This window comes from Nesterenkonia sp. DZ6, from assembly GCF_022565835.1.
In the GTDB taxonomy this organism is placed as follows: domain Bacteria; phylum Actinomycetota; class Actinomycetes; order Actinomycetales; family Micrococcaceae; genus Nesterenkonia.
Genome location: NZ_JAJOYW010000004.1, coordinates 1 through 230,686, shown reverse-complemented (window position 1 = coordinate 230,686; position 230,686 = coordinate 1). Strand labels below are relative to the sequence as shown.

The 230,686-nt window shown below is 67.0% G+C and carries 195 protein-coding genes, 5 tRNA genes, 2 rRNA genes, 1 pseudogene and 1 riboswitch; of the genes and pseudogenes, 68 read left to right on the top strand and 135 right to left on the bottom strand.

Annotated elements, in window-relative coordinates; genetic code table 11:
• Window positions 1–113 precede the first annotated feature (113 nt).
• From LTH93_RS11360 to LTH93_RS11300, 13 genes are all read right to left on the bottom strand, one after another.
• Window positions 114–1,010, bottom strand: a complete 897-nt coding sequence (locus tag LTH93_RS11360; RefSeq protein ID WP_241471011.1) for an ATP-grasp fold amidoligase family protein — start codon at window positions 1,008–1,010, stop codon at window positions 114–116.
• A 5-nt stretch (window positions 1,011–1,015) separates the two neighbouring features.
• A complete protein-coding gene (locus LTH93_RS11355) occupies window positions 1,016–2,440 on the bottom strand; it encodes a lipopolysaccharide biosynthesis protein (RefSeq protein WP_241471010.1) in 1,425 nt (474 codons plus the stop codon).
• A 70-nt stretch (window positions 2,441–2,510) separates the two neighbouring features.
• Window positions 2,511–3,467: a glycosyltransferase family A protein gene (locus LTH93_RS11350; RefSeq protein WP_241471009.1), complete on the bottom strand. Its 957-nt coding sequence runs from the start codon at window positions 3,465–3,467 to the stop codon at window positions 2,511–2,513.
• Complete coding sequence (locus LTH93_RS11345; protein WP_241471008.1) at window positions 3,467–4,210, bottom strand: WecB/TagA/CpsF family glycosyltransferase; 744 nt, start codon at window positions 4,208–4,210, stop codon at window positions 3,467–3,469. Before LTH93_RS11345 ends, LTH93_RS11350 begins: the two co-directional genes overlap by 1 nt.
• 144 nt (window positions 4,211–4,354) lie before the next feature.
• Window positions 4,355–5,923, bottom strand: a complete 1,569-nt coding sequence (locus LTH93_RS11340; RefSeq protein WP_241471007.1) for a polysaccharide biosynthesis tyrosine autokinase — start codon at window positions 5,921–5,923, stop codon at window positions 4,355–4,357.
• Window positions 5,924–6,138: 215 nt separating this feature from the next.
• On the bottom strand, window positions 6,139–9,081 hold the full coding sequence (locus tag LTH93_RS11335; protein WP_241471006.1) for a helix-turn-helix transcriptional regulator: 2,943 nt from the start codon (window positions 9,079–9,081) through the stop codon (window positions 6,139–6,141).
• Between the two features lie 125 nt (window positions 9,082–9,206).
• Window positions 9,207–9,539, bottom strand: a complete 333-nt coding sequence (locus LTH93_RS11330) for a metal-sulfur cluster assembly factor (RefSeq protein ID WP_036476317.1) — start codon at window positions 9,537–9,539, stop codon at window positions 9,207–9,209.
• A gap of 89 nt (window positions 9,540–9,628) precedes the next feature.
• Entirely contained in the window at window positions 9,629–10,087 is a 459-nt protein-coding gene (sufU, locus tag LTH93_RS11325) for a Fe-S cluster assembly sulfur transfer protein SufU (RefSeq protein ID WP_241464900.1), read from the bottom strand.
• Window positions 10,087–11,424, bottom strand: coding sequence for a SufS family cysteine desulfurase (locus LTH93_RS11320; protein ID WP_241471005.1), 1,338 nt, complete (start codon window positions 11,422–11,424; stop codon window positions 10,087–10,089). The genes sufU and LTH93_RS11320 overlap by 1 nt, the downstream gene beginning before the upstream one ends.
• Window positions 11,425–11,431: 7 nt before the next feature.
• The gene (gene sufC / locus LTH93_RS11315; RefSeq protein WP_241464902.1) at window positions 11,432–12,193 is read right to left on the bottom strand and encodes a Fe-S cluster assembly ATPase SufC; all 762 of its coding nucleotides are present in this window, start codon (window positions 12,191–12,193) and stop codon (window positions 11,432–11,434) included.
• Window positions 12,194–12,300: 107 nt separating this feature from the next.
• Window positions 12,301–13,590, bottom strand: coding sequence for a Fe-S cluster assembly protein SufD (gene sufD / locus LTH93_RS11310; RefSeq protein WP_241464903.1), 1,290 nt, complete (start codon window positions 13,588–13,590; stop codon window positions 12,301–12,303).
• 136 nt (window positions 13,591–13,726) lie between these two features.
• Window positions 13,727–15,184, bottom strand: coding sequence for a Fe-S cluster assembly protein SufB (gene sufB / locus LTH93_RS11305; protein ID WP_241471004.1), 1,458 nt, complete (start codon window positions 15,182–15,184; stop codon window positions 13,727–13,729).
• Window positions 15,181–16,143 carry a helix-turn-helix transcriptional regulator gene (locus tag LTH93_RS11300; RefSeq protein ID WP_241464905.1) on the bottom strand — a complete coding sequence of 321 codons (963 nt, stop codon included), beginning with the start codon at window positions 16,141–16,143 and terminating at the stop codon, window positions 15,181–15,183. The genes sufB and LTH93_RS11300 overlap by 4 nt, the downstream gene beginning before the upstream one ends.
• A 162-nt stretch (window positions 16,144–16,305) precedes the next feature.
• Between LTH93_RS11300 and LTH93_RS11295 the strand changes: the two genes are divergently transcribed.
• Genes LTH93_RS11295 through LTH93_RS11285 form a run of 3 tightly spaced genes read left to right on the top strand, consistent with a single transcriptional unit; the run spans window position 16,306 to window position 19,126 of the window.
• On the top strand, window positions 16,306–17,280 hold the full coding sequence (locus LTH93_RS11295) for an ABC transporter ATP-binding protein (RefSeq protein WP_241464906.1): 975 nt from the start codon (window positions 16,306–16,308) through the stop codon (window positions 17,278–17,280).
• A complete protein-coding gene (locus LTH93_RS11290) occupies window positions 17,277–18,038 on the top strand; it encodes an ABC transporter permease (protein ID WP_241464907.1) in 762 nt (253 codons plus the stop codon). Before LTH93_RS11295 ends, LTH93_RS11290 begins: the two co-directional genes overlap by 4 nt.
• Window positions 18,039–18,046: 8 nt before the next feature.
• Complete coding sequence (locus LTH93_RS11285) at window positions 18,047–19,126, top strand: COX15/CtaA family protein (RefSeq protein ID WP_241464908.1); 1,080 nt, start codon at window positions 18,047–18,049, stop codon at window positions 19,124–19,126.
• A 9-nt stretch (window positions 19,127–19,135) separates the two neighbouring features.
• On the opposite strand, the gene LTH93_RS11280 is transcribed toward LTH93_RS11285, so the two are convergent.
• Window positions 19,136–19,666 carry a redoxin domain-containing protein gene (locus LTH93_RS11280; RefSeq protein WP_241464909.1) on the bottom strand — a complete coding sequence of 177 codons (531 nt, stop codon included), beginning with the start codon at window positions 19,664–19,666 and terminating at the stop codon, window positions 19,136–19,138.
• Window positions 19,663–20,139, bottom strand: coding sequence for a DUF3052 domain-containing protein (locus LTH93_RS11275; RefSeq protein ID WP_241464910.1), 477 nt, complete (start codon window positions 20,137–20,139; stop codon window positions 19,663–19,665). The genes LTH93_RS11280 and LTH93_RS11275 overlap by 4 nt, the downstream gene beginning before the upstream one ends.
• A gap of 243 nt (window positions 20,140–20,382) precedes the next feature.
• Between LTH93_RS11275 and aceE the strand changes: the two genes are divergently transcribed.
• From aceE to fabF, 6 genes are all read left to right on the top strand, one after another.
• The gene (aceE, locus tag LTH93_RS11270; RefSeq protein WP_241471003.1) at window positions 20,383–23,124 is read left to right on the top strand and encodes a pyruvate dehydrogenase (acetyl-transferring), homodimeric type; all 2,742 of its coding nucleotides are present in this window, start codon (window positions 20,383–20,385) and stop codon (window positions 23,122–23,124) included.
• A gap of 252 nt (window positions 23,125–23,376) precedes the next feature.
• Window positions 23,377–24,552, top strand: a complete 1,176-nt coding sequence (locus LTH93_RS11265) for a PucR family transcriptional regulator (RefSeq protein WP_241471002.1) — start codon at window positions 23,377–23,379, stop codon at window positions 24,550–24,552.
• A gap of 125 nt (window positions 24,553–24,677) precedes the next feature.
• Window positions 24,678–25,601: an ACP S-malonyltransferase gene (locus LTH93_RS11260; RefSeq protein ID WP_241464913.1), complete on the top strand. Its 924-nt coding sequence runs from the start codon at window positions 24,678–24,680 to the stop codon at window positions 25,599–25,601.
• 144 nt (window positions 25,602–25,745) lie between these two features.
• Window positions 25,746–26,750 (top strand): beta-ketoacyl-ACP synthase III, encoded by a 1,005-nt coding sequence (locus LTH93_RS11255; protein WP_241465100.1) that lies wholly within the window; start codon window positions 25,746–25,748, stop codon window positions 26,748–26,750.
• 84 nt (window positions 26,751–26,834) lie between these two features.
• A complete protein-coding gene (locus tag LTH93_RS11250; protein WP_241464914.1) occupies window positions 26,835–27,080 on the top strand; it encodes an acyl carrier protein in 246 nt (81 codons plus the stop codon).
• A gap of 94 nt (window positions 27,081–27,174) precedes the next feature.
• On the top strand, window positions 27,175–28,434 hold the full coding sequence (fabF, locus tag LTH93_RS11245) for a beta-ketoacyl-ACP synthase II (protein WP_241464915.1): 1,260 nt from the start codon (window positions 27,175–27,177) through the stop codon (window positions 28,432–28,434).
• 235 nt (window positions 28,435–28,669) lie between these two features.
• On the opposite strand, the gene LTH93_RS11240 is transcribed toward fabF, so the two are convergent.
• The 14 genes from LTH93_RS11240 to ffh all read right to left on the bottom strand — a co-directional run bounded on the left by LTH93_RS11240 (window position 28,670) and on the right by ffh (window position 40,620).
• On the bottom strand, window positions 28,670–29,176 hold the full coding sequence (locus LTH93_RS11240; protein WP_241464916.1) for a DUF3145 domain-containing protein: 507 nt from the start codon (window positions 29,174–29,176) through the stop codon (window positions 28,670–28,672).
• Between the two features lie 147 nt (window positions 29,177–29,323).
• Entirely contained in the window at window positions 29,324–30,301 is a 978-nt protein-coding gene (locus LTH93_RS13340) for a tyrosine recombinase XerC (protein ID WP_274615890.1), read from the bottom strand.
• A 48-nt stretch (window positions 30,302–30,349) separates the two neighbouring features.
• Window positions 30,350–31,753 carry a DNA-processing protein DprA gene (locus LTH93_RS11225; RefSeq protein WP_241471001.1) on the bottom strand — a complete coding sequence of 468 codons (1,404 nt, stop codon included), beginning with the start codon at window positions 31,751–31,753 and terminating at the stop codon, window positions 30,350–30,352.
• Window positions 31,754–31,767: 14 nt separating this feature from the next.
• A complete protein-coding gene (locus LTH93_RS11220; RefSeq protein WP_241471000.1) occupies window positions 31,768–33,405 on the bottom strand; it encodes a YifB family Mg chelatase-like AAA ATPase in 1,638 nt (545 codons plus the stop codon).
• A complete protein-coding gene (locus tag LTH93_RS11215; RefSeq protein ID WP_241464919.1) occupies window positions 33,405–33,785 on the bottom strand; it encodes a YraN family protein in 381 nt (126 codons plus the stop codon). Before LTH93_RS11215 ends, LTH93_RS11220 begins: the two co-directional genes overlap by 1 nt.
• Window positions 33,786–33,966: 181 nt before the next feature.
• Window positions 33,967–34,635, bottom strand: coding sequence for a ribonuclease HII (locus LTH93_RS11210; RefSeq protein WP_241464920.1), 669 nt, complete (start codon window positions 34,633–34,635; stop codon window positions 33,967–33,969).
• Window positions 34,636–34,684: 49 nt separating this feature from the next.
• Complete coding sequence (lepB, locus tag LTH93_RS11205) at window positions 34,685–35,335, bottom strand: signal peptidase I (protein WP_241470999.1); 651 nt, start codon at window positions 35,333–35,335, stop codon at window positions 34,685–34,687.
• 70 nt (window positions 35,336–35,405) lie between these two features.
• The gene (lepB, locus tag LTH93_RS11200; protein WP_241464922.1) at window positions 35,406–36,032 is read right to left on the bottom strand and encodes a signal peptidase I; all 627 of its coding nucleotides are present in this window, start codon (window positions 36,030–36,032) and stop codon (window positions 35,406–35,408) included.
• Window positions 36,033–36,175: 143 nt separating this feature from the next.
• Window positions 36,176–36,571 (bottom strand): 50S ribosomal protein L19, encoded by a 396-nt coding sequence (gene rplS, locus LTH93_RS11195; protein WP_241464923.1) that lies wholly within the window; start codon window positions 36,569–36,571, stop codon window positions 36,176–36,178.
• A gap of 206 nt (window positions 36,572–36,777) precedes the next feature.
• Window positions 36,778–37,512 (bottom strand): tRNA (guanosine(37)-N1)-methyltransferase TrmD, encoded by a 735-nt coding sequence (gene trmD, locus LTH93_RS11190; protein ID WP_241470998.1) that lies wholly within the window; start codon window positions 37,510–37,512, stop codon window positions 36,778–36,780.
• A gap of 14 nt (window positions 37,513–37,526) precedes the next feature.
• Entirely contained in the window at window positions 37,527–38,111 is a 585-nt protein-coding gene (gene rimM, locus LTH93_RS11185; RefSeq protein ID WP_241470997.1) for a ribosome maturation factor RimM, read from the bottom strand.
• A gap of 19 nt (window positions 38,112–38,130) precedes the next feature.
• Window positions 38,131–38,373, bottom strand: a complete 243-nt coding sequence (locus tag LTH93_RS11180; RefSeq protein WP_036476533.1) for an RNA-binding protein — start codon at window positions 38,371–38,373, stop codon at window positions 38,131–38,133.
• Window positions 38,374–38,390: 17 nt separating this feature from the next.
• The gene (gene rpsP, locus LTH93_RS11175) at window positions 38,391–38,798 is read right to left on the bottom strand and encodes a 30S ribosomal protein S16 (RefSeq protein WP_241464926.1); all 408 of its coding nucleotides are present in this window, start codon (window positions 38,796–38,798) and stop codon (window positions 38,391–38,393) included.
• A 217-nt stretch (window positions 38,799–39,015) separates the two neighbouring features.
• On the bottom strand, window positions 39,016–40,620 hold the full coding sequence (gene ffh, locus LTH93_RS11170; RefSeq protein ID WP_241464927.1) for a signal recognition particle protein: 1,605 nt from the start codon (window positions 40,618–40,620) through the stop codon (window positions 39,016–39,018).
• A 97-nt stretch (window positions 40,621–40,717) separates the two neighbouring features.
• Between ffh and LTH93_RS13525 the strand changes: the two genes are divergently transcribed.
• From LTH93_RS13525 to LTH93_RS13520, 3 genes are all read left to right on the top strand, one after another.
• Window positions 40,718–43,564, top strand: a complete 2,847-nt coding sequence (locus LTH93_RS13525; protein WP_241470996.1) for a glycosyltransferase family 2 protein — start codon at window positions 40,718–40,720, stop codon at window positions 43,562–43,564.
• A gap of 119 nt (window positions 43,565–43,683) precedes the next feature.
• Window positions 43,684–44,076: a hypothetical protein gene (locus LTH93_RS11160; RefSeq protein WP_241470995.1), complete on the top strand. Its 393-nt coding sequence runs from the start codon at window positions 43,684–43,686 to the stop codon at window positions 44,074–44,076.
• Entirely contained in the window at window positions 44,073–46,949 is a 2,877-nt protein-coding gene (locus LTH93_RS13520; RefSeq protein ID WP_241470994.1) for a glycosyltransferase, read from the top strand. Before LTH93_RS11160 ends, LTH93_RS13520 begins: the two co-directional genes overlap by 4 nt.
• A gap of 36 nt (window positions 46,950–46,985) precedes the next feature.
• Here the strand turns inward: LTH93_RS13520 and LTH93_RS11150 are convergent, their stop codons facing one another.
• Together LTH93_RS11150 and LTH93_RS11145 are read right to left on the bottom strand one after the other, a co-directional pair.
• On the bottom strand, window positions 46,986–48,539 hold the full coding sequence (locus LTH93_RS11150) for an acyltransferase family protein (RefSeq protein WP_241470993.1): 1,554 nt from the start codon (window positions 48,537–48,539) through the stop codon (window positions 46,986–46,988).
• Window positions 48,536–49,180, bottom strand: a complete 645-nt coding sequence (locus LTH93_RS11145; RefSeq protein WP_241470992.1) for an acyltransferase family protein — start codon at window positions 49,178–49,180, stop codon at window positions 48,536–48,538. The genes LTH93_RS11150 and LTH93_RS11145 overlap by 4 nt, the downstream gene beginning before the upstream one ends.
• Before the next feature lie 210 nt (window positions 49,181–49,390).
• On the opposite strand from LTH93_RS11145, the gene wecC reads away from it, so the two are divergent.
• Window positions 49,391–50,620: a UDP-N-acetyl-D-mannosamine dehydrogenase gene (gene wecC / locus LTH93_RS11140; protein WP_241470991.1), complete on the top strand. Its 1,230-nt coding sequence runs from the start codon at window positions 49,391–49,393 to the stop codon at window positions 50,618–50,620.
• Window positions 50,621–50,695: 75 nt separating this feature from the next.
• Here the strand turns inward: wecC and LTH93_RS11135 are convergent, their stop codons facing one another.
• Complete coding sequence (locus tag LTH93_RS11135; RefSeq protein ID WP_241470990.1) at window positions 50,696–52,867, bottom strand: acyltransferase family protein; 2,172 nt, start codon at window positions 52,865–52,867, stop codon at window positions 50,696–50,698.
• Window positions 52,868–53,070: 203 nt separating this feature from the next.
• On the opposite strand from LTH93_RS11135, the gene ftsY reads away from it, so the two are divergent.
• Complete coding sequence (ftsY, locus tag LTH93_RS11130) at window positions 53,071–54,270, top strand: signal recognition particle-docking protein FtsY (RefSeq protein ID WP_241470989.1); 1,200 nt, start codon at window positions 53,071–53,073, stop codon at window positions 54,268–54,270.
• A 73-nt stretch (window positions 54,271–54,343) separates the two neighbouring features.
• Here ftsY and LTH93_RS11125 read toward each other — a convergent pair whose 3' ends face one another.
• On the bottom strand, window positions 54,344–55,060 hold the full coding sequence (locus tag LTH93_RS11125) for a FadR/GntR family transcriptional regulator (RefSeq protein ID WP_241464935.1): 717 nt from the start codon (window positions 55,058–55,060) through the stop codon (window positions 54,344–54,346).
• A 193-nt stretch (window positions 55,061–55,253) separates the two neighbouring features.
• Between LTH93_RS11125 and eat the strand changes: the two genes are divergently transcribed.
• From eat to LTH93_RS11095, 6 genes are all read left to right on the top strand, one after another.
• On the top strand, window positions 55,254–56,687 hold the full coding sequence (eat, locus tag LTH93_RS11120; RefSeq protein WP_241470988.1) for an ethanolamine permease: 1,434 nt from the start codon (window positions 55,254–55,256) through the stop codon (window positions 56,685–56,687).
• Window positions 56,688–56,780: 93 nt separating this feature from the next.
• Window positions 56,781–58,127: a glutamine synthetase family protein gene (locus LTH93_RS11115; protein WP_241471084.1), complete on the top strand. Its 1,347-nt coding sequence runs from the start codon at window positions 56,781–56,783 to the stop codon at window positions 58,125–58,127.
• Window positions 58,108–58,929 carry a gamma-glutamyl-gamma-aminobutyrate hydrolase family protein gene (locus LTH93_RS11110; RefSeq protein ID WP_241470987.1) on the top strand — a complete coding sequence of 274 codons (822 nt, stop codon included), beginning with the start codon at window positions 58,108–58,110 and terminating at the stop codon, window positions 58,927–58,929. The genes LTH93_RS11115 and LTH93_RS11110 overlap by 20 nt, the downstream gene beginning before the upstream one ends.
• Complete coding sequence (locus tag LTH93_RS11105) at window positions 58,926–60,284, top strand: aldehyde dehydrogenase family protein (RefSeq protein WP_241470986.1); 1,359 nt, start codon at window positions 58,926–58,928, stop codon at window positions 60,282–60,284. Before LTH93_RS11110 ends, LTH93_RS11105 begins: the two co-directional genes overlap by 4 nt.
• 75 nt (window positions 60,285–60,359) lie before the next feature.
• Window positions 60,360–61,136, top strand: a complete 777-nt coding sequence (locus LTH93_RS11100) for a 3-oxoacyl-ACP reductase (protein ID WP_241470985.1) — start codon at window positions 60,360–60,362, stop codon at window positions 61,134–61,136.
• Window positions 61,137–61,297: 161 nt separating this feature from the next.
• On the top strand, window positions 61,298–62,578 hold the full coding sequence (locus tag LTH93_RS11095) for an ammonium transporter (protein ID WP_241464941.1): 1,281 nt from the start codon (window positions 61,298–61,300) through the stop codon (window positions 62,576–62,578).
• A 106-nt stretch (window positions 62,579–62,684) separates the two neighbouring features.
• Here the strand turns inward: LTH93_RS11095 and LTH93_RS11090 are convergent, their stop codons facing one another.
• A complete protein-coding gene (locus LTH93_RS11090) occupies window positions 62,685–63,917 on the bottom strand; it encodes an MFS transporter (RefSeq protein WP_241470984.1) in 1,233 nt (410 codons plus the stop codon).
• Between the two features lie 128 nt (window positions 63,918–64,045).
• On the opposite strand from LTH93_RS11090, the gene LTH93_RS11085 reads away from it, so the two are divergent.
• Window positions 64,046–64,438 (top strand): DUF1801 domain-containing protein, encoded by a 393-nt coding sequence (locus LTH93_RS11085; protein ID WP_241470983.1) that lies wholly within the window; start codon window positions 64,046–64,048, stop codon window positions 64,436–64,438.
• Here the strand turns inward: LTH93_RS11085 and smc are convergent.
• Both smc and wecB read right to left on the bottom strand, forming a co-directional pair.
• The gene (gene smc, locus LTH93_RS11080; protein ID WP_241470982.1) at window positions 64,425–68,141 is read right to left on the bottom strand and encodes a chromosome segregation protein SMC; all 3,717 of its coding nucleotides are present in this window, start codon (window positions 68,139–68,141) and stop codon (window positions 64,425–64,427) included. The two genes, LTH93_RS11085 and smc, sit on opposite strands and share 14 nt — an antisense overlap.
• A gap of 10 nt (window positions 68,142–68,151) precedes the next feature.
• Complete coding sequence (gene wecB, locus LTH93_RS11075; protein ID WP_241470981.1) at window positions 68,152–69,318, bottom strand: non-hydrolyzing UDP-N-acetylglucosamine 2-epimerase; 1,167 nt, start codon at window positions 69,316–69,318, stop codon at window positions 68,152–68,154.
• 169 nt (window positions 69,319–69,487) lie between these two features.
• On the opposite strand from wecB, the gene LTH93_RS11070 reads away from it, so the two are divergent.
• The 3 genes from LTH93_RS11070 (at window position 69,488) to LTH93_RS11060 (ending at window position 76,719) form a co-directional block, all read left to right on the top strand.
• Window positions 69,488–71,617: an acyltransferase family protein gene (locus LTH93_RS11070; RefSeq protein WP_241470980.1), complete on the top strand. Its 2,130-nt coding sequence runs from the start codon at window positions 69,488–69,490 to the stop codon at window positions 71,615–71,617.
• A 256-nt stretch (window positions 71,618–71,873) separates the two neighbouring features.
• Complete coding sequence (locus LTH93_RS11065; protein WP_241470979.1) at window positions 71,874–74,612, top strand: glycosyltransferase; 2,739 nt, start codon at window positions 71,874–71,876, stop codon at window positions 74,610–74,612.
• A gap of 58 nt (window positions 74,613–74,670) precedes the next feature.
• A complete protein-coding gene (locus LTH93_RS11060; protein ID WP_370642754.1) occupies window positions 74,671–76,719 on the top strand; it encodes an acyltransferase family protein in 2,049 nt (682 codons plus the stop codon).
• A 518-nt stretch (window positions 76,720–77,237) separates the two neighbouring features.
• On the opposite strand, the gene LTH93_RS11055 is transcribed toward LTH93_RS11060, so the two are convergent.
• From LTH93_RS11055 to LTH93_RS11025, 7 genes are all read right to left on the bottom strand, one after another.
• Complete coding sequence (locus tag LTH93_RS11055; protein ID WP_241470977.1) at window positions 77,238–78,344, bottom strand: O-methyltransferase; 1,107 nt, start codon at window positions 78,342–78,344, stop codon at window positions 77,238–77,240.
• Complete coding sequence (locus LTH93_RS11050; RefSeq protein WP_241470976.1) at window positions 78,337–80,826, bottom strand: glycosyltransferase; 2,490 nt, start codon at window positions 80,824–80,826, stop codon at window positions 78,337–78,339. The genes LTH93_RS11055 and LTH93_RS11050 overlap by 8 nt, the downstream gene beginning before the upstream one ends.
• Window positions 80,827–80,923: 97 nt before the next feature.
• Window positions 80,924–82,201, bottom strand: a complete 1,278-nt coding sequence (locus tag LTH93_RS11045) for a nucleotide sugar dehydrogenase (protein ID WP_241470975.1) — start codon at window positions 82,199–82,201, stop codon at window positions 80,924–80,926.
• 136 nt (window positions 82,202–82,337) lie between these two features.
• Complete coding sequence (locus LTH93_RS11040; protein ID WP_241470974.1) at window positions 82,338–83,582, bottom strand: ATP-grasp fold amidoligase family protein; 1,245 nt, start codon at window positions 83,580–83,582, stop codon at window positions 82,338–82,340.
• A 7-nt stretch (window positions 83,583–83,589) separates the two neighbouring features.
• Window positions 83,590–84,735: a hypothetical protein gene (locus LTH93_RS11035; protein ID WP_241470973.1), complete on the bottom strand. Its 1,146-nt coding sequence runs from the start codon at window positions 84,733–84,735 to the stop codon at window positions 83,590–83,592.
• Window positions 84,736–84,779: 44 nt separating this feature from the next.
• Window positions 84,780–85,982, bottom strand: a complete 1,203-nt coding sequence (locus LTH93_RS11030; protein WP_241470972.1) for a hypothetical protein — start codon at window positions 85,980–85,982, stop codon at window positions 84,780–84,782.
• A 51-nt stretch (window positions 85,983–86,033) separates the two neighbouring features.
• Window positions 86,034–88,166 (bottom strand): acyltransferase family protein, encoded by a 2,133-nt coding sequence (locus LTH93_RS11025; RefSeq protein ID WP_241470971.1) that lies wholly within the window; start codon window positions 88,164–88,166, stop codon window positions 86,034–86,036.
• Window positions 88,167–88,275: 109 nt separating this feature from the next.
• Here LTH93_RS11025 and LTH93_RS11020 point away from each other — a divergent pair, with 109 nt between their 5' ends.
• The 3 genes from LTH93_RS11020 to LTH93_RS11010 all read left to right on the top strand — a co-directional run bounded on the left by LTH93_RS11020 (window position 88,276) and on the right by LTH93_RS11010 (window position 92,516).
• The gene (locus tag LTH93_RS11020) at window positions 88,276–90,396 is read left to right on the top strand and encodes an acyltransferase family protein (RefSeq protein ID WP_241470970.1); all 2,121 of its coding nucleotides are present in this window, start codon (window positions 88,276–88,278) and stop codon (window positions 90,394–90,396) included.
• Window positions 90,397–90,543: 147 nt separating this feature from the next.
• Window positions 90,544–91,482: an ABC transporter permease gene (locus LTH93_RS11015; protein WP_241470969.1), complete on the top strand. Its 939-nt coding sequence runs from the start codon at window positions 90,544–90,546 to the stop codon at window positions 91,480–91,482.
• Window positions 91,479–92,516, top strand: a complete 1,038-nt coding sequence (locus LTH93_RS11010; RefSeq protein ID WP_241470968.1) for an ABC transporter ATP-binding protein — start codon at window positions 91,479–91,481, stop codon at window positions 92,514–92,516. The genes LTH93_RS11015 and LTH93_RS11010 overlap by 4 nt, the downstream gene beginning before the upstream one ends.
• 87 nt (window positions 92,517–92,603) lie before the next feature.
• On the opposite strand, the gene ndk is transcribed toward LTH93_RS11010, so the two are convergent.
• From ndk to ileS, 4 genes are all read right to left on the bottom strand, one after another.
• Window positions 92,604–93,017, bottom strand: a complete 414-nt coding sequence (gene ndk / locus LTH93_RS11005) for a nucleoside-diphosphate kinase (protein ID WP_241464956.1) — start codon at window positions 93,015–93,017, stop codon at window positions 92,604–92,606.
• On the bottom strand, window positions 93,010–93,489 hold the full coding sequence (locus tag LTH93_RS11000; protein ID WP_241470967.1) for a DUF4233 domain-containing protein: 480 nt from the start codon (window positions 93,487–93,489) through the stop codon (window positions 93,010–93,012). The genes ndk and LTH93_RS11000 overlap by 8 nt, the downstream gene beginning before the upstream one ends.
• Before the next feature lie 86 nt (window positions 93,490–93,575).
• The gene (locus LTH93_RS10995) at window positions 93,576–94,952 is read right to left on the bottom strand and encodes a bifunctional folylpolyglutamate synthase/dihydrofolate synthase (protein WP_241470966.1); all 1,377 of its coding nucleotides are present in this window, start codon (window positions 94,950–94,952) and stop codon (window positions 93,576–93,578) included.
• Window positions 94,949–98,323: an isoleucine--tRNA ligase gene (gene ileS / locus LTH93_RS10990; protein WP_241470965.1), complete on the bottom strand. Its 3,375-nt coding sequence runs from the start codon at window positions 98,321–98,323 to the stop codon at window positions 94,949–94,951. The genes LTH93_RS10995 and ileS overlap by 4 nt, the downstream gene beginning before the upstream one ends.
• A gap of 625 nt (window positions 98,324–98,948) precedes the next feature.
• Here ileS and LTH93_RS10985 point away from each other — a divergent pair.
• The 3 genes from LTH93_RS10985 (at window position 98,949) to LTH93_RS10975 (ending at window position 101,607) form a co-directional block, all read left to right on the top strand.
• On the top strand, window positions 98,949–100,655 hold the full coding sequence (locus LTH93_RS10985; RefSeq protein ID WP_241464960.1) for a sodium:solute symporter family protein: 1,707 nt from the start codon (window positions 98,949–98,951) through the stop codon (window positions 100,653–100,655).
• Complete coding sequence (locus LTH93_RS10980; RefSeq protein ID WP_241464961.1) at window positions 100,652–100,783, top strand: putative transporter small subunit; 132 nt, start codon at window positions 100,652–100,654, stop codon at window positions 100,781–100,783. Before LTH93_RS10985 ends, LTH93_RS10980 begins: the two co-directional genes overlap by 4 nt.
• Before the next feature lie 116 nt (window positions 100,784–100,899).
• Complete coding sequence (locus tag LTH93_RS10975; RefSeq protein WP_241464962.1) at window positions 100,900–101,607, top strand: MgtC/SapB family protein; 708 nt, start codon at window positions 100,900–100,902, stop codon at window positions 101,605–101,607.
• A 109-nt stretch (window positions 101,608–101,716) separates the two neighbouring features.
• Here the strand turns inward: LTH93_RS10975 and valS are convergent, their stop codons facing one another.
• Window positions 101,717–104,404 carry a valine--tRNA ligase gene (gene valS, locus LTH93_RS10970; protein WP_241470964.1) on the bottom strand — a complete coding sequence of 896 codons (2,688 nt, stop codon included), beginning with the start codon at window positions 104,402–104,404 and terminating at the stop codon, window positions 101,717–101,719.
• Window positions 104,405–104,485: 81 nt separating this feature from the next.
• Between valS and LTH93_RS10965 the strand changes: the two genes are divergently transcribed.
• Complete coding sequence (locus LTH93_RS10965) at window positions 104,486–105,250, top strand: SDR family oxidoreductase (RefSeq protein WP_241470963.1); 765 nt, start codon at window positions 104,486–104,488, stop codon at window positions 105,248–105,250.
• 165 nt (window positions 105,251–105,415) lie between these two features.
• On the opposite strand, the gene LTH93_RS10960 is transcribed toward LTH93_RS10965, so the two are convergent.
• The 3 genes from LTH93_RS10960 to LTH93_RS10950 form a co-directional block, all read right to left on the bottom strand.
• The gene (locus tag LTH93_RS10960; protein ID WP_241464966.1) at window positions 105,416–106,018 is read right to left on the bottom strand and encodes a mycothiol-dependent nitroreductase Rv2466c family protein; all 603 of its coding nucleotides are present in this window, start codon (window positions 106,016–106,018) and stop codon (window positions 105,416–105,418) included.
• 206 nt (window positions 106,019–106,224) lie between these two features.
• Window positions 106,225–107,673 carry a mycothione reductase gene (locus LTH93_RS10955; RefSeq protein ID WP_241470962.1) on the bottom strand — a complete coding sequence of 483 codons (1,449 nt, stop codon included), beginning with the start codon at window positions 107,671–107,673 and terminating at the stop codon, window positions 106,225–106,227.
• Window positions 107,674–108,028: 355 nt separating this feature from the next.
• Window positions 108,029–108,874 (bottom strand): DUF4190 domain-containing protein, encoded by an 846-nt coding sequence (locus LTH93_RS10950; RefSeq protein ID WP_241470961.1) that lies wholly within the window; start codon window positions 108,872–108,874, stop codon window positions 108,029–108,031.
• Between the two features lie 191 nt (window positions 108,875–109,065).
• Here LTH93_RS10950 and LTH93_RS10945 point away from each other — a divergent pair, with 191 nt between their 5' ends.
• The gene (locus tag LTH93_RS10945) at window positions 109,066–109,395 is read left to right on the top strand and encodes a putative quinol monooxygenase (RefSeq protein WP_241464970.1); all 330 of its coding nucleotides are present in this window, start codon (window positions 109,066–109,068) and stop codon (window positions 109,393–109,395) included.
• 65 nt (window positions 109,396–109,460) lie between these two features.
• Window positions 109,461–110,246 carry a ParA family protein gene (locus tag LTH93_RS10940; protein WP_241464971.1) on the top strand — a complete coding sequence of 262 codons (786 nt, stop codon included), beginning with the start codon at window positions 109,461–109,463 and terminating at the stop codon, window positions 110,244–110,246.
• A 66-nt stretch (window positions 110,247–110,312) separates the two neighbouring features.
• Here LTH93_RS10940 and LTH93_RS10935 read toward each other — a convergent pair whose 3' ends face one another.
• The 14 genes from LTH93_RS10935 to LTH93_RS10870 form a co-directional block, all read right to left on the bottom strand.
• A complete protein-coding gene (locus LTH93_RS10935) occupies window positions 110,313–110,918 on the bottom strand; it encodes a MerR family transcriptional regulator (RefSeq protein ID WP_342357718.1) in 606 nt (201 codons plus the stop codon).
• A gap of 193 nt (window positions 110,919–111,111) precedes the next feature.
• Window positions 111,112–111,615 (bottom strand): bifunctional nuclease family protein, encoded by a 504-nt coding sequence (locus LTH93_RS10930; RefSeq protein WP_241464972.1) that lies wholly within the window; start codon window positions 111,613–111,615, stop codon window positions 111,112–111,114.
• A 14-nt stretch (window positions 111,616–111,629) separates the two neighbouring features.
• Complete coding sequence (ftsR, locus tag LTH93_RS10925) at window positions 111,630–112,394, bottom strand: transcriptional regulator FtsR (protein ID WP_241470960.1); 765 nt, start codon at window positions 112,392–112,394, stop codon at window positions 111,630–111,632.
• A 91-nt stretch (window positions 112,395–112,485) separates the two neighbouring features.
• Window positions 112,486–112,929 (bottom strand): FHA domain-containing protein, encoded by a 444-nt coding sequence (locus LTH93_RS10920; protein ID WP_241464974.1) that lies wholly within the window; start codon window positions 112,927–112,929, stop codon window positions 112,486–112,488.
• Between the two features lie 36 nt (window positions 112,930–112,965).
• A complete protein-coding gene (gcvH, locus tag LTH93_RS10915; protein WP_241464975.1) occupies window positions 112,966–113,352 on the bottom strand; it encodes a glycine cleavage system protein GcvH in 387 nt (128 codons plus the stop codon).
• A gap of 161 nt (window positions 113,353–113,513) precedes the next feature.
• A complete protein-coding gene (locus LTH93_RS10910; RefSeq protein ID WP_241464976.1) occupies window positions 113,514–114,761 on the bottom strand; it encodes an ABC transporter ATP-binding protein in 1,248 nt (415 codons plus the stop codon).
• A 21-nt stretch (window positions 114,762–114,782) separates the two neighbouring features.
• Entirely contained in the window at window positions 114,783–115,634 is an 852-nt protein-coding gene (locus LTH93_RS10905; RefSeq protein WP_241464977.1) for a carbohydrate ABC transporter permease, read from the bottom strand.
• Between the two features lie 2 nt (window positions 115,635–115,636).
• A complete protein-coding gene (locus tag LTH93_RS10900; RefSeq protein ID WP_241464978.1) occupies window positions 115,637–116,647 on the bottom strand; it encodes a carbohydrate ABC transporter permease in 1,011 nt (336 codons plus the stop codon).
• On the bottom strand, window positions 116,644–117,954 hold the full coding sequence (locus tag LTH93_RS10895) for an extracellular solute-binding protein (RefSeq protein ID WP_241464979.1): 1,311 nt from the start codon (window positions 117,952–117,954) through the stop codon (window positions 116,644–116,646). Before LTH93_RS10895 ends, LTH93_RS10900 begins: the two co-directional genes overlap by 4 nt.
• Before the next feature lie 135 nt (window positions 117,955–118,089).
• Window positions 118,090–119,382 carry an ATP-dependent Clp protease ATP-binding subunit ClpX gene (gene clpX, locus LTH93_RS10890; protein WP_241464980.1) on the bottom strand — a complete coding sequence of 431 codons (1,293 nt, stop codon included), beginning with the start codon at window positions 119,380–119,382 and terminating at the stop codon, window positions 118,090–118,092.
• 122 nt (window positions 119,383–119,504) lie between these two features.
• Entirely contained in the window at window positions 119,505–120,173 is a 669-nt protein-coding gene (locus LTH93_RS10885) for an ATP-dependent Clp protease proteolytic subunit (RefSeq protein WP_274615902.1), read from the bottom strand.
• 65 nt (window positions 120,174–120,238) lie between these two features.
• Window positions 120,239–120,847: an ATP-dependent Clp protease proteolytic subunit gene (locus LTH93_RS10880; RefSeq protein WP_241464981.1), complete on the bottom strand. Its 609-nt coding sequence runs from the start codon at window positions 120,845–120,847 to the stop codon at window positions 120,239–120,241.
• A 203-nt stretch (window positions 120,848–121,050) separates the two neighbouring features.
• The gene (tig, locus tag LTH93_RS10875) at window positions 121,051–122,451 is read right to left on the bottom strand and encodes a trigger factor (RefSeq protein WP_241470959.1); all 1,401 of its coding nucleotides are present in this window, start codon (window positions 122,449–122,451) and stop codon (window positions 121,051–121,053) included.
• Window positions 122,452–122,491: 40 nt separating this feature from the next.
• Window positions 122,492–122,565 (bottom strand) — tRNA-Pro (locus LTH93_RS10870).
• 294 nt (window positions 122,566–122,859) lie between these two features.
• Here LTH93_RS10870 and LTH93_RS10865 point away from each other — a divergent pair.
• Window positions 122,860–122,932 (top strand) — tRNA-Lys (locus tag LTH93_RS10865).
• A gap of 308 nt (window positions 122,933–123,240) precedes the next feature.
• On the opposite strand, the gene LTH93_RS10860 is transcribed toward LTH93_RS10865, so the two are convergent.
• Window positions 123,241–123,762 carry a hypothetical protein gene (locus LTH93_RS10860; protein ID WP_241464983.1) on the bottom strand — a complete coding sequence of 174 codons (522 nt, stop codon included), beginning with the start codon at window positions 123,760–123,762 and terminating at the stop codon, window positions 123,241–123,243.
• A gap of 87 nt (window positions 123,763–123,849) precedes the next feature.
• Here LTH93_RS10860 and bcp point away from each other — a divergent pair, with 87 nt between their 5' ends.
• The 5 genes from bcp (at window position 123,850) to LTH93_RS10835 (ending at window position 129,150) form a co-directional block, all read left to right on the top strand.
• A complete protein-coding gene (gene bcp / locus LTH93_RS10855) occupies window positions 123,850–124,317 on the top strand; it encodes a thioredoxin-dependent thiol peroxidase (protein ID WP_241464984.1) in 468 nt (155 codons plus the stop codon).
• Between the two features lie 151 nt (window positions 124,318–124,468).
• A tRNA-Leu gene (locus LTH93_RS10850) sits at window positions 124,469–124,552 on the top strand.
• Window positions 124,553–125,081: 529 nt separating this feature from the next.
• Window positions 125,082–126,728: an ABC transporter substrate-binding protein gene (locus tag LTH93_RS10845; RefSeq protein WP_241464985.1), complete on the top strand. Its 1,647-nt coding sequence runs from the start codon at window positions 125,082–125,084 to the stop codon at window positions 126,726–126,728.
• Between the two features lie 118 nt (window positions 126,729–126,846).
• Window positions 126,847–128,358 (top strand): malate:quinone oxidoreductase, encoded by a 1,512-nt coding sequence (locus LTH93_RS10840; RefSeq protein WP_241464986.1) that lies wholly within the window; start codon window positions 126,847–126,849, stop codon window positions 128,356–128,358.
• A gap of 3 nt (window positions 128,359–128,361) precedes the next feature.
• Window positions 128,362–129,150 (top strand): alpha/beta fold hydrolase, encoded by a 789-nt coding sequence (locus tag LTH93_RS10835; RefSeq protein ID WP_241464987.1) that lies wholly within the window; start codon window positions 128,362–128,364, stop codon window positions 129,148–129,150.
• A gap of 9 nt (window positions 129,151–129,159) precedes the next feature.
• Here the strand turns inward: LTH93_RS10835 and LTH93_RS10830 are convergent, their stop codons facing one another.
• From LTH93_RS10830 to LTH93_RS10820, 3 genes are read right to left on the bottom strand one after another with little or no spacing between them, the layout of a single operon-like run.
• Complete coding sequence (locus LTH93_RS10830; protein ID WP_241470958.1) at window positions 129,160–130,536, bottom strand: hypothetical protein; 1,377 nt, start codon at window positions 130,534–130,536, stop codon at window positions 129,160–129,162.
• Window positions 130,533–133,706, bottom strand: a complete 3,174-nt coding sequence (locus LTH93_RS10825) for an AAA family ATPase (protein ID WP_241470957.1) — start codon at window positions 133,704–133,706, stop codon at window positions 130,533–130,535. The genes LTH93_RS10830 and LTH93_RS10825 overlap by 4 nt, the downstream gene beginning before the upstream one ends.
• Entirely contained in the window at window positions 133,703–134,920 is a 1,218-nt protein-coding gene (locus tag LTH93_RS10820; RefSeq protein ID WP_241464990.1) for an exonuclease SbcCD subunit D, read from the bottom strand. The genes LTH93_RS10825 and LTH93_RS10820 overlap by 4 nt, the downstream gene beginning before the upstream one ends.
• Before the next feature lie 67 nt (window positions 134,921–134,987).
• On the opposite strand from LTH93_RS10820, the gene LTH93_RS13515 reads away from it, so the two are divergent.
• The gene (locus LTH93_RS13515) at window positions 134,988–135,842 is read left to right on the top strand and encodes an ADP-ribosylglycohydrolase family protein (protein WP_241470956.1); all 855 of its coding nucleotides are present in this window, start codon (window positions 134,988–134,990) and stop codon (window positions 135,840–135,842) included.
• On the opposite strand, the gene LTH93_RS10810 is transcribed toward LTH93_RS13515, so the two are convergent.
• From LTH93_RS10810 to clpS, 7 genes are read right to left on the bottom strand one after another with little or no spacing between them, the layout of a single operon-like run.
• Window positions 135,826–136,938: an exonuclease domain-containing protein gene (locus LTH93_RS10810; RefSeq protein WP_241470955.1), complete on the bottom strand. Its 1,113-nt coding sequence runs from the start codon at window positions 136,936–136,938 to the stop codon at window positions 135,826–135,828. The two genes, LTH93_RS13515 and LTH93_RS10810, sit on opposite strands and share 17 nt — an antisense overlap.
• The gene (rdgB, locus tag LTH93_RS10805; protein WP_241464993.1) at window positions 136,935–137,573 is read right to left on the bottom strand and encodes an RdgB/HAM1 family non-canonical purine NTP pyrophosphatase; all 639 of its coding nucleotides are present in this window, start codon (window positions 137,571–137,573) and stop codon (window positions 136,935–136,937) included. The genes LTH93_RS10810 and rdgB overlap by 4 nt, the downstream gene beginning before the upstream one ends.
• Complete coding sequence (gene rph, locus LTH93_RS10800; protein WP_342357719.1) at window positions 137,570–138,310, bottom strand: ribonuclease PH; 741 nt, start codon at window positions 138,308–138,310, stop codon at window positions 137,570–137,572. The genes rdgB and rph overlap by 4 nt, the downstream gene beginning before the upstream one ends.
• Window positions 138,307–139,140, bottom strand: coding sequence for an MBL fold metallo-hydrolase (locus LTH93_RS10795; RefSeq protein ID WP_241464994.1), 834 nt, complete (start codon window positions 139,138–139,140; stop codon window positions 138,307–138,309). The genes rph and LTH93_RS10795 overlap by 4 nt, the downstream gene beginning before the upstream one ends.
• A gap of 18 nt (window positions 139,141–139,158) precedes the next feature.
• Complete coding sequence (gene murI, locus LTH93_RS10790; protein WP_241470954.1) at window positions 139,159–140,061, bottom strand: glutamate racemase; 903 nt, start codon at window positions 140,059–140,061, stop codon at window positions 139,159–139,161.
• Entirely contained in the window at window positions 140,058–140,798 is a 741-nt protein-coding gene (locus LTH93_RS10785; RefSeq protein ID WP_241470953.1) for a DUF2017 family protein, read from the bottom strand. The genes murI and LTH93_RS10785 overlap by 4 nt, the downstream gene beginning before the upstream one ends.
• Window positions 140,799–140,801: 3 nt before the next feature.
• On the bottom strand, window positions 140,802–141,113 hold the full coding sequence (gene clpS / locus LTH93_RS10780; protein WP_241464997.1) for an ATP-dependent Clp protease adapter ClpS: 312 nt from the start codon (window positions 141,111–141,113) through the stop codon (window positions 140,802–140,804).
• Between the two features lie 152 nt (window positions 141,114–141,265).
• On the opposite strand from clpS, the gene LTH93_RS10775 reads away from it, so the two are divergent.
• Together LTH93_RS10775 and LTH93_RS10770 are read left to right on the top strand one after the other, a co-directional pair.
• Window positions 141,266–142,525 carry a nicotinate phosphoribosyltransferase gene (locus LTH93_RS10775; protein WP_241471083.1) on the top strand — a complete coding sequence of 420 codons (1,260 nt, stop codon included), beginning with the start codon at window positions 141,266–141,268 and terminating at the stop codon, window positions 142,523–142,525.
• Window positions 142,526–142,692: 167 nt separating this feature from the next.
• The gene (locus LTH93_RS10770; RefSeq protein ID WP_241464998.1) at window positions 142,693–143,337 is read left to right on the top strand and encodes an isochorismatase family protein; all 645 of its coding nucleotides are present in this window, start codon (window positions 142,693–142,695) and stop codon (window positions 143,335–143,337) included.
• A gap of 48 nt (window positions 143,338–143,385) precedes the next feature.
• Here the strand turns inward: LTH93_RS10770 and LTH93_RS10765 are convergent, their stop codons facing one another.
• The 6 genes from LTH93_RS10765 to LTH93_RS10740 all read right to left on the bottom strand — a co-directional run bounded on the left by LTH93_RS10765 (window position 143,386) and on the right by LTH93_RS10740 (window position 151,303).
• Entirely contained in the window at window positions 143,386–145,173 is a 1,788-nt protein-coding gene (locus LTH93_RS10765) for a DEAD/DEAH box helicase (RefSeq protein ID WP_241464999.1), read from the bottom strand.
• Window positions 145,174–145,196: 23 nt separating this feature from the next.
• Entirely contained in the window at window positions 145,197–145,529 is a 333-nt protein-coding gene (locus tag LTH93_RS10760) for a DUF3039 domain-containing protein (RefSeq protein ID WP_241465106.1), read from the bottom strand.
• A 187-nt stretch (window positions 145,530–145,716) separates the two neighbouring features.
• The gene (locus tag LTH93_RS10755; RefSeq protein WP_241470952.1) at window positions 145,717–147,297 is read right to left on the bottom strand and encodes a transporter; all 1,581 of its coding nucleotides are present in this window, start codon (window positions 147,295–147,297) and stop codon (window positions 145,717–145,719) included.
• Complete coding sequence (locus LTH93_RS10750; protein ID WP_241470951.1) at window positions 147,282–148,052, bottom strand: ABC transporter ATP-binding protein; 771 nt, start codon at window positions 148,050–148,052, stop codon at window positions 147,282–147,284. Before LTH93_RS10750 ends, LTH93_RS10755 begins: the two co-directional genes overlap by 16 nt.
• A gap of 89 nt (window positions 148,053–148,141) precedes the next feature.
• Window positions 148,142–149,116, bottom strand: coding sequence for a co-chaperone YbbN (locus LTH93_RS13510; RefSeq protein WP_241465002.1), 975 nt, complete (start codon window positions 149,114–149,116; stop codon window positions 148,142–148,144).
• A gap of 66 nt (window positions 149,117–149,182) precedes the next feature.
• Complete coding sequence (locus LTH93_RS10740; protein WP_241470950.1) at window positions 149,183–151,303, bottom strand: hypothetical protein; 2,121 nt, start codon at window positions 151,301–151,303, stop codon at window positions 149,183–149,185.
• A 149-nt stretch (window positions 151,304–151,452) separates the two neighbouring features.
• On the opposite strand from LTH93_RS10740, the gene LTH93_RS10735 reads away from it, so the two are divergent.
• Window positions 151,453–152,745: an AI-2E family transporter gene (locus LTH93_RS10735; RefSeq protein ID WP_241465004.1), complete on the top strand. Its 1,293-nt coding sequence runs from the start codon at window positions 151,453–151,455 to the stop codon at window positions 152,743–152,745.
• A gap of 59 nt (window positions 152,746–152,804) precedes the next feature.
• On the opposite strand, the gene LTH93_RS10730 is transcribed toward LTH93_RS10735, so the two are convergent.
• Together LTH93_RS10730 and LTH93_RS10725 are read right to left on the bottom strand one after the other, a co-directional pair.
• On the bottom strand, window positions 152,805–153,581 hold the full coding sequence (locus tag LTH93_RS10730; RefSeq protein WP_241465005.1) for an alpha/beta hydrolase: 777 nt from the start codon (window positions 153,579–153,581) through the stop codon (window positions 152,805–152,807).
• Window positions 153,582–153,585: 4 nt separating this feature from the next.
• Entirely contained in the window at window positions 153,586–153,897 is a 312-nt protein-coding gene (locus LTH93_RS10725; RefSeq protein ID WP_241470949.1) for a hypothetical protein, read from the bottom strand.
• Between the two features lie 102 nt (window positions 153,898–153,999).
• Between LTH93_RS10725 and nucS the strand changes: the two genes are divergently transcribed.
• The gene (nucS, locus tag LTH93_RS10720) at window positions 154,000–154,692 is read left to right on the top strand and encodes an endonuclease NucS (RefSeq protein ID WP_241465007.1); all 693 of its coding nucleotides are present in this window, start codon (window positions 154,000–154,002) and stop codon (window positions 154,690–154,692) included.
• Window positions 154,693–155,041: 349 nt separating this feature from the next.
• Here nucS and LTH93_RS10715 read toward each other — a convergent pair whose 3' ends face one another.
• The 19 genes from LTH93_RS10715 to LTH93_RS10625 form a co-directional block, all read right to left on the bottom strand.
• Entirely contained in the window at window positions 155,042–155,308 is a 267-nt protein-coding gene (locus LTH93_RS10715; protein ID WP_241465008.1) for a F0F1 ATP synthase subunit epsilon, read from the bottom strand.
• 2 nt (window positions 155,309–155,310) lie between these two features.
• The gene (gene atpD / locus LTH93_RS10710) at window positions 155,311–156,771 is read right to left on the bottom strand and encodes a F0F1 ATP synthase subunit beta (protein WP_241465009.1); all 1,461 of its coding nucleotides are present in this window, start codon (window positions 156,769–156,771) and stop codon (window positions 155,311–155,313) included.
• Window positions 156,772–156,840: 69 nt separating this feature from the next.
• Window positions 156,841–157,734 (bottom strand): F0F1 ATP synthase subunit gamma, encoded by an 894-nt coding sequence (locus LTH93_RS10705; RefSeq protein ID WP_241465010.1) that lies wholly within the window; start codon window positions 157,732–157,734, stop codon window positions 156,841–156,843.
• A 57-nt stretch (window positions 157,735–157,791) separates the two neighbouring features.
• Complete coding sequence (gene atpA / locus LTH93_RS10700) at window positions 157,792–159,420, bottom strand: F0F1 ATP synthase subunit alpha (RefSeq protein ID WP_241465011.1); 1,629 nt, start codon at window positions 159,418–159,420, stop codon at window positions 157,792–157,794.
• Window positions 159,421–159,509: 89 nt separating this feature from the next.
• Entirely contained in the window at window positions 159,510–160,319 is an 810-nt protein-coding gene (locus tag LTH93_RS10695; protein WP_241465012.1) for a F0F1 ATP synthase subunit delta, read from the bottom strand.
• Complete coding sequence (locus tag LTH93_RS10690; protein ID WP_241465013.1) at window positions 160,319–160,888, bottom strand: F0F1 ATP synthase subunit B; 570 nt, start codon at window positions 160,886–160,888, stop codon at window positions 160,319–160,321. The genes LTH93_RS10695 and LTH93_RS10690 overlap by 1 nt, the downstream gene beginning before the upstream one ends.
• An 81-nt stretch (window positions 160,889–160,969) precedes the next feature.
• On the bottom strand, window positions 160,970–161,173 hold the full coding sequence (locus LTH93_RS10685; RefSeq protein WP_036476452.1) for an ATP synthase F0 subunit C: 204 nt from the start codon (window positions 161,171–161,173) through the stop codon (window positions 160,970–160,972).
• Between the two features lie 136 nt (window positions 161,174–161,309).
• Window positions 161,310–162,101 carry a F0F1 ATP synthase subunit A gene (gene atpB, locus LTH93_RS10680; protein ID WP_241465014.1) on the bottom strand — a complete coding sequence of 264 codons (792 nt, stop codon included), beginning with the start codon at window positions 162,099–162,101 and terminating at the stop codon, window positions 161,310–161,312.
• Window positions 162,102–162,390: 289 nt separating this feature from the next.
• Window positions 162,391–163,539 carry an MraY family glycosyltransferase gene (locus LTH93_RS10675; protein ID WP_241465015.1) on the bottom strand — a complete coding sequence of 383 codons (1,149 nt, stop codon included), beginning with the start codon at window positions 163,537–163,539 and terminating at the stop codon, window positions 162,391–162,393.
• Complete coding sequence (locus LTH93_RS10670) at window positions 163,536–164,213, bottom strand: L-threonylcarbamoyladenylate synthase (protein WP_241465016.1); 678 nt, start codon at window positions 164,211–164,213, stop codon at window positions 163,536–163,538. Before LTH93_RS10670 ends, LTH93_RS10675 begins: the two co-directional genes overlap by 4 nt.
• Window positions 164,201–165,181, bottom strand: coding sequence for a peptide chain release factor N(5)-glutamine methyltransferase (gene prmC / locus LTH93_RS10665; RefSeq protein WP_241465017.1), 981 nt, complete (start codon window positions 165,179–165,181; stop codon window positions 164,201–164,203). The genes LTH93_RS10670 and prmC overlap by 13 nt, the downstream gene beginning before the upstream one ends.
• Before the next feature lie 5 nt (window positions 165,182–165,186).
• A complete protein-coding gene (gene prfA, locus LTH93_RS10660; protein ID WP_241465107.1) occupies window positions 165,187–166,269 on the bottom strand; it encodes a peptide chain release factor 1 in 1,083 nt (360 codons plus the stop codon).
• 143 nt (window positions 166,270–166,412) lie between these two features.
• Complete coding sequence (gene rho / locus LTH93_RS10655; RefSeq protein WP_241470948.1) at window positions 166,413–168,671, bottom strand: transcription termination factor Rho; 2,259 nt, start codon at window positions 168,669–168,671, stop codon at window positions 166,413–166,415.
• A gap of 307 nt (window positions 168,672–168,978) precedes the next feature.
• Window positions 168,979–170,097: a homoserine kinase gene (gene thrB / locus LTH93_RS10650; RefSeq protein WP_241465019.1), complete on the bottom strand. Its 1,119-nt coding sequence runs from the start codon at window positions 170,095–170,097 to the stop codon at window positions 168,979–168,981.
• A 22-nt stretch (window positions 170,098–170,119) separates the two neighbouring features.
• Complete coding sequence (thrC, locus tag LTH93_RS10645) at window positions 170,120–171,229, bottom strand: threonine synthase (RefSeq protein WP_241465020.1); 1,110 nt, start codon at window positions 171,227–171,229, stop codon at window positions 170,120–170,122.
• 61 nt (window positions 171,230–171,290) lie between these two features.
• On the bottom strand, window positions 171,291–172,640 hold the full coding sequence (locus tag LTH93_RS10640) for a homoserine dehydrogenase (protein WP_241471082.1): 1,350 nt from the start codon (window positions 172,638–172,640) through the stop codon (window positions 171,291–171,293).
• Between the two features lie 56 nt (window positions 172,641–172,696).
• On the bottom strand, window positions 172,697–174,220 hold the full coding sequence (locus LTH93_RS10635; protein ID WP_241471081.1) for a diaminopimelate decarboxylase family protein: 1,524 nt from the start codon (window positions 174,218–174,220) through the stop codon (window positions 172,697–172,699).
• 6 nt (window positions 174,221–174,226) lie between these two features.
• A complete protein-coding gene (gene argS / locus LTH93_RS10630; RefSeq protein ID WP_241465021.1) occupies window positions 174,227–175,882 on the bottom strand; it encodes an arginine--tRNA ligase in 1,656 nt (551 codons plus the stop codon).
• A gap of 50 nt (window positions 175,883–175,932) precedes the next feature.
• A complete protein-coding gene (locus LTH93_RS10625) occupies window positions 175,933–176,685 on the bottom strand; it encodes a LysE family translocator (RefSeq protein ID WP_241465022.1) in 753 nt (250 codons plus the stop codon).
• 90 nt (window positions 176,686–176,775) lie between these two features.
• On the opposite strand from LTH93_RS10625, the gene LTH93_RS10620 reads away from it, so the two are divergent.
• The 4 genes from LTH93_RS10620 to LTH93_RS10605 are packed head-to-tail and all read left to right on the top strand — an operon-like array spanning window position 176,776 to window position 179,549.
• Window positions 176,776–177,693, top strand: coding sequence for a LysR family transcriptional regulator (locus LTH93_RS10620; RefSeq protein WP_241465023.1), 918 nt, complete (start codon window positions 176,776–176,778; stop codon window positions 177,691–177,693).
• A 16-nt stretch (window positions 177,694–177,709) separates the two neighbouring features.
• A complete protein-coding gene (locus LTH93_RS10615; RefSeq protein WP_370642753.1) occupies window positions 177,710–178,096 on the top strand; it encodes an ArsR/SmtB family transcription factor in 387 nt (128 codons plus the stop codon).
• A gap of 16 nt (window positions 178,097–178,112) precedes the next feature.
• A complete protein-coding gene (locus LTH93_RS10610; protein ID WP_241470947.1) occupies window positions 178,113–179,099 on the top strand; it encodes an SRPBCC family protein in 987 nt (328 codons plus the stop codon).
• Window positions 179,100–179,153: 54 nt separating this feature from the next.
• Window positions 179,154–179,549 (top strand): VOC family protein, encoded by a 396-nt coding sequence (locus LTH93_RS10605; protein ID WP_241465026.1) that lies wholly within the window; start codon window positions 179,154–179,156, stop codon window positions 179,547–179,549.
• A gap of 101 nt (window positions 179,550–179,650) precedes the next feature.
• Here the strand turns inward: LTH93_RS10605 and LTH93_RS10600 are convergent, their stop codons facing one another.
• The 6 genes from LTH93_RS10600 to LTH93_RS10575 all read right to left on the bottom strand — a co-directional run bounded on the left by LTH93_RS10600 (window position 179,651) and on the right by LTH93_RS10575 (window position 185,842).
• Window positions 179,651–180,433, bottom strand: a complete 783-nt coding sequence (locus tag LTH93_RS10600; RefSeq protein ID WP_241465027.1) for a hypothetical protein — start codon at window positions 180,431–180,433, stop codon at window positions 179,651–179,653.
• Window positions 180,434–180,624: 191 nt separating this feature from the next.
• Window positions 180,625–180,697 (bottom strand) — tRNA-Arg (locus LTH93_RS10595).
• Between the two features lie 79 nt (window positions 180,698–180,776).
• Window positions 180,777–181,097, bottom strand: a complete 321-nt coding sequence (locus LTH93_RS10590) for an antibiotic biosynthesis monooxygenase family protein (RefSeq protein ID WP_241465028.1) — start codon at window positions 181,095–181,097, stop codon at window positions 180,777–180,779.
• Window positions 181,098–181,197: 100 nt separating this feature from the next.
• Window positions 181,198–182,988, bottom strand: a complete 1,791-nt coding sequence (locus LTH93_RS10585) for a gamma-glutamyltransferase family protein (protein WP_241465029.1) — start codon at window positions 182,986–182,988, stop codon at window positions 181,198–181,200.
• A 92-nt stretch (window positions 182,989–183,080) separates the two neighbouring features.
• Entirely contained in the window at window positions 183,081–184,631 is a 1,551-nt protein-coding gene (locus LTH93_RS10580) for an Rv2578c family radical SAM protein (protein ID WP_241470946.1), read from the bottom strand.
• A 104-nt stretch (window positions 184,632–184,735) separates the two neighbouring features.
• Window positions 184,736–185,842 (bottom strand): YeiH family protein, encoded by a 1,107-nt coding sequence (locus LTH93_RS10575; protein WP_241465031.1) that lies wholly within the window; start codon window positions 185,840–185,842, stop codon window positions 184,736–184,738.
• Window positions 185,843–185,929: 87 nt separating this feature from the next.
• Here LTH93_RS10575 and tgt point away from each other — a divergent pair, with 87 nt between their 5' ends.
• From tgt to LTH93_RS10555, 4 genes are all read left to right on the top strand, one after another.
• Window positions 185,930–187,225 (top strand): tRNA guanosine(34) transglycosylase Tgt, encoded by a 1,296-nt coding sequence (tgt, locus tag LTH93_RS10570; RefSeq protein WP_241465110.1) that lies wholly within the window; start codon window positions 185,930–185,932, stop codon window positions 187,223–187,225.
• A 408-nt stretch (window positions 187,226–187,633) separates the two neighbouring features.
• On the top strand, window positions 187,634–187,789 hold the full coding sequence (locus LTH93_RS10565; RefSeq protein WP_241465032.1) for a hypothetical protein: 156 nt from the start codon (window positions 187,634–187,636) through the stop codon (window positions 187,787–187,789).
• 168 nt (window positions 187,790–187,957) lie between these two features.
• Window positions 187,958–188,053: riboswitch (SAM riboswitch) on the top strand.
• A 12-nt stretch (window positions 188,054–188,065) separates the two neighbouring features.
• Window positions 188,066–188,719 (top strand): OsmC family protein, encoded by a 654-nt coding sequence (locus LTH93_RS10560; protein ID WP_255727523.1) that lies wholly within the window; start codon window positions 188,066–188,068, stop codon window positions 188,717–188,719.
• Window positions 188,716–190,365 carry a sodium:solute symporter family protein gene (locus LTH93_RS10555; protein ID WP_241465034.1) on the top strand — a complete coding sequence of 550 codons (1,650 nt, stop codon included), beginning with the start codon at window positions 188,716–188,718 and terminating at the stop codon, window positions 190,363–190,365. Before LTH93_RS10560 ends, LTH93_RS10555 begins: the two co-directional genes overlap by 4 nt.
• Before the next feature lie 52 nt (window positions 190,366–190,417).
• Here LTH93_RS10555 and LTH93_RS10550 read toward each other — a convergent pair whose 3' ends face one another.
• The 5 genes from LTH93_RS10550 to LTH93_RS10530 all read right to left on the bottom strand — a co-directional run bounded on the left by LTH93_RS10550 (window position 190,418) and on the right by LTH93_RS10530 (window position 194,735).
• A complete protein-coding gene (locus LTH93_RS10550) occupies window positions 190,418–190,963 on the bottom strand; it encodes a hypothetical protein (protein WP_241470945.1) in 546 nt (181 codons plus the stop codon).
• 106 nt (window positions 190,964–191,069) lie between these two features.
• A complete protein-coding gene (locus LTH93_RS10545; RefSeq protein WP_241465036.1) occupies window positions 191,070–191,300 on the bottom strand; it encodes a hypothetical protein in 231 nt (76 codons plus the stop codon).
• Window positions 191,301–191,354: 54 nt separating this feature from the next.
• On the bottom strand, window positions 191,355–192,962 hold the full coding sequence (locus LTH93_RS10540) for a peptide chain release factor 3 (RefSeq protein WP_241465111.1): 1,608 nt from the start codon (window positions 192,960–192,962) through the stop codon (window positions 191,355–191,357).
• Between the two features lie 184 nt (window positions 192,963–193,146).
• Entirely contained in the window at window positions 193,147–194,553 is a 1,407-nt protein-coding gene (locus LTH93_RS10535; protein ID WP_241470944.1) for an aspartate aminotransferase family protein, read from the bottom strand.
• Window positions 194,553–194,735 carry a hypothetical protein gene (locus tag LTH93_RS10530; protein WP_241470943.1) on the bottom strand — a complete coding sequence of 61 codons (183 nt, stop codon included), beginning with the start codon at window positions 194,733–194,735 and terminating at the stop codon, window positions 194,553–194,555. Before LTH93_RS10530 ends, LTH93_RS10535 begins: the two co-directional genes overlap by 1 nt.
• 127 nt (window positions 194,736–194,862) lie before the next feature.
• Between LTH93_RS10530 and LTH93_RS10525 the strand changes: the two genes are divergently transcribed.
• The 9 genes and pseudogenes from LTH93_RS10525 to LTH93_RS10485 all read left to right on the top strand — a co-directional run bounded on the left by LTH93_RS10525 (window position 194,863) and on the right by LTH93_RS10485 (window position 203,120).
• Entirely contained in the window at window positions 194,863–196,038 is a 1,176-nt protein-coding gene (locus tag LTH93_RS10525; protein ID WP_241470942.1) for a hypothetical protein, read from the top strand.
• 78 nt (window positions 196,039–196,116) lie between these two features.
• The gene (locus LTH93_RS10520) at window positions 196,117–196,824 is read left to right on the top strand and encodes an NUDIX hydrolase (protein WP_241470941.1); all 708 of its coding nucleotides are present in this window, start codon (window positions 196,117–196,119) and stop codon (window positions 196,822–196,824) included.
• A complete protein-coding gene (nadA, locus tag LTH93_RS10515) occupies window positions 196,821–198,098 on the top strand; it encodes a quinolinate synthase NadA (protein WP_241470940.1) in 1,278 nt (425 codons plus the stop codon). The genes LTH93_RS10520 and nadA overlap by 4 nt, the downstream gene beginning before the upstream one ends.
• 9 nt (window positions 198,099–198,107) lie before the next feature.
• A complete protein-coding gene (gene nadC / locus LTH93_RS10510; RefSeq protein ID WP_241470939.1) occupies window positions 198,108–199,040 on the top strand; it encodes a carboxylating nicotinate-nucleotide diphosphorylase in 933 nt (310 codons plus the stop codon).
• On the top strand, window positions 199,040–200,143 hold the full coding sequence (locus tag LTH93_RS10505) for a cysteine desulfurase family protein (RefSeq protein ID WP_241470938.1): 1,104 nt from the start codon (window positions 199,040–199,042) through the stop codon (window positions 200,141–200,143). The genes nadC and LTH93_RS10505 overlap by 1 nt, the downstream gene beginning before the upstream one ends.
• Before the next feature lie 150 nt (window positions 200,144–200,293).
• Window positions 200,294–201,331 (top strand): L-glyceraldehyde 3-phosphate reductase, encoded by a 1,038-nt coding sequence (mgrA, locus tag LTH93_RS10500; RefSeq protein ID WP_241470937.1) that lies wholly within the window; start codon window positions 200,294–200,296, stop codon window positions 201,329–201,331.
• A gap of 176 nt (window positions 201,332–201,507) precedes the next feature.
• Window positions 201,508–201,581 (top strand) — tRNA-Pro (locus tag LTH93_RS10495).
• Between the two features lie 427 nt (window positions 201,582–202,008).
• Window positions 202,009–202,470, top strand: a pseudogene (locus LTH93_RS10490) (IS3 family transposase); the annotation flags it as partial.
• A 125-nt stretch (window positions 202,471–202,595) separates the two neighbouring features.
• The gene (locus tag LTH93_RS10485; protein ID WP_241470936.1) at window positions 202,596–203,120 is read left to right on the top strand and encodes a hypothetical protein; all 525 of its coding nucleotides are present in this window, start codon (window positions 202,596–202,598) and stop codon (window positions 203,118–203,120) included.
• Window positions 203,121–203,307: 187 nt separating this feature from the next.
• Here LTH93_RS10485 and LTH93_RS10480 read toward each other — a convergent pair whose 3' ends face one another.
• Window positions 203,308–204,003, bottom strand: coding sequence for a DUF4352 domain-containing protein (locus tag LTH93_RS10480; protein WP_241470935.1), 696 nt, complete (start codon window positions 204,001–204,003; stop codon window positions 203,308–203,310).
• A gap of 193 nt (window positions 204,004–204,196) precedes the next feature.
• On the bottom strand, window positions 204,197–204,691 hold the full coding sequence (locus LTH93_RS10475; RefSeq protein ID WP_241470934.1) for a hypothetical protein: 495 nt from the start codon (window positions 204,689–204,691) through the stop codon (window positions 204,197–204,199).
• 345 nt (window positions 204,692–205,036) lie between these two features.
• On the opposite strand from LTH93_RS10475, the gene LTH93_RS10470 reads away from it, so the two are divergent.
• The 3 genes from LTH93_RS10470 (at window position 205,037) to LTH93_RS10460 (ending at window position 207,192) form a co-directional block, all read left to right on the top strand.
• On the top strand, window positions 205,037–205,297 hold the full coding sequence (locus LTH93_RS10470) for a hypothetical protein (protein ID WP_241470933.1): 261 nt from the start codon (window positions 205,037–205,039) through the stop codon (window positions 205,295–205,297).
• Between the two features lie 47 nt (window positions 205,298–205,344).
• On the top strand, window positions 205,345–205,890 hold the full coding sequence (locus LTH93_RS10465) for an acyl-CoA thioesterase (RefSeq protein ID WP_342357721.1): 546 nt from the start codon (window positions 205,345–205,347) through the stop codon (window positions 205,888–205,890).
• 117 nt (window positions 205,891–206,007) lie between these two features.
• Window positions 206,008–207,192, top strand: coding sequence for a serine hydrolase (locus LTH93_RS10460; protein WP_241470932.1), 1,185 nt, complete (start codon window positions 206,008–206,010; stop codon window positions 207,190–207,192).
• A gap of 68 nt (window positions 207,193–207,260) precedes the next feature.
• Here LTH93_RS10460 and der read toward each other — a convergent pair whose 3' ends face one another.
• The 9 genes from der to LTH93_RS10415 form a co-directional block, all read right to left on the bottom strand.
• The gene (gene der / locus LTH93_RS10455) at window positions 207,261–208,748 is read right to left on the bottom strand and encodes a ribosome biogenesis GTPase Der (protein ID WP_241471079.1); all 1,488 of its coding nucleotides are present in this window, start codon (window positions 208,746–208,748) and stop codon (window positions 207,261–207,263) included.
• 43 nt (window positions 208,749–208,791) lie between these two features.
• On the bottom strand, window positions 208,792–209,523 hold the full coding sequence (gene cmk / locus LTH93_RS10450; RefSeq protein WP_241465047.1) for a (d)CMP kinase: 732 nt from the start codon (window positions 209,521–209,523) through the stop codon (window positions 208,792–208,794).
• Window positions 209,502–210,668 carry a prephenate dehydrogenase gene (locus LTH93_RS10445; RefSeq protein ID WP_241465048.1) on the bottom strand — a complete coding sequence of 389 codons (1,167 nt, stop codon included), beginning with the start codon at window positions 210,666–210,668 and terminating at the stop codon, window positions 209,502–209,504. Before LTH93_RS10445 ends, cmk begins: the two co-directional genes overlap by 22 nt.
• Window positions 210,665–211,648, bottom strand: coding sequence for a pseudouridine synthase (locus LTH93_RS10440; protein WP_241470931.1), 984 nt, complete (start codon window positions 211,646–211,648; stop codon window positions 210,665–210,667). Before LTH93_RS10440 ends, LTH93_RS10445 begins: the two co-directional genes overlap by 4 nt.
• Window positions 211,649–211,688: 40 nt before the next feature.
• Entirely contained in the window at window positions 211,689–212,264 is a 576-nt protein-coding gene (gene scpB, locus LTH93_RS10435; protein WP_241470930.1) for an SMC-Scp complex subunit ScpB, read from the bottom strand.
• On the bottom strand, window positions 212,257–213,234 hold the full coding sequence (locus tag LTH93_RS10430) for a segregation and condensation protein A (RefSeq protein ID WP_241470929.1): 978 nt from the start codon (window positions 213,232–213,234) through the stop codon (window positions 212,257–212,259). The genes scpB and LTH93_RS10430 overlap by 8 nt, the downstream gene beginning before the upstream one ends.
• Window positions 213,234–214,070: a ParA family protein gene (locus LTH93_RS10425; RefSeq protein WP_241465114.1), complete on the bottom strand. Its 837-nt coding sequence runs from the start codon at window positions 214,068–214,070 to the stop codon at window positions 213,234–213,236. The genes LTH93_RS10430 and LTH93_RS10425 overlap by 1 nt, the downstream gene beginning before the upstream one ends.
• A gap of 237 nt (window positions 214,071–214,307) precedes the next feature.
• The gene (locus LTH93_RS10420; RefSeq protein WP_241470928.1) at window positions 214,308–214,943 is read right to left on the bottom strand and encodes a trimeric intracellular cation channel family protein; all 636 of its coding nucleotides are present in this window, start codon (window positions 214,941–214,943) and stop codon (window positions 214,308–214,310) included.
• A 105-nt stretch (window positions 214,944–215,048) separates the two neighbouring features.
• Complete coding sequence (locus LTH93_RS10415) at window positions 215,049–216,968, bottom strand: AMP-binding protein (protein ID WP_241470927.1); 1,920 nt, start codon at window positions 216,966–216,968, stop codon at window positions 215,049–215,051.
• Window positions 216,969–217,124: 156 nt separating this feature from the next.
• Here LTH93_RS10415 and LTH93_RS10410 point away from each other — a divergent pair, with 156 nt between their 5' ends.
• From LTH93_RS10410 to LTH93_RS10395, 4 genes are read left to right on the top strand one after another with little or no spacing between them, the layout of a single operon-like run.
• The gene (locus LTH93_RS10410) at window positions 217,125–217,850 is read left to right on the top strand and encodes a GntR family transcriptional regulator (protein ID WP_241465054.1); all 726 of its coding nucleotides are present in this window, start codon (window positions 217,125–217,127) and stop codon (window positions 217,848–217,850) included.
• Window positions 217,847–219,364, top strand: a complete 1,518-nt coding sequence (locus LTH93_RS10405; protein ID WP_241465055.1) for an MmgE/PrpD family protein — start codon at window positions 217,847–217,849, stop codon at window positions 219,362–219,364. Before LTH93_RS10410 ends, LTH93_RS10405 begins: the two co-directional genes overlap by 4 nt.
• Before the next feature lie 3 nt (window positions 219,365–219,367).
• Window positions 219,368–220,285 carry a methylisocitrate lyase gene (gene prpB / locus LTH93_RS10400; protein ID WP_241465056.1) on the top strand — a complete coding sequence of 306 codons (918 nt, stop codon included), beginning with the start codon at window positions 219,368–219,370 and terminating at the stop codon, window positions 220,283–220,285.
• A gap of 30 nt (window positions 220,286–220,315) precedes the next feature.
• A complete protein-coding gene (locus LTH93_RS10395) occupies window positions 220,316–221,449 on the top strand; it encodes a bifunctional 2-methylcitrate synthase/citrate synthase (protein WP_241465057.1) in 1,134 nt (377 codons plus the stop codon).
• Between the two features lie 40 nt (window positions 221,450–221,489).
• On the opposite strand, the gene LTH93_RS10390 is transcribed toward LTH93_RS10395, so the two are convergent.
• From LTH93_RS10390 to LTH93_RS10345, 10 genes are all read right to left on the bottom strand, one after another.
• Window positions 221,490–222,533, bottom strand: a complete 1,044-nt coding sequence (locus tag LTH93_RS10390) for a site-specific tyrosine recombinase XerD (protein ID WP_241465058.1) — start codon at window positions 222,531–222,533, stop codon at window positions 221,490–221,492.
• Between the two features lie 4 nt (window positions 222,534–222,537).
• Window positions 222,538–224,241: a CTP synthase gene (locus LTH93_RS10385; RefSeq protein WP_241465115.1), complete on the bottom strand. Its 1,704-nt coding sequence runs from the start codon at window positions 224,239–224,241 to the stop codon at window positions 222,538–222,540.
• Window positions 224,242–224,276: 35 nt separating this feature from the next.
• A complete protein-coding gene (locus LTH93_RS10380; RefSeq protein WP_241470926.1) occupies window positions 224,277–226,121 on the bottom strand; it encodes a DNA repair protein RecN in 1,845 nt (614 codons plus the stop codon).
• Window positions 226,118–227,086, bottom strand: coding sequence for an NAD kinase (locus tag LTH93_RS10375; protein WP_241465060.1), 969 nt, complete (start codon window positions 227,084–227,086; stop codon window positions 226,118–226,120). The genes LTH93_RS10380 and LTH93_RS10375 overlap by 4 nt, the downstream gene beginning before the upstream one ends.
• Window positions 227,087–227,096: 10 nt before the next feature.
• Window positions 227,097–227,906, bottom strand: coding sequence for a TlyA family RNA methyltransferase (locus LTH93_RS10370; protein ID WP_241470925.1), 810 nt, complete (start codon window positions 227,904–227,906; stop codon window positions 227,097–227,099).
• On the bottom strand, window positions 227,903–228,163 hold the full coding sequence (locus tag LTH93_RS10365; protein WP_241470924.1) for a hypothetical protein: 261 nt from the start codon (window positions 228,161–228,163) through the stop codon (window positions 227,903–227,905). The genes LTH93_RS10370 and LTH93_RS10365 overlap by 4 nt, the downstream gene beginning before the upstream one ends.
• Complete coding sequence (locus LTH93_RS10360) at window positions 228,160–228,987, bottom strand: HAD-IIA family hydrolase (protein ID WP_241465063.1); 828 nt, start codon at window positions 228,985–228,987, stop codon at window positions 228,160–228,162. Before LTH93_RS10360 ends, LTH93_RS10365 begins: the two co-directional genes overlap by 4 nt.
• Window positions 228,984–229,832: a hypothetical protein gene (locus LTH93_RS10355; RefSeq protein WP_241465064.1), complete on the bottom strand. Its 849-nt coding sequence runs from the start codon at window positions 229,830–229,832 to the stop codon at window positions 228,984–228,986. Before LTH93_RS10355 ends, LTH93_RS10360 begins: the two co-directional genes overlap by 4 nt.
• Window positions 229,833–230,185: 353 nt before the next feature.
• Window positions 230,186–230,302: ribosomal RNA gene (rrf, locus tag LTH93_RS10350) — 5S ribosomal RNA — on the bottom strand.
• Between the two features lie 298 nt (window positions 230,303–230,600).
• Window positions 230,601–230,686, bottom strand: a 23S ribosomal RNA gene (locus tag LTH93_RS10345); the annotation flags it as partial.

The window sequence follows — 230,686 nt, the reverse complement described above, 5'->3', positions numbered from 1 at the left end:
GTGATTGCCTTTCTGGGGAGCGGCCTGCACGGCAGGCATCGGTGCTGGTGCAGGGTCGGTGAGTGGTGGACAGATTCATCTGACTCAGATGCCTGCCGGGGCGGTCTGGGTGATCATGGGAGAGATGGCGCCTCCTCGGTCAGGCCTCGCAGCTCTTCCGGGTACTCCTTGAGGGTGTCGAATCCAGCCCACCAGGCGCCCAGCTGCAGATCCACCGACTCCGGAGTGAAGAGATCCATTCCGCCGGAGGGGTAGGGGGTCAGCTCCCCGAACCACACTTCGCCGTCGATGGTGGACAGATCCACGCGCATGAAGTCGTAGCCAGCACCGAGCGTCTCCGCCGCACGCACCATCTCGTCGAACTTCTCCGGCCGTGGCTCTACAGCTCCCCGAGGTCCGCCATTGGTGATGTCCAGGGGCTCCCAGTCGCGGTTGTAGAACACCTCCGCGAAATTGTTCCTGAAGCGTCCCAAGTCGGTGTGCAGGATCTGGAAGCGGCCGTGGAAGACGAAGATGTTGAGTTCCCTCAGCGGAGCTCCATCCCCGATCCTCGGCTCGATGATGAGCTCACGCCGCGCCTGTCCGTAGGCCCACTCCCCCACCGCGATCCGGTCATACGGGCGCAGCCATCCCTTGGTCACCCGGCGCAGGTCCGCCAGGGTCGTGCTGCGATCCCCCATATAGACGGCTTTGCTTCGATGGTTCGGCTTGATCACCCAGTGATCGGGCAGCGTCGAGAGATCCAGCTCGTTCAGATCGGTGCCGTGCCACAGCGTCTCTGGAACGTTGATCCATGGTGTTCGCTCGGCGGCGTAGTCCTTCATCGCACGCTTGTCGCAGGTCCAGGCGATCTCTGGACTGCGGTCCTGAAGCATCCGCCGCGTCAGGAACTCGGTGAACCGCGAAGGTTTCTTGAAGTTCCCCCACCGGCCGAACCTGCGGCGGTACATGATCCGCCGCAGAACGGGATCAGGGATGGGGGTCAGCAGCCTGCGCAAGGAGGAGTGCATGGTCATTACCTCTCTAGAGGAGCTGCCTGCACGGCAGGCATCGGTGCTGGTGCAGGGTCGGTGGCTGGTGGGGCAGCGGGTGCTTCCGTGCGCGGGCGGCGGACAAGCCTGGAGGCCATGAGAAGTCCCGGGATGACCTGGGCGAGAGTCACTCCCAGGGCCATCGAGACTCCCGGAGCTGCGGGGCCCAGCCCCAGCTGTATGCCGAACAAGGTGCCCGGCACGACCAGGATGAGCAGCACCAGTGACATCGCCGCCTGGCGCCAGAATCCACGGCGGTCGGTGAAGAGATTGGTCTGGGTCAGATGTGCGGCCTGCGCGACGAGGGCCGCTCCGAGACCGAGGACGACGCCCCAGGAAGGTACGAGAGCGCCGCCGGTGACGAGACCTGCCACGGGCCGGGCGAAGATGATGAAGCCCAGAGCAGCGCAGGCGCCGAGCCCGGTGAGCAACAGATTCGCTCGTCGCCAGAGCTGTGGACTCGGGTCCACGGCGAAGCGCGGCCAGAGCACCGTCGCGGCCATATAGAGGACCGAGTAGATCGGCATGTAGAGCTGCAGGGCGATGGCGTATTCGCTCAGGTCCAGGGCTGTGGCTGCACTGGCCAGGACCAGCCTGCCGTGCTGCTCGGAGAGGACCATCCCGGCGGTGGCCAGCAGCACTGGGAGCCCGCCAAGCAGGATGAGTCTGATCGACGTCCCCTCGGCGATCTCCTCACGGCGCTCGTCGTGTTCAGCAGGCACGGAGCAGCCGTCCACGGGGTCTTCGTGCGCGGATCGCTCCGGTATGAGGATCGTACGGATGCCGATGCGCGGGTGCAGGAAGGCGAGGTAGCCGCAGACGCCGAGGAAGCCGAGCGTGCTCAGCGGCAGCCCGAGCGCCAGCCAGGCGACGGGCACGCCCAGCTGTCCGAGGGCGTAGACGACCAGCACGTTTCCGACCGAGGGGAGCAGCCCGAGCAGGACGAGAACATCCGAACGGTCTCGACCCACCAGCACTCGCTCCGCGATCCCCAGCGGAAGGCTCAGGAAGAAGACCCCCAATACCAGACTCATGACCAGGTCGACCTGTGGGGCGAGTGCTTCGGGAACTTCAAAGACTCTGGACCAGAATCCATACACCCCGCTCAGCGCCGCGGCCGTGGCACCGAGAAGTCCCACCGCGAGCAGCAGCAGGGCGGTGCGTCTGATGAGGGTGCGGACCTCCTCTGCGGCCCGTGCCGAACCATCAACCCGGGCCACCGCTCGAGCCACGGCGGCTCCCATGCCGAGATCGGCGAACGGGAGAGCAAGCTGCAGCTGGGCGACCAGGGTGATGAATCCGAACGCAAGCACCCCGGCATAGTGCACGGTGAGTCCCGCCGTGGTCAGTGCACAGAGCGCGCTGATCGGAAGCACGGCGATGCGCAGACCAGCGGTTCGCGCGAACATCGCGGTCCAGCTTCGGTGCGGCCCCGGTCTCGGCGGCCCCGGGTTCACCGATGCGGCGTGTACTGTCTCTTCAGTCATGCCCACCGACTTGCAGCATCCCGGACATGGCGACAACGATGGCCGCCGCGTGTGGGCGAGCCCGCAGGCACTTCGCCAGCTGTCGGACACCCTGGTTCCAGGCTCCGGAGGCGAAGGCGTCCCGCGCCACGACCGAGGCCTGGAAGTCGGCGCGGGAGCGTTCCGAGATCTCGGTGCCTATCGAGTCGAGCCAGCGTGAGCTGGCCTGCCAGTCCGCGCTGCGCGAGATGGAGCCGACGCTGGCCTGGTGCACTCGCACCAGCACCTCGGGCAGCATCGTCAGCGTCTTGCCGGCCGCTTCGAGCCTTGCGAGCCAGTCCCAGTCCTGGTGCCGGGTCAGCTCGTCGTTCCAGGGGACCTCCAGCGCGGTGGACCTGCTGCACAGCAGCGAGGAGGTCTGCATGAAGGTTCGCCGCAGCCGCAGCGTGGAGCGGTCGAGGATGTAGTCCACCACCGCCTCCGCGTCCTCGCCCTCTGCCTGGTAGAGCCGCTCGGGGACCACTCGACTCGACGATCCCACGAGCAGCGAGCGCGAGCTCACCACGGTGTTGTCGTCGACCACCGCCATCTGCAGGGCGGCCTTCTCAGAGACCCACTCGTCGTCGTCGTCGAGGAAGGCCACATGTGTCGTGCTGGCGCTGCGCACCCCGAGGTTGCGGGCACCGGCTCCCCCGAGCCCTCCTGGGGTGAGGACCATGATGTGCGGCAGCCCGGTGAGCAGCTTCTCGACGCTGGCGGCGTTCTCGGGCCGGTCGAGGACCACCAGCACTGTGGTGTCCCAGGTCTGGCGCAGCACCGACCGGACGGCCCGCTTGAGCGAGCGGCGCCCTACGGTAGGGATGATCGCGGTCAAGGACCGGGCGTGCTGAGGTTCGGTGTACTCGTCGAGCTCAGCGGTGAACGGCCCGCGCCTCGCGGCGTCGATCCGGGAGGGGGTGTCGATGCTCATCACGCCCTCCACATCAGCAGGGCAGCGAGCTTCATGGGTTCCAGGAGATAGCGTCCGGCGAGTCGACGCGGGTCTGTGGCCAGTCGCCACGCCCACTCCAGGCCCATCGCTCCGAGCCGGCGTGGGGCGAGCGACTGGGTGCCTCCCAGCTGGTCCAGTGCGCCTCCCACCGTGGCGATCACCGGGACGTCCACGCGCGAGGCCAGCTCATCAGCGATGCGCTCCTGCAGCGGCATGCCCATGCCGATCAGCAGCACCTGCGGATCGTGATCTCGAATGCTGGCGGCTACCTCTTCGATGTTCTCCGCTCGCCACGGGTCACCGGGAATGGCCTGCCAGTCCACCTCGCCGTCCAGTGAGCTCAGATGCTCCAGCACTGCGGCGCTGGCGGCCGGCGTGCCGCCGAGCAGAGACACTCGGTGGATGCCCTCCAGGTCCGCCAGGCCCTCCACCCAGTCGGTGGAGCCGATGCGATGCTCGGTGCGAAGCGGCACCCGGAGCCCGAGCCGCATCAGGGCCAGCAGCGGCATGCCGTCGACGACGACGGCCCCGGCCCGGTCATAGAAGTCGCGGAACTCCGGCAGGCTGTACCAGAGATAGACGGAGTGAAGATTGTGGCCGGCGACGAGCATCCGACGGTGCTCGCGGGCGGCGTCGCGGATATGGTCCAGAAGTTCTTCTCTGCGCAGCGGAGTGACATCGACGTTGAGCAGCGGAACGTTCAGGGACGGGATGACAGTCATCAGAGATCTCCTCGTGGATGGATCGATGGTGCATGTGACGGTGCGCTGATGCGGTGCTGTATCACCGGCCTGGAGCGCAGGAGCAGGGCTCACCGCCGGGAAGGCGGTGGCGGGACCTGGGGTCGGAGAAGCCATGAACGCAGATCACCTCCTGTCCTGCGGGAGGGTGAAGATGTGCGCACTGCCCGGGGCAGCCTCGGAGAGCGCCAGCGTGCCGTCGGGGAGCCGACGACGCCGCGCCGAGGAGAGCCCGGAGGCCCGGGCGCTCAGGCCCTGTCCGGAGTCGCCCGGATCTCCGTCACGTCCACGTCCGCCGCCGCGACGTCGCCGGCGTGATCCCGAGGGTCGACGGTCCTGGAGGCTGTCAGGTCCACGCGGCGGAACACCGGTGAACACCACTCCGACGAGTCGGGCGCGGGCTCGGGTCAGCAGCTCGAGCCCGGCGCTCAGCTGCGCCCGCGAGACCTCGCCGTAGCGGGCCACCACGATGACGCCGGTCGTGATCTGGGCAAGCAGAGCGGCAGCGGACTGGCTCAGCAGCGCAGGAGTATCGATGATGGTGACGTCATAAGTCTCGGCGCAGCCTTCAAGCAGGGTGGCCATGGCATCGAGGGCGCAGGCCTCCAGGCCGTGGTCCGCTCCCCGGCCGGCGGGCAGGATGTCGAGACCCGGTTCCGCATCGGTGATGATCACATCTTCGAAATAGGCGCTCCCGGACAGCACCTCGTTCAGTCCAGCAGGGGTGAGGTCGGTCAGCTGGCCCCCGCCCGAGGTGCTGGCGCGAAACCAGTGCACGATGTCGGGGTTCGCGAAATCCGCTCCGATCAGCAGGGTGCGGCGGCCCCCTTCCACCAGGGATCGGGCCAGGTTCACCGCAACGGTGGTGCGACCCTCCCCCTCCACCGAGCTGGTGATCACATAGGAGCTCGGGGAGTCGAGGTACTTGCCGAACATCAGCCGCATGCGCATCTCCCGGAAGGACGCCACCGCCTCCACCGACCTCGGGTCGGTTCGATCCCTCTGAGTCGTCACCGTCGGCGCGCCCCTGGTGACGCCCAGCAGCGGCGCGGCTGTGAGGTCCTTGAGGTCGCGGGGAGTGCGCACCGACGTGTCGCGGGCTTCGCGCAGGAAGGCCAGTCCGAGACCGAGGAGGATCCCGACCGCTAGGCCTGTTCCCAGGACGAGCTCCAGCCGCGGTCCCTGTGGATGGGCAGACGCCACGGCGTCCTGCACCACTGAAAGTTCGACGAGGACTTCACCGTCTGAGCCAGGATCCTCGCCTGGACCTTCGATCTCGTTCACCAGGGTCTGCAGGCTGGTCACCGTGGAGTTGGCGATGTCTGCGGCTGCCTGAGCCTCGTCTGCGGTCGCGGTGATCTCCAGCAGCGAGGTGCCGCGGGGCACCTCTGCGTCGATGCTCTCGGCGAGCTGTGAGCTCGACATCGGCAGTCGCAGATCCTCGACCACAGAATCCAGCACCGCCGGGGTCGTGACCAGGTCTGCGTAGCTCTTGACCCGTTGTCCCACAACAGTGCTGCCCCGCTGGAGCTCCTCGAGACTCTCACCGGTCGCGGCAGAGACATAGATCTTGGTCGTGGACTCGTAGGCGACCGGCTGCAGGACATAGATGGCGGCCGCGAAGAGCACGGCGATCACCGGAGTGAGCAGAATCGACGCCCAACGACGGCGGCAGATGCGCACAAAATTGTGCAAGGCCATAAGTGACAACTTCCCGGTGCAAGGTCAGTGGTCACCGTGCAGACGCCCCTGGAACGGAGGGGCGCCTGTACGGTGCGTTGACCACGCTAGGCCGGGAGGTGGGTCCTGCGTCACAGTGATGGGCGAACCCCCGCAGGGACTACGGGGGAACCCCCGTGATTCCCCGTGGTGAGATCTTCAACCAGGTCAGGGGGCGGCGTCGAACCGGTTCAGGCGCTGCGCAGGCCGCTTTCGGCCTCATCCTGGAGCATCCGACGCAGGGCGTGGCGAGATTCCAGCGCGAGCTTCCCCAGGGCGTTCGCCACGTGGTACTCCACGGTGCGCACCGAGAGGACGAGCTCCTCGGCCACGTCCTTGTTTGACAGGCCTTGACCCACCATCAGGGCGATCTCCCGTTCACGGGTGGTCAGCCCGGTCAGCGCAAACCGGGCCTTGGAACTGAGCCCCTCGGGCAGATCGATCATCCGGGCGCGCTCAGTGGTCCCCGCGACTCCCGCCGGCTTGCGCAGCGTCTGGAAGACCTCATCGGCCTGATGGAAGAGTCCATCCGCGCCGCATCCCTGGAACATCGAACCGGCCCAGAGCACCCATTCCGACGTCTGCTCGACCTTTTCCTGCAGAGAATCCCTGCCGAGCGCCACACAGTGCCCGAGGTCCAGTGCGAGGAGGCCGCGGTAGATGCTGAGCGCACCGCCATCACCGGGCACATGGGTCGATTTCAGCGCAGGAATCGCCGAGATCGTGGACATCGCGGCACTGAGGTGTTCATAGGCTGTCGCGTGCTTGCCGGCCCCCAAGGCTGCCAGTCCGCGCAGATGCCGCAGCACATACTCGCGCTGAGCTGTGGAGGAGTGCTCGTCTGCACGGATCGTGCTGATCAGCGCCGGCAGCGCCGGTGCCCTGCCGCTGTGGAACAGTGACCTTCCCAGCAGCACCGCCGGAGTGAGTGCGCGGGACCAGATGTTGAGCTCCGCCTGCAGCCCGAGAACGCTGCTGACCACTCGCTCGTGGTCCTGGGCCGACGTGGCCCCCCAGGCCTCGACGAACCCTCGGCCCGCGCGGCCGAGACTGGTGTCGGTCATTCGGCGGACATGCGCGCGCAGGTCGAAGGGCCAGTTCTGCGCCGCGCGCTGCCCGCGCGCTGCCGGCACGAGGTGAGCGGCGTTGAAGGCCACCGGTGCGACATTTTCTTCACTGATGTCCAGCACCTCGGCTGCGGCCGATTCCGCAAAGTCCTGCGCCTCGGACCACAGCCCGGCCTCGAAGAGCAGGTAGGTGATGTGTATCTCGGCCTGAGCCAGCGCGCGACGATTGCGGCCGGGCCAGTTCTCGATCGCGGCGATCAGGTCGGCATACGCCTCAGTGAGATGACCTGCGGTGCGCAGCAGCGCGCCTCGCGCCACCAGCAGCACCATCTGCGCGGATTCCGTGCCAGGAACACGTCTGACCTCATCGAGAAGCGTCTCGACCTCCCGGGAGAACGACTCGGGCTGGGCGGCGTCCATGCCTTCGAGCAGCCGCCAGAGCTGCAGACTGACCCTCAGCCCGCGGGTCTCGGCCAGGAGCTGTTCGGGCGTCGCCATCCGTGTGCGCACGGCTGGATCGTCGGCTTCCAGCTTCGCTTCGAGCAGCTGCAGCACCTCGACCGTGCGCTCAGCCACCTGGAAGAGGTGCCAGTAGGATCCGCGAAGGCCAGCGGTGCGCGACGCTGTCAGGACCGTGTCGGCGTAGCACAGGAGCGCCTGGGGAGATGCCTCGGCCAGCCCTTCGCCGCCGGCCAGGAAGCCCAGTGTGCTCTCCAGATCGCCACGGATCAGGCTCTCGCGCGCGAGGATCCCGCGTCGCAGCACCGGGTGGACGTTGTCATGACTGTGCGCCCAGCTGATCGTCGAGTCGATGTCGACCCTGGTGCCTGCGCGCATCGCGGCGAAGGAGAGCACCTCCAGCGTGGCGCCGGATCGATCCACCTCGAAGGCAAGCCGGCTCAGCTCAAGAGTCTCGGCATTGTCGCCGGCGCGGCTGGCGGCGCGCGCGGCATCGGTGAGGGCCGCGACGATCGCGGGGCGATCTCCCACCGAGGGATCCAGCAGCGCGGCTTCGGCCTGGTGCCGGGCCGCAGAGGTGCCCGCGTGGACGCGGGCAAGGCGCATGTGCAGGTCCACGCGCTGTTCGCGCGGAAGATCGACGACCAGGCACTGCTGGAAGATTCTGTGCTGCAGGCAGAATCGGCCGGACTTCGCCGACTCCTGGACGAGGCTGGAATTGCGGAGCGCCTCGACGTCCACGGATGCGACACCGAGCAGTTCCCGAATCTCGTGGTCCGCGAGCGGATAGCGGGACAGGGCCAGCAGCGCCAGCACCTGCTGCACATCGGCAGGAGCCTCCTCGAAGATCTGCCGGATGCGGAGCCGCTGAGACTCCGCAGGACCCGCGCCCCGGCCAAGTCCCTCCAGCGCACGGTCCAGCGCCGCGGCGGTGATCGCCTCCTCCGGGGCGGTGAGCGTGTCGATGACATAGCTCACAAACGACGGAAAACCGCCGGTGGCGTCATGGACCCGCGCCGCAACATTGGCGCTGATCGGGAGACCCGTCTCCCGCTGGAGCAGCTCACGGACCTCTGCTCGACTGAAGGGCTCCAGCTCGATCCGCAGCGCCTCACCGGCTGTCGCGGTGTAGCGCTCCAGAGGCAGCAGGTCGGGACGCGTGGTGGGGCGGCTGGTCACCAGCGAGAGCATCGGGACGTCCTCGACCTCACGGATCGTCTGGTAGATCACGGCCGCAGAGAGCGAGTCCATCCACTGCAGGTCCTCGATGACCAGCGCGACGGGTTCGCGGATCCCATCTGTCTGCTCCTGGACCAGCGCCGCGAGTCCCTCGCCGTCGGTGGGCGCGCGGGAGCGCTGCGGCTTGTGGAGCAGGCGCACAGCGGCATACCCCGGCGTCGCCCGATCGGCGACGTCAAGGTATACATTCGCTCGCGACCAACCCGAGAGTCGGGCCACGGCCTCATTGAGCAAGGACGTCTTGCCTATACCTGGAGGGCCTTCGATCAGAATGAATCTCGGGTCGGAGGAGGAATGAACGGCCTCCGCCGCCGCCGCGATGAGTTCCAGCTCTGATTCCCGGCCCAGAAACCTGTTCAATCGTGACATATAAGCTCCCTTGCACAGGCGGCATCCTGCCTGCTTCAGGGTACAGACATGGATGCCACCTGCTTCGGTCCAGCCTATGTCACGCTTCTTCCCAGGAAAAGACCTGGCAAGGCTTTAGTTCAAATCTATATGTTAAAACCGAGGGCGCGCATCTGCTCGCGACCATCGTCGGTGATCTTCTCGGGGCCCCACGGCGGCATCCAGACCCAGTTGAGCCGCCATTCGTCGACCAGGGAGCCGACGTGCTGTCCGACCTGCTCCTCCAGAACATCGGTGAGCGGGCAGGCGGCGGTGGTCAACGTCATGTCGATGAGCAGTGCACCGTCCTCGGCGTAGTGCAGGCCGTAGAGCAGACCGAGGTCCACGATGTTGATTCCGAGCTCGGGGTCGATGACGTCCTTGAGGGCTTCCTCGACATCTTCAAGCGGCGTCTGGGCCGCGGTGACAGCGTCACTCATGGCGCTCTCCTTTCCTTCGACGTTCTTGCGCGTACGTGCGGTGGTCTATGTTCGATCATCTGCTGGTTCCAACGTTGTAGGTCAAGGGTCTATGCCCTGCCGCGGGCCTGGACCAGTGCGTCGCGCAGCGCCATCCATCCCAGCAGAGCACACTTGATCCGTGCAGGATAGCGTGCCACACCGGTGAAGGCCGAGGCGTCCTCCAGCGCCTCCAGGCGCGTGGGATCCAGCTCCCTGCCGCGCGCTGCCATCAGCTCACGGAAGTATCCACCGAGCTCCTCGGCACGGGTGACCGGCTGCGAGATCACGAGCTCGTGCATGACCGAGAGCGAGGCCTGGGAGATCGAGCAGCCCTGGCCGGTCCAGCCGAGGGCCTGGATCGTCTCCCCCGCCGGGTCAAGCTGCACCCGCAGGGTGACCTGATCTCCGCAGGTGGGATTGATCTGGAAGGATTCCCCGCCGTATTCGGTGAGCTCACCCTCACCCTGCCGCACCCGGGCGTGGTCGAGGATGACCTGTTGATAGAGCTGCTCCATCGCATCGGCCATCAGTGACCTCCCGCTGCGGAGTCGAGGCTTCCCGTGGCCGAGGGCGTCGCGAAGAACCTACGGACCTCGTGCAGCCCGTCGATGAATGCCTCGATGTCCGCGGAGGTGGTGTAGACCCCTGCCGAGGCCCGAGCGGAGGCGTGGACGCCGAGTCGTCGGTGGATCGGCTGCGCGCAGTGGTGACCCACACGCACGGCCACCCCGGCGTTGTCGAGCACCTGGCCGACGTCGTGCGGGTGCACCGAGTCCACCTCGAAGGCCACGACGGCGAGCCGGTCGGTCGCGTCCTGCGGTCCCAGCACCCGGACCCCGGGCACCGAGGCGATGCCGTCAAGCAGCTGCCGGGTCATCTGTTTCTCATGTTCTGCGACCTGATCCATGCCCAGCTCGCGCAGGTAATCGACCGCGGCACGGAACCCGACGACCTGAGCCACCATCTGTGTGCCGGCCTCGAAGCGCTGCGGCGGAGGCATGAAGCTGGTGGAGTCCATGGTCACGACTTCGACCATCGAGCCTCCGGTGAGGAAGGGCGGCAGGTCGTTGAGCAGCTCGCGCTTGCCGTAGAGGGCGCCGACACCGGTGGGACCCACCATCTTGTGCGCGGAGAAGGCGGCGAAGTCGACGTCGAGCGCGTGCAGGTCCACCGGCATGTGCGCCGCGGTCTGACAGGCGTCGAGCACCACATAGGCGCCGACGGCTCGCGCGCGCGCCACCAGGGCGTCCACATCGGTGATCGCCCCGGTCACATTCGAGGCGTGGGTGATGGCCAGCACCCGGGTCCGCTCCCCGATCACCGAGAAGGTCTCCGGGTCCAGGCGTCCTTCGGCCGTGACGCCGATCCAGCGCAGGGTGGCCCCGGTCTTGTGCGCCAGCTGCTGCCAGGGCACCAGGTTCGCATGGTGCTCCGCCTCGGTCACCACGATCTCGTCGCCGGGGGTGAGCGCATAGCGTTGGCGCGCCTCGGATGCCACCACCTCGGCGGCCGGGCTGCCGGGAGCGGCTGCGCCGGCGAGACTGGCGTTGAGGAACCCGTAGGCCACCAGGTTCAGCGCCTCGGTGGCGTTCTTGGTCCAGACGATCTCATCCTCATCGGCGCCGACGAACTCCGCCACCACGGCGCGGGAGGCCTCGTAGGCCTCGGTGGCCTCCTCGGCGATCTGGTGTGCTCCGCGGTGCACCGCGGCGTTGGTCTGCGCGTAGAACGCAGACTCGGCGTCGATGACCTGCTGCGGCTTCTGCGCGGTGGCCCCGGAGTCCAGGTACACCAGCGGCTTCCCGCCGCGGACCGTGCGGGTCAGCAGCGGGAAGTCAGCCCTGATGGTGTCTGGATTCAACATGATTCGCTCAGGCCTGGGCGGGGGCGAGGAAGCGATCGTAGCCGTTGGCCTCGAGCTCGTCGGCCAGCTCGGGTCCACCCTGCTCGGCGACTCGGCCGTCGACGAAGACGTGGACGAACTGCGGGGTGATGTAGTTCAGGATCCGGGTGTAGTGGGTGATCAGCAGCGTGCCCATGTCGTTCTCGGAGTGCGCACGGTTCACGCCGTCGGAGACCACGCGCAGGGCGTCGATGTCCAGACCCGAGTCGGTCTCGTCGAGGACCGCGAACTTCGGCCTGAACAGCTCCATCTGCAGGATCTCCACGCGCTTCTTCTCACCGCCGGAGAAGCCTTCGTTGACGTTGCGGTTGGCGAAGTCGGCGTCGATCTTGAGCTTCTCCATGGCGCCGCGGACGTCCTTGGCCCAGGTGCGCAGCTTCGGAGCCTCGCCGTCGATGGCGGTCTTCGCGGTGCGCAGGAAATTCGTCATGGTCACACCGGGGACCTCGACGGGGTACTGCATGGCCAGGAACAGGCCGGCCCGGGCGCGTTCGTCCACGGACATCTCCAGCACGTCGACGTCGTCGAGCATGATGGTGCCCGAGGTCACCTTGTAGCGGGGGTGGCCGGCGATGGTGGCGGCCAGCGTGGACTTGCCGGAGCCGTTGGGGCCCATGATGGCGTGGATCTCACCGGACTTGATGGTCAGGGTGACGCCCTTGAGGATCTCTTTGGAGCCCTGCTCGGTCTCGATGGAGACGTGCAGGTCCTTGATCGCGAGAGTAGACATTCTTTGCGTGTCCTTTGCTTGGTTCGTGAAAGTGCTGGTGGTGGAGCGAACGAGCCGCGGCAGCCGGCGGATTCCCTGCGGCCGGTGCGTCTAGAAGCCGGGTGACTCTAGAAGCCGGCGATCTTCAGTTCGTTCTCCAGGTCCTGCTGGACGGTTTCCTCGATCGACTCCACGCCGATGGCCTGGACGATCTCGTTGAGGAAGCCGCGGACCACGAGCTGGCGGGCCTCCTTCTCCGGGATGCCGCGAGCCATCAGGTAGAAGAGGTGGTTCTCGTCGAAGCGCCCTGTCGAGGAGGCGTGGCCGGCTCCCTCGATCAGGCCGGTCTCGATCTCCAGGTTCGGGATCGAGTCGGCGCGGGCGCCGTCGGAGAGGATCAGGTTCTGGTTCTTCTCATAGGAGTCGGTGCCTTCGGCGGCCTTGCGGATCAGCACATCGCCGACCCAGACGGTGCGAGCGTCCTGGCCCTGCAGCGCACCCTTGTAGAGCACGTTGGAGGTGTTCCGCGGGGAGTTGTGGTCCACGAAGCTGCGGTGCTCCAGGTGCTGCCCGGCGTCGGCGAAGTAGAGGCCGTACATCGAGGCTTCCGCACCTTCGGCCGCGTAGCGGACGTTGGAGTTCATCCGGACGACCTCGCCGCCGAGGGTGACCGAGACGTGCTTGTACTTGGCGTCGCGGCCGACTTCAGCATCCTGCTGGCCCACGTGGACGGCGTCGTCGTCCCAGCGCTGCAGCGAGACCACGGTGACGTCGGCGCCGTCGCGCACGATGACCTCCACGTTGAGGTTCGCGTCGGCGGAGCCGCGGTGCTCCATCACGAAGACCGCCTTGGAGTGGGCTCCAGCCTCGAGCACGAGGTGGCCGTTGGCGCGGTGCCCGGCGGCCTCACCGGTGATGTCGAGGAACACCGGCTCGCTGAGCTCGGTGTCGGCGGCGACCGAGATGTAGTCGGCCTGCGCAGTCTGGCTGTAGCCGACGACGGCGGCGCGGTCGGCCGCCGAGAACACGGTGCCGCGCGGGGACTGGGCCTTCGCGAGCTCACCGCGGGTGACGCCGTCAGCCAGGTTGCGCACCTTCAGCGTCACGGGGGTCTGGGTGGCGGCGTCGGAGAGGACGCGGCCGAGCTTCTTCAGCGGCGAGAAGCGCCACTCCTCTTCGCGCCCGGTGGGCACGGCGAAGTCAGCCACGTTCAGGCTGGTGGTGCGGTCGGCTCGTGAGCCGCCGGTCTTGGCCTTGACGGTGGACTCGCCGAGGCCGCCATGGGTGTGTTCGGTCTCTTCATGGGCGGTGGCGAGGTTCTCGCCCTCCTCGCTCATGCCTGGGATCGTGATGCGGGCTTCCCCGACCTCGACTCCTGCGACCTGTTCCGCCTGATCGGCGGACGCGGAATTCGTCATGTGTTTCTCTTCCCTTGTTTCTGATGCGCGTGTTTCTGATGCGCGGTTCGACTGAGGCTGCTCAGTGGGCGGCAGGCCCCAGCCGCCCGGTGTACGTGACCCCGAGCGGCTGGGTGGACTGCGTCGACGGGGGTGGTCAGCCCACCGAGCCTTCCATCTGCAGCTCGATCAGACGGTTGAGCTCCAGGGCGTATTCCATGGGCAGCTCACGGGCGATCGGCTCGATGAAGCCGCGCACGATCATGGCCATGGCCTCGTCCTCGGCGAGCCCGCGGGCCATGAGGTAGAACAGCTGGTCCTCGGAGACCTTGGAGACCGTGGCCTCGTGACCCAGGGTGACATCGTCCTCGCGGATATCGATGTAGGGGTAGGTGTCCGACCGGGAGATCGTGTCCACCAGCAGGGCGTCACAGACCACCGAGTTCGCGGAGTTCTTCGCTCCCGCGTTGATCTGGACCAGACCGCGGTAGGCGGCGCGACCGCCGTTGCGGGCCACCGACTTCGACACGATGGTCGAGGAGGTGTTCGGCGCCATGTGGACCATCTTGGAACCGGTGTCCTGGTGCTGACCCTCGCCGGCGAAGGCCACCGAGAGCGTCTCACCCTTGGCGTGCTCACCGGTGAGGTAGACGGCCGGGTACTTCATGGTGACCTTGGAGCCGATGTTGCCATCGATCCACTCCATGGTGCCGCCGGCGTCGACCACGGCGCGCTTGGTCACCAGGTTGTAGACGTTGGTGGACCAGTTCTGGATGGTGGTGTAACGCACCCGGGCGTTCTTCTTCACCACGATCTCCACCACTGCTGAGTGCAGGGAGTCGGAGTCATAGATCGGCGCGGTGCAGCCTTCGATGTAGTGGACGTAGGAGTCCTCGTCGGCGATGATCAGCGTGCGCTCGAACTGACCCATGTTCTCGGTGTTGATCCGGAAGTAGGCCTGGAGCGGGATCTCCACGTGCACGCCCTTGGGGACGTAGACGAATGATCCGCCGGACCAGACCGAGGTGTTCAGTGCGGCGAACTTGTTGTCGCCGACCGGGATGACCGAGCCGAAGTACTCCTCGAAGAACTCGGGGTGCTCCTTCAGCGCGGTGTCGGTATCCATGAAGATGACGCCCTGCTCCTCCAGATCCTCACGGATCTGGTGGTAGACGACCTCCGACTCGTACTGGGCTGCGACGCCGGAGACCAGACGCTCACGCTCGGCCTCGGGGATTCCGAGCCGCTCATAGGTGTTGCGGATGTCCTCGGGAAGGTCTTCCCAGGTCTTCGCCTGCTTCTCGGTGGAGCGCACGAAGTACTTGATGTTGTCGAAGTGGATGCCGGAGAGGTCTGCGCCCCACATGGGCATGGGCTTGCGCTCGAAGTACTTCAGGCCCTTCTTGCGCAGCTTGAGCATCCACTCGGGTTCGCTCTTCTTGGAGGAGATGTCCTCCACGACCGACTCATCGATGCCACGCTTGGCGTTGGCTCCGGCGGTGTCGGAGTCCGACCAGCCGTATTCGTAGGAACCGATGCCGTGGAGCTCGGGGTTGCGCTCCAGGATGTCGGAGGTGACCCCCTGGTCCTTTTCGCGCTGGATCTGCTCGGTCATGACAACCTCTCTTGTTGACGGGGGGAGATGACGATTCGTCTTCGTCCGCCGCTGACCTTGCGCGACTGATGTGTCGCACCGGCTGCGGCGCTGATCTGTAGTTCTGCCTCTGCGCTTGCTGCGGCGCGTTCCCGCTGCTCAGCGGCGAGCTTCTCGCGACCTACCGGCACATGAGTGGTGCAGACGTGGGCTCCGGCCGCCTGGGTGGAGAGCCGCCTGACATCGACGTCGAGCAGGCGGGAGATCATATCGGTCTCCTCCTCACAGAACACCGGATGGGCCGCGGCTATTTCCCGGATCGGGCAGTGACCCTGGCACAGCTGCGTGGACTGCATGGCCAGAAGGGGGTTGTCCCGACCCACCAGGCGAGTGAACCCGGCGAACCCTTCGTCGTTGAAGAGCTGGGAGAGCCGGTCGGTGCGCTGGTCGAGGTCCACGATCTCAGCGAGCTCCTGCTCCCAGCGCTGCTCGAAGCCGGCGAAGTACTCCCGCGCCAGGCCCGCGGCGGCCTCCTGGGTCGACGCGTCCTCGGCGGCGGCGCCTGCCTCGAGGGATCCGGCGCTGGTGTCCTGCAGCAGCGACAGCGCGGTCTTGACCAGGCCCAGGTAGTCGTCACCCATGGTGCGCTGGCCGCGCTGAGAGACGACATAGCGTCGAGAGGGGCGGCCCGCGCCGCGGCGACGGGTGGTGATGTTCTTGACCTCGAGGATTCCCTGTTCGGTCATCGCATCGAGATGGCGACGCACAGCGGCAGCGGTCAGCTGCAGCTCGCTGCCCAGCGCGGCGGCGCTGATCGGGCCTTCTTCGACCACCAGCTGCAAGACCCGCTGGCGGGTCGTGCTCTCCGCGTCGCGGATCGTCTCACCCGGAGCGTCGGGCACCGGAGCGTCGGAGACAGGCGCATCCACGTCGCGTGACTGAGCATCTGCGGCTGCAGACTCGGAAGCGGTGGAATACATGACCCTATTCTGACCTATTCAGAACAAAGCCGCCAGCAAGGTGGACCTAAGTCGGCGGAGACCTTCCCCACTGCACGGCTGCAGCTGCCCGCTTCAGCTGCCCGATCGCGCCTCTGCTGACCCGGGGCTCTTCTACGGGGTGTAGAAATGTAGACTGGTGCAGTGCCCCAGCATCCACCCTGTCTGACCCTGCGCCATGTGCGCTATGCCGTCGGCTCCGCTCGCAGCCCCCAGGGACTCAAGGAGATCCTGCGGGGCGTGGACCTCACCGCGCGATCCGGAGAGGTCACGGTCCTGTTGGGACCCAACGGCGCCGGAAAGACGACCACGCTCAGCTGCGCCCAGGGGCTGCTGCATCCGTCGCAGGGAACCGTCGCTCTGCTGGGCCAGGATCCCTTCCGCGCGGGCGCCGAGCTCCGCGCCCGGGTCGGGGTGATGCTCCAGGACGGCGGCATGCCGCAATCGGTTCAGCCCCGCGCGCTGCTGAAGCATGTCGCCTCGCTGCACCAGAACCCCTGGCCGGTGGAAGACCTGGTCTCCCGCCTGGACATGGGCGACTTTCTGCGCACCTCGATCCGACGCCTCTCCGGCGGACAGAAGCAGCGGGTGGCGCTGGCGGCGAGCCTGCTCGGCCGTCCCGAGGTGGTGTTCCTCGACGAGCCCACCGCCGGGCTGGATCCGCAGTCCCGGCAGACCGTCTTCGAGCTCATCGGGGAGCTCCGCGAGATGGGGATGGGCATCATCCTGACCACCCATCTCCTCGAAGAGGCACAGAAGCTCGCGGACTCGGTCTTCATCCTCAAGGACGGTGAAGTGGTCCGCCATGGATCCGTCGCCGAGCTGACCGGTTCCGGTGCGACCGGTTCGGAGACCGCCACCGGTGCCGCACGGCGGATGGTGTTCACCGCCTCTCGAACCCTGACCCGTGCTGAGATCGGCAGCGCCCCGGTGAGCATCGAGCTCGACGGCGGCATCGACAACGCACCGGGTGCCGCGTGGATGACCCCGAGCCTCACCGGCCCGACCCAGCTCCGCGAGCTGGCCGCCTGGTGGGAACTGATCGGCATGATGCCCGTGGAGGTCCGCATGGAAGCCCGCACGCTGGAAGACGTCTTCTGGGAGGTCTCCGTCTCATGACCACGAGCCACGCCCCTCTGGCCCCGGCACCGCGCCCGGCGATGCGCCGGATCATCTCGCACGGGCTCTATGAGACCCGCAACGTGCTGCGCAACGGCGAGCAGCTGCTCGTCTCGCTGATCCTTCCGCTGCTGGTCCTCGTCGGCGCGCACCGGCTGGAGCTCATCACCTCCGCCGCCACACCGAGCATCGACGTCATCACCCCGGGCGTGCTGGCGCTGGCCGTGATGGCCTCGGCCTTCACCGGTCAAGGCATCGCGACCGGGTTCGAACGGCAGTATGGGGTGCTGGCATACCTGGCGACGACACCACTGGGGGCCACGGGCCTGATCCTGGGCAAGGCCATCGCCGTGCTGGCGGTGGTCGCCGTCCAGGTGGTGGTGATCGGCACCGCCGGTCTGGTCCTGGGCTGGAACCCCGACCCGGTGGGTCTGCTGTGGCTGGGCGTCGTCGTCGTCCTGGGGGCCACCGCGTTCACGGCGCTGGGACTGCTGCTCGCGGGCACCGTGCGCGCCGAGGCGACGCTGGCGCTGACCAATGTCATCTGGGTGCTGCTCGGGGCCGCCGGCGGCTCGGTCTTCCCGCTCAACCACGACGGGGCCGGGGCGCTGCTGCTGCTGCTTCCCTCCGCGGCACTGGGTGAAGGACTGCGCACCGCCTCACTCGATGGATCGTTCCCTGTCCTGGAAGCTCTGATTCTCGCCGGGTGGGCCGCGCTGGCCGTCCTGGCCGCACGAAGGTGGTTCAACTGGCGATGAAGTTCCCGATGAATGCGATCGAAGTCTTTCGCACCAACCTCCCCACTCGGATCACCCGGGTCACCAAGGTGCTGGCCTGGGCGACGCTGATCAGCAATATCGGCATCATCCTGACCGGTGGCGCCGTCCGGCTGACCGCCTCGGGGCTCGGCTGCCCGGAGTGGCCGCGCTGCACGCCCGAGTCCTGGGTCGCGACCCAGGAGATGGGCCTGCACGGGGCGATCGAATTCGGCAACCGCCTGCTCACCTACGTGCTGGTGCTGATCTGTGCGCTGATGTTCTTCGCGCTGCTGCGGATGCGACGCAGCCACCGTCCGCTGTTCCGGATGAGCCTGGTGATCCTCGCCGGGATCCCGCTGCAGGCGGTCATCGGCGGTATCACCGTGTGGACGAACCTCAACCCGTGGATCGTGGCGCTGCACTTCCTGCTCTCCGCAGGCCTCGTGATGGTCGCGACCATGCTGCTGAACCGGATCCGTCTGGAGCTGCGCAGCGCGCAGGACGCCGCTGCGCAGGATTCAGCCGCGGACCCAGCAGCGGATCCGGCCAAGGAGTCGGGGCCGCGCGACGGTGTGGCCGGAATCCGGATGAGCCACGGCGCCTCCGACGCGGTCACCTCCGCGATGGCCCCGGTGATCCTTGCCGCGACCTGGGTCTCGGTGTTCCTGGGCACCGTGGTCACGGGAACGGGCCCACATGCCGGTGACCCCGGATCGCCTCGGCACCTCTTCGACCCCGATCTGGTGACCAGGATGCACGTGGCGCCGGTCTATGTCCTGTGCTTCGCGGCGATCGCGCTGCTGGTGCGCCAGTACCGGATCAGCACCGCTCCGAACCAGCGGCGCTCGGCCTGGTGGCTCATGGCCGTGATCATCGCCCAGGGGATCATCGGCTACGTCCAGCACTTCACCGGCCTGCCGATCATCCTGGTCGGGCTGCACATGCTCGGCTCGGCGCTGCTGGTGGTCACCGCGACCGCCGTGTTCGACAGCTACCGCGCCCGGTATGTGACCCGCGGACTCACCCGCTCCCTGACCCCGGTAGCTGCTGCAGCTGGGCCACAGACGGAGCCGGCGCAGAAGTCCTGAGCGAGCTGCTCAGCGCAGACGCCCCAGCAGGCTGAGCGCCTCATCGAGGTCACGCGCCTGTGAGGCTGGGACGGATTGGACATGCGCCACCCGAAGGGTCGAGTCCAGCAGGAAGCTGCTGCGCCGAGCTGCGCCCTTTTCAAGATCGAACGCCCCGTAACGCTGCGCAATCTCCCCGTGCGGCCAGAAGTCGCTGACCAGATCGAAGGGCAGCTCCCCGGGCGCGGCACTTGCAGACTCGGCGTCAGAGGACTCGGCGTCGGCGACGTCGGAGGTGAGCATCTGCGCGTAGGCGCGCAGGCTGTGCATCGGGTCGCAGCTGATCGCCAAGACTCTGGCTCGCAGCTCGCGGACCCGGCACCTCCGCGCCACCAGGGCCTGCAGCTCCGAGTCGCAGACCCGGCTGAATGCAAAGGGGTAGAACATCAGCAGCACCGGTGAACCGGCAAGCCGCTGAAGCTCGATCACTTCGCCATGGTGGCTGCGACCTGAGAAGCCGGGTGCCTGCTCCCCGATCTCGGGGAGCGGCGAGGAGGTCACTGCTTCTTGCGCCCCATCAGTCGGGTCGCGGCCCAGTGGGTGCTCACCCCGGCGGATGAGGTCACATGAAGACCCGCGTTGGGCGCCGCGTCCTGGATCTCCACCGGCGCGACGTAGCCGTCACGGCCGGAGCGCGGGGTCAGCAGCCACAGCACGCCGCCCTCATCGAGAGTGCCAAGGGCATCCACGAGCGCATCCGTGAGATCGTCATCGCCGTCTCTGAACCAGACCAGCACGGCGTCGACGACCTCCTGGACGTCCTCGTCGAGCAGCTCCTCGTCGAGAAGGGCCTCCAGACGGTCACGGAAGTCGTCATCGACGTCCTCATCCACACCGATCTCCTGGACCAGGGAATCGGGCTTGAGCCCGAGCTCCTGGAGCAGGTCGCCGAGCGAGACAACATTGGTTCCGGCGTCGTTCTTGTGGTCCGTCGAGATGCTCGACGGACCCTCGGCTGCAGAAGCCTGACTCACCTGAGGTTCCCTTCCCATTCATTAACGTCTGAAACGCAGCTCCCACCCGAGGACGGGGCTGCCACCAGCAACGTTACGCGGACCCCTGTCGGTTCGGGAAGTGCGACACCACCCGAGCGGGTAGAGTTGAGCTGAAATTCGGCCGCCGAACAACCGGTGGCAGATGACCTCGTGGGTCCCGCCCGTGGAACATCCCCGTCCATGGACCGCGTACCCAGACCCTTACCCCTTGAGAGGTGACCCGTGAGCGCTGGTGAAGAGAACTCCCATATCCGCAGCGGACTGACGAACCAACTCCCGGACCTCGATCCGGAAGAGACCCAGGAATGGCTGGAGTCTTTCGACCAGCTCGTGGAGTTCCACGGCACCGAGCGCGCGGAATACATCATCCGCTCCCTGCTGCAGCGAGCCGGCGCGAAGTCCATCGAAGTCCCGATGGTCACCACCACCGACTACGTGAACACGATCCCGGTGGACCAGGAACCTGACTTTCCCGGCGACGAGGAGATGGAGCGCCGCGTGCGCCGCATCCTGCGCTGGAACGCCGCGGTCATGGTGCACCGCGCCCAGCGCGGCGACATCTCCGTGGGCGGGCACATCTCTTCCTACGCCGGCGTGGCCACCCTCTACGAGGTGGGCCTGAACCACTTCTTCCGCGGTGCCGACCACCCGGGCGGCGGCGACCAGATCTTCTTCCAGGGCCACTCCTCCCCCGGCAACTACGCCCGCGCCTACCTCGAGGGTCGCCTCACCGAGGCGCAGCTCGACGGTTTCCGCCAGGAGCACTCCAAGGCCCCAGACGGCCTGAGCTCCTACCCGCATCCGCGGCTGATGCCCGAGTTCTGGCAGTTCCCGACCGTGTCCATGGGCATCGGTCCGATGAACGCCATCTACCAGGCGCAGTTCAACCGCTACCTGCACAACCGCGGCATCAAGGACACCTCGGAGCAGCAGGTCTGGGCGTTCCTCGGCGACGGCGAGATGGATGAGCCCGAGTCCCGCGGTCTGCTCCAGCTCGCGGCGAACGAGAAGCTCGACAACCTGAACTTCGTGGTCAACTGCAACCTGCAGCGCCTCGACGGCCCGGTGCGCGGCAACGGCAAGATCGTCCAGGAGCTGGAGGCCTTCTTCCGCGGCGCCGGCTGGAACGTCATCAAGGTCCTCTGGGGCCGCGAATGGGACGAGCTGCTGGACAAGGACGACGACGGCGAGCTCGTCCGGGTCATGAACGAGACCCTCGACGGTGACTACCAGACCTACAAGGCCGAGTCCGGGTCCTTCGTCCGCGAGCACTTCTTCGGCCGCTCCGCCAAGACGAAGGAACTCGTCGCGGACATGTCCGACGACGACATCTGGAACCTCAAGCGCGGCGGACACGACTACAAGAAGGTCTACTCCGCGTACAAGGCCGCCGCTGAATCCACCGGCAAGCCCACGGTGGTCCTGGCCCAGACGGTCAAGGGCTACGGCCTGGGGCCGAGCTTCGAGGGGCGCAACGCGACCCACCAGATGAAGAAGCTCACCGTCGATGACCTCAAACGCTTCCGCGACACCCTGCGGATCCCGGTCAGCGATGAGCAGATCGAAGAAGACCCGTACAACGTGCCGTACTACCACCCCGGCAAGGACTCCGAGGAGGTCAAGTACACGCTTGAGCGCCGTACCCGTCTCGGCGGGTCCGTGCCCGAGCGTCGGGTCGCCGGTGAGGGGCTGATCCTGCCCGAGGCCAAGACCTACGCGCAGGCCAAGAAGGGCTCGGGCAAGCAGAAGGCCGCCACGACCATGGCGCTGGTCCGGCTGCTCAAGGACCTGATGCGGGACAAGAACATCGGTCACCGGATCGTGCCGATCATCCCGGATGAGGCGCGCACCTTCGGGATGGACTCGTTCTTCCCCACCGCGAAGATCTACAACCCCAAGGGGCAGAACTACATCTCCGTGGACCGCGAGCTGATGCTCGCGTACAAGGAGTCCCCGCAGGGCCAGATGATCCACCCCGGCATCAACGAGGCAGGTGCGACCGCGGCCTTCACCGCCGCCGGCACCTCCTACGCCACCCACGGCGAGACGATGATCCCGTTCTACATCTTCTATTCGATGTTCGGTTTCCAGCGCACCGGCGACTCCTTCTGGGCCGCCGCCGACCAGCTGGCCCGCGGCTTCATCATCGGCGCCACGGCCGGGCGCACCACGCTGGCCGGTGAGGGCCTGCAGCACCTCGACGGTCACTCCCCGCTGCTCGCGGCGACGAACCCCGCGGTGAAGCACTTCGATCCGGCCTTCGGCTACGAGATCGCCCACATCATGGAGAACGGCCTCTTCGAGATGTACGGGGATCACGACGGCGACCACAACGTGATGTATTACCTCACGGTGTACAACGAGCCCGTCCAGCACCTTCCCGAGCCCGAGGGCCTGGACATCGAAGGCGTCAAGCGCGGCATCTACAAGCTCTCCAGCTCCGAGCAGGACGGCCCCAAGGCCCAGCTCCTGGCCTCCGGCGTCGGTGTGCCGTGGGCCAAGGAGGCCGCGGAGATACTCGCCGACGAGTGGGGCGTCTCCGCCGATGTCTGGTCGGTGACCTCTTGGAACGAGCTGCGCCGCCAGGCTCTGCACGTGGAGCAGTCGGCGATGCTGGACCCCGAGCGCGAGCCCGAGGTTCCCTTCGTGACCCAGCAGATGGAAGGAGCCGAGGGTCCGATCATCGCGACCACCGACTTCGCCACGCAGGTTCCGGATCAGATCCGCCAGTTCCTGCCGAACCGCTTCGCGACCCTGGGCGCTGACAACTTCGGCTTCTCGGACACACGCGCGGCGGCTCGCCGGCACTTCAAGATCGACGCCCACTCGATGGTGGTGCGCGCTCTGCAGATGCTCGCCGACGACGGCGCGGTCGACGCCTCGGCTCCGGTCGAGGCGATGAAGAAATACGATCTCGGCAACGTCAAGGCCGGCACGTCCGGCGAGGCGGGCGGCGACGCCTGATTCCTCGGCTGGCCCCTCCTGACGGGCCAGCACGAAGAGCGCCCAGCGGGGCCCGGAGCATCAGCTCCGGGCCCCGCTGGGTCCCCACCTGCGCATCTGTCGCATCGCTGTGCGACAGAACGGCTGGGGTGCCCGCGGAACGATCGGATTGCCCGCGGAGCAGCTGGCACGCGGCGGGGTTGACCGCGGCAGAGGGGTTTGTAGGGATCACACAACTGGCGGGGGAACCTCACACGGCCTAGGCTCCTGAGCATGACTGCATCTGCTCCGACGACGCCTGGGCCCGTACCGGTCTCCTGGGAGGCCCTGGAGGTGCTCCGCTCCGACGCGGGCAACCTCACCAACGAGGTCAACTGCTACCTGGAGGAGACCCTCACCTGGTACCGACACCTGAGCACCGATGAGCGGGCCTCGCTGCGCCTGATCGCTCAGCGCGGCATCGGGGGCCTGATCACCTGGCTGGAGAACCCCACCTCGCGTTCGCTCCCGCTGGTCAACGAGCTGCTCGGCAACGCCCCCACCGACCTGATGCGAACGATCTCGCTGCAGCGCGCGCTGCAGCTGATCCGCAGCATCGTCGAAGCGGTGGAACAGCGCCTGCCCGGTCTGGTGCCGCAGCAGGACCAGCAGCTGATGCTTGAAGCAGTGCTGCGCTACTCCCGCGAGGTCGCCTTCGCGATCGCTGACGTCTACGCCCGCGCGGCGGAGTCCCGCGGCGCGTGGGACTCGCGCCTGGAGGCCCTGCTCGTGGATGCGGTGCTGCGCGGAGAGCCCGCCGAACAGATCGCCTCCCGCGCCGCGGCCGTCGGGTGGCGCAGCCACGAGGGAGTGGTGGTCGTCGTCGGTGAGGCCCCGGAGCAGGCCGATGCGGTCTTCATGTCCCAGCTGCGACGGCAATGCATCCGCTTCTCCTCCGATGCGGTGGTGGGGGTCCATGGCGACCGGCTGATCCTGCTGCTGGGCCGGGTCACCGGCCTCGCCGAAGGACTCGAGCGGATCCTCCCCCGCTTCGGTCCGGGCCAGGTGGTCTTCTCCAGCTTCGATGGTTCGATCAGCCAGGCGCACCGCAGCGCGCAGTCGGCCTTCACCGGATTCACCGCGGTCGGGGCCTGGACCTCCGCGCCGCGCCCGGTGGCCGCCGAGGACCTGCTCCCGGAACGTGCACTATGTGGAGACGAGACCGCGAAGACTGTGCTCAGGAGCAGCATCTTCGAGGTGCTCAGGGCCGCCGGCAACGGGCTGCTCGAGACCGTCACCGCCTACCTCGAGGCCGGTCACTCGCTCGAGGCCACGGCCCGCGAGCTCTTCGTACACACCAACACTGTGCGCTATCGGCTGCGCCGCGTCACGGACATCACCGGCTGGGACCCCGTCTCCCCGCGCGACGCGTACGTTCTGCAGACCGCGCTGGCAGTCGGCCGTCTCTGACCGGGCCCCGTGGCTGACCTCGCACCGTCATCGAATCTGCGTTGTAGGGTACCTACAAAGGCCACGGTGGAGCTTGGTGAGCGCATGACCCCTGAAAACCATCCGCGATATGGGAAGTTGGACTTGTGCTTGCCATAGTTTGCCCCGGACAGGGCTCCCAGACCCAAGGCTTCCTCTCGGAGTGGATCAGCGACGACGCCTCCCGCGCCACGCTCGACGCCTACTCCCAGCACTCCGGCACCGACCTGCTCACCCACGGGACGGTCTCCGATGCCGAGACGATCCGGGACACCGCGGTCGCCCAGCCGCTCATCGTGGCCGCCTCCCTGCTCAGCGCCTCAGCGCTGGATCTCACCGGGGCGAATCCCGAGCGGGTCCTCTACGCCGGGCACTCCGTGGGCGAGATCCCCGCCGCCGTCCTGGCCGGGGTGCTCACGCCGCAGCAGGCGTTGGCGTTCATCCGCGTGCGGGCCACCTCGATGGCCGCCGCAGCCGCAGCGGTGCCCACCTCGATGGCCGCCGTCGTCGGCGGTGTCGAGGACGAGGTCCGCCAGGTGATCGCCGACGCCGGACTGACCCCCGCAAACGCCAACGGGCCGGGCCAGATCGTGGCGGCCGGGGAGCTGGACAAGCTCGCCGCGCTGGAGGCCAGCCCTCCCACCCGGGCCCGGGTCATCCCGCTGACGGTCGCCGGAGCATTCCACACGGAGTTCATGGACTCGGCCAAGCAGGCCCTGGCCGCCGCCGCCGCCAGCTTCGAGGTGGCCGACCCGCGACACCGGCTGATCTCCAATCGCGACGGCGCCTACGTCTCCACCGGCGCTGACGTCCTGGCGCGCCTCGTGGACCAGGTGACCCGTCCGGTCCGCTGGGACCTCTGCATGGAGACCATGGCGCAGGCCGAGGTCACCGGCGTGCTGGAGCTGCTGCCCGGCGGCACGCTGACCGGGTTGGCCAAGCGCGGACTCAAGGGCGTGAAGTCGCTGGCCATCAAGACCCCCGCGGACATCGACGCCGCCCAGGAATTCATCGCCGAGCATGCGGGTTGAGCCGAGAGGCCCGATGTTGGTGGCCTCAGACATCTTCTGTGCCGGCAGCACTGCCGCACAGCTACCCCACAATGATCCACGAAGGACGTTCCTGACGTGACTGTCGCATTGAACCAGCCCACCGCCCTGGCGGGCACCCGTGTCATGGGCCTGGGTGCCTACCGTCCTGAGCTCGTGATCGACAACGAGCAGATCTGCCAGTGGATCGACTCCTCCGATGAGTGGATCCAGCAGCGCACCGGCATCAAGACCCGCCACCGCGCCCCGCGCGACGTCTCTGTGGTCGACATGGCCGAAGGCGCCGCCCGCGAGGCGCTGGAGCATGCCGGGATCTCAGGCGACCAGCTCGGCGGGGTCATCGTCGCCACCGTCACGCATCCCTTCGCCACACCCTCCGCCGCGGCGGACCTGGCGCACCGCCTCGGCGCGACTCCGGCGGCGGCCTTCGACATCTCGGCGGCCTGTGCCGGCTACTGCTATGGGATCGGTCAGGCCGACGCCATGGTCCGCTCCGGGCTCTCGCCCTACGTCCTGGTGGTCGGGGTCGAGAAGCTCTCCGACTTCATCGACAACCACGAGCGCACCATCTCCTTCCTCCTCGGCGACGGTGCCGGAGCCGCGATCATCGGCCCCTCCGAGGTGCCCGGCATCTCGCCTTCGATCCTCGGCTCCAACGGCGAGAAGTGGGAGGCAGTGGCCATGGACAGCACGATGCTGAACTTCCGCGACGCCCTCGCCCGAGCTCGCGAGACCCAGGACGCCGCCGAGCTCCTCGATGCGGAGAACCGGTACTGGCCCACGCTGCGCCAGGACGGTCCCACCGTGTTCCGCTGGGCCGTCTGGGAGATGGCGAAGGTGGCCCAGCAGGCGCTGGACGCCGCCGGGATCACCGCCGATGACCTCGTGGCCTTCGTCCCGCATCAGGCGAACATGCGCATCATCGACGAGATGGTCAAACAGTTGAAGCTTCCTGAGCACGTGATGGTCGGACGGGACATCGTGGACGCGGGAAACACCTCCGCAGCCTCGATCCCGCTGGCCATGCATCGCCTGCTCAAGGAGAACCCAGAACTCTCCGGCGGTCTCGCTCTGCAGATCGGATTCGGAGCCGGACTGGTCTACGGCACGCAGGTCATCCGACTGCCGTAGCCCCGGGCCCGGGGCTGCCACGCAGGCCCGGGACAGATTCACCACGAACCCGAAAGAACCACCCAAAGAAAAGGAGTCGCCGATATGGCTGACAAGAACGAGATCCTCGCAGGCCTGGCAGAGATCGTGAACGAGGAGACCGGCCTGGAGGTCGAAGAGGTCAAGTCGGACAAGTCCTTCACCGAGGACCTGGACATCGACTCGATCTCGATGATGACCATCGTGGTCAACGCCGAAGAGAAGTTCGACGTGAAGATCCCCGATGAAGAGGTGAAGAACCTGGCCACCGTCGGTGACGCCGTGGACTTCATCGCCAACGCCCAGGGCTGATCCAGCCTCGCATCGGACGGGAGGGCTGCGGCGCAGCGCCGGGCCCTCCCCTCCTCTCCCCCACCTGCAGTCCCACTCTCATTGAGGTAGATCCATGACACGTCGTCTTGTCATCACCGGTCTCGGCGCCACGACCCCCATCGGCGGCGACGTGGACACGCTCTGGACCAACGCGCTGGCCGGCACGCCGGGAGCCAAGACCCTGGAGCACGACTGGGTCGAGAAGTACGAGCTTCCGGTGACCTTCGCCGCCGAGGTCTCGGTCGAGCCTGCAGAGGTGCTGGCCCGCCCGGAGACCCGCCGAATGGACCGCTCCACCCAGCTGGGCATGGTCGCCGCCCGGCAGGCCTGGGACGACGCCGGACTCAGCCGCCCCGGTGATGAGGGCTATGACCTGGATCCCGAGCGGGTCGCGGTGTCCTTCGCCACCGGCATCGGTGGAGTCTGGACGCTGCTCGACAGCTGGGACACGCTGCGTGAACGTGGACCGCGCCGGGTCATGCCGATGACCGTGCCGATGCTGATGCCCAATGGCGCCGCCGGGGCGATCAGCCTCGATCTCGGCGCCCAGGGCGGCGCCCGCACCGCCGTCTCGGCCTGCGCCTCCGGTGTCGAGGCACTGGATGTGGCCTTGGAGATGCTGCGCAAGGGTGACGCCGACGTCGTCCTCGCCGGAGGCACCGAGGCTGCCATCCACCCGCTGCCCATGGCGGCGTTCAGCTCGCTGCAGGCGCTGTCCAAGCGCAACGAGGATCCCGCCGCGGCGTCCCGACCCTATGACCGCGACCGCGACGGCTTCGTCATGGGCGAGGGCGCTGGAGCCCTTGTGGTCGAGACCGAGGAGCACGCCAAGGCCCGCGGCGCCACGATCTACGCGGAGCTCGCTGGTTCTGGGATCACCTCAGACGCCCACCACATCACGGCCCCGGATCCTGAAGCGCTGGGAGCCTCCCGCGCGCTGCGCCGAGCCCTGGAATCCGCCGGCGCGGAGCTGGGCGACGTGACCCACGTCAATGCTCACGCCACGTCCACGCCGGTCGGAGACAAGCCAGAGTACGCGGCACTGAGATCGGTGTTCGGGGATCACCTCGAGAACGTCTGCATCTCCGCCACCAAGTCCCAGACCGGGCACCTGCTCGGCGCCGCCGGCGCCGTGGAGTCGGTGCTGACCGTGAAGGCGTTGCATGAACGCCGCGCACCGGTCACGATCAACCTTGACCACCAGGACCCGGAGATGCCGCTCGACGTGGTCACCGGCTCGCCCCGGGACCTCGGCGACAAGCAGCAGGTGGCGCTGTGCAACTCCTTCGGCTTCGGCGGACACAACGCCGTGGCGGCCTTCCGCACCTACTGAGCCCTTCTGCCCGGGCAGGCCCGTGGCATGAGCACGCGAGAAGACCCCCGGCCAGGATCCTCAGGGATTTCGGCCGGGGGTCTTCTCTGCTTCATGTGGAAGCTGCCGCGCTGGGAAGCGATGGCCCGCTGGGGGGCTCTGTGCGGCAAGCCTGTAGTTGTGCACGTCGACCAGACGCTGCTGGGCTGCGCAGCTGCGGGACGGCGGTGGAGGGCGCCGCCCGGTCAGCCTCGGGTCAGCTGACCACCTGGTGAAGCCAGTGGACCGGTGCACCCTCTGCCGCGTGGCGGAAGGACTCTAGCTCCTCGTCCCAGGCCTCACCCAGGGCAAGCGAAAGCTCCTGGTAGACCACCGAGGGGTCACCGGCGCCCATCTCGTAGGCGTAGCGGATCCGATCCTCGGACACGACGATGTTGCCGTGCACGTCGGTGGTGGCATGGAAGATGCCCAGCTCGGGCGTATGGGACCAGCGTCCGCCGTCGCAGCCCGGCGATGGGTCCTCGGTCACTTCGAAGCGCAGATGACTCACGGCGCGCAGCGCTGAGGCCAGGGTGGCGCCCAGTCCGGCTGGACCCTCCCAGGAGAGCTCCGCCCGAAAGTCTCCGGGCGCGGCAGGCTGCGGGTGCCACGTGAAGTCCACTCGCGAGTCGACCGCCGAGGACACCGCCCATTCAACATGCGGGCAGAGCGCGGCGGGCGCCGAATGGATGTGAAGCACACCTCGGGCCGTATTTTTCGACATATCCATCCTCCACTGTGCTGTTGGTACGTCTTCCCCTACGACCAGACAGCAGCCAGGTGGCTGATGGTTTCGATGCTCTGCCAAGGTTAACACCTAGCGCGTCGAGCAACACTACTGATGTTAACAGATCCAGGTCAGATCACTTTCTCAGGCACGAGGATGAGCCTGGCCATAGGCGTCGCGAAGCCTGTCGATGGTGACGTGGGTGTAGAGCTGGGTGGTGCTCAAGGAGGCGTGTCCCAGCAGCTCCTGGACCGTGCGCAGATCAGCGCCCCCTTCCAGCAGGTGGGTGGCCGCCGTATGCCGCAGCGCATGGGGCCCTCGGGCGGCAGTGGTCCCGAGCCGGGCCAGAGCATCGTCGACGACGCGGCGCACCGTTCGCACGTCTATGCGGCCCCCGCGGCGACCCAGGAAGCAGGCGTTCGCCGAGGCCGGTGTGGCCAGCTCAGACCGTCCGTGGTCGAGCCAGCTTCGCAGCGCGGTCTCCGCCGGCACGCCGTATGGGACGATCCGTTCCTTGTTGCCCTTGCCGAGCAGCCGGACCATGCGCCGACCGGTCTCGAAGGAGGCGAGGTCCAGGCCGCTGAGCTCGGAGACGCGCATCCCGGTGGCGTAGAGCAGCTCCACCATCGCGGCGTCGCGCAGGCTCAGCGCATGAGCGATCGCATCCAGTTCCGCGGCCTGGCCGGCCTGCTGCGCCGCATCCGCGAGGTGACTGGTCAGTTCTTCGACGTGCTGATGCTGCAGCACATCGGGCAGGTGGCTGCTTCGACGGGCGGTCCGCAGACGGACGGAGGGGTCTTCTCGCAGGTGACCCCGGCGGTGCGCCCAGGCGGTGAAGGCCCGCACCGAGGCCGTCTTGCGGTTGAGGGTGTTCCGCGAGAGCCCCGCCTCGTGCAGCTCCCCCAGCCAGCTCCGGATCCCGGCCAGGCTGATCTCCTGCAGATCTCCGCGCCGCTGGGCGAGCTGACGCAGATCGCTGCGGTACGCCCGGATCGTCTGGGCCGAGAGCCCTCGTTCGTGTCTGAGGTGATCGATGAACGCCGTGATCAGCTCGGGGTCGACCGGAGCTTCGGTGTCTGATGGTCGATCGGTGTCTCGTGGTCGATCCTGCGCGGAGGCCATGGCGGAAGTCTACGACTGGACGCGCTGGGTCAGGGTTCTCCGCGCCGGTCATGCTCGGCCCCAGTGCCCGTTGACGGTCCTTGCGTGGCCGGAGCGCTGCAGCCGGGTCAGCTCGGCGAGCACCGTGGGCAGCGGGAGCCCCGCGACGGATGAGAGCTTGCCCGGGGCGCTCAATCCACGCCTGGGCAGCGCGTCGAGGAGCAGGCGCTGGGCCTCATCGAGTCCATCCTGCGGGTGATCCCGCCCCGCTGGTCCGGGAAGCTCCTGTTGGACGGTGTGTCGGGACGGTGGAGCCTGGCGCCCGGTCCTGTGGACGATGGCATGGCATGGAACGTCGGAGTCGCCCGCCGGCATTGGTCCGTAGGTTCCGCCGCCGGTGACGAGGGTCAGAACGTCGGTGGCGTCGCGCACCAGCTGTGCCGGGGTCTCCCGCAGCAGTCGGTGACACCCCGCCGAGGAGGCGGAGAAGACGCTTCCGGGCACCACCCCCACCTCCCGGCCAAGCGTGAGCGCATGGTGGGCGGTGGACTGAGCTCCGCTGCGCCATCGCGCCTCCGTGATGACCGTGACCATGCCCAGCGCTGCGATGAGCCGGTTTCGCTGCAGGAACCGGTGCCGAGTGGGCGCCGATCCAGGCGCCATCTCGCTGAGCAGCAACCCGGTCACCGCCACCTCCTGAAGCAGACTTTCGTTGCCAGCCGGGTAGAACCGGTCCAGGCCCCCGGCCAAGACCGCCAGTGTCGGCGCAGGCTGGGTTCCGCTCCAGGTGCCGGAAGCGGCGCTGGCCGCCGATCCCGGCCCCGGGCGCGAGCCTGAGACCGGCGCTGAAGCCGCGCGCAGAGCGGCCCTGTGCGCGGCGGCATCAACGCCGTAGGCGCCGCCAGAGACCACGCAGAGCCCGGTCTGCACCAGATCCTGGGTGAGTTCCGCGGTGATCCGGATGCCGTAGTCGGTGACTTCCCGGGATCCCACGATCGCCACGGCCCGGGTCGGCTCCGGGAGTCGACCCAGCGACTGGGACGCGATCTCCTCCGCGCCGCCCCGGAACCAGAGCGCCACGGGGGCAAGCGGGCCCAGGTCACGCAGCTGCGCAGGCCAGGTGGGATCCTCAGGGATCAGCAGGCCCCCGCCGAGCCTGCTCATCGTGGCGAGATCGGCAGCTCCGTGCAGCTGCCCGCAGCGGGTGCGCCATCGCTCGAGCCCGACGCGCAGGTCCTGCTGCCGAGGTCCGAGCCCCGCCGATTCGGCGGCCTGCGCCAGAGCATGACGCTCCGCCGCGGACGGGGGATGCTCAGAGGTGATCAGCGCGTGGAGGTGCTGGGCCCTGAAGGTCTCCAGAGCGAGCCCGGCGAGCAGGTCTCCGGGTTCGATCAGCCGGGACAGCTCTGCCCGGATGATCCGTTCTTTCCGGGAAGCAGCCCTCGGTTCGCCGGGGGCGGGATCTCGTTCCATAGGTCCTCCTGGGTTCAGGTCTTGTGAGACCGCTGCCGCAGCTGCAGGGCAGCGTCGACCTCATCGGCCCCCGGTCGGTCGTTGTGCATGAGGTCGGCGATGGTCCAGGCCAGTCGCAGGACGCGAAGATATCCCCGCAGCGAGATCGCGGCCCGGTCCAGCGCGGCGTCGATGTGCCGGGTGGCACCGGCGGGCAGCCGCAGATCTCCGGTCAGCAGCTGCATAGGGGCCTGGGAGTTGGTGCGCAGGCCCCACAGGCGGAGGCGCTCGCGCTGTGCGCCTCGAGCGTCCAGGACTCGGGCGCGGACGACCGCGGAGCTCTCCCCCGGCGGTCCCAGTGCGTCGGCCGCTGATCGCGGCCGGTCGACCTGAATCTGCAGGTCGATCCGATCCAGGAGCGGACCGGAGAGGCGCGCCATGTAGTTGCGGCGCTGAGCCACCGAACACCGGCAGCCTGTCCCGGCACCGACGTTGAGCCCGCACGGGCAGGGATTGGCCGCGAGGACCAGCTGAAAACGGGCCGGGTAGGTCACGCTGCCGGCGGAGCGGTGAAGTGAGATCCTTCCGGTCTCCAAGGGCTGGCGCAGGGCGTCCAGCGCGTGGCGCGGAAATTCGGGGGCCTCATCGAGGAACAGCACTCCCCGGTGTGCGCGAGTGACGGCACCGGGCCGCGCGATCCGCGCTCCGCCACCGACGATGGCTGCCATCGAGGCACTGTGGTGTGGGGCCTGGAACGGCGGTGTGCGTCGCAGCCTGGTCACGGTGCGGGGTTCTGCCGAGATCGACTCGATCGCGGTGGCTTCCATCGCCGCCTGATCATCCAGCGGCGGCAGTATGCCGGACATCCGCTCGGCCAGCATGGTCTTGCCGGCACCGGGAGCGCCGATGAGCAGAAGGTGGTGGCCGCCGGCGGCCGCTAGTTCCAGAGCGAACCGGGCCTCCTGCTGACCCCGGACCTCTGCCAGGTCAGGCACAGGGTCGCAGGAGAGCGGCCTGCCGTCGTCGACCTCGCCACGGAGATCAGCAGAACAGACCTGCGGCGACCGGGCCGGCTGCGAAGGGTCCACCAGAGCAGGCGCCTCCCGAGAACGGTCTGCGGACCACCGTTCGAGCCCGGGAGCATCGCGCACCAGTGGTTCGAGCGCGGCGGAGGCGAAAGAAGCCGCCGCCTGCCGAACATGAGACCCGGCAAGGACCTCCATCCCGGGCACCAGGGCGGCCTCCTGAGCGTTCTCCTGGGCGACCACCACAGTCTGCGCGCCGGCAGCCTGTGCTGCCGCCACCGCGGGCAGCACACCGCGGACCGGTCGCAGCCGCCCGTCGAGACCCAGCTCCGCCAGGAAGACGACCTCGGACGTGCGGTGTACCCTCCCGTCTGCAGCCCAGGCGCTGATAAGGATGGCGAGGTCGAGCACCGAGCCGGATTTGGGCAGCGAGGCCGGAAGCAGGTTGACGGTGAGCCGGCGGGCGGGCAGATCGATCCCGGTGTTCTTCGCCGCCGATCGGATCCGATCCTGGCTCTCACGCATCGAAGCGTCCGGCAGGCCCAGCAGGATGAACCCCGGAAGCGCCCGCCCGATATCGGCCTCCACCTCGATCAGATGCCCATCCATGCCGAAGAGCACCACCCCGCGGGCCCGACCCATGCTCATCAGCTCACGTCCTTGAGGTGCTCCAGCCGATGGATCAGATGCTCCTCGGCGTGCGCCGCAGCCGCTCCGCTGAGCAGCACCGCGACGACGTCCACGCGTCGCGGAACCTGGAGGCACTGCTGGCCGACGCAGTATTCGAGCAGCAGCCGGTGCAGCCGCGCGAGCTTGCGCCCGTTGACCGCTTCGAAGGGGTGCCCGTATCCGATGCCCCGTCGGGTCTTGACCTCCACGGCGACCAGGTGGGCCCCGTCCCTGGTGATCAGGTCCAGCTCACCGTGCGCGCCGCGCCAGCGCCGCTCCAGGATCTGATGTCCCTGTCGGCCCAGATAGTCGGCCGCGATCTGTTCCCCGACCATGCCGGTGACGTCCTTGGCTCGCATTCGCGCTCCTCTCTCACAGGCACCAGCATCCGGCACAGCGGGACAGCAGAGGGACTGCCCCCGGGCTCTGTGGAGGACGCACGCGGACCGAGTGGGCAGGCGGCTCCTGGGGAAGACTCGGGAAGCCGTGGAAGTCAGAGTGACTTCAACGGTGCGGTCGGACTCGGGTCAGACGGTGCGGTCAGACCCCGAGGTTCCAGCTGAGCCGGTGCTGAGCGGTGGCCCCGAGCTCGAGCAGCGCATTCCGGTGACCCTGAGAGCCATACCCGCGGTTGGAGTCCCAGCCGTATCCGGGATGCTCCGCGGCGAGCTCCTCCATCAGACGGTCGCGTTCGAGCTTCGCCAGCACCGAGGCGCAGGCCACCGTCAGTGCCTTGATATCGGCCTTGACCATGGTCTGCACGCGGGGCGAGGCGCCATGGGTCAGCCAGTCATGGGCGCCGTCCAGGATGACGGCGTCCAGCGGCCGACCGAGCTTGACCTCGACCGCGTTGAGCCCGGCGAGCCCGGCGGCCCGCAGCGCCCCGTTGATGCCCAGGGCGTCGATCTCCCGCGGCGCCCGGTGCTGGACGCTGTAGGCGGCGGCGTGTTCGCAGATGTGTGGATGCCAGCGCTGCCGGGCCTTGGCACTGAGCAGCTTGGAGTCGCGCACGCCGTCGAGCTGGGTACAGATCCCGCTCGTCGTCGGCGTCTGGGCGAAGACCGGGGCCTGAAGATCGAAGACCACCACTCCGATGCTGACCGGGCCCGCCAGGGCGCCGCGGCCGACCTCGTCGATCCCAGCGATGTAGCGGACGTCGCGTCCGGCGGCGATTCCCAGCTCGGGCAGCAGCGTGGCGTTCTCGGGCATCAGCGCAGCCCTCGCATGAGACGCGTGGCGCGGCGCCGGGACCAGACGCTCAAGGCTCCGGGACCGCCTCGAAGGGGTCACGCTCGGTTCCGCCGTCGCCGAAGTGGTCAAACGGCCAGATCACGACCGAGGACCGACCGATGACGTCTTCGATCGGCACCGCACCCATGTCGGGCTCATCCACGTGGGAGCGCGAGTCCGCGGAGTTCCCGCGGTGATCCCCGAGCAGCCAGACGCTGTCTTCGGCAACGGTCACCGCGAACTCACCCTCGCTGGGGACGTCGCCGGGGAAGATATAGGGCTCGTCGATGGGTTCGCCGTTGACCATGATCCGACCCTGATCGTCACAGCACTCCACCTCGTCACCGCCGAGGCCCACGATCCGCTTCACCACGAAGTGCGAGGAGGTGTCCGGCATCAGACCGACGAAGATCATCGCGTCCTGGAAGGCGTTCGTGGGCACCTGGCTCCCGGCGCCCCACCACTGGCGGGTGTCTTCGAAGACCACGACGTCGCCGCGCTCGACCTCCATGAGGTCTGGGGCGAGCAGGTTCACGATGATCCGGTCATCGACCTCCAGGGTGGGCTCCATCGACTCAGAGGGGATGTAGAAGGCCCGGAAGAAGAAGGTCTTGACGACGAAGGAGATGACCAGCGCGAAGACCAGGATCGTGGCGATCTCGATCAGGAATCCGACCACCGGGTGCCGCGCCGAGCGGGCCCGACGACGGCGTTCTCTGCGGCTCTCCGGCGATGGAGACGGAGGCCCGTCACTGGTGCTGATGAAGTGCCTCCGGAAGCTCTCGTCGTTCATTCCAGGGCCAGAAGACGCCGGTGACGCGGCCGAGGATGCGGTCTTCGCTGATCATACCCCCGCCGGGTGCGCCCAGCAGCGCCCGCGAATCCAGGGACTGCTCGCGGTTGTCCCCCATGACCCAGAGTCGGCCCGGCGGAACCTCAGCCTCGAAGCTCAGCTCTGAGGCAGGAGCCTGCGCGGTGACGTCTCGGCCCAGATAGGGCTCCTCCACGGGTTCCCCGTTGACGGTGAGCTGCCCGGAGTCCGCGCAGCACGCGACGATGTCTCCGCCGGTGCCGAGCACGCGTTTGACGTAGGTCGCAGGAGGTGTCGCGATTCCGAACCAGTGACCGACCCTCGCTCCGAGCTGCTCGAGGGTCGAACCCCCTCCCACGTAGGGGGTGAAGGAGCCTTCTCCGTCGAAGACGATCACATCTCCGCGCCGGACGCCCTGGTCCTCGGGATAAGCCTTCTCCACCAGGATCCGCTCGGAGTCAGCCAGAGTGGGCGCCATAGAGACCTGGGAGACGGTGTAGACGTCCACGACGAACAGGCGCAGCCCGGTGGCCAGCAGCACCGCGATGACGGCGGTCGCGAGCACCGCGATCCAGAGCCGGAAGCGGCGAGGACGCGTCAGACGCCGAGAACCCCGAGTCGCCGAGTCAGACTCGGGCGGCTCAGGGTTCTCTGCGCTGTTCATAAGACGTACGAGCTCTCAGCGATGAGCCGAGGCCGATCCGCGGATCAGGCCTCGGTGACCTCTTCGACCTTCTCGCCCTGCTGGCGAGCAATGGTGGACTCACGCTTCTCCTTGATGCGTGCAGCCTTGCCATGGCGATCGCGCATGTAGTACAGCTTGGCGCGGCGGACGTCACCGCGGGCCAGGACCTCGATCTTCTCGGTCACCGGGGAGTGGACCGGGAAGGTGCGCTCCACGCCGACGCCGAAGGACACCTTGCGGACCGTGAAGGTCTCGCCGATGCCGTGGCCCTGGCGGCCGAGGACGTAACCCTTGAAGACCTGAACACGAGTGTTCTTGCCCTCAACGATGTTGACGTGCACGTTGACGGTGTCACCGGGGCCGAACTCCGGGATGTCGGTGCGCAGGCTGGCTGAATCAACGAAATCAAGCTTATGCATATGCTTCTCCTTGGACGACTGCCACAGGTCACTCGCCCGGGTTGCGACCTCTTGCGGACGGCGCACAAGGCGCCGATCACGCCGGAATCCGGCGCAGGTCAAAGCGTAAGGATCCGGATCGGGATGATTTCCCTCTCCGGCGGCCTGTCTGTTGACGGTCATCCCCTATGGCAGATGGAGCCGCCCAGCAGGCACGGTGGCCAATTCTATGTCAGATTCCGCTCCTGCGCGACCACGTGCTTGGCCCACAGATCGGGGCGCAGCTTCCGGGTGCGGATGTCCTGCTGCGCCGCGCGCCAGGCGCCGATCTTCGCGTGGTCACCGGAGAGCAGGATCTCGGGCACATCGAGGCCGCGCCAGCGCGCAGGCTTGGTGTAGACCGGATACTCCAGCAGGCCGTCGGCATGGGACTCCTCCGCCAGCGACTCCGGGTTGCCGAGCACCCCGGGGATCAGCCTGGTGATGGCTTCGACCATGACGACGACGGCGGACTCCCCGCCGTTGAGCACATAGTCCCCGATGGACATGGGGCGCACCTGGAAATGCTCCGGCGCCCAGTCGAGCAGCCGCTGATCGATGCCCTCGAAGCGTCCGGGGGCGAAGACGAGATGCTCGGCCTGGGCCAGCTCTTGAGCGGTCCGCTGAGTGAGCACCTCCCCCGCAGGGGTGGGAATGATCAGGATCGGGGGATCATCCGATGCCGGGGTCTCCCGCTGGGTGAGCACGTGCTCCAGCGCCAGCGCCCACGGCTCGGGCTTCATCACCATCCCGGCGCCGCCGCCGGTGGGGGTGTCATCGACGCTGCGGTGCTTGTCGAAGCTGAAGTCGCGCAGCTGGTGCCGGTGCAGGGTGAGCAGTCCCTCGCGCTGGGCCTTCCCGATCAGGGAGAGGTCAAGGACGTCGAAGAACTCAGGGAAGATCGAGATGAGGTCGATCCGCATGGCGCGCTCCTCGCTCAGAAGAGGCCGGGCGGCGGGGTCAGCACGATGCGCTGATTCTCCGCATCCACCTCGGGCACGAGCTCTTCGACGAAGGGGACCATCACGTCCTCGCCGGAGACGGCCGTGACCACGAGCAGATCCTGCGCCGAACCGGTGATCAGCTCCTTGAGCGTGCCCAGGCGCTGACCCTGTAGGTCCACGCAGGCGAATCCGGCGAGTTCGTGGCTGTACCAGCCGTCCTCGTCGGAGTCTTCCTCCATCGGCACCTCGACGTAGAGGGTGGAGCCGCGCAGGGCTTCGGCGCTGTCACGGTCAGTGATCTCGCGGAAGCTCAGCAGCGCGATGCTCTTGTTCCAGCGCTGCCGGGTCACAGTGAGCAGCGTGGTGATCCGGTCGACGGTCTGATCGCCGGCGATCCGGATGATCACCGAACCGGGAGCGAGTCGCTGCTCCGGGTCATCGGTGAAGAGTTGGGCTGTGACCTCGCCACGGATGCCGTGGGGTTTGCCGATACGAGCGACCCGCAGGCGCTCTGCCGAATCTGGCAGTGCCTGCGGGTCGGTCTCATATGCTTCCTGGCCTTGCATGCCAGCAATCATGGTGCAGTCCTCATATCCGTCAGCGGCTGCGGTCGGTGTCGACCACGTCGACGCGGACATCGCCCCCACCGGGGAGGGCGGAGACCACAGTGCGCAGTGCCTTGGCGGTGCGCCCGGCCCGACCGATCACTCGACCGAGATCATCCGGATGAACTCGCACCTGGAGGACGTCGTAGCGACGCCCGCCCTTACGGCGGACATCGACGTCATCGGGTGCGTCCACGATTCCGCGGACCAGGTGTTCGAGCGCGTCACTCAGCACTGCATCAGCTCCCATGATTACTCTGCATTCTCCTGCGAAGCAGACTCAGCTGCCTCGTCGGCAGGAGCCGGAGCCTTGGTCTTCTTCTCCTGGATGACTGAGCCCTTGCTGGGAGCGACGAACTCCTCCTTCGGGGCCTTGGTCCGCAGAGTGCCTTCGGAGCCTTCGAGGCCCTTGAACTTCTGCCAGTCACCGGTGACCTTCAGCAGTGCATTGACCTGCTCGGTGGGCTGTGCGCCCACGGAGAGCCAGTACTGAGCGCGCTCGGAATCGATCTCGATCAGCGAGGGCTCCTGCGTCGGGTCGTATTTGCCGATCTGCTCGATGGCGACGCCGTCACGCTTGGTGCGGGAGTCGGCGACGACAACACGGTAGAACGGTGCACGGATCTTGCCCATGCGCTTCAGACGAATTTTAACTGCCACTTGAGTGGTCCACTCCTGTTTCTTGTTTCAGGGGCGCGGTCAGGCAACGGATTGCGTGGGGACGTGCTGCACAATCGAGGCGACCACTTCAGAACATTGTCCCTACGGCGGGTTTAGAGGGTGCCCTCCGTCGAACAAAGTACCTGCCTATTGTGCCAGAGATCGGCCGAACACGCGATCTGAGACCCGGTCAGCCCTGCTCAGCGCAGGCCGAGACTCAGCGCAGGTACTTCTCGAATCCCTTGGGGAGGTTCAGGTCCTCGGGCTTGAGATCCTTCGTGCCTGCGCCGAAGCTGGAGCCGTCCATCCGCTTGGCGGCACCCTGGGTGCGCTTGAGCTCAGCCTCGCGGGCCTCCTGGGCGGCCTTGGCCGGGTTGCCGGACTTCTTCTTGGGCTTGGGCTGGGGCTTGCGCTTCTTCGAGGCGCCTCCTCCGGCACCCATGCCGGGCATCCCGCCCATCCCCGGCATCCCGCCTCCGCCGGGCATCGAGGGCATGCCCCCGCCGCCGGCCATCTTCTTCATCATCTTCTGTGCCTGGGTGAAGCGCTCCAGAAGCTGGTTGACCTCGGAGACGTGGACGCCGGAGCCCTTGGCGATGCGGGCCCGGCGGGAGCCGTTGATGACCTTGGGGACGTTGCGCTCATAGGGGGTCATCGAATAGATGATCGCCTCGACCCGGCCGATGGAGGACTCGTCGAACTGGTCCAGCTGCTGCCGCATCCCCTGCGCGCCGGGCATCATGCCCAGCAGCTTCTTCATCGAGCCCATCTTCTTGAGCTGCTGCATCTGACCGAGGAAGTCGTCGAGGGTGAAGTCCTCCTGGTCGGCGAACTTCCTGGCCATCTTCTCGGCCTCGCCGCGGTCCCAGTTGGCCTCGGCCTGCTCGACCAGGGAGAGGATGTCACCCATGTCCAGGATCCGACGAGCCATCCGGTCCGGGTGGAAGACCTCGAAGTCTTTCAGCCCTTCACCGGTGGAGGCGTACATGACGGGCTTGCCGGTGACCGAGGCGACCGAGAGCGCGGCACCGCCGCGGGCATCGCCGTCGAGCTTGGTGAGCACCACGCCGGTGAAGTTCACGCCCTCGTTGAAGGCCTGCGCGGTGGTGACCGCGTCCTGACCGATCATCGCGTCGATCACGAAGAGCGTCTCGTGCGCGCCGACGGCGGCCTTGATGTCAGCGGCCTGACGCATCAGCTCGGCGTCGACGCCGAGGCGCCCGGCGGTGTCGATGATGATGACGTCGTGGAGTTTGCTGCGGGCCTCGGCGAGACCATCGGTGGCCACCTTGACCGGGTCACCGGTGGTGGACTCGAATTCCGAGGACACGCCGGGGTGCGGAGCGTAGACGGGAACACCGGCGCGCTTTCCGCCGACCTGCAGCTGGGTGACCGCGTTGGGCCGCTGAAGGTCACAGGCCACCAGCATCGGGGTGTGGCCCTGGTTCTTCAGATGGTGCGCCAGCTTCCCGGCGAGCGTGGTCTTGCCCGCACCCTGGAGGCCGGCGAGCATGATCACCGTCGGCGGGTTCTTGGCGAAGGCCAGTTCACGGGTCTGCCCGCCGAGGATCCCGACGAGCTCCTCGTTGACGATCTTCACGATCTGCTGACCCGGGTTCAACGCCTGTGCGACCTCGGACCCGAGGGCGCGCGCCTTGACCTTGGCGATGAACTCGCGGACCACCGGCACGGCGACGTCGGCGTCGAGCAGCGCCCGGCGGATCTCCCGCGCGGTGCCGTCGATGTCGGCCTCGGAGAGCCTCCCCTTGCCGCGGAGGTTCTTGAAGGTGGCGCTCAGGCGATCGGAGAGGGAGTTGAACACGTCTGGGATGTCCCTTGGGTCGTTGGTGGTGGCTGCGCGTCGCGGAGCAGAGTGCGTCCACCGCGCAGTGGATGTACCGAGGCTCTAGAGTATCAATGTGCGATGGATAGACCTTCACCCCAGTGACACCACCTCCCAGACCTCCACCGTCGCGGAGCGGGTATCTGCCACCGACGCTGATGTCCTCAGTGCGGCCCGGGCGGCGCACCACACCGCCCTGGAGGCCGCCGAGCAGGCGCACCGGGCCGCGGCCGGCGCCTGGTCAGGTCCGACGCAGAAATCGGTGGCGACCAGCCTGTACGCCCATCACGCATCGTTGCACCTCGAGCGCGCCGAAGCACTCGCCGAGGCCGCGTCGGCCTCCGCCGTCCCACCGGCGGACGGCCTGGTCGCAGACCCCCCGGAGACGCCCGCCGCGCAGTGGGCACAGGCCTTGGGCGACGCCGCGCAGCTGCCCTCCCCCGAGGCAGGCGTCTCCCGACCACGCCTGGGACTGCGCGTCGGCCTGGTCGCCGGGCCACGGCTGCGTCTGGGCTTCTTCGGCCTGGCCGAGCTGCGCGATCTCACCGCCGAGGACTGGCAGACCCAGCTGGAGCACCTCGACCTCCTCATGATCGGCTCAGAGACCGAGGAATCCCCCGAATTCCTGCTGGAGACCCTGATCCCTGCGGCGCGCGCCCGCGGGCTGCCCGTCGTGCTGGTGGTGACGTCTGGACCCGCGCTGGGATCGTCCCTGTCGATCGCGGAGCGCTGCACCCAGATCTTCGCCACGGACCCCGAGGCCGCCGCCGTGCTGCGCAGCCGCTGCCCCGAACACGTCGAAGTGGAGGTCATCCCACACCCGGTGAGCCCGCTGCTGCACACCCCGGTGGGAACCCGCCCCGCGCGGACCCCGCTGATCGCGCTGCTGGGAATGGAACAGCGGCACCCCGCCCCGCATCTCGAAGAACCACAGTTCATCCCACCGCTGGTGGACGGGGTGCTGGGAGCCGGTCGGACGGCCGCGCTTCTTCCTCCGGAGCCGCGCCCCCACCACTGGTCCATCCCCGCCGACTACGCCCCGTGGACGCTGACCCGCGCCGAGGCCGCTCTTGTCGGGTCAGCCCGCGAGACGGCCCAGGTCCAACGTGCGATGGACGTCGGGCTGGCCGTCAACGCGGTGATGGACTCCCAGGCCGTGTTCGATCCGCAGATCCTGCAGCTTCAGGCCAGCGGCACCATGGTCCTGGCCACCTATAACCAGGGCGTGAACTCCTACTACCCGCAGGTCCACATCGCGAACTCCGCAGAGGACGTCGCCAAGACCCTCGAGACGATGACCTTGGACGAGCTGCGCCGGGTCCAGGCCGACGGGATCAGGACGATCTTCACCGCTCATCACGGCACCGACGTGCTGACCCGGATCGCCCGCGCCGCCGGCCTTGAGATCCCGGCACACCAGGACCGCGTCCTGGTGGTCGCCGATGAGCTCACCGAAGATCTCCGTGCCGACATCGCCTCCCAGACGCACCCGGCCGTGGAGATCACCACCTGGGCGGAGCTTGCCGCGTCCCGGACCGACGATGCGGAAGATCTCCCCGACATCAGCCGCTTCGAGATCCTGGTGCCGATGAGCTGCGCCCGGCGCTACAGCCCGGAGTACCTGGCGGATCACGTCGCCGCGTTCCGCTACCAGGCCGCCGCGGTGACCACGAAGCTCGACGGTGACGCCGACTCCACCGACGACGCCGCCCACCAGCGCCGGGCCGGCGTCGCCGACCTGGGCCTCTCCGCCTGGTGGCGGCCCGCGCCGGAGGCCCTGGACTCCCCCGACGCCCTCCTCGAGACCCTCGAGGCCGGTGCTGGCGCCACGGACTCCACCATGCCGGTCTACGCCCTCGACCACCTCGGGCACCGCCCAGCCGGTGCCCGCCGGGAGATCGATCGTGAGCAGGGCACGGATATGGCGCAGGCCAGAGAGGAGTTCCGCCGCACCGCCGAGGAGCTGGGACTCGAGCTCGCCGTCGTCGTGCCGATCTACAACAACGGCGACCACCTGCGGCACAAGGCCTTCGCCTCGCTGCGCCGATCCGGGATCTTCGAGAAGATGCACATCCTGCTGATCAATGACGGCTCCACCGACGCCTCCACCGTCGACACCATCGAGGAGCTCGCCCACGTCTGGCCCAACGTCTCGGCATTCCATCACGCCCGGGGCGGATCGGGGTCTGCCTCCCGCCCGCGCAACACCGGGCTCGCATTGAGCTTCACCGAGTTCGTCACCTACCTGGACCCCGATGACGAGGAGCTCGAGGATGGCTACTGGGAGCTGCTGGAGCGGCTGCGCGAGGCACCGGAGGCCGACTACGCGCTCGGGACCATGGCCGTCTGGACGCGGAAGTACGGAGTCCATGACTACCACCAGTGGTTCCAGGCCGGCGTCGAGCACCGCGACGGCCTGCACTGGCCGACGGCCGACTCCCTGGTCACGCTGAACTTCCGACCGGCGTCGATCGAGGCCATGGTGGCGCGCACCGCATGGCTCCAACGCCTCGGACTGGTGCAGCCCGTGGGCGCAGTGGGGCAGGACAGCTACTTCTTCCAGCAGCTGTTCTTCCACACCCGGGCCTATGTTCCGGTGTATCGACCGGTGTATACCTACTACGGTGCGGTGGAGACCTCCATCGTCAACGTGATCTCCCCGAACTACTTCCGGAAGTACCTGATCCTGGAGCAGGATCGTGCCGCCTGGCTGCGCGAGGTGGGCCTGTTCGAGGTCTACCTCGAGCAGCGCTTCGAATCGTTCTTCGTGTCCTGGTACCTGCAGAAGTACAAGCGGGTGCTGCCTCACGATCGCGACGAGGCGGCCGGGGTGCTCCGCGAGCTCATCGCCGCCTACGGTGATGTGCGCTGGAGAGATCCGCGCGGACTTGAGTTCTTCCGCAGTCCCGAGGGGCGGCCGTGATGACGGAATCGCCCACCTCCGGGTCAGTCGGCAGGGCCGAGGGCCACGGCAGAGCAGAGGACCACAGCAGAGCAGCCGGGACTGCCCGGGGCAGAATCGATGCGAAGGACGATCAGGCGATGACCGAGACCAATCAGACCAGCACCAGCGCGGCGGCACCGACCGAGACCGAGCCGAATGCGGTGACCGATCTCAGCGAGAACACCCGCGAGGTCGTCGTCGAGCTGCTCACTCAGCACCAGGCCCTGCTCACCGAGCTCCGCTGGGCCTATGACCAGCTCGAACGCGTCCAGGAGGTCGATATCGCTGCGCTCAAGCAGCGGGTCTCGGAACTGGAGCAGCGCCGACCCGCGCGGAAGACGGCCAAGGCCGCGTCCGCGAGCGCGTCGTCGAGGATGCGCAAGCGCGTGGAGTTCACCCTGCAGCACCCTGACAAGGCCGTGCGGGTCGCAGGACGAAAGCTCGCCAGACCCTTCGAACAGGTGGCCCGCCGAGCAGGGTTCGACCGGTGACCCACCACCTGGGCCTGACTGGTCCGCACCCGCGCCGGGACCGCCTGGATGCCGGCATCGCTCGGATCGCCGAGCTGCTGGCCGCCCCCGATCTGCTCAGCGCCCTCACCGAGGAGGGCACCACCGAGCTGCTGGGCCCCGGCCCGGGCAGCCCCTTCTCTCGCGGGACGACTGACGCCTCCGATCTGCTCGAGCAGCTGGCACCGGCGATGGCGGCGCTGCCGGATCTCGAGTCCGGGATCTCCAGGCCGCCCCTGGCGCTGCGCGTGGCAGTCATCGACGACTTGAGCACCCAGCAGGTGCTGCGCGGTGCCGCCGAGCTGATCGGTCTCAGCGCGGAGCAGCTGACTGCGGACGCTTCAGCGCTTGACCGCGTCGACCTGGTGGTGCTGACCCCGGTCAGCGCCGGCGCCCGATACAGCGTCCCCCCGGAGGGGACCGTGGAGGGCAGCGAGGACCAGCTCCAGGCCTGGGCGCGGCTGCTGCTCACCGAGGTGATCCCCCGCTGTCGGCGCGACGGCGTTCCCGTGGTCTTCTGGGACCGCACGACCCGCAGCACCACCGCGACCGGCCGCGAGGTGGCCAGCGCCTGCGACGCGGTCTTCGCCGTCTCCGAAGAAGCCGTCCGGCGCTATGCCGACACGCGGCGGCAGAAGGCAGAGGTCACCCGGGTGCCGATGGTGGTCAACCCGTTGCAGAACTCCCCGCTGGGCACCCGCAGCGCCACCTCGGCCGTGATCGCCATGGCAGGCGCGCACGTGGCGCAGAGCCCCCGCGATCTGCGGGTCATGGTGGAGTGGATCCTTGACGGCATCAGCGCCCAGGGCCTGCCCGCCGCGCTGCTGCGCCGGGGCGAGGAGGGCACCCTCCCGGCCGGGCACGGAGCCGGGTTCGCGGCGCGCCACTGGCCGCTGCTCGTCGACGACCCGGGACCCGACGCGATTGCGGCGCTGGACCGGGTCACCGACATCGGCATCGTGCTCAATGACGTGATCAGCTCCCAGACGCTCTATGACCGGCGCATCATCGAGCTGCAGGCCTCAGGCTCGATGGTGCTCAGCGGCTACAACCAGGGAGTGAACTCCTACCTCCCGCATGTGAGGATCCCACAGTCGACGGCGGACGTCGCGGACACTCTCGGGTCGCTGACCCTCGGGGAGCTCCGGCGCGTCCAGGGCGACGGGATCCGCACGGCCTTCAGCAGCCATCACGTCTCCGACGTCTTGGCGAGAATCTGCACCGCGGTGGGCCTCTCGGCGCCACGGCCCGCGGAACGGGTGCTCGCGGTCATGGATCAGGTCGAGCACACCGGGCAGACCCGGCGAAGCGGCCAGACGGACTCCCTGGAACCAGTGGACCCGCTGGATTCGGTGCTGCGCGCCGAGCTGGGGTCGCAGACCCACGCGGAGATCCCCCTGGTCTCCTGGGACCAGGTGTCCGCCCGCCACGGCAGCTATGACATCCTGCTGCCGGTCTCCACCCGCCGGCACTACTCCCCCACCTATGTGGCTGACATGGTCAGCGCCTTCCGATACCAGGGCGCCGGCGTCGTCGCGAAGCTGGACGGGACTGCCGAACAGACCGACCGCGCCGCCCTGCGCCATCAGACCCCCAGCTCGGCACGGACAACGGCGACGACGACGGGTTCGGCATCAGCGCCGCCGGCCCTGGACCTGACCGCCTGGTGGCGACCCGCTGAGGGTCCCGCCGCCAGCGCCGCAGCCCTGCTGGCCCACGCGCATGACCAGCGGATCTTCTTCTCTGATCACCTCGGTCATCATGCCCGCGGACTCGGAGCGTCGATGCGCCGAGATCGTCCGGCGCTGACGCTCGATGAGGATCTCGCCGCAAGCTCCAAGCTCGCCGCTGCCACCGCGCGGGCGCTGAACCTCGAGCTGACCGTGATCGTGCCGGTGTACAACAACGGCGATCATCTTCGGCACAAGGCATTCGCCTCGCTGCGCCGATCCTCGGTCTTCGAGAAGATGCACGTGCTGCTGGTCAATGACGGGTCCACGGATCCGGTCACGGTGGACACCGTCGAGGAGCTGGCCCACGAGTTTCCGAACGTGACGGCCTACCATCACGGCGGGGGCGGTTCAGGGTCCGCGTCCCGACCGCGCAACACCGGTCTGAAGCTGACCCATACCGAGTTCGTCACCTACCTGGACCCCGACAACGAGGCGGTCCATGACGGCTTCGCGCAGCTGCTCGCGGACATTCAGTCCCACCAGGATGTGGATTTCGTGCTCGGCGACATGACCCACTGGGCCAGCCGGTTCGGCAGGCTGCACTACAGCGAGCTGCTGCGCGAGACCCTCGCGGATCACCAGGACGCGTCCGGGACCATCGCCGTGCCGAGCGACGCCTTGGAGCGGCTGCACTTTCGTCCCATGGGGATCCAGACGGTGGTCGCTCGCACCGACTGGCTCCAGGCCTGCGGGTTGGAGCAGCCTCTGGGCGCGGTGGGGCAGGACAGCTACTTCTTCCAGCAGATGCTCTACTACGCCCGCCGAGTCCGGGTGCAGGACATCGGGGTGCACACCTATTACTCCGCGGTCAGCGACTCCACGGTGAACACGATCAACCCGGGCTACTTCGAGAAGTACCGTCCGCTCGACCTCGCGCGCGCCGACTGGCTGCGCGAGGTGGACAAGCTTCAGGCCTACAGGGATCTCCGGCTGGAGCCCTTCTTCGTGAACTGGATGCTCCCGAAGCTGCGCCGACTCGAGTCAGAGCCGTCAGACTGGCTCTTCGCGGCCGAGACCCTGGCAGACCTGCTCGGGTACTACGGGGACCACGAGTGGACCACCCCCGAGGCCGTCGAGTTCTGGGACCATCTGGCGGAAGCGCGTCGACGCGCCAAGCCCTGACCAGCCCCGCGACACCACCGAGCTTCCGGACGCCACCTAGCCCTGCAGTGCGGGCTCGATCCGCTCGGCCAGCTCGGCGGTGACCGAACGGACGAAGTTCTGTGAGACGTGGCTGTTGTCGTTGTAGGTGATCGCCCCGCCCAGCACCGCATAGCAGGTCGCCTCCTCCTCGGAGCAGAGCAGGTCCTCCGTGGGGATGAAGTGGTAGTTCTCCGCCTCGGCGAAGACGTCCTGGGACTGGGTCAGCCAGCGCTCGCTCACCCATGTGTCCTCGAGGTCGTCGTTGCAGGCGGCGGGGTCGTCCTCGTTGAGCGCCACGCACTCAGGCAGCGTCTCGGTCGCATTGCGCTCGAGGTTGAGCCGCGGGATCTCACCCAGGACGACGACCTCCTTCTCGGCGTCGAGCCAGACCTGGATCGGGGTGATCACGCTGCGTCCCTGCTCGGTGAGCTCCACCTCGGAGTCGGGCAGGTCCACCTCGACGTCGGGCCCTTCGAAGCCTCCCATCATCTGGCTGGCAGCGATCACGATGGTCTCTACCTCGTCATCCTCGGAGAGCCTGTCCAGGATCTCCAGGTTGGCCTCACCACAGGGGTCATCGGCCTCGACGAAGGTCGCGGCCCGTGGGGTGCAGCCGGACCGGGTCAGCACGAGCAGCCGCTTGCCCGCGTCCCGCGCGATCTCATCCAGTGCCGGAAGCCACATCGTGGCGTGTGAATCCCCGAACACGGCGATGGTGCCGTCGGCCTCTGACGCCAGAGCCCCGAGCCAACACTCAGGGACGCCGTCGTCGTCTGCTCCGGCCTGGCACCCGGGGTGGACAGGCTCCTGGGGCTGCGCGGCGACGTCGGCCGCCGAGGGGGTGAGCCCCTGGGTGCCTTCGAAGGGGTCCCCGCACTGATCGGGATTCGCCAGCGCCCGGTAGCCGTAGCAGGGGTGGTCCTCAGAGAGGTCCGAGGCCGTGAACACCTGTTCCACACGCTCGACCGAATAGTGGGCGAGGGCCATCACGAGCGCCATGCCAACTCCGGCGGCGACCATGGTCCGCCAGGTCGGCAGCAGGATCTTCGCTCGGCGCAGCGGGGTCTCGAAGAATCGGGTGCTCAGCGCGGAGACCACGACGACGCCGAGGATCAGGGCGACCTTGACGTGCCATAGATCGGCGGTCTCCAGCAGGTAGGGCAAGAAGATCACCACCGGCCAGTGCCAGAGGTAGATGGCATAGGACCAGTCCCCGATCGCGGTCACGGGGCGCATCGAGAACCACCAGTGGATCCCGGTCCAGGAGTCTCTGCCCCCGCAGGCCATCAGCAGGGTCGCACCCACCGTCGGGATCAGTGCGGTCCAGCCCGGGAAGGGCGTCAGCTCGCTGTAGAGATACGCCGAACCGAGGATCATCGCCAGCCCGGTCCAGCCGAGCAGGTTCCCCCACCGTCCGGTGAACTGGGTGGCGCCGAGGAGAAGCGCGAGCAGGGCGCCCAGCGCGAACTCCCAGATCCGGGTCGGCGTGACGAAATAGGCCTGGGCGGCGGAGTCCGCGGTGTAGTAGATGGAGAAGGCCAGGGAGCCTGCGCCCAACAGACCGATCACCCAGAGGAAGATGGTGCGCGTGTGGCTGCGCGCAACAGTCTCGCCGTGCACAGACTGCCGACCGGCCGGGCCAGGACCGCGAGGCCCAGGACGACGGCGAGCAGCACCGGCCACAGGACATAGAACTGCTCTTCGACGGAGAGCGACCAGAAGTGCTGCACCGCGGTGGCACGTTCGTCGGACTTGGAATAGTCGATGGCGTCATCAGCAAGGATCCAGTTCTGCACATAGAGCGCCGACGCAAAGACCTGTCGTCGGGTGTTCTGCCATTCCGTGCTGGGCAGGATCATCACCGCCGCCACCGCGGTGATGCCCAGCACCAGCAGACTCAGCGGCAGCAGACGCCGGATCCCGCGCCCCCAGAACTGACCCAGCCGGATCCGCCCGGTCCTCGCCGCCTCCTTGAACAGGTGCGCGGTGATCAGATACCCGGAGATCACGAAGAAGACATCCACACCCACGTACCCGCCGGTCAGATGCTCCGGCCAGAAGTGGTATCCGACGACGAGGAGCACAGCCAGTGCGCGCAGGCCCTGGATCTCTGGCTGGTAGCGTCCGCCGCGCGAGGACCGTTCGGCAGCCTCCGGCAGCGTCGGTGCCGCGACCGGCAGTGCCTGGGCGGACTCAGCGCGTGTGGTCACGGGCGGTTCTTGGTCTCCTTCGAAGCTCGATTGCAGCCGCTCCAAGATATCGCCGTTCTCAGGGAATCCCCGACCCCACACCAGGCGCCGGATCTTGACGCCCGTGGAGGGTAGTGACCCCTGGAATCCGCTGGGATAGACTCGCGTGCTGTCAGCCTCTTCGTGCTGTCAGTGTCATCGCGTCGCGACAGAAAGTGGTCCACCTTGCCAATGAACATCTCGAGCGTCGGTGTCATCGGACTCGGCTACATCGGTCTGCCCACCGCCGCGATCCTCGCGGACCACGGCGTCACCACGATCGGCATGGATGTCTCCGCGCGCAACGTCGCTGCGGTGAACAAGGGCGAGGTCCCCTTCGTGGAGCCCGGCCTGCGCGAGGTTCTGGAGCGCGCGGTCAGCAGCGGCACCCTGACCGCGACGACGCAGACGCCCAAGGCTGATGCCTATATCGTCGCGGTCCCCACCCCCTTCACCGATACCCACTCCGCTGACCTCTCCTACATCGAGGCCGCCGCCGACGGGATCGCCGCCGAGATCACCGGAGGGGAACTGATCATCCTGGAGTCCACCTCCCCACCAGGGGCCACCGAGCACATGGCGCAGCGCATCCTCGCCGCCCGCCCTGATCTCAGTGCCGCCGACATCCTGGTCGCTCACTGTCCCGAGCGCGTGCTGCCGGGGAAGATCATGGAAGAGATGATCACCAATGACCGGATCATCGGCGGCCTGACTCCAGAAGCCGCCGAGGCCGCCCGGGACCTGTACTCCTCGTTCTGCGAGGGCGAGTTCCTGCTCACCGACGCCCGCACCGCGGAGATGGCGAAGCTCACCGAGAACAGCTTCCGTGACGTCAACATCGCTTTCGCCAACGAGCTCTCGGTCATCAGCCACAAGCTCGGCATCGATGTCTGGGAGCTCATCGAGCTGGCCAATCACCATCCGCGGGTCAACATCCTGCAGCCCGGTCCCGGAGTGGGGGGACACTGCATCGCGGTGGACCCGTGGTTCATCGTCGATGCCGCACCCGAGGAGGCGAACCTGATCCGGACCGCGCGGCAGACCAATGACGCGAAGCCCGAATGGGTGCTGGGTCGGATCGAACAGGCCCTGGAGACGGCGGGCGACTCACCCGCGGTGGCGCTGCTCGGGCTCGCGTTCAAGGCGAATATCGATGATCTGCGCGAGTCCCCCTCGCTGCACATCGCGGAGAAGCTCGCCGAGCGCGCCCCGGGAGCGCAGCTGCTGGCGGTGGAACCGCACATCCAGGAGCTGCCCGAGTCGCTGGCGCAGCACAGCAATGTCAGGCTGAGCGACCTCGACGAGGCCTTGGAGCGTGCCGATGTGGTGGTGCTTCTGGTGGACCATCAGGTGTTCAAAGAGCTGCCGGCCTCTCGGCTCGGAGATGCCACGGTGATCGACACCCGCGGCATCTGGCGCTGACGCGCCTGACCGGCGCGCCGGCCTGAACTGCGCTGCCCCGACGGAACTGCCCCGCCCCGACGGAGCTGCCCCGACCTACGAGCTCCCGGCCAGCGCCGGTTCCATCCGGTCGGTGAGCTCAGGGATCGTCGACTGCACGAAGGTCCGCGCCAGGTGGCTGTTGTCCGAGTAGGTGATGGCACCGCCGAGAACCGCGTAGCAGGTGTCCTCCCGGCACACCAGATCCTCGGTGGCTACGAAGTGGTAGTTCTCTTCGTCCGCGAAGACCTCCGCGGACCGGGTCAGCCAGCGATCCCCCACCCGAGTGTCCTCGAGCCTCTCGTTGCAGGCCGAGAGGTCGCTCTCGTTCAGGGCCACGCATTCCGGCAGGGTCTCTTCTTCCTGCTCGTCGTTGCTCATGCGTGGGACCTCACCGAAGACCACCACCTCTTTGTCGGCCTCGAGCCAGGCCACGATCGGCTCGTACATGGCCCGCGCCGAATCGTCGAGACCGGAATCACCCTCGTCCAGTCCGAGGTCGCGGCTCGGCCCGCCGAATTCGAAGTGCCGCTGGCTGGCCGCCACGATCACGGTGTCGATGCCGTCGTCCGCGGAGACCTGGTCGATGATCTCGGCATTGGCGCGGAGGCAGTCGCTGGAGTCCTCACCGACCTCGCCGCCGCGGGGCGTGCAGCCGGACCGCGTCAGCACCAGCAGGCGCTTGTCCTGCTCCTGGGCGATCTCATCGAGCGCCGGGAGCCACATGGTGGCATGGGAGTCGCCGAAGACCGCGATCGTCCCGTCGGACTCCGTCTCCTCCGCCCCGAGCCAGCACTCCGGCACACCATCGGCGTCCTCGTCGGCCTGACAGCCAGGGAACGCCTCCTCCTGGTACTGCTCCGCCACCACCGCAGGCGAGGGCCACAGACCCAGCTCCCCTTCGAACGGGTCACCGCATTCGTCCGGGTTCGCCAGCGCCCGGTAGCCGTAACAGGGGTGGTCCTGGGTGAGTGTGGAGTCTGCGGTGCTGGTCTGCATCACCGAGACCGCAGCGATCCCGGACACGATGACCAGCACCATGCCGGTGCCGGCCGCGACCATCGTCCGCCAGGTGGGCAGCAGGATCTTGGCGCGGCGGATCGGGGACTCGAAGAAACGGGTGCTCAGCGCGGAGAGCCCGATGATGCCCAGGATCAGCAGGACCTTGACGTACCAGAACCTGGCGGCGTCGCTGATGTAGGGCGAGAAGATCACCACCGGCCAGTGCCAGAGGTAGATCGCATAGGACCAGTCCCCGATGGCGGTCGCTGGGCGCAGCGAGAGCCACCAGTGAACCCCCGTCATCGGTTCCCGCCCGCCGCAGGCCAGCACCAGGACTGTGCCCACTGTCGGCAGCAGCGCGGTCCAGCCGGGGAACGGAGTGGTGTCGGTGTAGAAGAATGCAGCGCCGACGATCATGAGGAACCCGGCCCAGCCCAGCAGGTTTGCCCCTCGACCGCTGAACTGCCGAGATCCGAGCACCAGTGCGGCGATCGCACCGAGGGTGAATTCCCAGATCCGGGTGGGCGTGACGAAGTATGCCTGCGCCGGCGCGGCGGCGGTGTAGTAGATGGAGAACAGCAGCGAGAACGCTCCCAGCAGTCCGACCACCCAGAGGAACGCGGCCCGGATCTGGGCGCGCTCCAACCCGGGGGCGCCGGAACGGCGCTGCCTGAAGGCCAGGAACATCAGCGTGAGCGCCAGCAGGACCGGCCACAGGACGTAGAACTGCTCTTCGACAGACAGCGTCCAGAAATGCTGGACGGCTGTTGCTCGTTCGTCGGCCTTGGAGTATTCCACCGCGTCGGCTGCGAGGATCCAGTTCTGCACGTAGAGCGTGGACGCGATGATCTGCCGCAGGGTGGCCTGCCAGGCGGTGCTGGGCAGGATCAGCACGGCGGAGATCGCGGTCAGCAGCAGCACGAGCAGGCTCAGCGGCAGCAGCCGGCGGATCCGGCGCGCCCAGAACTGGCCGAGCCGGACTCCCCCGGTCTTCACCGCCTCCTTGAACAGATGCGCTGTGATCAGGTAGCCGGAGATCACGAAGAACACGTCGACGCCGACGTAGCCGCCGGTGAGACGGTCGGGCCAGAAGTGGTAGAGCAGCACGACCAGCACCGCCAGGGCCCGGAGCCCCTGGATCTCGGGCTGGAAGCGCGTCGGTGCCCCGCCCGCGGCCGGCAGCGGTCGGCCCGAGGGGGTTGCCTCTGCCGAAGAGATCGATGTCATGCCCACGTGAGTCTCTCGTCTTTTCTCGTCGTCGACGCCGAGGCGTCACTCTGTCCACATCTGCTGCAAGTCGGTCGGCGGCCCATAGAGACGCCGATGAGTCCGATGCCGCACCATACTCCAGCGTCCTGAAGGTTCGCAGGAGGTGGTCGTCCGCGTGGGTCCTGGCCGCCGGGTCCGCAGGTCTGTGACAGACTGAGCGCGTGGATTTTGACGTACTGATTCTGTTCATCGTTCTTGCCGTGATTCTGCTCAGCACCCTGGGATTCTTCCTGGTGCAGGGCGGGAAGCTGCTGCCCAAGGACAAGCGTGAGCAATACCTGACCCAGCGCGACCCCGATGACATCCCGTCCGGCGGCGTCGGCACCCTTGAGGCCCCCGCGGAAGAGCGCCCGGACGTCGCAGAGCCCGAGTTGGGCGGCGGCGTCGATCTGGTGGAGGAGCCGACGGTCGTTGAACCGACCGTCGAGACCCCCGAACCGGTGGCCGGACGTCTGGCCAGGCTGCGCGCCCGGCTGGTCAAGTCCAACAACATCTTCGGCAAGTCGCTGCTTGCGCTGCTGTCTCGCGACGAGATCGACGAGGACGTCTGGGAAGAGATCGAAGAGGTCCTGCTGATGGCGGACCTCGGCACCGATCCCACCATGGAGCTCGTCGACAGGCTCCGCGAACGGGTCAAGGTCGAAGGCACCAAGGACCCGGTCGTGGTCAAGGCGATGCTCACCGAAGAGCTGACTACGCTGGTCGATCCCACCCTTGATCGCCGACTCACGGTGACGGCGGAGGGTCGTCCCGCGGTCATCATGGTCGTCGGCGTCAACGGCGTCGGCAAGACCACCACGGTGGGCAAGCTGGCCCGGATGCTGGTCGCCGAGGACAAGGACGTGCTCCTCGGAGCGGCCGACACCTTCCGCGCAGCCGCCGCCGAACAGCTGAGCACCTGGGGTCACCGGGTGGGCGTGCCGACGGTGAAGTCCGACGTCGAAGGCGCTGACCCGGCGTCGGTGGCCTATGAGGCCGTGGACAAGGGGATCGAGCTCGAAGCCGACGTGGTCATGATCGACACTGCAGGCCGGCTGCAGAACAAGTCCAACCTGATGGACGAACTCGGCAAGGTCAAGCGTGTGGTGGAGAAGAAGTCCGCCGTCGACGAGGTCCTGCTGGTCCTCGACGCCACGACCGGTCAGAACGGCCTGAACCAGGCCAAGGTCTTCTCCGAGGTCGTCAACGTCACCGGCATCGTGCTGACCAAGCTCGACGGCACCGCTCGAGGCGGCATCGTGGTCGCCATCCAGCGCCAGCTCGGCGTCCCGGTGAAGCTCATCGGACTCGGTGAGGGTCCCGACGATCTCGCACCCTTCGACGCCGCCGAGTTCGTCGCCGCGCTGCTCGAAGACCACTGACCATCAGCGCCCGCCGACCCTCGACAGGCGCTGCACCTCAGCGGTCCTCCGCCTGCGGAATCCGCGAAGCCGCCTAGCTGAGGAATCCGCGCAGCAGCGAGGCGGTGCCCTCCAGGTGATCGATCATCAGCGACTTCGCCCCGGACCCGTCACCGGCCAGGATGGCCGTGGTGATCGCCAGGTGCTGCTGATTCGAATGCTCGAGATTCGCCGGCAGCAGCGGAATCTCATCCAGCAGCGCGCTCACCCGCGCCCGGGTGTCGGTCACGGCGGTGATGAGCGACGGGGATCCGCTCAGCTCGGCGACCGCGATGTGAAACCGAGCGTCACGGGCGCGATAGCTGGACCGATCGGCGCGCTCCAGATCTGAGAGACAACCCTGAAGGTGCTCGCGCGCCGAGGCGGAGAGGTCTGCCTGGGCCGCCAGCTCCGCGGCGGCCGGCTCGAGCACCGCGCGAAAGACCAGCACGTCGCGGCGCTGCAGGGGATCCATGTGTTCTACGCCCTGCGGCGTGGCGCTCGGCGCCTCCAGGATGTAGGTCCCGCCGTAGCGACCCCGACGGACGTCGAGAAAGCCTGCCTGCTGCAGCTCAGCGAGGGCTTCGCGCAGGGTTGCGCGGGAGACCCCGAGGTGCCCGGCCAGTTCCCGCTCCGGTGGCAGCTTCTGTCCCGGGGGGAAGAGTCCGACCCGGATCGCCTGGAGCAGATGCTCGATCGTCTCCTCGAACGTATTTCCTGAACGCACCGGACGCAGCACCGCATAGGGGTTCCCGAAGTCTGCCGCCGTCATCTGGTCCTCCGTTCCGGCTCACGCACTGGCTCTGGCCTCAGCCTACGGGCTCCCCCGCGCGGGGTTACGACATGGGAGTCCACCTCTTGACGCCCAGGGAGAGAGCTGTCAGGATTCCGCACAGCACCATGGACTGAAATCAGTCCTTTGATGGTCTCCCCCGTCGGGTCGAATCCACAAGAGGTGGACAGCCATGCCGCGTGACAAGAGCAGGTCATTCCTCGCTGACTCCAGCTACATGGCGCATCGCCGGCTCAAGACCGGAGCCGCGGGGTGGATCCTGCTGGCAGGCCTGGGCGTCTCATACGTCATCTCCGGGGACTTCGCGGGATGGAATCTCGGTCTGGCCGAAGGCGGGTGGGGCGGTCTGCTGATCGCCTTCGTGCTCATGGGCGTGATGTACACCTGCATGGTCTTCGGCCTCGCCGAGATGTCCTCCTCGCTGCCCACCGCAGGCGCCGGCTACGGCTTCGCCCGGCGGGCCCTCGGCCCGCTCGGCGGCTACGCGACCGGTGTCGCGGTGCTCATCGAGTACGCGGTCGCGCCGGCCGCGATCGCCACCTTCATCGGCGGCTACATCGAGGCACTGGGCCTGTTCGGCATGACCAATTCCTGGCCCGTCTACCTGGCGGCCTATGTGGTGTTCGTGGGCATCCACCTCTACGGAGTGGGTGAGGCGCTGCGGCTGATGTTCGGCATCACCGCGATCGCCGTGCTCGCCCTGGTGGTCACCGTCATTGCCCTGGTTCCGCATTTCGACGCCGCCAACCTCTTCGACATCGTCCCGAACGACGCCGTGGGAGCCAGTGCGTTCCTGCCGATGGGCTACGCCGGAGCGATGGCGGCGCTGGTCTACGGGATCTGGTTCTTCCTGGCGATCGAAGGCGTGCCGCTGGCCGCCGAGGAGACCACCGATCCGAAGCGCGACATGCCGCGCGGCATCATCGTGGCGATGCTGATCCTGCTGGTCACCGGTGCGCTGATGCTGGTCCTGGTCCCCGGGGCGGCAGGCGCAGAGTCGATGAGCACCTCCGACAATCCGCTGCCCGAGGCGATCCGCGCCGTCGCCGGCCCCGACAGCGTGATGGCGAGCATCGTCAACTACGCCGGACTCGCGGGACTGATCGCCAGCTTCTTCTCCATCATCTACGCCTACTCCCGGCAGCTCTTCGCGCTCTCCCGCGCCGGTTACCTGCCCCGCTGGCTCTCACTGACCGGGAAGCGCCGGACCCCGTGGGTCGCGCTGATCGTACCGGGGACCATCGGCTTCGTGCTGGCGGCGGCCACCGGGGACGGAGGCCTGCTGATCAACATCGCGGTCTTCGGGGCCACCGTGTCCTATGTGCTGCTCAACCTCTCCCACATCGTACTGCGCCTGCGCGAGCCCGACCTCCCGCGGGCCTACCGCACCCCCGGCGGGGTGGTCACCACCGGCGTCGCGCTCGTCCTGGCCGTGGTGGCGGTGATCGCAACCTTCCTCGTCGATGTCTTCGCGGCCTCCATCACAGCCGCGGTGTTCCTGGCCTTCCTCGCCTACTTCTGGTTCTACAGCCGCCATCGCGTGGTCGCCAACGCACCGGAGGAAGAGTTCGCCCGGGTCAAGGACGCAGACTCCACGCTGAACTGAGCCCGCCCGGTCACCCACGCCCCTGCCATCACCCCTGCAACCCAAGGATCAGATCCCGTGACGACATCGCCCAAGCATCCCCGCAACGATCGAATGCTCACCGTCCCTGGGCTGCGCCAGGAGATCACCGAAGGGCGCATCGACACCGTGGTGCTGGCCTTCACCGATATGCAGGGCCGGCTGCAGGGCAAGCTCTGCCACGCCCAGTTCTTCCTGGACTCGATGCTCGAAGAGGGAGCCGAGGGGTGCAACTACCTGCTGGCCGTGGACACGGAGATGAACACCCCCGGCGGCTATGCGATCAGCAGCTGGGAGGCCGGCTACGGGGATATGAGCTTCGCCATGGACCTGGACACCATCCGGCGGATGCCGCACAACCCGGGTCAGGTGATGATCCAGTGTGACCTCACCGCCCATGACGGCCAGCTGATCCCGATGTCCCCGCGGGCCATGCTGAGCCGTCAGCTCGACCGCGCTCGGGAGATGGGCTACCAGATGCTCACCGGGACGGAGCTCGAGTTCTGCGTCTACAACACCAGCTATGAGGACGCCTGGGACTCCAACTACCAGAGCCTGGTCCCGGCGAACCGATACAACGTCGATTACAACATCCTGGGCTCCCAAAGGGTCGAGCCGCTGCTGCGCGAGATCCGCAACGCCATGTACACCGCCGGGATGACGGTGGAGAGCGCCAAGGGAGAGTGCAACTTCGGACAGCACGAGATCGCCTTCCGCTTCGACGAGGGACTGGTCACGGCGGACAACCACGTGGTCTACAAGCTGGCCTCGAAGCAGATCGCCCAGCAGCAGGGCAAGTCCATCACGTTCATGGCCAAGCCCAACGAGCGTGAGGGCAGCTCCTGCCACATCCACATGTCGCTGCGCGGGCTCGACGGCGAACTGAGCTTCTGGGATGAGGAGAAGGACACCCGCAGCGCCACCTACGACTACTTCATCGCCGGGGTGCTCAAGGGCATGCGCGAACTCTGCATCTTCTACGCCCCGAACATCAACTCCTATAAGCGCTTCGCCAAGGGCAGCTTCGCCCCCACCTCGGTGGCCTGGGGCATCGACAACCGCTCCTGTGCGGTGCGCCTGGTCGGCACCGGCCAGTCCGCCCGGATGGAGAACCGTCTCCCCGGCGGCGACGTCAACCCCTACCTGGCACTCTCAGCGATGCTGGCCTCAGGCCTCTACGGGATCGAGCACCAGCTGGAGCTGGAACCCATGATGGAGGGCAACGCCTATGAGTCCGACGCACAGGTCGTGCCCACGGCGATGAGAGAGGCCCGCGACCTGCTCGCCGACTCGGCACTTGCCCGCGAGGTCTTCGGCGAGGATGTGGTCGAGCACTACGTCCACTACGCCGATGTGGAGCTGGAAGCCTTCGAGTCCGCCGTCACCGACTGGGAGCTGCACCGTGGTTTCGAGCGGCTCTAGGGATTCTTCGTCGGCGCCGCGCCGGCGACCCCGGATCGCGCTCACCACGTATTACCAGGAGGGCTCGTGGGGCGATTGGAACTCGGTGGCGGCGATCGTGCCCGGGTCCTACGTGGAGGGCGTCGCGGCGGCCGGGGGAACCCCTGTGCTGCTGCCCCCGGTGGGCACCGACACCTCGGTGCTCGAGCTGATGGACGGGCTGATCGTGATCGGCGGAGTCGACGTGGATCCGCGCTTCTACGGCGCCGACCGGCACGAACGCACCTCCTCCCAGCCCAGCCGGGACGAACACGACATCGCGCTGACCCGGGCAGCCCTGGAGAGGGGCCTGCCGCTGTTCGCCATCTGCCGGGGCGCTCAGATCCTCAACGTCGCGCTGGGTGGGACCCTGATCCAACACCTGCCCGACGTCAACCCCGACGCCGAGCAGTACCAGCCCGGACCCGGCCTGTACGGAAGGGTCCAGTTCACCACCGAGCCGGGCAGCCGGTGCGCGCAGCTGCTCGGCGCGAGCGCCCAGTCGCCGTGCTACCACCATCAGGCCCTGGATGAGGTGGCGGAGGGCCTGGTCGTCACCGCCCGCGCCGCCGACGGCACCATCGAGGCCGTGGAGACCACCACGGAGGCCTGGACCCTGGGGGTCCAGTTCCACCCCGAGGAGAACCGCAAGGATGCTCGGCTCTTCGAGGGCTTCATCGACGTGGCCCGGCGCTTCGCCGAGCGGCGAGACGCCCCCCAAGACCCACATCGGGGACCCGGCGCCCACCCTGACCAGCACCGAGAGGACGCACTGCACCCATGACCGTGACCCAGATCGTCGATCCCACGACCGAAGAGATCATCGAGACCATCGAGCTGGTCTCGCTGCAGGAGACCGACGCCGCCATCGCCCGCGCCCAGCGCGCGTTCCTCACCTGGCGCACCGTGGAGCCGGCGGACCGGGCGCGACTGCTGCGTCGCTTCGCCGACGCGGTGGACGCCGACCTGGAACATCTCGCCGCCCTGGAGGTGCGCAACGCCGGGCACACCATCGGCAACGCCCGCTGGGAGGCCGGAAACGTCCGTGACGTCCTGACCTACTACTCCGGAACCCCCGAGCGGCTCTCCGGTCGTCAGATCCCCACCCCGGGAGGGGTCAACCTGACCTTCCACGAGCCGCTGGGCGTGATCGGGGTGATCGTGCCCTGGAACTTCCCTATGCCGATCGCCGCATGGGGCTTCGCGCCAGCCCTGGCGGCAGGAAACACCGTGGTGCTCAAGCCCGCGGAGATCACCCCGCTGACCGCCATCCGGCTGGGCGAGCTTGCCCTGCAGGCCGGACTGCCCGAGGACGTCTTCACCGTGCTGCCGGGCAAGGGCTCCGTGGTCGGTGAGCGCTTCGTGACCCACCCGGACGTCCGGAAGGTCGTCTTCACCGGCTCCACAGCGGTGGGCAAGCGGATCATGGCTGGCTGCGCTGACCAGGTCAAGCGCCTGACCCTGGAGCTGGGTGGGAAGAACTCCAACATCATCTTCGCCGATGCCGACCTGGACCAGGCCGCCGCCGCCACTCCCGGCGGCGCGTTCGACAACGCCGGCCAGGACTGCTGCGCCCGTTCCCGGGTGCTGGTGCAGCGCTCGGTCCTGGATCGGTATCTGGAGCTGCTGGAGCCTGCCGTGCGCGACTTCCACTGCGGCGATCCGAGCCTGGAGCAGACCGCCATGGGTCCGCTGGTCTCCGCCGCCCACCGCGACTCGGTGGCCGCCTACCTCGACGACGACGCCCCCATCGCCTTCCAGGGGTCAGCCCCCACCGGCCCCGGATTCTGGTTCCCCCCGACCGTGCTCACTCCCTCTCCCGACTCCCGAGTCTTCAACGAGGAGATCTTCGGACCGATCATCGCCGTGGTCCCCTTCGAGGATGAGGCCGAGGCGATCCGCCTGGCCAATGACACCGACTACGGCCTCTCCGGCTCCATCTGGACCCGTGACGTGGGACGCGCCCTGCGGGTCTCCCGCGGGGTCGACGCCGGGAACCTCTCGGTGAACACCCACGCCTCGGTGCGCTACTGGACCCCCTTCGGAGGGTTCAAGCAATCGGGTTTCGGACGGGAGCTGGGGCCCGACTCCGCCGAGGCCTTCACCGAGACCAAGAACGTCTTCATCTCCAGCAGCTGACCGATTGCGTGACCGCTCAGCCGAACACCTCATCAACTGAGAACTTCAGCAGATGACCCTCAATCAAGGAGCCCCATGCAGATCAACGCCCGCCGTCTCGTCGACCGCAGCGCCGTCATCACCGGGGGCGCCAGCGGCATCGGTCTCGCCAGTGCCCGCCGCATGGCCGCCGAAGGAGCACGCGTCGTCATCGCCGACGTCGACGCGGTCGCCGGGGAGCAGGCCGCCGCGGAGCTCGGAGGCCTGTTCGTCAAGGTCGACGTCACCAACCCGGAGGAGGTCCAGGACCTCTACGCGCAGACCCATGAGGCCTTCGGCAGCGTGGACATCGCGTTCAACAACGCCGGCATCGCCCCGCCCGACGACGCGTCCATCCTGGACACCGGCATCGACGCCTGGCGCAGGGTCCAGGACGTCAACCTCACCTCGGTCTACCACTGCTGCAAATATGCGATCCCCTATATGCAGAAGCAGGGCAAGGGCTCCATCATCAACACCGCATCCTTCGTCGCCGTCATGGGCGCGGCCACCTCGCAGATCTCCTACAGCGCATCGAAAGGGGGCGTCCTCTCGATGAGCCGTGAACTGGGAGTGGAGTTCGCCCGCCAGGGCATCCGCGTCAATGCCCTGTGCCCCGGACCGGTCAACACGCCGCTGCTGAAGGAACTGTTCGCCAAGGACCTCGAAAAGGCGGCTCGCCGCCTCGTGCACGTGCCGCTGGGCCGCTTCGCCGAGCCCGAAGAGCTCGCCGCGGCCGTGGCCTTCCTGGCCAGCGATGACTCCTCGTTCATGACCGCCTCCACGTTCCTGGTCGACGGCGGCATCTCGGGAGCCTACGTCACGCCGTTCTGAGCGTGAAGGCTGCGGCGGGGGCTCTCCCCTGCCCTCCGCGGGGAAAGCTTTAACCTTTCTGAAACATCACGGCGCGCCCGGTGAAACACGAGCCAGTCACCATTGAGATCAGCTCGCATCGGTGAAGTTCACCGATGAATTGATGTTTCCTGGAGGGACACATGGAACTTGGATCACTAGACGTCTGGGTGCTTGTGGCAAGCGGACTCGTGCTGCTCATGACACCCGGACTGGCCTTCTTCTACGGCGGTCTGTCTCAGGCCAAGTCCGCCATCAACATGATGATGATGAGCTTCGCGGCCATGGGACTCGTCGGCGTGGTCTGGGCCCTCTGGGGCTCCGCCATCGCAGGTGGAGAGTCCGTCGGCGGCCTGTTCGGCAATCCCGCCACTGACTTCGGCCTCTACAGCACCCTCGCAGAAGCACCGGAGGAACTGATCGGCATCGGCTTCGGCGCCACCTTCGCCATCATCACCACGGCCCTGATCTCCGGCGCGATCGCTGACCGCGCCAAGTTCTCCGCCTGGATGGTCTTCGTGCCCATCTGGGTCACCCTGGTCTACTGCCCGCTGGCCTTCATGGTCTGGGGCGATGGTGGACTCCTCGTCGAGGGCGGCGCCGTGGGCGACGCTGTCGGTGAGGCAGTCGACTACGCCGGCGGGCTCGTGGTCCACATGTGCGCCGGCCTCGCCGCTCTGGTCCTTGCACTGATCCTGGGCAAGCGTCGCAACTTCACCGAACGCGAATCACACCGCCCCCACAACACCCCGTTCGTGCTGCTGGGCGCCTCGCTGCTCTGGTTCGGCTGGTTCGGCTTCAACGGCGGCGCAGCCACGGAGGCCGGCGAAGCAGGACTCATCTGGGTCAACACCCTCCTTGCCCCCGCATCGGCACTGGTGGTCTGGCTCCTCACCCAGCGCATCCGCGGCGAGAAGCCGACCGCCCTCGGCGCCGCATCGGGCATCGTGGCCGGCCTGGTGGCCATCACTCCCGCCTGTGCCCACGTGGACCCGGTCGGCGCCATCATCATCGGCGCCGTCTCCGGGTTCCTCTGCTACCTGGCAGTCGGCCTGAAGTACAAGCTCGGCTTCGACGACACGCTCGACGTGGTCGGCCTGCACTTCGTCGCCGGCCTCTGGGGCACCGTCGCCATCGGTCTGCTGGGCCGCGCCGAACTGATCGACGGCGAACGCTCCGGCCTGTTCTACGGCGGCGGTCTGGGCCTCATGGGCTCGCAGGTCGTGGCTGTCCTGGTGACTCTGGTCTTCACCGTGGTGATGACCGCGATCATCGCCTACGCCATCCACGCCACCATCGGATTCCGCGTCACCTCGGATGTCGAGACCCTCGGCATCGACCGCTCCGAGCACGACGAAGATGCCTACATCTTCGAGACCATCAACGGTTCCAGCAAGAGCCCCGCTGGCGCACCGCGCGAGTGACGACCTCCTAGGTCACCGCTTCGTTTCAAGAGCCTGGGTCCGGTTCATCGAGCATCTCGCTCGGTCAACCGGACCCAGGCTCTTGAGTGGATTCAGCAGCAGCGCCTCAGGGCTGCACTGTGTCAGCCGACTCTTCCTCGGCCTCCAAGGTCTCCGGAGCCTGAGTCCAGGCCAGGGCGCCGAACATCAGGATCACCCCGGTGACGCCGAAGGCCCAGGCGTAGCCGAGCTGGTCCACCAGGAACCCCGCCAGCAGCGGTCCGATGATCGCGCCGAAGTCCTGCGTCATCTGGAAGGTCGACACCACCGATCCCCCGTTGCGCCCCGAACCGACGATGTCGGCGATCGCCGCCTGCTGGGCGGGGTTCATCAGCCCGGTGCCCACCCCTGCGATCACGCTGAGCAGCAGCAGGATCAGCGGGCTGGGCGCCAGACCGAGAAGACCCGTGGCCAGCGCCGAGATGAGAAGCCCGAGGATGATCGGACGTCGTCGTCCATACCGATCTGACCGGCGCGAGAAGAGCAGCACGGCTGCCACATTGCCGGCGGCGAACGTGGCCAGCGCGACTCCTGCGAGCTGGCTGGAATCCAGCATCCATCCGGAACCGACGAAGGCGGTGGCGGCGAAGAGCGGCACCACGGAGTTGCGCAGCCCGAAGGTCGCCCATCCGTTGGCGAAGCCGGCGGTCAGCGCCGCACGGTATCCGCGGTGCTGCCAGGCCTCGGCCAGGGTGACCGTCTCTCGATCTTCCTTGCGACCACGGTCCTCCAGCCGGGACTGGCGAAGCATGATGAACACGATCGCCGCCGCCACCACCAAGGCCCCTCCGTAGACCAGGAAGGGCACCCGAGGGCCGAAGACCAGCAGTCCCGAGCCGATGAGCGGACCGGCGACGCTGCCGAACAGGAACGCCGAGGCATAGGCGCCGGAGACCCGGCCGCGGATCGTGGGCGGGGACTTCCGAGCCAGGAACGTCATCGCCGAGACGGTGAAGAAGGTCGAGCCGATGCCGCCGAGCGCCCGGAAGAGCAGCAGCAGCTCATAGCTGGGGGCGTACGCGGTGGCGATCATGGACACCGCCACGATGAGCAGCCCGATCACGTAGACCGGGGTCTCCCCCAACCACTGGGTGAGCTTCCCGGAGGCCGGCGCGAAGAGCAGCCTGAAGAGCCCGAAGGCCGAGACCACGGCCGAGACGGCCATGGCGGAGACCCCGAAGTCCGAGGCGTACTGCGGCAGGATCGGCGCCACGATGCCGAAGCCGATCGCGATCACGAAGGCCGAGACGATCATCACCTTCAGCTCAGGAGGGATCCCGGTCTTCACCTCACGTGTCATTGAGCCGCTCCTGTCCTTATGCCACCGGTCATCCTCGTTGCTCAACGCAACGAACCCCAGGACCATTCCCTCCGCCGGTCTTCGATCCCATGGCACGATGGGAGCACTTCATCACGAGAGGCGATTCGATGGAACCCACCGGTGGCAGCCTGGAGGCCCTTCTGAGCGCGATCACGCCGAAGGTTCGGCAGCGAGACGCCCGCACCATGGTGGGACTGATGCAGCGCATCACCGCCGAAGACCCGCAGCTCTGGGGCAGCATCGTGGGCTTCGGGACGTATCACTGCCGCTACGACTCAGGCCGCGAGGGCGACGCTCCTGCGGCCGCCTTCGCCGCACGTCGACAGGCCACCACCATCTATCTGCCCGACGGGATCGACCCGCACGCAGAGGAGCTCGGCCGCCTGGGTGCGCACAGCACCGGAGTCGGCTGTCTCTACATCCCACGCCTGGACCAGGTGGATGTCACGGTGCTCGAAGAGATCATCACCGGCTCGTATCGGTCCGTCACGGCGTGGTGAGCTCTGCTGCTGTGGGCTCTGCGGAGGTCCCCAGCCGCTGGGAGACGACCCGGGTGGAGCCGTCCTGCCGCATGGACACCCCGTAGAGCGCATCGGCGATCTCCATCGTGCGCTTCTGGTGGGTGATGATGATCAGCTGGGAGGATTCGCGGAGCTCCTCGAAGATCACCAGCAGGCGGGAGAGGTTCGTGTCGTCAAGCGCGGCCTCCACCTCGTCCATCACGTAGAACGGACTCGGCCGGGCTTTGAAGATCGCGACCAGCAGCGCGACGGCGGTGAGCGAGCGTTCCCCGCCGGAGAGCAGCGAGAGGCGGCGGATCCGCTTGCCCGGGGGCCTCGCCTGCACCTCGATGCCGGTGTTGAGCATGTCCTCCGGGTTGGTCAGCTCCAGCCGACCCTCCCCGCCGGGGAAGAGTCGCGCGAAGACCCGTTCGAACTGCAGCTTGGTGTCCAGCCAGGCCTCGGTGAACACCTTCTCCACGGTGGCATCCACATCGGCGATGATCTCGAGCAGGTCCTGCCTGGACCTCTTGAGATCGCTCAGCTGCTCCTGCAGGTAGCGGTGACGCTCCTCGAGTGCGGAGTGCTCCTCGAGCGCCAGCGGGTTGACCTTGCCCAGCGCCCTGAGGTCACGGCGGGCCTGCGCGAGCCGCTTCTCCTGCTCGGACCGGTTGAAGGGCACGCCCGACTCGGCTTCGTCAGCTGGATCGGCTGGATCGGCTGGGTCCTCGGGCCTGTCCGGTTGGGTGGGATCAGCCTGCGTCAGGAGCTGATCCGATGCCTGCGGAACCAGCTGATCCGGACCATAGTGCTCGATGAGGTACTCCGCGGTGAGGCTGAGCTCCTCGAGTCCGCGGGCCTCCGCGGCCTCCAGGCTCAGTCGCAGCTCGGTGCGGGTCAGCTCCGCCTGGTGCAACGCAGCCGTGAGAGTCTCGAGCTCAGCCGCCTCGGTCTTGCGCGCTGTGCGAAGTGAGAGGGTGCGCTGGCGGGTCGCGTCAGCGGCGGTCTCGGCGGCGCCGCGAGTGGTCTGCGAACGCTGGAGGACGCCGAACAATGTCTGATAGGCCGCTTCGGCTTCGCGCTGAATGGTCTCTGCCTGCAGTGCGCGGGAGCTGCGGACCTGAGCGATCCTCCGCGCCTCTTCCCTGCGTGTCTCTTCGGCGGCTGCTCTGCGGCGCAGCCCGGCGGCGCGTTCGAGCATCTGTTTGTGCTGCTCTTCGGCGGCGCGCAGCTCCAGCCTGGCGTCGACCTCTTCGCGGCGCTGGGTCGTGGCAGCAGCGGAGAGTCGATCCCGTTCAACGCTGGACGGCTCCTCTTCGGTGTCCTCGCTCTGCGCCGCCTGCAGGCGCGCCTCGGCTTCTTCGCACTGCTGCTGGGCCTCGGCAGCGGCCGCATCTGCCTCGCGGATCTCTTGGTCGGCGTGTTCGATCCGCTCGGCGGACCGCGCCAGTTCCGCATGAAGCCGGCCGAGCTGTTCGGTCGTGGCGTGCATCTCGGCGTCGTTGGCATGCAGCGCCTGCAGGGTCTCCTCGACGTGCAGCTCCGCGGCGTTGACCTCTGACTCATCAGCGACGGAGGCGGAGACACGTTCGTCGAGCTCGAGCTCACGCTGGCGCAGCGCCTCGGTGAGTTCGCTGATCTCGGCATTGATCGCCACGTCGGAGTTCTCCAGCACGGTGCCGCCGATCTGCTCACCGGTGCGGAGGATGACCCCCGCAGGAGTCACCGCGGTGCGCACCTCGGGAAGCTCCAGCAGCGCGGCCGCCTGGCGCTGGTCAGCGCAGAGCACGACGCCGGCAAGCGCGGCGTGCACCGGGATCTGAAGGTCGTCGTCGATGCCGACCACCTGGCGAGCCCAGATCGCGCCTGCCGGCAGCTCGATGCTGGGGAGTTCGATGTTGTGGAGCTCGATGTCGGGGAGCTCAGCGCCGTGAACCGCACTCCCCGGAGGCTCAGCGGCGGGTCGGCGGGAGGCGAGAGGAGTCTCGGCCGCCACTTGGTGGATCAGGTGCGCACGGCCGGCCTCTCCGGCCGCCAGCCAGCCCAGTGCATCAGCCGCGGTCTCGGCGTCCTTGACGATGAGCGCCGCGTCGAGGCTGCCGAGGCAGGCGGCGATCGCGGTCTCCCACCCGCGGGTGATGCGCAGCCGCTGCGCCAGGGGTGCCACGATCTCCTCGGCCCGGTCGCGGAGCAGCGCCGCGGCTCCGTCACGAGGGGTTCGGGCGGCGGAGAGTCCGGAGAGCCGCGCTCGGTGTTCGCTGATGACCGTGCGCAGCCCCTGCTGCTGTGCCAGCTTCTCGTCATAGGCCCCGCGCAGTGCTTTGAGCCGCTCATGGGCAGCCTCGTAGGCGGCGTCAAGGCCCTCTTCGCCGGTCTCGACGCCCGCGATCCGCTGCTCCAGCTCCGCGAACTCGCCGCGGGCTCGCTGCTGCGCGGCGCGGGCCGCGTCGCCCTGTTCCTGGCCACGAAGGCGCCTGGCCTGTGCCGCGTCGATGCGCCCCCGGGCGGTGTCCACCCGGCCGCGCAGCGTCGCGAGTCCCGCGCGACGGTCCGCGACGGCACGCAGCTGCTCGGTCAGACGGGTCTCTTCGTCCTTCCATGCCTCCTCGGCCTGTGCCCGCCCAGCGGAAGTGCGTTCCAGGCGTTCCCTGGCGGCGGTGACCTCGGCGTCGAGCTCTGCGGCCTGCTCGGCCACGCTCTGGGCCTGGGCCCGCAGCGCCTGCGGGTCGCGGCCGCTCAGTTGCACCACGGCGGAGGCCTGCAGGCTGCGGGCGCGCTCCTCGGCGAGCGAGGCGACCGAGCGCAGCCGCTCCTGGACCTGCTCGAGCCGGTGGTGACCGGCCAACAGCTTCTCCGCGTGGGCGCTCTGCGCTGCGGCCTGCTTCTCCAGCTGCGCGATCTCGGTGTCCTGGGCGTCGAGCCAGGCGCGCAGCTGCTCGGCGGATTCCCGGTCGTCCTGTTCGCCCTGGCTGGACTCGTGCAGCGCGGTGGCCGCACGGACGAGGTCATCGGCGATGAGCCGGGAAAGTGAATCGCGCAGATCGTGCTGGATGCGCTGAGCTCGGCGGGCTACCCGGGCCTGCCGGCCCAACGGGGCGAGCTGCCGGGAGATCTCGCTGATCAGGTCCTCGAGGCGGGAAAGGTTGGTCTGCATCGATTCGAGCTTGCGCACGCTGCGTTCCCGACGGCGACGGTGCTTGAGCACCCCGGCAGCCTCCTCGATGAAGCCGCGCCGCTGCTCCGGGGTGGCCTGCAGGATCTGATCCAGCTGCCCCTGCCCCACGATCACGTGCATCTCCCGGCCCAGCCCGGAGTCGGAGAGCAGCTCCTGGATGTCGAGCAGTCGGCACTTGGCGCCGTTGATCGTGTAGTCGCTGCCCCCGGCGCGGAACATCGTCCGAGAGATCGTGACCTCGGAGTATTCGATCGGCAGCGCGCCGTCGGAATTGTCGATGGTCAGCGACACCGAGGCGCGTCCCAGCGGCTGGCGCTCGGTGGTGCCGGCGAAGATGACGTCTTCCATGGTGCCGCCGCGCAGGGACTTGGCGCCCTGTTCGCCCATGACCCAGGCCAGCGCGTCGACGACATTGGACTTGCCCGACCCGTTGGGGCCGACCACGGCGGTGACCCCTGGTTCGAACTCGAAGGTGGTGGCCGACGCGAAGGACTTGAATCCGCGAACGGTCAGGGTCTTCAGGTGCACGGGTGCGGACTCACACTTTCCCGGACTCGCCGGGGCTCGGGTGGAAGTCCTCGAGCCGGTCCCCGAGGCCGAACATCGCAGCGATCGCCGCCACGGTGCGCTGCGCGGCGTGGCCATCACCGTAGGGATTGACCGCATTGGCCATCGCGGAGTAGGCCTCAGGACTGTCGAAGAGCGCGGCGACCTCCTCGACCACCCGCTCCTCGGCAGTGCCGATGAGCCGCACCGTTCCGGCGTCGACGGCCTCGGGGCGTTCGGTGTTCTCGCGCATCACCAGCACCGGCTTGCCCAGCGAGGGAGCCTCCTCCTGCACGCCGCCGGAGTCGGTCAGCACCACGGTGGCCAGGTTCATCAGCCGGGTGAACTCCCCGTAGGGCAGCGGCTCGGTGACGATCACGTTCTCATGACCGGCCAGCGCGGGCAGGATCGCTTCACGCACCACCGGGTTGCGATGCGCAGGGAGCACGATCAGCTTCTCCGGGTACCGGTTGGCCAGGCGAGCCAGCGCGCGGCCCACTCCTTCCATGGCGGATCCCTGGTTCTCCCGGCGGTGCGTGGTCACCAGGAGCACATCCCGGCCCGAGGCCGCCGCGTCTTCGAGCTCGGCGTCGGCGAAGGGCACGTGCTTGCTCGCGACCTCGAGCAGCGCGTCGATCACGGTGTTGCCGGTGACCACGATGTCCTCAGCCGGAAGGGCCTCGCGCAGCAGGTTGGCGCGGGACTGGGCGGTGGGGGCCAGATGCAGCGCGGTGATCTGGCTGGTCATCTTGCGGTTCGCCTCTTCGGGGAACGGCGAGTAGAGGTTGAAGGAGCGCAGCCCAGCCTCGGCGTGGATCACCGGGATCCCGGAGTAGAACGCCGCCATCGCGCCGGCGGTGGTGGTGGTGGTGTCTCCCTGGACGACGACGGCGTCGGGCTTGTTCCGCGTGAAGATCGCGTCCAGGCCGGTGACCGTGCGGGTGAGCACCCCGTTGAGCGTCTGCCGGGGCTGGATGATGTTCAGGTCATGGTCTGGCACGATCCCGAAGAGCTCGTTGACCTGGTCCAGCATCTCGCGGTGCTGCCCGGTCACGGTGACCTCGCACTCGAAGAACTCGCTGGCCTGCAGCGCCTTGACGATCGGCGCCATCTTGATGGCTTCGGGACGAGTCCCATAGATGGGCATGATTCGCTTCATGGCTTGTACCTGTCCCTTCGCGCGCATGGTGTCTGCCACACAGCCTAGCTTCCCGTGCCGACATGGGACCGGTCTAACACCCAGGTATCGGGGTTCGGACCGATTCTGCCGATAAACTCAGGCCCCATGTCAGCACCGCAATCCGGACGGTGCAGGAAAGGGGTTGATCGTGCGTTCAGCATCGAGGCGTTCGCTGGGCAGCCGTGCCGCTGCGGCCCCCGCCGCTGAGGTCCAGACCCTGACCCGAGGCCTGCCTGAACGCAGGTTCCGCCCAGAGCTCCACGGGGTCCGCGGCCTGGCCATCCTCGGCGTCGTGCTGTTCCACCTCTTCGGAGCAGGCCGAGTCTCAGGCGGCATCGACATCTTCCTCGCAGTCTCGGGCTTCCTCTTCACCGGCATGCTGCTGCGCGAGTCCGCCGCCGGCGGCGGCCCCATCGACATCGGCCGCTACCTCGCCCGGATCGCACGCCGTCTCCTGCCAGCGGCCGCCCTAGTCATCACCGTGACTCTGGCCATCGGACTCTTCCTGTTCCCCAGCACCCGGCGTGAGCAGCTCTGGGGTGAAGCCCGGGCGTCCTTGCTCTACTTCGAGAACATCGAACTGATCAACTCCCAGCTCGCCTACGGCGCCGCAGGACCCGACACCAGCCCGTTCCAGCATTTCTGGTCACTCAGCGTGCAGGGACAGTTCTACCTCGTCTGGCCACTGGTCGCCATCGCCGCGGTGCTCCTGGCCCGCAAGATCAAGAAGCCCGCCGCACACGTGATGATCGCACTGGTCGGGCTGATCATCGCGGCATCCTTCATCTTCACGCTCTACATGCAGACGATGGACCAGGACCAGGCCTACCTCATGACGCGAACCCGCTTCTGGGAACTTGCCTTCGGCGGCCTCCTCGCGCTCGTCGCCTCCTCGATCGCCCTGCCTCCTCGATTCCGCTTCCTCGCCGGCTGGCTCGGAATCGGCCTGATCCTCACCTGCGGTTTCGTCCTCGACGGGGCCTCACTGTTCCCGGGACCCTGGGCGCTGTGGCCGCTGGCTGGCCTCACACTGGTGATGCTCTCGGCCAACGGCGGGATCGGACCCCGAGAATCCAAGGCCAGCGCCGCGACGTTCCTCTCCAACCGCTTCTTCGCCTGGATCGGCAACATCGCCTACGGGCTCTACCTGTGGCACTGGCCGCTGCTGATCTTCTACCTCCAGGTGCGAAACCAAGACGCGATCGGCGTGCCGGGGGCTGCGGCCGTCTTCATGGTCTCACTGCTGCTCGCCTGGGCGACCTACCGGTGGGTCGAACAGCCCATGAGCAGAACGAAGATCCGCGAGAAGACACAGCTCGCATCCGCCGCCGTTCTCCTGGGGGCAGCCGGAGTGGCCTCTTCGCTGATCCTCAACCAGCTGGCGCCTGTGATCCCCGAGGGCTATGCCATGTCTGGTGTCGACCGGAGCGACTACCCCGGCGCCGCCGCTGTGGGCGGCGGGCAGCCTGTCGATGACAGCATCGACTTTTTCCCGGAACCGACCGAACTGAGCGCAAGCCTCCCGATGCACATGTCCTGGGACTGTGAACAGACCTACTTGAGCGAACCGGGCTCCGACGAGGTCACGGTCTGCGAGGACCCTGATCCGCCCTCGGATCCACGGGCAACGGTGATGCTGACCGGAGGCTCCCATTCGGGGCACTGGTACAACGCACTCGCACTCCTTGCTGAAGAGCGGGACTGGGAACTCATCGTCGTCATCAAGTCTGGATGCAGGCTGCAGCACACAGACGAGACCGTTGGCGATGACGCTGACGAGGATGAGGAGGGTGACATCTATTGCGCGAGGTGGAACGCGAAGCTGCCCGCCTTCATCGCGGAACGCCAACCCGACGTAGTGGTCTCCACCGGGACCGCCTTGTATCGCAGCGGCAGCTCAGAACTGATCACCCGGGGAGCGGAAGATCGTTGGAGCGAGATCGTCAAGACCGGCGCAGAGCTGCTCCTGATCCGGGGAACAGCTCGTCCAGACGAGGATGTGCCCGACTGCCTGGCGTCCGGCGGTACCGCTGAGAGCTGCGGTGCTGACTACAGCATCTACGCCGAGCATGATCTCCTTGAACAGGCCACACAGGATGAGTCGATCTATTCCATCGACATGACCGAGTACGTGTGCCCCGGCGGCTCGTGCCCGGCTGTCATCGGCAATGTCGCCGTCTACAGCGATGCCAGCCATCTCAGCGCGCACTACGTGGAGACCCTGACCCCGTACCTGGATGAGAAGCTCAGGGACGCAATGCCCCAGCTGTACCGCTGAGTCCCAGGCCCCGAGGGTCCCCACAGCTAGCTTCGCGTTCCGACATGGGACCGGTCTAACACCCAGGTATCGGGGTCTGGATCGATTATGCCGGTAAACTCAGCCACCGTGTCAGCACCTGAATCCGGACGGTGCAGGAAAGGGATTGATTTTGCGTTCAGGTTCGACGCGTTCACTGCGTGGCCTTCGTCAACGACTCACGCCGACCCACTGGGCGGCGCTCGGGGTCTTCATCGCGGTCGCGACGCTCAGCACGGTGGCAGCCGCTCTGCGGTGGTGGCCGGCCGTCGTCGTCGGGATCTCGGCGATGGTGCTGCTCTCGCTGGCGGTCTCCATCTACGGATTCAGCACCGTGTCCCGGCGGATGCTCGCGCAGACCGGAGCCATCTCCCGGCAGCTGCGCAGAGAACGCAAGACCGTATCTCGCGTCGCGCCGGAGCCGGAGCCGGAGCCCAGTTACGACTCCACCACGGCCTATTGGGCGAAGCAGGTCCGCTCGGTCAAGGGCCAGCTCCCTTGGTTCACCACACTGGCCATCCGCAACCGCTTCACGGGCGCGCGTGACGTCCTGGCTCACGCTGCCACGAACGGTCGTTGTGATTTCACCCAGCTCGGAGATCTGCTTGAGTCCTCGCGCATCCCCATGTACCGGGAGACCGTCGAGGAACAGCTCAGCGGCAACACATGGAAGCCGGGCCTGCTCAACCTGGCGCGGGTGCTGTATTCCCAGCGCTCCACCGAGATGGACCTGCTGGACGCCCTGAGCATCTATGAGCTGCTGCGCCGCGAGCACGGCTCGCAGGTCCTCTCCGGAGTGGACCGGTCGTACTTCGCCGACCTTCTGATCTGGAAGAAGCGTTTCCCTGAGGCCATCGAAGTGCTCGAGTCCGCACCCGTTCAGGGGACCGACCGGGGGTACAGTCAGGGATTCCTCAAGCTCAACGCCATCAACCCCAACGTGACCTCCGACGCGCGACGGCGCTTGGAATGGCTCGAATCCATGAACGCGCTGCTGAATGAGAGCGGTCTCAGCCCGATCGGCGTGAAGGATCCCGCGTCCCCCTCATTCTTCGAGCTCACCGCTGAGACTCCACAGGCCGCGATTCCAGTGGACGAGCAACCGCTGGTCAGCGTCATCATGCCGATCTACGAGCCCGACGAATCGACGGACCTCGCCATCCAGTCCCTGCTGCGGCAGAGCTGGCGCAACCTGGAGATCATCGTCATCGACGACGCCTCCCCCAGCCATGACCGCGGCGGAGTTCCCACCGACTATCGAGATCGGCTGCAGCGCTGGGCCGACAAGGACGACCGGGTGCGGTTGGTGCTCTGTGAAGAGAACCGCGGTGCCTACGCCGTGCGCAACGACGGGTACGACCTGGCCAAGGGCCTCTTCGTGACGATCGCGGACAAGGACGACTGGCATCATCCGCAGAAGATCGAGCTGCAGGCGACCGAGCTGCTCAACGACACCTCCGTCAAGGCGAACCTCGGCAACTGGGTCCGCGTCAGTGAAGACCTCGAGTTCCTCGTGCGCTGGGGCCCTGACCGGGTCGTCCATCCCAGCTTCGCCTCCCTGATGTTCCGCCGCGAGGAGATCCAGGAGACCCTCGGGTATTGGGACACCGTGCGGAAATCCGGTGACGGCGAGTTCAAGTTCCGATTCCAGCTCGTCTACGGCGTGGATCTGCAGCCGACGATGAAGGCGCCGCTCGCGTTCTCACTCATGGGCGCCGGGAATCTCACGAGTTCTGACCTTGGGCTGGGATACCGCCACGACGATCGGCACGCGTACCAGCGGGCCTACCGGGACTGGCATCGGCAGATCGAACGTGGCGAGGTCTCGGCGTACATGCCGAAGAACCCTGCCACCCGTCCCTTCGTCGCGCCGCCGAGCTTCCTTCCGCAGAAACCCACGGAACCCCCAGCCTATGACGTCATCTATCTCTCGGAGTTCGGCTTCGAAGCGGGAAACTCCAGCGTTCTGCTTCAGGAGATCACAACCTGCCTGGACGCCGGCCTGAAGGTCGGGGTGATTCCGATCGAGAATGGACTCATCCCTTCGGCATCGAAGCGTCACTTCATCCCCGCACTGGAACGCCTGGTCCTCGACGGACGGGTCGACCGGCTTGCCGTGGAGCAGGCCGCACAAACGAAGCTGCTCCTCATCAGGTGGCCGGCATGCATGCAGCTGGCGCTCGGCACCCGATCCCAGCTGGTGGCCGACCGGATTCTCGTGGTGGCCAACCACATGCCCTACGAGCTCGCCGGAGATCGACGCAGCTATGACGTGAGAGCGGTCACCCGGAATGTCTCCGCGACGTTCGGCGCAGCGCCAGAGTGGGCCGCGGAGAGCGAGCGGCTGCGGGAGTACATCCAGGACCTCGTCCCGTCCGGCCAGCTGACTGACGGCGCCTGGAAGGGCATCACCGTCCCGCTGGACTCGGAAGCCCGCAGCACCCGAACTCCGTCTGAAGACCGCCTCCCAGTGATCGGGCGGCATGGACGCGACCACCCAGGCAAGTGGCCCTCCAAGAAGGCTGACTTCCGCAACGTCTATCCGATCGACGGTTCGGTCGAGGTGGCGATCCTCGGCGGGGCAGGCACGCCCATCCAAGCCGGTTGGCTGCCCGCGGAGCTGCCGGAGACCTGGACGGTGTATCCCTTCAACGGAATCGATGTCTCGGACTACCTGCGCAGCCTCGACTTCTTCGTGTACTACCACAGCGATGACCTCGTCGAAGCATTCGGCATGGCCATCCTCGAGGCGATGAACCATGGCGTCGTCTGTGTGCTCCCGCCCCATTTCGAACCGGTCTTCGGCGAGGGCGCCGTCTACGCGACGCCGCGCAACGTCCAAGCGACCATCAGCGAGCTCTGGGATCCACAGCTCTACGCCACGCAGCGGCAAAAGGCGTTCGACTTCGTCCGCGCAGAATGCAGCCCCATCGCTTACATCAAACGGCTTCACGCTCTTGGGGTGGACCCTGCCTGACTATCGGGGACGCCATGTACGGAATGCAACGCACGAAGACATAGATGCCATACCTGCCGTGGATCCCCTACCCCTGACGCACAATCTTCCTGAACGCAGGTTCCGCCCAGAGCTCCACGGGGTCCGCGGCCTGGCCATCCTCGGCGTCGTGCTGTTCCACCTCTTCGGAGCAGGCCGAGTCTCAGGCGGCATCGACATCTTCCTCGCAGTCTCGGGCTTCCTCTTCACCGGCATGCTGCTGCGCGAGTCCGCCGCCGGCGGCGGCCCCATCGACATCGGCCGCTACCTCGCCCGGATCGCACGCCGTCTCCTGCCAGCGGCCGCCCTAGTCATCACCGTGACTCTGGCCATCGGACTCTTCCTGTTCCCCAGCACCCGGCGTGAGCAGCTCTGGGGTGAAGCCCGGGCGTCCTTGCTCTACTTCGAGAACATCGAACTGATCAACTCCCAGCTCGCCTACGGCGCCGCAGGACCCGACACCAGCCCGTTCCAGCATTTCTGGTCACTCAGCGTGCAGGGACAGTTCTACCTCGTCTGGCCACTGGTCGCCATCGCCGCGGTGCTCCTGGCCCGCAAGATCAAGAAGCCCGCCGCACACGTGATGATCGCACTGGTCGGGCTGATCATCGCGGCATCCTTCATCTTCACGCTCTACATGCAGACGATGGACCAGGACCAGGCCTACCTCATGACGCGAACCCGCTTCTGGGAACTTGCCTTCGGCGGCCTCCTCGCGCTCGTCGCCTCCTCGATCGCCCTGCCTCCTCGATTCCGCTTCCTCGCCGGCTGGCTCGGAATCGGCCTGATCCTCACCTGCGGTTTCGTCCTCGACGGGGCCTCACTGTTCCCGGGACCCTGGGCGCTGTGGCCGCTGGCTGGCCTCACACTGGTGATGCTCTCGGCCAACGGCGGGATCGGACCCCGAGAATCCAAGGCCAGCGCCGCGACGTTCCTCTCCAACCGCTTCTTCGCCTGGATCGGCAACATCGCCTACGGGCTCTACCTGTGGCACTGGCCGCTGCTGATCTTCTACCTCCAGGTGCGAAACCAAGACGCGATCGGCGTGCCGGGGGCTGCGGCCGTCTTCATGGTCTCACTGCTGCTCGCCTGGGCGACCTACCGGTGGGTCGAACAGCCCATGAGCAGAACGACACTGAGTACGCGAGTTCAACTCACCCGCGCACTCGGCATCTTGGTCGCCGCCGGGGCCGGTATCTCGATCGTTCTAAGTCAATTGACACCAGCGATACCTGAGGGTTATTCCATGGCGGGAGTCGACCGCAATCTGCACCCCGGTGCTGCAGAAGCCATGGCGAGCGCATCAAGCGAACCGAGTCCTGAGACTTTCCCATCACTCGATCTGCTCGCGAATGATCGCTCGATGTATTACTCCTGGGGCTGTCACCAGACCAATGAGAATCGGCCGGACACCGGCGAGGTACTTGTCTGTGCGGACCCGCACCCACCCGCTGAACCCAAAAAGACCATCATGCTCGCAGGTGGATCACATGCAGGTCATTGGTACAACGGTCTTCTACTGATCGCCGAGCAGAATGATTGGGAGCTACTAGTTTCAGACAAGGATGGGTGTCGCTTCCGTCACACCGGAGACATGGAAAGCGATGCGTGTTCCCGATGGAACGCAAACTTCGCGAAAACTGTGGCAGAGCACGAGCCAGATGTTGTGATCACAACGGGAACAAATCTGGGGCGCAGTGGAAGCGACGAGAACATTCCCGACGGGGCTACAGACAGATGGAAAGAAATCCTAGAGGCGGGCGCGGAGTTGCTGCTCATCCGAGGTACAGCGAGGCCCGATGAAGACGTTCCTGAGTGTTTGGCCGAGCAGCGACCGATCCAGGAATGCGGACCTACCTTCGAGTCCTACGATGAGGACAGTCCTCTCTTGCAGTACAGCAGCAGTTGGGAGGGCCTCTACAGCGTCGACTTAACGCCGAACATCTGTCCTGATGGGAGTTGCCCCGCAGTTGTGGGCAACGTTGCGGTCTATCGCGATAACAGTCACTTGAGCAGCTACTACGTCGAGACTCTGGCACCGTACATCGACCAGCAAATCCGTGAGGCCATGCCACATCTGTACGAATGATGTGCGGTCTCAGCTCCCCCCGGCCCGCAAAGTCATAGGACTGAACGTCGCACGGCGCGCGTACGGTCGTGGCTCCACTACGACCGTCGAATGCAGAGAGGGCAACTTCTGCCTGCGCCGACCGGAGTCGGTCCGCTCGATCCACGTCGGATCGTGATCGGCAGCTGGTCCCGGGTCTACCAGGAAAGACGATCCAAAACGTTCTTCTGAAGCATCGAGAAAAAGCTCTACATCGCCGAGCTGTCCCGCGGCCCCGACTCTGCCTATCGAACCGACCAGGTCACGACGACCCAGAGCACGCAACAGTTTCCGGGCTCAAAACTTCGATCCACGGTCGGCGTGGAACACACCCAGCGACATCGACGCGCCAGGCTGCGACGTTGTTGACCCGGCCCACGGCACTCCTCCAACGGAGCGTGTCCCAAGAAGACGTCCAACCCTGCCGTTGGTTTCGGAACGAAGGTTCGTGCCTCGCTCGTTGTCCCTGAAGCTTCACTGGCGCCGCTCGATTCCGTGAATCAGGTCCCGGTTCCTTTCCTCAGCACACCGAGCCGGCTCAGTCCCTCATCCTCCTGGACGAGGTCCGCAAATTGGCTGCGCCAGGATTTCAGAATCGCCACCTCACCGGCGCGGTGAGTGTCGTCAAGGACGACCGAGGCGCGATCAGAGAGCCTGTCCCAGAGGACCGGGACGGCGGGGAAACGCGCACGTGGACCCGTGGACTCTGGCGGGCCATCGACTATAACAAAGTCGATCTGATCCAGGTCGGCAAAAGCTTCGCTGGAGTACCACTCGAAGGTCTTACCTTCAAGGTCATACGTCTGCAGAGGCGCCACTCGGAGATCCACGATATCTTCGAGTCCGTGCCGCTGCAGGCCTTCTCTTGTCCGTGCCGCATACCCCTCAAGGTGGTCGAGTGAGACAAGCTGGATGCCGAGCTCGCGACAGAGGTACGCCATCCAAATCGTCGATGTCCCGCTGCCAAGCTCGAGAATCTGCCTGGGCCGCTTGGTTCGGATGAGGTGGAGCAGGTGCAGCAACGCCTGAGCGTCCAGGGCGTAGCCGCCGGTCGGTGGCATCGGCGCGTGTCTGCTGGACCCACCATCAGCGAAGAGCTGGAGGAGTGACTCGACCTGCAGGACGACTTCCCGGCTTTCCCTGGTGGACTGGTTGGTCAGCTTCTTCGCTGCATCCTCCATCGAGAGTCGCGAGACCTCTGTCCCGGCGAGGATCCGTCGCTCGGCCTCCTCGAGCCGTACCCGGAGCTGTCGAATTCGGTCGACATCGCTGGCTGACTTGGCGATGCGCGTTTCATTCTTGGTGTTCGTCGCTTTTGTCTCGGTCCTCATGACGGCGAGTTTCTCTTCGATCTTCACCTGTCGGGACGAGACCTTGGACAGCTCCCTGCTCGCCTTCTCATCTGCACGCTTGGTCACGGTAGAGGACCGGCGCAGTTCTCGCAGGATCGCATGTTGGACTCGCAGGACAAGCACGCTCAGGGCACCAAGCGTCAGGATGATCGCGAGAAGTGAGACCGTCAGTCCCTCCTCAACTCCTGCTAGCAGGACTGCCGCGATCGCCGTTACCAGCATCACGACGACGATGATCGCCTGTTTTCTAGACATTCCCAGCAACGAATTCTCCACTCTTGTCCGAGGACGCTTCATTCGATAAGACGGATTGGATCAGCTGTACAAATTCGGCATTGCGTATGAGACCTCGACGTAGAAGGTCAGCCGCTGACCTTCTGTGAGCGTTCATCGCCGCTGGAGATCTCCACAACTCGTGGATCCGTTTGGACACCTGAGGCGGAGTCGCATAGATCGCTGCCTTGCCGAACAGCGGCCGGAAAACATCCGGAAGAATCACTATGCAGCCGCTCGCGATGGCCTCAAGCGCCTCTCGCACTTCATGGGGCGCCGCCCGTGTGAAAGTCGGCACGTAGAAGTCGACCGCATTCAAGAATGCGCGGGCCGGCAAGTCCTGGTGAGGGAAGAGCACCCAGGAACTTGGCAGCTCGCTCACATCCAGAGCGTCCAACGCGTCATCGGCGTTGCCGCGGATCCACACATCTCCAGAACGGTCCACCGGCCAGAGGTGTTTGAACGTCTCCGGATCTTTGGGCCAGGCTTGATCGAGGACTCGGGCGTGACGACCGATGACGGGGCGGTCTCGACGCTGGGGTCGTGGTCTGCTCACCCACTGTTCATTCGAGAGTGCATAAGGGATGGTCTGCGCAAGCACCGAGCCACCCTGCCTACGCACACCCTCAAGAGCGGGCAGGCCTGCGGAAGTTGCGCCCCACACTGGCTCGGCCCTGAAGAGCCGACGTGCGTTCTCAGTACAGGATCGGACATCATAACCGTGAAATTCATCCCCGGTGGGGCTCTCATCGATGAGCATCATGAGCCGTTGAATCTCGAGATGGCATGACACGGCGGGCAGGAATTGGACGGTCCGCGGATCCCTGATCACCAACAGTCCCACTTCTGCTGCTTCGTCAAGACGGAGCAGACTCCATTTCCGGTCGTTGATTCCATCCTGGAGCGGCGTGATAAAGGGGCCCATCCGCTCAGCGCAGTATTTCCAAGAATCAAAGTGAACCACCCCGACCCGGAGTCCGGCTGCAGCAAGCAGATCCAGCTCGTCCAAGGCCGCCCTCTGCACACCCTCATCTCCCCTCCAGTCCGCAAGATATGCCACGTCCACCTGAAGAGGTTCGGGCTTCTCGAGCTGGAAGCGACCCGGTATGGACACCTCCAACTCTTCCAGGGGGGTTTCCGGACTGATATGGAGACTCCCGGAAGAGGCAGTGGAGTGCCAGCGGGCATACGATCTTCTGAAGCCCATTCTGCTCGGGTGGGACCACCCAGGAAGATAGTCTCCTCGGGAGAGTGAGTTCGGCAGCAGGCGAATCAGATAAAGCGGCGCCACCAGTCTGCCGACCGGCTCAGATGCTGCTGCGGAAACCCGCATTCGGAACTCCGAGTCTGCGGCCTTTCGAGCCGGCAAGTATCCCCCAACTCGTTCAACTGCAGTGCGTCGGACCATAAGACTCACCTCACAGGGTCTTCTGGGGTCTCGCCCCCTCCACGTCATCACGAGGTCCTCGTCAGTTCTCAACGCAGAAGTCATCACGCCTGGAGTGTCGGGGTTCTCCCTAAGGTAGTCGACTTGAGCGCGAAGCCTCTCAGGATGGGACCAGTCATCTGAGTCTTGCCCCGCGATCATGTCACCCGAGGCGATACGCATCCCCTCGTTTCTAGCGGTATACGTCCCCCCATTTCTGGCCATACGAACGACCCTCAGACGGTCATCCAGGGATTCCACCTCATCCAGGATGGGCTGGAACTCCTGCGGTGATGCATCGTCGACGATGATGAGCTCAAGTCTGCGCCACGTCTGCGCCAGAATGGAGTTCACGGCGGCAAGCAGGGTATGGCGCTCCGGTCTGTATGTTGTCATGATGACCGACACAAGCGGGGACTCTGCGTCTGTTCCGTGGGACTCGCCCTCGTATGCAGCCAGAAGTCGATCAAACGGCTGCGAAGACCCTTCAGTGACGCTGACGGGTAGCCAGCCGCCTTTGATGAATGGCCGATTGAATTCCTCGATCCACGTCTCATAGAATTTCGGCTCAGCGCGCAGGAAAGGGTTTTTAAGGTCACACTGGATGTATCCCTTGGTCACCCGGCGGAGGTCAAAGTTTTCCCCGATTCGGAGTTCAGCTTCCTCGAACTCTCTTTGTTCCATCAGAAGTTGGATCTCAAGAACGTGGAACCTTCGATACGGCTGAGATCGCCACAGGAGCCTATTCGTATGGCGCAACGCTGTCAGGGCGAACAGGGCATCACCGACATAGAGGTCTTGGAGACCGCATACGCGGGCGAGCTTGGCGAGCCAGAGCGGGTCGAGTCCGCGGAAGTCAGACTCCATCACCTGGCGTTGAATCTGCTCCCAGCTGGCTCTTCCTTCGCTGGCGGCGTAGGCGAAGATCTCTCGCATGTCTGGTGACCTGGCCTGGAGTGCGGCGCTCTCGGCCACTATCCCCAGACTTCGCGCGTCGGAGACATACTCCTCAAGGAGGTCGTCGGGCAGTGTGCTCATCAGCTGGCAGCTCCATCAGAGGCGTCAAGGGGCGGAACGATCCTGAAGTTCCGGTACCCGGAAACATGAACCGTTCGTCCTGGCGGGCGGCGACTCATTACAGCTTGTACACACCGGCCTGGCCGGCAACGACTCCGCGCGTGTCGAACAGCGTCTTGGAGAGACGAGCGACGTGATCCATGTCGTAGCTGGCATGGGCCTGCAGAAGCAGGACGAGATCTGCCTCTTCCAGCGCGGCATCGAGGTCTGGGACTCTGGACATGCGCTCCCCATCTATGTCCCACTCCTTCACCAGCGGGTCGTGGAAGGAGATCTCTGCGTTGCGCGCGCGCAGGATCTCCACGAGCGGCAGTGCGGGAGATTCGCGCTGATCGGCGATATTCGGCTTGTAGGTGATCCCGAGGATAAGGATCTTGGATCCATTCAGGGGTTTACGCTGCTCGTTGAGCAGCTCAGACACTCGGCCGACGACGTACTGGGGCATGGAGTTGTTGATCTCCTGCGCCAGTTCCACAAACCTGAACTGGTAACCGAGGGTCTTCTTGACCTGGAAGCTGAGGTAATTGGGGTCGATGGGGATGCAGTGCCCGCCGACACCGGGACCGGGTGTGAACTTCTGGAACCCGAAGGGTTTGCTGGCCGCTCCGCGGATGACCTCCCAGATGTCGATGTCCAGGTCGTGACAGAACCGGGCCATCTCGTTGACCAGCGCGATGTTCACGTGGCGGTAGGTGTTCTCGAGCAGCTTGGCCGTTTCGGCTTCCTTCGCCCCCGAGAGTGGGACCACAGTGTCCACGAACCCCTCGTAGAAGCGGGTGGCCTTCTCGGTGGCCTCCGCGCTGAGTCCTCCGACCAGCTTGGGCGTGTTCCTGATGCCGAATTCGGCGGACCCCGGATCGACTCGTTCAGGGGAGAAGGCGAGGAAGAAGTCCTTCCCGTGTACGCGGCTTCCGTTCTCGAGGATCGGCAGGACGATGTCTTCGGTGGTGCCCGGGTATGTGGTGGATTCCAGGACCACGGTGGCACCCGGCTTCAGTTCGACCGCGAGTGCCCGCGCAGCGGACTCCACGGCGCGAAGATCAGGTCCCCCGCCGTCATCGAGCGGGGTGGGAACTGCAATGATCGCGAAGTCGGCTGCCCGGAGCACCTCTGGGTCGGCGGAAGCTTCGTAGCCGGCAGCCAGCATGGCCTTCAGCTGGTCATCACTGAGGTCATCGATGTGTGAGTGTCCTCTGTTGATCGCATCAACTCGGTCCACGTTGATCTCGAAGCCGTAGACCTTGGCACCGCTTTCGACGACCGCTTCGGCCAGGGGCAGACCCACGTACCCCTGTCCCATCACTACGACGACGTCGCGACCTTCAGTTGAATTCATTGCAGCTCTTCCCATTTCGCGGTAGGTGTCGGATTCCAGTGCCCGGACCAAGGATCCGGCGACACCGCAGACTAGAAATTCTATAAAGGATTGACGTCATTCTTGCGCTGGAATCGCCGAGTCCGGCTGATCCCGATCAGGAGGCGCCGACAGTTCCCGCCTGACCAACGCCATGGTGGTCGGCGGCGCACCACTCGGCGCAGCGCGCTGTCCGTCTTGTCCAGTTGTCGGGGTGATGCATGTTGGCCTTGTTCCGCGCTTCGGGATACATCCAGGTGTACTCAGCGTCTCCGAAGAGGGTCCCAAAGGGGCGTCCCAGCATGAGGTCACGTTCAAGCGCGGCGGCTGCGTCCACCCAGGCCTGACCCATCTGCTGGTCGTGGCCCTGCATATAGCTCTGCTTGCCTCCGCTGGGCACAGATGTCAGCTCTCCCAGGACCGGCCCGGTACGAGTGGCATACATGTCCACGCGGATGAACGGCAGACCCACTGCGCGGGAGAGGTGACGCGCCGCCTCGACCAGCTCGGGCAGCTGGCTCGGCGCCTCGATCCCCGTGTCGTACCTGAGCCCCCGCCGGATCTCTCCGAAGGGCTCTCCGTGCGCGTCGAAGAAGCGGCTCGAGAAGTTCTCGCGTTCCATGTTTCCGTCGCTGGAGGACCGCATCACGTAGACCTGCAACACCTCTCCGTACGCGCAGTAAAGCTTGACGTCTTCCGGGATGGCCCAGCCGCTCGGGCTCTCCAAGAACTCCTCCGCGAAGAACGGGACTCGGGCTTTGCCCAGCGGGCCGAGAACCGTCGGCGGTGGGACGTCGCCGGTGAACCGTATGGTCCCGTCCAAGGATCGCCACCCATCGCTCACGCGTTCAAGTGGAAAGACCCCTTTGGCACTATGTCCGCCGTCCCCTTTCAGGACGATGCGGTCGGCAGTGACATCACGGAGGCTGACCTCGCTCGCGGCACCCCAGACCCCGGAGATTTGTGGCGTCCGGACCCCGTGGCTCTGCGCCAGAGAGTAGTTGCGCAGCTTATAGGGGATCTGGGCCATGGGGCTGAGGCCGCGGTTGCCATGTCTGAGCGCCGCGCTGTGCTGAGCCGCATATGCGGAGAGCAGCGCCTCGAAAGAGGGGGCTCGACGTCGAAGGCGCTCTGACCTCGCGAGCTGCTCGGCGGCTTGCAGCTCCTCGGTCAGGCGTTGAACCTGGGCGCTCGCCTCGGCCCGGTCGCTGCCACCCTGTTCGCGCGCCGCACTCAGCTGCTGTGTCAGCTTCACGCGCTCGCTCTCGACCGTGGCGAGCCGAGTCTCCAGAAATTCCAGCTTGCGGTCTCGCCAGGAGATCCCCGGGACACGTTGCACCATCCGACTGCGCAGGTTCTTCATATGCTCCCTAGGCTCTCTGGACGAACAGGTCGACTATCCCCTGGGCGACGTGACGCGAAGCGCCGAACGTCGGGTAAAGATGCAGTTGCTGACTGGCGCGATCATTGACCCCGATCACGACTCCCCGCGATGAGGTGATCCGCGGCACGGAGATGTCGACGCCTGCAGTCAGCATTCCCGGGATGGCCCACCGCGCCTCCACCGCCAGATCCTTCACAGCAGGATCAAGCTTGCCTGTGACATCGAGGCTCAGTCCACCACGACGGATGTTTGGGCTCTCCTGCAGCCGGCATACCTCTCCGGGGCGCGGTATGGCATCCGGCGTGAGTCCGAGTCGCTTGAGGCGGCCTTCCAGGATGGCCTCTCGCGGAGTCAACCTCCTGAGGAACGCGTGCTGCGCTCGCCACGCACGAAGCTCCTCGATGAGTTCTCCGATGGAGCGGGTTCCGTCTCCCACGACGAACATCGGAAGCCGGATCACCGCGCCCACCACCTTCTCCCCCGTCACGAACACCCGTAGCGCCAGTCCGGCATCGTCGGGCTCCACGAGGATTCGTTCGACCCCGTCCTGTGTCGGCGTTGCGGGGTCCCATGGACGGGGCGGTTCGGCTTCGGTCGCGGCAGCCGCCGCGGAGCGCCAAGCGGTGATGAACCGCTTCTCTTGCCCGACGCCAGTGGACACGCCTGCACCTGAGGTCCGCCCGTTGGGCTTCACCGCGACTGGACCGTCGATCGACTGGGCATACGCCGCAGCGCTCAACTCGTCGTCCGCGGCAAAGAGACGCCCATCTGGCACGGGCAGTCCGGCGCTCGCGAGATGCTGCTTGACGGAGCTCTTCGTCAGCAGGATCCGCTCGGCCAGGTCACTGGTCAGGGAGGTCCCGTCTCCGTCCCTGCCACCGATGACCTTCCCGTCCCGCGTGTACACCCGGCAGCGGTCGCTCACCTTCGAGCCCTTGACGCCGCGACTCTTCAACGGCGTCCAGAAGATTCCTGAGGTGTCCAAGATTTTGGTGGGTCGATTGAGCGAGGAGAGTCTCGGCAGGATCTCCTCCGCGATGACCTTCTCGAGGGGGCTGTATCCGTCGGCCCCGGAGGCAACCACGGAGGTGGGCCATGACAGTGCAGGCGCGTCGGTTCGGGTCTCGGGCATGGGTTCCATAGTAAATGCAGGAGGGCCCGGTACCGTGAAGCGGCTCAGTGTCTCCAGCGAGGGAACCGAATAGCACGCATCCGTGAAACGAGATCTCCGGCCCGCTCAGCGGTGGGCGTGGGTTGAACCGACTCATTCCGCTGATGCTTCGGAGCCTCCTGGTCGACCAACGCCCGGATCAGAAGGTCCGCAGCAGCACGTGGACGACCGTACGCCGGGGCGTCATGAACCAGTAGATTCGGACTGGTATTGACCTCGATCACGGTCGCGCTGTCCGCGGAAGTCAGGTCTGGCATGAGAATGTCGACTCCAGCGAAGTTCAACCCAGGGATTGCCGCAGCGGCGGCTTCCGCCAGCCCCATCGCGTCGGCCGGGATCGTCTCGGTGAGATCCACCGCGACGCCGCCCTGCGACAGGTTCGCGGTTCCGTTGAGGAACTGCACCTCTCCAACTGCCAGCACGTCGCTGGTGCTCACCCGGCGGCGCTCGAGATAACTTTCGTCCAGCTTTACTGCCCTGTCTCGGAGATACACATGGCTCTGCCGCGCGGTCTCGAGCTGGTCCGTGAGTTCTTGGATGCAACGGTGTCCGTCGCCGACGACGAAGGGTGGGATTCTTGTTGCCGCAGCCACCGCGCGTCCATCAACGATGAGGATGCGCACGTCGACTCCCGGCACCTCCTCCTCGATGAGGACGCGGCCGCTCTTGGAACGTTCCAACCCATGGCCCCACGCGGAGCGGAGGTCATCCACTGTCACCACGCCGGTCGTGATGCCGAGCCCTTGACGTCCGTCTGCAGGTTTCACCACCTGGCGTCTGCCCTCCTGCACCTCCAGGTATGCCAGCGCCTTGTCCCAGTCGGAGGCGGTAAACTGCTTTCCCGGCGGAGTAGGCACCCCTGCCCTCCTGAGCACCGATTTTGTCAGGTTCTTAGTTGATGCAATGAGCTGCGCGAAGCTGCTGTTCATCGACGGGGTGGCGCCGATGAGGCCGCCGACGCAGCGACCATCGTCGAATAACAGCACGTTCTTGCCTGAGCGTTGGGAGACAAGACCGTGTTCTGCTGCGGCAGCGAGAATCGCCTCCGTGTGGGCCAGGGGCTGCCCTCCCTCACTGAATTGCAGCCATCGATCGCGCAGGTGGCATTCCACGAAATCAAGGTTCACCGATTCCGGGGTCGGCATTTCGTTACCAGTTGCGCGATCCATAGCGCCTTTCAGGGTGATGATTAAGGGCTTGTCTTCCATGACTGACGTGCGAGTCGATCGAGCGTTACAGGACACAAGGCTAGCCCCACTTCACTCTCCATCATCAACAAATTGCAACTCACCTCGGTCCCGAAGCTCCTCCTCGAGGTGCGATGAGAGCGTGGCGGCATAGGTCGCCGTGAGGTGGTGCGAATCCCTGTAGACCAAGACCGAACCAATGATCGGTGCACACTCCTGTTCGGGGCAGATCGAGTCGGTGAGATCGATGGCCGTCGCCCCGCTGGACTGCGCAGCAGTCTTCTGTTGAGCGTAGCCACTGGCTTCCACTGCCTGTTCGCGGTCGACGGCGCACTCTTCGAGAGCCTCAGAGTGTTCGGCAACGCATTCCGGCAGATCGATCTGCATCCTGGGATTGTCAAGTATCACTGTCACCGGAATGGACCCTTCCGCCAAGTCGCTCCATACCTGCGAGTATCCTTCTTCCACGCTTCCCGAGTGGACCGATTCAGGCACACCGTCCGGGACGTTGTATCGAGAACCGCTCACGATGACATGGTCCAGGTCGGCGTGCTCGTGGAGTTCCTCCACTATCCTCTGTCCCCACTCGTAACACTCCTCGTAGAAGCCGTCCTCGTCCGCCAGAGCAACTCCGTTGAGCGAACAGGCTGACTTCGTGTAGGTCTCCAGCCTCCAACCTTGACCCTCGGCTATCGGGAGGAGGGCGGGAAGCCACTGTGCGGCATGGGAGTCGCCGACCAGAGCGACAACATAGTCGGAGTCGGGGTCTCCATAGACACACGGTTCGACGCCGACCGCATTTGGTTCCTGATGGCACCCGAGTTCATACAAGGTCGGAACATCGTCTACGGCCTCCTCAGCACGGGGAACGAAGGAGCTCACCTGACTGACCACGGCCCCTGCCGACTCATCCGCCTGCAGCGCTTCCGCTCCGGGAGCGGCGGAAGGCTCTTCTCCGGCGCCACCCCTGAAGACGCCCGCGGCGACGAGCATGGTGAGACCGAACAGAACGGATGCCAGCATCATGGCCAGGCCCACCTTGATGGCTCGCCAAGGCCTCTTTGCCACGTAGGTCCAGTGCCTGAACGGAGTCTCGATGTAGACATAACTCAGCCATGCGGGCAACAGCGCGAGCACGACGATGATGAGCCCGTGCCTGAAGCGCAGTTCGTCCCCCAAGAGGTGAGCGCCGAAAATCAACAACGGCCAGTGCCACAGGTAGAGGGAGTAGGACACGTCGCCCAGCCACCTCATGGGCTTCAACGCAAGGAACCTGGCCGCTCCGGATTCGGCACGTCCGGCCATACCTCCGACGATGACAGCAGCAGCTCCCAATGTGGGCAGCAACGCCGCGACCCCCGGGAACGGCGTTGCACCTGAGTACGTTGCAGCCGCGAGGACGATACACACCAACCCACCGAGCTGGAGGAGATGCCCGATGCGTGCTGGAAGACGCTCCAGGTAGACCGAGAACACCGCCACGGCGGCACCGATCCCAAGTTCCCACAGACGCGTCGTCGTCACGAAATAGGCTCGCGCCGGTTCAGCCGCCGTCCAATAGACGGACCAGGCCAGCGACGGGAGAATGATCAGTGCAACACCGAGCTCCAGGGACCTGCGGATCCTTCGATGATCCAACTGGGGAGATTGCGGCAGGGACCCGACATTGCGAAGTTTCGTGACCACGAACAGCATCGCCACGATGAGGAGCGGCCAGAGGATGTAGAACTGTTCCTCTACGGCCAGAGTCCAGAAGTGCTGTAGAGGACTGGCCGCGGTATCGGCGTTCAGGTAGTCGGTGTTGGCAGCGAAGACCCAGTTCGCGTAGTAGAGCGCGCTTCCGATGAGGTCGTGGCCGATGTCCTCCCACCTGGTCCTGGGAAGGATCAGCAGCGTTGAGATACCTGTGACCAGTAGGACGACGGTCGCGGCAGGCAGTATTCGCCGGATTCGACGCGCGTAGAAGTCCGCCAGATCGACACGGCCGGTCTCAAGACTCTGACGCAGCAGCATGCCCGTGATGAGGAACCCAGATATGACGAAGAAGACATCTACCCCGATAAATCCCCCACCGAGAAAGGGAGCACCGGCGTGGTAGAGCAGGACCAGCCCGACCGCGATGGCTCGCAGACCCTGGATGTCAGGCCGGTACCTCGACGGGGCGTGCGCAGTGGCTGCGACCGGTGAGATCACCGCTGCGGTCATCGGATTGCTCCTCGAGTAAGATCCAGCAAGAGAGCTTCCGCTCAGTACGGATGGGGTTGGGTCGAGCTCTCGCGTCCAGACGCGGGTCCATCGGATAGCCTAAGCCATAATGCCTCGAACGATCTCCGTGCCACCCCCGCGCGCCTCCAGAGCTGACGAGCCTGTGGCAGGCGCGCTCCTCGAACGACGCCATCGGCCTGAGCTGCACGGTCTGCGCGGACTCGCGATCGCCGGCGTCGTCCTGTTCCACCTGTTCGGTGCCGGCAGGGTCTCCGGGGGCATCGACATCTTCCTCGCCATCTCCGGCTTCCTCTTCACCGCGATGCTTCTGCGTGAGGCAGGTTCAACGGGGAAGATCGACTTCCTGCGATACTTCGTGAGACTGGCGAAGCGGATCTTGGCTCCCGCGGCCCTGGTCATCGCGGTCACCACGTTTGCGGGTCTGCTCCTGCTCCCGCTCACCCGACATGCCCAGCTCATCGCCGAGGCGCGTGCTTCGCTGCTCTACTTCGAGAACTTCGAGCTGATCCGCTCGCAGCTCTCCTACGAGGCCGCCGGTGCCGAGACGAGTCCCTTCCAGCACTTCTGGTCGCTCTCCGTCCAGGGGCAGTTCTATCTGATCTGGCCAGCGGTGGCGCTGCTCGCCGTCTGGCTGGCCCGTCGATCCCGGTTCTCCCCCACCGTCACGATGGCGACGCTCATCGTGCTGCTGATGATCGCTTCCTTCGCAGCTGCGCTGGTCATGCAGCAGCAGAACCAGGCAGAGGCGTATCTGCTGACCCAGACGCGCATCTGGGAGCTGGGCTTCGGCGGTCTCCTCGCCCTGCTCGGCGCCAGGTTCGTGCTCCCGCACGGGGCGCGCACGGCCGCTGGCTGGCTCGGGCTCGGCCTGGTCATCAGCTGCGGCTTCGTCCTGGACGGGGCGGCGCTCTTCCCCGGACCGTGGGCGCTCTGGCCATTGGCAGGCATGGCGCTGATCCTGGCCTCGGCGACTCCGCCGAGCTCCGGACAAAAGGATCCGCGGCGCACGGCCGCGGGCCTGCTCTCCACCGCTCCGTTCACCCGGCTGGGTGACATCGCCTACGGACTCTTCCTGTGGCACTGGCCGCTGCTCATCTTCACCCTCGATTTCCGCGGCGCCTCCGGACTGACGCTCACCGACTCGGTGTCCGTGCTCGCCCTCTCCCTGCTCCTGGGCTGGGTGACCCACCGTTTCGTCGAGCAGCCCCTGGCCCGCACGTCCAGCACCGAAAGCGGCCCAGGAGCGAGAAGAGCTGCCGGGAAGACGCTCGCGCTGGCCGCCAGCACGCTGATCGTGGGTGGACTCGGCGCCACGATCTACGTGCAGATGACCACCTCCCCGCAGCAGGACGGCCTCGCCATGGCGGGCGTGGACCGGATGCTCTATCCCGGAGCAGACATCATCGATACCGATCGCTCCGCGCGCGACGTCGAGTTCTACCCGGATCTCAGCGGCATCTCCCGTCGGGTGCCCGAGTACGCGCGGACCGACTGTCACCAGCCCACAGGAGATCAGCCTGGATCCGGTGAGGTGCTGGTCTGTGAGGATCCCGCACAGCCGGAGAACCCCTCCAAGACCATCATGCTCGCGGGCGGTTCCCACGCGGGTCACTGGCACAACGCGTGGATCATCCTTGCAGAGAAGCACAACTGGGAAGTGCTGGTCTCCACCAAGGGCGGGTGTGTGTTCCGCGGGCTCGACACCGAGGATCCGAACACCTGCGACGAGTGGCTCACCGGCTTCCCCGATGTGGTCGCCGACCGTCAGCCCGATCTTGTGGTGACCCCGGGCACCGCGATCCCCCGGGAGTCCGGGACCGAGAGCGTGCATGAGGGGGCCCCGGACCATTGGGACGCGATCACGGGGGCCGGAACGGATCTGCTGCTCGTGCGGGGAACGCCTCGGCAGACGCAGAACGTCCCCGACTGTCTGGCCGACGGCGGAGACTCGATCGAATGCGCCCCGGAGTATGAGAAATACGCCGACGTCAACCCGCTGAATGAGCTGGACCTGCCCGAGAACACCTACAGCCTGGATCTCACCGAGCACTTCTGCCCCGCCCAGGAATGCTCGGCTGTGATCGGCAATATCCTGGTCTATCGGGACAGCCACCACCTGACCAATGAATATGTCGAGACCATGGTGCCGCATCTTGAGCAGGAGCTTCGGGAGTCCGTCCCTGGGTTGTTCTCTCCGCAGGCAAGCTGACCCGGTGGTGAGCGGCGACGCTGATAGACTCGCAGGCGCTCAGCCGGTCCCGCTCTTCGACTCCGCATAGGTGGTAGAACAAGGCAGGAGGACCGCGAGAACGAGACGGCACTCCTGCCCGATCGAGGTATCAGGAAGGAAACGACCATGGCCGCACCTGCTCTAGAGCGCGCCGGTGGACCCCAGGAGCCAGGCGAAGCTCGCAGGGTCGCTCAACTTGATGGCAGCAACCTCATCCGGGTCGGGGCCCGCCCGGGGCTCTTCCGCTACATCCGCGAGATCTGGTCCTTCCGCCACTTCCTGTACTACGACTCTCACTCCCGCGTCGCCTCGGCCAACAGCTATGACTCGCTGGGCCGGGTATGGATGATCCTGAATCCGATCCTCTTCGGCACGGCATACTTCTTCGTCTTCGGCCTGCTGCTGCAGACCGGTCGCGGCGTGGACAACTTCATCGGGTATCTGATCATCGGCGTGTTCACCTTCCGCTTCTTCACCACCGCGGTCTCCGGCGGGTCCAACGCAATCGCCGGGAACCAACGAGTGGTGCAGGCCTTTAACTTCCCGCGTGCCTGCCTGGTCATCTCCACCACGGTCCGCGAGCTCTTCTCCAGCATCCCGATGTTCTTCGTGATGGCCCTGCTCGTGCTGAGCATCGGAGACCTGCAGCTCGGGGACGCCGACGAGGTGCCGATCTCGCTGACCTGGCATTGGCTGCTGTTCTTCCCCTGCATCGCACTGGCGCTGATGGTGATGCTCGGCTGGTCCCTCGCGCTGGCACGAGCAGTCAATGCGCACAACGACGTCAAGCACTTGATCAGCTTCAGCACCAGGATCCTGTTCTACACCTCAGCGGTGTTCTTCTCCTCAGATCGATACTCTGACATGGGTGTTGACTGGCTGGACACGGTGATGGGCCTCAACCCGCTCTTCTGTGTCCTCGACATCATCCGTCATGCCTGGCTCTACGACGGGTTCGCTGATCCCGCCCGCTGGATCGTCCTGGGCTCCTGGGCAGCTGGTTCAATGCTCATCGGGTTCCTGATCTTCTGGCACGGTGAAGAGAGCTACGGGAAGGAACGATGAGTACCTCTACTCCCTATGTCCCGCGGCGCAACACCGACACCGAAGCTGACCTGATCGCTCAAGACCTCGCCATAGAACTGGACGATGATTCTGTCGGTCTGGCCGACGCCTGGGAGGATCATCCGTTCACCCAGCAGACCCCGGTGATCCAGACCGTGGATCCGAAGAATGTCTGCATGGTCGTCGACGACGCCTCCATGACCTACCGGGTGCGCTCATCCACGGGCAACAAGGGCTCCGGCGGTCGCATCGCTCGAGGCCTCAGACGGATCACCGGCGCCGGCTGGGCCGAGGTCCACGCCCTGTCGAATCTGAGCTTCATCGTCAACCGCGGTGAATCCGTCGGCGTGATCGGCACCAACGGGTCCGGCAAGTCCACGCTGATGAAGCTGCTCACCGGCAAGGTCCGCCCCACCAGCGGTGAGGTCTACGCCACGTCGACCCCGGTGATGCTCGGCGTCAACGCCGCACTGGTCAAGGAGATCTCCGGCCGGGAGAACATCCGGCTCGGCTGCCTGGCCATGGGGCTCTCGCCGGAGCAGACTGCGGCGAAATACGATCAGATCGTGGAGATCTCGGGGCTCTCTGATGCCCTGGAGATGCCGCTGAAGACCTACTCCTCAGGCATGTCCTCGCGGCTGCAGTTCGCCATCGCCACCTCCGTCGACCCGGACATCCTGCTGATCGATGAGGCGCTGAACACCGGTGACGCGCAGTTCCGCGCACGCACCAAGGAGCGCCTGGATGAAGTGCGCGCCAATGCCGGCGCCGTCTTCCTGGTCTCACACTCGCTGGGCACCATCAAGCAGATGTGCACCCGGGTGATCTGGATCGAACAGGGCGAGATGCTCGCCGACGGCGACCCGCAGTGGGTGTGCGAGCAGTACGAGGAGTACACCTCGCACAAGTCGAACGGTCGGATGCGCGCGGCCAAGGTGGTCTACGAACGCACCCGGCTGCGGCTGGATCCGATCAAGGTCGACTTCACCTCCGGCTCCCGGCCGAAGAAGGCCGGCGGCAGCCGGAGCCGCTGAGCGAACATGACGGCGGCCCCGGGAGAGTCATCCACCGGAGCCGCCGTCATGTTCAGGCTTTCAGCTGAGCTGAGGAGCCGAGCGGTCTCAGCTGAACCAGATGCCGATCTCGCGCTCGGCGGACTCCACCGAGTCGGAGCCGTGGACCAGGTTCTTCTGCACCTTCTCGCCCCAGTCCCGGCCGAGGTCTCCGCGGATCGTGCCCGGAGCCGCCGTCGTCGGCTCGGTGGTGCCGGCAAGGGAGCGGAAGCCTTCGATGACGCGCTCACCCTCCACGACCGCGGCGACCACCGGGCCGGAGAGCATGAAGTCCACGAGCGGCTGGTAGAAGGGCTTGCCCTCGTGCTCGGCGTAGTGCTGCGCCAGCTGCTCGGTGCTGGCGCTGAGCTGCTGCAGCGCGGTGACGCGGTAGCCCTTGGCCTCCACCCGACGCAGGATCTCACCGGTCAGACCTCGCTCAACACCGTCGGGCTTGACCAGGATCAGGGTACGTTCAGTCATTCTTGTGCTCCTCACTTGTCGGGTTCTCTGCCAGGGCCTCTTCGGCCCGGAATCTGTCGAGCTTCTCGTCGTCGAGCTGATCGCCCTTGTTCAGCGCGTACCACCAGCAGGCCATGAAGGCCACGCCGGGGATCGCTGCCAGTGGCACGATCAGGCCTTCGCTGGTCACCAGCGCCACCGCGATGAAGCCGAAGAGCATCACGAACTGCAGCACCCAGCCGAACACATAGCCGCCTCGGCGCTGCAGGATGGCGCAGGTGAAGATCAGGACCACCGCCAGGGCCAGCGAGCCGCCCAGCAGCCACCAGGCGTACCACTCGTTCTGGTTCAACCCCCAGGCCATGAGGCTGAAGAAGAACATCAGCACTGCCTCCAGGCACAGCACGGTGGAGGCGAACAGCGTCTTCACCGATCGTGGTGCCTTGACCTGTCCGGGGCGCCATTCGCGCTGTGCGCGGGTCTGCTTGGGCATCCTCTGCTCCTGCCTCGTGCTGGGTGCTGGTTCTTGCGGGGTTCTCTGAACTGGTTCTGGTTCGCCGCTCGACTCGGGGTCTTGACTCATGTTCCCTCGGGTGCGCCCAGCAGCGTGCGGGCCTCACCCACCAGGGTGATCGATCCGGTGATCAGCACGCCGCCGATCAGGCCCGGGTCGGCCTCGTCGGCGCGCCCCACCGCCCAGTCGATCGCGTCGTCGAGGCGTTCGGTGACGTAGATGTCCTGCTCGGCGTAGCCGACCTCGAGCGCGAGTGTTCCGAGCTGTCCTGCGGGAATGGCCCGCGGGGAGGTGGACTGGGTGAAGCAGATGTCCTCGACCAGACCCTCATACTCCTTGTACAGCGCGGTGAGCATCTCGCGGGCGTCCTTGTCCTGCAGGATCCCGACCACGAGCACCAGTCGGGAGAGCCCGAAGCTCTCCTTGAGCGCCTGCGCGCTGGCGGTGATCCCGGCGGGGTTGTGCGCGGCGTCGACGACGATGCTCGGGCCGGTGCGCAGGGTCTCGAGTCGTCCGGGGGCGCTGATGTTCTCCGCGGCCAGGCGCAGGTTCTCGATGTTGAGCTCGTGGTCTCCCCCGCCGATGAACGCCTCCAGAGCGGCTACCGCCACGGCGAAGTTCTGCGCCTGGTGCGCCCCGTGCAGGGGCAGCAGGATGTCCGGGTAGCGTCCGGCCAGGCCGGAGACGGTCAGCTGCTGACCCCCTACCCCAGGCACCCGGGATTCGACGCCGAACTCCACGCCTTCGAAGCGGTATGGCACATTCTTGGCCCGCGCCTCGGCGAGCAGCACATCGGCCGCGGCCGGGACCTGGGCGGCGGAGATCAGGAACCCGTCGGACTTGATGATGCCGGACTTTTCCAGGGCGATGTCGCGCTCGTCGTCGCCGAGCAGGTCGGTGTGGTCCAGGCTGATCGGGGTGACCACGCTGACCGATCCGTCGGCCACATTGGTGGCGTCGGTGATGCCGCCGAGGCCGACCTCGAGCACCATGACATCCACCGGGGCGTCGGCGAAGACCGCGAACGCCAGGATGGTGACACATTCGAAGTAGGTCAGCGGGACCTCGTCGCGGTCGGCCAGCTTCGCGTCGACCAGGCTTATGAAGGGGCGCACCTCGTCCCAGATCCGCACGAAGGTGCCGTCGTCGACCGGCTGGCCGTCGAGGCAGATCCGTTCGGTCACCGAGGTCAGGTGCGGGGAGGTGTAGCGCCCGACGCGCAGATCGTGGGCCAGCAGGCCGGCCTCGATCATCCGGGCGGTGGAGGTCTTGCCGTTGGTGCCGGTGATGTGGATGACCGGCGCGGTCCGGTTCGGCTCCCCCAGCAGGTCCATGGCCTCGACCATGGGCTGCATCCGCGGTTCCATCTTGTTCTCCGGTGCGCGCGAGAGCAGCTCCGCGTAGACGCTGGCCACTGAGAACTGATCAAGGTCTTCGCTCATGCTCGAGCTCCTTCGACGACGGACACATGAATGCTCGGTTCGGCTGAACTCTCGCAGGCGACCGGGTGCAGATCCACCGTGAGGGTCTCCTCGCTGACGAGCTGACGGTGGGCTTCCAGCGCCGCGACGATGGCCGGGGACGCCGTGACCGTGGTCTCGATCCGGTCTGAGACCTGCAGATCGGCGTCCTTGCGGGCCTGCTGGATGCTGCGGATCAGGTCCCGGGCGGTGCCCTCGGCAATCAGCTCCTCGCTGAGCTCCGTGTCCAGCACCAGGAAGCCGCCCGTACCGTCCAGGACCGTGACGGCCTTCTCGCCGAGCTCTTCGGAGACCGTGGTGCTCAAAGTGTACTCACCATCGAAGAGCTCCAACCCTCCAGCGGTCACCACGCCGGCCTCGACCGACCAGTCACCGGACTTCGCGCCCTTGATGGCCTGCTGGACCTGCTTGCCCAGTCGGGGGCCGACGACGCGGGCGTTGACCACCAGCTGCTGTCCGATGCCGAAGTCCGCCGCATCGGTCTGCGCGGCGTCGAGCAGCTGGACCTGTTTGAGGTTCAGCTCATCGGCGATGATCTGCTGGTAGGTGCCTTCCAGCGCCTGAGCCTGCGGCACGGCCACGGAGAGCTTGGCCAGCGGCTGGCGGACCCGGAGATTCGCCTGCTTGCGCAGCGAGGACCCGGCGGAGCTGACCAGACGGGTGAGCTCCATCAGCTCCACGGCACGCTCGTCGCGCAGATAGTCCTCAGGGTCTGGCCAGTCGGCCAGGTGCACCGAGCGCTTCCCGGTCAGGCCGCGCCAGATCTCCTCGCTGATCAGCGGCAGCAACGGAGCCGAGACCCGGGCGAAGGTCTCCAGCACCGTGTAGAGCACGTCGTAGGCGGCGAAGTCCTCGGCGTAGAAGCGGGCCCGAGACCGGCGGATGTACCAGTTGGTCAGCGTGTCGGAGAACCGGCGCAGCGACTCACACGCGGCGGAGACGTCGTAGGCGTCGAGCGAGGAGGTGACCTCGCGGACCAGATCACCGGTGGCGGCGAGGATGTAGCGGTCCAGCGGGCTGGCGACGTCGTCGGCCCCCACGGACTTGGCCTGGTAGCCGGCGCCCTGGTTGGCGGTGTTGGCGTAGAGCCCGAAGAAGTGCCAGGCGTTCCACATCGGCAGCAGCACCTGTCGGACGCTCTCACGGATGCCCTCCTCGGTGACCACCAGGTTGCCGCCGCGCAGGATCGGCGAGGACATCAGGAACCAGCGCATCGCGTCGGAGCCGTCGCGGTCCAGGACCTCGGAGACGTCCGGGTAGTTCTGCAGCGACTTCGACATCTTCTGGCCGTCGGAGCCCAGCACGATCCCGTGGCTGATCACGTTGGTGAAGGCCGGGCGGTCGAAGAGCGCGGTAGCCAGCACGTGCATGGTGTAGAACCAGCCGCGGGTCTGCCCGATGTACTCCACGATGAAGTCCGCCGGGTGGTGATCGGCGAACCACTGGGCGTTCTCGAAGGGGTAGTGGACCTGGGCGAACTGCATCGAGCCGGAGTCGAACCAGACGTCGAGGACGTCCTCGACCCGGCGCATCGTGGAGGCGCCCGTGGGGTCGTCGGGGTTCGGGCGGGTCAGCGCATCGATCCAGGGCCGGTGCAGGTCGGGCTCGCCCTCGGCGTTGCGCGGGTAGTCGCCGAAGGCCTCCTTGAGCTCCTCCAGCGAGCCGTAGACCTCGGTCCGCGGGTGCTCCGGATCGTCCGAGACCCAGACCGGCAGCGGACTGCCCCAGTAGCGGTTGCGGGAGATCGACCAGTCGCGGGCGTTCTCCAGCCATTTGCCGAACTGGCCGTGCTTGACGTTGCCCGGGATCCAGTTGATCTGCTCGTTGAGCTCGAGCATCCGCTCCTTGACCTGGGTGACAGCCACGTACCAGGAGGTCACCGCCTTGTAGATCAGCGGGGTGCGGCAGCGCCAGCAGTGCGGGTAGGAGTGCACATAGGATGCCTCACGAACCAGTCGCCCGGAGGTCTTGAGCTCGTTGATGATGGTGCGGTTGGCCTCGAAGACCTGGACCCCGGCGATCTCGGCCAGCGGGGTCTTGCCCGTGGGGGTGGGCTGGGCGAACATCGGCAGGAACCGGGCGCCCTCGTCCACGGAGAGGATCACCGGGATCCCGGCCTCCTCGGAGGAGCGCTGATCCTCTTCACCGTAGGCCGAGGCCTGGTGGACCAGCCCGGTCCCGTCGGTGGTGGTCACGTAGTCCTCCACCAGCACCCGGAAGGCGTGCTCGGTGCCCCAGGTCTCGGTGTCGGTGTAGTAGTCCCACAGCGGCGCGTACTCGAGCCCGGCCAGCTCGGTGCCCTGGTAGCGGGCGACGACGGCGGCGGCTGCCGCCTCGGCCGCGGTGGCAGGCACCGCTTCGGAGGCTTGCACGTCTGTGGCTTGCACGTCGGTGGCTTCAGCGTCGGTGAACCCCAGGTCCTTGGCGTAGGCGCCGAGCAGCTCGGCAGCGATCAGGTGCCGGCCGGGCAGCGCGGAATCTGCGGGTGCCTGGACGACGACGTATTCCACCTCAGGACCCACGGCGACGGAGAAGTTGGTGGGCAGGGTCCAGGGTGTGGTGGTCCAGGCCAACAGGTTGACCCCGGTGAGGGCGTCGCCGTGCGCGCCGCCTCCGGTGATCGGGAAAGCCACGGTGACCGAGGGGTCCTGGCGGTCCTTGTAGACGTCGTCGTCCATGCGCAGCTCGTGGTTGGACAGCGGGGTCTCGTCCTTCCAGCAGTACGGCAGCACGCGGAAGCCCTGGTAGGTCAGGCCCTTCTCGTGCAGCTGCTTGAAGGCCCAGATGACCGATTCCATGTAGTCCACGTTGAGCGTCTTGTAGTCATTCTCGAAGTCCACCCAACGGGCCTGGCGGTGCACATAGGATTCCCATTCGCCGGTGTACCTCAGCACTGAGGCACGGCAGGCGTCGTTGAACTTGTCCACGCCGAAGGCCTCGATCTCGGCCTTGTCGGTCATGCCGAGTTCCTTCATGGCGGTCAGCTCGGCGGGCAGCCCATGGGTGTCCCAGCCGAAGCGCCGCTCCACCCGGGAGCCGCGCTGGGTCTGGTAACGCGCCACGAGGTCTTTGACGTAGCCGGTGAGCAGATGACCGTAGTGCGGCAGACCGTTGGCGAAGGGCGGACCGTCGTAGAAGACGAACTCGTTGGCCTCACCGGAGGCGTCCTCGGTGGGCCGGTTGTCGATGGAGGCCTGGAAGGTGCCGTCCTTCTCCCACTGCGCCAGCACGCGCTCTTCGATCTTCGGGAAGCGCGGGGAGGCGGGGATCCGACGTGCGCCTGACTCGGCGGCTGATGCGCGGGGATACACGGGAGAGTTGTTCTCGGTCATGGAGGTCCGTCCTGCTGTGGTGCTGAGCGATGGTCTGACGCACTCACAAGGACGCCTGCCGGGCGCGGTACCACCTTGCTTGCCCCACGCCTGCCGTCCCTGCTCCGTGAAGGAGCTGAGGACGCGCCGTCGTCGGGCCTCTCCATGACTGCTGTGACGGGCTTACCCGTCCGGCTCTACTGAGGCGCCGCGGAGGTGATGCCGCGGGACCGGTTCTACCGGAAGCTCACCGGTGATGGCCGGGTCAAAGCTGCTGGTGTTCAGTCTACTGGGTCCGTGCCTGAGGGGCCATCCGGGGCCGGTGCCCCGGGCACCGGGAACGGTCGAGTGAAATAGGCAGTGTGTTACGGTCTACTGCTTGTGGCCTGGTTCACCCCCTTTGATGGATGAGGGTGCGGCCCGGCCGCCACGAGGGGACACCGTCCCGCGCCATCTGCACCAGCTCCGCCGAGGCCTGAGAACAGGCCCGCGTCATGAGCTCAGAGCGCGGCCACGGATCCGTTGAAGCACGATGCGGCGTCACGCGATGCCTTGCCTGTGCGCGCCCAAAAATGCGGCGCCAGGCGGATGTGACGACGAGTGAATGCAGCGAGACGACTGATACTCAACGAGGGGAACATACGACGTGAACGAATCAAGCGCAGTCCAGTTCGGCGCCATCACGGTGGTGCTGCTGCTGGTGGCCTTCTACGGGGGGACTTACCTGGTCTCGCATCGGATCAGGAAGAAGAAGGAGAACGCTGACCAGTACATGACGGCCGGCAACAAGATCGGCTTCGGGATCTCCGCGGCGTCCATGACCGCGACCTGGATCTGGGCCTCGTCGATGTACGCCTCCGCCGAGGCCGGGTACACCTACGGGATCTCCGGGCCCATCCACTACGGGCTCTGGGGGGCGCTGATGATCCTGTTCATCTACCCCTTCGGCAAGCGGATCCGCGCGGTGGCGCCGCGGGCGCACAGCATCGCCGAGGTGATGTACGCCCGGCACGGACGCTCGAGTCAGCTGATGCTCGCGGGCTCCAATGTGGTGGGCAGCCTGATCTCGCTGATGTCGAACTTCATCGCCGGCGGGGTGCTGATCGCGATGCTCTCTCCGTTCACCTTCATCCAGGGCGTGCTCACCGTGGCCGCCGGGGTGCTGCTCTACACGCTGTGGTCCGGCTTCCGCGCCTCGGTGCTGACCGACTTCATCCAGGTCATGGCGATGTTCGGGGCCGTGGCCGTGATCATCCCGTTCATCTTCTTCGCCGCGGACTTCCCGTCCGCCTTCGAGACCGGCGCGCAGAACCTCTCGCCCGAGCAGCAGAGCTTCTTCTCCAGCGAGGCGTTCCTGAATCAGGGCGCGCCCTATATCGCGGCGGTGCTCGCCTACGCGATCGGCAACCAGACCATCGCCCAGCGGCTCTTCGCCGTGCGCGAGGATCTGATCAAGCCGACCTTCATCACCGCCACCATCGGCTATGGCGCCATGGTCATCGGGGTGGGCATGTTCGGCGTGATGGCCCTCTACCTGGGCTTCGAACCCACCGACGGCGACGTCAACAACATCATTCCCGAGATGGCGGCGAGCTACCTGCCCGCGGCGCTGCTGGCGATCTTCTTCGTGATGATCATCGGCGCCCTCTCCTCCACCGCTGACTCCGACCTCTCAGCGATGTCCTCGATCATGATGGCCGATGTCTACGGGCAGAACGTGGCCGGCAAGGCCAAGGCCAACCCGCAGACCATGCTTCTGGTAGGCCGAGTGACCATGCTGCTGGCCACCGCCGCGGCGGTGAGCTTCGCCAGCCTGCAGCTGAGCATCCTGGACCTGCTGGTGTTCGTCGGCGCGCTCTGGGGCGCGCTGGTCTTCCCGGTGCTGGCCAGCTTCTACTGGAAGAAGGTCACCAACAAGGCCTTCACCGTCTCGGTGCTCGCGGCGCTGGCCTGCTTCGTGCCGGTGCGCTTCGAATGGTTCCCGCTCTCCGGGGCGGTCGGGATCTTCGTGGACCTGCTCTCGGTGGTCGGCATCGCGGTGATCCTGGGGCTGATGTGCTTCGGCTTCTTCGGAATGAAGGTCGCCAAGGTGGTGGCGGTGATCGCCGCCGTGGTCTCGGCGCCGTTCGTCATCGGCTTCCTGCACGACTACGCCACGCTCAGCGCCTCGCTGGTCGCCTATGCGGTCAGCACCATCGTCTGCTGGGCGATGTCGGTGCGCGGCAACGCCGAGTTCGACTTCGCGCTGATCGCGCAGCGGACCGGCAACTTCGACGACGACGCGGCAGCCGGCCCCGCAGATGCTGCCAGCACCGCCAACCCTGAACCGACAACAGTGGGAGACACCCGATGAGCCCCCTTGCGATGACCCTCTACACCCTGATGTGGCCGCTGATCGTGCTCGCGGTCATGGGCGTGATCGGCTACGCCTTCTTCGCCGACTGGAAGAAGGCTCGCGAGTCCGGGCAGGACATCATCTGAGTCTGGACGCAGGGCCGCCCCATGGGGGCTGCCCTGCCCTGGGGCGGCCCCCGGCAGGACTGTGCCGCGCGACGACGGCGCTATAGGGTGATGTGGGATCTCGAGAGGAGCCGGTGATGAACATCGATGTCTGGCCGGAGACGGCCCCGACGCAGATTCTGCTCCTGACCCTCGCGTTCCTGATGTCCGCGACCATCGGGATCGAGCGTGACATCCGGCAGAAGTCCGCCGGAGCGCGCACCCACATCCTGGTCGGCATGGGCTCGGCCCTGTTCACCCTGGTCTCCGCCTACGGGTTCTCGCACCTCATCGGCGGGGACGTGGTCCTGGACCCGTCGCGGATCGCCGCGCAGATCGTCAGCGGGATCGGCTTCATCGGCGCAGGGGTGATCTTCGTCCGGCAGAACGTCGTCTCCGGGCTGACCACCGCGGCGTCGATCTGGGTGACGGCCGCCGTCGGGATGGCCTGCGGGGCCGGCATGCCGGTGATCGCTGGGCTGACCGTGGTCTTCTACCTGCTCTCGGTCACCGTGGTGACGAACCTGGTCCGCCGACTCCCCCGCCACGACCGCTCCGAGCGCTATATCGTGCGCTACGCAGACGGTCGCGGGATCCTGCGCGAGATCCTCGGCGCCGCGGCTCAGTGGGGCTATGAGACCCGGCTGGTGCGTACCCGACGGCTCGAGGTCGGCGATGGGTTCGCGGTGGACGCCACGATGACCTTCACCCGCACCCAGCGCGTGGGCCGGGAACACCTCTTCGAAGCACTCCAGGAGCTCGACGGCGTCCTGGAGATCCGCACCGTGACCGAAGAGAACGACTGACCTAACCGGTCCCGCGCAGGGCGGTCAGCTTGTCCAGCGATGAAGAAATCGTAGAGCCATAGCCCGACGATCGGCTATGGCTCTACGATTTCTTGACTTCGCGGAAACGTCAGACCTGGGCGGGCTGCTCTTCCTCGACGAGCTCCACGTCGGTGACGACCACGTGCTGCACGGCTTCGGACTGAACCACCAGTTCCAGGGAGCGCGCCCGAGTGGCCGCCTGCACGTCCGCGATCGCCGCGTCGATGTGGGCCAGCGTCCGCTCCGGCGCAAAGACCTTGGCGGTGATCACTTCGGTGCGCTGCTTGACCTTGGCCTCGGACTTGACCTTGCGCAGACCCGAGAGCACCTGCGCGACGGAGTCCAGCATCCCGGCCGAGCCCTGCACAGATTCCAGCCCGGAGGTTTCCGGCCACTGGGTGGAGTGCACCGAGCCGTTGCGCCACCAGCGCCAGACCTCATCGGTCACGAACGGCAGCACCGGAGCGAAGAGCCGCAGCAGCGAATCCAGCGTGGTGGCCAGGGCCGCCAGCACCGAGTCCTGCGCCTGCTCGCCGCGTGAGCCGTAGGCGCGATCCTTGACCAGCTCCACGTAGTCGTCGGTGAAGGACCAGAAGAAGGACTCCACCAGTTGCAGCGCCCGGGCGTAGTCATAGTCGGCGAAGTGCTTGGTGGCCTGCTCCACCACGGTGCGCAGCTCGGCGATCAGGGCGCGGTCCAGGGGTTCGGTGAGGACCTGGGCTCCAGCGTCGTCGGTGATGATGTGGGCCTCGGTCACGCCCAGGTTCAGTGCGAACTTCGAGGCGTTGAGCAGCTTGATCGCCAGCCGTCGACCGATCTTCATCTGCGCGACCTCGTAGGCGGTGTCCGCGCCGAGCTTGGCCGAGGCAGCCCAGTAGCGCACCGCGTCGGAGCCGAACTGCTCCAGCGGCTCGGTGGGCACGACCACGTTGCCCTTGGACTTGGACATCTTCTTCCGGTCCGGGTCCAGGATCCATCCGGAGATCGCGGTGTTGGTCCACGGCACGGAGTCGTTCAACGAGTTCGCGCGGACCGCGGAGGCGAAGAGCCAGGTGCGGATGATGTCGTGGCCCTGCGGGCGCAGGTCGAAGGGGAAGACCTTGTTGAAGAAGTCGTTGTCCTTCTCCCAGCGGCCTGCGATGTGCGGCGTGATCGCCGAGGTGGCCCAGGTGTCCAGCACGTCGGCCTCGCCGATGAAGCCGCCGGCGGCGCCGCGCTGGGACTCCTCATACCCGGCGGGGACCTGCGAGGCCGGGTCCACCGGCAGCAGCGCCTCCTCGGGCAGCAGCGGGTTGTCATAGTCGGGCTCGGCGTCGGCGTTGAGCGGGTACCAGACCGGGATCGGCACGCCGAAGAAGCGCTGCCGAGAGACCAGCCAGTCACCGTTGAGGCCCTCCACCCAGTTCTCGTAGCGCGAGCGCATGAAGGCCGGGTGCCAGGAGATCTCCTTGCCGCGGGCGACCATCTTCTCCCGGCGGGCGGCGTCGCGGCCGCCGTTGCGGATGTACCACTGCCGCGAGGTCACGACCTCCAGCGGCTTGTCGCCCTTCTCGTAGAAGTGCACCGCGTGGGTGATCTTCTTCGGCTCACCGTCGAGCAGATCGGCGGCCTTGAGCAGCTCCACCACGGCTTCCTTGGCAGAATGCACGGTCTTGCCGGCGAGCTGCTCGTAGTTCGCCCGGCCTTCGGCGGAGCTGATCCATTCCGGGGTCTCGCGGGAGAAGCGGCCGTCGCGGCCGATCAGCGCGCGGGTGGGCAGCTGCAGCTCACGCCACCAGGTCACGTCCGTCATGTCGCCGAAGGTGCAGATCATGGCGGCCCCGGAGCCCTTGTCCGGCTGTGCCAGTCCGTGCGCCTTGACCTCGACCTCGACGCCGAAGAGCGGGGAGATCACGGTCTTGCCGAAGAGCTGCTGGTAGCGCTCATCGTCAGGGTGCGCGACCAGGGCCACGCAGGAGGGCAGAAGCTCAGGGCGGGTGGTCTCGATGAAGACCTGCTCACCGGTGTCCTTCACGGTGAAGGGATAGCGGTGGTACGCCCCGGGGTGGTCCTTGGCCTCCAGCTCGGCCTGGGCCACTGCGGTGCGGAAGGTGATGTCCCACAGAGTCGGCGCCTGGGCGGTGTAGGCGTTGCCGGCATGGATGTCGCGCAGAAAGGCGCGCTGGGAGGCGGCGCGAGAATCGTCGTCGATGGTGCGGTAGGTCTGGCGCCAGTCCACGGATAGGCCCAGCCGGGAGAAGAGATCCTCGAAGATCTTCTCGTCCTCCACGGTGAGTGTCTCGCAGAGCTCGATGAAGTTCGCCCGGCTGATGGCGTCCCAGTCGCGCTGGTTCTTGGCCGGCTTCTCCGGCGGGGTGTAGTCCGGGTCGTAGGGCTGCGCGGGGTCACAGCGCACGCCGTAGTAGTTCTGCACCCGGCGCTCGGTGGGCAGACCGTTGTCGTCCCAGCCCAACGGATAGAAGACGTTCTTACCCGACATCCGCATGAAGCGCGCCATCACGTCGGTCTGCGTGTAGGAGAACATGTGCCCCACGTGCAGCGCCCCGGAGGCGGTGGGCGGCGGAGTGTCGATGGAGTAGACATCCGCGCGCTCGGTGTCCTCGTTGAAGTGGTAGATCTCCTCGGCCTGCCAGGCGGTGTGGAGCTTCTCCTCGAGGCCCTCCAGCGCCGGGCGGTCCGGGACCACGGGGGTCTTGCGCGCGGCGGTGCCGTGGGATGCGTCTGTGGAAAGGGTCTCGGTGGCGGGCGCGTCTGTGCCCGGAGTGTGATCAGCCATGCTGGCCATTCTCTCACGGCGGCAGTGTCACATACTGAACGGGCGGTTCTCCCGGAGCACCCCGCTCACTAGGCTGTCTTCATGATTGACACTGATGCCTCCACCCGCAGCGCCCTGGTCACCGGCGCCTCCTCCGGGATCGGCGCCGCCACCGCGCACCGCCTCACCACCGAGGGCTGGCGGGTCTTCGCCGTCGCCCGCCGGGCCGAGAAGCTCGAGAGCCTGGCCGAGCAGGAGGGGATCATTCCGATCATCTGCGACGTCACCGACCCGGAGCAGGTGGCGGCCGCGCTGGAAGAGGTCACCGCGGCCGGCGGGATCGACACGCTGATCAACAACGCCGGCGGCGCGCTGGGCATGGACACGGTCGCCGAGGGACGGCCCGAGGACTGGCTCTGGATGTACGAGGTCAACGTGCTGGGCGCGTTGAACATGATCAAGGCCTTCGTCCCGATGCTGCGCGCCCACGGCGAGGGCACGATCCTCACCGTGACCTCCACCGCCGCCCTCGCCCCTTATGAGGGCGGGGCAGGCTATAACGCGGCGAAGTTCGGCGAGCACGCACTCACCGGCGCGCTGCGCCTGGAGGAGGCCGAGCACAACATCCGCGTGATCGAGGTGCTGCCCGGCATGGTGGCCACCGAGGAGTTCACCGCGAAGCGGCTGCGCGGCGATGTGGCCGCCGCCGAGGCGGTCTACCGCGGAGTCAAGCGCCCGTTGGTGGCCGAGGACATCGCCGAGGTCATCGCCGCCGCAGTCACCCTCCCTCACCACGTGAACCTGGACCAGGTGGTGGTCCGCCCGGTCGCTCAGGCCGCCCAGCACAAGGTGATCCGCGAGGAGTGATCAGCCGCGGCACCCCGGCCGCCTGACGCGGCACCGACCCGAGGCTGCTGCCTCGAGGGCCGACGCCAGCAGAACCGACGACGACGCCGGCGCGGGCTCTCAAGCCCGCGCCGGCGTCGTCGTGTGGTGGCGTCCTGAAGTGACGTCACATGGTGGAAGTCCCGATCAGTCGAAGACTGGGGACTCCGTGCGTGAGCGCTTGAGCTCGAAGAAGTACGGGAACTGCGCCAGAGCCACGGCGCCGTCGAAGACCTTGCCGGCGTCCTCGCCGCGCGGAATCCGGGTGAGCACCGGACCGAAGAACGCGGTGCCCTGGAACGCCACGACCGGGGTGCCGACGTCCTGACCGACCAGGGAGATGCCCTTGTCGTGGGAGGCGCGCATCTCGGCGTCGTTCTTATCCGTCTTGGCCTCGGCGAGGAGGTCCTCCTGCAGGCCCACGGCGCGCAGCGCGTTGAGCGTGGCGGACTCGAAGTCCTTGTTGCCGTTGTTGTGGATCTCGGTGCCGGCGGCGGTGTAGAACTCGCCGACCTTGGCCTCACCGTGCTGCAGCGCGACAGCGGTGGCGGCGCGGGCGGGGATCCAGCGGGCGAGCTGCTCGGGATCTTCGGCCGGTGAGGGGTTCTTGGCCTCGTTGAGCACGCCCAGACTCATCACGTTCCAGTGCACCTCGATGTCGCGGACCTTCTCCGCCTCCAGGATCCAGCGTGATGTCACCCAGGCGAAGGGGCACAGCGGGTCAAACCAGAAATCGACGCGTTCAGCCATGAAGGACTCCTCTCGGCGCGGGGCATTCAGCCTCCGCGCACGGATCAGTGTTGGTTCGTGTCAGCTGCAGCTCGTCAACGGAGATGATTCTGCTGCAGGTGCTTCTCGTGGTCACAACTGGGGCGCTGCTGATTCCATTCCTGCGGCGGCGCTGTCAGTGGCGCCACCTGTGCTCCCGGGATCAGATCGGATCCGCCCAGGTCACCTCAGAGCGGGGCGTCCTCTGCGATCGGGACTTCCAGGCCCAGGAGCGCATTCTCGGTGACCTCCATCAGGGCCGGATGGATCCAGTACTGGCCGCGGGCGGCGGTGTAGGCGTCCTGGCCGAAGCTCATCGCGTGGATGACCGGCTGGATCAGGTTCGAAGCCTGGTAGCCCATGACGTGGGCCCCGAGGATCTGGCCGGTGCGGCGGTCCGCGATCACCTTGAAGATCCCGCTGCCATCCTCCATCGCCCAGCCGTAGGCGGTGTCGCCGTACCTCTGGATCTTGGTGGTGAGGTGCTCCTCACCGATGGCTTGTGCCGCCTGCGCCTCGGTCGCCCCGACCTGGGCGATCTCGGGGAAGGAGAAGATCGCCGAGGGGATGGCCTCATGCCGTGAGGGCCGGATCCGGTCCGGATGCACCAGGTTGTGGGCGACCACCCGGGCCTCCTGATTCGCCACGTGCTTGAGCATCGCCTCGGAACTGACGTCGCCGAGCGCATAGAGGCCGTCCACGGGCTCGCCCTGCATGAGCACCCGCTGGTATTCATCCACCAAGAGGCGTCCGTTCGGGTGGACATCGAGCCCGACCTCTCGGGCACCGATGAGGTCGGTGTTCGGGGTGCGGCCGATGGCCACCAGGACCGCGTCCACGTCGTAGTGCTCGACCCGGCCGTCAGAGGTGACCAGCTCGACTCGCAGGCCCGGGCCGTGCTCGGAGATGCTCGTGATGGTGCGCTCGTAGTGCACGGTCCAGTTCTTCTCCGCCTCGGCCGTATAGGCCGCGGAGATGTCGTGGTCCAGTGCGGTCATCAGTCCGTGGCTGCGGTTGATCTGGATGACCTCTGTTCCGAAGCCTGAGAACACCCCTGCGAACTCGCAGGCGATGTAGCCGCCACCGAGGATCAGCAGCTTGTCGGGCCGCTGGTCGATGCGCATGATGGTGTCCGAGGTGTGCACCCCGGGGAGGCCTATGCCCGCGACGTCCGGGAGCACCGGACGGGAGCCGGCGGCGATGACCAGCTGGTCAGCCTCGGCCCGGACCCCTGATTCGGAGACGAAGGCGAAGGGCGGCTGGCTGAAGTCCCCGGTGAGCGTGACCTTCTCGGCGACGAGGTCGACGTTGTCCAGCTCGACCTCCCGGTAGTGCCGGCCGCCGGCCGAGATGACGTCGATGCGGGAGAAGACCCGGTCCCGCATGGCGGGCCAGTCCACGTCGGTGGTCTCCTGGGTGACGTTGAGCCGGGCCGCTTCGACAGGCCCTCGGGCCAGCGCCGCCGGGCGGACGAACATCTTGGTGGGGATGCAGCCCACATTGAGGCAGGTGCCGCCGAAGGCTCCCGTGCCCCCTGCACCCTTGTCCGCCAGGACGACGCGTTTATCATCCCAGAAGGGTGTGATCAGGGAGTTCCCGGAGCCGGAGCCGATGATGGAGAGGTCATAGTGGGCCATGCGGCCATCCTAGACGGGAACGTCGGACCGGCTTCACAGCGGCCTCGCGGGAATCCCTCGGCGGTCAGGTCGGTTGTCGTGGGCCGGCGGCGTAACCGCTGGTGAACATCACCAGGACCTCGGTGGTGACCGCTGCGGCCTCCCATAACAATGTGACTAGTCCCAGTCAGCAGGAACGGCCAGCCCCCGATCGGGAACCTGGAGGTGCCGGCGCTGAAGAAGACGAGCGTTCTTGCACGCGGCTGACGTCCACGGCCACGAGCCGCGCTGCCAGACGAAGAAGCGCCCCATCCAGCTTGTGCCAGTCGGAAGTTTTTTCGTGCGCAGTGGGGCCCTTCGGCCGTCGCTGATGGAGTTACTGCTGTTCTTCGACGGTGACGGTCCAGTCGCTGTAGTTGGCCGCGGTGACGTCGAGGTAGTAGTTGCCGGCGGAGCGGTAGATCATAGTCTCGCCGCTGTCTGAGCCGTTGAGCATGACCTCGGGAAGACCCCCGTCTTCAGTGAGGTTGCTGCCTTCGTCCATGAGATAAACACCGGCGATGCCGAAGTCGTCGTCTCCGTTGAATTCGTAGGAGAGCCGGACGTCGCCAGTGACCTCGAAGACCTCGCCACGCTGGTTGCCGGTTCCCGAGAGGGTGGCAACTTCTACCCATTCCCCGCTGGCCTCGACTTCTTCGGCAGGTGCCTCCTCCTCGGCAACCTCTTCCTCGATCTCTTCGATGTCGGCGTCTTCGACTGCGTCGTCTGCTTCGGCGATTGCCTCGATCTCCTCCTCAGCCTCTTCCTGGGATTCTTCGAGGTTCTGCATCTCGTCATCGACGCTGATGAAGATGGCTCCGGCCAATGCGACGCCGATGGTGGCGATAACCAGGCCGACGGCGCCGGTGACGACACCCGTGATGCCCTGGCCGCGGCCGCGACGCTTCACGACCGCGATGATGCCCAAGATGATGGCTAGGGGTGCGAGCAAGAAGCTGAGCAATCCAACAACGGGAATGAACGCGAAGACGATCGCCACGATGCCAAGGACCATTGCTGCGATGCCGATACCTGTATTGGCTGGCGTCGGTGACACTGGTGAATACTGCTGATACGGGTCGTACTGTTGCGGGTTCTGCTGATACCGGTCAGACATGGTTGCCTCGTCAAGGTGGGGGACGTTGATGCGGGCGAGTGAAGCCGCGGTGGTTTGGAGCCGCACGGAATCACGTTAAAGGCTACGTGATACGAGTCACCATCGAGAAGCAAGAACGCTGCTGACTCCAGCATCATCGGTCTTGGTCATGGCGTCAGCTCGCTGGACAAGGCAGACTAAACAACGTGCCAGTGAACGGCCATTCCCAGCCGACAGTCCGCGGCCCACTCCCCTAATCGTCAGAGAGCAGGATCCACATGATCTTCATCGTCGTGAAATTCCAGGTCAAGCCCGAACACGCAGAGAAGTGGCCTGCGATCACGGCTGAGTTCACCGAAGCCACCCGCGCCGAGCCCGGGAACAAGTGGTTCCAATGGTCCCGCAGCGTGGAGGACCCCAACGAGTATGTGCTCATCGAGGCCTTCGACGACGACGCCGCCGGTCCGCACGTGGAATCGGCGCACTTCCAGCGGGCGGTCAGCTCGGACGGCGCCATGGCAGCGGCCCTGGTCTCCACCCCGAAGATCATCTCCCGGCAGATCGAGGGTGAGGACTGGGAGGAGATGGGCGAGATGAAGATCAACTGACCCCACTCTCGCCGCGCGGAGCGCCGGGGCAGGGAACACCGCAGATCATCCCTATGATGGGTAGCGTGCAGATCTTGAGCGTTTCCAGTCTGAAGGGCGGGGTCGGTAAGACCTCGGTCACCATGGGCCTTGCCTCGGCCGCCCTCCATCAGGGGGTGCGAACCCTCGTCGTCGACCTCGACCCCCATGCGGACTCCACCACCGGGCTCGCGGTCGCCCGCGGCACCGGCACGGAGGCAGGTCAGCTGCTGCGCGACGCCAAGCGCGCCAACCTCAGCGACCATGTGGTCCGCTCCGGCTGGGTGGATCTGCTCCCCCAGGAACATCGCTCCGACGCGACGCTGGACGTCGTCGTGGGCTCCGCGCTCTCCGCCGCATTCGATCGCCCCGATATCCGGCCCCGCGACATGCGGCGGCTGCGGCTGCTGCTGGATCGCGTCACCGGCTATGACCTGGTGCTCATCGACTGCCCGCCCTCGCTGGCCGGGCTGACCCGGATCGGCTGGTCGGCGTCCAACGGTGTGCTGATGGTGGCCGAGCCGAGCCTGTTCTCCGTGGCCGGCACAGAGCGTACGATGCGCGCCATCCGGATGTTCTCCAACGAGTACGCGCCGCAGCTCAAGTCGGCCGGTGTGGTGGTCAACCGTGTCCGCGCGGACTCCGCCGAGCACGAGTACCGGCTGCTCGAGATGGAACGGCTCTACAAGGACAAGCTGATGCTTCCGGTCCTGGAGGAGAACCCCTTCTGGCAGCAGATCCAGGGCGCGGCCTACCCGGTGCACCAGTGGCCGAGCGATCAGGTCAGGGACCTGGCGAGGTCCTTCGACCAGCTGCTTGAGCAGCTGGTCTGAGCGGTCTCGCCTGGATCGCACTCAGGTGCACCGAGACTCCGCCCCTCGATGGAGACGGGTGGGGCGCTAAGAGGCTTGGGAGCGGCGGGCTCTGAGCTGGGCAAGCTCGTCGCCGGCGGAACCGAAGGCTTCGAGCTCGGGGACCGCGTCGGGCTCGGTGCGCTCACGCGGGAGCTCCACCAGGCTGGCCTCGACTTCGCGCCAGACCCGGCCTACGGCGATGCCGAAGACTCCCTGTCCGCCCTGCACGAGGTCGATGACCTCGTCGGCGGAGGTGCATTCATAGACCGAGGCACCGTCTGACATCAGGGTGATCTGCGCGAGGTCATCGACGCCGCGTTCGCGCAGGTGCTCGATCGCGCTGCGGATCTGCTGGAGCGAGACGCCGGTGTCCAGCAGGCGTTTGACGACTTTCAGGACCAGGACGTCGCGGAAGGAATAGAGACGCGCCGAGCCGGACCCGGCGGCGTTGCGCATGGAGGGCTGGACAAGCTTCGTGCGCGCCCAGTAGTCCAGCTGGCGGTAGGTGATTCCGGCGGCGGCGCAGGCGACCGGACCGCGGTAGCCCAGCTCCTCGTCGAGCTCGGGCAGGCCGTCACTGAACAGGGGCTGCTGGGCAGCCGCCTGCCCTGGCCGAACACGCTCAGTGCCCGCGTGCGATTCTGGACCCACCTGGTACCCTCCTGAAGTGCTCGACTCCGCCGGGGAAGCGCGTCCCTGCGACGCGAGAGCGACGAGGAAGGTGCGTGCGAGAGTCTTGTCCCTTGACGATATTGCCGCAGCCGCTATGGGTCAAAGACATTTGAAATTTACTCTACGGCGTGTCGCGCGATTGCACTAGTCTCGCGCCCGCAGCGGGCCTGCTTCACTGGAAATCCTCCGGCTCGGCGTTGTCCAGGAACCGGCGGAACTCCTTGATCTCATCCTCGGAGATGGGACGCTGCCCGGTGGCGGCGGTGCGCGGGGTGATCCCGACCCGAGTGAGCATCTCGCGGTCCATGGTGACCAGGCACTGCACCCGCACCGCCACTGCGATGGCGTCTGAGGCCCGGGCATCGAAGCTGCGACCACTGCCCAGCGTGATGGTCCCGCGGTAGGTCGAGGAGTCGAGCATGCCGATCTCCACGGAGCGCACTCCCGAGCCGAGCCTGGTCATGACCTCGGCGAGCAGGTCGTGAGTCATCGGCCGGGGCGGGACCTTCTTCTCCATCGCCATGGCGACGGCATTGGCCTCGGCAGGTCCCACCAGGACGGCCACATGGAGATTCTCCAGTCCGGGTTCGGCGCCTCGAAGCACCACCACAGGCTGTTTCGATGGAAGCTCGATCCGAACTCCCACGACATCCAGCGGCACAAGCTGGCTCTCCATGATCCAAGTCTAGGTCAGTTTTTGTCCAACTGCTCGACCGATGTGTCCATGATTGAAGCTCGCAGGTCTTTCAGGCACTGGAGCATCTCCTTGGAGGACTCTGCCACCCGCGCTCGGGCGGCGGTGTCCTTGCGGGCGGCATGCGGGGCCATGGCGCGCGCGATCAGGTCCAGCTCATTGTCCGCGGAGCGCCGGATGTTGACCAGGTGCTTCGGTTCAAGCCCATAGCGTGCCAGCACCCGGACCGCCTTGACGGCCTTGAGATCGTGGTGGCTGTAGTTGCCCTCGCCATCGGCCTGGATGATGCGGAACTTCTCCAGCGTGTCGAGCATCCCGCGCGTGGCGCCGGAGTGGGCGCGCAGCTCCTTGCGGCACATCGGCCGGATGCGTCCGGTGATCTGAGCTGCCATCTCATCGGTGACTTCACGGGGACCCACCGGAGGCGCCTGCGGCAGCTCTTCGGGGGTCTCGCCTGAGTCGATGACGTCCATCGTCTGCTTGATGACGTCCAGCGGCATGTACCGGTCGCGCTGCAGGGCCAGGATGAAGCGCAGCCGCTCGACGTCGGACGCACAGTACTTGCGGTAGCCCGAGGCGGTCCGGGCCGGTTCCACCAGATCGCGCTCCTCGAGGAAGCGCAGCTTCGATGCGGTGAGATCCGGGAATTCGTTCTGCAGCTCCCGCAGGACTTCAGAGATGGTGAAGACATACTTGGCGGCGCGCTCGGTCGAGGGCGGGGCCGGTTTCGGCTTCGACTTCGACGCTGCGGAAGCACTCACTGCGTGTCCTCTTTCGGGCTGTGGGGAAGGGACGAGATCGGCTTCAGGATAACGTTCCCCTCCGGTCCGCCCTGGGATCTCGAGTCACCGGTCAGTCGGATTCTTTGGATCCGGCATAGAAGGTCAGCCGGAATTTGCCGATCTGCACCTCGTCACCAGGCCTCAACGCATACTCGTCCACGCGGTCGTGGTTCACGTATGTGCCGTTGAGGCTGCCGAGATCCCGGATCTGGAAGCCCAGACCCTCCCGATTCAGTTCCACGTGACGCCGTGACACGGTGACATCGTCGAGGAAGATCCCCGCCTCCGGATGCCTGCCTACAGTGGTCAGGTCCTGATCCAACAAGAACCGAGCTCCCTGATTGGCGCCGCTGTGGGCGATCAGCAGAGCGGAGTTCTTGGGCAGCGCCGCGATGGCCTGCTTGTCATCCTCAGATAGGTGAGGCTCCCCCGCGTGCGCATCGGCTGGCGGCAACGAGATGCTCGTCGTCTCCGCCGCACTCTGACTGCTGTCATGTTCTCGCGTGCTCTCCACGTCGCCTCCTCTCGCCGGCCTGCCTGCTGGCGGCCTTCAGCCTACTTGGTTTTTGTAATCCTCGGCAGAGAGCAGCGAATCTGCCCCCGAGGATTCTGCGAGCTTGATCTCGAACAGCCAGCCCGCGGCGTAGGGGGCCGAGTTCACGGCACCGGGGTTCTCGTCGAGATCCGTGTTGACGGAGACGATCTCTCCCGCGACCGGCGCGAAGATGTCTGATACAGATTTGGTGGATTCGACCTCGCCGACCACATCACCGGAGGCGACGGTAGCGCCGACCTCGGGGTGCTCCACGTAGACGACCTCACCGAGGGCGTCCTGAGCGAAGTCGGTGATGCCCACGCGCACCACGAGTGAATCCTCGGTGGTGCCGATCCATTCGTGCTCGGCACTGTACTTGAAATCTTCGGGGACGGTGCTCATGCTTGCGCTCCAACTCTTCGGCCTGGTGTTGACTGCTCAGCGGACAGCCGCCTCGCGGCGGTCTGTCCTGCTGAGCGTCAGGTCTGTCTGCGAACAACTTAGCACCCAAGGCCGACCTGACGGTATGACCCCGCAGGTCAACCGGGACGGCGGCGCTCCGGTCAGCCCTGCCGGGCGACGAACCGCTCGGCGTCGCGCTTGCGGTCCTCGCGGGCCTCGCGAGTGAGCTCCGCGCCGGCTTCTTCGTCCCGGGTGAGGTTCTCCCCGGTGGCTGGGTCGAAGAGGTGCATCCTGCGGGTGTCCAGCCAGAGCTCGGCCGTGTCACCGCTGCGGAAGCGCGAGGTCGCATCGACCTCGACCACGAGCTGCGTGCGCAGCTCGTCGGCGTCCATCTCTTCGGCGAGGTTGCGCAGCGTCTCGTGAACCCGTTCGTCGGTCTCGTAGGAGACATAGGCGTACTGCTCATTGCCCATCCACTCGCTGTGGCTGATCTCTGCGGTGAAGGTCGTGCCCTTGGAGAGCTGAGCCTCGCTGAGCTGGGAGGCATCGTCGAAGAACTCCGGGCGGATGCCCGCCAGGACGATGTCGCGTCCTTCGCCGGCCTTTGCCGCACGGTCGGGGATCTCGATCTTGCCCAGCGGAGTGGAGAAGACATTGCCCTCCACGGTGCCGGGCAGGAAGTTCATCGACGGTGAGCCGATGAATCCGGCGACGAAGAGGTTCGCCGGCTGCTCATAGAGCTCCCGCGGGGAGGCGATCTGCTGGAGCAGACCCTTCTTCAGCACTGCCACCCGGTCCCCCAGGGTCATCGCCTCGGTCTGATCGTGGGTGACGTAGACGCTGGTGGTGTTGAGCTCACGCTGGAGCCTGGCGATCTCTGCGCGCATCTGCCCGCGGAGCTTCGCATCGAGGTTCGAGAGCGGCTCATCGAAGAGGAACGCGTCGGCCTCGCGGACGATCGCGCGGCCCATGGCCACACGCTGACGCTGACCGCCGGAGAGATTCGCCGGCTTGCGGTCCAGGTGCTCGGTGAGCTCGAGCATGGTTGCCGCGTGGCGGACCTTCTCATCGATCTCTTCCTTGGTGAACTTCCCCTTGGTCAGCCGCATCGGGAACGCGATGTTCTCGTAGACGGTCAGGTGCGGGTAGAGCGCGTAGCTCTGGAAGACCATGGCGAGGTTGCGTTCGCGCGGGGCCTTCTCATTGACGCGCTCCCCGCCGATGAGCAGGTCACCCTCGGTGATGTCCTCGAGGCCCACGATCATGCGCAGCAGCGTGGACTTTCCGCAGCCGGAGGGTCCCACCAGGATGATGAACTCGCCGTCTTCGATGTCTATGGAGATGTCGTTGACAGCTGGGAAGCCGTCGTCGTATTTCTTGACGAGATTCTTAAGCGTGATGGATGACATTGCAGTGGAGTCCTTATCTACTCAGCCCTTGACGGCGCCCTGGGTCAGTCCGGATACGATCTGGCGCTGGAAGAGCAGCACCAGAACGACGACGGGGATGGTCACGACGATGGCAGCCGCGGAGATTGCGCCGGTGGGTTCCTCGAACTGGGAAGCCCCGGTGAAGAAGGCCAGCGCCGCAGGAACGGGTCTGGCGGCTTCGGTGGAGGTCAGTGAGATCCCATAGACGAAGTCGTTCCAGGCGATGAAGAACGCGATGATCGCGGTGGTGAAGACGCCGGGCATGGCCAGCGGCACGATCGCTCGTCGGAAGGCCTGCCACTGGGTGGCGCCGTCCACCTGCGCCGCCTGCTCGAGGTCCCAGGGGATCTGCCGGAAGAACGCGGCGAGCGTCCAGATCGAGATCGGCAGCGTCAGCGACAGATACGGGATGATCAGCCCGAGCCAGGTGTCATAGAGCCCGATGTTGCGCCACAGGTTGAACAGCGGAATGACCACTGAGATCACGGGGAAGACCGACACCGCCAGAGCGGAGCCGAGGATGATCTTCTTGCCCGGAAAGTCCAGCCGCGCGATGGCGTAGGCACACAGGGTGGCCAGCACCACGGCGATGAAGGTGGCGATCAGGGTGATGCCGATGGAGTTGCGCAGCGCCGTGAGGAACAGGCCCTGGGCGTCCCCGAAGAGGATCATCTCGTAGTTCGCCCAGGTGGGGCTGCCAGGCAGGAAGGAGGCAGTGCCGAGGTCCGCCTGAGTCTTGAAGCTGGTGGCCAGGATCGCGGCCACTGGGAACAGTGCATAGACCAGGACGACGACGCTCAGCACCGTCCATCCCAGGCGCTGCTTTCCGGTGAGCTTGCCGTTGGAGGCCATCTCTACTTACCTCCCTTGGAGTCGGTGCCGCTGGCGAGATCGACCTTGAACAACTTGATCGCGATGACACAGATCAGCAGCACGCAGATGAAGAGGATGACCGAGACCGCGGAGCCGAGTCCGATCTCCAACCGTCCGATGGAGGTCCGATAGGCCAGCAGCGAGAGCACCTCGGTGCCCGCGGCGCCATTCGTCATGATGAAGACGTTGTCGAATATTCGGAAGGCGTCCAGTGCGCGGAAGAGCACTGCGACCATGATCGCAGCCTTCATGTTGGGCAGGATCACCCGGGTCATCTGCTGACGCCAGCTGGCGCCGTCGACCTTGGAGGCTTCGACGAGCTCATCGGGGACCTGGGCGAGGCCCGCCAGGAGCAGCAGGGCGATGAACGGGGTCGTCTTCCAGATCTCCGAGGCCATGATCACGGTGATCGCCGTGCCGAAGTTGGCGAACCAGTCGAGGTCGCTGTCGATCCCGGGGACCCAGCCGAACCAGTTGTTCACGAAGCCTGAGTTGATGTCGAACATGTAGAACCAGGCGAAGGCGGAGACCACGGTGATGATGCCGTAGGGAACGAGGATTGCGGTGCGCAGCGCCCCACGGATCCGCTTCAGCGCCTTATGCATCACCAGCGCCAGCGCGAAGCCGAGGACCAGCTCGACAGCCACGGTGACCACGGTGACCAGCAAGGTCACCAGCAGCGCCCGCCAGAAGACCCCGGTGTCGGAGAGGATCGTCAGGTAGTTCTGGAGGAACACGAAGGAGCGCTCATCCGGTGCCGTCAGGCGGAAGGAGAACATCGAATCGTAGATGGCCTGCGCGATCGGGTAGGCAGTGACCGCGAGCATGACGAAGAACGCTGGTCCCGCGATGAGCCAGCCCAGGCGAGCCTCTGACTTCGCGCGGTTGGTCCGTTTCGCGTTGTTGCCGTTCTTGCGGTCTGCGCTCTTGCCTTTGGATGACTCGGCGCTCTCGCGCTTCTGCCTCCGCGAGGTTTCTGGTGCGGTCGTCACAGGAGACGCTCCCCTCTGAGCACTTCAACGATGAAGGCATCGGTCTGCGCGGGGGTCTGCTCGGCGCGGACCCCGGAGATGGGTGTGAAGTCTTGCTGGATCGCGGTGGAGATCTCGTTGTAGAAGGGAGTCTGAGGTCTCGGGGCTGCATTTTCGAGCGCCTCCCGGATGGCGTCCGCCATCGGGAAGTTGTCCTCGAGGGCTGGATCCTCGTAGGCGGCCTCCGACGACGGCGGGTTGCCGTTGGTGATGAAGTACTCCGTCTGGTTCTCCGGCTGCACGATGCACTCGATGGCCTCGAAGGCGAGATCCTGGTTGAGGGAGTCGGCGCCAACCGCGAGGTTGATTCCGCCCAGCGGAGGCGCGGACGGGGTGTCCTCGTCGACGCGGGGGTACTGCGCCCAGCCGATGTCATCGACGAGCTCCTCGTCCAGTGCACCTTCCTCGGCGGCTGCGTTTGTCGCCGGCCAGACGAAGGGCCAGTTGACCATGAAGGAGCCCTCATCTCGCTGGAACAGCAGCATCGACTGGTTCTCATCCATGGAGGCGACTCCGGGCCCTGCCAGACCCTCGGTGCCGATCAGGCCGATGATCTCCGCGGCCCGCATCCCCTGCTCAGTGTCGAGGTTGGTCTGCAGCTCTGCGGCAGGGGCCTCGGGGTTCGCCAGGATCGACTCGTCCTGGGACTCCACCAGCGCGTTGAGCCAGACCGTCATGGACTCGGCCCGGACCCCCTGGACGCCGAGGAGCTTGTCCTGCTCGAGCGCGGTGTCGATGACCTGGTCCCAGGTGATCGGCTGCTCCATGTCCAGACCTGCTTCTTCGACCACAGATTTGCGGTACCAGAGGAGCTGCGTGTTGGCCCAGAACGGGACGGTGACCAGTTCGTCGTTCCACATCGCGCCGGCCAGCGCTCCTTCGAGGGTGTCCTCGGTGGTGCGTTCAGCGACGTCGTCCGGGACCGGGGCCAGGAATTCGGGCTCCGCAAGTTCAGGGATGAACGGGGGGTCCAAGGACATGATGTCCAGCGATGAGTCGTTGGCCGCCAGACGGCGGGCCAGCTGTTCCCGCTGGGAGGGGGCGTCGGCCGGGAGCAGCGACGTCTGGATCACGTAGGCGCCCTCTGCTTCTTCGGTGCAGACCTGCGCGAGGGCCACCTGTCCGCCGTCGTCCGGGTTGATGTACCAGGTGAGGACCGGCACGTCCTCACTGTCCGAGCAGCCGCTCAGCAGGATGGCCGCCGCGAGTGCGGCGCCTGATGCGCGAGCCGTCCGTCCCCTGCGCGGGGAGCCTTGGGATTCACCCATGAATCTTCCACCTCTCGTCACCCGGCGTGGTGGCCCGGCCACTTAATGTGGCCTAGGTCACTACGTGTGAGCGAGCCTACACCTCAGCTCCCGTCCAGCAAATAGACAGGCGCAAAAAAGGGTCGAAGAGGCAGGTCAGGCGGATTTCTTGCGGAACTTTTTGGCTTCGGACAGGGTGACCAGCTCCGCCTCGGCGCCCTCGCGGACCACGGCTGCGGTGATGGTCACCGAGGCGACGTCATCGCGGGAGGGCAGCTCGAACATCACAGGTCCCAGCACATTCTCCAGGATGGATCGCAGACCGCGCGCACCGGTGCCACGCAGCTCCGCCTGCTCCACCACGGCGCCCAGCGCCTCGGGGGTGAACTCGAGCTCGATCCCGTCGATGGAGAAGATCTTCTGGTACTGCTTGACCAATGCATTCCGGGGCTTGGTCAGGATGTCGGTGAGCGCCGCGGCGTCGAGCTGTTCGACCGTGGCGATGACCGGGAGCCGCCCGATGAGTTCGGGGATGAGCCCGAACTTGTGCAGGTCCTCCGGTTCGACGTCCGCGTAGCTGGCCTCGCTCTTGGTGATGGTCGACAGCGGTGCGCCGAAGCCGATCCCCTTGCGGCCGGCCCGTGACTCGATGAGCTCCTCAAGACCGGCGAAGGCACCGGCGACGATGAACAGGATGTTCGAGGTGTCGATCTGGATGAATTCCTGCTGGGGGTGCTTGCGTCCACCCTGCGGGGCCACCGAAGCTACCGTCCCCTCGAGGATCTTCAGCAGCGCCTGCTGGACGCCCTCACCGGAGACGTCGCGGGTGATGGAGGGGTTCTCCGACTTTCGCGAGATCTTATCGATCTCGTCGATGTAGATGATGCCCTGCTCGGCCTTCTTGACGTCTCCGTCGGCGGCCTGGATGAGCTTCAGCAGGATGTTCTCCACGTCTTCCCCGACGTAGCCGGCCTCGGTGAGGCTGGTGGCATCGGCGACGATGAAGGGCACCTGGAGCTTCCTGGCCAGAGACTGCGCCAGGTAGGTCTTTCCTGAGCCGGTCGGGCCGACCATCATGATGTTGGACTTGCCGATCTCGACGTCGTCCAGCGGGCCCTTCTCCAGAGAAGTGGTCTTCTTCGCCGAACCTGTGGCCTGGATACGCTTGTAATGGTTGTGCACGGCCACAGAGAGGGTGCGCTTGGCCTTGTCCTGCCCGACCACGTACTCGTCGAGGAAATCATAGATCTCACGCGGTTTGGGCAGCTCGAAATCGTCGGGCTCCTGGACCTCATTGAGGTATTCCTCGATGATCTCGTTGCAGAGCTCGATGCACTCGTCGCAGATGTAGACGCCGGGGCCAGCGATCAGCTTGTACCGGACCTGCTTCTGGCTCTTGCCGCAGAACGAGCACTTGAGCAGATCTGCGCTCTCACCGATACGTGCCATGGACGTGGATCCCCTTCGGAACTGTTGTGCTTTCGGCTCTAGCGTACTTCAGGGCGCTGACACGTTCGGGGACGTTCCTGTGGAACGTCCCCGAACGGGTCGCATCTTGTCGCTGAAAAGCGTCAGAGTGGGAGCTTGCGGGAGGCCAGAACCTCATCCACCAGGCCGTAGTCCTTCGCGCCGGCGGCGGAGAGGAACTTGTCACGGTCGATGTCCTCGGCGATCTCGTCCGGGGACTTCTTGGTGAGGTCTCCCAGCACGTCTTCCATCCAGGTGCGGATGCGCCGCACCTCATCGGCCTGGATCTGCAGATCCGTGGCGGTGCCACGGGTGCCGCCCACGGCGGGCTGGTGGATCAGCACGCGCGCGTTGGGCAGGGCCAGCCGCTTGCCGGGCGTGCCGGCGGCGAGCAGCACCGCGGCTGCGGAGGCTGCCTGACCCAGGCAGACCGTCTGGATGTGCGGCCGGACGAACTGCATCGTGTCGTAGATGGCGGTCATGGCCGTGAACGATCCGCCCGGGGAGTTGATGTAGAGCGTGATGTCGCGCTCGGAGTCCATCGACTCCAGCACGAGAAGCTGCGCCATGATGTCATCGGCCGAGGCGTCGTCGACCTGGCTGCCCAGGAACACGATGCGATCTTCGAAGAGCTTCGCGTAGGGGTCCTGGCGCTTGAAGCCGTAGGGGGTGCGCTCCTCGAAGGAGGGAAGGATATAGCGTGAATCCGGCATGGCGGGGCCGGTTGGCTGCGCCGAGGGAAGGCCTGGTGCCGAAGGATCAAGTGGGTTCATGTCAGATGTGCTCCTGTGGTCCTGGTGCGAATCGTTGGCTGAGGGTGATCTGCTCCCGTGAGGGCTCAGACTCCCCCGCCGCCGGAGACGGTGGAAGACCGCTGGGCGATCTTGTCGAAGAATCCATACGCAAGGCCATCCTCAGCGGTGAACCACTTGTCGCGTGCGTTGTCCCGCAGGATCGTCTCAATGCTCTGGCCGGTCTGATCGGCCGTGAGCTCAGCCATGACCTGCTTCATGTGCTGGATCAGCTGCGCCTGGATGCGGACGTCAGACTCGGTGCCGCCGATGCCGCCGGAGGGCTGGTGCATCAGGATGCGCGCATGCGGGGTGGCGAAGCGCTTGCCCGGGGTGCCCGAGGAGAGCAGGAACTGTCCCATCGAGGCGGCAAGACCGGTGGCGACGGTGACGATGTCGTTCGGGATGAACTTCATCGTGTCGTAGATCGCCATGCCCGCGGTCACGGATCCACCTGGGGAGTTGATGTAGAGGTAGATGTCCTTCTCGGTGTCTTCGGCGGAGAGAAGGAGCAGCTGGGAACAGATGGCGTTGGCGTTGTCGTCGCGGACCTCTGAACCGAGCCAGATGATCCGTTCTTTGAGCAGACGGTTGTAGATATAGTCGTCGCGGGACGCGGCGTCCACGCTGGACATGCTCGGCAGGCTCTGGGTCATGGACTCATCCTCCACTGGTGGGTCAAGCTGGGGTCGGCACTGGAAGTGCCCTCGGCAAGAACATTACTGGTTGTTCCGCTCCAGGTGAGCCCCTGGCGCGGGACTGTTCGCTGTTGGCACACGGTTTCAACTCACAGAGAACACCTTGACGCGCAGAAGGGCCCCACCTGTGCGGTGACGCCCTTCTGCTGCTGCGAGTTGTATCAGTTTTGCTTGGTGTCCTCGGAGGCCTCGGCCTCGGTGGTCTCAGCATCGGCAGCCTCGACCTCGGCGGTCTCGGCTTCAACAGCGTCAGTCTCGTCCTCGTCACCGGCGGGGGTCACGAAGTCGGTCAGATCGACGACGTTGCCCTCGGTGTCCTTGACGACGGCGAGCTCGAGCACCTTGGCCAGCGCCTTGCGACGGCGAACCTCTCCCATGATCATGGGGACCTGTCCGGCCTGATCGAGCATCTGCGCGAACTGGTTCGGCTCCATGCCGTACTGGGAGGCGGTGGAGACGATGTACTCGATGACCTCGCTCTGCTCGACGCCGATCTCTTCCTTCTGCGCGATCTCGTCGAGGACGAGCTCGTTGCGGAAGGCGTCGGCGGTCTGCTTGGAGAGCTCCTCGCGGTGCTCCTCGGTGTCGTGATCGTCACCGACTTCGTGGCCCTGGGAGGAGAAGTGCTGCTCGACCTGCTCTGCGACCACGGACTCGGGCACGGGGACCTCGATGAGCTCCATGAGCTTCTCGAGGACCTTGTCGCGTGCTTCCACGCCCTGCTCCACGACGAGGTTCTCCTCGGCCTTGGAGGTCAGGTCCGCGCGGAGCTCCTCGATGGTGTCGAACTCCGAGGCCAGCTGAGCGAACTCGTCGTCGGCCTCCGGAAGCTCGCGCTCCTTGACGGCCTGAAGGGTGACCTTGACCGATGCGGTCTCACCGGAGTGATCGCCGCCGGCCAGGGTGGTGTCGAAGGTGGCATCCTCGCCGGCCGAGAGACCCTCGAGGGCCTCGTCGATGCCCTCGAGCATGGTGCCTGCGCCGACCTGGTAGGAGAGGCCGGACGCGGTGTCGACCTCTTCCTCGCCCACGGTGGCGATCAGATCGATGGTGACGAAGTCGTCGTTGGCGGCGGGGCGTTCGACGTCCTTGAGCGTGCCGAACCGGCCGCGGAGCTCGTCGAGCTGCTCCTGCACGGCTGCTTCATCTGCCGAGCGTGACTCGACCTCGACCTCGAGGCCGGAGTACTCGGGCAGCTCGATGACTGGCTTGATGTCCAGCTCGCCGGTGAACTTGAGCACGCCTTCGTTGGTCTTGACGTCGGGGATCTCTTCGATCTCCACCTCAGGACGGGACAGCGGGGCGAGATCGGCCTCGGCCAGGCCCTGCTGGTAGAAGTCGTTGAGGCCGTCGTTGATGGCCTGCTGGATGACGTACTCGCGGCCGACGCGCTGATCGATGATCGGAGCCGGCACCTTGCCCTTGCGGAAGCCGGGGACCTGGACCTGCTCGGCGATGCTCTTGTACGCCGCCTTGATCTTGGGTTCCAGCTCCTCGGAAGTCACCTCGACGGTGAGCTTGACGCGGGTCGGGTTCAGATTCTCTACGGTGCTCTTGACCACGTGTGGGGCTCCTGATCGATGACTGGTGAATCGTCTGCTGTCGGGGTGACAGGATTTGAACCTGCGGCCTCACGCTCCCAAAGCGCGCGCTCTACCAAGCTGAGCTACACCCCGATCGACTGCCCGTCCTGATGCTGGTGACCCACCGCTTGCACGGCAGACCTCCATGGGACTTCAGGCGGACCGGTCCACAGTACCGTGTCCTCCCCCAAGCCGACGAATCCTCGTCTGTGCGCCCAGGTGAGACCCGCGGAAGAGCGTCCAGACCGGCCGCGCCGCCTGGTTGTCCGGTGAGATCACGATCACTGATTCTCAATTGGCGCACCCGCCGACCTGGTGCTAGAGTTCTATGTCGTTGCCCTGCTGAGATGCAGAGCGGCGAAAGTCAGTACAGCGCTTGCAGTTCAAGGGCCTCTAGCTCAATTGGTAGAGCATCAGACTCTTAATCTGCAGGTTTCGGGTTCAAGTCCCGAGGGGCCCACTTCCACCGGGCAGGCGCTGTCCGCGATTCAGGCCGTCGGATCACGAGAATCTCTCGTGGACCGACGGTCTTTTTCGTGCTCCGGCCAGAGGTTCCTGCACCTTGCCCCCGCCCCACGCTCCGCCTCGAGACGAGCCGTCCGCGGCGCAGGTCGCAGAAGCGGTGAGAACAGTGCTCTCGGAAAGCTCCTATCCGGAGTCGGGCGCGGGCATTGTCGGCGGAGATCTCGGGAACTCCCCCGGTCTCGGAAGCCTCGGCGCCGTGCTAGACGCTCACCGCGCCCTCACCGCAGCGTCGACCCGGAACCGTCAGGCCGCGTTCATCCGCTCGACGACGTCCATGAAGTAGTCGATGAACTCGTAGAAGTCTTCCACGTCCCGTCCCTGATGCAGCGCGATCTCCGGGAACTGATCGAAGCTCACCTCCTCATGGAGGTCAAGCTTCATCCGTCGTCCGGTGGAAAGGGTCACCTCCACGAAATTGTCCTGAGACGCCATCCCGGCGAGGTTCGTGAGGTTCACCAGGGTGGGGATGGCGGCCGCAGCACGTCCCGGTTCTTCACCCTGCTGCAACGACTGCACCCGGCACAGCGCGTCGTCGAGATCCACTGGACAGAGCACGATCTCGACAGGCTCGCGGCGGTAGCCCACCAGCAGCAGAGACCCGCCCCAGGCACGGGCGGCGCCGATCTTCGCAGGGGCTCCCAGACGGTCCACCGTGCAGAGGATGTTGTAGGACCCGAAGTTCATCACCGAGGCGTCGAAGCTTGCGCGCAGGGCGTCGACCAGGTGCTGCTCCGGCTGGCTGCGCTCGGTGAGGATGACCATCACTGCCTCTACTCTCGCGGGGGCTTGGTCGATCTATTCTACGGATAGGGTGGTTTCGGCGCATCAGCCATATCCGTTGAAAGGACTTCGATGAGCATTCGACTTGAGACCGGCGACGTCGCTCCCAGCTTCATCCTGCCGGCTGCCGGCGGGGATTCGGTGAGTCTGGACCAGCTGCGCGGACAGAAGGTCATCCTCTATTTCTATCCCAAGGCCTCCACCCCTGGATGCACCACCCAGGCCTGCGACTTCCGTGACTCACTGGACTCCCTCGCCGCCTCGGGCTATACGGTGCTGGGAATCTCCCCGGACCCGGTCTCGGCTCTGGACAAGTTCACCGACGAACAGTGCTTGAGCTTCCCGCTCCTCGCCGACGAGGACCACGCGGTGGCGGAGTCCTATGGCGCCTGGGGTGAGAAGAAGAACTACGGTCGCGTCATCGAGGGCCTGATCCGCTCCACGATCGTGCTCGACGAGGACGGCAAGGTCACGCTCGCCCAGTACAACGTCAAAGCCACCGGCCATGTCGCACGCCTGCGCGAGAAGCTCGCAGCATGAGCCCTTCGGCGCAGTTCTGACCCGAGTCCCGACCTGCGCCAGATGGCGGGCGTCGCACTCGCGGCCCGCACCCTGCCCGGGTTCGGGCCCGGCTCTCCTGTAGACTGAAATGTCGCCGCGGGGAGGTCAAAGCACTCCCCCAGCGACATCTGCGGGCGTGGCGGAATTGGTAGACGCGCTGGATTTAGGATCCAGTGTCTTAGACGTGGGGGTTCAAGTCCCCCCGCCCGCACCATTTCAATCTGCTCCCGCGGCGAATCTGACCAGCACCGTCGGTGATGCGTTGGAGATCTGCCGCGGTGAAGAAGCCCAGCGGCACCACCACGTCCTGGATATCGGGGCATGATCCTCGCCCGACTGCGGGTGACCAGCCGCAGAAGACCCGATTTCCGCAGAGCGGCGATCAACCGGGTGAACCGGGCGTCTGACCAGGCCGTGTAGTAGCCGACCCCTCCAGCCCTGAACCGGTCCAGCAGGACCTCGCGTTCATCGCAGCGCATCAGTCGCACAGTCACCGCCCGCTCACCGAAATGCATGCGCCGGGGCCTGCTGAATCCCAGCTTCAGCCCCTCCCGCGTGGCGACTTCGCGGGCCCGCAGCGCCGCGCAGGTCTGCCGGCCCAGTGCGCCGGAGGAGCCGATCACCAGGATCTTCCCCATGGGTCGATCATGGTGATCGGATGGGTGACGCGGAAGGGGCTCAGGTAGTCTGAACGGCGACCAGCGGGCATCCCGCAGGTCCTGCCCCGATCGAGAGGACGCGAGATGCATTCACCCATGCAGCGCCGTCGCTTTCTCGGGGCGCTCGGCCTGGCGGGCACTGCCGGTGCCCTGCAGTGGCCGGCTTCGGCGTTCACCCCCGGCTCCGCAATGCAGGCCCGCGCCACCGAAGTCCCCGAGGTGAACGAGCCGCGCGGCGTCGTCCTCTCGGGCGTCTCCTCCGTGGAGTCGATGGACCCTGCGCTGTCGGTGGACACCGAGACCGCGCGGGTCTGCCGGCAGGTCTTTGAGACCCTCGTCGGGATCGACGGCGAGACCGGCGCCACCGCTCCGCTGCTGGCTACGGACTGGGAGGCCAGCGACGACGGGTTGACCTATACCTTCACCCTGCGCGAGGACGTGCTCTTCCACGACGGCAGCGAACTGACCGCCGAGGTGGTGGTCGCGAACTTCCGGCGCTGGGGCCGGATGAATGAGCTGCTCGGCTCCGATGCCCCGGCGCGGACCACGCTGGCCTTCGAGTCGCTCTTCGGCGGGTTCTTCGACGACGAAGACTGCCTGCTGGAATCGGTGGAGGCGGCCGGGGAGTTCACAGTGGAGCTCACCCTGTCCGAGCAGCTGGTGTTCCTCCCGCAGGCGCTGGCGATGCCTGCCTTCGGGATCGCCTCCGCCGAGGTGCTCTCCGACGCTGATCCGGAGCGGCTCGCCCGCGAACCCCGCGGCACCGGGGCGTACCGGCTTCTCAGCGTGGACCCCGAGGAGGTGGTGCTCCAGGCGTTCGAGGACTACTGGGACGGCGAGCCCCCTGCCGAACGGGTGGTGGTGCGCACCCTGCCCCGTTCCTTCGATCGGCTGCGTGAGCTGCAGCGCGGCAAGGTCGATGTCTATGACTACATCACGGCGGACAATCTTCGCTCTCTGGTGCAGTCGGGCCGGCTGATCCTGCAGCGGGACCCCTTCTCGGTCCTCTACCTCGGGTTCAACCAGGATCACCCGGTGATGGGGGATGTTCAGGTGCGCGAGGCGGCGGCTCGCGCCATCAACCTCAACACCCTGGTCGAGTCCTTCTTCCTGGAGGGCAGCCGGCCCGCCTACCAGTTCACCCCGGCGGCGCTGGGGGTCCACTCGGAGCAGGCCACACGCTATGGCTACAACGTCGAGGAGGCCCAGGAGCTGCTGGCGGACACCGGATATGACGGTGAGCCGCTGCGCTTCTACTACCCGATGAACGCGACTCGCAGCTACTTTCCCCGTCCCGAGGCGGTGTTCGCCTCGATCGCCCGCGACCTGACGGCGGTAGGGTTCAACATCACTCCCCGACCGGTGTCTTGGGACGACGGGTACGTGGATTCGCTGCTCGATGATGACGATCGAGCCATGCACCTGTTGGGACGCAACGGCGGCTACCGGTCGCCGCACTCCTTCTTCGGTCCGCTCTTCTCGCACCAGACGTCCGAGTTCAACTACGACTCCGCCGAGGTCCGCGAGCTGATCCAGGACGCGCGCAGCGAGGATGACGAGCAGTCACGCAATGACATATATAGGGAGATCGCCGACATCGTCGCAGAGGACCTGCCAGCGCTGCCACTGGTGCACCCGATCTCCGGAGTGGCGCTGGGCCGGGGCGTCGCGGACTATCCGATGTCCCCGGTGCTGCATGAGCTCTTCAAGGACATCACTCCGGCCGATTAGCCCCCGCCCCTGGGCGGCGGCGGATTTCCCGGGCCTGCGCGGGCGCAGGTAGAGTCGATTCAAGGACAACGCGTACCACCCCCGGGTCTCATCAGGGGGAACACTCAAGGAGAATTCTGTGGCCAAGTCATCGTCGACAAGCGCTCAGCAGTCCAGTGAAGGACAGAAGTTCGACGTCGTGCTCATCGGCGCCGGGATCATGTCCACCACTCTCGGCGCCATGCTCAAGGAGCTGGAGCCGAACTGGTCCATCGGGCTGTTCGAAGCGCTGGACCAGGCGGGCCAGGAGTCCTCCGATCCATGGAACAACGCCGGCACCGGCCACGCAGCGCTGTGCGAGCTCAACTACACCCCGCGCGGGGCGGACGGCAAGGTCTCCACCGCGAAGGCCCAAGGCATCAACGAGCAGTTCACCGTCTCCAAGCAGCTGTACTCGCACTGGGTCAAAGAGGGCACGATCGGTTCGCCGCGCACGTTCATCAACGGACTGCCGCACATCAGCTTCGTCTGGGGCGACAAGAACGCCCAGTACCTGCAGGACCGCTACGATGCGATGAAGGCCCAGCCGCTCTTCTCCGACATCGTGCACACCGAGGACCACGCGGAGATCGCCGAATGGGCCCCGCTGCTGATCGAGGGACGTGATCCCTCCCAGCGGATCGCCGCCTCGAAGTTCGACAGCGGCACCGATGTCGACTTCGGCTCACTCACGCGTCAGCTGGCAACACATCTGGACAGCAGCGGCGCGGACCTGCACTACGGCCACGAGGTGCAGTCGATCAAGCGCGGGGTCGACGGCCGCTGGGACATCAAGGTCAAGGACAAGGCCACCGGAGACCGCAGCGTGGCCAGTGCCCGCTTCGTCTTCGTCGGCGCCGGCGGCGGCGCGCTGGGACTCCTCCAGGGCGCCGGCATCGACGAGATCAAGGGCTTCGGAGGCTTCCCCGTCTCCGGGAAGTTCCTGCGCAGCACCGACCCTGCAGTCGCCGCGCAGCACCACGCCAAGGTCTACGGCCTGGCCTCGGTGGGCGCACCGCCGATGTCGGTGCCGCACCTGGACACCCGATTCGTCGAAGGCCGACGCACGCTGATGTTCGGCCCCTATGCCGGGTTCTCCACAAACTTCCTCAAGAGCGGCTCCTTCATGGACCTGCCGCTCTCGGTCCGCCCGCACAACCTGCTGCCGATGCTGCAGGTGGGCAAGGACAACACCGATCTGGTGACCTATCTGGTCAAGGAGGTCACCAAGTCCTCCCGCTCGAAGTTCGAAGAGCTGCACGCCTTCTTCCCCAGCGCCGGCTCGGATGCCTGGGAGATGATCACTGCCGGACAGCGCGTGCAGGTGATGAAGAAGAACGACAAGGGCAAGGGCGTGCTGCAGTTCGGCACCGAGCTGATCTCTGCCCGGGACGGCTCCATCGCCGGCCTGCTCGGCGCCTCCCCCGGCGCCTCCACCGCGCCGTCGATCATGTTCTCGCTGCTCGAGCGGTGCTTCGGCGCGCAGATGGACCGCTGGCGTCCGAAGCTGGAACAGATGGTCCCCTCCTTCGGCCGGGCGCTCAACGAGAACCCCGCGCTGCTCTCCGAGGTCACAGCTGACACCGTCGCGACACTGCAGCTGCAGCCCTGATCCATGGCGCGCCTAGAGTTTCCGGCCCCGGAGTCTGTGCGGACCCCGGCAGGGCTGACGCTGCACACCTGGACCCATGCAGACCCGACCGGGCCCCCGGTGCTGCTCATCCACGGCTTCGCCAGCAGCACGCTCTACAACTGGGTGAAGACCGGCTGGCTCGATCCGCTGGCGGGGACTGGGCGCAGCATCATCGCCGTCGACCTGCCCGGTCACGGCGCGTCTCAGGACCTCAACCCAGTGGACGTCCGGGTGCGGGACATCCTCTCCGATCTCGGCTCGCACCTGCAGGAGCAGGGGCACGAGACGGTCGCCGTCCACGGGTACTCGCTGGGATCCCGTCTCGCCTGGGAGTTCAGCGCCGCCCACCCCGAGATGGTCACGCACCTGATCATGGGCGGCTCCCCCACCGATGATCGCCTCGGTGCGCTGAAGGCCAAGCAGGCCCGGCTCTGGGTGCAGGAGGGCGTGCGACCCGTCGACGACCTGACGCGGAATCTGGTGACCCTGGCCGGCGCCCTGCCAGGAGCGAATGTGCCCCATACCGTGGAGCTGCTGCTGAGCCTCTCGGTGGACCCCTACGACCCCGCCGCGGCCGTGCCGCCGGTGCCGACACTGGTGGTGGCCGGTTCAAGAGACGAGATCGCCGCGGAGGCCGCCTCCCTGGTGCCGCTGGTGACCGCCCAGGGCGCCGTCGCCGCGTTCGTCCAGATCCCCGAGCGCGATCACATCAATGCGGTGACCTCGCGGGACTATAAGGCGGCTGTCCTCAGCTTCCTGCAGGCCGGCTGAGGTCAGCGTTCAGTCCGGGCGGCCTGCAGCCGCCGGGTGCTCGACGCGGGACCCGGGGCTGCCCCAGAGCTGTCCCGAGAAGACCACGACAGCGGCCACCACGCTTCCCGCAGTGACCACCGCGGCCGAGGCGCCGGTGCCGAGCTCATCGGCGGCGACCCCTGCCAGGGTGAGGCCGAGTGCGAGCCCCAGCAGCATTCCCCCGGCGACGGCGGTGAGTGCGGTCGGCACCCGATGAGCCGGCACGCCGATCGCCAGACCGGCATAGAGTCCGAGCACCAGCCGTCCCAGCACCGCTGACTGCAGCACGGCGATGATGCTGAGCAGCAGCAGCGACGTCAGCCCCTCGGGCAGCCACACGGCCAGCGGCAGCAGGAGCAGACTCAGCACGAACAGAGTCGTGGCATGCAGCCTCCGTCGCCTCAGCATCAGCGGTGCGGTGAAGCTCGAGCGCCTCCAGCGTGCGCAGACCACCCCCGCGGCGGCCATCAGTCCCAGCGTGACCGCGAAGAGACTGGGCCGGAACAGGGTCTGGGCGGCGTCCAGCACCGTGATCCAGAGTCCGCCCAGCACCAGTCCCATGGTGGCGACCAGGACGATCGCTGCGCTGATGCGCCGCGCCCAGTCGGTCGGGTGCGGCGGCCGCCGGATCTCCGGCGAGCCAAGCTCCGACTGCCCAAGCTCCGGCTCTCCCCGCTGCGCGGGCTGATCGGGAGCGAGTCCGCGCTGTTCCAGGAGCTGCTGCTGGGCGTGTTCTGCTCCTCCCAGGGGCAGTCGCGCAGTGTCTGGCGGGACCTCGGTGGGATGAGCGCGATCCACCGCGTAGAGCGGCACCGCGACCGCGGTGAGCACCGCTGAGCTGAGCAGGCCCACGGTGGGCCCGAAGCTGAAGCTCAGCAGAGCCAGCAGCAACGGCGCTGTGATCAGTGCAGCGTCATCGAGCCGGGCTTCCGCGCGCAGTCTCTGGCGCACCGAGAACCCTCCTGACCGGGTCGAGCTGACCGCCCGGCTGAAGGTGGCCGCCGCAGGGGTGCTCAGACCCGCGCCGAGCGTGAAGACCAGGAGCAGCGCATAGATCGTCGCATTGGAGGTGAGCGTGTCGCCCCGGGTGAGTCGTTCCACGCTGCTGACCATCAGGACCAGCATCAGCACATGCGCGATGGCGCTGCTGAGCAGGACGTTGCGCACACCGAAACGCTCGGCTCCTGCGATGGCCGCGGGGGCGGAGATCGAGATTCCGACGAGCGCTGCGGCGGTGAGGGTGGCGGTGGTGAACATCGATCCGGTGCTGGCCGCCGATGCCGCCATGACACCCACGGGCAGCATCGGGCCAGGCATTCGGGCCGCCAGTGCGACCGTCTTGTTCATCGTGGACCGGCGGCTCATGGGATGACCATCTCGGTGGTGGATCCGGTGCGGTGCCGGTGGATGCGCAGCTGGGTCGGGATGACTCGGTGCATCTCGGTCACGTGGCTGACCAGTCCCACCCGGCGGCCCTCACCCTGCAGCCGGTGCAGCGCGCTCATGACGTGTTCCAGCGTGTCCTCGTCCAGCGAGCCGAATCCTTCATCGATGAACAGGGACTCCATGCCGATCCCGCCCGACTCGGCCTGGACCACCTCGGCGAGCCCCAGCGCCATCGAGAGCGATGCCATGAAGGTCTCGCCGCCTGAGAGCGAGGAGGTGGGCCGCTCGACGTCGCTGTGGTCGTCGTAGACCTTCAGCTCCAGCCCGCGCAGTCCGCGCCCGCCCGCCTCGTCGCTGTGACGCAGCCGGTACCTGCCCTCGGACATCGTGGCCAGGTGACGGGTCGCCGCCTCCGCCACACGCTCGAGGCGGGCGGCCAGCACGTAGGTGGTCAGCGTCATCTTCAGCGAGTTCTCCGGTCCGGCACCATTGATGGTCGCAGCCAGCTCGCTTCGCATGCGCTGCGCACCCAGCGCCGCGTCACGATGCCGCAGCGCCGTCAGAAGCTTGGCGCTCATGTCCTCGACGGCCTCACGCTGCGCGTCGAAGCGGAGCAGAACCGCCGTGGCGTCCCGTGCGGCCTGCGCGGCGGATGCGCTGAGCTCGGCTGCGGCGTGCAGCTCCTCGGCTCCGGGCCGGATCTGACCTTCATCATGGCGACGCCTGCCGGCCTGGATGTCGTCCTGCGCGGACTCATAGTCGAGCTGTGTCTTGAGCTCATCCCAGGTCTGCACGGTCGAAAGGTGGCCGTCCAGAACATGCTCAGGCAGCTGCGCGGCCTGAAGCTCCGCTGCGTCGGCGAACTCTGAGCTCGCAAGCTGGGCGGCGGCCCCGGTCTGGGCCCGATCGCGGTGGGACTGCTGGACAGCGGCGGCCTCGATCCGCGCCTGCGCATCGCGCAGCCCCTGCAGCACTCGCTCGAGCGCCTCACGGCGCAGCTGCAGGGAGTCGTAGGGGCCCCGAAGCCCCTCCAGCGCCGATGCGAGTTCGCTCGCCTGTGTCCGCTGCTGCGTGAGCGTGGCCTGTGCCCGTTCAGCCCTGTGCCGTGCCTCGGCATGCCGGGCCTGGACGCGCTGTCGCTCGGCGACGTCGGCGTCCAGACGCTCGCGCAGCTCGCGCTGATCCGATCTGCGCTGTTCGGCGTGGATGAGAGATCCACGCGCCTGCGCCAGGTCGGCCTCGGTGCGCTCGATGTCGATCTCCGCATGTTCCGCAAGCTCAACGAGCACCGCGTCGTGCTGTTCGGTGACGCTTCGACGTTGGATCGCAGCTTCACGGAGCTCATCCCGGGCGTTCTGCAGCAGCTGCTGCGTCTGTTCCACCTCCTCCCGGGTGACGTCAGGATCCTCGTCCACCGCCGGATGGGGGTGATCGGTGGATCCACACACCAGACAGGGCATGCCGTCCTCGAGCTCGCCGGCGAGCTGCAGAGCCATGTTGCGCAGGTAGCTCTGAAGCCGCTGTTCGTGCTCACGCTTCATCTCAGCGTGGGCGCGTTCGCGCTCTTCCTGCTTGTCGCCCCAGCTCGCGCATCGGGCGGCGAGTGCATCCCGGGTGCGCTGGGCCTGCACGCGGGTCGCGAGCAGCTCAGCATCGGCGCGGGCCGCGTCTCTGGCGGCTTCGAGCTCTTCCGGATCCTCCAGCTGCTGCTGCAGCGCCTGCTGCGCGGCGCCCAGGCTCTCCTGCTGCACTGCCAGGTCCTCGGCCTCGGCCTGGGCCTGCTCGTGCTGCTGCTGGATCTCGGCCGCAGCCTGGAGCAGCTGGTCGAGCCGAGTCTCCAGCTCATCGGTGTCAGATCCTGAGAGCCGAGCGCGCAGCGCGATCAGCTCCTCGATGGCCGCACCGACCTCAGCGGGGGCGGGTTCCTGGTCCAGGGTGGTCAGCACACGGGGAGCGGCGACATCGGGCTGGCGTGCGGCGAACCCAGCCAAGGTCGACTCGGCCTCCTGGGTCACCTTCGAGGCGGCCGCAACGGCGGCCCGATGTTCCTGGGACGCGTCGGCGGCGGCGTCGAACCAGGTCTGGATCAGCTGCGCCGCCTCATGCCGACGCAGCTGCGCTCGAAGCGCCGTCACGTCCTCGCGCTGCTTCTCGTGCGCCGCGTGCCGTGCTGCATGGTCGGTGAAGCGGCGCAGGGTCTCCTCACGGACGCGCAGCTCCTCCTGCACGGCCGAGGCGTCTTGTGCCGCGGAGTCGGCAGCCTCGGCCCCCCGGCGCAGCTGGGCGAGCCGGGTCGTGATGGCCCGATCCACACGCTCGCTCAGCTCCACCTCGCTGAGCTCCGTGAGCTCCGCCTCCTGCAGGGCTGGCAGCGCCTCGGGCTCGTCGCGCTCTGCGGGACTGCCCCGTCCAGCGGCACCCGGCTCAGCGGCACTCAGCTCAGCAGGACCCGGCTCGGCATCGGCAGGCGCGGGGAGCATCGCCAGCGCGGCCTGGGTGAGGTTCTCGCGGTGCATCGCGATCCTGGTGTCGCTGTCTTTGAGCTGCTGCTCGGCCTCCCGGGCCATCTCCCGAAGGTGCTTCTCCAGCAGGGTGAACCGGTCGGTGTCGAAGAGCCGCTCGAGGAGGTCCTGCTTGTCCTTGCTGCTGGCGTGCAGGAAATGCGCGAAGGCGCCCTGAGGCAGCAGGATGACCTTGGTGAACTGGTGCAGGTCCAGTCCGAGCATCCGCTGCATCTCATCATTGGCCGCCTGGATGCCGGAGGTGTAGGGCACCCAGGCGCCGTCCTGGAAGAATTCGACGACGACGCGCTGCCCGACCTCACGCTGGCGGCTCGCGTCGCGCTTCTGCGGGCGGCCGTGATGCGGTGAGCGCCAGACCCGGCAGCGGCGCCCGCCCTGGGTGAACTCCAGCGTCACCGACGGCTCACTCTCGGCAGGCGCGTGGGTGCTCTTGAGCTGGGTCTTGTCGCGCTGTCCGGGGACGTCGCCATAGAGCGCGAAGGTCACCGCATCGAGGATCGAGGTCTTGCCCGCACCGGTGCGCCCACGCAGCAGGAACAGCCCGTCGGCGCCGAGCCGGTCGAAGTCGACCAGTTCCGTGCCGGCGAAGGGACCGAAGGCATGCAGGGTGAGCTGGTGAAGCTTCACGGCCGCACCGCCTGGACACTCTGCGTGATCAGCTGGGTCTCGTCAGCACTGGGTCCGCGTCCCCCGCGCACATGCTCCAGGAAGCCTTCGATGACTTCGGCGTCGGTGCGCGCCTGCTCCACCTTCGCCGAATAGGTCCGGTGCGGGGTGTCCTGACGTCCTGTGTGGGCGAACGAGGCCATATACGGGTACACCTCCTGGAGACGCTGGAAGGCGCGCGCCGGCCGGATCGGGTCGGTGAGCTTGACCTGGACATAGGCCTCCTGATGCTTCTCCACCGTCGATGGGCTCAGCAGCTCCTCGAGGGTCGATTCCAGCTGCGCCAGCGGCCGGCCGATCTGCCAGTCCAGCGGCTGAGCCGGCTCCCCCGAATGTGAGTCCCAGAGCCACGCCCCCTTGGCCTGGCGGGTCTCGGAGAACGACAGACGCAGCGGCGACCCGCTGTAGCGGACGGTCTCGGACAACCGCTGACGCCCATGCAGATGCCCCAGTGCCACGTAGTCGAAGCCCTCGAAGATCTCCAGCGGCACCACGGCCAGCCCGCCGATGCTGTCTTGATGGTGTGTGGGCTGGTCCCCCGCGGCGACGTCCACCCCGATATTGCGCTCCGAGTCCGAGGCCGCTCCAGCGGCGGCGAAGAGGTGTGCCATGAGCACCACCTTCAGCTCAGCGCTGGAATCCTGATCCCCGGCGTTCTGCGCGGCGGCCTCACGGCGCTGGCCCACGTCCTCCCAGATCCTTCCGATCACCTCCGCGGTGACGCCGGTGTGATGTCCGCGGTCCAGCCCGAGGCTCGGCGCAAAAAGCTGCGGCTCCAGGTAGGGAATGCCGTAGACCAGGGTGGTGCCCCCGCTGGGCTCCGGGACCACCACCGGGGTCCATGCGTCGCTCAGCGCACTGCGGATGTGAACGCCGGAGCCGCGCATCAGCCCGCGCCCGAATCCCAGGCGCTGGGCGGAATCGTGGTTGCCGGGCGTGATGATCACCTGGGTTCCGCCGTCGGTCAGGCGCTGCAGCGTCTCCTCCAGCGCGACGACCGCCCATTCGGGGGGAAGCGCACGGTCATAGACGTCTCCGGCGATCAGCACCACGTCCACCTGATGCTCGGTCACGGCGGCGCAGACCGTCTCGAGCATCTGCTCCTGCTCGTCGCGCAGGGAATGTCCGTGGAAGCCGCGACCGAGGTGCCAGTCCGAAGTGTGTAGCCAGCGCATGCCACCACGCTATCGGCTGGCACGGACATGGCCGGATCACCACCCCGCAGGAGACTATTCTGGTCAGGTGGAGACCGCCGAGATACTTATCAGCCGCTTGCGCCCGGTGCTGGCCGCCGGCGTCGAACCCTCGAGACCGGGTGGCCCTGGCGATGCCGGCGTCCTGGCGGGCAGCCGGGGCGCTGCTGGACCGATCGTTCTGCACGCCGAGGTGCTGCACCAGCTCTGCACCGCCGATGGCCTCATGGAGCTGCTGGACTGGAGCCGCCAGGGACTCGGCGCTGACCCGCTGGCCTGCATGTGGCTCGGCTCGCTGCGCTGGTACCGGCTGATCACCGGGTCCTACCCCGAGAACGCCCCGCAGCCTCCGGCGCGCCCGTTGGATCAGGCGCTTCAGCGGCTGATCCTCCAAGGCATGTTCACCGCGCAGGCCGGCTCCGCCGCGACGAGCCTGCGCGGACTCGCCCACGGTCAGATGGCCTATCCCAGCGCCCCGGCGCAGCCAGAGTCCACCGATGCCACGGCGCTGCTGCGCGCGGTGCCGGTGGGCCTGGTCCCCTATATCGACGCCTCGATGCGGCGCGCCTGGGCGCGCCAGACCATGGCGCTCACGCACGGACATCCGGAGCTGACGCGCAAGGCCGAAGACCTGGCGGACCTGGTGCACCTGCTCGCCAGCGGCGCGCCCTCGGACGTTCTGCCCGACGCCGCGGCCGCGCAGCAGCAGAAGATCACCGCAGGTCTCGACGACGACGTCGCCGCCATCCTGGACCGTCAGCTCCTCGCCGCGGCGGGAGCCGCGCCCGCAGCGGCAGCCTCGGGCCCAGGCAGCTCTGGCTCCACCCGCCAGGAGGGTCAGAGCGTCTATGCCGTCATCGACGAGCTCGCGCGGGACTGGGAAGAGGTCACCCGCGCGCGCTGAGCGGCCGAGAAGCCTCGACAGCAGGCTGAGCAGCCTCAGGGTCAGTCACGGCAGGAGAGCTCACCGGCCAGCGGGAGCCCAGCAGGGCGCGGAACTCCTCTTCGGCGATGAACCTCAGCGGCTGACCCTCGCGCTGTCGGCGCAGCGCCTCGCGCGCCTTGCTGCTGCGCAGCGGGAAGGACTCCTCAGGGGCGCTCAGCTCCCAGGGTTCGAATCCGTCCCCGACCACCAGCAGCGTGGTGCCCGCCGTGACCCGCGAAGCGGTGGCCGCGCCCAGGGCGGCGACCAGCTCCTTGGCCTCGGCACGCGGTATCGAGAGGTTCCCGGTGAAGGCCAGCTGCTGGGCGAACAGCGGATGGGCGGGATCAGCCACGGAGGACGGCGGGAGGTTCTTCCCCTCGTCCTGCCACCGCATCAGATCCGGCATATGCCGTGGCTGCGGGGCCGGCAGCCGGGCGTCGAAGAGGTGCGCCATGGTGCGCACCTGTCGGGTCGCCCGGGACTCCCGCGTCCGCGGGGCCTGCCAGGGCTCCATGGTGCGCGGGGCGATTCCGCTCTCCTGGAACAGCCGATCGGTGGCCCCGACGTTGCGCCGTGCGGCGATGTCGCAGACCACCGCCGCCGAGGCGCGCGCGTCGTCCAGCGCGTAGTGGTGCTGGGTGAGCTGGTAGCCGGCCTCTGCGGCCGCCTTGGGCAGCGCGTGCGAGGGGAGCTGGTAGTTCGCGCGGGAGAGTCGCACGGAGCACAGGCAGCTCAGACCCGGGGAATCGAGTCCGCTGACCTCCAGCGCGGCTTCGAAGACCTCGATGTCGAAGCCGGCGTTGTGGGCCACCAGCATGTCCTCACCGATGAATCCGTGGATGTCCTCGAAGAGCTCCCCGAAGCGTGGCGCCTGGGCCACCGCCTCCGCGGTGATCCCATGGATCGCGACATTGTGCGGATCGAAACGGTCGAAGCCCTCCGGCGGACGCATCGCGGAGTAGTAGGTGTCGACCTCCTCGCCGTCGCGGACCTTGACCAGCCCTATGGCGCAGGGCGAGCCGCGGAAGCCGTTGGCGGTCTCGAAGTCCACGGCCGTGAAGTTCAAGCCCCTCACTGCGTCAGCGCCTCCACGATGTGGCCGCGCAGCGCGGCGAAGGCGGTGCCTCGGTGGGAGATCGCGTTCTTCTCCGCCATGGAGAGCTCGGCGGCGCTGCGGGTCTCCCCCTCCGGCTGCAGGATCGGGTCATAGCCGAAGCCTCCCAGGCCCTGCGGCTCGCGCAGCAGCGTGCCCTCCAACCGTCCGGTGGTGGTGAACTCTCTCGTCGGTCTGCCCTGGGCGTCGGGGATCACCAAGGAGGCGACGCAGACGAACGCCGCGCCCCGATGAGCTGGGGCGATGTCGGCGAGCTGTTCCAGCAGCAGCATGAGATTCGCCTCGTCCGAGGCTCGGGCGCCGGCCCACCGGGCAGAGAAGATTCCGGGGGCGCCGCCGAGGACGTCCACGGCGAGTCCTGAATCATCGGCGACGGCGGGCAGTCCGGTCTCGGCGGCCACCGCGCGCGCCTTCAGCAGCGAGTTCTGCTCAAAGGTGAGGCCCGTCTCCGGGACCTCGGCGCAGCCGGCGGTCGCAGCGTCGATGACAGCGGTGTCCAGGTCGAGGTCATCCAGCTGCGGACTGGAGCCGAGCAGGGCGCGGAATTCGCGGAGCTTCCCCTGGTTCCGGGTGGCCAGGACGATCCTCGCGGTCACTGGGCCAGAGCCTCCCGCTGCAGCTGGGCCAGCCTGTCGGTCCCGCCCAGGGCGAGGTCGAGCAGGCTGTCCAGCTCTGTGCGGTTGAACGGTGATCCCTCGGCGGTGCCCTGGATCTCCACGAAGTCTCCGGAGCCGGTGACCACGACGTTCATATCGGTGCCTGCGGTGGAGTCTTCCGCGTAGGGCAGGTCGAGCACGGACTGGCCGTCGGGGAGCACGCCGACCGAGATCGCCGCGACGGAGTCCTTGAGCACCTCGGCGCGCTTGGACACGTGGCCCTGTTGGCGCGCCCATTCCACCGCGTCGGCCAGCGCCACGTAGGCCCCGGTGATCGCGGCGGTGCGGGTGCCGCCGTCGGCCTGGAGCACGTCGCAGTCCAGGGTGATCATGTTCTCCCCCAGGGCCTTGGTGTCCACGACCGCCCGCAGCGAGCGGCCGATGAGTCGGGAGATCTCATGGGTGCGCCCACCGATCTTTCCCTTCACGGATTCGCGTCCGGAGCGGGTGTTCGTGGCGCGGGGCAGCATCGCGTACTCGGCGGTGACCCACCCTTCGCCCTTCCCCTTGAGCCAGCGCGGCACATTGGACTCGAAGGAGGCGGTGCACAGCACCCGGGTGCCGCCGAACTCGATCAGCGCCGACCCTTCGGCGTGGGCGTTCCAGTTTCGGGTGATGATGACCGGGCGCAGCTCATCGGCTGCGCGTCCGTCGGTCCGCAGGGTGGTGATAGTCACTGCTCACTCTCTCCGTGGTGGTGGGGCGTGCTGGCACCGATCTCATAGGTGACACCGGCGACGGCGACCGCGAGGTCGCCTGCGTATTGTTCTCGTGCTTTGGCCAACAGGACCCGCTGGGAGGTCCAGACCGGGATATGGGTCAGCAGCAGCCGTCCCACCCCCGCCGATCGCGCCATGACTCCGGCGCGGTGGCCGTTCAGGTGCACTCCCTCGATGTGGTCGTCGCGGCCATCCTCGAAGGCGGCCTCGCAGAGGAACACGTCAGCGTCCTGGGCTGCTTCGACCAGTCCATCACAGGCGTCGGTGTCACCGGAGTAGGTCAGCGTATGCGCACGGGCATCGGCCGAGGCCTCGGCTGCTATGTCGATCCGCAGCGCGTAGGCCTCCTCGATCGGGTGGCGCACCGGCACCGGGGTGATCGTGAACGGTCCGATGGTCTCGGCCTGCCGGGGCCGCCAGGTCCTGAAGTCGAAGTCGGGATGCATCCCGGGATTGGGATCCATCCCGTAGGCGCTGGCGATCCGCTGGTCTGTGGTGGAGGGTCCGTAGACGGGCACATGCCTGCCCGGCCAGCCCCCGGGCCGCCAACGGATGGCCACGTGGAGCCCACACAGGTCCATGAAATGGTCCGGGTGTAGATGGGAGAGGCACACGGCGTCGATGTCCTCCAGCGCCAGGTGCTGCTGGAGCTTGCCCAGGGCTCCATTGCCCAGGTCCACGACGACGCGCCAGGTCCGGCCCTGATACTGGGCGGTCAGCAGGTAGCACGAGGCCGGAGACTCCGGGCCGGGGAAAGACCCGCTGCACCCGATGATGGTGAGTTTCATATGGTGCGTAGCTCCACTTCAGTCATCCTGCGCTCCGGTCAGCATAGCGGGAGTGATGCGTCGGATCATTCCGGTGGGATAGGTCTCTCGGACGTGGTCGACCTGCCGCACTGCGAGCACCTCGGGGCCCAGGAAGCGCCGGGCGAGCAGCGCGAACGCCTCCGCGTCCCCGGTGGAGAGAAAGGTGTGTTCCTTCGACGCGGCGGTCCCCGGTGCGTCGAGAGCCGGCGGGCGCTGGAGGTCCTGGCGGGTGAGCGCCCGGTAGAGATCCTTGGCGGTCTCCTCGGCGGAGGACACCAGTGTGACCTCCTCCCCCATCACGAAGGAGATCACGCCGGTGAGCAGCGGGTAGTGCGTGCAGCCGAGCACGAGCGTGTCGACGCCGGCGGCCTTCAGCGGCGCGAGATACTCCTGCGCCGCGTCGAGCAGCTCGTCCCCGGTGGTGACGCCGCGTTCGACGAACTCGACGAAGCGCGGAGCGGCCGCGGTGGTGATCTGCAGCGCCGGGGCGGCGGCAAAGGTGTCCTCGTAGGCCCGTGAGCTCACGGTGGCGGAGGTGCCGATGACCCCGATGCGTCCGTTGCGGGTGGCCGAGACGGCGCGTCGCACCGCGGGCTGGATCACCTCGATCACCGGGATCCCGTGACGATCCGTATAACGTTCGCGGGCATCGCGCAGCACCGCGGCTGAGGCTGAGTTGCACGCGATGACCAGGGCCTTGACCCCGGACTCGACGAGTGAGTCCATGACTCCCAGCGCATGGGCGCGGACCCGGGCGATGGGCAACGGTCCATAGGGGCCGTGCGCGGTGTCACCGAGGTAGGTGATCGACTCCCCCGGCAGCTGGTCCAGGACCGCGCGGGCCACGGTCAGCCCGCCGACCCCGGAATCAAAGATCCCCACCGGAGCGGAGGCGTTCATGGAGCAGATGTCCCGGCACCGCCGCTCGCGTCGGGGTCTGCCTCGTCGGCGTTCTCATCGTCGTCGGCGGTCCCACGCTCCGGCAGGAACTCGGTCATCGCGCTGAACAGGGTCTCCTGGAGCCAGGTGATGAAGGTGTAGATCTCGGCCATGAAGGCGTCGGTGTCCTTGGCGCTCGACCCGACCGCAAGGTCATGCACCCGCTCGGCGTCCTCGGCGCTGTGCAGCTGGAGCCGGCTGGCCAGGGTCAGCCGCAGATCGTTCAGCGCCCGGCCGAAGACCGGGGCGACGTCGTCGTCGATGCTGATCGGAGTGCTCTCGAGCAGCATCCGAGCGGTGCGCAGATCCGCGATCTTGGCCCCGCGCAGCGAGTTCTCACTGAGTCGACGGAAGTGGCCGGCCTCCTCCGGATCGGTGGAGGCATCGGGCAGGAGCCGTCGCAGCACGTCATCTTCGGGCGGTGCCAGCGGCTCCTCCCCGCCGAGACCCGCGAGCTCGGCCCGGAAGTGCGCGAAGGCGGGATCCTCGGCCGCGGATCCCGGCCCAGCCGGCGACCCAGACCCAGCCGGCGACGCGGACCCGTCCGGGGCTGCGGCCTCGTCCGTTGGATCAGCCTCGTCCTCGCGGCTCTCCAGAAGCTGGATCACATCGGCGCAGAGCGAGCTGAGCAGGCGGCGCTCATGCTGTTCGAGATCGGCGCGGTATCCCTTGGTGGTGGCGCGAAAAGCTGTCGCCACGGGTTACTCGGCCTCTTCCAGGGTCGCCTGCAGACCGTACTGGTGCATGGCCGTGACGTCCTGCTCGGCCTTCTCCCGCGGACCGTGGGAGACCACGGCGCGGCCCTCCTCGTGCACCTGCATCATCAGTTTCTCCGCGCGCGACTTGGAATGACCGAAGTAGCTGCGGAAGACCCAGCTGACATAGGTCATCAGGTTGACCGGGTCGTTCCAGACGACCACCTGGTAGGGGCGCGCCGCAGAGAGGAGCTGGGAGAACTCGGAATCGAGGCCAGTCTCCTCACGGCTGAGCGTGGATCCTTCGGCTGAACTCATGCTGAGTATTCTACGCTGGGACCGTGCCACCTGAATCTGCCTCCGCCCAGCCCGCCGCTGCCCGCGCCACCGCGGCCTCCGCCACGCCCGCCGTCCGCTCCAGACCGACGGCGCCCTCCACCGCGCTGCTCACCGATCAGTACGAGCTGACCATGGTCCAGGCCGCGCTGGCCTCCGGGGCCGCTGGGCGGCGCTGCGTCTTCGAGGTCTTCACCCGCCATCTTCCCGCGGGCCGACGCTACGGCGTGGTGGGCGGCACCGGGCGCATGCTCGAGGGCCTCGCCCAGTTCCGCTTCGGCAGTGCCGAGATCGACTGGCTGCGTGACCGCGGCATCGTCGACGAGACCACGCTGGAGTTCTTAGCGGACTACCGGTTCTCCGGTGATGTCCACGGCTACGCCGAGGGAGAGATCTTCATGCCGGACTCCCCGGTGCTGCGCGTGGAGGCGAGCTTCGCCGAGGCCTGCCTGCTGGAGACCTACGTGCTCTCGGTGCTCAACCACGACTCGGCCATCGCGTCGGCGGCCTCGCGGATGACGGTCGCCGCCGGGGACCGGCCGTGTGTGGAGATGGGATCGCGACGCACCCAGGAGTTCAGCGCCGTGGCCGCGGCCCGGGCGGCCGCGATCGCCGGCTTCACCGCCACCTCGAACCTCGAGGCCGGGCGCCGATGGGGCCTGCCCACCCTGGGCACTGCGGCCCACGCCTTCACGCTGCTCCACGATTCGGAGGAGGAGGCCTTCGAAGCCCAGGTGCGAGCCTTCGGACCGGGCACCACCTTATTGGTGGACACCTACGACGTACAGACAGCGGTGCGCCGCGCCGTGAGCATCGCCGGGCCGGAGCTGGGCGCGGTCCGGCTGGACTCCGGGGACCTGGTCGAGCAGGCCGGCGAGGTCCGGGCGCTGCTGGACTCGCTGGGAAACACCCGTACCAAGATCATCGTCTCCTCCGATCTGGACGAACATGCCATCGCGCGGCTGCAGTCGGCTCCGGTGGACTCCTACGGGGTGGGCACGAAGCTGGTCACCGGCGGCGGCTCCCCCACGGCCGCGATGGTCTACAAGCTGGTGCAGCGCACCGACGACGACGGCGAGCCCGTCTCCGTGGCGAAGAACGCCCCCGGCAAGTCGAGCCTGGGCGGGGTCAAGCAGGCGGTGCGCAGCTTCGATGAGTCCGGCCGTGCCGACGCGGAGCTGATCGGGGTCGGCGCCGCGCCGCAGACCCATGGCCAGCGCACCCGCGAGCTGATGGTGCCGCTGGTCCGCGCCGGCGAGGTCGCACCCGAACATGTCGGGCAGGCCGGCGTGGCCGATGCGCGTCGGCGTCACGCGGCATCGCTCGCCGAACTCCCGCCCGCAGCGCAGCGGCTGCAGCATGGGGACCCGGTCCTGCCCACGATCTTCAGCTGATCGCCGGCAGGTCAGCAGCGTCGCCGGAGCCGCCGCCGACCGCGCACTGGTCTTCAAGGAGTTCGACCTCGCCGAGGCCGGGTAGAACCAGTAACGTGGTGGGTGTGCTGCTGTGAGTACCTCGCGTCGCACACCCATACCCGGAGCTTTCCGACCAGGAGGACGTAGTGGCCCAGGCGCTGATCATTGTCGATGTGCAGCAGGACTTCTGTGAGGGCGGGACGCTTGCGGTCGCGGGCGGCGCGCAGGTCGCCAGCGAGATCAGCGAATTTCTGGAGGACAGCTACGCCGAGTTCGACGCGATCCTCACGACGCAGGACTGGCACATCGATCCCGGACCTCACTTCTCCGACACCCCGGACTTCAAGGTGAGCTGGCCCGAGCACTGCGTGGCTGGCACCCCCGGTGCCGAGCTTCATCCGAATCTCGACACCGAACACGTCGATGCGCGCTTCCTCAAGGGCCTCTACTCCGACGGCTACTCAGGATTCGAGGGCCTGGAGGGTGATCCCGAGAAGGTGGGCAGCCTGGAGGGCGAGAACGGCTCCAAGGTCGGTCCCGCAGCTGCCATCACCGAGGGTTCAGCAGATCTCCACGCCTGGCTCCGCGCCCAGGACATCGACGCGGTGACCATCGTCGGCATCGCCACCGATCACTGCGTGCGGGCCACCGTGCTCGACGCGGTGGAGAACGACTTCCAGGTCCGCATCATCCGGGAGCTCACCGTGGGCGTCAGCGACGACTCGGTCGAACAGGCCTATGCCGAGTTCGACGCCGCCGAGGTCGAGGTCGTCAGCCTCGAGGACCTCTGAGAAGGAAACTCTGGCCAGGGGCAGCCGAGTCACAGGCCTCTCGCTCGGCTACTTCCGCCCGACGAACCACATCTGGATCTTCTTGAGCCGCTCTTCGAGCTGAACCTGTGTGGCCTGGCCCACCGCGGGTCCCCCGCAGGCGTCGCGGAGCTTGGTGTGGATGCTGCCCTGATGCATGCCGGTCTTCGCCGCATAGGCCGAGACCGACTTGTTCAGCGTGGCGCGCAGCGTCTTGAGCTGCCGGTGGTCCACCACCGGCTCCGCCGACGCCGCGGCGGCGGGTTTGCGGCGCAGCTGGTCCGCCTGGTGCTGGCGCAGCAGCGTGGAGACCTGCTCGGGCTCCAGCAGACCGGGGATCCCTAAGAAGTCCAGCTCCTCCTCGGAGCCCATGGCGCCACCGAGGCCGAACTCGGCGCCGTCGAAGAGGACCTTGTCGAAGGAGGCGTTGGAATGCAGCGCGGCGAACTCGCCGCGCTCGAGCTGATCCGAGCCACGCTCCTCCTTGTTGGCGGCATCGAGCAGCTCATCGTCGAGGCCCTCCTCGGAGTCCTGCGCCGCGGCGCGCGGGACGTCCAGCGCGTGGTCGCGCTCCTGCTCCATCTCATTGGCCAGGGTGGTCAGCACCGGCACCGAAGGCAGGAAGACCGACGCCACCTCCGCCTTCTTGCGCAGCCGCACGAAGCGCCCGACCGCCTGGGCGAAGAACAGCGGGGTCGAGGTGGAGGTGGCATAGACGCCCACGCAGAGCCGCGGCACGTCAACACCTTCGGAGACCATCCGCACGGCGACCATCCACAGCTTGGAGGGGTCATCGGAGAACTTCTCGATCTGGTTCGAGGCGCCCTTGTCATCGGAGAGGACCACGGTGGTCTTCTGCCCGGTCAGCTCGTCGAGCTGGGCGGCGTAGGCGCGGGCGGTCTCATGGTCGGTCGCGATGACCAGTCCGCCGGCGTCGTCGATCTTGTCTCGGACCTTCAGCAGCCGCTGATGCGCGGCCTTGAGCACCGAAGGGATCCACTCCCCTTCCGGGTTCAGCGCGGTGCGCCAGGCATGGTTGGTGATGTCTTTGGTGGCGGCGGCCCCGAGCTGGGCCTCCATCTCTTCCCCGGCGGAGGTCCGCCAGCGCATGTTCCCGGAGTAGGCCATGAAGACGACGGGACGCACCACCCGGTCCTTCAGCGCCGGGCCGTAGTTATAGGCGTAGTCCGCCTTGGATCGGCGCACCCCGGCGCCGTCCTCCACGTACTCCACGAAGGGGATCGGTGAGGTGTCGGAGCGGAACGGGGTGCCGGTGAGCGCCAGCCGCCGCACGGCGGGATCGAAGGCCTCCCGCACGCCGTCGCCCCAGGAGAGCGCGTCACCGGCATGGTGGATCTCGTCGAAGATGACCAGGGTGCGACCGGCCTCGGTCTTGTTCCGGTGCAGCGCGGGCTTGTTCGCCACCTGCGAGTAGGTCACGACGACGCCGATGTACTGGCGGCCGTGGCGGCCGTCGGAGTTCTTGAAGTTCGGATCCAGGGCCAGACCCACGCGCCCGGCGGCATCGGCCCACTGCCGCTTCAGGTGCTCGGTGGGCGCGACCACGTAGATCCGGTTCACCTCACCGGATTCCACCAGCAGCTTCGCCACTCGCAGCGCGAAGGTGGTCTTGCCCGCACCGGGGGTCGCGACGGCGAGGAAGTCCTTGGGCCGCTTCTGGATGTAGAGGTCGAGGGCCTCCTGCTGCCATTGGCGCAGGGTTCCCGCGGTGCCGTGGGCGGCCCGGTGCGGATAGACCGGGGGTAGTGATCTGCCGACATCGGTGCCGACGTCGAAAAGCGTCTCAGACTGCTCCACTGTGTGCTTGGCTCAGCGCAGGTTCAGCTGCGGCCGAAGCCGAAGAAGCCGCGCTTGCCGCCGGAGTCCCCGCCGGACTCGCCGTCCCCGTCTCCGCCGCCCATCATCTCTTCGTAGATCTCTTTGCACTCCGGGCACACGGGGAACTTCTTGGGATCCCGCGACGGGATCCAGACCTTGCCGCAGAGCGCCACCACGGCGCCGCCCTCGAGGGCGGACTCCATGATGCGGTTCTTGTTCACGTAATGGGCGAAGCGCTCGTGATCACCGGGCTCGGAGAGCTGCTCCTGGTGCTCGCGCTCGATGGTGGCGGCTCCACCGGGTGCCGGCGCGGCGGCCGGATCAGCGGTGTGCATGCCAAACCGGGCGGGGGCGGGCTGGAGTCCGTTGTCATTGACCATCATGGGTCCTAGTCTAGCGAGCCTGCGAGAGCAGATCATCCCCGCGCGACGCGGTGTCGGCCCATCTGCTTCGCCTCCGCCGCCGCTGCTCCGAGCTCGCTGCAGCACCGGACCCGCCGCTCTGGGCCCGATCCGCGGCGCCTCAGTATTGGCTGACCTGCTGAAAGAGCTCCGGCTGACTGCGATCATAGACCCGCGCCCCGAGATGCACGCCGATCCAGACCAGCGCCAGACCCTTGAGCACCGATCCGATCCCGAGCACCCAGGCCAGCCATTGAGCGTCGCTGACCATCCAGATGATGACCAGGATCACCTCCGGCAGCATCAGCACCAGGGTCGCGATGAGCATGCCCAGCTGGACGATCATCAACCGGCCGGTGGAGCCCGAGGGCTGACTCAGCGGACCGTCCCCGGGCTTGGGGACGGGATAGGTGAAGCGGGCCGAGATCAGACAGGAGAGTCCGGCGGCGCTGAGCAGCATGCCGACACTCGCACCCACCAGCGCGGCTGCGGTGCCCGGTTCGGCGAACATCACCGCCGGGATCAGCGCCGCGAGCACCGTGGCCGGCAGGCCGAAGGCCAGCAGCCCGACCAGGCGTCCCACCCGGTCCGCGATGCCGGAGACGCCGCTGGTGATGTGCAGCGCGAAGGCGGAGTGGTCGTAGGAGATGTCCGCGGAGATCGCGAAGCCCAGGCTGAAGCCGAAGATCGGTCCCAGTGCGAGCAGCACCCAGGGCGCCTCGAGCTGGAAGTACATGACCACCGCGAGTACCACCAGTGCCGGCAGGACGACCAGGGTCCCGCCGTAGCGGGCGTCCTTGAGCCAATAGGTGCTGGCCCTCGCGGCCACCGCACCCCAGGGCGTGGCGGGGAAGCGTGCGAAGATCCCGAGTCCCTTCGCACTCCTGGACCCGGAGGAGCTCGGCACGGTGGGCTGTTCGGTGATCTTCACCAGGGCGGCTCGGATGACCACGAGGGCGACGGCCACCGTCGCTGCCAGGATCCCCAGCCGCAGCGTGAATGAGCCCCAGTGACCGGCCGCCGCGTCGGCAGGCAGAGCGGCCCCGGCGCCCAGCGGAGTCAGTGCGAGGAAGTTCACCACGGCGGGCAGCGCGGCGGCCAGCGACGCGAAGGCGCTCTGCAGCCCGACCATGATCGGGTAGAGCAGCACCATCAGGCTCAGCGCCAGCACGGCGAGGAAGTCCCGGGACCGGCGCCCGCTGAGCCAGGCGCTGATCGAGGTGGTCACTGCCTGGGAGACCAGGCTGTAGGTGATCAGCAGCAGCGGCAGCGTGATCGCCGCCGTCACGGCGGCCGCGGCGTCCCAGCGCCAGTGCAGCACCTGCCCGATCAGCCAGATCAGGGTGAGCACCGCTCCGATCGAGATCAGCCCGGTCAGCACCAGCCCCAGGATCAGTCCCCGCCGGGGGATGCCGTAGGTGACGAACTGACGCGGGTTCATCGCGGCGTCGGCCCCTGAGATGAACACCGGGATGATCAGCCAGAGCAGGAAGACCGCCGAGCCCATCAGCACGCTGGCGGTGTGGACGAACTCCGGGTCGGCGACGTCGGCGCTGCCCTCCATCACCTGGAGCGCGAAGACCATCCCCACCATGCCCAGGCCGTAGAGCCCGGCGAAGACCGTGCCCAGGATGTGCCAGCCTGATCGGTTGAACCCGTTGAAGGTCAGATCCTTCTTGAGGCGTATCAGAGCTGCAACCATTCGAGCTCCTGATCTCCGCCTTCGAGTCCGACCAGCTCCACGAAGCGCGCCTCGAGGTCCGAACCATTGCGGACCTCCTCCAGGGTTCCCGAGGCCAGCAGCCGCCCCTCGGCGATGATCCCGACGTGGGAACACATCCGTTGGACGAGATCCATGACGTGGCTCGAGAGGATCACCGTGCCCCCGGAGGCGACGTAGGACTCCAGCAGGCCGCGGATCGTGCGCGCGGAGACCGGGTCCACGGCCTCGAAGGGCTCATCGAGCACCAGAAGCTCCGGTGCATGGACCATCGCCGAGGCCAGTGCGATCTTCTTGGTCATCCCGGCGGAGTAGTCCTGGACGAGTCTGCCCCGGGCATCTTCAAGACCGAGCACCCGCAGCAGGTCAGCGGTGCGAGATTCGACGGTGTCACGGTCCATCCCGCGAAGCAGCCCGGCGTAGGTCACCAGCTGCGCACCGGTGAGCTTGTCGAAGAGCATGACGCCGTCCGCGAGCACTCCCATGGAGCCTTTGGCCTCCTGGGGCTGCGCCCAGACGTCGATGCCCACGACTTCTGCGCTGCCGGCATCGGGTCGCATCAGGCCCGTCGCCATGGACAGGGTGGTGGTCTTTCCCGCACCGTTGGGGCCGACGAACCCGTAGAAGGATCCGCGCGGCACGTCCAGGTGCAGATCCTCCACCGCGGGGGTCTGTCCGAATCTCTTGTTCAGGCCGCGCAGTCTCAGTGCGGGCGTGCTGACGCTGACTGAATGCATGCACCGAGACTACCGAGCCCAGCTCAGCGGCGCCTCCGCCCTGAGAAGGACATCTCCTGACTCTTCGAGCGGGGTCGAGACGAGGCCTTCTAGAAGAGGGCGCGGGCGAGCTGCCTGCGCGAGGCGGAGACGCGGGGATCGGTGTCACCGGTGATGGAGTAGAGCTCGACCAGGTGAGCCCGTGCCGTCTCTCGATCATCACCGAAATGGGTCTGGATGAAGCGCACCAGGCGCGAGAAGCCATCTTCCACGTGACCGCCCAGCACGTCGAGGTCGGCGACGGCGATCTGTGCGGTGACATCGTCGGGGTTCGCGGCCGCGGCCTCACGGGCTGCGGCGAGATCGGCTCCGGTGGTCCGCTGCAGCAGCTTCACCTGGGCCAGGCCGATCTTGGCGTCCTCATCGTCGGGCTTCTCCTTGATGGCCTGCTCGTAGGCCTTCGCCGCAGCGGCGTAGTCGCTGTTCTCCAGAGCATCGAGCGCCTCCTGATGCAGCGGCGGCAGCTCCGGCTCCGCCGGGGGCTCCTGGCCCTCCACGACTCGGGTGGACTGCGCGGGAAGCTTCTGTGTCATGCCATTCTGGGTGGCCATCTGCACCATCTGCGTCACCAGCTGGGAAAGCTGCTCGGTAGGCACCGAGGCGTCGAACTCCCCGACCGGACGGCCGCCGATGAAGGCGGTGGCCACCGGGACCTGATCGGCGCTCTGGGCCAGCTCCGGGTGCGCGGAGGAGTCGATCTCGGCGAGCAGCAGGCGACCCTGCTGGGCGTCGACGAGGTCCTCCAGGGTGGACTTCATAGTCGCCGAGGCCGCGTCGGTGCCGTGGATGAGCACGATCACCGGAGCCTGCGAGGAGAGCTCCACCACCTGCTGCAGCTGCTGCGGCTGCACCTGGATGGCCCAGCTGTTGGGCGCTCCCGGTGCAGCCTGAGCGGCTGGGGCCTGACCCGCCGGGGCGGCGGGCGCGGACGCCCCGGGCGCACCGTCGGAGGCGAATCCGGAGAGATCCACTGCCCCCCTGGCGTCGACCCGTCGGGACTGGGGTTCCTGGGCGGAATCGGTCACAGAAGCGCTCCTTGCACGTCGGGGTCCATCATGGTGGTCCTGCAGATCGATCTCCGGCTGCGGAGATCAGTCGAGTACGTTGACCTCATTCACAATATCGTGGACTCCGAGCACGACGACCCGCTCGCCGTCCTCGGCCGGGATGTGCAGGATCATCGATTCACGATTGACGATGTCGACGTCGTCCGTGGTGGAATCGGTGCCCGCCAGATCCGCGGTCACGCCGGTGAGGTTGATCGAGGCGCCGTCCTCGGGTCGCAGCTGCGTGGTGGAGTCGAAGCTGCCCACTGCGATCACCGAACCATCAGGCAGACGCATCGCGGTGCTGCCCTCGCCGATGAACGGCCGGGTGTAGGAGATGCTCAGGTCCTCGGCGCTCTCGCTGAGCTCTTCCTGGTACGCCTGGAGGTCCTCGATGTAGGCGTTCTCCTCCACACTCATCCCGAAGTAGTACTCGCTGTTGTTCAGGAAGACGGCGACGCGCTCCATGGCGTGGTTGGCGGCGAACCGAGCTTCCTCGGCGTCGGGATCCACAGGCTCCACACCGCCGTCCTCGGCCGCGATGGCCGGGAACTCCGTGCCGGGGACCATCAGCACCGCCTGAATGAGCTCATAGTTCTCCCGAGGTGAAGCCTGCTCGATGACCAGCACCTGCGGGATCTCGGCCTCGGCGTCCTGGGTGATGACCACCGCTTGACGCGGGAAGTCGGTGCCGGAGGTCACCGCGGCGCTGAGGATCTCGGTGCCGATGGCGTCCGCGGTGACATCCTCGTCCATCTCGTGGTTCCGGTAGGTCAGTTCACGGACCTGCGCCGCATTTCCCGAAACTCGTGGCGAGAGCATCTCGGCATCGAACTCGGCGTCGGCCGCCGCGGTCTGCTCCGCGATGTCATCGACGATCCCCTGCAGCTGGGATTGGAGCAGCACCGAATATCCGGCGCCCTCGCCATCTTCTGCCTCAACCTCTTCTGCTTCGACCTCCTCGGTCTGCGCCGACTCGTCCTCGGCGGGGTCTTGAGCGGGATTCTCCGCATCGGCCATGAGCGCAGCAGGGCTCAGCGCCAGCGCAAAGGCCGCGGCAGTGGCCACCGAGCGGCTGCGCCAGGTGCGGCCTTCCTCGGTATCGTCCTCGGTGTCATCCTCGGTCGCTTCGGGAGCGGTCGGCTCCGGTCCCACCGGGTCGATGATGCCGGTGGCATCGGGATCCACCGGATCGGCTCCTCCGGCTGAGTCGGTGCGGGCAGTTTCGGTGCCGGCTGCGGCGGAGTCTTCGTCCTTGAGCGCCTCCGGGTCGTAGGTGCTCTCGGTGGTGGAGACCGAACCGAGGACCCCGGTCAGCTCTTCTTCGGAGGGATCGACGTGCTGGGGAGCCTCAGGGTGAGGGCTTTCGTGGGGCCCTTCGGTCTGGTTCATCTCATCCTCGACTGTGGTGGTATCCGTGGCGCCAGCACCGGTTGCGGCAGCGGCACCGGTCGCGGCGGTGGCACCGGTTGCGGCGGTGGCACCGGTCGCAGCGCCCGCGGCGGGACCACCGACCCGGGTGGTCCCGGGGTCGGTCTCGGGGCTGCGGTCGCGGCGACGGGTGGCGAGTGCGCGGTAGAGCAGGAAGATGCCCACCAGGATGACCAGCGCGCCGAGCACGATCAGCACCGTGCCGAGCAGGCTCTCTTCCTCTTCGGGAAGCTCCACTGTGACGGCGCTGGGAGCGGGCTCCTCGCCGTCGCGGAAGATCAGCAGGCTCCACTCGCCGCTGTCATCGGGTGCGCTCCAGCGGTAGCGAAGATCACCCTCGGTGGTCTCGCTGGCGGCCCAGAGGTCAGAGCCGCTCGGATCCGGCACCGTGGTCTCACCCTCGGTGAACTGCGTCTCGATGGTGGACGGGGCATCATCCTCGCCCTCCTGCACCGCTCCGATGGTGACGTGCGCGGCGTCGCCGACCCAGGCCTCGATGTCCTGGGTGCGCGCCAGTGCGATGGTGTACTCACCCTCAGCGCTGATGGTGAACTCGTCGCGCTCCGCCTGAGGGTCGATCAGGTCTTCACTGATCACGGTCAGCGGGGCATCCTCCACCTCCTCGGTCTGCGCGGTGGGAACCTCGTCGGAGGCCCAGACGGTGAGCAGCCCCACTCCGATGCCCGCCATAAGCAGACCCAGGATGAAAGCGATGATGGAAGCGGGGAGACGCACGGGTGAGGAGTCCTTGATCGGAGGAGGAGGCGGTGGTTCAACCTCTTAGAATACCGAACATAACAATAGGATCACAGTCTGGGCGCCCGCTGGACGGATTTCCGCCAGACCATGGTGTCCCATGGACGGCGCGTGGCTAAGCTGACCCCGTGACAGAGTCCGAGCATGATCCTCAGGAGCTGGGCCCCGACGGGCAGTCCGGCAGCGGCGAACAGGACCGCTCAGCCGCTCCCCGTCGACGCCTGTTCGGCCGTGGACCCTCGAGACGTCGTCCGCGCGGCCTGCAGTACCGCATGCGCATGATTCGGTCAGCCCGTGCTCTCAAACCACCGGCGGCGCTTCCCGAGTTCGACCGATATGGCCTGCCCCCGGTCTCGGCGGAGTCCACGCAGAACGCCGCCGCCCCCTACGCGTCGCGCCCGATCTACACCGGATTCATGCTCGCCCTGGGCGTCGGCCTCGCGCTGTTGGTCTTCTTCGTGGCCCAGGCCAACACGCAGCTGCTGTTGTGGATCACCGCCGCGCTGTTCATCGCCATCGGCCTCGATCCGGTGGTGCGCAGCCTGGAACGGGCAGGCCTGCCGCGGCCCGCGGGGGTGGCTGTCACGATCACGGCATTCCTCGCCGTCGTGGCGACATTCATCGCGGCCCTCGCCCCGATGGTGACGGAGCAGACGTCCACCTTCGTGCGCTCGCTGCCGGTGCTGGTCAACAACATCTCCGGCTCTGAGTGGTTCCGGAGCGTCGAAGATGAGTTCCAGGTGCAACAGATCATCGACACCGAGGTCAACCGGTTCATCTCCGACCCCACGAACATCACCAATGCCCTCGGCGGGCTCTTCGGAGTCGGGACGGCGATCCTGACCACCGGACTCGGCACGCTGGTGGTGTTCGTGCTGGCGATCTATTTCCTGGCCTCACTGCCGGTGATGACCGCATGGGCCTACCGTCTCGCACCGCGCTCGAACCGCGGCCGGGTCCAGCACCTCGGGGATCGGATCCTGGACGGGGTCGGCCACTACGTGATCGGTCAGGCCGGTGTCGCGGTGCTCAACGGGCTTGTCGCATTCCTCGCGATCAGCATCGCCGGCGTGCCCTTCGGCGTGCTCTTCGCAGTGGTGGCCGGAGTGCTGGCCTTCATCCCCCTGGTGGGGCCGGTCACCGGCGGCACGATCGTGACCCTGGTCGCCCTGACGGTGGACTGGCAGACCGCCGCAACCTTCGCCGCCATCTACTTCGTGTACCTGCAGGTCGAGGCGTACTTCGTCTCGCCGCGCATCATGGCCCGCGCGGTGCGGATCCCCGCCGCCGTCGTCGTGATCTCGGTCATCGCCGGCGGCACGCTGCTCGGGGTGCTCGGGGCTCTCATGGCGATCCCGACCGCCGCCGCGGTGATGCTGCTGACCCGCGAGGTCCTGATCCGCCGCCAGGACGCCCGCTAGCCCGGAACCCAGTCAGGCCGCGCGGCGCAGCGCAGACCGGTCGGTCGCGCGGCGCAGCGCTACTCCGAGGCCATCGGCCCGGTCCAGGTGGTCGGCAGATCCGCGGTCACGCCCAGGACGGTGGACGCGATGTCCTCGAGCACCAGGCGGGAATACCGCTCCCCCACCCAGAGGTGCTTGGCACCCTCGACGCCGCGCAGCTGAGCCTGGGTGATCGGGGCGAAGCGCTGCCGCGCCTCCGCGGGTTTGAGGAAGTCATCAAGCTCGGGCACCAGGATGCGCAGCGGGCGCCCATCCTCGTTCCAGGCCTCCAGGTGTGCCGGCTCGGCGCGGTGCAGCGGAGGCGAGAGCAGGATCGCGCCTTCCGTCTCCGAGCGTGCGGGCTCGTCGGTGCCATATTTGAGCACCAGCTCGGTGCCGAAGGACCAGCCGAGCATCCAGCGGTGGGGCAGTTCGCGCTGCGCGGCGAACCGGATCGCGGCGGCCATGTCGAGTCGCTCCTCGACACCTCCGGAGAATTCCCCCTCCGAGGTCCCGCGCGGTGAGCTGGTGCCACGGGTGTTGAAGCGCAGCACCGCGATGTCTGCCAGTGCAGGGAGCCGGTAGGAGGCCTTCTTGTAGATGTGGGAGTCCATGAACCCGCCGTGGGTGGGCAGCGGGTGGAAGGTCACCAGAGTCGCCTCGGGCCGAGCATGCAGGGGCAGCGCCAGCTCACCGACCAGGGTCAGCCCGTCCTCGGTCTGCAGCGTGATCTCCTCACGCCGCGCCGGCAGCACCGACTTGGGTCCCAGCTCCTCGTCGTGGACCTCGGTGTATTCAAATCTCTGAGCAGACATGACCTCAGCCTATCCGCCAGCATTGGCTGTGCCAGTGGCGTCGCTCGGCGGCCGCGTGCTCATCGCCGAAGATCGAATCGGCCCGCCAGGCGACGACGTGAGCGGTCCCTGCCGGCACGGGAAGGTGGCATCCCGGGCAGGTGTAGCTCTTCTGCGCTGCGGAGGCGGAGATGTGCCGCACGTGATATTCCCCGTCACGGCGGCGCACCGTCCCGGAGGAGAATGCGCCCTGACCGAAGACCCCCGTGGACAGCGGTCGGTGCTCGCGCTGCCACTTCGACGCGCGCCTTCCGGGTCCCTTCGCTGACTTGGCCATGGGCTCCATTGTTTCAGGTGTGGGGCTCCGGATACCACGACACAGCTGGGCCACTGGTCCCGGGTGCGGCCCTTCCCCCGAGACCGGGTAGGATCAGTCACCGTGCGATTGGTAATTGCGACCTGTTCAGTGTCATATTCCGGCCGGCTCAACGCCCACCTGGCCCAGGCCACGCGCCTGCTCATGGTGAAGGCCGACGGCGGCGTGCTCATCCACTCCGACGGCGGCTCCTATAAGCCGCTCAACTGGATGTCCCCGCCCGCCACGATGCGGGTGACCGCGCCCGACGCGCAGCAGCGTGAGGCCGGTATCACCGAGGTCTGGAACGTCTCGGCGACCAAGAGCGACGACACCCTGTCCATCCTGATCAGCGAGGTCCACGAGGACGTCTCGCATGATCTCGGCGTGGACCCGGGTCTGGTCAAGGACGGCGTGGAGTCCGATCTGCAGCGGCTGCTCGCCGAGCAGATCGAGCTGCTCGGCGCCGGCCACCGGCTCATCCGTCGGGAGCACCCCACCCCGATCGGTCCGGTGGACATCCTCGCCCGCGGCCCACAGGGCAGCGTCGCCGTGGAGCTCAAGCGTCGCGGCGACATCGACGGGGTTGAGCAGCTCACCCGCTACCTGGACCTGCTCAACCGCGATCCGCTGCTGGCGCCCGTGCAGGGAGTCTTCGCGGCCCAGCAGATCAAGCCCCAGGCACGCACCCTCGCCGAGGACCGCGGCATCCGCTGCCTCGTGCTGGACTATGACGCGATGCGCGGGGTCGACGACGCCGACTCGCGCCTCTTCTAGCCGGCTGAACCTCCGGCCCGAAACGTCGGGAGGCTCACCCCTGGGGTCGGCGTCGCCGCAGAGCCGGCTGTCCCGGCCGGACTCGGCATCGAGCTCGCGCACCATGGCGGGCATCTCGCCCCTGGACCATCTCGACGCCCCTCGCGTTCGGCAGCGCCTGATGCGCCGCCATGAGCTGGCGAAGCTGTCCATGAGCTTCGCGCACGCGCGCACAGACAGGATGAGCTTCGCGCACGCGCGCACAGACAGGATGAGCTTCGCGCACGCGCGCACAGACAGGCGGGCCCCCGGTCTCCGTGAGGAGTCCGGGGGCCCGCCTGGCGATGAGGTGGATCAGTCGATGATCGGGTCAGCTCTGCGTGAGCTCGGCCTCGTCCGCGACGATGGTCACCTGATCGGAGTCCACCGAGAAGAAGCCTCCGGTGACCTTCGCGTTCACTGGGGAGCCCTCGACGGGGTTGATGACCAGCTCACCTTCGGCCAGCAGCGAGAGCACCGGAGTGTGACCCGGCAGGATGCCGATGTCACCCTCCACTGTGCGCGCGCGCACCGACTTGGCGGCACCGGACCAGACGGCGTGGTCGCTGGCGACCACCTGAACGTCGAGTTCGGCCATGATCAGGACCTCTTCTTGATCTCGGCGTAGAGACGCTCGACATCATCGAGGCCGCCGACGTTGTAGAACGCCTGCTCCGGGATGTGGTCGAGATCGCCGTTGGCGATGGCGTTGAAGCCCTCGATGGTGTCCTTGATCGCCACAGTGGAACCGTCGACGCCGGTGAACTGCTTGGCGGTGTAGGTGTTCTGTGACAGGAACTGCTCGATGCGGCGGGCGCGGGAGACGACGATCTTGTCTTCCTCGCCGAGCTCATCGATGCCGAGGATCGCGATGATGTCCTGCAGCTCCTTGTTCTTCTGCAGGATCTGCTTCACCCGAGTCGCGGTGTCGTAGTGCTCCTGACCCACGTACTGCGGGTCAAGGATGCGCGAGGTCGAGCTCAGCGGGTCCACAGCCGGGTACAGACCACGCGAGGCGATTGCACGGGAAAGCTCCGTGGTCGCGTCCAGGTGGGCGAACACGTTCGCCGGCGCCGGGTCGGTGTAGTCATCGGCGGGGACGTAGACGGCCTGCATCGATGTGATGGAGTGGCCGCGGGTCGAGGTGATGCGCTCCTGGAGCACACCCATCTCGTCGGCAAGGTTCGGCTGGTAACCCACTGCTGAAGGCATGCGCCCCAGCAGCGTGGAGACCTCGGAGCCGGCCTGCGAGAAGCGGAAGATGTTGTCGATGAAGAGCAGCACATCCTGGTTCTGCACATCGCGGAAGTACTCCGCCATGGTCAGCGCACTCAGTGCCACACGCAGACGCGTGCCTGGCGGCTCATCCATCTGACCGAACACCAAGGCGGTGTCCTTGAGGACGTTGGCCTCTTCCATCTCGACCCAGAGGTCGTTGCCCTCACGGGTGCGCTCACCGACACCGGCGAACACCGAGGTGCCGCCGAAGTTGCGGGCCACACGGGTGATCATCTCCTGGATGAGCACCGTCTTGCCCACACCGGCGCCGCCGAAGAGGCCGATCTTGCCGCCCTGGATGTATGGGGTCAGCAGGTCGATCACCTTGATGCCGGTCTCCAGCATCTCGGTGGAGCCCTCGAGTGCCGCGAAGTTCGGAGCCGGGCGGTGGATCGGCCAGCGATCCTGAACCTCCAGCTCGGAGATCGGCATGTCCAGGGTCTCGCCCAGGACGTTGAAGATGTGTCCCTTCACGGACTCACCCACGGGCACCGTGATGGCTGATCCGGTGTCGTGCACGGGGGTGCCGCGCACCAGGCCGTCGGTGGCCTGCAGCGAGATCGCACGGATCAGGTTGTCGCCCAGGTGTGCAGCGACCTCGAACGTGATCTTGCGGGTCACGCCGCCGAGGGTGACCTCGGAGTTGAGCGCGTTGTACATCGATGGGATGGAGTCGGCGGGGAACTCAATGTCCACGACCGGACCGATCACCCGGGCGATGCGACCAGTCGCACCCGGCTGACCGGCTGCTCCGGAGCTCTGCTCTGCAGTAGTGGCAGTCATCTCTCTCACTTCACTTGATCTTGGATGATGTCAAAACGTCTGTTGTTGGCCTGCGGGGGTACCCGTGGGCTAGCTCGCGGCCAGAGCGTCGGCACCCGCGATGAGCTCGCTGAGCTCCTGGGTGATCTCGGCCTGGCGAGCGTTGTTGCGCAACAGGGTGAACTTCTTGATGAGGTCGTCCGCGTTGTCGGCAGCAGACTTCATCGCCCGCTGGCGAGCCGCGAGCTCCGACGCCGAGGCTTCCAGCATCGCCGCGAAGATCTTGGACTCGATGTACCGCGGAAGCAGCGCATCGAGGACCTCTTCGGCGGCGGGCTCGAAGTCATACAGCGGGGTGGGCTCGTGCTTGGCTTCCGCATCCTGCTCCACGAAGGCCAGCGGCAACAGACGTCGCACCACCGGCTCCTGCTTCACCATGGACTGGAACTCGGTGTAGACGAGATACAGCTCGTCCACGCCGCCCTCCTCGGTGGGCTGCAGGAAGCGATCGACCAGCGTACGGCCGATCTCCTGAGCACGTTCCACCTCGGGGGCGTCCGTGTTTCCGGTCCATACCTGGTCATACTCCCGCTCACGGAAGTCATAGAACGCCTGCGCCTTGCGTCCATAGAGGTAGGGGCGGATCTCCTTGCCGTCCTCCCGAAGGCGCTTGGTCAGGGCTTCGCCCCGCTTGAGCACGTTCGTGGAGTAGGCGCCGGCGAGTCCGCGGTCGCTGGTGACGATCAGCACTGCCGCGCGGGTGGGGTTCTCCACCTTCGTGGTCAGCACGTGATCGATGTCGTTCTGCGAGGCCACGGCGGAGACCGCACGTGTGATGGCATCTGCGTATGGCGAGGCTGCCCGCGCACGGCTGCGTGCTTTGCCGATGCGAGACGTCGCGATCAGCTCCATCGCCTTGAAGATCTTCTTCATCGACGAAGTCGATGCGATCTTCTGGCGGTAGACCCGAATCTGGGCTCCCATGCTTGTCCTTCCTTGATGTCGTTCAGCAAGTGATTCTGCTCAGCTGCGGTGTGGACCTCAGCTGCGTGCGGGAATCTCTTCCTGGCTGATCTCGTCGGCGGACATCGCGTCGGTCTGCTCGTTGCCCACGATGGACGTGGCACCCTCGGCGTGGAATTCCTTCTTGAACGCGACCATGGCTTCTTTGAGCGCACTGACGGTGTCGTCCTCGAGCTTGCCCGAGGCGGCGATGTTGGTCAGCACGTTGGTCTTGCGACGCAGGTAGTCCAGCCAGTCCGTCTCGAAGCGCTTGATGTCCGCAGTCTCGACATCGTCCAGGTGACCCTGGGAACCGGTCCAGATCGATGCGACCTGATCCTCGATGGCGTACGGCGTGTACTGCGCCTGCTTGAGCAGCTCGGTCTGGCGCTCGCCGCGCACCAGCTGCTGCCGGGTGGCGGGGTCGAGGTCCGAGGCGAACATGGCGAAGGCCTGCATGTCCCGGTACTGCGCCAGGTCCAGCTTCAGCGTGCCGGAGACCTTCTTCATGGCCTTGAGCTGAGCGGCACCACCGACGCGGGACACCGAGATGCCCACGTCGACTGCCGGACGCTGGTTGGCGTTGAAGAGGTCCGACTGCAGGAAGATCTGACCGTCGGTGATCGAGATGACGTTGGTCGGGATGTAGGCCGACACGTCGTTGGCCTTGGTCTCCACCAGCGGAAGTCCGGTCATCGAACCCGCGCCGAGCTCGTCGGAGAGCTTGGCACAACGCTCGAGCAGACGAGAGTGGAGGTAGAACACGTCGCCGGGGTACGCCTCGCGTCCCGGTGGGCGACGCAGCAGCAGCGACACCGCGCGGTAGGCCTCAGCCTGCTTGGAGAGGTCATCGAACACGATCAGCACGTGCTTGCCGCCGTACATCCAGTGCTGGCCGATGGCCGAACCGGCGAACGGTGCCAGGTACTTATAGCCGGCGGGGTCAGATGCCGGGGACGCCACGATGGTGGTGTACTCCAGCGCGCCGCGCTCTTCGAGGGTCTGCCGCACGGCCGCGATGGTGGAGGCCTTCTGGCCCACAGCAACGTAGACGCAGCGAACCTGCTTGGTGACGTCGCCGGATTCCCAGTTGGCCTTCTGGTTCAGGATGGCGTCGATGGCGATCGCGGTCTTGCCGGTCTGGCGGTCACCGATGATCAGCTGACGCTGACCGCGGCCGATCGGGATCATGGCGTCGATGGCCTTGATGCCGGTCTGGAGCGGCTCGTGCACGGATTTGCGCTGCACCACCGAGGGAGCCTGAAGCTCCATCGGACGGCGACCCTCCGGCGTGATGTCGCCCTTGTCATCGATGGGCGTGCCCAGCGGGTCGACCACGCGACCCAGGAATTCGTCACCGACCGGGACCGAGAGGACCTCGCCGGTGCGGGTGACCTCCTGGCCCTCCACGATGCCGGAGAACTCGCCGAGGATCACGACGCCGATCTCTCGGGTGTCGAGGTTCTGGGCCAGGCCCAGGGTGCCGTCTTCGAAGCGAAGAAGTTCGTTTGCCATGGTCGAGGGAAGTCCCTCGACTCGAGCGATGCCGTCAGCCGCGGAGATCACGCGTCCGACCTCGACGCGCTCTGCGCTGCCGGGATCGTAGGATGCGGCGAAATCGTTCAAGGCGTTGCGGACGTCGTCGGCGTTGATGGTCAAGTCGGCCATCTGCAGTCCCTGCTCTCCTCAGTAATGGCCGCGAGGTGCGGCCGGGTGGTTCAAAGATTCACGTATGTGTTGAGCCAGTCTGAAGAAGACTAGCTGGCCAGTCTCCGGTGGAGATCATTGAGTTTGGTGGCCACCGTGCTGTCGACCACCTCATCACCGACCTGGACTCGGATGCCGCCGACCACAGCAGGGTCGAGCACGACGTCGAGCTTCAGCTCTCGACCGAAGTAACGGTCCAGGCTTGCCCCGAGCCGCTGCATATAGCCGGGGTCCAGCTCCTTGGCGACGGTGACCAGTGCGATCCAGCGCTGCTGGCGTGCCGCGATCTGCTCGGTGAAGCGCTCGACGAGCTGCGCGGGTCGAAGCCCGCGCGGCGCCGTCACAGCACGATCGATGAGCAGCCGCGCCTCGGCGCTGGCTCCCGGGGAGAGCTGGGCTGCGAGCTTCTGCTTGGCCTCAGGCGTTGCCTGGGCGTCAGTCAGCGCGCGCTGCACCTGGTGCGAGGAGGCCACGGTCCGCCGGAAGTCCAGCAGTGCCGACTCCAGCTTCTCCAGACCTGCCAGGCCCTCGCGCTCGGCCTGCACCACCACCACGACGACGGCGAGGATCTCGACGGCGTCGCCGAGGTCGCGCTCCTTGCTCCAGCGTCGCGAGACGAGGGCATCGAGGACTTCCGTCGTCGTGCCCCTGACCTTCGCGCCGAAGAGGCTGCGTGCCATCGCCACCCGGTCCTGGGGATCACGGGAGGGGTCGGTGAGGCTGCGGCGCAGCCCTGCCGAGGAATCGAGCACATCCAGTACAGCGAAGAGCTCACGGGCGACCTCAAGGTCGGCCTGCGCCAATGAGGGCGCGAGCTCCTTCTGCACGGCTGCGAGGGATTCGGTGGTCACCGCTGCCATTACTGTGCTGCTCCTGTCTGGCCAGCCTGGGCTGACTGATCAGCGTCGAGATCCGCGAGGAAGCGATCGACCACTCGCTGGGAGCGGGTGTCGTCCTCGAGCGCCTCGCCGACGATCCGGCTCGCGAGCTGTGTGGCCAGCGAACCGACCTCAGCCTTGAGCGAATGCGCAGCCGATGCCCGTTCTGCGGCGATCTGCTGCTGGGCCTGCTCGGTGATGCGGGCCGCCTCAGCGGCGGCCTTCTCCTTGTGCTCGGCGACGATCTCGGCACCTTCGGCGCGAGCTTCCTCACGCATCCGGCTCGCCTCTGCACGGGCATCCCCAAGGTTCTTCTCGTACTCGGCCTTCATGGCTTCGGCCTCAGCCTTGGCCTTCTCAGCCTCGTTGAGTCCACCTTCGATGGCCTCGGTACGGGCCTGATAGGCCTTCTCGAATGCTGGCACGATCCATTTCTGGACCACGAACAGCAGCACCAGGAAGCCCAATAGCACAACCAGGAATTCCCAGAAGTTCGGGAGCAACGGGTTGGCGTCACCTTCTGCTGCCTGGATCAGAGATGCACTGATCATGTGTTCACCCTTTTTTCAGTAGTCTGACGATCTCAGAGGGCCCGGAGTTCCGGTGCCCGTCCCAGAAGAATCGGACCAGCGTCAGAGCACGAAGGCGAAGACGATGGCAAGGATGAAGACCGCCTCCGCCAGCGCGAAGCCGAGGATGGCGATGGGCTGCAGCACGCGCTGCGCCTCAGGCTGGCGGGCCACACCGTTGAGGTAGGCCGAGAAGATCATGCCGATGGCCAGTGCAGCGCCGAAGCCTGCGAGACCCATGCCGACCATGTTCAGAGTGCCGTCCATATGTGTTGCTCACTTTCTGTCTGAGTCCCCGTGCGTACCACGCGGACGGTTCTAATGTCTGGCCTACCGGCATGTGCCGGTCCGCCGCTGCGCCTCGACGTCCTGGTAGGAACGCCGAACCGCATAGAGGGAAAAATCAGTGGGCGTCTGCCTCGATCGAGCCCTGGATGTAGATCGCTGTCAGCAGCGCGAAGACGAAGGCCTGAAGGACCATCATGATCAGCTCCAGGAAGTACAGCGGGATGGAGCCGACGAGGATGAGCGCGCCCAGGCCGTAGTCGGCCAGGCCGCCCTGCTGGGCGACGAGGAACTCGACGCCGGAGCCTGCGAGCATCACGATGATGTGCCCGGCGAGCATCACGGCCATGAGTCGCAGCGAGTGCGTCAGCGGGCGGATGATGAAGTTGGAGAGGAACTCCAGGACCACGAGCAGCGGCAGCAGCCACTTCGGCACGCCTGAGGGCACCGTCATGAGCTTGATGAACTTGGGGCCGTGGGTCTTGAAGCCCAGCGCGATCCAGGTGATCCAGATGATCAGGGCCAGCGCGTAGGCGGGGCCTGCGTGGGAGAACGTGGGCAGCTGCAGGCCCGGGACGGCGCCGAAGATGTTGTTGACCAGCACGAAGAAGAACACCGCGAAGAGCAGCGGGATCCACTGCCGGAAGTGCTTCTCGCCGAGGATGTCGCGTCCCAGGGTGTGCCGGACGAACCCGTAGCCGGACTCGGCAAGGTACTGGGTGCGCGACGGGACGAGGGACTGCTTCCGGATCGCCCACATGAAGAACCAGGAGATGACGATGACCGAGAGGATGACCATCAGCATGTTCTTGCCGAAGCCAGTCCCCCACTCCGCCATCCAGGGAAAGATCTCCGGAAGGTGCGTCTCAGAAATCGTGGGCGGCTGGAATCCACCTTCATTGGTGGCCATGGGCGCAAGCGAATGCAACGCTGGTCCTCTCTGCGGTGTCCGTCAGTGGGTTTCAACCCCGGGCATCGGAAGCCGGATCAACTCCGTCTCGCCTTTTATGTGGACCGCCAGTCTATGAGCAAGACTTCCGAAGACGGTCCACGGGCAACTCCCCCACGCAGGTGTTGGAAAACACAGAACTGGTGTGGGAAGTCACCGAAAGCCTACCAGAACAACGACCCCCGGCACTGCCGGAGGACCACCGACGAAGGCGGTCCCACCACACCGAAAGCCGTCCTGACCCGGGTCATCAGTCGTTGAGTCGGTGCCGCAGCGCACGCTGGGCGGCGGCCCGGTTGACCCGCAGCGCACGACGGCGGAGCCAGGGCCCCAGCGTGAGCACCACCGCGGCGCCCAGGCTCAGCACCATGCCCAGAGTGACCAGCCACCAGGGCAGGAAGTTGAAGGAGACGGCTCCGAAGGCGAACAGCGCAGACCAGAAGTAGAGCAGCAGCACCGCCTGCGGGTGGGAATAGCCGCCGTCGACCAGCTTGTGGTGCAGATGGCCACGGTCAGGGGTGAAGGGTGAGGCGCCCCGAGCGGTGCGTCGGACCACCGCCAGCGCCAGGTCCAGCAGCGGCAGCAGGGTCACCGCCAGGGGCAGCAGGATCGGCATGTACGCGGGGATGTTACGGAATCTGAAGCCCTCGGCGAGCTGGCCGACGTCGGCGGTCACTGCCAGCGCCCCGGCCGCCATGACCAGGCCCAGCAGCATGGCCCCGGTGTCGCCCATGATGATCTTCGAGGGGTAGAAGTTGTGCGGCAGGAAGCCCAGACACGAGCCCACGAGCACCGCCATCAGCAGCGTCACCAGGTTCGAGGCGTCGAAGGCGTTGATCGAGAGCGTCAGCAGGTAGCTGTAGATGAAGAACGCGGCGCCGCCCAGCGCGGCGACTCCGGCAGCCAGTCCGTCGAGCCCGTCGATGAAGTTGAAGGCATTGATGGTCAGCACCACCACGAACACGGTCAGCATCGCCTGCACCAGCGGCCCGCCGACTCCGAGCCAGCCCACCGGCATGACCTCGAGCTGGATCCCGTGGAGCACCAGGATGATGGCTGCGCCGACCTGTCCGCCGAGCTTGACCATCCAGGGGATGTCCCAGGCGTCATCGGCCATGCCGACCAGCAGGATCACCACCATCGCCGCGAAGACGCCGCGCACGGGGGTCAGGTCGGCGAAGATGCCACTCAGATAGGGAATCGTGGAGGCGGCGGCGAGACCGACGACCATCCCGAGGAACATCGCCACCCCGCCCCAGCGCGGCTTGATCTGGTTGTGCACATCACGTTCCCGGATCGGGGTGTAGATGCCCAGCTTCAACGCGATGGTCCGCACCGCGGGGGTGAGCAGATAGGTCACCACCATCGAGACGGCGAGGACGGCCAGGAAATAGATCATGAGTGCGAGTCGGACGCCTCTGCCTCGGGCGCCACGCTGGCTACGACGGCCTGCAGCTCGGCCAGGGGCAGGGCCCCGGTGCGCACCACGCGGGGCGGCGTCACCGTGGCGTCGATGATGGTCGACGCGGCGGATGAGCCGCGGTCACCGGCGTCGAGGTACACCGCGACCGACTCGGCGAGCATCTGCTGGGCCTCGGTGACGGTGGTCGCGGCGGGCATTCCGGTGCGGTTGGCCGAGGAGACCGCGAGCGGCCCAGTGGCGTTGAGCAGATCCAGGGCGAGCTCATCGGCCGGCATGCGCAGCGCGACGGTGCCATGGGTCTCCCCCAGGTCCCAGCGCAGCGAGGGCTGGGCGTTGAGGATCAGCGTCATCGGGCCGGGCCAGAACGCCTGCGCCAGGGTCCTGGCCTCCTCGGGCACGTCGATGGCCAGCGCGTCCATGATCTCGGGGCGACCGATCAGCACCGGCGGCGGCATGGTGCGACTGCGGCCCTTGGCCGCGAGCAGCACCGCCACGGCCTGCGGGGAGAACGCGTCGGCGCCGATGCCGTAGACGGTGTCGGTGGGGAGGACCACCGTCTCCCCTCGAGAGAGCGCGTCCTGCGCCGCGGAGATGCCCTCGGCGCGGGAGGCGGGGTCCGTGCAGTCGACTGTCTGGCTCACGCGCGCCATTCTTCCACGCCGACGGCGGGATACGGGTCAGCCACGAGACCTGCGTCAACGGCGGGAGCTGGGTCAGTGACCGCGCTGGTGGCGCGATCCCGGCCGGTGAGGTCCTGGTGCGTGCTCACCTGAGCCAGCGAGCTGTCTGCCTTGCAGTGCTCGGCCAGCGCCTGCGCCTGAGCTTCGGCGTGTTCGAGGATGAACCAGCCTCCCGGCACGAGCAGCCGCTTGGCGGCGGCGATCACCGCATGGGGCATGGTGAGCCCGTCGGCGCCCCCGCCGTAGAGCGCCAGCTCCGGATCATGCACCCGCACCTCCTCCTCACGCGGCACCATGCCGGCGGGGATATAGGGCGGGTTGGACACGACGACGTCGAAGCTGGACTCCCACTCCTCGGGCACCTCACGCAGGTCGCGCTGGTGCAGGGTCACTCCGAGCGGGGCCAGATTCAGCTCCGCCCAGGCGACGGCCTGGGTGGAGAGCTCCACGGCGTGGACCTCGGCCGAGGGGTGTTCTGCGGCGATGGCGGCGGCCAGGGCGCCTGAGCCGGTGCCGAGATCGACCACGCGGGGCCGCCAGGAGGGTGGGCGCTGCGCGGCCATCCGGGCCAGCTGTTCGAGCGCCGCCTGGGCGACCTGCTCGGTCTCGGGGCGCGGGATGAAGACTCCGGGGCCCACCCGCAGCTCGAGGTGCCGGAAGGGCGCCAGTCCGGTGAGGTGCTGCAGCGGCACCCGGTCCGCACGTTCGGCCACCAGGTCGGTGATCCGCTCGGCGTCGGCAGCGGTGACCGAGCTTGAGGCTATGGCCATCGCGGCGAGGCGTCCGCGCGGGACGCCGAGCACGTGGGCGGCGAGGATCTCGGCGTCGACCCTGGGACTCGGAACGCCCGCTGCGCGGAGCCGGGCGGCGGCGTCGTCGATGAGCTGATCGGCCGGGTGGTCCCCCGGCTGGGCACCGGCTGGCTGATGTGTGGGCATGGGACTCAGTCCTGGGTGTCGTTCAGCGCCGCGAGCCGCTCCTGCTCGTCGAGCTCGACGCAGGACTGGATCACGGCCTCCAGGTCGCCGTTGATCACGGTGTCCAGGTTGTAGGCCTTGTACCCGCTGCGGTGATCGACGATCCGGTTCTCCGGGTAGTTATAGGTGCGGATGCGTTCGGAGCGATCCATGGTGCGGACCTGGGACTTGCGCACCTGCGCATTGTCGGCGTCGATCTGTTCCTGCTGATGGGCCAGGATGCGGGAGCGCAGCACGCGCATCGCAGCCTCCTTGTTCTGCAGCTGGGACTTCTCGTTCTGCATGGCCACCACGATCCCGGTGGGCAGGTGGGTGATCCGCACCGCGGAGTCCGTGGTGTTCACACTCTGACCTCCGGGCCCGGAGGAGCGGTAGACGTCGATCTTGAGGTCGTTCTGGCTCAGCTCCAGCTCCTCAGGCTCGTCGACCTCTGGCAGGACCAGCACACCGGCCGCCGAGGTGTGGATCCGGCCCTGGGACTCGGTCTCGGGCACGCGCTGGACCCGGTGCACGCCGCCCTCGAACTTCAGGTGCGCGTAGACGCCCCGGGCCGGGTCATTGGTGGAGGACTTGATCGCCATCTGCACGTCCTTGTAGCCACCGAGGTCCGAGGGGGTCGAGGAGATGATCTCGGTCTTCCAGCCCCTGGCCTCTGAATAGCGGGTGTACATGCGCAGCAGGTCTCCGGCGAAGAGCGCGGCCTCATCGCCCCCGGCACCGCCCTTGACCTCGATGATCACGTTGCGCACGTCGTTCTCGTCGCGCGGGATCAGCATGCGCAGCAGCTTCGCCGCGGCCTCCTCGAGCTGGGCTGTGAGCGCGGGGATCTCGGCGGAGAACTCGGAGTCCTCCTGGGCGAGCTCCTGGGTGGTCGCCAGGTCCTCGCTGAGCTGCTTCCAGGTCTTGTGCGCCTCAGCCACACCGTTGAGCTGGGCGTAGCGGCGTCCCAGCCGGCGGGCCAGCGACTGGTCGGCGTGGACCTGTGGGTCGGCGAGCTGCTCCTGAAGTTCGGCGTGCTCGGCGAGCAGCGTCGATACGGAGTCGAACATCCGGGCGTTGATCTCTTCGCTCATGACTGGATTCTCTTTCATTTCCGTGGCTGAAGCGCGAACGGAGCGCTGGCGGACCGGGCTGGTACAGGCGAAGCCCGGGGTGAGCGCATGCTCTCCCCGGGCTTCGCCTGATGAGTCGGCTAGTTGCCTTTGTCTCCGAGCGTGGTCTTCGACGCCAGCATCAGGAACTCAGCGTTGGACTGGGTCGCCTTGAGCTTGTTGATCAGCAGCTCAAGACCCTGCTCCTGCTCGAGTCCGGAGAGCACTCGGCGCAGCTTCCACATGATCTTGACCTCCTCAGCCGAGAGGAGGTTCTCCTCACGACGGGTGGAGGACTCGTTCACGTTCACGGCTGGGAAGATCCGCTTGTCCGCCAGGCGGCGGGACAGCCGCAGCTCCATGTTGCCGGTGCCCTTGAACTCCTCGAAGATGACCTCGTCCATCTTGGACCCGGTCTCCACCAGCGCGGTCGCGAGGATGGTCAGCGAACCGCCATGCTCGATGTTGCGCGCTGCACCGAAGAACCGCTTCGGCGGGTAGAGCGCGTTGGCGTCGACACCGCCGGAGAGGATCCGACCGGAGGCCGGAGCCGCGGTGTTGTAGGCGCGACCCAGTCGGGTCATGGAGTCCAGCAGCACGACGACGTCCTTGCCCAGCTCCACCAGTCGCTTCGCGCGTTCGATGGCCAGCTCGGCGACGGTGGTGTGGTCATCGGCCGGGCGGTCGAAGGTCGAGGCGATGACTTCGCCGTCGACCGTGCGCTGCATGTCGGTGACCTCCTCGGGCCGCTCGTCGACCAGGACCATCATGAGGTGGACCTCAGGATTGTTGGCCTTGATCGATTTCGCCAGGGCCTGCAGGATGATCGTCTTGCCTGCCTTGGGCGGGGAGACGATCAGGCCGCGCTGGCCCTTGCCGATCGGAGCGATCAGGTCGATCACGCGGGGGGCGATGTCCTTCGGGTCACCCTCGAGGCGCAGACGATCCTGCGGGTAGAGCGGAACCAGCTTGCTGAACTCGACACGATCGGTGTTGGCCTCCGAAGGGCGGCCGTTGACGGCGTCGAGCTTCACCAGCGCGTTGAACTTCGCGCGCTTCTGCGGGTTCTCCCCGTCGCGGGGGGCGCGGATGTGTCCGTGGACGGCGTCACCCTTGCGCAGGTTGTGCCGCTTGACCTGGGCCAGGGAGACGTAGACGTCGTTGGGTCCGGGGAGGTAGCCCGAGGTGCGCACGAAGGCGTAGTTGTCGAGCACATCCAGGATGCCCGCCACCGGGACCAGGACATCGTCCTCGGTGACCTCGGTGTCGTCGACCTCTGGATCGCGGCCGCGGCGACGGTTGCTGCGGTCGTTGCGGTCGTTACGGTCATTGCGGTCATTGCGGTCGTTGCGGTTGCGGCTGCGCCGGTTGCGACGCTCCTCGTCACGGCCGCCGTCGCTCCGCTGACCCTCGCTGCGCTGGCCGTCATTGCGCTCGCTGCGGCTGCTGTCACGGCCGCCGTCGCTCCGCTGACCCTCGCTGCGCTGGCCGTCATTGCGCTCGCTGCGGCTGCTGTCGCGGCCGCCGTCGCTGCGCTGGCCGTCGCTGCGATCGCTGCGCTCGCTGCGGTTGCCGCGGCCACCGTCACGACCGTTGTTGTCGCGGTTGTTGTCGCGATTGCGTCGGCCGCGGCCTTCGCCGTCGTTGCGCTGGCCGTTCTCCTGAGTCTGGTCCTGAGTCTGCTCGTTGGAGCCCGACTGAGAGTTCGACTGCTGGGAATCCGACTGCTGGGCGTTGGACTGCTGGGTCTCGGCCGGCGCAGTGTTCTGCTGCTGGCTCCCGTTGTCGTCGCGGTTGCGGTTGCGGCGGTTGCGGTTGCGTCCGCGGGGCTGAGAATCGCCGCCGTCATCGCTGCCGTTGTTCTCGCCACCCTGCTGATCAGCGCGCCGGTCGATGCCGTTGCTGTCATTGCGGCCGTTGTCGCGAGAGTTCTCGGTGCGCGTGTCATCGGTGCTCGCGGCGTTCTCAGCGCTGTCCGCGGTGGAGCCGTTCTGCTCTGCGGCAGCTTCGCTCGCCTTGGACCGGCGGCGGTTGGGGCGCTTGGCGGCAGGCTCCTCGGAGCTCGCGGTCTGCCCATCATTGCCGCCCTTGGCGGCGTCGTTCTCGCGGCCTGCGGCGGCCGCCTGGTCCTGCTTCTTGTCCCGTTCGGCGACGGCGCCTCCGCGCTGATGAGAGGAGATGGCCTCCACCAGAGCAGATTTGCGCATCCGGGAGCTTCCGGTGATGCCCAGCTGTGAGGCAAGCGCCTGCAGCTGAGCGAGCTTCAGACCGGCAAGCCCGGAGCTCTTGGCCTCGGGTGCAGCGGACTCGGCCTTCTCGGGGCTCTGAGTCGCAGTGGTCTCAGCGGTGGTTTCTGTCACGAAGGTTCCTTCCCCCTCGTCAGGCAGGCCCGGCGGATGCGCCGTCCTGCGATGTCTTCAACGGAGCGTCAGAAGTCCGTTGGCTTATTTCAGTTTCTTTCGCGCATACACCGTCGGGGAGACTTCTTGCACGGTCCTCGTCCCCGGCGGGGAGTGGGATCATCGCGGGACTCTGCTGATTCACTCTGTTGAGGAGTCTGCACCGTCCAGCGCGCAGGAAAAAGCGCAATTCGCGCGAAAGAACATCATGGTGATCTCTACAGGGCCAACTCAATGGATCTGGGGAGAGAGCGTGCGGGGCACGCCATCAACGCTGATGTGCCTCCACTGTAGCACCCGCGCCCGCGATCGGCAGGATTGAGGGGGTGAACACATGGCCCCGCGCGTCGGGCCCGCCAAGTGCCGAGATCTGTTGTGCCGCGGCGCTGGCCTGGGCGTCGGAGTCAGCGAGCACAAGCACCGTGGGTCCCGCGCCGGAGATCACGGCGGCGAACCCCGCTGCGCGGAGTCCGTCCACCAGAGCCATCGACCCGGGGAATGCGGGACGGCGCTGTTCCTGATGCAGCGCGTCCTCAGTGGCGTCGAGCAGCAGCTCCGGAGCGCTGGTGAGGGCGTGGACCAGCAGCGCTGCGCGCGCGGAGTTCTGCGCCGCGGCGGAATGATCGACCTGGGCGGGCAGGAGGTCTCGTGCCACCTGGGTGGACTGCTCGAAGTTCGGCACGGCCACCACGGTGCGCAGGTCCGGGTGCGGGATCAGCGGCGCGGTCTTGAAGGCTCCGTCTCGGGGGTGGACGGCGGACCCGTCAGGCTCACCGGCGGAGCCCAGCGCGGTGGCGGCTGCCTGCCAGGAGATTGCAACCCCTCCGCGCAGCGCCGGGACGTAGTTGTCCGGATGGCCCTCGATCCGGGAACCGATCTGGAGCTTCTCGTCGTCGCTCAACCCGTCTGGGAGCAGCGTGTGCGCGGTCATCACGGCCGAGGCGACGGCCGCTGCCGAGGATCCGAGCCCGCGACTGTGTGGAATGTTGTTGACCGCTCGGACCTGAAGGTCGGGGAGGCTGAAGCCCTTGGCGTTGAGGATCTTCTCGACCAGGGTGACCACCAGGTGGGATGCATCGCGGGGCAGCGTTGCGGAACCCTCACCCTCCACCGTGATCTCCACCTGCGCGGTGGTGCCGCTCCGCGGCGCGGCGTGGACGGTGATCTCATCGTAGAGACCCAGTGCCAGACCCATGGTGTCGTAGCCGGGGCCGAGATTGGCGGAGGTGGCCGGCACCTTCAGGTGGAAGGACGCCGGGGCGGCCAGCGGCTCACGAAGGGCAAGGTCGTTGGCACCTTCCGCGTCATGTCCCTGCGCGGCAGGTGGCGTCGCGGCCGAGGGGGCCAGTGCCTGTTCAGGGGCGAGGCCCTGTCCTAGCTTGTGCATGCTGGGCTGCCCGCTCATCGAATCAGAGCCCCAGCTGCCGGGCCACGGTCTCGACATCCTGCGGGACCATGGTCGGGGTGACGTCCGAGCCGTCGGCGTTCTTCAGCGCCCAGTCTGGATCCTTCAGGCCGTGACCGGTCACGGTGATCACGATCGTCTTGTCCGCCGGCATCTCACCGGCGGAGTGCTTCTTGATCAGTCCGGCGACGCCGGCAGCGGAGGCGGGCTCCACGAAGACGCCCTCCTTGGAGGACAGCCAGCGGTGCGCGACGAGGATCTCCTCGTCGGTCACCGACTCGATGACCCCGGCAGACTCATCCCGAGCGGCCTCGGCCTTCTCCCAGGAGGCGGGATTGCCGATCCGGATGGCCGTTGCGACCGTCTCGGGCTCGGTCACCGGGTGGCCCATGACGATGGGCGCGGCGCCCTCGGCCTGGAACCCCCACATGATCGGGGTGTGGCTGGCCACCGCGGCGAGCTCCTCACCGGTGCCTCCCCCGTAGGGGTTGGTCCAGGGCTGGGAGTACTCCTTGTAGCCCTTCCAGTAAGCGGTGATGTTGCCGGCGTTGCCGACCGGAAGCAGATGGTAGTCCGGGGCATCGCCGAGTGCGTCCACCACCTCGAAGGCTCCGGTCTTCTGGCCTTCGATGCGTGCCGGGTTCACCGAGTTCACCAGGAAGACCGGGTAGTTCTCGGAGAGCTTGCGGGCGATGTCGAGACAGCCGTCGAAGTTGCCGTCCACCTGGATCAGCTCCGCACCGTGGGCGACCGCCTGGGAGAGCTTGCCCATCGCGATCTTGCCCGCCGGCACCAGGACGGCGCAGGTCAGACCGGCCTGGGTCGCGTAGGCGGCGGCCGAGGCGGAGGTGTTGCCGGTGGAGGCGCAGACCACGGCCTTGGCGCCCTCGGCCACCGCGGCGGTGATCGCCATGGTCATGCCGCGGTCCTTGAAGGATCCCGTGGGGTTCATCCCTTCCACCTTCAGGTAGACCGTGCCGGAGACCAGCTCGGAGAGCGCGGGGGCGTAGACCAGCGGGGTGCCGCCCTCTCCCAGGGTGATGACCTCGGTGGTCTCCTCCACGGGGAGTCGGTCTGCATACTCACGGATGACTCCGCGCCATTGGTGCGCCACGAGTGGGGGCTCCTTCATCGTCGTGCTGGTGGGATCTGCTCTGTGTGGGCTGGGCCCAGGACTACTGTTCGACCTCGACGCGAAGCACCGAGTTCACTGCCAGGACCACGTCCAGGGCGCGCAACGTGGACACGGTGTCGGAGAGGTGCTTCTCCTTCGCCAGGTGCGTGACGATCTGCACGACGGCGCCGCGTTCGCGCGCCGCCTCGGTGTCCACCTCACCGTCGGTCGATACGCTTCCGGGCTGGCGCATGGATTCGATGGAGACGTGGTGATCGGCCAGCACGCGGGCCACCTCGGCGATGACACCCTCACGGTCAGCGACTTCCATATCAATGTAGTACTGCGTGCGGGCGTCATCCACCGGCAGTGCGCGAACCGTCTGGGAGTCTCCGTTGGTGTCGGTGGTCCCGGGGTTGTCCGGTCCGCTGTGCAGTCGGCGCGCCACGGAGACCACATCACCCATGATGGCCGAGGAGGTGGGCAGCCCGCCGGCTCCCTGTCCGTAGAACATGAGCTCCCCGGCGTTCTCGGCGACTACGAAGACCGCGTTGAAGGCTCCGCGGACGCTTGCAAGCGGGTGGGTGCGGGGCAGCAGGGTGGGGTGCACGCGCAGGATGGCACCGTCGTCGTTCTTCTCGACGATCGCCAGCAGCTTGATCACATAGCCGGAAGCCGCGGCGGCCTCGATGTCGGCGGAGGTGACGGAGGTGATGCCCTCGCAGTAGACGTCGTCGATGCTGAAGGGCGCGTGGAAGGCCAGCGCGCCGAGGATCGCGGCCTTGGCTGCGGCATCGTGGCCCTCGACGTCGGCGGTCGGGTCGGACTCGGCGTACCCGAGCCGCTGCGCCTCGGCCAGCGCGTCGTAGAAGGCGGCGCCGGTGGAGTCCATCTGGTCCAGGATGTAGTTGGTGGTGCCGTTGACGATGCCCATCACCTTGGTGATGCGGTCGCCGGAGAGGGATTCCTGGATCGGGCGCAGGATCGGGATGGCCCCTCCGACCGCGGCTTCGAAGCGCAGCAGGGCGCCGGACTCTGCGGCGGCCTGGCTGAGCTTTCCGCCCTGGACCGCGAGCAGCGCCTTGTTTCCGGTCACCACTGCGGTGCCGGCGCGCAGCGCGCGCTCCACCAGGGTGCCGGCGGGCTCGAGGCCGCCCATGAGTTCGATGATCAGGTCTGCCTCGTCCACCAGCGCCTCGGCGTCGGTGGTGAGCAGCTCGCCGGGGATCTTCCAGTCGCGCGGGGCCTCGACGTCGCGGACGGCGACGCCGATCAGCTTGATCGGGGCACCGACCCGCGAGGAGATGAGCGCCCGCTCCTCGACCAGGGTGCGTGCGACCTGTGAGCCGACGTTGCCTGCGCCGAGCAGACCGATCTTCAGCGGCTCTGCGGTGGTCCTTGCTGCGGACATCATGACCTCAATCCCTTGTGCCTGTTCGGTTCCCGGCGCTGCGCGCGTGCTGTGTGTCAGTGTGCGGCAATGCCGGTGTCACGCCCGAGCATGTCCTGCTCGGTCTCTCGGCGGATGAGCACCTGGGAGGCGCCGTCTGCGACGGCGACCACTGCGGGTCGAGTCAGGTAGTTGTAGTTGCTCGAGAGCGAGTGGCAGTATGCGCCGGTGGCGGGAACGGCAAGGAGATCATCCCGGGCCGTCGCCGTCGGCAAGTATACGTTTCGCACGACGATGTCGCCGGACTCGCAGTGTTTGCCCACGATGCGAGACAGCGCGTGGTCTCCGGTCACCCGGCGCGAGGCGAGCACCGCTGAATAGTCGGCGTCGTAGAGCACGCCGCGGGCGTTGTCGCTCATGCCGCCGTCGACGGCCACGTAGCGCCGGGACACGGTGGTGCCGTCGGGGGCGTCGACCTGGACGTCCTTCTGCACCCCGACTCGGTAGAGCGTGACCCCGGCGGGGCCGACGATGGCCCGGCCGGGCTCGATGGAGATCCGTGGGACGCTCAGTCCGTGCTCCGCGCAGGCCTGCTTCACCGTGGCGGCCAGGGCTGCGGCGATTGCTTCGGGGGCCCGCGGGGTGTCGGCCTCGGTGTAGGCGATCCCGTGTCCCCCGCCGAGGTCGAGCTCGGGCAGTTCCACGCCGTAGGCCGCACGCAGGCTGGCCAGGAAGGCGATGAGCTTCTGCGCGGCCAGTTCGAAACCGGCAGGTTCGAAGATCTGCGAGCCGATATGGGCGTGGATTCCACGGAGTTCGACGCCGGGAAGCTCCAGTGCGCGCGAGGCTGCTGTCCAGGCGGGCGAACCGAGGTAGGGGTTGGTGACTTTCGCCTCTGCCCCGGCAGCGTCTGCACCGGACGCGTCTGCACCGGACGCCGGGGTCAGGGAGAGGCCGAACTTCTGATCCTCGTGCGCGGTGGCGATGTATTCGTGGGTGGAGGCGTGCACGCCGGGAGTCAGCCGGAGCATGACCGGGGCGCGGGTGCCGGCTGCCACGGCCAGCGTGGAGATCCGTTCAAGCTCATCGAGGGAATCGGCGATGATGCGGCCGATCCCAGCGTCGAGGGCGCGCTGGATCTCGGCGTCGGACTTGTTGTTCCCGTGCAGTCCGATCTGCCTCGGCGGAACCCCGCCGGCCAGGGCGAGGGCCAGCTCGCCGCCGGAGGCGGTGTCCACGCAGAGCCCCTCCTCCACGGCCCAGCCCGCCACATGGGTGCTCAGGAAGGCTTTGCCGGCATAGAAGACGTCCACCTCGGCCTCAGGGGCGAAGGCTGCGCCGAAGGCCTCGCGGAAGCTGCGGGCGCGGGCCCGGAAGTCTGCCTCGGAGAGCACGTAGAGCGGCGTGCCGTGCTGGGCGGCGAGGGTCACGACGTCGACCCCGCCGATCACCAGGCGGCCCTCGGCGTCGCGGTGCGCGTCGGCCGGGAGCAGCGCCGCCTCGAGGTCATCGGTGTCCCGACGGGCGGTGAGCCAGGCCGGTGCCAGCGGATGCGCGCTGGGGGTGGTTGATTCTTCGGGGGCAGAGCTGCGGGTCGTGATGGCGGCTCACATCCTTTCGGGTGCGGTGACGCCGAGCAGCGCCAGTCCGTTGCGCAGCACCTGGGCGGTGGCGTCGTTGAGCCAGAGCCGGGTGCGGTTGAGATCGGTGACCGGGTCCTGGACGCCGTCGGGGCTGACGCTGGGCGCCACCCGGCACACGGCGTACCAGCCGTGATAGGCGCTGGCCAGGGACTCCAGGTAGCGCGCCACCCGGTGGGGTTCGCGCAGCTCGGCTGCCGAGGCCACCACGGAGGTGAAGCGTCCCAGGTGGGAGAGCAGCTCCTCCTCGGTCTCATGCGTCAGCAGCCCGGCATCGAAGCCGTCGCGGTCCACTCCGGCGGCCTCGGCGTTGCGCGCGGCATTGCGGGAGCGGGCATGGGCGTACTGGACATAGAAGACCGGATTGTCATTGGTCCGCGACTGCAGCAGCTCTGGGTCCACGTCGATCGGGGAGTTCGCTGGGAACCGGGCCAGCGTGTAGCGCAGCGCGTCGGCGCCGAGCCAATCGATCAGGTCGGTGAGCTCGATGATGTTGCCGGCGCGCTTGGACAGCTTCGCGCCGCGGATCGACATCAGCTGCCCGATGAGCACCTCGATGTTGCGCTGCGGATCGTCACCGGCGCAGGCGGCGATGGCCTTGAGCCGGGAGACGTAGCCGTGGTGGTCCGCGCCGAGCAGGTAGATCTTCTCCGTGAAGCCTCGCTCCCGCTTGGAGAGGTAGTAGGCGGCGTCGGCGGCGAAGTAGGTGGGCTCACCGTCGGCCTTGAAGAGCACCCGGTCCTTGTCATCACCGAAGTCGGTGGTGCGCAGCCAGACGGCGCCGTCGCGGTCCTCGATGTGGCCCTGCTCGCGCAGCGTCTCCACCGCGGCGGCGACCTTGCCCTCGGCGTGGAGGGCCTGCTCGGAGTAGAAGACGTCGAAGTGCACGCCGAACGCGGTCAGGGTGTCCTTGATCTGACCCATCTGCGCCTGGAAGCCCAGCTCGCGCACGATCGGCAGCGCCTCTTCGCGGGGCATGTCCTTGACGTCCGGGCGGGCGGCGAGGATCTCGTCGGCCAGCTCGATGACATAGTCACCGGGGTAGCCGCCCTGCGGGACGTCCTCGCCGTGGATGCGGGAGAGCACCGAGTGGCCGAAGACGTTCATCTGGTTGCCGGCGTCGTTGACGTAGTACTCGTTGGCGACCGTGGCGCCGGAGGCGCGCAGCAGCCGGCCGATGGCGTCGCCGAGCGCGGCCCAGCGGGTGTGCCCGATGTGCAGCGGTCCGGTGGGGTTCGCGGAGACGAATTCGACGTTGACGCTCCGCCCGGCCAGCGCCTCGTTGTGACCGAAGGTGTCCCCTGTTTCGACGATCGTGCGGGCAAGCTCCCCTGCGGCGGCGGAGTCCACGGTGATGTTGATGAACCCGGGGCCCGCGATCTCGATGCGCTCCACGCCGGCGACCTGCTCCAGCCTGGCGCCGACGATCTCGGCGAACGCACGCGGGGGCATCCCGGCCTTCTTGGCCAGCTGCAGGGCGATGGTGGTGGCCCAGTCGCCGTGCTCGCGATTCTTGGGGCGCTCGATGACGACGTTCTCGGGGAGATCGACGCTCAGCTCACCGGCTTCGACAGCCTCGGCGAGCACGCTCTTGACAACGGTGGAGAGTTCTTCTGGAGTCACCGGAACAGTCTACGCGGTCCGCCCCGGGAGCCGGGTCAGCACAGGATGGCTCAGCTGAGCAGACCGAGCACACCGCTGATGCTCAGGTAGACGCCGAGTCCCGCCAGGGTCAGGCCGCTGCCCATCTCGATGCGTCCGGTCACCACGGGGTTCGAGAGCCAGGAGTTCGCGGCATCGACCAGCAGCACGACACCGATCAGGTAGAGCCACATGCTGGCGGCCACAGTGCCGCCGAGCACCCCGATCGCAAAGGCCGGGGAGGCTCCGACGGGAGTGAACTGCGGGAAAAGTGCCAGGAAGAACAGACCGACCTTCGGGTTGGTCATGCAGCTGCCCAGCCCGATCAGGAATGTGCCGCGGAAGCTGGTGATGTCGCGGCGGGTGCGACGGCGGGGGGAGTCCTCCGATCCGCGAGCGCCTGGGCCCTCCTCCGCTGCGGGGGGTTGGGGATCGTAGGGGCCCCCGACCAGCACGGGAACTTCGACGTCGGCGCGGGCCAGTCGGTGCGCCTTCAACGTGATCGAGGCGCTGCGCACCGCGCGGGCACCGAGGAAGATCACGTAGAGGCCGCCGACGAGGCTGAGCAGCTCATAGGCCACCGGGGAGGCCTGGAACAGCGCCGCCAGGCCGGTGGCGGCCAGCGCCGCCCAGATCAGCGCGGCCACTGAGGATCCGGTCGCCGCGCCGAGGCCTGCCCGGCGGGAGAGCAGCGCATTGCGCAGAGACAGCATGGTGTCCTGCCCCGGGGTGATGGCCAGGACGGCGGAGACGGCGAGCAGACCGAAATAGCTGGAGAGTGTCACAGCTCCATCCTGGGACACCACACCGATCAGGACAAGCAGATAAAAGCTTAAGACTGTTCGGTATAAACGAATCTGCGCCATACTGGTGCCATGTTGAACCCTCACAGGCTGCGCGTGCTGCACTCGGTGATCGCCACCGGCTCGATCCAGGGCGCCGCGCGCAGCCTGCACTTCTCCCCCGCCACGGTGAGCCAACATATGAGCATCCTTGCGCAGGAGACCGGGCTCAAGCTCTTCGAGCGCAGCGGTCGCGGACTCACCCCGACGACGGCGGCACTGTCCCTGGCACGGGGCAGCGCCGCCGTGCTGCAGGGTCTCGACGAGCTGGACCGTCAGGTGGAGAGCCTGCGGCTGGGCCGGTCCAGCCACCTGATGCTCGCCAGCTTCACCTCCGCGGCGAGGGAGTGGCTGCCTCGTGTGGTCGCCACCCTGCGCGCCAAGGACCCTGGGATGACGGTGCAGATCAGCCTCAACGAGCCCTACGCCGAGAAGACCGGACGTCCGGTGGACATCGACATCCGCAATGAGTCACCGCTGGAGCCCGAAGAACACTTCAAGGGATATCTGCGGCACCTGCTTCGGCACGAGGACTTCGCCGTCGTCGTTCCTGCTGATCATCCGCTCGCGGACTCTGCGACGGTGGAGGTCCAGGAGCTCAGCAATCAGATGTGGGTGGACCATGACATCAAGGACAGCCCCAACGGCAGGATGATCCGCACCGCCTGCCAGGCCGCCGGATTCGTGCCCCAGTTCGCGGCCCGGCTCGATGACCACAACGCCGCCCTGTCTCTGGTGGCGGCTGGACTCGGGATCACCGTGCTCCCCCACCTGGCTCTGCGCGATCTCCCGCTCGGCACGGTGGTCCGCCCGCTGCGAAATCCCAAGGTGCAGCGCCGGATCGTCGCCCACGTGAAACAAGATCGCGCAGGCGAGGAGCTGGTCGTGGCGGCACTTGAGGTGCTGCGCGAAGAATCCGAGAAATCACTCGACGAAGAACCCTTGACCTGACCCCTCAGCAGTCCTAATGTACAACCACATGGTTATACGTTCTGAGGTGTCGGCTCCCCCCAGTGACGCCCAGGTGGACCGGATCTTCCGGGCCCTGGCAGACGCCACTCGCAGGGACATCGTCAGGCGCACCCTCGGTGAGGAGGCAACAGTCTCCGCCCTGGCCGCGCTCTATGAGATGTCCTTCGCCGCCGTGCAGAAGCACGTCAGCGTCCTCGAAAGCGCCGATCTGGTGACCAAGCGCCGGCAAGGGCGCGAACGCCTGGTCCGCGGCAACCCTGACACCATCCGTGGAGCCCAGGCACTGCTCGATGAGTACGCGCGCATCTGGCAGGGCCGCATCTCCCGCCTGGACGCCCTCCTGGCGGACACCACGACGCAAGACACCAGTGGGCAGCACTGATACAGAAAGGCTCGTCATGCCCATCACCTCAGTCACCAAGGACGCCGAAGCATTGACCATGACTGTGGTCTCCGACTTCTCCGTGCCGGTCCAGCGGCTCTGGGACGCCCACGCCGACCCCCGCCAGCTTGAGAAGTTCTGGGGACCCGAAGACTGGCCGGCAACCTTCACCCGCCACGACTTCCACCCCGGGGGCCGTTCGCACTACTGGATGACCGGCCCGGACGGCACTCGGGCCGCGGGCTACTGGGAGTTCCTCGCCATTGACCCCGGGCGCTCCTTCGAGGTCACCGATGGCTTCGCGGACGAGTCTGGCACACCGAATCCGGAGATGCCGCAGATGCGCCTGCGCCTGACCTTCGCCGAGACTCCGCATGGATCCAGGCTGACCTCGACCTCCTGGTTCAACTCCACCGAGGACTATCGGCAGCTGCTCGAGATGGGCATGGAAGAGGGCCTGACCTCGGCCATGGGCCAGATGGATGCGGTCCTGGAGGATCTCTCCTCCTTCGCCGCCGGCAGGGGCGCCCAGACCCAGATGCTCACCGACACCAAGGTGCGGATCAGTCGGATCATCCGCGGAACTCCCGAGAAGGTCTGGCAGGCCCATCGTGACCCAGACCTGATGCGGCGCTGGCTCCTGGGCCCGGACGGATGGCGCATGAGGGAATGCCAGCTCGGCGAGAAGGTCGGCGAGAGCTACCGCTTCGTCTGGGAGCGGGAGGAGGACGGTTCGGACAGCTTCGCCTTCTTCGGCGAGCTCAAAGAGCTCGACGCGCCCCACCGTGAAGTGACCACCGAAAACATGGAGGGGATGCCCAGTCCCCCCAACATCAATGAGCAGACCCTGACACCGGTCCACGGCGGCACCCTTCTCACCGTGGTGATCACCTACCCCGACAAGGAGACCCGCGACATCGTCCTGGGAACGGGCATGGCAGACGGCATGGAAGCCAGCTACGCCAGGCTGGAGGCGGTCTTGACAGCCTCCTCCCGGTCATAGCGGCAGGCTCATCCCGACCACGCCCCCGACCAATATCAGTGAGGACCTGTATCGATGCCGCAGCCATTCACCATCACCCTGCCGATCGCTGATCGTCGCCGCTCCCACACGTTCTACCGGGACGGCCTCGGGCTCGATCCGGTGGGTGACGTGGCGCAGGACGGCCTCCCCGAACCGCTGCAGTTTCGACTGCTCGGGGAGGCCTACCTCTGCCTGGTCCCCACCGAGGCCTTCGACTGGGTGCTGGGTCCCCGCGAGCTGTCCCCGGCGGAACACAGCGAGTGCCTGCTGGGCATCGCCCTCGCTGATGCCCAACAGGTCACCGCCATGACCGAACGACTGGTCACAGGCGGGGGCACGGTGCTCACCCCACCCACCCACCAGCCCTGGGGATTCGAGTCCCTTGTGGCGGACCCAGATGGTCACACCTGGCAGCTCTACGTCGGGTGAGCCAGAGATCTCCTCGGCCCGATGGGAAGGAGCACCCCAAGCGGCTCATCATGGTCCTCGGCGGTGCATCAATGCAACCGCGTTCCGGCCGGTCGGAGATCTCAGGAGCGGACCTGGCGATCGCCTTCCTCGTCACCGCTCTCTTCCTCGTCACTCGCTGCACCGTCCTTCTGCGAATCCTCACCCTTGGGGCGCCGTACCAGCAGGTAGGTCGCGCCGAAGAGCAGCACGCCTGCGCCGATCGCCGCGGCGATCGCCCACTCCTCCCCCACCAGATCGTCCAGGAAGGACCGCGCAGGGGACTCTGGATCGACGAGGGCGACCACCACGAAGGCGGTCACGACAAATGTGGCCAGAATCGTCCCCAGTCGCCGCCACCACCGCGAGGATCCGACCTTCTGCAGAGAATGCCCGGCCTTGGCCACCTGTTTGGCGCGCAGCACCCGCAGCGCCCCGACGCTGCGCAGAAGACGCAGGAGCTGCATGGGACCGACGCTGAAGACCACGCCGACGATGACCAGCACGCTCAGACCCACGAGCCACCAGTTGCGGCGCAGCCAGTCGATCTTCTTGGGCGACACCAGGAACAGCACGATGGTCTCGAAGATCAGCACCACACTGGTGATCCAGAGCCCCACGTGGCCGATCATCTCGAAGGGCTCATCCAGGAGGGTGAGGAAGACCGCGGGGACCGACACCACGGCCGCGATCAGCACCGGCCAGGCAAGCCTGTCCTCCCAGCGCTCTTCGAGCTCGCGGGCTCGGTCCTGGGACGCTCTGCCGCTGGCAGTCTCGGCGAGCTCTCCCGCGGCGGCGGAAGCACGCTGCCTCTTGGACTCTGGACCGCGCTCGTGTTCGTCGGCGGAGGTGGGTGCGGAAGTCATAGTCCCAGGGTAGAGGGGTTCTCAGCCGGTTGAGCGAGGCATCGGGCCGCCGAGGTGTGCGACCGCGCCGCGGCACTTCGCAGTCGATCGATCGTGAGTCGCCTGGTCCCGCGCGGCGAGATCCTCGGCCAAGGCGCAAAAAAAGGCCCGCATCCTTGCCGAGACAAGAATGCGGACCTGATTTCTCTGTGTGCCCCCGGCGGGAATCGAACCCACGACTTTTGGTACCGGAAACCAACGCTCTATCCCCTGAGCTACGGAGGCCCGCCAGCTGTGCAATTCAAGGAACCGAGTTCCTCGAGCAACTGACCGATTCAGATTACCAGCACCGCACCGGTTCCACCTAGCCGGTCACCGAGGTGGTGTAGCTCCACAGCTCCGCGGACATCCCCACGGGCTTCTTCGGCGACTCCCCGGAACCGGACTCGCCGCCGCTGTGGGACTTCTGGAAGTCCTGCGAGGTGCGCCAGTTCTCAAACGCCTCCTCCGTGGCCCAGCGGGTGATGACCAGCCAGGTCGTGCGCTCGTCGGCAGGCTTGAGCAGCTCAAAGCCCTCGAAGCCTTCGGTGCCCTCCATGGAGTCGCGGCGAGCGGCGAACCGCTTGCCGAGTTCATCGCCGGAGTCGGCAGGGACAGTGATGGCGTTGATCTTGATGATGCTCATAGGGCCATCTTCGCAAAGTCAGCGGCGTCCGCAACAGCAGCCGCGCGAATCCACGGTGAGCTAGGGACGGCAGCCTCGTGCCGCGGAGCCCGCGCCGCTGTCATCGTCCCGCCGCGTAGCCCTGGGCGCCGCGGGCGTTGGCCGCGGCGCGCAGCCGCCCGGTCTGCGGGTCCCGCGTGACGCAGGAGAGTCGTCCCAGCGCCCAGTCCCCCGCCGTGGTGACCTGGTGTCCACGGCGACGCAGTCCTTCGATGAGCTCGGCACCGAGTCGGTCCTCCACCACGGCCCCGCCGGGCTCCCATGCGCGCGGCCAGAAGGAGCCGGGCATCGACGTCGTATGCAGGGTGGGGGCGTCGATGGCCTGCTGGGCGGTGTGTCCTCCGATGAGCATGCGCAGCAGCATGGGCAGCTGCCACTGGTCCTGCTGGTCTCCGCCCGGGGTGCCCAGGGCGATCAGCGGAGCGCCGTCCTTGAGCACCAGCGTAGGGGTCAGTGTGGTGCGCGGACGCCTCCCCGGTTCCAGCCGAGAGGAGGAGCGTTCATCGAGCCAGGTCATCTGCAGCCGGGTGCCCAGGCAGAAGCCGAGCCCCTCGATCACCGGTGAGGACTGCAGCCACCCCCCGGAGGGGGTTGCGGAGACGATGTTGCCCCAGCGGTCGACCACGTCGAGGTGACAGGTGTCCCCCTTGGTCTCCCCGGCCTTGGAAACGGTCGGCTCGCCCGCACCGGCTCCGGCGACGGCGTCGGCCACGTTGACCAGGGCAGGCAGCACCTGGTCGGCGCCGGGGACCTTCCCCGGGCGGAACTCTGCGGAGGCTCGCTCGCTGATCTGCTCGCGACGCTGCGCGGCGTATTCATCCGAGAGCAGGTGCTCCAGGTTCACCGGGACATCGCCGTAGTAGGTGTCTCGGTCCGCGAGGGCCAGCTTCTGCGCCTCCAGGATCAGGTGGGCGCCGATCTCGGTGCCGGGGTCCAGCTGCTCGTCCGGGTAGCCTTCGAGGATCTTCAGCGCCTGCAGCAGCGCTGGGCCCTGGCCCCAGGCGCCGGACTTCGCGATGGTGTGGCCGCGGAACTCGATTGAGACCGGGGTTTCGTATCCGGCGCTGTGGGCGGCGAAGTCTTCGGCGGTGATCACCCCGGCGTAGTCGCCGCCGTCGGAGTGCCGATGCGGGGTCTTCACGAACTCCGCCGCAGCCTCGGCGACGCGTCCGGTCTTCCACTCACTGCGTGCGGCTTCGATCTGCGCCACCCGGCTCGAAGCACCCTGCCCGGCGGCGATGAGGTCGCGCAGCACCTGCGCATACTCGGGGTTGCGGATGCTCTGCCCGGGCTCGGGGACCTTGCCCTCGGGCATCCACAGCGCGGCGGAGGTCGGCCAGTGCTCCTGGAAGAGCTCGGCGACGGCCCGGATCGCCCGCACCGCCCCGGGCAGGATCGGATGCCCGTCCTCGGCGTAGTCGATGGCGAAGGCGAGCACCTCGGCGAGGTCCCAGCTGCCGTGGTCGCGCAGCAGCACCAGCCAGGCGTCGACGGCGGCCGGGACGGCGGCCGCGAGGGCACCGGCACCCGGGACGTTCTCGAGCCCGAGCGCACGGTAGTGCTGGATCAGGGCCCCTGCGGGTGCGGGCCCCTGGCCCATCAGCACCTGCGGCGTCGACGGTGCGCCGGCGGTCGCGAAGATCCCGACCATGTCACCGCCGGGACCGTTGAGGTGCGGCTCCACCACATGCAGGACGAAGGCCCCGGCGACGGCCGCGTCGAAGGCGTTGCCACCGCGTTCCAGCACCGCCTGCGAGGAGGCCGTGGCGAGCCAATGCGTGGAGGCGGTCATTCCGAAGTGACCCTCCAGGGTGGGCCTGGTGGTGAAGGTCTCGGCATGGGTGAACGTCATGGGCACTCCTGAGGCGTCGACGCGACGATCGAGCAGGACACCCACCCGCCGCATTAGTTGCTTTTGCAAACCAGCCTACGGGATGAGCGGGGTCAGAAGAGCGCCGGCTGGGCAGGACCGGCCGCGGTCGGTGCCGACGCTCCCTGCTGGGCCACCGGGGAGTCCGGGTCATTGCGCTCGCGCCACATCAGGTCCACCGGCTTGTCGAAGCCATGACGACGCCGGGCGGCGCGGGCGGAGTCGGCGAGCCAGTGCCGATACTCCTTGGAGGCGTAGGAGCCGCCGCCGTAGATCCGACGATACTTCGCCACCAGCGCCGGGTACTCGCGGGCCAGCCAAGCCATGAACCATTCCCGGGCGCCGGGGCGCAGGTGCAGCGCACCGGTGGTCACATAGCTCGCACCGGCGTCGGCCAGTGCGGCATGGAGGGTGTCGATGCGACCGTCGCCGTCGGTGAGCCAGGGCAGGATCGGCATGGCCAGCACCGAGCATTCAAGCCCGGCGTCGGTGATGGAGCGGATCAGATTCAGCCGTGCCCGGGGATCCGGGGTGCCCGGCTCCACCTTCTGCTGAAGCTCCGGATCCATGACCGCCAGGGACACCGCGACCGAGACCGGCACCTGTTTGGCGGCCTCCTGCAGCAGCGGGAGGTCGCGCTTGAGCAGCGGCCCCTTGGTCAGGATGGAGAAGGGCGTCCCAGAATCCGCGAGCGCCCTGATGATCCCGGGCATCAGCTGGTAGCGACCCTCCGCGCGCTGATAGGGGTCGGTGTTGGTCCCCAGCGCCACGTGCTCGCGCTTCCAGGACGGCCGATTCAGTTCGGCCCGAAGCACCTCGGCGACATTGGTCTTCACGATGATCTGCGTATCAAAGTCCCTGCCCGCGTCCAGGTCCAGGTACTCGTGCGTCTTCCGCGCGAAGCAGTTGTGGCTGACCACACCGTTCGCGATGAAGTCCCCGGTGCTGGTGGTGATGTCGATCAGCGGCTCGCTGCGACCGAGCGCTTCGATGCCGGTGATGCGCAGAGCCTCGGTGGTCCCGACCGCACCTCCCAGCACGCTCGCTTCGAGAGGGGATTCCTCCGCCTCAGAATCCAGCTCAGGAGACATTCCGAGTCCGAATCCCATGAGCCGGTCGTGCTCCGTCAGACATGGGCGCGGTGACCCACCCTCCGGGCGAGCCACGTACTTCCACCCGCGCTCTGCCAGGAAGCGATGGTCGCCGCTGGCCACGATCTGAGTGCCATCGCGAAGCGTGATGCGGAATGCGGGCTTCTCGGTCCCCCATTTCGCTGAGACCTCCGAGCGGACCAACCGGCGATTCCTGCCGTCGAGCTCGGTGCCGACGACGACGTCGCCCACCCTGACCTCACGCAGCAGCTTCTGCCGCCCGTCGGCCATCAGGATCAGCGTCTCGGGGCTCAGGCAATACACGCACTGATGCAGACATCCGCGGGTGGGGTTCACGGTCCAGGAGAAGGGCATGTTCGACTGGCCAGGCACCTTGTTGAGCGCGGTCTTCGCCGCCACCTCGTGGAAGGTCACGCCTTCGAACTCCGGGGTGCGCACCGAGCGCAGGAGTCCCTTGAGCGGGATGAGGGCCGCACCCTCACCCTCCTGCACTGCCTGTCCCTGCCACCTCATACGGTTATTCGAACATACTTTCGAATGCCTGTCGAGATGGACTCGCCCTCGAAGCCCGGCGAGCTGAAACTCCCGGACACCTGACTGGGCCCGGGGCACCAGCCTCAGCTCACCAGCAGCAGGACCCCGCCCAGCCCGGTTCCCACCGCAAGCACCGTGCCGCCGGCACCGAGCAGCAGCGCGGGTCCTCCCTGGCGCAGCAGGCGACGCAGGTCCACCGAGGCGCCGACGCCGACCATCGCGGTGGTCAGCAGCATCGTGGTCACGTCCGCGGAGAAGTCCAGGGTGGACTCGGGCAGATCGGTGACCGAGCGCAGCACCATCATCACCAGGAAGCCCAGCACGAAGAGCGGGATCAGCGGCGGCCGCGATCCAGCGCCCTCCTCGACGCCCTCCCCGGCTCCCTGCGCAGCTCCGACCGCCCGGCGGCGACGCCCGGCAAGGCTGATGCCGGCGATCACTGGCGCCAGGAGCACCACCCGGGCGAGCTTGACCAGGGTCGCGGTGGCCAGCGCCACCGCCCCGACCACTCCGCCGGCGGCGACCACCTGTCCGACCTCATGGATGCTGGCGCCGATCCAGACGCCCATCTGTTCCTCGCCGAGGCCGAGCAGGGTTCCCAGCGCCGGCAGCGCGAGCAGCGCCAGGGTGCCGTAGAGGGTGACCACCGCGACGGCGGCCGCAGCGGCCGCCTGGACCGGGGCACCGTCGTCGTCCTTGCCGTCGCCTCGGTCGATCGCCGCGGCGGCTGCCGCCACGGCTGAGGCCCCGCAGATCGCGGTGCCGGCGGCCAGCAGCGTGGTCATCCCCTTCGGTGCGCCCAGCAGCCGCCCGAGGGCGAGCATCCCGAAGAAGGTCACCCCCACGGTGAGCACGACGACCGCGAGGACCGCCCACCCCAGGCCGAGCAGGTCACCCAGCGCCAGCTGGAGGCCGAGCAGCACGATGCCCACCCGGAGCAGCTTCTTCGCCGCCCAGCCGAGACCACGCTCGGCCCAGAACGGCACCCAGCCCAGGCTGCGCAGCGCGATGCCGGCAAGGACTGCGACCAGCAGCCCGGAGATCACCGGAATCTGCTCGGCGATCAGCCGGTGCGCGGCGATCGCGAAGATGAGAGCCAGCGCCGCGCCGGGGAGGATCTCCGCGGTCTGGCACCAGAGCCGGGTCAGCCGCGAGGTCAGGTTGGAGGTCAGGGCGGTTAGTGGAGGCACCGGATAAGCATAGGACCACTGGCCTAGACTGAGCGGGTGCCGAATCAGCTGAACACCGAGACCCCGACCGCCGCTCCGCATGAGTCGATGAAGCCGGGGGCCGCACAGCAGGATGCAAGGCCGCAGGAGTCAGCGCCGCACCCGCAGGCGGGCCGCGAGGCCTTCAGCTTCGAGGTCGAGGCCCGGATCGAGGGGGCGCTGGGCCGCACCGGCACCATCCGCACTCCCCACGGGGACATCAAGACCCCGGCCTTCATCCCGGTGGCCACCAAGGCCACGATCAAGACCGTGCGCCCCGAGGAGATGCTCGAGATCGGCGCCCAGGCCGCCCTGGCCAATGCGTATCACCTGAATCTGCAGCCGGGCACCGATGTGATCGACGCCGCGGGCGGGCTGGGCCGGTTCATGAACTGGCCGCTGCCCACCTTCACCGACTCCGGCGGATTCCAGGTCATGAGTCTGGGCGCGGGGTTCAAGAAGGTCATCACCATGGACGCCTCGGTGGTCCCCGATGACGCGGCCGTCGCCCCGAAGAAGGTGCGCCTTGCCCTGGTGGACGACGACGGCGTGACCTTCAAGTCCCATATCGACGGCACCACCCACCGGTTCACCCCGGAGATCTCGATGAAGCTGCAGCACGAGATCGGCGCGGACATCATCTTCGCCTTCGACGAGCTGACCACGCTGTTCAACACCCGCGACTACCAGGAGACCTCCCTGGAGCGCACCCGGCTCTGGGCCGAGCGCTGCCTCTCCGCGCACCGCAGCCTCACCGCCGAGCGCAGCCACCGCCCCTACCAGGCACTCTTCGGGGTGCTCCAGGGTGCCCAGTACGAGGATCTGCGGCGCAAGGCCGCGAAGGATCTGGGCTCCATGGAGATCGAGGGGCAGAGCTTCGACGGCTTCGGAATCGGCGGCGCCCTGGACAAGGAGAACCTCGGGGTGATCGTGAGCTGGATGGCCGAGGAGCTCCCGGAGAACAAGCCGCGCCACCTGCTGGGGATCTCCGAGCCCGAAGACTTCTTCACCGCCATCGAGAACGGGGCAGACACCTTCGACTGCGTCTCCCCCTCTCGAGTGGCGCGGACCGGACGGGTCTATCACCCCGATGGTCGCTACAACATCCCGCAGGCTCGCTTCAAGCGCGACTTCTCCCCCATCGATGAGGAGTGCACCTGCTACACCTGTCAGAACTACACCCGGGCCTACCTGCATCACCTCTTCAAGGCCAAGGAGATGCTCTACAACACGCTGTGCACCATCCATAACGAGCACTACACGATCAAGATGGTCGATGACATCCGGGCCAGCATCGAACAGGGCCGGTTCTACGAGTTCCGCGACGCCACCCTGGGCCGCTATCAGGCTGGGTCCACGCCGTAGCCGGATGACCTCAGGTCGGACCGTGGAGGTCCACCTCCTCCGAAGGTCATTTCTCAAGATTCGCAAGAACCTGTCCTTGGTCAACCGATGACTGCTGAGAGAACAGTCGCAACCGTGAAGACGAGTTGCGCATTCTGCGCGAATCCCCGGCGCGATCCGGGGCGTGCGGTCCGGAGAAGAGGCTCTCTTCCAGCGTCTCTGGCCCCTCTCGGTGCTGACCCGCCGGCGGCTGGAGCGGCAGGTGAAACATGTCCGATCGCGCCTCGCGCCACAAGTGCCCTCAGCCGGAGCGGCACCGGTGCTGCCAGTCGGTGCCAGCGTGAGCAGCTGTGCCATCCACCAGATCCACACTCAGCGCAGTGATGCACTCCCCCTGGCGCGGAGCCGGCCGGACTCCACACCCTGGACATGACCGAGCATCTCTGCTCCGAGGAGACCTGCCCGGCGGTGATCGGCAAGATCACCGCGTACTGGGACAAGAGCCGTCTCTCGAACCACCGCATCGAATCGCTGGCGCAGCTGCTGGACGCCAAGCTCCGCGAGGAGATGCCGGACCTGTTCTGAGTCTTCGACGCCCGGTCGGGCCGGTGGGGCCGGTGGGGCCGGTGGGGCCGGTGGGGTGACTCTGGCAGGACGGGCGGGAACTACGACTGATGTGGCGGGCGCTCCAGGTCGCCCTGCTTTCTAGGGTTTGCATCTTTCTGCCGGACGCTCTAGGTTTCAGCAGACAACGAATCATCCAGAGCGACTGAGAGACCTAGCTCAACGACGTCGCAGCAACCCCACCCCTTCAGGGTGAGCAGGTGCTACCGCTGGGAACGATGAAAGGTGAGATGTTCCATGCCCAAAGCGGCTTCAAGCGCACAAGAGAACAGACTGAATCCGAGGTACACCGAGGCACCCCTGCGCACCTCTTCGAAGACTCTGCGGGTCGCTGGCACGTGGTCGGGCCCAGTACGGACCGAACTCACCGTCCGGGACTTCAGCTTCGTCTCTGACCAGCCTGTGGTGCGCGGTGGCAGCGATCAGGGCCCCGCGCCGATGGAGTACCTGATCGGCGGTGTCAGCAGCTGCATCGCCGTCGCGGTCGAACAGCTGGCCCATCGGCGGGCCCTGCCACTCACCGACATCTCCACATACACGCTGGCACGTCAGGACACTCGCGGGTTGGCTGGGCAAGCAGATGTGCAACCCTATTTCTACGTGTACCGGTTGCAGCTGGTCGTAGAGACCAGCGAACAGGACTCCTCTGTCCTGACAGACTTCGCCCAGTGGGCCGAACACATCTGCCCCGCGATCAATCTCTTGCGCGACGCGCACATCGACCTGGAAGTCGCGTGGGCATTCGTGCACAAGAACTCCCATGGCCTCGCCGAAGCTCTGGCGAATCGCGCCTGGGGCTACGAGGTGGACGGGGACGCCAGCCACGGGGACTTGATCTTCGAGGTCCTCAACGCCGATGCCACCCCAGATCTCGTGGAGATGGGCTCGTGACGACGGTCGGACTCTGGACGATCGGCCTGGCACTCGCATACACCGCCTGGCTCATACTCGGAAGCCGCATCGCTGTGGGCCGCTCGGGACGCGGAGGATTCTTCGTCAGCGGTCGCAGTTTCAGCCCTTGGACCGTCGCGTTCTGCATCACGGGACTGTTCTCAGGATCCTCCTACATCGCGATCGTCGAGCTGAGCTACCGAACAGGCGTGTCGGCGGTCTGGTACGGCGTGGCCGAAACGGTGCAGATCTTGCTGATCGCGCTCCTTCTGGTCAAGCCCCTGCGAGAGAAGCTCGTGGTGACGGTCACCGGCATCATCGGGGACCGATTCGGCCGCGGAGCCCAGGCCATCAGTTCTGTGATCACCGGTCTGACGTTTCCGATGTATTCAGTGGCCACCAGCATCGCCTTCGCGTCCGCCCTCTTCGCGGTCACGGAGATCCCACTGTGGCAGTGCATCGCTCTGACAGCGATCATCCTGCTCGCCTTCCTGACCTTCGGCGGCATGCGCTCCGTGGCATTCTCCCAGACCATGAATGTCCTGATGATCTTCGTGATGTTCATCGTGGGCATCTGGGCGTTCCTGGTCTCACCCGGGCCCAGCGGTCTCGAGACCTTGGCTGAGGAGCAGCCACAGATGTTCGATGTCTCGAACGCCGGCATATCGCTGATCGTTGCCTGGTTCGGCACCTTCATCGTCAATGTTCCCCTGGCTCAGGCCGCCTTTCAGATGTCGATGTCGGCGCGGAGCCCGGAAGACGGCCAGAAGGGGCTCTTCCTCGCGGCGATCATCGGCATGCCCCTGATCCTTCTCGGAATCGTCGTCGGCGTCGCCGCCTCGATTGTGGTCCCGGATGCATCGCTGCCCCTGGTGGGCATCGCCGAGTACATCGCCGGTTCCCTTCCTGCTTGGGCTGCGGCCGTATTCTTCGTGGGACTCTGGGCATGCGCCCTGGGCTGGGCGGGACCCTGCCAGTTCTCTGGAGCCACCTCGCTGGGCCGGGACCTCGGGAGCGCGCTTCGTCCCCGAGCGACCCAGGTGGAGCTGGTGCGCTACACGCGGATCGCGCTGGTGGGGCTCACTGTCCTGATGGTGATCTTCAGTCTCCTGCGCGCCGAGGAGTCAGCCTGGTGGAATGTGATGGCATGGACTCTGCGCAACGGCGCCACCTTCGCTCCGGTTCTCGCGGCGTTCTTCTGGCCGCTCGCCACCCGCTCCGCGGCGCTGACCGCACTACTCGCCGGATTCAGCGCGGGACTCGGCTGGTACGCGCTCTCGGGGTTCAGTGCCACGGACTTCTTCCTCGGAACCCATCCGGTCTGGGTCGCCATGATCGCCAATCTCGCAGGCATCGTTCTAGTCACGCTGATCCAGGGCAGCTGGCGACTGACCCTTCATGCAGCGCGGCGCAGAAACGGCGGACTCGTTCTTCTGGTCACGGGTCTCGCCGCGGTCCTGAGCATGAACATCTCAGCATGGCTCAACAGCTACGGTTTGATGGGACTGGCACTCTTCCTCATCACTCTTGGTGTCTTCGCCGCTGCGGTCCTCCTCGCCGAGTCTCCGACGGCGACCCACACGAAGACCCAGCTGTGGGGCTCCCGGACCGAACCAGTGACCGCGCAGAACACCTCGCCACTGTAATTCTCGCGACACCAATGCCTGCTGCCGTTCGACCCGTCAGGGGAAGTCACACCTAGAGCTGGCCCAGCAGCTCCCGCCAGATCACCTTCCAGTGTTCGGCCTCCTCGGGCGAGCGCAGCCTGGTGTGTCCGACGCCGAGCGAGGACTTCCCTGCGGACTTCCCCGAGATGGTCACCGCGACCCGGGAGCCGTCGACCAGCCCGGCGCGCCAGTAGCGCCAGCGGTCGGTGGAGGAGGTGCCGGGCTCTCCCTGGAGCGCGACACCGCCGAAAGAGTCACGCCCGCCGACGAGAGCGACCCATGCCCCCAGCGCGGCGTCCATGTCACCCGGATAGGTCTTGGAGACCGAGGCCTGAAACTCACCGGTACGAGACTCCCCCGGGCGGCGCAGGTCACGGTGTTGTTCGTAGGCGACCGCCACGCTCTGGGCCCACCAGCCACGGTTCTCCACGTCCATCGGCATATGGTCATAGACGATTCCGACGATCTCGCGGTGCGGCAGGGCAGCAGCTCCGGCGTCGTCGAGGGCGGTGACCCACTGCGCCCAGGCCCGTCGGGTGGTCCGTTCGATCGCTGCGGTGCTGTGACTCCTGACCATGGGCTCGAGCCTACGCCGCTGCTGCTCGCTTGCCAGCCCTGGCCGTCGGCGGACCTGCCCCGGCGCGTGACTTGACACGCCCGTGGAGCTCAGCCGGCGCGTGCCCTCAGGCGGCGTCGACGGAGTTGACCGGCATGTGCGGGAAGTACTCCCAGAGTTCGCGGAGTCTGCGGAACTGCAGGTCATCGTCGAGCCCTTCGAGGACGGAGACGACGGCAGGCCGAGCACCTGAGGCGGTGGCTGCCGCCACCAGATCCTTCGGGACGGTCGGTTGGGCGGTGAGCGTGAATGCGGTCTTGACAGCTTCGACGACTTCAACTCGGGTGACAGCGTGCATGGTGTTCCTTCCAAGAGGGTTCTGCATGGGGTGCCCGCAGCCCTCGGCGATCGGTCACATCCGTGCGGAGACCGATGCGTTGATGCTGCCCGGAGGATCCGGGAGCAGGTTCGGATGGTCGCGCTGGACGGTGCGCAACCTCCACGGGTCTCTGAACAACGCCACGGGGGTGCCGTCGTTGCGGTAGAGGACTTCGCAGTCCTGGCGTTCGCGCAGGATCGCTGCGGCATCCTCGTCGATGTCACGAGCGACCGAGTAGTCCAGCGCGTCGAAGGAGACCGAGGCACCGAAGTCAGATTCCATGCGGGCGGAGACGACCTCGAACTGCATCGGGCCCACGGCGCCCAGGACAGGACGCTGCTGGCCGCGGCGCTCGGAGTAGAACACCTGGATGACGCCTTCGCGGTCCAGCTGCTCGATGCCCTTGCGGAACTGCTTGTGCTTGCTGGCGTCCCCGGTCTTGCCGACCCGGAAGTGCTCCGGGGCGAAGGGCTTGAACGGCGGGAACATCACCGACTGGCCCGCGTAGAGGGTGTCGCCCGGGCGAAGCGTGGAGGCGTTGACCAGGCCGACGACGTCGCCGGGCCAGGCGGTGTCCACCGTGGTGCGGTCGCGGCCGAAGACCTGCTGGGAGTACTTGGTGGGGAAGGGCTTCGCGGACTGGGCGTGGGTGGCGACCATGCCGCGTTCGAAGACTCCGGAGCAGATGCGCATGAATGCGATCCGGTCGCGGTGGGCCTTGTCCATACCGGTCTGGACCTTGAAGACGTAGCCGCTGAAGTCGGAGGTGAGCGAATAGGGGGTGCCGTCGGCGTCCGGGCGGGCCTGCGGGGGCGGACCCTGCTCCATGATGAAGTGCAGCAGCTCTTCGACGCCGATGTTCTGCACCGCCGAGGCGAAGAACAGCGGGGTCGCCTCCTGGGCCAGGAATGCGTCGCGGTCGTAGAACTCGTCGTCGACCTCCAGCAGCGAGGACTCCTCCACCGCGGTCTGGAACTCGACCGGGTACTCGGCCTGAGCGACCTCGGCGGAGAGTCTTTCAGCGAGGACCTTCTTCGCGCCGCCGGGGGCGCGGGTGTAACGGTTCATGGTCATCTCGTCGGGGTGCAGCAGTCCGAGCATGTGCCCGGAGTCTCCGACGGGCCAGTTGCGCGGCATCGAGCGCATCCCGGTGCGGGTGAGGATCTCATCGACCAGCTCCAAGGCATCCTGGCCCGGGCGGTCCCATTTGTTGATCACGGTGATGACCGGCAGCCCGCGGGCCTTGCAGACCTCGAAGAGCTTCATGGTCTGGGCTTCCATGCCCTTGGCCGCGTCGATGAGCATGATCACCGCGTCCACGGCCGCCAGCACGCGGAAGGTGTCTTCGGAGAAGTCAGCGTGCCCGGGGGTGTCCACCAGGTTCACGATCGCATCACCCACGGTGAACTGGAGCACGGCTGAGCTCACCGAGATCCCGCGGGCCTTCTCCATCTCCATCCAGTCCGAGACGGTGCCGCGGCGTCCGGCCTTGCCGTGGACCGCGCCAGCCTCGGTGATCGCGTTCGAGTGAAGCAGCAGCGCCTCACTCAACGTGGACTTGCCCGCATCGGGATGCGAGATCACCGCGATGGTGCGGCGAGACAAGGCCTCGTCCAGAATCTGCTTCGTGTCTGCTTCCATCACGCCTCTGACTCTACGCTTCCGCGGGGAGAGAGTTTAATCCATCCCGGGCCGTGAGGCCACCGTCACAGCGCTGATCCGGTGCAGACCCTCTTGAACGACCCGGCGAACGGGCCCCCCAGCTATCTGTCTCACGTTTATGCCGTCCGAGACCTCCCTCCTCGGGACGAGGACGGCCGGGCTCTCACGTGCGGCGGATCGACTCGTCCGCGAGATCGAGCACCTGGTCCAGCACATCGATCCCGAAGATCAGCTCCTCTTCCGTGGTGTTCAGCGGCGGGCAGATGTGCAGCCGGTTCATGTTCATGAAGGGCAGCACTCCGCGGCGTCTGGCCTCGGCGACCAGCTGATTCATCACCGCGGGGGTCTGACCATAGGGGGCCAGCGGTTCGCGGGTCTCCTTGTCCTTGACCAGTTCGATGGCCCAGAACATCCCGACCCCGCGCACATCTCCGACGCTGGGGTGCCTGTCCTTCAGCGCGGCCAGCCGGGGTCCGATCACGTCTTCTCCCAGCTTCAGCGCGTTCTCCACCATGCCCTCCTCGCGCATCGCGCTGATCGCGGCCACCGCGGCGGCGGCGGCGAGCGGGTGCCCGGAGTAGGTCAGTCCTCCCGGATAAGGCCGCTCGGCGAAGCTCGCGTAGATCGCATCGTCCATGGCGACGCCGCCCATCGGCACGTAGCCGGAGTTGACCCCCTTGGCGAAGGTCACGATGTCGGGCTCGATCCCGTAGTGCTGGTGGGCGAACCACTTGCCCGCACGGCCGAAGCCTGACATGACCTCATCGATGATCAAGACGATTCCGTGCTCGTCACACAGCTCCCGCACTCCCTGCAGGTAGCCCGCCGGAGGCAGGTAGATCCCGGCGGTCCCCGGGATCGCTTCCAGAATGATCGCCGCGACCTGTCCCGGCCCTTCCAGCAGCACCAGGTCGCGCAGGTGATTCAACGCGCGTTCGGCCTCCTGCGCCTCATCGGCGGCGTTGAAGTAGGAGCGGTAGGTGTAGGCGGGCAGGAAATGCTCGACGCCGGCGTCGTCGTCGGAGGCTATCCTTCGCGGGTCACCGGTCAGGTTCACGGCCAGGTGGGTGCCGCCGTGGTACGAGCGGTAGGCAGAGAACACCTTGCGCCGACCGGTGTGCAGCCGCGCCATCCGCACCGCATGCTCATTGGCGTCGGCCCCGCCGTTGGTGAAGAAGACGTGGTTGATGTCTTGAGGGAGAAGCTCGGTGATCAGCCGGGCTGCTTCGGATCGGGCCTCGTTGGCGTGCTGGGGGGCCACCGTGCACAGCTTCTCCGCCTGGGCCTTGATCGCCTCGATGATCTTGGGGTGCTTGTGTCCGGCGTTGGTGAAGACCAGCTGGGACGTCAGGTCCAGGAGCTTGTTGCCCTCACCGTCCCAGATCCAGGAGCCTTCGGCGTCGAGCACGGTCATCGGGGTCAGCGGCTCCTGCGCGCTCCAGGAGTGGAAGACGTGACTGCGGTCCAGCTCGTAGGCCCGGCGGCCCGCGTCGATCTCGGCGGCGCTCGGCCCGGCATCGAACCCGGTGGTCCCGGTGCTCTCAGTCTTTTCGGTGGTATGGGCTGTCATCATGCTCTCCTGCTCTGAAGTCCTGGTCGGTCATTCTGCGGGACGCCCAGCTGCCGACCGCTCTCGGCTGGATCACCCCCGGGGGTGGTGACCACCTTGCCATGGGTGTAGACCTGGATCCTCCCGATGTCGTGGGCGTGGCTGCCGCCGAACAGCGGATTGCCCAGCCGTCGAATGGTCAATGGGGCATCGGCACGGGGTGGACCGGGGTCGAACTCGGGCCGATCCGGGGTGCGGGGGCAGGAGATCGAGGCGAGTGGGCAGAGTCGGGCTGGGGTGCATCGGTGGGGTGCCTGTTAGCCTGTGCCCATGCCCGCTCGTCGGACGGCTCTCGCATGCGTTGCGCTGCTATATGCCCTGACAGCGTGTGGCAGCGGGGGCCCGGAGGACAGCCCCCAGGCCGAGGATGCGACTCCAGACTCACTCGAGGAGACGGACAGCTTCCCCACCATCAAGTTCAACCAGCCGTTGACGGGGGACGTGACGGCGGCGCAGCTCGAGGACTGGACGGCTCGTGGCCTGCTGCCTGTGGCGCCGGCCCATGGAGGCGCCTTCGAGACGATGACCAATGCCCTCCGGGCCGCCGAACCAGCCCCCGACGTCGTGATCTTCGGTGACTCCATGACCCAGCAGGGGGTGGACCCCGCCGAGCTGGGCCGACTGCTGACCGCGGAGACCGGTGAGGAGGTTTCGGTGTTCAACGGCGCCAGCAGCCGGGCGCGCTGGGGCATCAACCTCCTGTTCGCACGCTACGTGGTCAGCCTCGAGGATCCACCGGCAGTCGCGCTGATGGGCATCTCAACCCGCGCCGCGGAGCGCGACGGCTATTACACGGAGGAAGGGTCGAGGTCGGCGTTCTCTTCGATGGTGGAGGGGTGTGACCGGCCGCTCGGCGACACCTGGGGGGAGAAGGACACCGCGCGGTGTGAGCGCGACGTCGCAGACCCGCTGTATCGGTTCCGCCTCGGCGGGGAACAGGTGGCGCGGGCCCAGGAGGGTCAGCCGGCGCAGACCAGCCTGCGGATCGACGCGGACAGCAGGCTGCGGTCCGACGGTTTCATGATCCATCCCGGCGTCAGCGCGGCCAAGGCTGAACAGATCAGCGACACCCGGATGAAGCAGGGTTTTCCTGGTTTTCCGACGGTGCACGATGAGGCCGTGACCGACTTCGGGAATGCCACGGATCTGTTGCGCAGTCATGGCGTGACTGTGCTCGCCTTCGAGATTCCGTACACGCCCGTCCACCAGAAGAACCTCGAAGAGGCAGGACGAGACTATGACGCGCGCAGGCAGGACGCCGCTCAGGCTCTGACGGCCCCTCATGACGTCGCGTTGTTCTCGGTGGCCGAGTTCGGCGCCTGGTGGGGAGATGGCGACAGCCGGGATGCCATCCACCTCGCACCCCAGGGCGCGAGCAAGTTCGCGCGTCAGCTCACCGAGATCCCAGGCTTCATGGATGAGGTTCAAAAAGGGCTCGTCGAGTGAGATTCCCAGACCCCTTCAGGTTGACGTGACCATATGAACTGGACCATAGTGTCACTGTCACCTTAAGGAGGCCTCGCCATGGCCGCGCCGTCGAACCTGCAGACCGAGCTCGCCGTGAGCACGGTGGTCTTCGCGCTGCGTCCGCACCCGGAGACCGGGGAGCTCACGCTCTGGCTGCCGCTGGTGCGCCGCATCCGCGAACCTTTCCTGGGCCAGTGGGCACTCCCCGGAGGCCCCCTGGAACCCGACCAGGACCTGGTCAGCTCCGCCCGCGCCACCCTGCTGGAAACCACCGGTCTGGCTCCGCGGCACATGGAACAGCTCTACGCCTTCGGAGATGTGGACCGCTCCCCGGCCAGCACCCGGGTGGTGTCCATCGTCTACTGGGCGCTGGTGCGCCAGGACGAGGACACCGACGCTGTGGAGGGCGAGAACCTGGAATGGTTCCCCGCCGATGACATCGCCGAGGAGGCCGGCGTGCTGGCCTTCGATCACGGCGTGATCCTCGCCTACGCCCTGGACCGGCTGCGCGCGAAGGTCACCTACTCCCCCATCGCCCACGCCTTCCTCCCCGAGAGGTTCCCGCTGGCCGAGCTGCGCCGGGTCTATGAGGCGATCCTCAACCGGGCGCTGGATCCGTCGAACTTCCGCCGCCAGATCCTTGCCCAAGGCACCGTCGAGGTCACCGGCGAGCGCATGACCGGCACGGCGCACCGCCCGCCGCGGCTCTACCGCTCCAACCCCCACCGCACCCGTTACACCCTCACCATCCAGGAGACACCATGACCGCCTCGGTCCATGACCTGATCACCCTGACCCCGAAGGACAGCTGTAACACGAAGCTGGCCGCCGGGCCTTGGGACTTCGACACCGTCCCGGGCTACGGGCCCGGCTCCTCGCAGGCCGATCGACTCCCTGACCCGGTCTCCCGCCCCGGTCAGCTGCCCGAGCGCTACCAGCTGATGCCCGAGGCCGAGCTGTACGAGCGGATCGTGGCCGCGAAGGCGACGCTCGGCGAGGAGCTGGTCATCCTGGGCCACTTCTACCAGCGCGACGAAGTCATCCAGCACGCCGACTTCGTGGGCGATTCCTTCCAGCTGGCCAATGCCGCGCTGAGCAAGCCAGAAGCCAAGACCATCGTCTTCTGCGGAGTCCATTTCATGGCCGAGACCGCCGACATCCTCTCGACTCCTGAGCAGTCGGTGATCCTGCCCAACCTCGCCGCCGGCTGCTCCATGGCGGATATGGCCGATGAATCCTCGGTGGAGACCGCATGGGAGGAGATCTGCGAAACATACGGGGTGGACCCGGAGAACATCACGCCCGACGCCCAGGGCAAGGTCCCGATCCTCCCGGTGACCTATATGAACTCCTCCGCCGCACTGAAGGCGTTCTGCGGCCGCCACGGCGGGATCGTCTGCACCTCTTCCAACGCCGCGACCGTGCTGGAATGGGCCTTCCAACGCGCCCACCGGGTGCTGTTCTTCCCGGACCAGCACCTGGGCCGCAACACCGCCAAGGCCATGGGGGTCCCGCTGGAGCAGATACCGCTGTGGAACCCGCGCAAAGCCCTGGGCGGGAACACTGCCGAGCAGCTGCGCGAGGCCAAGGTCCTGCTCTGGCACGGCTTCTGTTCGGTGCACCGACGCTTCACCGTGGACCAGATCACCCAGGCCCGCGCCGCGGACCCGCAGGTGAAGATCATCGTGCACCCCGAGTGCCCGATGGAGGTGGTCGACGCCGCCGACGCCGCCGGCTCCACCGACGCGATCCAGAAGTTCATCGCGGCCTCCTCCCCCGGAGACACCATCGGGATCGGCACCGAGGTCAACATGGTGAACCGGCTCGCCGCCCAGTACCCGGACCGCACCATCTTCTGCCTGGACCCGGTCATCTGCCCGTGCTCCACCATGTACCGGATCCACCCGGGCTACCTGGCCTGGGTGCTGGAGGAGCTGGTGGCCGGACGCGTGAACAACCAGATCAGTGTGGATGCCGCGGTCTCCGTGCACGCGAAGGTCGCGCTGGACCGGATGCTCGCCGCGAAGCCGAAAGCCTGAAGGGACACCGTGGACACGCAGCTCTCGGCCCGCGACATCGACGCGGTCATCACCCTCGCGCTGGCCGAGGACATCCCCTTCGGGGATCTCACCAGCGTCGCCTTCGTCCCGGCCGATGCCAGCGCGCACGCCCAGCTGGTGGCACGGGAACCCGGTGTCCTCGCCGGTGGTGAGATCTTCGCCCGCACCTTCGCCGCGCTGGACCCCGGCGTCGTCGTGAGTCTCCAGACCGACGACGGCGCACGGTTCGGTCCTGGGGATGTGCTGGCCAGCGTGCAGGGCCCCGCCCGGGCGATCCTCGGCGCCGAGCGGGCGGCGCTGAACCTGATCCAGCGACTCTCCGGGGTGGCCACGCTGACCAGCGAGTATGTCGCCGCCGTCGCCGGCACCGGGGTGCGGGTCACCGATACCCGCAAGACCACCCCGGGGCTGCGCGCGCTGGAGCGCTACGCGGTGCGCTGCGGGGGTGGGCACAACCACCGATTCTCACTCTCCGATGCGGTGATGGCCAAGGACAACCACCTCGCGCTGGTGGGCGACTCCCCCGAGGCGCTGACCACGGCGATCCTCACTGCCCGCGAGCGCCTGCCGCACACCACCCACATCGAGGTGGAGGTGGATCGGGTCGAGCAGATCGCGCCGGTGCTGGCCGGCCGGGCGGACACCATCATGTTGGACAACTTCTCGTGTGAGGACCTGCGCCGCGGGGTGGAGCTCATCGACGGGGCCGCCCTGGTGGAGGCCTCCGGCGGGGTGAGCCTGGAGACCATCGCAGCGATCGCCGGCACCGGGGTGGACCTGATCAGCGTCGGCGCGCTCACCCAGGGTGCCCGCGCCCTGGACCTGGGGCTGGACATGGATCTCGGGGCCGGTATCCACGTCGAGGTCGACGCTGCTCTGGCTGGCGGGCTTGATGTGGACGGGCCGGGAACCTCGGGCTGATGCTCTACCTGGACGAGTCCGCCGCCGCCCCGGTCAGGCGCGAGGTGCTCGAGGCCATGTGGCCACACCTGACCGGGTATGCGAATCCCTCGAGCGTCCACGAGCCCGGGGCCGCGGCATCACGGGCGCTGGAGACGGCGCGCGCCGAGGTGGCCCGGCACCTGAACGCCCGGCCGGCGGAGATCATCTTCACCTCCGGCGGCACCGAGTCCGACAATGCCGCGGTGAAGGGCATCGCGCTCGCCGATCCGAGAGGTCGCCATGTGCTGATCTCCGCACTGGAACACCCTGCCGTGAGCGAGTCCGCGGCCTGGCTGGGCCGGCTGGACTACGAGGTGGAGACCGTGCCGGTGGATGCGGAGGGTGTGGTCACCCCTGAGGCGCTGGCAGCGAAGCTGCGCACCGACACCACGTTCGTCTCGATCCATTACGCGAACAACGAGGTCGGCACCGTTCAGGACGTCGCCGCACTGGCGGCGCTCTGCACGGAACACCGCGTTCCGTTCCACACCGACGCGGTCCAGGCCGCCGGGACTCTGCCGCTGGATGTGCAGGAGCTCGGGGTCAGCGCGATGAGCCTTGCCGGGCACAAGCTCGGCACCCCCAAAGGCACCGGCGTGCTGTACCTGCGCCGTCGGACACCTTTCGAGCCGCTAATCCATGGCGGCGGACAGCAGCGGGACCTGCGCTCGGGCACCGAGAACGTCGCCGGAGCGGTCGGGCTGGCGACGGCGCTGCGGCTGGCTGCCGAGACTGACGTCCGGGAGCTCGCCCGGCGCCGCGATGACTTCATCGACGCCGTGCTGGCCCGGGTCCCCGGCGCGCAGCTGACCGGGCACGGCACCCGCCGGCTCGCCGGACACGCGTCCTTCGTGCTTCCGGGGCGCAGCGGGGAGTCGGTGCTGCTGGACCTGGAACGGCAGGGGATCTTCTGCTCCTCGGGCTCAGCCTGTGCGGCCGGCTCCAGCGAGCCAAGCCCCGCACTGCGCGCCATGGGCTACTCGGATGAGGTGGCTCAGACCGCGGTGCGGTTCAGCTTCGGGGACTCCGTGACCCCGCAGGACCTGTCCCGCGCCGCCGCGGCGCTGCCCACCGGACCCTGATCGTCAGGACATCGCTGGCGCCCGCCCTGGACCGGTGGCGCAGGCGTAAGGTGATCAAGGGTCCGCCTCCTGTCTGACCGGGTGGGCCTGACCCGATGTTCTGAACACGGGCGTTTCTGATCACTGACACTCTGATCTCCAGGAGCCACCATGTACGTTCCCGCGCAAGACCGCTACGACAATGCGGAATACCGCCGCGTAGGCCGCTCCGGCCTGGTGCTGCCGCCGCTCTCCCTGGGGCTCTGGCACAACTTCGGCGACGACTTCGCCCTGCAGAACCAGCGCGAGATCATCCACCTGGCCTTCGATCACGGCATCACCCACTTCGACCTGGCCAACAACTATGGGCCTCCCCCAGGGTCGGCGGAGATCAACTTCGGGCGGATCCTGCGCGAGGACTTCGCCGGGCTGCGCGATGAGCTGATCATCTCCACCAAGGCCGGGTGGACCATGTGGCCCGGCCCCTACGGCGGTCCCACCGGCAGCCGCAAGCACCTGCTCTCCAGCCTGGACCAGTCGCTGAGCCGGATGGGCCTGGACCACGTGGACATCTTCTACTCCCACCGCCCCGATGCCGACACCCCTTTGGAAGAGACCATGTCCGCGCTGGACACGGCGGTACGATCCGGCAAGGCGCTCTACGCCGGGATCTCCTCCTACTCCGCTCAAGACACGATCAAGGCCGCGGCGATCCTGAAGGATCTGGGCACCCCGCTGCTGATCCACCAGCCCTCCTACTCGATGCTCAACCGCTGGATCGAGACCGAGGGTCTGCTCGATGCGGTCGAAGAGGTCGGTGCGGGGGTCATCGGCTTCAGCGCACTCGCGCAGGGCATGCTGACCGACAAGTACCTCGACGGGGTCCCCTCCGACTCGCGCGCGGCGACCAAGGGCTCGTTCCGCGACGACTTCCTCACCGAGGAGAACCTCGGGCACATCCGGGCGCTCAACGAGATCGCCTCCGCGCGGGGACAGAGCCTCGCGCAGATGGCGCTGGCCTGGGCGCTTCGCGATGACCGCGTGAGCTCCCTGGTGATCGGCGCCAGCCGGCCCGAACAGCTCAAGAGCAACCTGGCCGCGCTGGACCAGCGCTCCTTCACCAAGGAAGAACTGGACGCCGTCGATGAGCACGCCGTCGACGCCGGCATCGACATCTGGGGCTCGGCCCGCAGGAGCACCCAGAACTGATCCTGGTGCGGCGGGAGGGGTGTGCTCGGCGGGTGGGGCGCGGATGCTTCCGCGCTCCACCCGCCGCACCACCCGATGAACCCGCTCCCTCGCCCGCCGCTTCACCCGATGCGACCATGAGCCAGATCATGCGGTAGACTTTCCTGGTGCTTCCGGCGAGTTTGTTGGAAGAATTTCGGGCTATAGCGCAGCTTGGTAGCGCGTCCGTCTGGGGGACGGAAGGTCGTGGGTTCAAATCCCGCTAGCCCGACAAACATGCAGAGCCTCTGCTTCCTTGTAGAACAAGGGAAGCGGAGGTTCTTTCGCTATTCTGAGACGAACGCCCGCGGCATTCCACATCGAGCTACTAGTGACTTTGCAAGTGACTTTAGTGTGAAGCAGCGATTCTCGCGCATGACCATCTATGGTCGACAGATTGCCGGAGCTACGTACCATTAGACGCTCGGCTCAGGCTAAGGGTTCGCAACCGCTACATCCCCGAGGTGCCAGAGCCCATCATCATGGAGATCGTGGGGCACAACTCTCGTCAGGTGACCCGCGGCTACCGGTCCAAGTACGGACCCGCGGTTCAGAAGGCGATGGAGCAGATGTCTCACCTCATGCAGACAAGGGACGCGCCACACCTCACGTCATAGCCTCTCGGCATGATGGCGTCGTGATCTTCCACCGCCCGCTCTCCGACCTGGGCCGGTGTGGCCTATGTCTGCTTCATCATCGATGCCTTCAGCCGAACGATCGTAGGCTGGCGGGTTGCTTCTACGATGCGTACCGAGACGGTGCTCGATGCCATCGAAATGGCCCGCTGGTCGCGAGGCCCGCGCCACGAGCAGCTACGGTGCCACAGCGATGCAGGATCTCAATTCACATCCATTCGCTACGGCGAGAGACTGGCCGAAATCGGGGCCACTCCTTCAATCGGAACTGTCGGGGATAGCTATGACAATGCTCTCGCCGAGACCGCCAACGGTTACTACAAGGCCGAACTCTTGGATACCCGTCTCTGGAACACGCGTGTGGAACTGGCCAACGCGATCTTCGAGTACCTCGAGATCTGGCACAACCGTCAACGTCGTCACGGCCGGCTCGGCTGGGTCACGCCGATAGAATATGAACACAATCGGATCATCAATGCGGCATGAGAACCAAGAAATTCCGACGCCACCAAACCCGAGACAGACCAGAGTCTCCATCAATCCCAGTGCGGTTCACGGTCTTTCGACTTGAACCCTACGCACGAGTCACATTTCTTCTCGACTACTGGAGCGTGATGCCTCACCTGTTGGAGAACTCACTCAACGGGAAGATCGTGCTCAGGGGCTACGTGGGTGTTGCTGGCCGAACCAATCGTCTTCAAAAGTCGAGCTGGACACGACGGTGGCACATCCAACGAGGGGAATATACGGCGGTAGAGGGGTCTCCCACGTTCACGCCGATCGCGGTGTTGTGGCGCGAGATCTACCTCCGTCTTCCGGAGCGCGCAAGCGATGAGTCGGTTCGTCACCCCTCGTCCGGGGTGGCGATCACCCGCGGACTCGCCCATTCCACTATTGATGAGGCGATGTCGCGCTTCGAGCGTCGACCTGCGCCTGAGGAACTCCAGAGTGCACTGGCTGAGATCGCGGAGGGCCGCGGGGACCGGTTCCCCATGATCGGGCATTACGTGTCGGGGGGCTATGAAGCGCTTGACCGTATGGAGGGACACCTGACTGACTGGACGGATGGCCTCCGTCACCGGTCGCGTCGTCAGAAGAGATTGAAGAAAGAGGTGGAGCGCGATGATGCAGATTAGGCAGCGTCTGCCTACCTGGGAACCGCTCCCATTCCTTGAGCGTTCAGATAGGCAGACCTTCGAGGACTCCCTGGTCGTCTCACAAACGGTTCTTTGTCTTTTCACCTTCACGTGTGCGCACAAAAAAACCGGGGACTCTCCCCTTGTGGGAGAGCCCCCGGCTCTACAAGTGCTTGTTCGTTCGATTTCAGTCGAGCGAGACGCGCACTGGATCCGACAGGAACCCAGCGTTGATGTCGAGTGCACTGACCTCTGCGTCCGCGGGAACGTCGAAGTAGAGCCTACCTTCGATGGAATTGCCCGGGTTGATCTCATCCAGGAGAGACACGGCACCATCAGCGGCACCGTATAGCGTGGCATCTGATGAGTAGTTGAACTCCCGGTCCTGGTCGTCTACCGCGACAAAGTCGCTCGCGAAGAAGTAAGAAGCACTGTCACCGTCGTTGGTTACGATCAGGTCAACAGGCAAAAACTCGCCCTGAGCCTGGGTGTTGAGGAACTCATCGCCGATAGTGTCGGTACGTTCTCCAACGCCTGTGATCGTGATCGACCAGTCGTTAACCGCGAACTGATCCCCAATGGAGAAGGTGTCGCCCCCCTCGGCTTCTTCTTCCTCCGCAGGTGCGGCCTCTTCTTCCTCCGCAGGTGCGGCTTCTTCTTCCTCCGCAGGAGCCTCTTCCTGCTCAGACTGCTGTTCAGGTGTCTGGTCCTCTACGTCAGCACCCGTAGCCTCGTCCTCGTCTTCTCCTCCGCCGGATACAGCGGCGATAATGACAATCACGATTACGAGCAGCCAGAACCACACGCGCTTGAAGAATGGCTTCTTCTTCTTCGGTTCAGATTGGTCGACAGCTGTCGCCCCGGCCTTGTTTTTTCGGGCCATGAAATATCCTCCAAGGTTCCATTGAGTGAATTCCCACACATCCTACAGGTCGAGATGTTAGGAATTCGATCGTTGCTTTACGGTGTCAAGTAGGCCAACAGGGTGGTACGTCTGCGCTGCCGAGCTCACTCTGTTCCTACTGCGGCACCGTCGAGGGATCCCCCTTATCGCCTGTGGGTGAGTAGGGTTCGCTTCAGAAGCTGACACCTGCACCGATTAGGCCGGTCTTTGGACGCTTCACATTGTGACTTGAGACCCACCATCCCAGCACGTGCTGCAACGGAATCCTCATGGCAGGAATCTCCAATGAGTAACCGACGTGGCTGTCTTGGACTACGTCGATAAGGCTGAGCACAGTTAGTCCGTCATCGTCACGCCGCTCGAAGAAGCCCATCTGTTCCCTTGCAATCTCGGCGGTCTCTGAGTCGTCGACAGGCCGGGTCCGGAACTCGGGTACGGCGAGGATCCGGAGCTGCTCGTAGGAAACTTCGTCGAACCTAGCTGTCGAGACTGGTGTGCCGGATATGACGCCAGCCGCCGTCTGCACACGAACTTTGGGACCTATTCCTGCTGTCTCGACGGATTCCACGAGCGAGTGCAATTTCGGATCAACGGCTGGTAGGTGTGTCACGGTGAGTCCAATCTGTCTGCGGTGAGGCTCAGGGTATATCAGACGTGGAGTGACCACCCGTAAGCGAATCCTTCGCCCATGCCATATGAGTGTTGTAAGTGGGAGCGCAGTACACGCGGGTAGTAGAACAAGCGCACTGAGAATCAAACGGTGTTCTGTATCGACTCGAGGACACGTCACGATATTCGTGACTGATCAGTGTTCAAGTCCGGCGTACAGGTTTTTCTGTGCCTGATCGGGTTAATGCCCTTTCGCGGTCTTTCTCGCTGAGACGTGCGGTATTCGAGCGGTCCTTGATGGGGTCCCGGCGTCGTCGCCTTCGTCATCATCGGGGGGCTCTGGGGCCTTGCGTTCACGGGCTTCCCCTATGCCATCGCGCTGCGTACGGGAAGCCCGGCCGCGGTGAACTCCTCCTTCCTGCTGTTCTTCCCCTTCGCCTTCCTCACCACGTCCTTTCTTCCGCAGGAGGCGCTGACCGGGTGGCTCGCAGCGATCGCTGACTACAACCCGATCACCTATCTGCTCGCCGCACTGAGGTCCCTGCTCTCCGAAGGCTGGGTCTGGGCAGACCTCTGGCCTGGCCTGTTGGCGATCGGCATCGTGGGGGCGGTGAGCTTCACGCTGGCCTTCGGCGCGCTGCGCGGCCGCGTCTCACGCGGCTGAACAACACTCCCCTTCCCCAGTGAGGCACTCGGGTTAAGCTGGCCAGCATGACCGTGCCTTCCCGCGACGCCGCCGCGACCCAGAGTGCCACCGCGATCCCCAGCACCAGCGGCACCTCCCACCGCGTCAACCCACGCCTGCGGACCCTGGTGCCGCTGCGCTGGGGCGATATGGACGCCTACGGCCACATCAACAACGTGGAGGTGCTGCGGCTGCTCGAAGAGGCGCGCATCCGCGCCTTCGGGTCGCCGGCCCATACGGGCAGCCCCGTCGGGGAGCCGCTGGCCCCGCTGTTCAACGAGCTTCCTCGGGATGCGCAGGCGCTCGTCGTCGAACACCGGGTGCGGTACCTGGCGAGTCTGGAGTACCGGGATGTCCCCGCCCAGATCGACGTCTGGGTGACCAAGCTCAAGGGCGCGGGGCTCACCCTGGCCTATGAGGTCCGCGACGGCGTGGACGGCACGCGATGCGTGATCGCCGAGACCCAGCTGGCCTTCTTCGACACGGGCTCCAACACGCTGCTGCGACTGACTCCGCAGCAGCGTGCACAGGCCGCGGCGCACCAGGATGAATCCCCTTTCCGCACACCCTGACCCGGCATCCCGCACCGTCTGCATGGACGTCATGATGGGGCTGGTTTGCCGAATCGCGACCTGCGCGAACCATTGAACTCCCAGATCAGCTGATGATGCGTGGATACGATCAAACCCATGCTTCCTCGCGAGAACCTTCCCCGTCGCGGACCGGGAGGCAGACCCGCTCGGCACGGCTTCGCGTACCGCGCCCTCGGGCTTGCCACTGCCGCACTCCTGATGACCGCCTGCAGCCCCGCCGTCTTCCACCCTGTCTCCACCCAGGACGCCGGGTCCAGTGCCGCGCCCGGCGATCACCCGCTGCGTGCGCTCGCCGCGGAGCAGGAGCGGCTCGCGAGTGGACAGGCCGAGGCGGAGGCCCCGCGGCAGCGCCTGGCGGATGAGACCGACGAAGAGGAATCAGCCGACGCCGAGGATCCGGTGGAGGATGAGGACCAGGCAGGAGCCGAAGCCCCTGACGAGGAGGATCTCCGGGCGGTGCCCGCTCCGGACGAATCGACTCCAGAAGGCTCAACCCCCGAAGACCCCGATCCTGAAACCCCCGAAGACCCAGACTCAGAAGACTCAGATGCAGCCCCGGAAGACCCCGAGCAGTCCCAGCCTGCGACACCGGCGGACACCCCCAGCTTCACCGGTGATCTCGACAGCTATCTGGACGAGCTCGTCGCCTTCCACCCCGGGGACATCTCGATCAGCGTCGCCGAGCTGGGCGGCCAGGGGCGGACCGGATCGTCCGCAGGTGCGGAGTCCCGGGTCAGCGCCAGCACCTATAAGGTCTACGTCGCCTACGGGATCCTCAGCCGGGTCGAGTCCGGTGAGATGGACTGGGATGACCCGATCGAGGGCGGACGCGATCGCGCCACCTGCTTCGCCGACATGATCTCGGTCAGCGACAACCCCTGTGCCGACGCTTTCCGCGGGGAGCTCGGCTGGGAAGGCCTGCGTGACATCGCCGCCGATACCGGAGGCCCGGCCACGGACTTCATCCCGGCCTACGCACGCAGCTCGGCCAATGACCTCACCGCATTCATGACCCGGTTGGAGTCCGGCTCGCTGGACATCAGCGCTGAGGGCCGTTCGCGTCTGCTGGACGCGCTGGAGTCCAACATCTTCCGCGACGGCATCGACGCGGGCAGCTCCGGGTCGGTGCTGAACAAGGTGGGCTTCATCGACGGCTACCTCAACGACACCGCCATCGTGCGGCACCCGGAGGGCACCTACGTGCTGAGCATCATGTCCGATGGGTCGGACTGGGACTCGATCAGCACCTTCACCAGAGACGTCGAGGCCGCCCTGTACTGAGAGTTGCAGTATTGGGCGACGTCGAGGTGTGGCCAGCCGGTCCGGCCTGCTGCGCCGGACCAGGATGCCTACTTGCGCTTGCGCTTCTCGCGCACGCGCATCGAGACTTCGATCGGCGAGCCGGTGAAGTCGAAGGTCTCACGCAGCCGGCGGGTGATGTAGCGCCGGTAGCCCGGATCCAGGAACCCGGTGGTGAAGAGCACGAAGCGCGGGGGCTTGGTGGAGGGCTGGGTGGCGAAGAGGATCCTGGGCTGCTTGCCGCCGCGGACCGGGTGCGGGTGGGCCGCGACCAGTTCCCCGAGGAAGGCGTTGAGCCGTCCGGTGGAGATGCGCCGTCCCCAGCTGGTCAGCGCGGTGTCCAGGGCCGGTGCGAGCTTGTCCTTGTGCCAGCCGGTCAGTGCGGAGACGTTGACCCGCGGGGCCCAGGCGATGTGCGCCAGGTCCCGGGTGACTTCGCGCTCGAGGTAGTAGCGGCGCTCCTCATCCATCAGGTCCCATTTGTTGTAGGCCACCACCAGGGCGCGGCCGGAGTCCACGGCCATCTGGATGATGCGCACGTCCTGCTCCGAGACGGGCTCCTCCACCGAGAGCAGCACGACAGCGACCTCGGCCTTGTCCAGGGCGCGCTGGGTGCGCAGCATCGCATAATACTCAGACCCCGACGCCATGTGCTGACGACGCCGGATCCCGGCGGTGTCCACGAAGCGCCAGGTCTGTCCGCCGAGTTCGATGAACTCATCGACCGGGTCCATCGTGGTGCCGGCCACGGCGTCCACGACCACGCGCTCGGAGCCTGCCAGCTTGTTCAGCAGCGAGGACTTGCCCACATTCGGGCGTCCCACCAGGGCCACCCGGCGCGGACCGCCGGTGGGGATCATTCCGCCGTGCTCGGCGAACTCGGGCAGCGCCTTCACGGCGGCGTCGAGCAGGTCGCCGGTGCCGGTGCCGTGCAGCGCCGAGACCGGGTAGGGCTCGCCGAGGCCGAGGTTCCACAGGCCGTAGACCTCGCTCATGTGCGAGGGGGCGTCGACCTTGTTGGCGACCAGCAGCACCGGCTTCTTCTTGCGCCGCAGCATCCGCACCACGGCCTCGTCCACGGCGGTGGCGCCGACGAGTCCGTCGACGACGAAGATCACGGCGTCGGCCTCGTCCACGGCCATCTCGGCCTGTTCCGCCACCCGCTTGTGCATCCCGCGGGCGTCCTGCTCCCAGCCTCCGGTGTCCACCAGGGTGAAGTCTTTGCCGTTCCACTCCGCGTCATAGGACACGCGGTCGCGGGTCACGCCGGGCACGTCTTCGACCACGGCCTCTTTGGAGCGGGTGATCCGGTTGACCAGCGTGGACTTGCCCACGTTGGGGCGCCCGATCACAGCCAGCGCCGGTGGGGCGGCGACGTAGGGCTCGTAGTCCTCGTCGTCCTCGTCATAGTCGAGGACGGCGGCGTCCTCCTCGGCCAGCTCGTAGTCGGAGAGTCCCGCGCGCAGCGCGGCGGCGCGCGCGGCGGCCTCCTCCTCGGTGATGGCGGCCAGCCGTTCGGCCAGTCGATCGTCCTCCACGGCCGGAATGTATTCCGGGGAGTCGGAGGGAAAGGTGTCAGCGTTATTCGCCACGGGATGCTCCTGCAGATGGGATCGAGAGTGGTTCGGCGGAGACCTGTTCCACGCGCTGGATCAGCGCGTCGATGGTCTCCTGAAAGGTCAGGTCCGAGGAGTCCAGCACGGCGACGCCGTCGGCTGCCTCGGTGAAGTTCGACGCGGTGGAGTCGCGGGCGTCGCGGTCGATCACCTGGCGGCGCAGCGACTCGGCGGTCTCGGTGCCTCCCAGCTGCAGGCCGCGGCGACGCAGCCTGGCCTCGGCGGAGGCGGTGAGCAGCACGCGCACCTGCGCGTCGGGAGCCACCACGGTGGTGATGTCGCGGCCCTCGGCCACGATGAAGCCGGCGTTGTCGATGATCCTGCGCTGGGCGGCGATCAGCAGCGCGCGGGCCGCTCGGTTGGTCGCGATCTCGGAGACCCGCTCGGAGATCCGGGTCTCTCGGATCGCCGCGGTGACGTCGCTCTGCCCCACGGCGATGATCTGGTGCGCGGGGTCGGTGGAGATCGTCAGCGGCACCTCCTCCACGGCCAGGGCGACGGCCTGCTCATCGGCGAGGTCCACTCCCTGAGCCAGGCAGTACCAGGTGGCGGCGCGGTACATCGCCCCGGTGTCCAGATACGCGGCGCCGAGCTGGCTGGCGACGGCGCGGCAGACGCTGGACTTTCCGGACCCTGAGGGTCCGTCCACCGCAATGATCAGGCGCTGTCCTTGACTCACGAGAGCACTACCTTCCATCCAAATTCAGTCATGGCTTCGGCGAGCTCGTCACGCCGTCCGGGAAGCACGGAGAGCTCCACCATGCCGACCTGGTGGCCGGCGGAGTGCTCCATGCGCAGGTCTTCGACGTTGACCCCGACCGTGGCCACGTCGTTGAGCACCGCGGCGATCTGTCCCGGCTTGTCGTCGACGATCACGGTGAGCACCGCGAAGGACTGCGGCGGGGCGCCGTGCTTGCCGGGCACCCGGGTGACCCCGGAGTTGCCCTCGGCGATGAGCTGGGCGATGTCGGCCTGCCCGCCCGGGGCCCGCGGCTCCTCCAGGGTGCTGATCAGCCGTTCCATGTCCTGGCGCAGCCCGTAGAGGATCTCCACCACCGGCCGGGCGTTGGAGGAGAGGATCTGCACCCACAGTCCAGGGTCGGAGGCGGCGATCCGGGTCACGTCGCGCAGCCCGTTGCCGGCCAGCGCCAGGGCCGAGACCGGCGCGTCCTGCAGCCGGGAGGCCACCAGCGAGGCGGCGATCTGGGGCAGGTGCGAGATCAGCGCCACGGATTCGTCGTGGCGCACGGGGTTCATGTGGTGCACGGTGGCGCCGAGTCGACGTCCCACCTCCCCGGCCCATTCCACGGCCTCACGTGCCGAGAGCTGGTCTCCGGTGTTCGGGTCCACCGCGGGGCAGATGACCCAGGGCATGGAGGTGAAGAGCTCGCCGCGGGCGGCCACGGGGCCGGACTTCTCCCGGCCCGCCATCGGGTGTGTGCCCACATAGCGGGTCAGGTCGGCCCGGGTGAGCGCGGCGTCGTCGTCCTCGGTGAGGTTCAGCAGGCCGTCAAGGATCTCGGCCTTGGTGGAGGCGATGTCGAGCACGACGGCGTCGGGATACCGCACCAGCGCGGCCGCCACCTCCACGGTGGTGGCCTCCGGGGGTGCCGCGACGATGACGATCTCCGGGGTGGTCTCCGCGGGGGCCTTCTCAAGGATGGTGCCTGCGCCGATGTCGGCGGCGATGGCCTGGGCGGTGGCGGAGGGGTCGGAGAGCAGCACCTGGTGGCCGTCGGCGCGCAGCCCTAGCCCGATGCTGGCGCCGAGCAGTCCGGTGCCTCGGATGAGCACGGTGGGGGTCTGGCGCACGCTGGTCGGGGTGGCGGTCAAGAGGTTCATCGCGCTCCGCCGTCGCTGCTGGTCGTGTCGCCGGCAGCCGGGTCGTCGCGGCTGGTCAGGTCGAGCAGGTGGCCCAGCTCCAGCCGGCCCAGCGGGCGCACGGTGCCCTGCTGCTGGTCCCCGATGGTGATCTCGCCCAGGGCGGTGCGCACCAGGCGCAGCACCGGGTGTCCGACGTGGTCGAAGATGCGGCGCACGATCCGGTTGCGTCCTGAGTGCAGGGTCACCTGGATCATGGTGCGGCGGCCGTCGCTGCCCAGCTGCCGATAGTCATCCACGGCGATGGGCCCGTCCTCGAGCTCGATGCCGGCGCGCAGCTTCTTGCCCACCTCTTTGTACACCGGTCCGGCGACCTCGACCACGTAGGTCTTGGGCACCTCGTAGGAGGGGTGGGTGAGCTTGTTGGCCAGCTCGCCGTCGTTGGTGAGCAGCAGCAGGCCCTCGGTCTCGGCGTCGAGGCGGCCCACGTGGAAGAGCCTGGCGGCCTTCATCTCCTCGGTGAGGTAGTCGTTGATGCAGGGCCGGCCGTGCGGATCCGACATCGTGGTGACCACGCCGGTCGGCTTGTTGAACATCACGTACTGGTGTTCGACGCTGAGCTGGATGCGCACGCCGTCGACATGGATGGTGACGTCGTCGGGCTGCACGCGGATGCCGGGTTCGATGATGACCTTGCCGTCCACCGACACCCGACCCTCGGCGATCAGCGCCTCACAGACCCGCCGGGAGGCGACGCCGGCCTGGGCGAGCACCTTCTGCAGCCGCACACCCTCGGGGTCATGGACTGCCGCGAAGTTCTCCTCGGCCTCGTCACGGCGGGGCTTGGCCCGGCTCGGACCGGTGGAGATCATCCGCTGGGGGTCCTCGGAGGAGAAGGGCCCCCCGGACTGACCGGCCTTCGGGGTGCGTGCTGCGGTGGCAGCGCGTGGCTCCCGCCGCTGCGCCTCGCGCGCGCGGCGGTCTGGGCCCGAAGATTTCATGATCTCCATTCTATGGGGAGTGTCCAATCCTTCCGGCCACTCAGCTTTCCGGGCCCAGCTCTCCGGCTGCTTCGATGCCCGGCAGGTGTGGGGAGAGCTGTGGAAGCTCCTGCACGGAGTTGATCCCGAGGCGTTCCAGCAGGTCCGCGGTGGTGACATACAGGGTGGCTCCGGTGAGCGGATCGGTGCCGGCGGTGTCGACCAGACCGCGGTGGACCAGGGTGCGCACCACGCCGTCGACGTTGACCCCGCGGATGGCGGCGACCTGGGAGCGGGCCACCGGCTGCCGGTAGGCGATCACGGCCAGGGTCTCCAGCGCGGCCTGGGAGAGCCGGGTGGTCGCGTCGCCGAGGACGAAGGCGGAGACCTGCTCGGCGTAGTCGGCGCGGGAGTAGTAGCGGTATCCCCCGGCGATCTCACGCAGCTCATAGCCGCGGCGCCGGGAGCCCTCGCTGATCCCGTCGATGTCCAGGCGCAGCGCATCGAGCACCGTGATGACCTGGCGCTCGGGGATCTCCAGGACCTGGGCCAGCTCCAGCGCGGAGACCGGCTCCTCGATGATCATCAGCACGGCCTCGGCGGCGGCGAGCAGGTCCTCGCTGATCGGCTCAGCCATGATCGGGATCCTCCTTCTCGGGCGCGGGGGTGTCGGGCGAGGAGATGTCGGGCGCAGGGGTGTCTACCCCGGTGCCGGCCGGATCGGCCCATTCCGCGGCCGCGCGGTCCAGCGCCGCGATCTCACCGCTGGCAGGACCGGACCAGATGACTCGCAGCTCCCCCAGCGGCGCATCCTGTTCGAACGCGACGTCGCGGTCGCGGTAGAGCTCCAGCAGACCGAGAAACCGCACGACGACGACGAGCCGGCTCTCGGCCTCGCGGACCAGTTCGGTGAAGCTGGCCGCGCCGGCCTCGCGCAGCGCAGCGGTCATCACCGCCATCTCGGTCCGGATGTCCACCGCGTGGGAGTGCAGGTGCTCGAACCTGATGTGGTCCGGTTCCATCGCCGGACGGGCGAAGGCGCGCTCGGCGATGGTCTTCAGGTCCGCCGGGGTGGTCTTGAAGACCAGCTCGGGCAGCAGCTGGGCCAGCTCGGGGTGGGTGCCGGGCTGGCGCGGGAAGCGGTCCGAGTGCTCCTGGATCTGCTCGGCGATGTGCCCGGCGATGTGTTTGAACGCCCGGTACTGCAGCAGTCGGGCGAAGAGCAGGTCGCGGGCCTCCAGGGCGGCGAGGTCCTCCTCGGACTCGACCTCGCCCCCGGGCAGCAGCTGCGCGGCCTTGAGGTCCAGCAGGGTGGCGGCGATCAGGATGAAGTTCGAGGACTCGTCCAACGCCTGGTGGTGGGAGAGGCCTCGGACATAGCTGATGAACTCGTCGGTGACCGCGGAGATCGCCACCGCGGTGACGTCCATCTCGCGCTTGGCGATCAGGCCGAGCAGCAGGTCGAAGGGGCCGTCGAAGTTCGCCAGCGACACCGTGAATCCGGTCGCTGTGGGGGAATCGTGCCGGGCGTCTGCCTCGAGGCTCTCGAGATTCCCGGCGGCGTCGGCATGCTGAAGCGCCGCGGCGCCGGCTGCCGGGTGCGCCACTAGGGCGATCCACCTCGGAGGATCAGTTCGCGGGCCAGCTGGCGGTAGGCCTTGGCGCCCTCGTGCTTGTGCGCGTAGGCGGTGATCGGTTCCGCGGCCACGGTGGCGTCGGGGAACTTCACCGAGCGTTTGATGACGGTCTCGAAGACCTTGTCGCCGAAGGCCTCGACGATCCTGGCGATGACCTCGCGGGCGTGCAGGGTGCGCAGATCGACCATGGTGACCACCACGCCGTCGATCTCCAGGTCCGGATTCAACCGGTCCTGGACCTTCTCGATGGTGTCGACCAGCAGCGCCACGGCGCGCAGCGCGAAGTACTCGGCCTCCAGCGGGATGACGACGCCGTGGGCGGCGGTGAGCGCGTTGACGGTGAGCAGCCCCAGCGAGGGCTGGCAGTCGATGATGATGACGTCGTAGTCGTTCCGGACCTGGCGCAGCGCGCGGTCCAGGACCTGTTCGCGGGCCACCTCGTTGACCAGCTGCACCTCCGCGGCGGAGAGGTCGATGTTCGCCGGCAGCAGGTCGATGTTCTCCACGTGGGTGGAGACGATGGCGTCGCGGGTCTTGACCTCACGCTCCATGAGCACGTTGTAGACCGTGGTCTCCAGCTCATGGGGGCTGGTGCCGAAGCCGGCCGAGAGTGCGCCCTGCGGGTCGAAGTCCACCATCAGCACGCGGCGGCCGTATTCGGCGAGCGCGGCGCCCAGGTTGATCGCGGAGGTGGTCTTGCCGACTCCGCCCTTCTGGTTGACCATGGCGATGACTCGCGCGGGGCCGTGGCTGCTCAGCGGCGCGGGTTCGGCGAAGTCATGCTTCGGCCGGCCCGTGGGGCCCATGATCGCGTCGCCGTAGATGGTGAAGAGTTCGGTCGGCTGATCGCTGTGCGACGCGTTGACCTCCCGGTCAGGCGTTTCGCCCATCCGGGCACCCGGCTCGCTCACGTGATCCCTCAACTTCCTCCTGCGGACAACAACTTATCCAGGTTACCCCGTGTCCTCATCGAGGCAAGATGTGCAGGCCAAGTAGCACTCGAAGGTTCGCCTCGCCATCGCGTCAGGCTCGGGCGGCAGGGGTCAGGCTGCGGCGCTGCCGCTGGACCGGCGTCCGGCCAGCGGCACTCGCCAGCCGCGCTTGAGCGAGATCATGCGCAGCGTGAAGACCAGGCAGGAGACCACGAGTCCCGCCCAGATCAGCGGCAGCTCGAGGCTCAGCACGATCACGATGAGCCCCGCGCCGAACATCGCCGGCACCGCATAGACGCCGTGCGGGTTGAAGATCTGTGGGGTCTCGTTGGCCACCACGTCGCGCATCGCACCGCCGCCCACCGCGGTGGTCACCCCGAGAAGGACGCAGGCGATCTCATTGAGCCCGGCGTTGAACGCGATGACCGTGCCGGTGAGGCAGAACAGCGAGAGTCCGACGGCGTCGAAGACCAGCAGCGTCCGGCGCAGCCGGGTCTCATGGAGCAGCCCGGTGAGCACCAGGATCACTGCCACCAGCACCGGGGCCAGGTAGATCGGCTGCAGGAAGGCGGCCGGGGGTCCTTCGCCGATGATGATGTCCCGGGTGACGCCGCCGCCGAGTCCGGCCATGGAGGCCAGCAGCAGCGAGCCCACCACGTCGAAGCCCTTCCGGGCGGCGAGCAGCGCCCCGGAGACGGCGAAGGCGAAGGTGCCCAGCAGCTCGACGGCCAACAGCGCGAGGTCCATCGCTCTCCCCCTGCGTCAGCCGGGGAGCAGCTGCACGCGACACGTCCGCGGCGCGCTGGCGCCGCGGAGACTTGTGCGGCGCGCGGTCGCGCGCCGCCGACAAGCCTACCGCTGGGGTCGAAGCACCGGGATCAGGTCATCGAGCACTGAGGCGTCCTCGATGGTGGAGGGCACCCGCGCCTGCTCGCCGTCGGCGATCTGGCGCATGGTCTTGCGCAGGATCTTGCCCGACCGGGTCTTCGGCAGCGCGGCGACCACCGCGACGGTCTTGAAGTCCGCCACCGGTCCGATGTCTCGGCGCACCAGGGCGGTCAGCTCCGCCTGCAGCGTCTTCGGGTCGTCCTCTCGTCCAGCCTTGAGCACCACGAATCCCGAGGCGCGCTGACCCTTGAGCTCGTCCTGCAGTCCGATCACCGCGCATTCGGCCACTGCCGGGTGGGAGGCGACCACGGCTTCGATGGAACCGGCCGAGAGCCGATGACCGGCCACGTTGATCACGTCATCGGTGCGGCCCATCACGAAGAGGTAGCCGTCCTGATCCAGGTAGCCGGAGTCCCCGGTGGCGTAGAACCCGGGGAAGGCGTCGAGATACGAATCGATGTAGCGCTGGTCGTCGCCCCAGAGGGTGGGCAGGGTGCCCGGGGGCATGGGCAGTCGCAGCGCGATGTTGCCCTCCTCCCCCGCCGGGAGCTCCTCCCCGGTCGCGTCGAGGATCACCACGTCGTAGCCGGCCATCGGCAGCGTGGCGGAACCTTCCTTGACCTCCAGCGCCTCGATCCCCACCGGGTTGGCCGCGATCGGCCAGCCGGTCTCGGTCTGCCACCAGTTGTCGATCACCGGCACCTGCAGGGCGTCGGTGATCCAGCGCTGGGTGACCGGGTCGAGCCGCTCCCCGGCGGCGTAGAGGTGACGCAGCGAGGAGATGTCGTAGTCGCCGACCAGCGCGGCCTCCGGGTCGGTCTTGCGGATCGCGCGCAGCGCCGTGGGTGCGGTGAACAGCGCGGTGATCCGGTGCTGCTGGATCATCCGCCAGAAGGCGCCCGCATCAGGGGTGCCGACCGGTTTGCCCTCGTAGAGCACGGTGGTCGCTCCGACCAGCAGCGGTCCATAGACGATGAAGGAGTGCCCGACCACCCAGCCGACGTCGGAGGCGGTGAACATGGTCTCCCCCGGGCCGACGTCGTAGATCGCCTGCATCGACCAGCTCAGCGCGACGGCGGTGCCTCCCTGGTCACGGACCACGCCCTTGGGCCGGCCGGTGGTCCCGGAGGTGTAGAGGATGTAGAGCGGGTCGGTGGCGCGCACCGTGACCGGGGCTGCGGGCGCAGCCTGGGCTGACCGGGAGGACCAGTCGTGCCATTGCGCAGTCACACTCGTCTCTGCGTCCGCGGCGACCTCTTCGAGGCTGTGGGCGAAGCCCTCGCGCTCCTGGACCACCACGTGGCGGACGTCGTGGGTGGCCAGGCGCAGCGCCTCGGCCACGGTTGGCAGGTACTCCACCTTGCGGGTGGGTTCGATGCCTCCGGTGGCGGTGAGCACGACGTCGGGGGACGCGTCGTCGATGCGCGAGGCCAGCTCCTTTGCGGCGAAGCCGCCGAAGACCACCGAGTGCACCGCTCCGATCCGGGCGCAGGCGAGCATCGCGATGGGCGCCTGCGGGATCATCGGCAGATAGATGATGACCCGGTCTCCGGCACCCACGCCGAGTTCGGTCAGCATTCCGGCACACCGGGCCACCTCGGCGGTGAGCTCGGCGTAGCTGTAGCTCTGGACGGTCCCGGTCACGGCGGAGTCATAGATCAGCGCGGTCTGCTCCCCACGGCCGGCCTCGACGTGGCGGTCCAGGCAGTTGTAGCTCAGGTTCAGCTCCGCCTCGGGAAACCAGCGGTAGATCGGGGCCGCCGAGTCGTCGAGTGCGCGCTCCGGCGCGCGGTCCCAGTGGATCTGCTCGGCGGCGGCGAGCCAGAACTCCTCACGCTGGGCCAGTGATCGTGCGTGCAGCTCGCGGTAGGACGTACCGGTCATGGGAGTGCTCCTGCTCATCGGCGTGGACGCGTGACACATCCAAGGATATGAGCTGGATCACAGAAGGTAAAGCCCTATGTATACATAGTTGACTAGATAGTGGAATATTCTCCCGAAAGACTCCACAGAGCACCCCTCGTTGTATACACTCAAATCATGCGTGCCAGTGACCGTGCCTACGACACCCTGCGGCAGGAGATCCTCGACGGGGTGCTGACCCCGGGGACCCTGCTCGGCGAGGTCGATCAGGCCGAACGGCTGGGCCTCTCCCGCACCCCGCTGCGCGAGGCGCTGTCCCGCTTGATCGCCGACGGGCTCGCCGATCAGACCAAGGGGCGCGGCACGCTGGTCAGCTCCATCTCCGCGGCCGACGTCGACCTGCTCTTCGAGCTCCGCCTCCCGCTGGAGGTCCAGTCGGCGCGGCTGGCCGCCGAGCGCGGAGACCCCCGCCGGTTCAGCGCGCTCGCGGAACGCTTCAGCGCGGCGGAGAAGATCCTGCGGTCGCGAGAGCGCCAGCGGGACCACACCCAGGACCATGCCGAGGAGGACGAGCACTATTACGCCCTCACCGAGGAGCTCGATGAGGCGGTCTCCGACGCCGTGGCCAATCCCTATCTGAGCCACTCGCTGCGCAGCATGCGCGCCCACCTGGTCCGCGCCCGCCGGCTGGCTCAGCATGAGCCCGAGCGGCTCGCGGCCTCAGCCCGCGAACACCGCGAGGTCTGCACCGCCATCGCGTCCGGAGACGCCGAGACCGCCGGTGCCGCGATGCTGATCCATCTGCGCCGCAGCCTCGCCTACATCACCGCCCAGCACGAGACAGCCCAGTCCGCACAGCAGCACCGAAGCCTGACTCCCAATCGAGAGGAACCACCAGCATGATCAGCCACAACGTACGGGTCTACCGCAGCGACGAGAACCTTCCCCGACAGGACCAGCTCGCCTGGAAGATCGCCCAGGTCGCCGTCGACCCGGTGGAAGTGGACGCGGAGGTCACCGAGATGGTGATCAACCGCATCATCGACAACGCGGCTGTGGCGGTGGCCTCGCTGAACCGCGCCCCGATCATCGCCGCCCGCGCCCAGGCGCTGGACCATTCGGTCTCCGCAAACGGCTCCGGCGCCTCGATCTTCGGCATCGAGACCAAGTCCAGTCCCGAATGGGCGGCCTGGGCCAACGGCGTCGCGGTCCGCGAGCTGGACTACCACGACACCTTCCTGGCCGCGGAGTACTCCCACCCCGGGGACAACATCCCTGCCGTGCTGGCAGCGGCACAGCACACCGGAGCCTCCGGGGCCGAGCTGATCCGCGGCATCGCCACCGGCTACGAGATCCAGGTGGACCTGGTCAAGGCGATCTCGCTGCACAAGCACAAGATCGACCACGTGGCCCACCTCGGCCCCTCGGCGGCCGCAGGCATCGGCACCCTGCTCGACCTGGATGCCGAGACGATCTTCCAGGCCGTGGGCCAGGCGCTGCACACCACCACCGCCACCCGGCAGTCCCGCAAGGGCGAGATCTCCACCTGGAAGGCCCACGCCCCGGCCTTCGCCGCGAAGATGGCAGTCGAAGCAGTGGACCGGGCGATGCGCGGACAGACCTCGCCGGTGCCCATCTATGAAGGTGAGGACGGCGTCATCGCCTGGATGCTCGACGGGCCCAGCGCCTCCTACGACGTTCCGCTGCCGGCCAGCGGGGAGCCCAAGCGGGCGATCCTGGACACCTATACCAAGGAGCACTCGGCGGAGTACCAGGCGCAGGCCTGGATCGACCTCGCCCGCCGGCTGCACCACGCGCACCCGCAGGTCACCGATCCCGCGCTGGTGGAGTCGGTGCTGATCCGCACCAGCCACCACACCCATTACGTGATCGGCTCGGGGGCGAACGACCCGCAGAAGTATGACCCCACCGCCTCCCGCGAGACGCTGGATCACTCCATCCCGTATATCTTCACCGTGGCGCTGCAGGACGGCGCCTGGCACCACGTGGACTCCTACACCCCCGAGCGCGCGCAGCGCGAGGACACCGTCGCGCTGTGGCACAAGGTCACCACCGAGGAGGATCCGGAGTGGACCCGGCGCTATCACTCCACCGACATCGCCGAGAAGGCCTTCGGCGGGTCCGTGGAGATCCGGCTGCACGACGGCGAGGTGATCACCGATGAGATCGCCGTCGCCGACGCCCACCCGCTGGGTGCGCGGCCCTTCTCCCGAGAGCAGTACATCGCCAAGTTCCGCACCCTGGCGGACGGGGTCATCGCCGACGCGGAGATCGAAAGGTTCCTCGGCGCGGTCGAGGCCCTGGAGACGCTGGCCTCCGGTGAGCTCGATCAGCTCAACGTCTTCGCGGCCACCGGGGTCATCGATCCGGCCGCGGCACCGAAGGGACTGTTCTAGGCCATGCTCTACTCCACCATCACCCCCGCGCAGAAGCGCCTCGACCTGCGCGCCATGCTGACCCCCGGGGCGGCGCGCCAGTTCCCGGGCACCTTCACCCCGCTCTCGGCTCCGTTGATCGAACAGAAGGGCTTCGACGGGATCTACATCTCCGGCGCAGTGCTGGCCAACGAGCTGGGTCTGCCCGACATCGGGCTGACCACGCTGAGCGAGGTCGCCCAGCGGGCGGGCCAGATCGCGCGGGCGACCAATCTGCCGGCCCTGGTCGACGCCGACACCGGATTCGGCGAACCGATGAACGTGGCACGCTCGGTCCAGGAGCTCGAGGACGCCGGGCTCGCGGGCTGCCACATCGAGGACCAGTTCAACCCCAAGCGCTGCGGCCACCTGGATGGGAAGAACCTGGTGGACCTGCAGACCGCCACCCAGCGGGTGGCCGCAGCCGCTCGCGGAAGACGAGACGAGAACTTCCTGATCATGGCGCGCACCGACCTGCGCGCAGTCGAAGGTCTTGACGCCGCGATCGAGCGGGCCAAGGCCCTGGTCGACGCCGGGGCCGACGCGATCTTCCCCGAGGCGATGAAGGACCTCAGCGAGTTCGCCGCCGTCTGCGCGGCGGTGGATGTGCCGGTGCTGGCCAACATGACCGAGTTCGGCAAGTCTCCGCTGTTCTCCCGCGAGGAGCTGGCCGAGACCGGCGTCGCCATGGTGATCTATCCGGTGACCTCGCTGCGCTCCGCCATGGGCGCGATCGAGCGCACCCTGGACGTGTTGGCCGCCGAAGGTTCCCAGCAGGGCGCGGTGGATCAGATGATGACCCGGGCACGGCTCTACGAACTGGTCGACTATGAGGCGTACAACGCCTTCGACACCGGAATCTTCAACTTCGATGTCCCCGACGTGCACGGCAAGAACTCTTAAAGACCCCGCAATGACCTGAGGAGGTCACTCATGACCGAGCAGATCTATAAGGGACTGGCTGGTGTGGTCGCCGATCACACCGCCGTCTCGAAGGTGAACCCCGAATCCAACTCGCTGCTCTACCGGGGATACCCGGTCCAGGAGCTGGCCGCGAAGCTCTCCTTCGAGGAGGTGGCGCTGCTGCTCTGGAACGGCGAACTGCCCAGCACGGGCGAGAAGGACGAGTTCCGCGCCTTCGAGCGGTCCCACCGCGCCCTGGACCCTCGGGTCAGGGCAGCCATCGACCTGCTGCCGCTGGACTGCCACCCGATGGATGTCGGGCGCACCGCGGTGTCGGTGCTCGGCGCGAACCACCCGCTCTCGGAAGACTCCTCCCCTGAGGCGGAGCTGACCAAGGCCAAGGAGCTCTTCGCCGCATTCCCCGCCGTGGTCGCCTATGACCAGCGCCGGCGTCGTGGGCTGGAGCTCGTCGAGCCCCGCGAGGATCTGGACTATTCGCAGAACTTCCTCTGGATGACCTTCGGCGAGGAGGCCCCCGAGGAGGTGGTCGACGCCTTCCGGGTCTCGATGGTGCTCTACGCCGAGCACTCCTTCAACGCGTCCACCTTCACCGCCCGGGTGGTGACCTCCACGCTGGCAGACCTGCACTCGGCGGTCACCGCGGCGATCGGCGCGCTGAAGGGTCCGCTGCACGGCGGTGCCAATGAAGCGGTGATGCACACCTTTGAGGAGATCGGCATCGACACAGCCGAGACCCGCGAGGACGCCGCCGCCCGCGCCAAGGCGTGGATGGAGCAGGCTCTGGCCGAGAAGCGCAAGGTGATGGGCTTCGGCCACCGGGTGTACAAGTCCGGTGATTCCCGGGTGCCGACCATGAAGCAGGCCCTGGACGCGATGGTCGAGTACTACGGCCGCGGTGAGCTGATGGGGCTCTACGACGGGCTCGAGGCGGCGATGGGCGAGGCCAAGAACATCCTGCCGAACCTGGACTATCCCGCCGGGCCGACCTATCACCTGATGGGCTTCGACACCGAGATGTTCACCCCGCTGTTCATCGCCGCACGGATCACCGGCTGGACGGCGCATATCGCCGAGCAGCGCGCCGACAATGCGCTGATCCGCCCGCTGAGCGCCTATAACGGTCCGGACGAGCGCCACCTCTGATCCTACGCCCGCCTGCGAGCGGCTCCTGCGGGCGCTCCCCCTAGCGCGCCCGCGGGTGGGCGGTGGCGTAGCTCTCCTGCAGCGCCTCGGCGGTGACCTTAGTATAGATCTGGGTGGTGGTCACCGATGCGTGCCCCAGCATCTCCTGGACCAGCCGGATCCCGGCGCCGCCCTCGAGCAGGTGGGTGGCGCAGGAGTGGCGCAGCGTGTGTGGGGAGACCTCCTGGGTGATCTCGGCGGCGGCCGCGTGGGTCTGCAGCACGGTCCAGGCCGACTGCCGGGAGAGTCTGCCGCCGAGCTTGTTCAAGAACAGAGCAGGCGACGGCGCGCGCCGCCCGATCCGCGCGGCCAGGCCAGGACGACCCGCGGTGAGGTAGTCGTTGATCGCCTGCTGGGCATAGCGCCCCACCGGGACCATCCGCTGCTTGTCGCCCTTGCCGGTCACCCGCACGATCACCAGCCCGTCCGTCGTCGCGTCCGCGAGGCCGGAAGGGGCGGCGCGGACCTCGTGGATGTCATCGACGTCCAGGCTCACCGCCTCGGTGATCCGGGCTCCGGTGGCGTAGAGGAACTCCAGCAGCGCCCGGTCGCGGCGGCCGAGCTCGGTGTCCCGGCTCGGCGCGTCGAGCAGCCGTGACACCTCGTCAACGCTGAGCGCCTTGGGCAGGGACTGGCGCGGCTTGGGTGCCGCGACATGCTTGGCCGGGTCGTGGGTGGTCCGGCCCTCCCCCGCCCAGTACCGATGCGCCCCGCGCACCGAGGCCAGCACCCGGGCCATCGAACGCTGGGACAGGGCCGATCCGCCGTCGTCGCCGGTGCTCAGCCGGTGCAGGAAATCAGCGATCAGGGTCTCATCGATCATGGGCAGCGCGGTGATCCGGCGCTCGAGCAGGAATGCGCCGTAGCGCAGCAGGTCATTGCGGTAGGAGCTCAGCGTGTTCGCCGCGGAGCCACGCTCGATCCGCAGATGGGTGAGGTAGTCCTCGATCTCCGCGCCCACAGACGAGGACGGCACCTCCGCGCGTCGCTGGAGGTGCCGTTCCCGTGCCTGATCAGGAGCGGTGGACCCGTCCTGGGCGGGCATGACTCTAGCCGCGTCCGCCCTGCGCGAGCTGCCGGTCCAGCCCTGCCCGGATGAGACCGGCGAAGAGCGGATGGGCGTTGGTCGGGCGGGACTTCAGCTCCGGGTGCGCCTGGGTGGAGACGTAGTACGGGTGCGTCTCCCTGGGCAGCTCCACGAACTCCACGAGCGTGCCGTCCGGGGAGGTGCCGGAGAAGACCAGCCCCGCCTCGGCGAGCTGCCCGCGGTAGGCGTTGTTGACCTCGTATCGGTGCCGGTGCCGTTCGGTGATCTCGGTGCTGCCGTAGGTCTCGGCGACCACGGAGCCCTCGGTCAGCTTCGCCGCGTAGGAGCCCAGTCGCATGGTGCCGCCCAGGTCGCCGGCGCCGTCGACGATGGCCTCCTGCTCGGCCATGGTGGCGATCACCGGGTAGGCCGTCTGCGGGTCGAACTCGGTGGAGCTCGCCTCGCTCAGGCCCAGCACGTTGCGGGCGTATTCGATCACCATGGTCTGCAGACCCAGGCACAGGCCCAGCGCCGGGATGCCATGCTCCCGGGCATGGCGCAGCGCGCCGATCTTGCCGTCGAGTCCGCGCACGCCGAACCCGCCGGGCACGCAGATCGCGTCCACGCCGTCGAGCGCCTTGGCCGCGCCCTCCTCGGAGGCGCACAGGTCAGAGGCCACCCAGCGGATCTTGGTCTTGGTGCTGTGCGCGAAGCCGCCGGCGCGCAGCGCCTCGGTGACCGAGAGGTAGGCGTCGGGCAGATCGATGTACTTGCCGACCAGCGCGACCTCGACCTCATGGTCGGGGTTGTGCACCACGTTGAGCAGCTTGGACCATTTCGACCAGTCCACGTCCTTGAACTTCAGGTCCAGCGCCTGGACCACGTAGGCGTCCATGGCCTGGCGGTGCAGGATCCGCGGGATGTCGTAGATGCTCGGGGCGTCGGGGCAGTTGATGACCGCGTCCTCGGCCACGTCGCACATCCGTGAGATCTTGCCGCGGATCTCTGCCGGCAGCTCACGGTCGCTGCGCAGCACGATCCCGTCGGGCTGGATGCCGATCGAGCGCAGCGCGGCCACCGAGTGCTGGGTGGGCTTGGTCTTCAGCTCCTGGCTGGGGCCGATGTAGGGCACCAGGGAGACGTGGAGGAAGAAGACGTTCTGCCGGCCGATGTCCTGACGGACCTGGCGGGCCGCTTCGAGGAAGGGCTGGGACTCGATGTCACCGACGGTGCCGCCGATCTCGGTGATGATCACGTCCGGGGCGTCCTTGCCCTCGGCGGGCAGCCGCATCCGGCGCTTGATCTCGTTGGTGATGTGCGGGATGACCTGCACGGTGTCGCCGAGATAATCGCCGCGGCGTTCCTTCTCGATGACGGTTGAGTAGATCTGACCGGTGGTCACATTGTTGAGCCCATCGAGGTTCTCATCGAGGAAGCGCTCGTAATGTCCGATGTCCAGATCCGTCTCGGCGCCGTCTTCGGTGACGAAGACCTCGCCGTGCTGGAACGGGTTCATCGTGCCGGGATCCACATTGAGATAGGGATCCAGCTTCTGCATGACCACTGAAAGGCCACGGGCCCGGAGCAGATGCCCCAGGGAGGAGGCGGTCAGACCCTTGCCGAGGGAGGAGACCACACCCCCCGTGACAAAGATCTGTCGACTAGTAGGGAGGCTGTTCTGGTTCCTGGAACTGTTTCTCTGCACCACGGAGTTCGATCCTAACAGTGAACGGGAGGTGGATGTAGTGCCACGGACGTGAGCTACGGCGCAGCCGCGCCGCTGATGAGCTCCCGGGCGTGGGCGCGGGCCGATTCTGAGTCTTCCTGGCCGGCGAGCATCCGGGCGAGTTCGCTGACCCGCTGCTCCTCGTCCAGGGCGGTGACATCGGAGGCGGTGAAGCCCCCGGAGGCTGAATCATCGCGCACCGAGGACTTGAACACCCGGATGTGGTTCTGCGCGTACGCCGCGACCTGGGGCAGGTGGGTGACCACGATGACCTGGCGGTGCTTCGCGAGCATCGCCAGTCGGCGTCCGATCTGCACGGCGGCCTTGCCGCCCACTCCGGCGTCGACCTCGTCGAAGATGAACGTCTCGGTGTCGGAGCCTTCGGCGAGGACCACCTCCAGGGCCAGCATCACTCGGGAGAGCTCACCTCCGGAGGCGCCCTTGCCCAGCGGCAGCGGATCCGCCCCGGGGTGCGGGGCCAGCAGCATCGCCACGGTGTCCGCACCTTCGGGTCCCAGCTCGTCGGTCGCGGTGACCTCCAGGACCATCCGCGCCCGCGGCATGGCCAGGGCGGCCAGCTCCGCACCGACGGCGGCTCCCAGCCGCTCCCCCGCCTCCGCACGAAGACGACGCAGCTCCTCGGCCTCGGTCCACAGCCGTGCCTGCAGCTCATCGATCTCGGCGCTGAGCTCCTCGATCCGGTCGGAGTCGGACTGCAGGTTGTGCAGCCGGGCGCGGGCCTCCTGCGCCCAGCCCAGCACCGCATCGATGTCGGGTCCGTAGAGCCTGATCAATCGTTCGAGGTCTGCTCTGCGCTGGTGGACCGCGGCGAGGCGTTCGGGGCCGGATTCATCCAGGTGCGCGGCGTAGATGCCGAGCTCTGACGCAGCGTCGTTGAGCAGGCTGGAGACCGAAGAGATCTGCTCGGCGATCTGGCCCAGCTCCTGGTCCTGGTCCTGCACGGCGGCCAGCGCGGTGGCGGCGGATTCGACCAGGGCCACCGCATGGGGGACGTCGCCCAGCGCCTCGGCGGCGTCGGGGCCGGAGAGTGAGAGCTGGGCGGAGCGGGCGGCGTCGCGCAGCGACTCGACGTTCTCCAGCTTCAGCGATTCGGTCTTGAGCTCGTGGTCCTCTCCGGGCAGCGGCTCCACGGCGTCGATCTGTTCCAGCGCGAGCTGGAGCTGCTCCGCCTCGCGGAGGCGTTCACGCTCGTTGGTGGTGATCTCTTCGAGCTCGGCGACTTTGGCCTGGTAGCCGGTGAACCTCTGCTTGTACTGGGCGAGCTGAGCGGCGAACTCGGCGCCGGCGCAGCGGTCCAGGGCGCGGCGCTGGGCGGTGGCCGAGCGCAGCCGCAGCTGATCGCTCTGCCCGTGCACGGTCACCAGGGAGCTGCCGATCTCGCCGAGCAGCGCGATCGGCACATTGCGTCCGCTCACGCTGGCGCGGCTGCGGCCCTTGGCGCTGAGCGTGCGGCCGAGCAGGATCTCGACCTCGCCGCGCTGTTGCTGCGGGCTCGATGCTTCTGCCGCCTCGAGGGCGCCGCGGTCTCCGGAGGACGGGGGCTCCGCCCCCGCCGTGTCTGCCGTGTCTTCCGTGTCTTCCGTGTCTTCGGGAGTCTGCAGCCAGGCACCGGCTTCACGGGCCAGTTCCACGCAGCGGTGACCCGCAGGCACGGTGAGTCCTGCGTCGACCACGGCCTGCGGCGCTCCGGAGCGGATCGCGGTGGCTTCGGCGCGGGCGCCCAGCAGCAGTCCCAGCGCGGTGACCACCATGGTCTTGCCCGCGCCGGTCTCACCGGTGACCACGTTGAGTCCGGCATTGAGCGGGAGCTCGGCGTGTTCGATCACGCCGAGGTCGCTGATGGTGACGTAGTCGATCACCGCTGGGTCGCCTCCCCTCGATGGAACGCGTCGGGGGTCTCGACCTGGTTCGCCGGGTCGACCGGTCCGCGCCACCCGGTGGTGGGGAGGTTGAACTTGTCCACAAGTCGTTCGGAGAAAGGGGTCTGGTGCACCCGGGCCAGCAGCACCGGCTCGGCGGAACGGGTGACCTCCACGCGGGAGCCGGGTGGCAGCTCCATGAAGCGGCGCCCGTCGCACCAGAGCACGCCCTGTTCGTCCTCACGCTGCAGAACCTCGACAGCCATGATGGAGTCGGGATCGGCCACCAGCGGCCGGGAGAAGAGCGCATGGGCGGAGATGGGCACCATCACCAGGGCCTGGACCTCGGGCCAGACCACCGGGCCGCCGGCGGAGAAGGCGTATGCGGTCGAACCGGTGGGGGTGGCCATCACGACCCCGTCGCAGCCGAAGGCGGAGACGGGCCGGCCGTCGATCTCGATGATCAGGTCGATCATGCGTTCGCGGGACTGTTTCTCGATGCTGGCCTCGTTGAGCGCCCAGCTGCTGCCGACGTGGCGTCCGGCGTGCCAGACCTGGACGTCGAGCGCCATCCGGCGCTCCACGGTGTAGTTCTGGTCCACCACCCATTGCACGGAGGCATCGAGTTCGGTGCGTTCGGATTCGGCCAGGAAGCCCACATGGCCGAGGTTGACGCCCATCAGCGGGAGTCCGGCTCCGCGCACCAGGTCTGCGGCGCGCAGGATGGACCCGTCACCGCCGAGCACCATGCCGACTTCGCAGTCAGTCAGGGGCACCTCGCGTTCGGCCACCGCCAGCGGCAGGCCACGCAGCCGGTCCCCGATGACATGGTTCAAGGAGGCGATGTCCCGCTCCATCATCACGGGGCGCAGCCCCGCGCTGTGCAGCCGTTCAGCGACGGTGACAGCCGCTTCCACGGCGTCGCGCCGACCCGTGTGGGCCAGCAGCAGGATCTCTCTGGTCATGGAGCCTCCTTCAGTCGAACTCGACCGAGCCCAGCCTATCGCTCCTGAGGGTGTCTGCCTCGGCGGAGGCGGGGGCAGCATGTTCGGTGCTGCGCAGGTGGAGGAAGAACTCCACGTTGCCGTCCTGGCCGGGCAGTCCGGAGCGGTGGATCTCGACCAGCTGCAGCCGTTGGGCCTCGGCGGCGGTGAGCACGGCCTCCACGGCCTCGCGGCGCAGCAGCGGGCTGGAGACCACTCCGGTGCGGCCCAGCCTCTCGCGGCCGATCTCGAACTGGGGTTTGACCATGAGCAGCAGATCCGCGTCCTTGCTCGCCTGCCCGGCCAGGGCGGGGAGCACCAGGCGCAGGGAGATGAAGGAGAGGTCGGCGACGATCAGGTCGAAGGGCTCCCCCAGGTCCTGTGGATTCAGGTGGCGCAGGTTCAGGCCCTCGTGGTTCTGCACCCGCGGATCTGCGGCGAGCTGCGGGTGCAGCTGATCATGGCCGACGTCGACGGCCACCACCTGCTGGGCCCCGCGCTCGAGCAGCACCTGGGTGAAGCCGCCGGTGGAGGCTCCGGCGTCGAGGCAGCGGCGGCCCTGCACCTGGATCTGTGGGGAGGCGACCAGCACACCGTCGAGCTTGTGTGCGGACCGGCTGACCCAGGGATCTTGGTCGCGGACCTCGATGGTCTGATGCCCGGCCACGCTGGTGGCGGCCTTCTGGATGACGGCCCGGTCCACGCTGACCTGTCCCTGGGCGATCAGCTGCCCTGCGCGGGTGCGACTGGGAACCAGGCCGCGGGCGACCATGGCCTTGTCCAGGCGGAGTGACTCGTTCATCGAGCGCCCTCGGCGGTTTCTTTCAGCCGTTGATTCAGGTCCTGGACCAGCGCCTCGGACTCGGCGATCTCGGACTCGAGCTCTTCGATGGTCAGCTCCTGGCCGCGCGGAGAGCTCAGACCCGCGGTACGTTCAGCGCCGGGGATCGGTTCGGGGCTGACGGTCGGTTCGGGGCTGACGGTCGGTTCGGGGCTGACGGTCGGTTCGGGGCTGACGCTGGCCTCGGACATGGCATGGTGCGGCGGCTGCCCGGTCATGCTCCGACGCGCTCCTGCAGCGCGCGGTGGGTCCCGTCGAAGATCTGCGCGAGGTCCGTCAGGATCCAGTCGGGCCGCATACCGTCCTGTGCCTGCTCGGCCGAGGCGGCGGTGTCGATGCCGGTCAGCACCAGGGCTGTGTCGAACCCGGCCCGGTTGCCGCCGAGCACATCAGTGTCCAGGCGGTCTCCGATCACCAGTGGACGCTGTATCTGGAGCGTGTTCGCGGCCTGGGTGAACATCACCGGTTCTGGTTTGCCGGCGGCGGTCGGGGTCTTCCCGGTGGCACGCCCCACTGCTTCGACGAGGGCGCCGTTGCCCGGGGCGATCCCGCGTTCCCGGGGGATGCTGAGGTCAAGGTTGGTCGCGAACCACTGGGCCCCGTCGTTGACGGCGTAGGCCGCCTCAGCGAGGTCGGCCCAGCACAGTCCCGGGTCGAATCCCTGGATTACAGCGGCGGGCTTCTCGGCGGCAGAGTCGACGACGGTGAAGCCGGCCTCCCCCACCAGGTTCCGCAGGTACTCGCTGCCGGTGACCAGCACCTTCGCCCCGGGCTCGAGCGCCGCTCCCAGCAGGGTGACCCCTGCGGGGGCGGAACCCACGACCTCTTCCGTCAGCGCGGGGATCCCGAGCTCATTGAGGTGGGCGGCGACCTGTTCAGCGGAGCGAGACGCATTGTTGGTGACGTAACCGCGCGGGATGCCCCGGCGGACCAGCTCGTCCACGGCCCGCGCGGCACCGGGGATCGCCGATGGTCCCGCGTAGAGGACCCCGTCGAGGTCGAAGAGGACCCCGTCGTAGGAGTCGATGAGCCCCAGGCTCATCCACGTCCTCCGCGGCCGCGGTCCTGATCGCGGTCCTGATGGCGTCCCTTGGAGCGGCCGAGCACGTCCTTGACCTTCGGCAGATCAGCGGGTTCGTCGTCGAAGTCGAGGATCTCCGGGTCTTCAAAGGCCCCAGAGCCCAGTGCTCGTTCCGCCGCGAAGGCCTGTTCGCGCCAACGCTGGGCCTCTTCGTCGCGGCCCACGGTCTCGAGTGCCGCGGCGTATGCGGTGAACAGCCGTGGGGAGAAGCTGAAGGCGCGGTTGATGTCCAGCTCCGGAACCTCCAGCGCGGTCACGGCCGAGGCGTGGTCACCGAGGTCGGTGTAGGCCCCGGAGACGACCATCGCCATCTCGGCGCGAACGGGACCGGTGAGCCCAGCGACCTCTTCGGACTGGGAGAGCTCGATGGCCTTCTCAGGCCGGTCGAGTCCACGCTCGCAGTCCGCAAGCACGGGCAGGTGTGTCTGGTCTCCGCTGATTCGGCGGTAGGTGCGCAGTTCGCGCAGCGCTTCAGCGAAGTCTCCCGCGGCATAGGCAGTCAGGCCCACAGCTTCGCGGACGATGCCGAGGCGTCCCCCGCGGCGGGAGGCGGCGAGTGCATGTTGGAAAGCCACTTCAGGGGCGATGTCGACAAGTCGGCCCGCCATCACGAGGTGCTTGGCAACCCAGGGGCGGTTCGTGTCGTCGAGGGTGCGCAGCTGCAGCAGGGCCGCGCGGTCCAGCTCCTTGCCCGTGACATCCTCATCGATCTCAGGAGAACGCGTGCGATCGTCGCTGTTGGACCGGCGGAGGTCGCGCGGATTGCGCGGGGGCCTTGGGCGGTCTCCGTAGGACTCGTCATGCATAGGTTCGTGGTTCTCCTTGGATTACGTGCGCAGGGCCATCCCAGGATACCGCCTTGAGCGGTGAAGGACGCCTGGCAGCTGCTGTGGACGCGAAGCGCAGGTCGCGGACGGTGCGACCACGTATCGGGCCGGCGTAGAAACAAAAAAAGGCCGTGCCGGAGGAATCTCCGGACGGCCATGATGATCCGCAATGAATGCGAAAAGCTGTTGGTAAAAGTGGGCTCTGCTGATGGAAGATATCGCTGCTCGCTGCAGCCTTATTCTTCCGACGCGGACCGTGATTCCTATCCTGGAAACAGGTCAAGCCCGGTCCCCCGAAGGGGACCGGGCTTGAACCCTCTCTACCAAATAGTGTCCGGCGGCGACCTACTCTCCCACACACTCCAGTGTGCAGTACCATCGGCGCAGTGGGCCTTAGCTTCCGGGTTCGGGATGGGACCGGGCGTTTCCCCCACGCTATGACCGCCGTAACTCTAGAACAACACCACTTCCCACACCACCACACGCACCAGATCACCAAGACCTGACACCCGCAACAGGGGTACTGAAGATGCTGTAAACCTAAACTCACAACAACACTATTAAACTACACACACCTGCCACACCATCACACAGTGATGACACGCAGGGGAGGTCTGACTCTGACCCACACACCCACACGCCTCAAACAAGAGACACCATGGGTAATGCGGGGTTGTTGGCAGAGAACCGCCTAGTGGACGCGAACACGCAGTGTTCAATTAAAACTTCACCGAGCACACATTGAGTGTGGTGTAAGTGGTCGGCTTATTAGTACCAGTCAGCTTCACGCATTGCTGCGCTTCCACATCTGGCCTATCAACCCAGTAGTCTGG

Bases quoted from the DNA above. Each gene is read 5' to 3' on its own strand.
- prpB (WP_241465056.1), top strand. From the start codon at position 219,368: ATGCTCTACTCCACCATCACCCCCGCGCAGAAGCGCCTCGACCTGCGC.
- LTH93_RS10505 (WP_241470938.1), top strand. From the start codon at position 199,040: ATGCTCTACCTGGACGAGTCCGCCGCCGCCCCGGTCAGGCGCGAGGTG.
- ndk (WP_241464956.1), bottom strand. From the start codon at position 93,017: ATGACTGAACGTACCCTGATCCTGGTCAAGCCCGACGGTGTTGAGCGA.
- LTH93_RS10705 (WP_241465010.1), bottom strand. From the start codon at position 157,734: ATGGGAGCCCAGATTCGGGTCTACCGCCAGAAGATCGCATCGACTTCG.
- LTH93_RS10440 (WP_241470931.1), bottom strand. From the start codon at position 211,648: ATGAAATCTTCGGGCCCAGACCGCCGCGCGCGCGAGGCGCAGCGGCGG.
- LTH93_RS10585 (WP_241465029.1), bottom strand. From the start codon at position 182,988: ATGACGTTCACCCATGCCGAGACCTTCACCACCAGGCCCACCCTGGAG.
- scpB (WP_241470930.1), bottom strand. From the start codon at position 212,264: ATGGCTGAGCCGATCAGCGAGGACCTGCTCGCCGCCGCCGAGGCCGTG.
- LTH93_RS10995 (WP_241470966.1), bottom strand. From the start codon at position 94,952: ATGAGCGAAGACCTTGATCAGTTCTCAGTGGCCAGCGTCTACGCGGAG.
- LTH93_RS10405 (WP_241465055.1), top strand. From the start codon at position 217,847: ATGATCAGCCACAACGTACGGGTCTACCGCAGCGACGAGAACCTTCCC.
- LTH93_RS10525 (WP_241470942.1), top strand. From the start codon at position 194,863: ATGCCCGCTCGTCGGACGGCTCTCGCATGCGTTGCGCTGCTATATGCC.
- LTH93_RS13340 (WP_274615890.1), bottom strand. From the start codon at position 30,301: ATGGCCTCCGCGCAGGATCGACCACGAGACACCGATCGACCATCAGAC.
- LTH93_RS11040 (WP_241470974.1), bottom strand. From the start codon at position 83,582: ATGAAGAACCTGCGCAGTCGGATGGTGCAACGTGTCCCGGGGATCTCC.
- LTH93_RS10480 (WP_241470935.1), bottom strand. From the start codon at position 204,003: ATGGCCCGAAAAAACAAGGCCGGGGCGACAGCTGTCGACCAATCTGAA.
- LTH93_RS10930 (WP_241464972.1), bottom strand. From the start codon at position 111,615: ATGGAGAGCCAGCTTGTGCCGCTGGATGTCGTGGGAGTTCGGATCGAG.
- rplS (WP_241464923.1), bottom strand. From the start codon at position 36,571: ATGCATAAGCTTGATTTCGTTGATTCAGCCAGCCTGCGCACCGACATC.
- LTH93_RS11085 (WP_241470983.1), top strand. From the start codon at position 64,046: ATGGAACCCACCGGTGGCAGCCTGGAGGCCCTTCTGAGCGCGATCACG.
- LTH93_RS10750 (WP_241470951.1), bottom strand. From the start codon at position 148,052: ATGCATTCAGTCAGCGTCAGCACGCCCGCACTGAGACTGCGCGGCCTG.
- LTH93_RS10355 (WP_241465064.1), bottom strand. From the start codon at position 229,832: ATGCATGACGAGTCCTACGGAGACCGCCCAAGGCCCCCGCGCAATCCG.
- LTH93_RS11030 (WP_241470972.1), bottom strand. From the start codon at position 85,982: ATGGAAGACAAGCCCTTAATCATCACCCTGAAAGGCGCTATGGATCGC.
- LTH93_RS11000 (WP_241470967.1), bottom strand. From the start codon at position 93,489: ATGCCCAAGCAGACCCGCGCACAGCGCGAATGGCGCCCCGGACAGGTC.
- LTH93_RS10560 (WP_255727523.1), top strand. From the start codon at position 188,066: ATGCCCAAAGCGGCTTCAAGCGCACAAGAGAACAGACTGAATCCGAGG.
- prmC (WP_241465017.1), bottom strand. From the start codon at position 165,181: ATGCCCACACATCAGCCAGCCGGTGCCCAGCCGGGGGACCACCCGGCC.
- LTH93_RS10545 (WP_241465036.1), bottom strand. From the start codon at position 191,300: ATGCACGCTGTCACCCGAGTTGAAGTCGTCGAAGCTGTCAAGACCGCA.
- LTH93_RS10725 (WP_241470949.1), bottom strand. From the start codon at position 153,897: ATGGCCAAGTCAGCGAAGGGACCCGGAAGGCGCGCGTCGAAGTGGCAG.
- LTH93_RS10895 (WP_241464979.1), bottom strand. From the start codon at position 117,954: ATGGGTGAATCCCAAGGCTCCCCGCGCAGGGGACGGACGGCTCGCGCA.
- LTH93_RS11240 (WP_241464916.1), bottom strand. From the start codon at position 29,176: ATGTCGAAAAATACGGCCCGAGGTGTGCTTCACATCCATTCGGCGCCC.
- LTH93_RS10550 (WP_241470945.1), bottom strand. From the start codon at position 190,963: ATGGTCAGGAGTCACAGCACCGCAGCGATCGAACGGACCACCCGACGG.
- LTH93_RS10395 (WP_241465057.1), top strand. From the start codon at position 220,316: ATGACCGAGCAGATCTATAAGGGACTGGCTGGTGTGGTCGCCGATCAC.
- nadA (WP_241470940.1), top strand. From the start codon at position 196,821: ATGACCGCCTCGGTCCATGACCTGATCACCCTGACCCCGAAGGACAGC.
- atpB (WP_241465014.1), bottom strand. From the start codon at position 162,101: ATGGCCACCAATGAAGGTGGATTCCAGCCGCCCACGATTTCTGAGACG.
- LTH93_RS10795 (WP_241464994.1), bottom strand. From the start codon at position 139,140: ATGAAACTCACCATCATCGGGTGCAGCGGGTCTTTCCCCGGCCCGGAG.
- LTH93_RS11025 (WP_241470971.1), bottom strand. From the start codon at position 88,166: ATGACCGCAGCGGTGATCTCACCGGTCGCAGCCACTGCGCACGCCCCG.
- LTH93_RS10730 (WP_241465005.1), bottom strand. From the start codon at position 153,581: ATGTCTGCTCAGAGATTTGAATACACCGAGGTCCACGACGAGGAGCTG.
- LTH93_RS10370 (WP_241470925.1), bottom strand. From the start codon at position 227,906: ATGAACGAGTCACTCCGCCTGGACAAGGCCATGGTCGCCCGCGGCCTG.
- LTH93_RS10375 (WP_241465060.1), bottom strand. From the start codon at position 227,086: ATGACCAGAGAGATCCTGCTGCTGGCCCACACGGGTCGGCGCGACGCC.
- LTH93_RS11345 (WP_241471008.1), bottom strand. From the start codon at position 4,210: ATGACTGTCATCCCGTCCCTGAACGTTCCGCTGCTCAACGTCGATGTC.
- mgrA (WP_241470937.1), top strand. From the start codon at position 200,294: ATGTACGTTCCCGCGCAAGACCGCTACGACAATGCGGAATACCGCCGC.
- LTH93_RS11360 (WP_241471011.1), bottom strand. From the start codon at position 1,010: ATGCACTCCTCCTTGCGCAGGCTGCTGACCCCCATCCCTGATCCCGTT.
- LTH93_RS11010 (WP_241470968.1), top strand. From the start codon at position 91,479: ATGAGTACCTCTACTCCCTATGTCCCGCGGCGCAACACCGACACCGAA.
- LTH93_RS10425 (WP_241465114.1), bottom strand. From the start codon at position 214,070: ATGGGCCCCACGGGCCGGCCGAAGCATGACTTCGCCGAACCCGCGCCG.
- LTH93_RS11210 (WP_241464920.1), bottom strand. From the start codon at position 34,635: ATGCCCGAGAACGCCACGCTGCTGCCCGAGCTGGGAATCGCCGCCGGA.
- LTH93_RS10365 (WP_241470924.1), bottom strand. From the start codon at position 228,163: ATGACCGGGCAGCCGCCGCACCATGCCATGTCCGAGGCCAGCGTCAGC.
- LTH93_RS11100 (WP_241470985.1), top strand. From the start codon at position 60,360: ATGCAGATCAACGCCCGCCGTCTCGTCGACCGCAGCGCCGTCATCACC.
- LTH93_RS10360 (WP_241465063.1), bottom strand. From the start codon at position 228,987: ATGAGCCTGGGGCTCATCGACTCCTACGACGGGGTCCTCTTCGACCTC.
- atpD (WP_241465009.1), bottom strand. From the start codon at position 156,771: ATGACTGCCACTACTGCAGAGCAGAGCTCCGGAGCAGCCGGTCAGCCG.
- LTH93_RS10960 (WP_241464966.1), bottom strand. From the start codon at position 106,018: ATGGCTGAACGCGTCGATTTCTGGTTTGACCCGCTGTGCCCCTTCGCC.
- LTH93_RS10830 (WP_241470958.1), bottom strand. From the start codon at position 130,536: ATGAGCCGCCGGTCCACGATGAACAAGACGGTCGCACTGGCGGCCCGA.
- LTH93_RS11020 (WP_241470970.1), top strand. From the start codon at position 88,276: ATGCCTCGAACGATCTCCGTGCCACCCCCGCGCGCCTCCAGAGCTGAC.
- LTH93_RS11015 (WP_241470969.1), top strand. From the start codon at position 90,544: ATGGCCGCACCTGCTCTAGAGCGCGCCGGTGGACCCCAGGAGCCAGGC.
- clpS (WP_241464997.1), bottom strand. From the start codon at position 141,113: ATGAGTTCAGCCGAAGGATCCACGCTCAGCCGTGAGGAGACTGGCCTC.
- LTH93_RS10600 (WP_241465027.1), bottom strand. From the start codon at position 180,433: ATGACTTCCGCACCCACCTCCGCCGACGAACACGAGCGCGGTCCAGAG.
- valS (WP_241470964.1), bottom strand. From the start codon at position 104,404: ATGGCTGATCACACTCCGGGCACAGACGCGCCCGCCACCGAGACCCTT.
- LTH93_RS11265 (WP_241471002.1), top strand. From the start codon at position 23,377: ATGACTGCATCTGCTCCGACGACGCCTGGGCCCGTACCGGTCTCCTGG.
- thrB (WP_241465019.1), bottom strand. From the start codon at position 170,097: ATGCACAAGCTAGGACAGGGCCTCGCCCCTGAACAGGCACTGGCCCCC.
- LTH93_RS11290 (WP_241464907.1), top strand. From the start codon at position 17,277: ATGACCACGAGCCACGCCCCTCTGGCCCCGGCACCGCGCCCGGCGATG.
- LTH93_RS10610 (WP_241470947.1), top strand. From the start codon at position 178,113: ATGCCCATCACCTCAGTCACCAAGGACGCCGAAGCATTGACCATGACT.
- LTH93_RS10580 (WP_241470946.1), bottom strand. From the start codon at position 184,631: ATGAGGTGGCAGGGACAGGCAGTGCAGGAGGGTGAGGGTGCGGCCCTC.
- LTH93_RS11135 (WP_241470990.1), bottom strand. From the start codon at position 52,867: ATGACATCGATCTCTTCGGCAGAGGCAACCCCCTCGGGCCGACCGCTG.
- LTH93_RS10590 (WP_241465028.1), bottom strand. From the start codon at position 181,097: ATGAGCATCATCAAGATCAACGCCATCACTGTCCCTGCCGACTCCGGC.
- LTH93_RS11045 (WP_241470975.1), bottom strand. From the start codon at position 82,201: ATGAATTCAACTGAAGGTCGCGACGTCGTCGTAGTGATGGGACAGGGG.
- LTH93_RS10845 (WP_241464985.1), top strand. From the start codon at position 125,082: ATGCATTCACCCATGCAGCGCCGTCGCTTTCTCGGGGCGCTCGGCCTG.
- LTH93_RS11255 (WP_241465100.1), top strand. From the start codon at position 25,746: ATGGGCCTGGGTGCCTACCGTCCTGAGCTCGTGATCGACAACGAGCAG.
- ileS (WP_241470965.1), bottom strand. From the start codon at position 98,323: ATGACCGAGAACAACTCTCCCGTGTATCCCCGCGCATCAGCCGCCGAG.
- LTH93_RS10640 (WP_241471082.1), bottom strand. From the start codon at position 172,640: ATGTCCGCAGCAAGGACCACCGCAGAGCCGCTGAAGATCGGTCTGCTC.
- LTH93_RS11095 (WP_241464941.1), top strand. From the start codon at position 61,298: ATGGAACTTGGATCACTAGACGTCTGGGTGCTTGTGGCAAGCGGACTC.
- LTH93_RS11250 (WP_241464914.1), top strand. From the start codon at position 26,835: ATGGCTGACAAGAACGAGATCCTCGCAGGCCTGGCAGAGATCGTGAAC.
- LTH93_RS11330 (WP_036476317.1), bottom strand. From the start codon at position 9,539: ATGAGTGACGCTGTCACCGCGGCCCAGACGCCGCTTGAAGATGTCGAG.
- murI (WP_241470954.1), bottom strand. From the start codon at position 140,061: ATGAACGCCTCCGCTCCGGTGGGGATCTTTGATTCCGGGGTCGGCGGG.
- sufC (WP_241464902.1), bottom strand. From the start codon at position 12,193: ATGTCTACTCTCGCGATCAAGGACCTGCACGTCTCCATCGAGACCGAG.
- LTH93_RS11115 (WP_241471084.1), top strand. From the start codon at position 56,781: ATGCTCACCGTCCCTGGGCTGCGCCAGGAGATCACCGAAGGGCGCATC.
- LTH93_RS10420 (WP_241470928.1), bottom strand. From the start codon at position 214,943: ATGGACCTCGCGCTGTTGGCCGTCGAGCTGCTGGGCACCTTCGCCTTC.
- LTH93_RS10690 (WP_241465013.1), bottom strand. From the start codon at position 160,888: ATGATCAGTGCATCTCTGATCCAGGCAGCAGAAGGTGACGCCAACCCG.
- LTH93_RS10965 (WP_241470963.1), top strand. From the start codon at position 104,486: ATGATTGACACTGATGCCTCCACCCGCAGCGCCCTGGTCACCGGCGCC.
- atpA (WP_241465011.1), bottom strand. From the start codon at position 159,420: ATGGCCGACTTGACCATCAACGCCGACGACGTCCGCAACGCCTTGAAC.
- LTH93_RS11320 (WP_241471005.1), bottom strand. From the start codon at position 11,424: ATGTTGAATCCAGACACCATCAGGGCTGACTTCCCGCTGCTGACCCGC.
- LTH93_RS10975 (WP_241464962.1), top strand. From the start codon at position 100,900: ATGAACATCGATGTCTGGCCGGAGACGGCCCCGACGCAGATTCTGCTC.
- wecC (WP_241470991.1), top strand. From the start codon at position 49,391: ATGAACATCTCGAGCGTCGGTGTCATCGGACTCGGCTACATCGGTCTG.
- LTH93_RS10685 (WP_036476452.1), bottom strand. From the start codon at position 161,173: ATGGACGGCACTCTGAACATGGTCGGCATGGGTCTCGCAGGCTTCGGC.
- LTH93_RS11300 (WP_241464905.1), bottom strand. From the start codon at position 16,143: ATGTATTCCACCGCTTCCGAGTCTGCAGCCGCAGATGCTCAGTCACGC.
- LTH93_RS10955 (WP_241470962.1), bottom strand. From the start codon at position 107,673: ATGGCCCACTATGACCTCTCCATCATCGGCTCCGGCTCCGGGAACTCC.
- LTH93_RS10695 (WP_241465012.1), bottom strand. From the start codon at position 160,319: ATGGCAGCGGTGACCACCGAATCCCTCGCAGCCGTGCAGAAGGAGCTC.
- LTH93_RS10755 (WP_241470952.1), bottom strand. From the start codon at position 147,297: ATGGTTGCAGCTCTGATACGCCTCAAGAAGGATCTGACCTTCAACGGG.
- LTH93_RS10715 (WP_241465008.1), bottom strand. From the start codon at position 155,308: ATGGCCGAACTCGACGTTCAGGTGGTCGCCAGCGACCACGCCGTCTGG.
- LTH93_RS10540 (WP_241465111.1), bottom strand. From the start codon at position 192,962: ATGGAAGCAGACACGAAGCAGATTCTGGACGAGGCCTTGTCTCGCCGC.
- LTH93_RS10565 (WP_241465032.1), top strand. From the start codon at position 187,634: ATGACCGAGCATCTCTGCTCCGAGGAGACCTGCCCGGCGGTGATCGGC.
- LTH93_RS10445 (WP_241465048.1), bottom strand. From the start codon at position 210,668: ATGAACCTCTTGACCGCCACCCCGACCAGCGTGCGCCAGACCCCCACC.
- LTH93_RS10415 (WP_241470927.1), bottom strand. From the start codon at position 216,968: ATGACCGGTACGTCCTACCGCGAGCTGCACGCACGATCACTGGCCCAG.
- LTH93_RS10465 (WP_342357721.1), top strand. From the start codon at position 205,345: ATGACCGTGCCTTCCCGCGACGCCGCCGCGACCCAGAGTGCCACCGCG.
- LTH93_RS11220 (WP_241471000.1), bottom strand. From the start codon at position 33,405: ATGAGCATGGGTCGGGCCCGCGGGGTGGTGCTCTTCGGCATGGATGGG.
- rimM (WP_241470997.1), bottom strand. From the start codon at position 38,111: ATGATTGCTGGCATGCAAGGCCAGGAAGCATATGAGACCGACCCGCAG.
- LTH93_RS11215 (WP_241464919.1), bottom strand. From the start codon at position 33,785: ATGCGAGCCAAGGACGTCACCGGCATGGTCGGGGAACAGATCGCGGCC.
- LTH93_RS11090 (WP_241470984.1), bottom strand. From the start codon at position 63,917: ATGACACGTGAGGTGAAGACCGGGATCCCTCCTGAGCTGAAGGTGATG.
- LTH93_RS10670 (WP_241465016.1), bottom strand. From the start codon at position 164,213: ATGGCGCGCGTGAGCCAGACAGTCGACTGCACGGACCCCGCCTCCCGC.
- LTH93_RS11355 (WP_241471010.1), bottom strand. From the start codon at position 2,440: ATGTTCGCGCGAACCGCTGGTCTGCGCATCGCCGTGCTTCCGATCAGC.
- LTH93_RS11105 (WP_241470986.1), top strand. From the start codon at position 58,926: ATGACCGTGACCCAGATCGTCGATCCCACGACCGAAGAGATCATCGAG.
- LTH93_RS11285 (WP_241464908.1), top strand. From the start codon at position 18,047: ATGAATGCGATCGAAGTCTTTCGCACCAACCTCCCCACTCGGATCACC.
- tgt (WP_241465110.1), top strand. From the start codon at position 185,930: ATGAAGCCGGGGGCCGCACAGCAGGATGCAAGGCCGCAGGAGTCAGCG.
- prfA (WP_241465107.1), bottom strand. From the start codon at position 166,269: ATGTTCGACTCCGTATCGACGCTGCTCGCCGAGCACGCCGAACTTCAG.
- LTH93_RS10945 (WP_241464970.1), top strand. From the start codon at position 109,066: ATGATCTTCATCGTCGTGAAATTCCAGGTCAAGCCCGAACACGCAGAG.
- eat (WP_241470988.1), top strand. From the start codon at position 55,254: ATGCCGCGTGACAAGAGCAGGTCATTCCTCGCTGACTCCAGCTACATG.
- LTH93_RS10620 (WP_241465023.1), top strand. From the start codon at position 176,776: ATGTTGAACCCTCACAGGCTGCGCGTGCTGCACTCGGTGATCGCCACC.
- LTH93_RS11055 (WP_241470977.1), bottom strand. From the start codon at position 78,344: ATGTCTAGAAAACAGGCGATCATCGTCGTCGTGATGCTGGTAACGGCG.
- LTH93_RS10910 (WP_241464976.1), bottom strand. From the start codon at position 114,761: ATGTCATCCATCACGCTTAAGAATCTCGTCAAGAAATACGACGACGGC.
- LTH93_RS10675 (WP_241465015.1), bottom strand. From the start codon at position 163,539: ATGATCTATTTCCTGGCCGTCCTCGCCGTCTCGATGGTGGTGACCTAT.
- sufB (WP_241471004.1), bottom strand. From the start codon at position 15,184: ATGACCGAGCAGATCCAGCGCGAAAAGGACCAGGGGGTCACCTCCGAC.
- cmk (WP_241465047.1), bottom strand. From the start codon at position 209,523: ATGGAAGGTAGTGCTCTCGTGAGTCAAGGACAGCGCCTGATCATTGCG.
- fabF (WP_241464915.1), top strand. From the start codon at position 27,175: ATGACACGTCGTCTTGTCATCACCGGTCTCGGCGCCACGACCCCCATC.
- LTH93_RS10520 (WP_241470941.1), top strand. From the start codon at position 196,117: ATGGCCGCGCCGTCGAACCTGCAGACCGAGCTCGCCGTGAGCACGGTG.
- sufD (WP_241464903.1), bottom strand. From the start codon at position 13,590: ATGACGAATTCCGCGTCCGCCGATCAGGCGGAACAGGTCGCAGGAGTC.
- bcp (WP_241464984.1), top strand. From the start codon at position 123,850: ATGAGCATTCGACTTGAGACCGGCGACGTCGCTCCCAGCTTCATCCTG.
- gcvH (WP_241464975.1), bottom strand. From the start codon at position 113,352: ATGAGCACCGTCCCCGAAGATTTCAAGTACAGTGCCGAGCACGAATGG.
- LTH93_RS10835 (WP_241464987.1), top strand. From the start codon at position 128,362: ATGGCGCGCCTAGAGTTTCCGGCCCCGGAGTCTGTGCGGACCCCGGCA.
- LTH93_RS10880 (WP_241464981.1), bottom strand. From the start codon at position 120,847: ATGACCCAGAGCCTGCCGAGCATGTCCAGCGTGGACGCCGCGTCCCGC.
- LTH93_RS10535 (WP_241470944.1), bottom strand. From the start codon at position 194,553: ATGACAGCCCATACCACCGAAAAGACTGAGAGCACCGGGACCACCGGG.
- LTH93_RS11050 (WP_241470976.1), bottom strand. From the start codon at position 80,826: ATGAGCACACTGCCCGACGACCTCCTTGAGGAGTATGTCTCCGACGCG.
- wecB (WP_241470981.1), bottom strand. From the start codon at position 69,318: ATGAAGCGAATCATGCCCATCTATGGGACTCGTCCCGAAGCCATCAAG.
- sufU (WP_241464900.1), bottom strand. From the start codon at position 10,087: ATGGCCGATGCGATGGAGCAGCTCTATCAACAGGTCATCCTCGACCAC.
- LTH93_RS10980 (WP_241464961.1), top strand. From the start codon at position 100,652: ATGAGCCCCCTTGCGATGACCCTCTACACCCTGATGTGGCCGCTGATC.
- trmD (WP_241470998.1), bottom strand. From the start codon at position 37,512: ATGCGGATCGACCTCATCTCGATCTTCCCTGAGTTCTTCGACGTCCTT.
- LTH93_RS10885 (WP_274615902.1), bottom strand. From the start codon at position 120,173: ATGAACCCACTTGATCCTTCGGCACCAGGCCTTCCCTCGGCGCAGCCA.
- LTH93_RS11350 (WP_241471009.1), bottom strand. From the start codon at position 3,467: ATGAGCATCGACACCCCCTCCCGGATCGACGCCGCGAGGCGCGGGCCG.
- LTH93_RS10905 (WP_241464977.1), bottom strand. From the start codon at position 115,634: ATGGCCTCCAACGGCAAGCTCACCGGAAAGCAGCGCCTGGGATGGACG.
- LTH93_RS11035 (WP_241470973.1), bottom strand. From the start codon at position 84,735: ATGCCCGAGACCCGAACCGACGCGCCTGCACTGTCATGGCCCACCTCC.
- clpX (WP_241464980.1), bottom strand. From the start codon at position 119,382: ATGGCACGTATCGGTGAGAGCGCAGATCTGCTCAAGTGCTCGTTCTGC.
- LTH93_RS10410 (WP_241465054.1), top strand. From the start codon at position 217,125: ATGCGTGCCAGTGACCGTGCCTACGACACCCTGCGGCAGGAGATCCTC.
- LTH93_RS10820 (WP_241464990.1), bottom strand. From the start codon at position 134,920: ATGCGCTGGCTACACACTTCGGACTGGCACCTCGGTCGCGGCTTCCAC.
- LTH93_RS11160 (WP_241470995.1), top strand. From the start codon at position 43,684: ATGACCGAGACCAATCAGACCAGCACCAGCGCGGCGGCACCGACCGAG.
- LTH93_RS11335 (WP_241471006.1), bottom strand. From the start codon at position 9,081: ATGTCACGATTGAACAGGTTTCTGGGCCGGGAATCAGAGCTGGAACTC.
- LTH93_RS11225 (WP_241471001.1), bottom strand. From the start codon at position 31,753: ATGGAACGAGATCCCGCCCCCGGCGAACCGAGGGCTGCTTCCCGGAAA.
- LTH93_RS10390 (WP_241465058.1), bottom strand. From the start codon at position 222,533: ATGCCCGCCCAGGACGGGTCCACCGCTCCTGATCAGGCACGGGAACGG.
- LTH93_RS10615 (WP_370642753.1), top strand. From the start codon at position 177,710: ATGTACAACCACATGGTTATACGTTCTGAGGTGTCGGCTCCCCCCAGT.
- LTH93_RS10760 (WP_241465106.1), bottom strand. From the start codon at position 145,529: ATGCACACCGCTGATCCGGCCGCCGCGCCGGCACCCGGTGGAGCCGCC.
- LTH93_RS11125 (WP_241464935.1), bottom strand. From the start codon at position 55,060: ATGACGGCGGCAGACTTCGGGAACCCCTATGCGGTGCTGCGTCCGGTG.
- LTH93_RS10605 (WP_241465026.1), top strand. From the start codon at position 179,154: ATGCCGCAGCCATTCACCATCACCCTGCCGATCGCTGATCGTCGCCGC.
- LTH93_RS10460 (WP_241470932.1), top strand. From the start codon at position 206,008: ATGCTTCCTCGCGAGAACCTTCCCCGTCGCGGACCGGGAGGCAGACCC.
- LTH93_RS10775 (WP_241471083.1), top strand. From the start codon at position 141,266: ATGGTCCAGGCCGCGCTGGCCTCCGGGGCCGCTGGGCGGCGCTGCGTC.